212 protein-coding genes, 3 tRNA genes, 1 other RNA gene, 2 pseudogenes and 1 riboswitch (1 of these 219 cut by a window edge) are annotated in these 230,686 nt (G+C 28.9%); of the genes and pseudogenes, 93 read left to right on the top strand and 125 right to left on the bottom strand.

The features are described from left to right. From DYA59_RS01465 to DYA59_RS01425, 9 genes are all read right to left on the bottom strand, one after another. Positions 1–826 carry the 5' portion of a KpsF/GutQ family sugar-phosphate isomerase gene (locus tag DYA59_RS01465; RefSeq protein ID WP_115268672.1) on the bottom strand. The gene continues 143 nt to the left of window position 1, outside the view, so the window shows 826 of its 969 coding nt (coding positions 1–826); the start codon lies at positions 824–826; the stop codon falls past the left edge of the window. Positions 827–835: 9 nt separating this feature from the next. Further along, positions 836–1,672, bottom strand: coding sequence for a 3-deoxy-8-phosphooctulonate synthase (kdsA, locus tag DYA59_RS01460; RefSeq protein WP_115268670.1), 837 nt, complete (start codon positions 1,670–1,672; stop codon positions 836–838). 9 nt (positions 1,673–1,681) lie between these two features. Further along, on the bottom strand, positions 1,682–3,127 hold the full coding sequence (locus tag DYA59_RS01455; RefSeq protein WP_115268668.1) for a UDP-N-acetylmuramoyl-L-alanyl-D-glutamate--2,6-diaminopimelate ligase: 1,446 nt from the start codon (positions 3,125–3,127) through the stop codon (positions 1,682–1,684). 11 nt (positions 3,128–3,138) lie between these two features. Further along, entirely contained in the window at positions 3,139–3,489 is a 351-nt protein-coding gene (locus DYA59_RS01450; RefSeq protein ID WP_115268666.1) for a hypothetical protein, read from the bottom strand. 90 nt (positions 3,490–3,579) lie between these two features. After that, positions 3,580–4,254 carry a uracil-DNA glycosylase gene (locus DYA59_RS01445; protein WP_115268664.1) on the bottom strand — a complete coding sequence of 225 codons (675 nt, stop codon included), beginning with the start codon at positions 4,252–4,254 and terminating at the stop codon, positions 3,580–3,582. A gap of 20 nt (positions 4,255–4,274) precedes the next feature. Continuing rightward, positions 4,275–6,032, bottom strand: a complete 1,758-nt coding sequence (locus tag DYA59_RS01440) for a TIGR03960 family B12-binding radical SAM protein (protein ID WP_115268662.1) — start codon at positions 6,030–6,032, stop codon at positions 4,275–4,277. Between the two features lie 103 nt (positions 6,033–6,135). Next, on the bottom strand, positions 6,136–6,555 hold the full coding sequence (locus DYA59_RS01435; protein ID WP_115268660.1) for an HD domain-containing protein: 420 nt from the start codon (positions 6,553–6,555) through the stop codon (positions 6,136–6,138). Further along, positions 6,549–7,403 (bottom strand): KH domain-containing protein, encoded by an 855-nt coding sequence (locus DYA59_RS01430; protein ID WP_115268658.1) that lies wholly within the window; start codon positions 7,401–7,403, stop codon positions 6,549–6,551. Before DYA59_RS01430 ends, DYA59_RS01435 begins: the two co-directional genes overlap by 7 nt. Positions 7,404–7,509: 106 nt before the next feature. After that, a complete protein-coding gene (locus DYA59_RS01425; RefSeq protein ID WP_115268656.1) occupies positions 7,510–7,707 on the bottom strand; it encodes a hypothetical protein in 198 nt (65 codons plus the stop codon). A gap of 152 nt (positions 7,708–7,859) precedes the next feature. On the opposite strand from DYA59_RS01425, the gene DYA59_RS01420 reads away from it, so the two are divergent. Both DYA59_RS01420 and guaB read left to right on the top strand, forming a co-directional pair. After that, entirely contained in the window at positions 7,860–8,675 is an 816-nt protein-coding gene (locus tag DYA59_RS01420; RefSeq protein ID WP_115268654.1) for a mechanosensitive ion channel family protein, read from the top strand. Between the two features lie 159 nt (positions 8,676–8,834). Further along, positions 8,835–10,289, top strand: a complete 1,455-nt coding sequence (gene guaB / locus DYA59_RS01415) for an IMP dehydrogenase (protein WP_115268652.1) — start codon at positions 8,835–8,837, stop codon at positions 10,287–10,289. 151 nt (positions 10,290–10,440) lie between these two features. On the opposite strand, the gene DYA59_RS01410 is transcribed toward guaB, so the two are convergent. Next, a complete protein-coding gene (locus DYA59_RS01410) occupies positions 10,441–11,772 on the bottom strand; it encodes an MATE family efflux transporter (protein ID WP_115268650.1) in 1,332 nt (443 codons plus the stop codon). A 186-nt stretch (positions 11,773–11,958) separates the two neighbouring features. Between DYA59_RS01410 and DYA59_RS01405 the strand changes: the two genes are divergently transcribed. Genes DYA59_RS01405 through DYA59_RS01395 form a run of 3 tightly spaced genes read left to right on the top strand, consistent with a single transcriptional unit; the run spans position 11,959 to position 13,502 of the window. After that, complete coding sequence (locus DYA59_RS01405; protein WP_115268648.1) at positions 11,959–12,369, top strand: hypothetical protein; 411 nt, start codon at positions 11,959–11,961, stop codon at positions 12,367–12,369. Positions 12,370–12,384: 15 nt separating this feature from the next. Beyond that, the gene (locus DYA59_RS01400; RefSeq protein ID WP_115268646.1) at positions 12,385–12,912 is read left to right on the top strand and encodes a GNAT family N-acetyltransferase; all 528 of its coding nucleotides are present in this window, start codon (positions 12,385–12,387) and stop codon (positions 12,910–12,912) included. Continuing rightward, on the top strand, positions 12,912–13,502 hold the full coding sequence (locus DYA59_RS01395; RefSeq protein ID WP_115268644.1) for a DNA-3-methyladenine glycosylase: 591 nt from the start codon (positions 12,912–12,914) through the stop codon (positions 13,500–13,502). The genes DYA59_RS01400 and DYA59_RS01395 overlap by 1 nt, the downstream gene beginning before the upstream one ends. A gap of 91 nt (positions 13,503–13,593) precedes the next feature. Here the strand turns inward: DYA59_RS01395 and DYA59_RS01390 are convergent, their stop codons facing one another. Then, on the bottom strand, positions 13,594–14,715 hold the full coding sequence (locus DYA59_RS01390; protein ID WP_115268642.1) for an acyl-CoA dehydrogenase family protein: 1,122 nt from the start codon (positions 14,713–14,715) through the stop codon (positions 13,594–13,596). Between the two features lie 135 nt (positions 14,716–14,850). Here DYA59_RS01390 and DYA59_RS01385 point away from each other — a divergent pair, with 135 nt between their 5' ends. From DYA59_RS01385 to DYA59_RS01315, 15 genes are all read left to right on the top strand, one after another. Next, positions 14,851–15,741: a LysR family transcriptional regulator gene (locus DYA59_RS01385; RefSeq protein WP_115268640.1), complete on the top strand. Its 891-nt coding sequence runs from the start codon at positions 14,851–14,853 to the stop codon at positions 15,739–15,741. An 11-nt stretch (positions 15,742–15,752) separates the two neighbouring features. After that, a complete protein-coding gene (locus DYA59_RS01380) occupies positions 15,753–17,147 on the top strand; it encodes a potassium/proton antiporter (RefSeq protein WP_115268638.1) in 1,395 nt (464 codons plus the stop codon). Between the two features lie 129 nt (positions 17,148–17,276). After that, positions 17,277–18,521 (top strand): dicarboxylate/amino acid:cation symporter, encoded by a 1,245-nt coding sequence (locus DYA59_RS01375; RefSeq protein ID WP_115268636.1) that lies wholly within the window; start codon positions 17,277–17,279, stop codon positions 18,519–18,521. Positions 18,522–18,636: 115 nt separating this feature from the next. Then, positions 18,637–19,026 (top strand): MerR family transcriptional regulator, encoded by a 390-nt coding sequence (locus DYA59_RS01370; RefSeq protein ID WP_115268634.1) that lies wholly within the window; start codon positions 18,637–18,639, stop codon positions 19,024–19,026. Continuing rightward, positions 19,014–19,250, top strand: coding sequence for a hypothetical protein (locus DYA59_RS01365; RefSeq protein WP_115268632.1), 237 nt, complete (start codon positions 19,014–19,016; stop codon positions 19,248–19,250). The genes DYA59_RS01370 and DYA59_RS01365 overlap by 13 nt, the downstream gene beginning before the upstream one ends. Further along, entirely contained in the window at positions 19,238–20,101 is an 864-nt protein-coding gene (locus tag DYA59_RS01360; RefSeq protein WP_342767464.1) for a metallophosphoesterase, read from the top strand. Before DYA59_RS01365 ends, DYA59_RS01360 begins: the two co-directional genes overlap by 13 nt. Beyond that, a complete protein-coding gene (locus DYA59_RS01355; protein ID WP_115268628.1) occupies positions 20,098–20,640 on the top strand; it encodes a flavodoxin family protein in 543 nt (180 codons plus the stop codon). The genes DYA59_RS01360 and DYA59_RS01355 overlap by 4 nt, the downstream gene beginning before the upstream one ends. After that, positions 20,618–21,076 carry a cyclophilin-like fold protein gene (locus tag DYA59_RS01350; protein WP_115268626.1) on the top strand — a complete coding sequence of 153 codons (459 nt, stop codon included), beginning with the start codon at positions 20,618–20,620 and terminating at the stop codon, positions 21,074–21,076. Before DYA59_RS01355 ends, DYA59_RS01350 begins: the two co-directional genes overlap by 23 nt. A 137-nt stretch (positions 21,077–21,213) precedes the next feature. Further along, positions 21,214–21,690 carry a flavodoxin gene (locus DYA59_RS01345; RefSeq protein ID WP_115268624.1) on the top strand — a complete coding sequence of 159 codons (477 nt, stop codon included), beginning with the start codon at positions 21,214–21,216 and terminating at the stop codon, positions 21,688–21,690. Between the two features lies 1 nt (position 21,691). Next, entirely contained in the window at positions 21,692–22,036 is a 345-nt protein-coding gene (locus DYA59_RS01340) for a DUF2023 family protein (RefSeq protein WP_115268622.1), read from the top strand. Positions 22,037–22,192: 156 nt separating this feature from the next. After that, positions 22,193–22,687, top strand: a complete 495-nt coding sequence (locus DYA59_RS01335; protein WP_115268620.1) for an HMA2 domain-containing protein — start codon at positions 22,193–22,195, stop codon at positions 22,685–22,687. Beyond that, a complete protein-coding gene (locus DYA59_RS01330) occupies positions 22,684–23,070 on the top strand; it encodes an HMA2 domain-containing protein (RefSeq protein WP_147368817.1) in 387 nt (128 codons plus the stop codon). Before DYA59_RS01335 ends, DYA59_RS01330 begins: the two co-directional genes overlap by 4 nt. 1 nt (position 23,071) lies before the next feature. After that, positions 23,072–25,267 (top strand): heavy metal translocating P-type ATPase, encoded by a 2,196-nt coding sequence (locus DYA59_RS01325; RefSeq protein ID WP_115268615.1) that lies wholly within the window; start codon positions 23,072–23,074, stop codon positions 25,265–25,267. Positions 25,268–25,276: 9 nt separating this feature from the next. Beyond that, positions 25,277–26,032: a hypothetical protein gene (locus DYA59_RS01320; RefSeq protein ID WP_115268613.1), complete on the top strand. Its 756-nt coding sequence runs from the start codon at positions 25,277–25,279 to the stop codon at positions 26,030–26,032. Between the two features lie 14 nt (positions 26,033–26,046). Continuing rightward, positions 26,047–26,343: a hypothetical protein gene (locus DYA59_RS01315; protein WP_115268611.1), complete on the top strand. Its 297-nt coding sequence runs from the start codon at positions 26,047–26,049 to the stop codon at positions 26,341–26,343. 32 nt (positions 26,344–26,375) lie between these two features. On the opposite strand, the gene DYA59_RS01310 is transcribed toward DYA59_RS01315, so the two are convergent. Genes DYA59_RS01310 through trpS form a run of 4 tightly spaced genes read right to left on the bottom strand, consistent with a single transcriptional unit; the run spans position 26,376 to position 31,008 of the window. Next, positions 26,376–26,861 (bottom strand): dihydrofolate reductase, encoded by a 486-nt coding sequence (locus tag DYA59_RS01310; protein WP_115268609.1) that lies wholly within the window; start codon positions 26,859–26,861, stop codon positions 26,376–26,378. Then, on the bottom strand, positions 26,862–27,686 hold the full coding sequence (gene thyA, locus DYA59_RS01305; RefSeq protein ID WP_115268607.1) for a thymidylate synthase: 825 nt from the start codon (positions 27,684–27,686) through the stop codon (positions 26,862–26,864). It lies immediately after the preceding gene. 34 nt (positions 27,687–27,720) lie between these two features. After that, positions 27,721–29,973, bottom strand: a complete 2,253-nt coding sequence (locus tag DYA59_RS01300; protein ID WP_115268605.1) for an MGH1-like glycoside hydrolase domain-containing protein — start codon at positions 29,971–29,973, stop codon at positions 27,721–27,723. A gap of 45 nt (positions 29,974–30,018) precedes the next feature. Next, positions 30,019–31,008, bottom strand: coding sequence for a tryptophan--tRNA ligase (gene trpS, locus DYA59_RS01295; protein ID WP_115268603.1), 990 nt, complete (start codon positions 31,006–31,008; stop codon positions 30,019–30,021). A 181-nt stretch (positions 31,009–31,189) separates the two neighbouring features. Here trpS and DYA59_RS01290 point away from each other — a divergent pair, with 181 nt between their 5' ends. The 32 genes from DYA59_RS01290 (at position 31,190) to DYA59_RS01140 (ending at position 66,308) form a co-directional block, all read left to right on the top strand. Then, positions 31,190–32,137: an ROK family protein gene (locus DYA59_RS01290; RefSeq protein WP_115268601.1), complete on the top strand. Its 948-nt coding sequence runs from the start codon at positions 31,190–31,192 to the stop codon at positions 32,135–32,137. Positions 32,138–32,318: 181 nt separating this feature from the next. Continuing rightward, complete coding sequence (gene mglB / locus DYA59_RS01285; RefSeq protein ID WP_115268599.1) at positions 32,319–33,335, top strand: galactose/glucose ABC transporter substrate-binding protein MglB; 1,017 nt, start codon at positions 32,319–32,321, stop codon at positions 33,333–33,335. A gap of 77 nt (positions 33,336–33,412) precedes the next feature. After that, entirely contained in the window at positions 33,413–34,924 is a 1,512-nt protein-coding gene (gene mglA / locus DYA59_RS01280) for a galactose/methyl galactoside ABC transporter ATP-binding protein MglA (protein WP_115268597.1), read from the top strand. Positions 34,925–34,958: 34 nt separating this feature from the next. Next, a complete protein-coding gene (gene mglC / locus DYA59_RS01275; protein WP_115268595.1) occupies positions 34,959–35,978 on the top strand; it encodes a galactose/methyl galactoside ABC transporter permease MglC in 1,020 nt (339 codons plus the stop codon). A gap of 181 nt (positions 35,979–36,159) precedes the next feature. Then, positions 36,160–36,663, top strand: a complete 504-nt coding sequence (locus DYA59_RS01270; protein ID WP_115268594.1) for a helix-turn-helix domain-containing protein — start codon at positions 36,160–36,162, stop codon at positions 36,661–36,663. 11 nt (positions 36,664–36,674) lie between these two features. Next, complete coding sequence (locus DYA59_RS01265) at positions 36,675–37,481, top strand: ATP-binding protein (protein WP_115268592.1); 807 nt, start codon at positions 36,675–36,677, stop codon at positions 37,479–37,481. Between the two features lie 126 nt (positions 37,482–37,607). After that, entirely contained in the window at positions 37,608–37,910 is a 303-nt protein-coding gene (locus DYA59_RS01260; protein WP_115268590.1) for a hypothetical protein, read from the top strand. A gap of 17 nt (positions 37,911–37,927) precedes the next feature. After that, positions 37,928–38,122: a hypothetical protein gene (locus tag DYA59_RS01255; protein WP_115268588.1), complete on the top strand. Its 195-nt coding sequence runs from the start codon at positions 37,928–37,930 to the stop codon at positions 38,120–38,122. Between the two features lie 72 nt (positions 38,123–38,194). Beyond that, the gene (locus DYA59_RS01250; protein WP_245943700.1) at positions 38,195–38,506 is read left to right on the top strand and encodes a helix-turn-helix domain-containing protein; all 312 of its coding nucleotides are present in this window, start codon (positions 38,195–38,197) and stop codon (positions 38,504–38,506) included. A 286-nt stretch (positions 38,507–38,792) separates the two neighbouring features. Next, positions 38,793–39,899 (top strand): transposase, encoded by a 1,107-nt coding sequence (locus tag DYA59_RS01245; protein ID WP_115268586.1) that lies wholly within the window; start codon positions 38,793–38,795, stop codon positions 39,897–39,899. Continuing rightward, on the top strand, positions 39,889–40,878 hold the full coding sequence (locus DYA59_RS01240; RefSeq protein ID WP_115268584.1) for an acyltransferase family protein: 990 nt from the start codon (positions 39,889–39,891) through the stop codon (positions 40,876–40,878). Before DYA59_RS01245 ends, DYA59_RS01240 begins: the two co-directional genes overlap by 11 nt. Positions 40,879–41,055: 177 nt before the next feature. Beyond that, on the top strand, positions 41,056–42,384 hold the full coding sequence (locus DYA59_RS01235) for an exopolysaccharide biosynthesis polyprenyl glycosylphosphotransferase (protein WP_115268582.1): 1,329 nt from the start codon (positions 41,056–41,058) through the stop codon (positions 42,382–42,384). A gap of 2 nt (positions 42,385–42,386) precedes the next feature. Then, positions 42,387–43,475: a glycosyltransferase gene (locus tag DYA59_RS01230; protein ID WP_115268580.1), complete on the top strand. Its 1,089-nt coding sequence runs from the start codon at positions 42,387–42,389 to the stop codon at positions 43,473–43,475. 144 nt (positions 43,476–43,619) lie between these two features. Then, on the top strand, positions 43,620–44,780 hold the full coding sequence (locus DYA59_RS01225) for a glycosyltransferase (RefSeq protein WP_115268579.1): 1,161 nt from the start codon (positions 43,620–43,622) through the stop codon (positions 44,778–44,780). Then, positions 44,773–45,963 carry a hypothetical protein gene (locus DYA59_RS01220; RefSeq protein WP_115268578.1) on the top strand — a complete coding sequence of 397 codons (1,191 nt, stop codon included), beginning with the start codon at positions 44,773–44,775 and terminating at the stop codon, positions 45,961–45,963. Before DYA59_RS01225 ends, DYA59_RS01220 begins: the two co-directional genes overlap by 8 nt. Continuing rightward, positions 45,947–46,978, top strand: coding sequence for a GHMP family kinase ATP-binding protein (locus DYA59_RS01215; protein WP_115268577.1), 1,032 nt, complete (start codon positions 45,947–45,949; stop codon positions 46,976–46,978). The genes DYA59_RS01220 and DYA59_RS01215 overlap by 17 nt, the downstream gene beginning before the upstream one ends. Positions 46,979–46,986: 8 nt before the next feature. Further along, positions 46,987–47,637, top strand: a complete 651-nt coding sequence (locus DYA59_RS01210) for a D-sedoheptulose-7-phosphate isomerase (protein ID WP_115268575.1) — start codon at positions 46,987–46,989, stop codon at positions 47,635–47,637. Between the two features lie 4 nt (positions 47,638–47,641). Beyond that, positions 47,642–48,322 carry a nucleotidyltransferase family protein gene (locus tag DYA59_RS01205; protein WP_115268573.1) on the top strand — a complete coding sequence of 227 codons (681 nt, stop codon included), beginning with the start codon at positions 47,642–47,644 and terminating at the stop codon, positions 48,320–48,322. Then, positions 48,319–49,452, top strand: a complete 1,134-nt coding sequence (locus DYA59_RS01200; RefSeq protein WP_115268571.1) for a glycosyltransferase family 4 protein — start codon at positions 48,319–48,321, stop codon at positions 49,450–49,452. The genes DYA59_RS01205 and DYA59_RS01200 overlap by 4 nt, the downstream gene beginning before the upstream one ends. Before the next feature lie 2 nt (positions 49,453–49,454). Continuing rightward, entirely contained in the window at positions 49,455–50,381 is a 927-nt protein-coding gene (locus DYA59_RS01195) for a glycosyltransferase family 2 protein (protein ID WP_115268569.1), read from the top strand. A gap of 191 nt (positions 50,382–50,572) precedes the next feature. After that, positions 50,573–51,997, top strand: coding sequence for a dTDP-4-dehydrorhamnose reductase (gene rfbD / locus DYA59_RS01190; RefSeq protein WP_115268567.1), 1,425 nt, complete (start codon positions 50,573–50,575; stop codon positions 51,995–51,997). Beyond that, the gene (locus DYA59_RS01185) at positions 51,984–53,438 is read left to right on the top strand and encodes a flippase (RefSeq protein ID WP_115268565.1); all 1,455 of its coding nucleotides are present in this window, start codon (positions 51,984–51,986) and stop codon (positions 53,436–53,438) included. Before rfbD ends, DYA59_RS01185 begins: the two co-directional genes overlap by 14 nt. Positions 53,439–53,723: 285 nt before the next feature. Further along, positions 53,724–54,629: a hypothetical protein gene (locus tag DYA59_RS01180; RefSeq protein ID WP_115268563.1), complete on the top strand. Its 906-nt coding sequence runs from the start codon at positions 53,724–53,726 to the stop codon at positions 54,627–54,629. Between the two features lie 149 nt (positions 54,630–54,778). Continuing rightward, the gene (locus DYA59_RS01175) at positions 54,779–56,458 is read left to right on the top strand and encodes an AAA family ATPase (protein WP_115268561.1); all 1,680 of its coding nucleotides are present in this window, start codon (positions 54,779–54,781) and stop codon (positions 56,456–56,458) included. A gap of 80 nt (positions 56,459–56,538) precedes the next feature. Further along, complete coding sequence (locus DYA59_RS01170) at positions 56,539–58,221, top strand: AAA family ATPase (protein ID WP_115268559.1); 1,683 nt, start codon at positions 56,539–56,541, stop codon at positions 58,219–58,221. Positions 58,222–58,318: 97 nt separating this feature from the next. Next, the gene (locus DYA59_RS01165) at positions 58,319–60,121 is read left to right on the top strand and encodes a YgiQ family radical SAM protein (RefSeq protein WP_115268557.1); all 1,803 of its coding nucleotides are present in this window, start codon (positions 58,319–58,321) and stop codon (positions 60,119–60,121) included. Positions 60,122–60,124: 3 nt separating this feature from the next. Next, entirely contained in the window at positions 60,125–61,447 is a 1,323-nt protein-coding gene (gene der / locus DYA59_RS01160; RefSeq protein ID WP_115268555.1) for a ribosome biogenesis GTPase Der, read from the top strand. A 227-nt stretch (positions 61,448–61,674) separates the two neighbouring features. Beyond that, the gene (locus DYA59_RS01155; RefSeq protein WP_115268552.1) at positions 61,675–62,829 is read left to right on the top strand and encodes a dTDP-glucose 4,6-dehydratase; all 1,155 of its coding nucleotides are present in this window, start codon (positions 61,675–61,677) and stop codon (positions 62,827–62,829) included. A 160-nt stretch (positions 62,830–62,989) separates the two neighbouring features. Next, positions 62,990–64,327: an alanine/glycine:cation symporter family protein gene (locus tag DYA59_RS01150; RefSeq protein ID WP_115268550.1), complete on the top strand. Its 1,338-nt coding sequence runs from the start codon at positions 62,990–62,992 to the stop codon at positions 64,325–64,327. Positions 64,328–64,454: 127 nt separating this feature from the next. After that, positions 64,455–64,694: a hypothetical protein gene (locus DYA59_RS01145; protein WP_115268548.1), complete on the top strand. Its 240-nt coding sequence runs from the start codon at positions 64,455–64,457 to the stop codon at positions 64,692–64,694. Between the two features lie 15 nt (positions 64,695–64,709). Beyond that, positions 64,710–64,838: a hypothetical protein gene (locus DYA59_RS09575; RefSeq protein WP_281268930.1), complete on the top strand. Its 129-nt coding sequence runs from the start codon at positions 64,710–64,712 to the stop codon at positions 64,836–64,838. Positions 64,839–64,877: 39 nt separating this feature from the next. Further along, the gene (locus DYA59_RS01140) at positions 64,878–66,308 is read left to right on the top strand and encodes an amino acid permease (RefSeq protein WP_115268546.1); all 1,431 of its coding nucleotides are present in this window, start codon (positions 64,878–64,880) and stop codon (positions 66,306–66,308) included. A gap of 87 nt (positions 66,309–66,395) precedes the next feature. Here the strand turns inward: DYA59_RS01140 and DYA59_RS01135 are convergent, their stop codons facing one another. The 6 genes from DYA59_RS01135 to DYA59_RS01110 are packed head-to-tail and all read right to left on the bottom strand — an operon-like array spanning position 66,396 to position 73,305. Continuing rightward, the gene (locus tag DYA59_RS01135) at positions 66,396–67,049 is read right to left on the bottom strand and encodes an L-fuculose-phosphate aldolase (RefSeq protein ID WP_115268544.1); all 654 of its coding nucleotides are present in this window, start codon (positions 67,047–67,049) and stop codon (positions 66,396–66,398) included. Between the two features lie 36 nt (positions 67,050–67,085). Beyond that, positions 67,086–68,861 (bottom strand): L-fucose isomerase, encoded by a 1,776-nt coding sequence (locus tag DYA59_RS01130; RefSeq protein WP_115268542.1) that lies wholly within the window; start codon positions 68,859–68,861, stop codon positions 67,086–67,088. Between the two features lie 18 nt (positions 68,862–68,879). Continuing rightward, positions 68,880–70,277: a rhamnulokinase gene (locus tag DYA59_RS01125; RefSeq protein ID WP_115271422.1), complete on the bottom strand. Its 1,398-nt coding sequence runs from the start codon at positions 70,275–70,277 to the stop codon at positions 68,880–68,882. Between the two features lie 11 nt (positions 70,278–70,288). Further along, positions 70,289–71,437, bottom strand: a complete 1,149-nt coding sequence (gene fucO / locus DYA59_RS01120; RefSeq protein WP_115268540.1) for a lactaldehyde reductase — start codon at positions 71,435–71,437, stop codon at positions 70,289–70,291. Between the two features lie 49 nt (positions 71,438–71,486). Then, positions 71,487–72,839 carry an L-fucose:H+ symporter permease gene (gene fucP, locus DYA59_RS01115; protein WP_115268538.1) on the bottom strand — a complete coding sequence of 451 codons (1,353 nt, stop codon included), beginning with the start codon at positions 72,837–72,839 and terminating at the stop codon, positions 71,487–71,489. A 31-nt stretch (positions 72,840–72,870) separates the two neighbouring features. Then, entirely contained in the window at positions 72,871–73,305 is a 435-nt protein-coding gene (locus tag DYA59_RS01110) for an RbsD/FucU family protein (protein ID WP_115268536.1), read from the bottom strand. A 228-nt stretch (positions 73,306–73,533) separates the two neighbouring features. On the opposite strand from DYA59_RS01110, the gene DYA59_RS01105 reads away from it, so the two are divergent. Next, complete coding sequence (locus tag DYA59_RS01105; protein WP_115268534.1) at positions 73,534–74,397, top strand: AraC family transcriptional regulator; 864 nt, start codon at positions 73,534–73,536, stop codon at positions 74,395–74,397. 95 nt (positions 74,398–74,492) lie between these two features. Here the strand turns inward: DYA59_RS01105 and DYA59_RS01100 are convergent, their stop codons facing one another. After that, on the bottom strand, positions 74,493–75,032 hold the full coding sequence (locus tag DYA59_RS01100) for a helix-turn-helix domain-containing protein (protein WP_115268532.1): 540 nt from the start codon (positions 75,030–75,032) through the stop codon (positions 74,493–74,495). A 195-nt stretch (positions 75,033–75,227) separates the two neighbouring features. Here DYA59_RS01100 and speD point away from each other — a divergent pair, with 195 nt between their 5' ends. Together speD and speE are read left to right on the top strand one after the other, a co-directional pair. Beyond that, positions 75,228–75,659, top strand: coding sequence for an adenosylmethionine decarboxylase (speD, locus tag DYA59_RS01095; RefSeq protein ID WP_115268530.1), 432 nt, complete (start codon positions 75,228–75,230; stop codon positions 75,657–75,659). Continuing rightward, on the top strand, positions 75,653–76,504 hold the full coding sequence (speE, locus tag DYA59_RS01090) for a polyamine aminopropyltransferase (RefSeq protein WP_115268528.1): 852 nt from the start codon (positions 75,653–75,655) through the stop codon (positions 76,502–76,504). The genes speD and speE overlap by 7 nt, the downstream gene beginning before the upstream one ends. Before the next feature lie 100 nt (positions 76,505–76,604). Here the strand turns inward: speE and DYA59_RS01085 are convergent, their stop codons facing one another. Together DYA59_RS01085 and DYA59_RS01080 are read right to left on the bottom strand one after the other, a co-directional pair. Next, positions 76,605–77,327 carry a LytR/AlgR family response regulator transcription factor gene (locus tag DYA59_RS01085; protein ID WP_115268526.1) on the bottom strand — a complete coding sequence of 241 codons (723 nt, stop codon included), beginning with the start codon at positions 77,325–77,327 and terminating at the stop codon, positions 76,605–76,607. Continuing rightward, entirely contained in the window at positions 77,321–79,003 is a 1,683-nt protein-coding gene (locus DYA59_RS01080) for a LytS/YhcK type 5TM receptor domain-containing protein (protein WP_115268524.1), read from the bottom strand. Before DYA59_RS01080 ends, DYA59_RS01085 begins: the two co-directional genes overlap by 7 nt. A gap of 199 nt (positions 79,004–79,202) precedes the next feature. On the opposite strand from DYA59_RS01080, the gene DYA59_RS01075 reads away from it, so the two are divergent. The 3 genes from DYA59_RS01075 (at position 79,203) to DYA59_RS01065 (ending at position 83,146) form a co-directional block, all read left to right on the top strand. After that, positions 79,203–80,648 (top strand): carbon starvation CstA family protein, encoded by a 1,446-nt coding sequence (locus DYA59_RS01075; protein ID WP_115268522.1) that lies wholly within the window; start codon positions 79,203–79,205, stop codon positions 80,646–80,648. A 340-nt stretch (positions 80,649–80,988) separates the two neighbouring features. Then, the gene (locus DYA59_RS01070) at positions 80,989–82,155 is read left to right on the top strand and encodes an iron-containing alcohol dehydrogenase (RefSeq protein ID WP_115268520.1); all 1,167 of its coding nucleotides are present in this window, start codon (positions 80,989–80,991) and stop codon (positions 82,153–82,155) included. 295 nt (positions 82,156–82,450) lie between these two features. After that, the gene (locus DYA59_RS01065; protein WP_115268518.1) at positions 82,451–83,146 is read left to right on the top strand and encodes a YoaK family protein; all 696 of its coding nucleotides are present in this window, start codon (positions 82,451–82,453) and stop codon (positions 83,144–83,146) included. A gap of 74 nt (positions 83,147–83,220) precedes the next feature. On the opposite strand, the gene DYA59_RS01060 is transcribed toward DYA59_RS01065, so the two are convergent. The 4 genes from DYA59_RS01060 to DYA59_RS01045 all read right to left on the bottom strand — a co-directional run bounded on the left by DYA59_RS01060 (position 83,221) and on the right by DYA59_RS01045 (position 89,019). Then, positions 83,221–84,981, bottom strand: coding sequence for a hypothetical protein (locus tag DYA59_RS01060; RefSeq protein WP_115268516.1), 1,761 nt, complete (start codon positions 84,979–84,981; stop codon positions 83,221–83,223). A gap of 17 nt (positions 84,982–84,998) precedes the next feature. Further along, positions 84,999–87,740 carry a DEAD/DEAH box helicase gene (locus DYA59_RS01055; RefSeq protein ID WP_115268514.1) on the bottom strand — a complete coding sequence of 914 codons (2,742 nt, stop codon included), beginning with the start codon at positions 87,738–87,740 and terminating at the stop codon, positions 84,999–85,001. 76 nt (positions 87,741–87,816) lie between these two features. Further along, the gene (locus DYA59_RS01050) at positions 87,817–88,311 is read right to left on the bottom strand and encodes a GNAT family N-acetyltransferase (protein ID WP_115268512.1); all 495 of its coding nucleotides are present in this window, start codon (positions 88,309–88,311) and stop codon (positions 87,817–87,819) included. A gap of 12 nt (positions 88,312–88,323) precedes the next feature. Then, on the bottom strand, positions 88,324–89,019 hold the full coding sequence (locus DYA59_RS01045; RefSeq protein ID WP_115268510.1) for an MBL fold metallo-hydrolase: 696 nt from the start codon (positions 89,017–89,019) through the stop codon (positions 88,324–88,326). Positions 89,020–89,130: 111 nt separating this feature from the next. Here DYA59_RS01045 and DYA59_RS01040 point away from each other — a divergent pair, with 111 nt between their 5' ends. From DYA59_RS01040 to yqeC, 7 genes are all read left to right on the top strand, one after another. Continuing rightward, entirely contained in the window at positions 89,131–89,499 is a 369-nt protein-coding gene (locus DYA59_RS01040) for a VOC family protein (RefSeq protein WP_115268508.1), read from the top strand. Between the two features lie 175 nt (positions 89,500–89,674). Beyond that, complete coding sequence (gene glsA, locus DYA59_RS01035; protein ID WP_115268506.1) at positions 89,675–90,595, top strand: glutaminase A; 921 nt, start codon at positions 89,675–89,677, stop codon at positions 90,593–90,595. Positions 90,596–90,649: 54 nt separating this feature from the next. After that, on the top strand, positions 90,650–92,011 hold the full coding sequence (locus DYA59_RS01030; RefSeq protein WP_115268504.1) for an MATE family efflux transporter: 1,362 nt from the start codon (positions 90,650–90,652) through the stop codon (positions 92,009–92,011). A gap of 180 nt (positions 92,012–92,191) precedes the next feature. After that, a riboswitch (SAM riboswitch) is annotated at positions 92,192–92,278 on the top strand. A gap of 81 nt (positions 92,279–92,359) precedes the next feature. After that, entirely contained in the window at positions 92,360–93,370 is a 1,011-nt protein-coding gene (locus DYA59_RS01025; RefSeq protein WP_115271420.1) for a methionine ABC transporter ATP-binding protein, read from the top strand. Continuing rightward, positions 93,360–94,007, top strand: a complete 648-nt coding sequence (locus tag DYA59_RS01020) for a methionine ABC transporter permease (RefSeq protein ID WP_115268502.1) — start codon at positions 93,360–93,362, stop codon at positions 94,005–94,007. The genes DYA59_RS01025 and DYA59_RS01020 overlap by 11 nt, the downstream gene beginning before the upstream one ends. A gap of 29 nt (positions 94,008–94,036) precedes the next feature. Next, positions 94,037–94,819, top strand: a complete 783-nt coding sequence (locus DYA59_RS01015; protein WP_115268500.1) for a MetQ/NlpA family ABC transporter substrate-binding protein — start codon at positions 94,037–94,039, stop codon at positions 94,817–94,819. 136 nt (positions 94,820–94,955) lie between these two features. After that, on the top strand, positions 94,956–96,251 hold the full coding sequence (yqeC, locus tag DYA59_RS01010) for a selenium cofactor biosynthesis protein YqeC (protein ID WP_115268498.1): 1,296 nt from the start codon (positions 94,956–94,958) through the stop codon (positions 96,249–96,251). A 228-nt stretch (positions 96,252–96,479) separates the two neighbouring features. On the opposite strand, the gene rplT is transcribed toward yqeC, so the two are convergent. The 3 genes and pseudogenes from rplT to infC all read right to left on the bottom strand — a co-directional run bounded on the left by rplT (position 96,480) and on the right by infC (position 97,660). Beyond that, positions 96,480–96,830, bottom strand: a complete 351-nt coding sequence (gene rplT / locus DYA59_RS01005) for a 50S ribosomal protein L20 (RefSeq protein WP_115268496.1) — start codon at positions 96,828–96,830, stop codon at positions 96,480–96,482. Positions 96,831–96,880: 50 nt separating this feature from the next. Beyond that, positions 96,881–97,087, bottom strand: a complete 207-nt coding sequence (gene rpmI / locus DYA59_RS01000) for a 50S ribosomal protein L35 (RefSeq protein ID WP_115268495.1) — start codon at positions 97,085–97,087, stop codon at positions 96,881–96,883. 37 nt (positions 97,088–97,124) lie between these two features. Next, positions 97,125–97,660: pseudogene (gene infC, locus DYA59_RS00995) on the bottom strand (translation initiation factor IF-3). A 270-nt stretch (positions 97,661–97,930) separates the two neighbouring features. Between infC and brnQ the strand changes: the two are divergent. Then, entirely contained in the window at positions 97,931–99,220 is a 1,290-nt protein-coding gene (gene brnQ, locus DYA59_RS00990) for a branched-chain amino acid transport system II carrier protein (protein ID WP_115268491.1), read from the top strand. Positions 99,221–99,296: 76 nt separating this feature from the next. Here the strand turns inward: brnQ and rpsP are convergent, their stop codons facing one another. The 3 genes from rpsP to ylxM are packed head-to-tail and all read right to left on the bottom strand — an operon-like array spanning position 99,297 to position 101,290. Then, positions 99,297–99,560 carry a 30S ribosomal protein S16 gene (gene rpsP, locus DYA59_RS00985; protein ID WP_005883475.1) on the bottom strand — a complete coding sequence of 88 codons (264 nt, stop codon included), beginning with the start codon at positions 99,558–99,560 and terminating at the stop codon, positions 99,297–99,299. A gap of 57 nt (positions 99,561–99,617) precedes the next feature. Continuing rightward, complete coding sequence (gene ffh, locus DYA59_RS00980; RefSeq protein WP_115268489.1) at positions 99,618–100,967, bottom strand: signal recognition particle protein; 1,350 nt, start codon at positions 100,965–100,967, stop codon at positions 99,618–99,620. An 11-nt stretch (positions 100,968–100,978) separates the two neighbouring features. After that, positions 100,979–101,290, bottom strand: coding sequence for a YlxM family DNA-binding protein (gene ylxM, locus DYA59_RS00975; protein ID WP_172606926.1), 312 nt, complete (start codon positions 101,288–101,290; stop codon positions 100,979–100,981). Positions 101,291–101,491: 201 nt separating this feature from the next. On the opposite strand from ylxM, the gene DYA59_RS00970 reads away from it, so the two are divergent. Then, positions 101,492–102,055, top strand: a complete 564-nt coding sequence (locus DYA59_RS00970) for a 6-pyruvoyl trahydropterin synthase family protein (RefSeq protein WP_115268485.1) — start codon at positions 101,492–101,494, stop codon at positions 102,053–102,055. Between the two features lie 110 nt (positions 102,056–102,165). Here the strand turns inward: DYA59_RS00970 and DYA59_RS00965 are convergent, their stop codons facing one another. The 9 genes from DYA59_RS00965 to DYA59_RS00930 all read right to left on the bottom strand — a co-directional run bounded on the left by DYA59_RS00965 (position 102,166) and on the right by DYA59_RS00930 (position 113,649). After that, entirely contained in the window at positions 102,166–103,173 is a 1,008-nt protein-coding gene (locus DYA59_RS00965; protein WP_407918890.1) for an ATP-binding cassette domain-containing protein, read from the bottom strand. Next, the gene (locus tag DYA59_RS00960; RefSeq protein WP_115268483.1) at positions 103,163–103,882 is read right to left on the bottom strand and encodes a GTP-binding protein; all 720 of its coding nucleotides are present in this window, start codon (positions 103,880–103,882) and stop codon (positions 103,163–103,165) included. Before DYA59_RS00960 ends, DYA59_RS00965 begins: the two co-directional genes overlap by 11 nt. Before the next feature lies 1 nt (position 103,883). Continuing rightward, entirely contained in the window at positions 103,884–105,101 is a 1,218-nt protein-coding gene (locus tag DYA59_RS00955; protein ID WP_115268481.1) for an ABC transporter substrate-binding protein, read from the bottom strand. Positions 105,102–105,495: 394 nt separating this feature from the next. Continuing rightward, positions 105,496–108,159: a DEAD/DEAH box helicase family protein gene (locus tag DYA59_RS00950; RefSeq protein ID WP_115268479.1), complete on the bottom strand. Its 2,664-nt coding sequence runs from the start codon at positions 108,157–108,159 to the stop codon at positions 105,496–105,498. Further along, positions 108,160–110,289 carry a site-specific DNA-methyltransferase gene (locus DYA59_RS00945; RefSeq protein WP_172606925.1) on the bottom strand — a complete coding sequence of 710 codons (2,130 nt, stop codon included), beginning with the start codon at positions 110,287–110,289 and terminating at the stop codon, positions 108,160–108,162. Positions 110,290–110,353: 64 nt separating this feature from the next. Next, positions 110,354–110,974, bottom strand: coding sequence for an HNH endonuclease family protein (locus DYA59_RS00940; protein WP_115268475.1), 621 nt, complete (start codon positions 110,972–110,974; stop codon positions 110,354–110,356). 2 nt (positions 110,975–110,976) lie between these two features. Next, entirely contained in the window at positions 110,977–112,272 is a 1,296-nt protein-coding gene (locus DYA59_RS00935; protein ID WP_115268473.1) for an AAA family ATPase, read from the bottom strand. A 166-nt stretch (positions 112,273–112,438) separates the two neighbouring features. Further along, the gene (locus tag DYA59_RS09515; protein ID WP_245943698.1) at positions 112,439–112,687 is read right to left on the bottom strand and encodes a PD-(D/E)XK nuclease domain-containing protein; all 249 of its coding nucleotides are present in this window, start codon (positions 112,685–112,687) and stop codon (positions 112,439–112,441) included. Positions 112,688–112,722: 35 nt separating this feature from the next. Next, positions 112,723–113,649 (bottom strand): AAA family ATPase, encoded by a 927-nt coding sequence (locus DYA59_RS00930; RefSeq protein WP_245943697.1) that lies wholly within the window; start codon positions 113,647–113,649, stop codon positions 112,723–112,725. Positions 113,650–113,660: 11 nt separating this feature from the next. Between DYA59_RS00930 and DYA59_RS09630 the strand changes: the two are divergent. Further along, positions 113,661–113,843 (top strand): annotated as a pseudogene (locus DYA59_RS09630) (tyrosine-type recombinase/integrase); the annotation flags it as partial. 131 nt (positions 113,844–113,974) lie between these two features. After that, positions 113,975–115,309, top strand: a complete 1,335-nt coding sequence (locus DYA59_RS00920) for an ATP-binding protein (RefSeq protein WP_115268471.1) — start codon at positions 113,975–113,977, stop codon at positions 115,307–115,309. A gap of 300 nt (positions 115,310–115,609) precedes the next feature. Here DYA59_RS00920 and rpsI read toward each other — a convergent pair whose 3' ends face one another. From rpsI to DYA59_RS00890, 6 genes are all read right to left on the bottom strand, one after another. Next, positions 115,610–116,008 (bottom strand): 30S ribosomal protein S9, encoded by a 399-nt coding sequence (rpsI, locus tag DYA59_RS00915; protein WP_115271416.1) that lies wholly within the window; start codon positions 116,006–116,008, stop codon positions 115,610–115,612. A gap of 16 nt (positions 116,009–116,024) precedes the next feature. After that, complete coding sequence (rplM, locus tag DYA59_RS00910) at positions 116,025–116,459, bottom strand: 50S ribosomal protein L13 (protein WP_115268469.1); 435 nt, start codon at positions 116,457–116,459, stop codon at positions 116,025–116,027. A gap of 119 nt (positions 116,460–116,578) precedes the next feature. Next, entirely contained in the window at positions 116,579–117,316 is a 738-nt protein-coding gene (locus DYA59_RS00905) for a hypothetical protein (RefSeq protein ID WP_115268467.1), read from the bottom strand. 72 nt (positions 117,317–117,388) lie between these two features. Next, positions 117,389–119,116, bottom strand: a complete 1,728-nt coding sequence (locus DYA59_RS00900; protein WP_115268465.1) for a sensor histidine kinase — start codon at positions 119,114–119,116, stop codon at positions 117,389–117,391. Next, positions 119,065–119,751: a response regulator transcription factor gene (locus tag DYA59_RS00895; protein ID WP_115268463.1), complete on the bottom strand. Its 687-nt coding sequence runs from the start codon at positions 119,749–119,751 to the stop codon at positions 119,065–119,067. The genes DYA59_RS00900 and DYA59_RS00895 overlap by 52 nt, the downstream gene beginning before the upstream one ends. Positions 119,752–119,884: 133 nt before the next feature. Next, complete coding sequence (locus tag DYA59_RS00890; RefSeq protein ID WP_172606924.1) at positions 119,885–120,730, bottom strand: phosphate ABC transporter substrate-binding protein; 846 nt, start codon at positions 120,728–120,730, stop codon at positions 119,885–119,887. Positions 120,731–120,942: 212 nt separating this feature from the next. On the opposite strand from DYA59_RS00890, the gene pstC reads away from it, so the two are divergent. From pstC to DYA59_RS00860, 6 genes are all read left to right on the top strand, one after another. Continuing rightward, positions 120,943–121,815, top strand: a complete 873-nt coding sequence (gene pstC, locus DYA59_RS00885; RefSeq protein WP_115268461.1) for a phosphate ABC transporter permease subunit PstC — start codon at positions 120,943–120,945, stop codon at positions 121,813–121,815. A gap of 17 nt (positions 121,816–121,832) precedes the next feature. Further along, a complete protein-coding gene (pstA, locus tag DYA59_RS00880) occupies positions 121,833–122,681 on the top strand; it encodes a phosphate ABC transporter permease PstA (protein ID WP_115268459.1) in 849 nt (282 codons plus the stop codon). A 30-nt stretch (positions 122,682–122,711) separates the two neighbouring features. Next, the gene (gene pstB, locus DYA59_RS00875; protein ID WP_115268457.1) at positions 122,712–123,476 is read left to right on the top strand and encodes a phosphate ABC transporter ATP-binding protein PstB; all 765 of its coding nucleotides are present in this window, start codon (positions 122,712–122,714) and stop codon (positions 123,474–123,476) included. Between the two features lie 9 nt (positions 123,477–123,485). Continuing rightward, positions 123,486–124,172: a phosphate signaling complex PhoU family protein gene (locus DYA59_RS00870; RefSeq protein WP_115268455.1), complete on the top strand. Its 687-nt coding sequence runs from the start codon at positions 123,486–123,488 to the stop codon at positions 124,170–124,172. A gap of 259 nt (positions 124,173–124,431) precedes the next feature. Next, positions 124,432–125,604, top strand: coding sequence for a M20 family metallopeptidase (locus DYA59_RS00865; RefSeq protein WP_115268453.1), 1,173 nt, complete (start codon positions 124,432–124,434; stop codon positions 125,602–125,604). A gap of 30 nt (positions 125,605–125,634) precedes the next feature. Beyond that, on the top strand, positions 125,635–126,393 hold the full coding sequence (locus DYA59_RS00860) for a basic amino acid ABC transporter substrate-binding protein (RefSeq protein WP_115268450.1): 759 nt from the start codon (positions 125,635–125,637) through the stop codon (positions 126,391–126,393). Between the two features lie 103 nt (positions 126,394–126,496). Here DYA59_RS00860 and disA read toward each other — a convergent pair whose 3' ends face one another. The 36 genes from disA to smpB all read right to left on the bottom strand — a co-directional run bounded on the left by disA (position 126,497) and on the right by smpB (position 160,203). Further along, the gene (gene disA / locus DYA59_RS00855; protein WP_115268448.1) at positions 126,497–127,549 is read right to left on the bottom strand and encodes a DNA integrity scanning diadenylate cyclase DisA; all 1,053 of its coding nucleotides are present in this window, start codon (positions 127,547–127,549) and stop codon (positions 126,497–126,499) included. Continuing rightward, positions 127,542–128,927, bottom strand: a complete 1,386-nt coding sequence (gene radA, locus DYA59_RS00850; protein WP_115268446.1) for a DNA repair protein RadA — start codon at positions 128,925–128,927, stop codon at positions 127,542–127,544. The genes disA and radA overlap by 8 nt, the downstream gene beginning before the upstream one ends. An 8-nt stretch (positions 128,928–128,935) precedes the next feature. Continuing rightward, positions 128,936–129,430, bottom strand: a complete 495-nt coding sequence (gene coaD / locus DYA59_RS00845; protein ID WP_115268443.1) for a pantetheine-phosphate adenylyltransferase — start codon at positions 129,428–129,430, stop codon at positions 128,936–128,938. 11 nt (positions 129,431–129,441) lie between these two features. Further along, on the bottom strand, positions 129,442–130,908 hold the full coding sequence (locus DYA59_RS00840) for an Rne/Rng family ribonuclease (RefSeq protein ID WP_115268441.1): 1,467 nt from the start codon (positions 130,906–130,908) through the stop codon (positions 129,442–129,444). Continuing rightward, positions 130,880–131,932: an elongator complex protein 3 gene (locus tag DYA59_RS00835; protein ID WP_115268439.1), complete on the bottom strand. Its 1,053-nt coding sequence runs from the start codon at positions 131,930–131,932 to the stop codon at positions 130,880–130,882. The genes DYA59_RS00840 and DYA59_RS00835 overlap by 29 nt, the downstream gene beginning before the upstream one ends. Continuing rightward, positions 131,919–132,641, bottom strand: a complete 723-nt coding sequence (gene rnc / locus DYA59_RS00830) for a ribonuclease III (protein WP_115268437.1) — start codon at positions 132,639–132,641, stop codon at positions 131,919–131,921. The genes DYA59_RS00835 and rnc overlap by 14 nt, the downstream gene beginning before the upstream one ends. Positions 132,642–132,657: 16 nt before the next feature. After that, complete coding sequence (gene fabF, locus DYA59_RS00825; protein WP_115268435.1) at positions 132,658–133,896, bottom strand: beta-ketoacyl-ACP synthase II; 1,239 nt, start codon at positions 133,894–133,896, stop codon at positions 132,658–132,660. A 73-nt stretch (positions 133,897–133,969) separates the two neighbouring features. Continuing rightward, positions 133,970–134,191, bottom strand: a complete 222-nt coding sequence (gene acpP / locus DYA59_RS00820; RefSeq protein ID WP_115268433.1) for an acyl carrier protein — start codon at positions 134,189–134,191, stop codon at positions 133,970–133,972. A 60-nt stretch (positions 134,192–134,251) separates the two neighbouring features. Beyond that, a complete protein-coding gene (gene fabD / locus DYA59_RS00815; RefSeq protein WP_115268431.1) occupies positions 134,252–135,163 on the bottom strand; it encodes an ACP S-malonyltransferase in 912 nt (303 codons plus the stop codon). Between the two features lie 82 nt (positions 135,164–135,245). After that, positions 135,246–136,238 (bottom strand): beta-ketoacyl-ACP synthase III, encoded by a 993-nt coding sequence (locus DYA59_RS00810; protein WP_115268429.1) that lies wholly within the window; start codon positions 136,236–136,238, stop codon positions 135,246–135,248. A gap of 8 nt (positions 136,239–136,246) precedes the next feature. Then, on the bottom strand, positions 136,247–137,266 hold the full coding sequence (gene plsX, locus DYA59_RS00805) for a phosphate acyltransferase PlsX (RefSeq protein WP_115268427.1): 1,020 nt from the start codon (positions 137,264–137,266) through the stop codon (positions 136,247–136,249). Between the two features lie 133 nt (positions 137,267–137,399). Then, positions 137,400–137,582 (bottom strand): 50S ribosomal protein L32, encoded by a 183-nt coding sequence (gene rpmF, locus DYA59_RS00800; RefSeq protein ID WP_115268425.1) that lies wholly within the window; start codon positions 137,580–137,582, stop codon positions 137,400–137,402. A 36-nt stretch (positions 137,583–137,618) separates the two neighbouring features. Then, the gene (locus tag DYA59_RS00795; RefSeq protein ID WP_115268423.1) at positions 137,619–138,101 is read right to left on the bottom strand and encodes a YceD family protein; all 483 of its coding nucleotides are present in this window, start codon (positions 138,099–138,101) and stop codon (positions 137,619–137,621) included. 88 nt (positions 138,102–138,189) lie between these two features. Then, positions 138,190–139,287 carry a redox-regulated ATPase YchF gene (ychF, locus tag DYA59_RS00790; protein ID WP_115268421.1) on the bottom strand — a complete coding sequence of 366 codons (1,098 nt, stop codon included), beginning with the start codon at positions 139,285–139,287 and terminating at the stop codon, positions 138,190–138,192. An 88-nt stretch (positions 139,288–139,375) separates the two neighbouring features. Continuing rightward, positions 139,376–140,140, bottom strand: a complete 765-nt coding sequence (locus DYA59_RS00785; RefSeq protein WP_115268419.1) for an alpha/beta hydrolase — start codon at positions 140,138–140,140, stop codon at positions 139,376–139,378. Positions 140,141–140,149: 9 nt separating this feature from the next. Continuing rightward, a complete protein-coding gene (locus DYA59_RS00780; RefSeq protein WP_115268417.1) occupies positions 140,150–140,902 on the bottom strand; it encodes an esterase family protein in 753 nt (250 codons plus the stop codon). Positions 140,903–140,916: 14 nt separating this feature from the next. Further along, positions 140,917–142,107, bottom strand: coding sequence for an ATP-grasp domain-containing protein (locus DYA59_RS00775; RefSeq protein WP_115268415.1), 1,191 nt, complete (start codon positions 142,105–142,107; stop codon positions 140,917–140,919). A gap of 138 nt (positions 142,108–142,245) precedes the next feature. Next, a complete protein-coding gene (locus DYA59_RS00770; protein ID WP_115268413.1) occupies positions 142,246–142,647 on the bottom strand; it encodes a hypothetical protein in 402 nt (133 codons plus the stop codon). 12 nt (positions 142,648–142,659) lie between these two features. After that, positions 142,660–142,980 (bottom strand): hypothetical protein, encoded by a 321-nt coding sequence (locus DYA59_RS00765; protein ID WP_115268411.1) that lies wholly within the window; start codon positions 142,978–142,980, stop codon positions 142,660–142,662. Between the two features lies 1 nt (position 142,981). Next, the gene (locus tag DYA59_RS00760; protein WP_115268409.1) at positions 142,982–143,431 is read right to left on the bottom strand and encodes an RNA polymerase sigma factor; all 450 of its coding nucleotides are present in this window, start codon (positions 143,429–143,431) and stop codon (positions 142,982–142,984) included. An 80-nt stretch (positions 143,432–143,511) separates the two neighbouring features. Continuing rightward, on the bottom strand, positions 143,512–144,573 hold the full coding sequence (ispG, locus tag DYA59_RS00755; RefSeq protein ID WP_115268407.1) for a flavodoxin-dependent (E)-4-hydroxy-3-methylbut-2-enyl-diphosphate synthase: 1,062 nt from the start codon (positions 144,571–144,573) through the stop codon (positions 143,512–143,514). An 18-nt stretch (positions 144,574–144,591) separates the two neighbouring features. Further along, complete coding sequence (locus DYA59_RS00750) at positions 144,592–145,584, bottom strand: peptidoglycan DD-metalloendopeptidase family protein (RefSeq protein WP_115268405.1); 993 nt, start codon at positions 145,582–145,584, stop codon at positions 144,592–144,594. Next, positions 145,574–146,821 carry a transcription termination factor Rho gene (rho, locus tag DYA59_RS00745; RefSeq protein ID WP_115268403.1) on the bottom strand — a complete coding sequence of 416 codons (1,248 nt, stop codon included), beginning with the start codon at positions 146,819–146,821 and terminating at the stop codon, positions 145,574–145,576. The genes DYA59_RS00750 and rho overlap by 11 nt, the downstream gene beginning before the upstream one ends. Positions 146,822–146,844: 23 nt before the next feature. Then, complete coding sequence (miaB, locus tag DYA59_RS00740; protein ID WP_115268401.1) at positions 146,845–148,155, bottom strand: tRNA (N6-isopentenyl adenosine(37)-C2)-methylthiotransferase MiaB; 1,311 nt, start codon at positions 148,153–148,155, stop codon at positions 146,845–146,847. 217 nt (positions 148,156–148,372) lie between these two features. Beyond that, complete coding sequence (gene rnr, locus DYA59_RS00735; protein WP_115268399.1) at positions 148,373–150,505, bottom strand: ribonuclease R; 2,133 nt, start codon at positions 150,503–150,505, stop codon at positions 148,373–148,375. A 3-nt stretch (positions 150,506–150,508) separates the two neighbouring features. Then, on the bottom strand, positions 150,509–151,075 hold the full coding sequence (gene yqeK, locus DYA59_RS00730; protein WP_115268397.1) for a bis(5'-nucleosyl)-tetraphosphatase (symmetrical) YqeK: 567 nt from the start codon (positions 151,073–151,075) through the stop codon (positions 150,509–150,511). Between the two features lie 275 nt (positions 151,076–151,350). Continuing rightward, positions 151,351–151,893, bottom strand: coding sequence for a GerMN domain-containing protein (locus DYA59_RS00725; protein WP_115268395.1), 543 nt, complete (start codon positions 151,891–151,893; stop codon positions 151,351–151,353). Between the two features lie 12 nt (positions 151,894–151,905). Next, positions 151,906–152,913, bottom strand: a complete 1,008-nt coding sequence (locus tag DYA59_RS00720) for an N-acetylmuramoyl-L-alanine amidase family protein (RefSeq protein WP_115268393.1) — start codon at positions 152,911–152,913, stop codon at positions 151,906–151,908. A gap of 72 nt (positions 152,914–152,985) precedes the next feature. Next, complete coding sequence (yajC, locus tag DYA59_RS00715) at positions 152,986–153,258, bottom strand: preprotein translocase subunit YajC (protein WP_115271412.1); 273 nt, start codon at positions 153,256–153,258, stop codon at positions 152,986–152,988. A 66-nt stretch (positions 153,259–153,324) separates the two neighbouring features. After that, positions 153,325–154,506, bottom strand: a complete 1,182-nt coding sequence (gene dnaJ, locus DYA59_RS00710; protein WP_115268391.1) for a molecular chaperone DnaJ — start codon at positions 154,504–154,506, stop codon at positions 153,325–153,327. Positions 154,507–154,562: 56 nt separating this feature from the next. Beyond that, positions 154,563–155,435, bottom strand: a complete 873-nt coding sequence (locus tag DYA59_RS00705; RefSeq protein ID WP_115268389.1) for an aldose 1-epimerase family protein — start codon at positions 155,433–155,435, stop codon at positions 154,563–154,565. Between the two features lie 93 nt (positions 155,436–155,528). After that, on the bottom strand, positions 155,529–157,349 hold the full coding sequence (gene dnaK / locus DYA59_RS00700) for a molecular chaperone DnaK (protein ID WP_115268387.1): 1,821 nt from the start codon (positions 157,347–157,349) through the stop codon (positions 155,529–155,531). Between the two features lie 63 nt (positions 157,350–157,412). Next, the gene (grpE, locus tag DYA59_RS00695) at positions 157,413–158,009 is read right to left on the bottom strand and encodes a nucleotide exchange factor GrpE (protein ID WP_115268385.1); all 597 of its coding nucleotides are present in this window, start codon (positions 158,007–158,009) and stop codon (positions 157,413–157,415) included. Then, entirely contained in the window at positions 157,999–159,027 is a 1,029-nt protein-coding gene (gene hrcA / locus DYA59_RS00690) for a heat-inducible transcriptional repressor HrcA (RefSeq protein ID WP_115268383.1), read from the bottom strand. The genes grpE and hrcA overlap by 11 nt, the downstream gene beginning before the upstream one ends. A 340-nt stretch (positions 159,028–159,367) precedes the next feature. Next, positions 159,368–159,716: a transfer-messenger RNA gene (ssrA, locus tag DYA59_RS00685) on the bottom strand. A 46-nt stretch (positions 159,717–159,762) separates the two neighbouring features. After that, positions 159,763–160,203 carry an SsrA-binding protein SmpB gene (smpB, locus tag DYA59_RS00680; RefSeq protein ID WP_115268381.1) on the bottom strand — a complete coding sequence of 147 codons (441 nt, stop codon included), beginning with the start codon at positions 160,201–160,203 and terminating at the stop codon, positions 159,763–159,765. Between the two features lie 158 nt (positions 160,204–160,361). Between smpB and DYA59_RS00675 the strand changes: the two genes are divergently transcribed. The 16 genes from DYA59_RS00675 to DYA59_RS00600 all read left to right on the top strand — a co-directional run bounded on the left by DYA59_RS00675 (position 160,362) and on the right by DYA59_RS00600 (position 173,155). Then, positions 160,362–160,913 carry a hypothetical protein gene (locus tag DYA59_RS00675; protein ID WP_115268379.1) on the top strand — a complete coding sequence of 184 codons (552 nt, stop codon included), beginning with the start codon at positions 160,362–160,364 and terminating at the stop codon, positions 160,911–160,913. Positions 160,914–160,915: 2 nt separating this feature from the next. Beyond that, the gene (locus DYA59_RS00670) at positions 160,916–161,095 is read left to right on the top strand and encodes a hypothetical protein (RefSeq protein ID WP_115268377.1); all 180 of its coding nucleotides are present in this window, start codon (positions 160,916–160,918) and stop codon (positions 161,093–161,095) included. Beyond that, the gene (locus DYA59_RS00665; protein ID WP_172606974.1) at positions 161,095–162,360 is read left to right on the top strand and encodes an ATPase, T2SS/T4P/T4SS family; all 1,266 of its coding nucleotides are present in this window, start codon (positions 161,095–161,097) and stop codon (positions 162,358–162,360) included. The genes DYA59_RS00670 and DYA59_RS00665 overlap by 1 nt, the downstream gene beginning before the upstream one ends. Before the next feature lie 2 nt (positions 162,361–162,362). Beyond that, positions 162,363–163,529, top strand: coding sequence for a type II secretion system F family protein (locus tag DYA59_RS00660; protein ID WP_147280953.1), 1,167 nt, complete (start codon positions 162,363–162,365; stop codon positions 163,527–163,529). Positions 163,530–163,543: 14 nt separating this feature from the next. Beyond that, positions 163,544–164,041 (top strand): type II secretion system protein, encoded by a 498-nt coding sequence (locus tag DYA59_RS00655; protein ID WP_115268372.1) that lies wholly within the window; start codon positions 163,544–163,546, stop codon positions 164,039–164,041. Further along, positions 164,026–164,457: a prepilin peptidase gene (locus DYA59_RS00650; RefSeq protein ID WP_115268370.1), complete on the top strand. Its 432-nt coding sequence runs from the start codon at positions 164,026–164,028 to the stop codon at positions 164,455–164,457. Before DYA59_RS00655 ends, DYA59_RS00650 begins: the two co-directional genes overlap by 16 nt. Positions 164,458–164,459: 2 nt before the next feature. Next, positions 164,460–164,882 (top strand): hypothetical protein, encoded by a 423-nt coding sequence (locus tag DYA59_RS00645; RefSeq protein WP_115268368.1) that lies wholly within the window; start codon positions 164,460–164,462, stop codon positions 164,880–164,882. Positions 164,883–164,887: 5 nt separating this feature from the next. Then, on the top strand, positions 164,888–165,475 hold the full coding sequence (locus tag DYA59_RS00640; RefSeq protein WP_172606923.1) for a type II secretion system protein: 588 nt from the start codon (positions 164,888–164,890) through the stop codon (positions 165,473–165,475). Continuing rightward, complete coding sequence (locus tag DYA59_RS00635; RefSeq protein ID WP_115268364.1) at positions 165,456–166,052, top strand: hypothetical protein; 597 nt, start codon at positions 165,456–165,458, stop codon at positions 166,050–166,052. The genes DYA59_RS00640 and DYA59_RS00635 overlap by 20 nt, the downstream gene beginning before the upstream one ends. After that, the gene (locus DYA59_RS00630; protein ID WP_115268362.1) at positions 166,039–167,199 is read left to right on the top strand and encodes a hypothetical protein; all 1,161 of its coding nucleotides are present in this window, start codon (positions 166,039–166,041) and stop codon (positions 167,197–167,199) included. The genes DYA59_RS00635 and DYA59_RS00630 overlap by 14 nt, the downstream gene beginning before the upstream one ends. Beyond that, positions 167,177–167,962, top strand: a complete 786-nt coding sequence (locus tag DYA59_RS00625; RefSeq protein WP_115268360.1) for a hypothetical protein — start codon at positions 167,177–167,179, stop codon at positions 167,960–167,962. The genes DYA59_RS00630 and DYA59_RS00625 overlap by 23 nt, the downstream gene beginning before the upstream one ends. A 10-nt stretch (positions 167,963–167,972) precedes the next feature. Next, positions 167,973–169,640 (top strand): general secretion pathway protein GspD, encoded by a 1,668-nt coding sequence (locus tag DYA59_RS00620; protein ID WP_115268358.1) that lies wholly within the window; start codon positions 167,973–167,975, stop codon positions 169,638–169,640. Between the two features lie 15 nt (positions 169,641–169,655). Then, positions 169,656–170,654: a D-glycero-beta-D-manno-heptose-7-phosphate kinase gene (rfaE1, locus tag DYA59_RS00615; RefSeq protein WP_115268356.1), complete on the top strand. Its 999-nt coding sequence runs from the start codon at positions 169,656–169,658 to the stop codon at positions 170,652–170,654. Beyond that, a complete protein-coding gene (ispF, locus tag DYA59_RS00610; protein WP_115268354.1) occupies positions 170,647–171,123 on the top strand; it encodes a 2-C-methyl-D-erythritol 2,4-cyclodiphosphate synthase in 477 nt (158 codons plus the stop codon). Before rfaE1 ends, ispF begins: the two co-directional genes overlap by 8 nt. Before the next feature lie 83 nt (positions 171,124–171,206). Next, positions 171,207–171,629: a hypothetical protein gene (locus DYA59_RS00605; protein ID WP_115268353.1), complete on the top strand. Its 423-nt coding sequence runs from the start codon at positions 171,207–171,209 to the stop codon at positions 171,627–171,629. Positions 171,630–171,796: 167 nt separating this feature from the next. Next, entirely contained in the window at positions 171,797–173,155 is a 1,359-nt protein-coding gene (locus DYA59_RS00600) for a sodium/glutamate symporter (protein ID WP_115268351.1), read from the top strand. 101 nt (positions 173,156–173,256) lie between these two features. Here DYA59_RS00600 and DYA59_RS00595 read toward each other — a convergent pair whose 3' ends face one another. From DYA59_RS00595 to DYA59_RS00555, 9 genes are all read right to left on the bottom strand, one after another. Beyond that, positions 173,257–174,456 carry an argininosuccinate synthase gene (locus DYA59_RS00595; RefSeq protein ID WP_115268349.1) on the bottom strand — a complete coding sequence of 400 codons (1,200 nt, stop codon included), beginning with the start codon at positions 174,454–174,456 and terminating at the stop codon, positions 173,257–173,259. Positions 174,457–174,481: 25 nt separating this feature from the next. After that, positions 174,482–175,210, bottom strand: a complete 729-nt coding sequence (locus DYA59_RS00590; RefSeq protein WP_115268347.1) for a basic amino acid ABC transporter substrate-binding protein — start codon at positions 175,208–175,210, stop codon at positions 174,482–174,484. Between the two features lie 398 nt (positions 175,211–175,608). Beyond that, positions 175,609–176,241 (bottom strand): LysE family translocator, encoded by a 633-nt coding sequence (locus DYA59_RS00585; RefSeq protein ID WP_115268345.1) that lies wholly within the window; start codon positions 176,239–176,241, stop codon positions 175,609–175,611. A 111-nt stretch (positions 176,242–176,352) separates the two neighbouring features. After that, positions 176,353–176,429: transfer RNA gene (locus tag DYA59_RS00580), tRNA-Arg, on the bottom strand. A gap of 44 nt (positions 176,430–176,473) precedes the next feature. After that, positions 176,474–176,564: transfer RNA gene (locus DYA59_RS00575), tRNA-Ser, on the bottom strand. Positions 176,565–176,569: 5 nt separating this feature from the next. Then, positions 176,570–176,653, bottom strand: a tRNA-Ser gene (locus tag DYA59_RS00570). Between the two features lie 48 nt (positions 176,654–176,701). After that, positions 176,702–177,514, bottom strand: a complete 813-nt coding sequence (gene proC / locus DYA59_RS00565) for a pyrroline-5-carboxylate reductase (protein ID WP_115268343.1) — start codon at positions 177,512–177,514, stop codon at positions 176,702–176,704. 14 nt (positions 177,515–177,528) lie between these two features. Next, positions 177,529–178,380: a MurR/RpiR family transcriptional regulator gene (locus DYA59_RS00560; RefSeq protein ID WP_115268340.1), complete on the bottom strand. Its 852-nt coding sequence runs from the start codon at positions 178,378–178,380 to the stop codon at positions 177,529–177,531. 94 nt (positions 178,381–178,474) lie between these two features. Then, positions 178,475–178,702 (bottom strand): hypothetical protein, encoded by a 228-nt coding sequence (locus DYA59_RS00555; RefSeq protein ID WP_115268338.1) that lies wholly within the window; start codon positions 178,700–178,702, stop codon positions 178,475–178,477. A gap of 162 nt (positions 178,703–178,864) precedes the next feature. Here DYA59_RS00555 and DYA59_RS00550 point away from each other — a divergent pair, with 162 nt between their 5' ends. Then, the gene (locus tag DYA59_RS00550; RefSeq protein ID WP_115268336.1) at positions 178,865–179,554 is read left to right on the top strand and encodes a helix-turn-helix domain-containing protein; all 690 of its coding nucleotides are present in this window, start codon (positions 178,865–178,867) and stop codon (positions 179,552–179,554) included. A 120-nt stretch (positions 179,555–179,674) separates the two neighbouring features. Here the strand turns inward: DYA59_RS00550 and DYA59_RS00545 are convergent, their stop codons facing one another. From DYA59_RS00545 to DYA59_RS00450, 20 genes are all read right to left on the bottom strand, one after another. Then, positions 179,675–181,381, bottom strand: coding sequence for an ABC transporter ATP-binding protein (locus DYA59_RS00545; RefSeq protein WP_115271410.1), 1,707 nt, complete (start codon positions 181,379–181,381; stop codon positions 179,675–179,677). Positions 181,382–181,433: 52 nt separating this feature from the next. Further along, on the bottom strand, positions 181,434–182,330 hold the full coding sequence (era, locus tag DYA59_RS00540) for a GTPase Era (RefSeq protein WP_115268334.1): 897 nt from the start codon (positions 182,328–182,330) through the stop codon (positions 181,434–181,436). Continuing rightward, a complete protein-coding gene (locus DYA59_RS00535) occupies positions 182,331–183,122 on the bottom strand; it encodes a tyrosine-type recombinase/integrase (protein ID WP_115268332.1) in 792 nt (263 codons plus the stop codon). Position 183,123: 1 nt separating this feature from the next. After that, complete coding sequence (recN, locus tag DYA59_RS00530) at positions 183,124–184,791, bottom strand: DNA repair protein RecN (protein WP_115268330.1); 1,668 nt, start codon at positions 184,789–184,791, stop codon at positions 183,124–183,126. Next, positions 184,785–185,582 (bottom strand): NAD(+)/NADH kinase, encoded by a 798-nt coding sequence (locus DYA59_RS00525; RefSeq protein ID WP_115268328.1) that lies wholly within the window; start codon positions 185,580–185,582, stop codon positions 184,785–184,787. The genes recN and DYA59_RS00525 overlap by 7 nt, the downstream gene beginning before the upstream one ends. Before the next feature lie 17 nt (positions 185,583–185,599). Continuing rightward, positions 185,600–186,679 carry a murein hydrolase activator EnvC family protein gene (locus DYA59_RS00520; protein ID WP_115271408.1) on the bottom strand — a complete coding sequence of 360 codons (1,080 nt, stop codon included), beginning with the start codon at positions 186,677–186,679 and terminating at the stop codon, positions 185,600–185,602. 8 nt (positions 186,680–186,687) lie between these two features. Then, the gene (locus DYA59_RS00515; protein ID WP_115268326.1) at positions 186,688–187,548 is read right to left on the bottom strand and encodes a permease-like cell division protein FtsX; all 861 of its coding nucleotides are present in this window, start codon (positions 187,546–187,548) and stop codon (positions 186,688–186,690) included. Between the two features lie 82 nt (positions 187,549–187,630). Next, the gene (locus DYA59_RS00510; RefSeq protein ID WP_115268324.1) at positions 187,631–188,560 is read right to left on the bottom strand and encodes a transketolase family protein; all 930 of its coding nucleotides are present in this window, start codon (positions 188,558–188,560) and stop codon (positions 187,631–187,633) included. Beyond that, complete coding sequence (locus tag DYA59_RS00505; protein WP_115268322.1) at positions 188,560–189,381, bottom strand: transketolase; 822 nt, start codon at positions 189,379–189,381, stop codon at positions 188,560–188,562. The genes DYA59_RS00510 and DYA59_RS00505 overlap by 1 nt, the downstream gene beginning before the upstream one ends. Before the next feature lie 91 nt (positions 189,382–189,472). After that, positions 189,473–190,066, bottom strand: a complete 594-nt coding sequence (locus DYA59_RS00500) for a hypothetical protein (RefSeq protein ID WP_115268320.1) — start codon at positions 190,064–190,066, stop codon at positions 189,473–189,475. Positions 190,067–190,142: 76 nt separating this feature from the next. Continuing rightward, on the bottom strand, positions 190,143–191,327 hold the full coding sequence (tuf, locus tag DYA59_RS00495) for an elongation factor Tu (protein ID WP_115268318.1): 1,185 nt from the start codon (positions 191,325–191,327) through the stop codon (positions 190,143–190,145). Between the two features lie 98 nt (positions 191,328–191,425). Next, positions 191,426–193,507 carry an elongation factor G gene (gene fusA / locus DYA59_RS00490; protein WP_115268316.1) on the bottom strand — a complete coding sequence of 694 codons (2,082 nt, stop codon included), beginning with the start codon at positions 193,505–193,507 and terminating at the stop codon, positions 191,426–191,428. Positions 193,508–193,560: 53 nt separating this feature from the next. Beyond that, positions 193,561–194,031 (bottom strand): 30S ribosomal protein S7, encoded by a 471-nt coding sequence (gene rpsG / locus DYA59_RS00485; RefSeq protein WP_115268314.1) that lies wholly within the window; start codon positions 194,029–194,031, stop codon positions 193,561–193,563. Positions 194,032–194,055: 24 nt separating this feature from the next. Next, on the bottom strand, positions 194,056–194,424 hold the full coding sequence (gene rpsL / locus DYA59_RS00480; protein WP_115268312.1) for a 30S ribosomal protein S12: 369 nt from the start codon (positions 194,422–194,424) through the stop codon (positions 194,056–194,058). A 158-nt stretch (positions 194,425–194,582) separates the two neighbouring features. Continuing rightward, entirely contained in the window at positions 194,583–196,499 is a 1,917-nt protein-coding gene (locus tag DYA59_RS00475) for an ABC-F family ATP-binding cassette domain-containing protein (protein WP_115268310.1), read from the bottom strand. Between the two features lie 96 nt (positions 196,500–196,595). After that, positions 196,596–197,363, bottom strand: a complete 768-nt coding sequence (locus DYA59_RS00470; protein ID WP_115268308.1) for an exonuclease/endonuclease/phosphatase family protein — start codon at positions 197,361–197,363, stop codon at positions 196,596–196,598. A 111-nt stretch (positions 197,364–197,474) separates the two neighbouring features. Further along, complete coding sequence (locus DYA59_RS00465) at positions 197,475–200,525, bottom strand: efflux RND transporter permease subunit (protein WP_115268306.1); 3,051 nt, start codon at positions 200,523–200,525, stop codon at positions 197,475–197,477. Between the two features lie 9 nt (positions 200,526–200,534). Further along, positions 200,535–201,650: an efflux RND transporter periplasmic adaptor subunit gene (locus DYA59_RS00460; RefSeq protein WP_115268304.1), complete on the bottom strand. Its 1,116-nt coding sequence runs from the start codon at positions 201,648–201,650 to the stop codon at positions 200,535–200,537. 4 nt (positions 201,651–201,654) lie between these two features. Continuing rightward, entirely contained in the window at positions 201,655–203,049 is a 1,395-nt protein-coding gene (locus DYA59_RS00455) for a TolC family protein (RefSeq protein WP_115268302.1), read from the bottom strand. A gap of 35 nt (positions 203,050–203,084) precedes the next feature. Then, positions 203,085–203,702, bottom strand: coding sequence for a TetR/AcrR family transcriptional regulator (locus DYA59_RS00450; RefSeq protein ID WP_172606922.1), 618 nt, complete (start codon positions 203,700–203,702; stop codon positions 203,085–203,087). A gap of 98 nt (positions 203,703–203,800) precedes the next feature. On the opposite strand from DYA59_RS00450, the gene DYA59_RS00445 reads away from it, so the two are divergent. Continuing rightward, positions 203,801–206,095: a patatin-like phospholipase family protein gene (locus tag DYA59_RS00445; protein WP_115268298.1), complete on the top strand. Its 2,295-nt coding sequence runs from the start codon at positions 203,801–203,803 to the stop codon at positions 206,093–206,095. Positions 206,096–206,180: 85 nt separating this feature from the next. Here the strand turns inward: DYA59_RS00445 and DYA59_RS00440 are convergent, their stop codons facing one another. The 11 genes from DYA59_RS00440 to DYA59_RS00390 all read right to left on the bottom strand — a co-directional run. After that, positions 206,181–206,552, bottom strand: a complete 372-nt coding sequence (locus DYA59_RS00440) for a hypothetical protein (protein ID WP_115268296.1) — start codon at positions 206,550–206,552, stop codon at positions 206,181–206,183. A 125-nt stretch (positions 206,553–206,677) separates the two neighbouring features. Then, on the bottom strand, positions 206,678–214,534 hold the full coding sequence (locus tag DYA59_RS00435) for a hypothetical protein (RefSeq protein ID WP_115268294.1): 7,857 nt from the start codon (positions 214,532–214,534) through the stop codon (positions 206,678–206,680). Between the two features lie 146 nt (positions 214,535–214,680). After that, positions 214,681–223,242 carry a hypothetical protein gene (locus DYA59_RS00430; RefSeq protein WP_115268292.1) on the bottom strand — a complete coding sequence of 2,854 codons (8,562 nt, stop codon included), beginning with the start codon at positions 223,240–223,242 and terminating at the stop codon, positions 214,681–214,683. Between the two features lie 54 nt (positions 223,243–223,296). Next, positions 223,297–224,502: a hypothetical protein gene (locus DYA59_RS00425; RefSeq protein WP_115268290.1), complete on the bottom strand. Its 1,206-nt coding sequence runs from the start codon at positions 224,500–224,502 to the stop codon at positions 223,297–223,299. After that, positions 224,495–224,923: a hypothetical protein gene (locus DYA59_RS00420; protein WP_115268288.1), complete on the bottom strand. Its 429-nt coding sequence runs from the start codon at positions 224,921–224,923 to the stop codon at positions 224,495–224,497. Before DYA59_RS00420 ends, DYA59_RS00425 begins: the two co-directional genes overlap by 8 nt. Next, entirely contained in the window at positions 224,920–225,198 is a 279-nt protein-coding gene (locus DYA59_RS00415; RefSeq protein ID WP_115268287.1) for a LysM peptidoglycan-binding domain-containing protein, read from the bottom strand. The genes DYA59_RS00420 and DYA59_RS00415 overlap by 4 nt, the downstream gene beginning before the upstream one ends. 1 nt (position 225,199) lies before the next feature. Then, complete coding sequence (locus tag DYA59_RS00410) at positions 225,200–225,718, bottom strand: hypothetical protein (protein WP_115268284.1); 519 nt, start codon at positions 225,716–225,718, stop codon at positions 225,200–225,202. Positions 225,719–225,771: 53 nt separating this feature from the next. Next, positions 225,772–226,374 carry a hypothetical protein gene (locus DYA59_RS00405; RefSeq protein WP_115268282.1) on the bottom strand — a complete coding sequence of 201 codons (603 nt, stop codon included), beginning with the start codon at positions 226,372–226,374 and terminating at the stop codon, positions 225,772–225,774. Next, on the bottom strand, positions 226,374–229,094 hold the full coding sequence (locus DYA59_RS00400) for a hypothetical protein (protein WP_115268280.1): 2,721 nt from the start codon (positions 229,092–229,094) through the stop codon (positions 226,374–226,376). The genes DYA59_RS00405 and DYA59_RS00400 overlap by 1 nt, the downstream gene beginning before the upstream one ends. 151 nt (positions 229,095–229,245) lie before the next feature. Beyond that, complete coding sequence (locus DYA59_RS00395; protein ID WP_115268278.1) at positions 229,246–229,875, bottom strand: hypothetical protein; 630 nt, start codon at positions 229,873–229,875, stop codon at positions 229,246–229,248. Positions 229,876–229,937: 62 nt separating this feature from the next. Further along, positions 229,938–230,686, bottom strand: a 749-nt coding sequence (locus tag DYA59_RS00390) for a hypothetical protein (protein ID WP_218564209.1), incomplete at its 5' end; no start/stop codon positions are given.

Genomic DNA, 230,686 nt, shown 5'->3' with positions numbered 1-230,686 from the left:
TTCTTATAAAATTTCTTGTCATTATATCTTTAGCTTTAAAAGTAAAAAATTCTCCTTCTTTTGTTAAAGCCCTTCTAATATCTCCCTCTGTAATAATCCCTACCATTAGATCTCTATTCATAACACATACAGCACCAAGACTTTTATCTGTCATAGTAAGTATTACATTTTTTATTGGACTCTCTTTATCACAAATAGGTATTTCATCACCTTTTTTCATTATATCTCTTACTTTCATTAGAAGTCTTTTTCCTAGACTTCCACCCGGGTGATACAACGCAAAATTTTCTGCTCTAAAATCTCTTCTCTTTATAAGTATTGCTGCAAGAGCATCTCCCATAACTAAAGTAGCTGTTGCTGATGACATAGGAGCTAAATTAAGTGGACATCCTTCTCTACTTACTCCTATATTTAAAACATAGTCGGCTGCTTTTCCTAGTTTTGAATTTCTATTTCCTGTCATAGCTACAAGTTTGGCTCCTATCTTTTGAATAGATGGGAGAAGAGATACTATCTCATCACTATTTCCACTGTTAGATATAGCTAGTACCACATCATTTTGAGCTATCATTCCAAGATCTCCATGCAATCCTTCGGCAGAGTTCATAAATATAGCTGTTGTCCCTGTTGAGGCTAATGTTGCAGCAATCTTCTTACCAATAAGGCCAGATTTTCCTATACCTGTAACTACAACTTTTCCTTTCATTCCTAATATTAGTTCTACAACTTTTGTTATATCTCCATCTAAAGAGTTCTTTACTCTTCCTAATTCCTCTATCTCTGCTTCAAATACACTTCTTGCATAATCCACTTCATTAAATTCCATAACTATCCCCTATCTTTCTTTTACTAAATCATCTATTTTTATAGCTACTTTTAATATCTCCTCTAAATCATTTAAAAATAACATATTCGGTCCATCTGATTTAGCTTCATTTGGATTAGGATGTACCTCAGCAAATATAGCATCTACACCTATTGCAAGTCCTGCTCTCATAAGTGGGAATACATACTCTCTATCTCCAGATGTAGCTGTTCCTAGTCCTCCTGGCCTTTGTACAGCATGAGTCACATCAAATACTATTGGATATCCAAATTTTCTCATTTCCATAAAGCTTCTCATATCTACTACCATATTATTATATCCAAAAGTACTTCCTCTTTCACAAAGTAGTATATTTTGATTATTACTCTCTTCCATTTTAGTTACAACATTTTTCATATCCCAAGGAGCTAAAAATTGTCCTTTTTTAATATTTACTGGAAGCCCTGTTTCTGCTGCTGCTAAAAGTAAATCTGTCTGTCTACATAAAAAAGCTGGAATTTGTAAAATATCTACTACTTCTGCAGCTTTTTTACATTGCCAAGTTTCGTGTACATCAGTTATTACAGGTACATTATATTTTTCTTTAACTTTTTTTAAAATCTCCAATCCTTTTTCAAGCCCTGGTCCTCTAAAAGAGTGTATAGACGATCTGTTAGCCTTATCAAATGAAGCCTTAAAAATATATTGAATTCCAAGTCTATCACAGATATCTTTTATTTTTCCAGCTACCTCCATAACTAACTCTTCTGTTTCTATTACACAGGGCCCAGCTATTAAAGCAAATCTTTTATTTCCTCCAATTTCTACCTTATTTCCTACTTTTACAACTCTCACTTTATCTATCATTTTTCCCCCTTATCCTCTCATCTTTCTTTTGACTATCTCCCTTCTTGCTATCTCTCTATCATCAAAATGAATTTTTCTCCTTCCAAGTATCTGATAGGTTTCATGTCCTTTTCCAGCAATTAGAATTATGTCATTTTTCTTAGCTATCTTAATAGCTCTTACTATAGCATGCTCTCTATCCTCTTCTATAAGATAATTATCTCCATTCATTCCTCTTTTTACATCTTCAATTATAAGATGTGGATCTTCTGTTCTTGGATTATCAGATGTAAGTATTGCTATATCACTAAGTCTTTGAGCAATTTCCCCCATAATTGGTCTTTTAGTAGCATCTCTATCTCCACCACAACCAAATACAGTAATTACTCTAGCTTTTTTCAATTCATTTATACTTTTTAAAATATTCTCTAGAGCATCTCCAGTATGAGCATAATCTACTACAACAATATACTCCTGTCCACAGTTTACTAACTCAAATCTTCCTGGTGCCCCTTTTATATCTTTTAATCTTTCTAAAATTATATTTTTTTCTATCCCCAATTGAAGTGCTATTCCTATTACTCCTAAAACATTATACAAGTTGTATCTTCCTAATATAGCTAATTTCTCTTCAAACATCTCTCCCATAAGATTTAATCTTACAAGTTGGCCATCACTATGGAACTCTACTATCTCTCCTGTTAAATCTGCTGACTTAATTAAAGAATAAGAATATCCACCAAACTCTTTATAGAGCCTATCTCCATAGACATCATCTATATTGATAGAACTTTTTTGACTATCTTTTAACATTGTAAAAATTTTTCTTTTAGCTTGGAAATAATTATCCATATTCTCATGATAATCTAAGTGATCTAAAGTTAAATTAGTAAATGATGCAACATCAAATTCTAACATATCTACTCTTCCCAATGAAAGAGCATGAGAACTCACTTCCATAACTAAGTATTCCAATCCTTTTTCTACTGCTTTTTTACACATCTTTACTATATCTAAAGATTCCGGAGTAGTATTAGAAGCTTCTATTACTTCATCTCCTATTTTATATTCAACAGTTCCTATCCTAGCTACTTTTTCCTTCCCTAAAATAGATTCCAAAAGATAAGTAGAAGTAGTTTTTCCATTTGTTCCAGTAATACCTATTATCTTTAATTTTTTTTGAGGATAACTATAAAAATTAGAAGCTATCTTTCCTAAATTTTTTCTCAAGTCCTTAACTAAAATATATTCAACAGGAAATTCTAACTCTACTTTTTTTGATACTAATACTCCCTTAGCTCCATTTTCTATTGCTTGTTTAATATACTTATGCCCATCAGATATAGATCCTTCTAATGCTACAAATATATCTCCATCTTTTATTTTTCTTGAATCGTACTCCATTCCTTTAAATTCTATCTCAGTTTTTCCTTTTTGTAATATCTCATAATCTAGCCCAAGCAATAGTTCTTCCATTTTTCTCTCCTTTAATCTTCAATTTTCAATTGAATATTTTGTACCTTTTTTTTATACTCTTCCATTCCATCGTCTAAACTTTTTTGAAGATTATAATACTCACTATTTAATTTTTTTATTTCTTCCCAGTCTGGATTATCTTTTCTCATCTCATTTTGAGTTTCCAATCTTATCGTTATAAGTTTACTTTTTAACTCATTAAATCCTTCTAAAAATTCAGTTCTCATCTCCGTAACTTCCTCTTGCTGCTCAATAGTCAATGAGTCAATAAAAATAACCCCTTCATGTTTCAATAATTCTTCATCCCCAAAAATATTTAGTGTAGATATAAATATGAATATATACATATATAAATATCTCATCACTAACCTCCACTGTACTTTATTTTTACTACTCTTAATTATTATATTAAAACAGTGTGGCATATTTGTGTCCTATAGCTTTATCCTGTTTTATATATTTTCAATCTGCCAATTTATTTCATTTTCACCTATTTTTTTTAACAGTTCATTTATTTTTTTAAAATGACCACAACCAAAAAAACCTTTACTTGCTGAAAGTGGACTAGGATGTGGAGCTTCTAATATAAAATGTTGTCTTCCAGTTATATAATCTTTTTTCTTCCTAGCATTATTTCCCCATAACACAAAAATCACTGGTTCTATCCTATCATTTAAATGTTTTATAATATTATCGGTAAAAATTTCCCATCCAATTCCTGAATGAGAGTTAGCTTCTCCAGCTCTTACAGTGAGAGCAGTATTTAATAGAAGTACACCTTGCTTTGCCCACGGAACTAAATATCCATTATTTGGAATATATACTTCTAATTCATCCTTTAACTCTTTATACATATTAAGAAGTGAAGGAGGAGTTTTTATTCCAGGATTTACTGAAAATGCTAATCCATGAGCTTGACCAGGACCATGATAGGGGTCTTGTCCTAAAATTAATACTCTGGTATCTTTGTATGATGTAAATTTCAGAGCCGAAAATATATTTTCCATTTTAGGATAAATAACCTTTGTTCTATACTCATTTATCAAAAACTTCCTTAACTTTTGATAATACTCCTTAGCAAACTCTCCTTCTAATATCTCATCCCAATCATTTCCTAAGTTTACCATTTCCTTCTTCCCTCCAAAAATTATTCCGCTATCACCATACAATTTGGAAATCTTTTTCTTATGCCACAATTAGAACATCTAGTTCTACACTCTGGTGTAAGAGCAGCATTCCTAGCTTGTTCTAATTCTTTTTTTAAAAACTCTTTATCCACACTTATCTCTACTATATCCCAAGGTAACTTCTCATCTATATCTCTAGCTCTTAGGTACTCATCTTCTCCAAATTTTAAGTCATCTATAGCTTTTTTCCAAATATTAAAATTATCCTTATAGTCATCAAGTTTTGCTCCACTTTTCCAAGCTAGTTCTATAAGTTCTCCTGTTTTTTCATCTCCTCTTGAGAGAAAGCCTTCTAAATAAGACTTTTTCATATCATGGATTCTCAAACTACAACCTTTTTGTCCTTTAAAAAGCTCTCTTAAAAGTGTATGTTTTCTTTTCATCTCATCAAAATTCATCTGTTGTGCCCATTGAAAAGGTGTATGGGGTTTAGGTACAAAATTGGATACACTAACTGTTACATTAAGTCTTTTATTTATTGGTCTACATCTATCTACTACTTTCTTTGCTAAATCATATATCCCCTTCACATCTTCATCAGTCTCAAATGGAAGGCCTATCATAAAGTAAAATTTCAAACTTTCCCATCCATTTCTTACAGCAGCTTCAGCTGTTTCTAATACATCTTTTTCCTCTACCCCTTTATTGATAATATCTCTCATTCTTTGAGAGCCAGCTTCTGGTGCAAAAGTAAATCCAGTTCTTTTTCCTCCACTGATATCTTTAGCTACCTCAACAGAATGTGTATTCATTCTAAGTGATGGGAGTGAAACCCCCAAATTCCTATAATCATACTTACTTTTTACACCCTTAATGAGATCATCTATCCTTGTATAATCACTGCTACTTAAAGAAGATAATGATACCTCTGTATATCCTGTTTTTTTTATCATTCTCTCTATTAACTCCAAATTTTTTTCTAGGCTTCTCTCTCTAACCGGTCTATACACTATCCCTGCTTGACAAAATCTACATCCTCTTGAACAACCTCTTTGTATCTCTACAGTGGCTCTATCATGTACTATATTTATATATGGTACTATCTGATCCTCATAATATTCTGTATTATTTAAATCTGCAACTATTGCTCTTTTTATTCTTTTTTTCCCCTTATGAAGAACTGGAACATATACCCCATCTAAATGTTCTATAAGCTGTAACTTTTCCATTTTAGTTTTATCTTTATGAGCCACTAGGATTTTAGCAATCTCTACCATTACCTCTTCCCCATCACCTATAACTATAAAATCTAAAAATCTCTCCATAGGTACAGGATTCATCATACAAGTTCCACCAGCCATTATAAGCGGATCTCCTTCTTTTCTTTCCTCTCTTTTCACTGGTATCCCAGCTAAATCAAGAGCATTTAAAACATTTGGATAGCACATTTCATATGATAATGAAAAACCTACTACATCAAACTCCTTAAGAGGTGTCTTACTTTCTAATGAAAACATTGGTATATTGTTTTCTCTCATAAATCTTTCCATATCCTCCATTGGAGCAAATCCTCTCTCTAAAGAAAACCCTTCTACTCTATTCATAAGACTATACAATATTCTAATTCCAAGATTGGACATTCCTACTTCATATATATCTGGAAAAAATAAACACATTTTAGCTACTGAATTCTCCTTATGGATACTGTTGATCTCATTTCCTAAATACTGACCTGGTTTTTCAACTTTCAATAAATATTTATCTAAATTTACTCTCATTTTCTCCTCTTTCTCTAGAAACCCTTCTAACTTCTATATTTTAAACTTTTTAAGATTACTTAATATTCGCTTAGAATTTAAATTCTATTATCCTCAATATTTTTTATTTATCATCTAACTCTTGGAATCTTTGCATATAAATATCATCTATATAATGATGATGTAGCCTAGCTAATTCTGCCAATTCAAGATTTATCTCTTTTAATTTGTGATAAGAATCAATACTATGGTTATCTAAGCTTTTCTCTCCTATCCAAACTTTTTTTACTCTCCTATATAAAGAGGCGTGATATTTTCCACAATCATGAAGTAAAGCTAATTTTCTAAATATAGCTTCCTCTTTTAAAATACTATCTTCTATCACTAATTTGTATAGTCTATATGAATGTATTTTATCGTATTCACTCATCTGGTTAAAAATTTCAAATTCTTTATCTGAAAGCACTTCTTTTACCTCTATATCCCATTCTGTTCTATATTTTCCAAATAAAAAAGTGAGTCCTTGCTTTATTCTTTCTAACATATCTCTTTTACCACTATATCTCCATAAATTTTTTTAAGGGCTTTAATATTTTTTCCATTTTTTCCTATTAATTCTCCCTTTTTAGAATTTTTTATATAAAAAATATAAAGAGTTTTACCTAAATTCCTCTCTATCTTTTCTACCCCATCTATAACTATATCTTTTACTTCTTCAAGAATCATATCTTTTAACTCTTTGGTTAAAACTATCTTAGATAAAGTTAAATATCTCCCCTCAAGTGGCTCCTTCTTACCGATTAAAATATATCCCGACATGGTTCTTACTTGCTTTGGCATGAAAGAATTTCCTAAAAAATAAAGTTTATCTTTTCTATAACTTATCTCTACCTCTCTTATATGTTCTTTTAGCTCTAAACCCTTTTTATCTGTAAATTCACTCACGTCATATTTTCCAGATAATTCCATACAAAGCCTTTCAATCTCTTCTAAGCTATTTTTTATCCTTTTCCTAGGATATTCATATATATACTCTCTTTTAGATATTAACTCTGGAAACATTAAATTTGGGAATGTCTTTTTTATCATTGTTACTTTCAAACTATCATCTGATAAAGAGTTAAAACTTCTCTGTAAACCCTTCACATCTCCATCAAATTTACTACTCACATAGAGAATATTTTCAATAGCACTCACCTTTGCATCAGTTCTCCCACCTTGCTGTATTCCCTTTGCCCAAGTAAAATCTAACTTAGCCATTATCTCCTTAAATTTACCCTTAACAGTTTTTTTCCCACTCATTTCATCAAAAGAATGAAACTTTGTTCCATCATATTTTATATAGAACATATACCCCCATTTATTAATTTTCTCCATGCTTCTTATATTCATCTATTCTCCTAATTATAATACATTTTAGTTAATTTGTCATATTATACTATATTTTTCAATAAAAAAATAGTTAATAAATGGAGTTATAAAACTTTAAGCTAAATTTTTATTCTTTTTTTAAATAAAATTTATTCATAAATTCCATCTTTTCTCTTACAAATAATTTACCTGTAACCTCTCTAGAGATATAAACTACTACTATAAGCCCATCTCTTTCATTAGTACAATCAATAGCCTCTCTTATAACTTCATATTCTCTTCCATTTTTCTTATTAATCCAGATTGAGTTTTCCTTTATTTCCATAATTATTCTCCTTTTTAATTTCATTTGAATATAGTATATAACATTTTTATAAATATTTCTAAAAAATATTGATATATTAGATAAAAAACTGTATAATGTAAAAATGTTAATTTATTGCTATTGCAAGAAAAAATTTTAAAAGGAGATATAAAATGCACCCAATTGTAACAAATTTTTTACAAAAAGCTCTTGAGCTACTCCCAATGATTGTAACTAGAGGAATAATTGTTATTGTTCTATTCAGTTTTTGGCCAAAATTGACAGCCTTCATAATTAAAGGCTATAAGAAAGCTTTAAGAAAAAAGAGTGTTGATCCATTACTTGAAAGTTTTACAAGCTCAATGTTAAAAACTCTTTTATATGTAATTTTATTTTTCTTAATAGTAGGAATAGCAGGTGTTAAAGCTACATCTCTTGTAACTGTATTAGGTACGGCTGGATTAGCTGTAGGTTTAGCTTTACAGGGAAGTTTAGCAAACTTAGCTGGAGGTATGTTAATACTTTTTTTCAAACCTTTTACAAAAGATGAATATATAATAGCAAGTACTGGTGTTGAGGGGATAGTTAATAAAATACAAATTCTTTACACTATACTTACTACTCCGGATAATAAAGTTGTTATAGTACCTAATAGTCAGTTAGCTAATAATGCCATAACTAATGTTAGTAGAAATCCAGAAAGAAGATTAGATCTTGTATTTTCTGTATCATATGATACCCCTACTGAAAAAGTAAAAGAAATTTTAACAAAGATAGCTAACTCTCATCCAAATGTTTTAAAAGATAAACCTATCAATATTAGAATGAGCGTACAAAATGCTAGCTCTCTTGATTTTATATTTAGAGTATGGGTAAAAAAGGAAGACTATTGGGATTCTAAATTTGATTTTACAGAGATGGTAAAAGCTGAATTTGATGCTAATAATATAGAAATACCATATCAAAAAATTGATATTTATAAGAAATAAAAAAAAATTAAAAATTTCGTGTTTAATATCACATTATTTTATTGAAAAAACTCTATACAATTTCCAAAGTCTTATGCTATAATATCTGAAATCCAAACTATATTTTAATAACTAAGTTCGCAAATTAAGATTAATCTATATTTTTAAAAGGAGTTGCAAATGAATGGAAAAATAATTAAAGAAGCTATAACATTTGATGATGTCTTGCTAATACCAGCAAAATCAGAAGTGTTACCACATGAGGTAAGCTTAAAAACAAGACTTACAAAGGATATTACTCTTAATATTCCTATCCTCAGTGCTGCTATGGATACTGTTACGGAATCAGATTTAGCTATCGCTTTAGCTAGACAAGGTGGAATTGGATTTATTCATAAGAATATGAGTATTGAAGATCAAGCTGCTGAAGTTGATAGAGTTAAAAGAATAGAAAGTGGAATGATAAGAAATCCTGTTACGCTTAGTGCAAGTTGTACAGTTGGACAAGCTGAGGATTTAATGAAAAGGTATAAAATATCTGGCCTTCCTGTAGTTGAGGAGGATGGAAAACTTATAGGAATTGTTACAAATAGAGATATAAAATATCATAAAGATATGGCTCAACTTGTTGGTGAAATAATGACTAAAGATGAGCTCATTACAGCTCCAGTTGGAACAACTTTAGATGAAGCTAAAGAAATTCTTTTAGCTAATAGAATAGAAAAACTTCCTATTACTAATGAAAATGGATATTTAAAAGGTTTAATAACTATAAAAGATATAGATAATCTAGCTGAATATCCTAATGCTTGCAAAGATGCTCATGGGACTTTAAGAGTTGGAGCAGCTGTTGGAATTGGAGCTGATACTTTAGATAGAGTAGCAGCCCTTGTAAAAGCTGGTGTAGATATTATCACTGTTGATTCTGCGCATGGACACTCTATAGGAGTAATTAATAAAATAAAAGAGATTAGAGCAGCTTTTCCATCTTTAAATTTAATCGGAGGTAATATTGTCACTGCTGAGGCAGCACTAGATTTAATAGAAGCTGGTGTAGATGCTGTAAAAGTTGGTATAGGTCCTGGTTCAATTTGTACTACTAGAGTCGTTGCTGGAGTTGGAGTACCTCAGTTGACAGCTGTAAATGATGTTTTTCAAGTTTGTAAAGATAAAGGTATAGGAGTAATTGCTGACGGTGGAATCAAATTATCAGGAGATATAGTTAAAGCTTTAGCAGCAGGTGCTGATTGTGTGATGCTAGGAGGACTTTTAGCTGGGACTACAGAAGCTCCAGGTGAAGAGATTATACTTGAAGGAAAAAGATTTAAACTCTATGTTGGAATGGGATCAATAGCAGCAATGAAAAGAGGTTCTAAAGATAGATATTTCCAAAATGATGCTAAAAAATTAGTCCCTGAGGGAATAGAAGGTCGTATCTCTTATAAAGGAAATTTAAAAGATGTAGTTTTCCAACTATGTGGTGGAATCAGAGCAGGTATGGGATACTGTGGAACTCCTACAATAGAAGATCTTAAAAACAATGGAAGATTTATAAAAATAACTGGTGCTGGTTTAAAAGAGAGCCATCCTCATGATATAACTATCACTAAAGAAGCTCCTAACTATTCCAAGTAACAATTTGAGAACTATAAATATTTTTATAAAAAAGCTATTATAACATATTACACCCTTATCTCTAGAGTTCTGAGATTGAGGGTGTAATTTTTTTATAGCTAAATTAATAACTATTCTATATACTAAAATTATATAATTTAGAAAATTCTTTCTAAACAAAACTTTTAGTTTGCCATTTTTTATTTTTCCATCTTAAAAACATAGCTATTCCTCTAAACCATTCATCTGCAGCATTAGCTATCCAAATTCCAACAAGTCCCCATCCAAATTTCAATCCAAATATATATGAGAATGGAACTGCTACAATAAATATAAATACTATTCCCATAAACATAGGAAATTTTATATCTCCAGCAGCATGCAATGAGTTTATAATCACAATATTAAATACTCTTCCTACCTCTAACAGTATCATTAATGGAAAAACTTTTAAAGAAATATCTAAAATTTCAACATCTTTTGTAAAAATACTCATTATCTGACTTTTCATAATCCACACTAAAACTGTTACAAAAAACGCAAGTACTATTGAAAGCTTTAAACTTTTTAAACATTTTTCATAAGCTTCATCCATCTCTTTAGCTCCAACCAGTTGCCCTACTTGTATAGCTGTTCCATGACCTAGTGCTATTGAAAAAGTCATCACAAAGCTAGCTATTAACATTAAATATGTTCGTGAAGCTATCATAGTTGTTCCCATCGTATTTACCATGGCCATTATCATAAGCTGTCCCACATTCCAAGCTAAATTTTCACCAGCCGTTGGAATTCCAATGGATAATATATTTTTTATCACATGGAAAGGAAAAGGTTTTAAAAATTTTCTTCTGAACTTAAATCTACAATAGTGACTCATAACTAAAAATCCAACCACGCAACCTATTGCTCTTGAAACAACTGTAGATATCCCAACTCCTGTTGCTCCAAGTACTGGCATCCCAAACCATCCAAAAATAAACATTCCATTACCAAAAATATTTAAAAGATTTACGCCAATGTTCACAAAAAGCATTTGCTTTGGATTTCCATGACTTTTCATCACAGCTCCACAAGTAAGCGTTATAGCTTGAAATACACAAAGCCCTCCAACAAGCTTAAAATAACCTTTTCCTATATCTATAAGCTCTATTGGAAGTTTTATCTTCTCTAAAATAAATTCCCAAAATATAAAATAACTAGCACCCAATAAAAATCCAAGTATAAGATTTACTATTAAAGAAACTGTTATTACTTCCTGTACTTTTTTATTATTCTTCGCCCCTATAAATTGAGCACATAGAATACTAGTAGCTAGGTTTACAAATCCAAATATAACATTCTGAATATTTAATACCTGACTTATTCCCCCTACTGCCCCTACTGCCTTATCACTGTAGTGTCCTAACATAATAGTATCAATGTTCCCTACTATTGTTACGAGAAGCAACTCAAAAAATATAGGAATAGTTAAAGAAACTAAAGATTTTACTTTTATATTACCCATTTATCCTCCTCATATTAACATATCTCACATCCCTTTATTCTATAATTTTTTTCAAAAAAAATCTAGTAGATTTATATATTTATTTTAAATATTTCCAATATAAAAAAAGTATTGAAAATACATATTTTCTGACAAATATGATATAATACTAACATATATAATTTTAAAATATTAAAGGAGTTAAAAATGGAAGTAATAAGTAAGGATAAAGCTAAAGGAAAAGCTTTTTCTATAAATAAAAAAATAAAAAAGGCAAAGAGATTAAAAGAAGAGAAAAAATTTAGAAGACTTACTGAAAATAAAAGAAAAAATGCTGAAAATAGGAAAGAAAGAGCTATAGAGCGAGCTGAAGCTGAAAGAGCTTCAGAAGTTATACTAAAAGGATATTCTAAAGGAATGTTAATAATTTTAATAGAAGGAAAAGAAAAAAAAAGAGCTCCTCTATTTGATAGAAAAAAAATTACTAAGAAAAATATTAAAGATGAGATAGATAATTTTGAAATAAAACTCTACGGAAGTAACTGGAAAATATCTATATTAGAGGGATATGAAAATATCAAAGAACAATTAATTTGGGAAATTTCTGAATCATTATAATTTGAGGAGGATACTATGGAAAAACACCTTTTAAAAAATGGAAAAGAACTTACTATTAGATTAGTTAAAATTGAAGAAGTACAAGAATTTTTAAACTATATTAATCAATGTGGAAAAGAAACTGACTTTTTAGGTTTTGGAGAAGAAGGAATAGGATTGACTCTTGAAGATGAGGAGAAACAAATTAAAAATTCCACTGATAAAAACTTTATGCTAGTTGCTCTAGTTGATAATAAGATAGTAGGAAGTTGTAGTCTTAGAACTAATGAAAGTAGAATGAGATTAAAGCATATTGCTCTTTTGGGAATTACTATTTTAAAAGAATATTGGGGAATTGGAATAGGAAAAAATCTCTTAAATTCTGCTATTAAAAGAGGTAAAAAAACTGGTATAACACGTTTTGAATTAACAGTGAGAACAGATAATAAAAATGCTATAGCTCTATATAATAAACTAGGATTTGAAATAGAAGGTAGATTAAAAAATGCTATGTTTATTAAAGATAAATATTTTGATAATTATATAATGGGATTGGTAATATAATGAAATTAGAGAAAAATTTTTTCTTAGTTGATGGAATAACTCTGGCTAAAAATCTTCTAGGAAAAGTACTTGTTAGAAAAATAGATAATAAAATTTTAAAAGCTAGAATAGTAGAAACCGAAGCTTATATGGGGCCCTTAGATAAAGCAGCTCATTCTTATCAAAACCGTCGTACTAAAAGAACTGAGGCTATGTTTCTTGAAGGAGGACATATATATATCTATCTAATTTATGGGATGTATTACTGTTTTAATATCAGTGCTAATAAAAAAGATATTCCTGAAGCTGTTCTTATTAGGGCAGTTGAACCTCTAAAAAATATAGAGTATATGAAGCAATTAAGAAATATAAAAAAAGATAAAGATCTATCAAATGGTCCAGGAAAACTTGCAAAAGCATTGTCCATCGATAAAACTTTTAATACTCTCGATATAACTAAAAATAACTATATTTGGTTAGAAAATGATGACTATAGTATTAGTAGTATCACTCAAGCTAAAAGAATAGGTATAGATTATGCTGAGGAGTATAAAGATAAACTTTGGCGTTTTTATATTCCAGAAAGTAAATATGTTTCTGTAAAACTTTAGTCTATTAGATATCAAATAAAAAAAGAAGCCATTAGAACTTAAAAATTTACAATGACTTCTTTATTAAATTTTAATTTTATCTGCATATTTTTTATTTGATTCCCATATGAGAAGCAATAACTACTTTTTGAACTTCTGAAGTTCCTTCATAGATTTCAGTAACTTTGGCATCTCTCATCATTCTCTCTACTGGGAATCTTTTAGAATATCCATTTCCACCAAATAATTGAACTGCCTTAGTTGTAACTTCCATAGCTATTTCTGAAGCAAATAATTTTGCCATAGATGCCATATATCCGTAATCCTCTCCTAAATCTTTCATATTAGCAGCTCTATAAGTCATAAGTCTAGCAGCATCTATTTTTGTTTGTAAATCAGCTATTACAAATTGAGTATTTTGATGGTGTGATATAGGTTTACCAAGTTGTATTCTATTTTTTACATAATTTATTGCAGCATCTAAAGCTCCTTGTGCAAGTCCTACAGCTTGAGCTGCTACACCTATTCTTCCACCATTGAGTGTAGACATAGCTATTTTTAATCCCTCTCCTAAGCTTCCAAGTAAATTTTCTTCTGGAATAGCACAATTATCAAAGAAAAGTGCAGCCGTAGAAGAACCTCTTACTCCCATTTTATCTTCTGCTTCTCCAACAGAAAATCCCTTAGTTCCTTTTTCTATAATAAAAGCTGAAAGATCTCCTTTTTCTAAATCTGTTTTCGCAAATACAACAAAGATATCAGCTTCATGTGAATTAGTAATTAAAACTTTTTTTCCATTTAATATATATTTATCACCATCTTTTATTGCAGTCATTTTAGTTCCAGCTTCAGCTTCTGTCCAACCAAAAGCTCCTAACTTTTCCCCACTAGCTAGCTGAGTTAAATATTTATTTTTTTGCTCCTCATTACCATAAGTAGCTATTGGCCATGAACATAACGAAGTGTGTGCTGACATAATAACACCAGTAGAGGCACAAGCTTTTGATAACTCTTCAACAGCTGCTACATAAGTTAAGTTATCCATTTCAAGTCCACCATATTTTTTTTCAAAAGGTATTCCCATAATACCATTTTCTCCTAATAATTTAATAGTATTAACAGGGAATGATGCTTCTTTATCTATTTCAGCTGCAATAGGAGCAACCTCTTTTACACTTATCTCTCTCACTTTTGATAAAAATACTTCTTGTTCATTAGAAAATTTGAAATTCATAAAAGCCTCCTAAAAATATTTATTTTATTTCTTATTTATGTCTTGATTTTACCATAAAAAAATTATAAAATAAAATTATGTATTTTTATTAAAAGATAATAAAAAATTATAAATTTAAAAGAGAGGGGATATTAAATGTTAGATTTTAGAGTTGAAACATTTATAGAGTTATGTAGGACTAAAAATTATACAAAGACAGCTGAAAATTTACATATGACACAACCTGCAGTAAGTCAACATATAAAATATTTAGAAGAATTTTATGGATGTAAACTTTTTAATTACAATAAAAAAGTTTTATCTATAACAGAACAAGGAAAGGCACTGTATAACTATCTTTTAACAATGAGTTCAGATGCCAATAAGATTAAAGAGGAGATAAAAAACATAGATATGAGTAAAAAAAATCTATATTTTGGTGCTACCTTTACTATAGGAGAGTTTATTATCCCTAAAATTATCTCTGAGATTTCTACAAGATATCCTGAAATAAATATATCTTTTATTATAAGAGATACTAGTGAACTCTTAGAAGAATTGAAAAAAGGTAATATAGATTTTGCATTTATAGAAGGATTTTTTGAAAAAACTGAGTATGAAAATTATCTTTTTTCTAAAGAGCGATTTGTAGGAATATGTGCAGCAAATAATCCTATTGCTACTGAAATTACAAAATTTGATGATATCGTAAGAGAAAGAATTATTCTAAGAGAAAATGGATCTGGAACAAGAGATATATTTGAAAAAATATTATATGATAACAATTTATCATTAAATGATTTCGATAAGAAATATGAAATAGAAAATATAAATATAATAAAGGAGTTAGTAAAGGAAAATAAGGGGATATCCTTTATTTATGAAAGAGCAGTAGAAAAAGAAATTTTAATGAGAAAATTAGCAATTATTAATCTAGAGAATTTTTTTGAAGAAAGAGAGTTTAATTTTGTATTTTTAAAAAATAGTATCCATGAAGAAGAATATAAAAAGTGGTATAACTTCATGAAAGAGATCTATAAATTTTAAAAGGAGGAGAGATGGAATACAAAGTTTTGACAGCAGGGATTCTACTTTTTATCAGTTTGTTTTCAATTAGATTATCAAAAAAGGTACAAGTTCCATTGCTTATTATGTTCTTATTTATAGGAATACTAGCAGGTTCAGAGGGAATAGGTGGTATATATTTTGATGATGCAGAACTTACACAACAGATAGGAAATTTTGCATTACTATTTATTCTTTTTTCAAGTGCCTTAGAAACTAAGAAAAGTGATGCACTCTCATCCTTATACCCAAGTGGAATATTAGCAACACTAGGAGTATTTTTAACAACTCTTTTTGCAGCTTTTTTTGCTTTTATTCTTACAGATTTCACACCTAAAGAAGCTTTACTTTTTGGAGCAATAGTTTCATCAACAGATGCAGCTGCAGTTGTTTCTGTTTTAGGAGATTCAAATTTAAAGAAAAAAGTGAAAACAGTAATAGAAATAGAATCAGGAAGTAATGATCCTATGGCTTATGCTTTAATACTTTTTATAATCTCTATGTTTAAAACTGATGGTCCATCAATCTTAGGTGGAATTTTTTTTCTAATAAAGCAAATAGTTATAGGAGGAGCCTTAGGTGTAGTATTTGGAAAAATAACTCTACCTATTGGAAAGTTCTTGAAAATAGAAAGAGAAGAATTTTTAACAATACACCTAATAGCCTTTCTTTTTATATGTTTTTCTCTCACTTCAATATTAGGAGGAAATGGATTTTTAGCTATTTATCTTATGGGAATACTGATAGGGAACGAAAGATTTAGCTTTAAAATAAATAGTTTTAGGAATATGAGAGTACTATCTTGGCTCATGCAGATAATGATGTTCGTTTTATTAGGACTTCTAGTTTTTCCAAGTCAACTAGGTAAAGTTATGATAAGTGGAAGTATTTTGGCAATCTTAATTACTATAGTTTCAAGAACAGCAGTCGTATTTTTACTACTAGAAAAATTTAATTATAATTTAAAAGAAAAATTATTTATTTCATGGGCAGGATTAAAAGGAGCTGTCCCAATAATATTTTCAACGATGGCAATTACTGAGGGACTTAGAAAATCTCAATCGATGTTTAATATGGTATTTTATATAGTTGTATTTTCAGTTATTATTCAAGGAATGACTTTAAAACCTCTAGCTAAATTTTTTAATCTTTTTGAAAAAGAGAAGGATAATGGTCTTACTGAAATAAATTTAGAAGAACTAGAAGAACTATCCATTAAGAGATTATTTGTAGAAAAAGACTCTGAATATGTAAACAAAGCTATAAAAGAACTTACTTTACCTAAAAGTATGCATATTATCTCCATAAGAAGAGGAGATAAAGATATCATTCCTTCAGGAGATGTTGTATTAAAAGTAGGAGATAAGATTTTATTAAGTATTATCTAAACTTAAAGAAAATAATTTTTTAAATTTCTCAAAAAATATTTGATTTTTTCATCAAATATGATATAATTAATTTTGTAATATTTTTTTAAAATGATAAAAAAAAGAAAATAATTTTCAAGGGAGAGGACAATGAGTAAAAAATTAAGTTTAACTACAAAAATTTTTATAGCTTTAATATTAGGAGTAATTACAGGATTAGTTTTACATCCATTAAAAGATAATCCATTTGTAAGTAAATATTTACTTAATTTTGTTTTCAATCTTTTAGGTAATGGATTTGTAAGAGCTATAAGAATGGTAGTAGTACCTTTAGTTTTATGCTCTTTAGTCATAGGTGCAGCCGGTATAGAAGATGTTACTAAATTAGGAAGAATAGGAATAAAAACCTTAGTATTCTATCTTTCTACAACTGCTTTTGCTGTTATTTTAGCTTTAGTTGGAGGAAATATAATAAATCCTGGTAAAGGTGTTAGAATAGGTGATATTGCTGTATCTGAGGTAACTGTTTCTGAAACTAAGCCCTTTGTTGATATATTACTTGAGATGATCCCAATAAATCCTGCAGAAGCTATGGCAACTGGAAATATGTTACAAATTATAGTTTTTGCTATCCTTGTGGGAATTTCACTCTCTCTTTTAGGAGATAAAGCTAGTAACATAAAAAAAGTATTTGAAGAGGGAAATTCTTTAAGTTTAAAATTAGTAGAAATAATAATGATATTTGCACCATTTGGAGTTTATGGATTGATAGCTAAGACATTTACAACATTAGGATATGTAGCACTATTACCTCTATTTAAATATTTTATAGGTGTTGTAATAATACTATTTATTCATTGCTTAGTTACATATCAAGGAATTCTAGTATTATTTGGAAAATATAACCCTATAAAATTCTTTAAAAATTTTGCTCCTACTATGATGGTTGGTTTCTCTACTGCTTCAAGTAGTGCTTGTCTTCCATCATCTTTAAAATCAATGCAAGAGACATTTGGGGTATCAAAAGCAATTTCATCATTTACTATCCCATTAGGAAATACAATAAATATGGATGGTACAGCAGTAATGCAAGGAGTTGCAACAATATTTATAGCACAGATATATGGAGTAGATTTAACAATGGGAAATTATATTACAATAATACTTACAGCAACTTTAGCTTCAATAGGAACTGCAGGTGTTCCTGGAGTTGGAGTTATAATGCTAGGAATGGTATTAGTACAAGTAGGTCTTCCACTTGAAGGAATAGGACTAGTAATGGGAATAGATAGATTTGTTGATATGTTTAGAACAATGATAAATATCACTGGAGATGCAGTTTGTACTTTAGTCATTGCTAAAACAGAGGGAGAACAACTAAAAGAAGCTATATAAAATCTTTAAAGAAATGTTGGTAGAATATGCCAGCATTTTTTTTATAAAAAATACTTGACTTAGAGTATACTCTAAATGTTATTGTAGAAGAAAGAGAATAAAAGGAGAGGTTAATATGACAATAGCAGAAGTAAGTAAAAAGCTTGAGTTAAGTGCAGATACTTTAAGATATTATGAGAGAATAGGACTTATTCCACCAGTACCAAGAAATAAAAGTGGAATAAGAGATTATGATGAAAACTCTATTGGATGGATAAATTTTATAAAATGTATGAGGAAAGCTGGACTTCCAATAGAGGTTTTAATAGAATATGTAACTTTATATCAATTAGGAGATTCTACTAAAGAGTCAAGAAAAAATTTACTTATTGAGCAAAGAGAAGAGTTGGTAAGTAAAATAGAGGAGTTAAAAGAGACTTTAGAATATTTAAATAAAAAAATAGAGAGAGTTTATACAATAGATATAGAAAAAAGTATAAAGGAGGAAAAAGATTGTTTAGAATAATCCCTATTATATTATTAGGAATAATGACAATGTATTTTTATACAGTGTTATTGAGAATAAATAGTTGGGGAGAATTTAATTTTAGTAAATTAGTAGTAATTATAATTTTATTATTAATAATGATTCCAGGAATAAATATTTTTGGAATGTGGTTTTTAATACTACTTCATCTTTTTGAAATAGGAATAGTAATAGAAATTTTAAATTTAATATTAAAAAAATAGATTTAAAAGGTTGGAGTTTTCTCTATAATAGTTTTTCTTTACCAATTTTATTAACTTTCTTATTATTTTGTTATGGATATTATAATATCAATAATATAAAGAGAGTAGAGTATAATATATTTACAGAAAAAAATATTTCAGAAAAAGGATATAAAATAGGATTTATAAGTGATATACACTATGGGAACTCTTTAAATATGGAAAAATTAGAAAAAGTTGTAGAGAAATTAAATAAAGAAAATTTAGATTTTTTAATATTAGGTGGAGATATAGTAGATGAAGGAACTACTCTACAAGGAGTAAAAGAGGTATTTAAAATTTTAGGGAAGATAAAAAATAGATATGGACTGTATTTTATATATGGAAATCACGATATGTCTAGATATACTAAAAAACCTAATTATACTTTAAAGGAGTTAAAAGAAGCAATAGAAAAGGAAAATATTTATATATTAGAAGATAAAGGTATTGATATTAATAAAGATATTAATCTTGTAGGAAGAAAGGATAGAATATTTAAAAATAAAAAAGATAGTGAAGAGCTTATAAAAGAAGTGGATAAAAATAAATATATAATAGTAGCAAGTCATCAACCTACAGATTTAGAAAAAAATAGTAAATTAGGATATAATCTTCAAATATCTGGGCATACTCACAATGGACAGATTTTTCCTTTTAATCTATTAATAAAATTTTTTAATTTAGCAGAGTTAATTTATGGACAAAAGGAGTTTGAGAATTTTAATGTAATAGTAACATCTGGATTGAGTGGTTGGGGTTATCCTATTAGAACAGCAGGAAATTCAGAGTATGTTATTATAAATATTTTGAGAAAGGAAGGAGAAATATGAATAAAAAAGTTTTAGTAATATCAACTACTCTTAGAAAGAAAGGAAATTCGGATATTTTAGCTGACTATTTTTTAAAGGGAGCAGAGGAAAGCCAAAATATTGTGGAGAAAGTATCTTTAGTAAATAAAAAAATAGAATTTTGTAAAGGTTGTTTAAGTTGTCAAAATACAGGAAAATGTATAATAAAAGATGATGCTAATGAGATTATAGAAAAAATAAAAAATTCTGATGTAGTAGTTTTTTCCACTCCAATATATTTTTATGAGATGGCAGGACAGATGAAGACTCTATTAGATAGAACAAATCCTCTATTTCCAAGTGAATACCAATTTAAAGATATCTATCTTTTAGCAACTGCAGCAGATACAGATGAAAGAGCTATCGATAGAGCAATAATGGGATTGGAAGGTTGGATTGAATGTTTTGAAAATAGCAGATTAAAAGGAGTAGTAAGAGGTGTTGGAGCTGATGTAGTAGGCTCTATAAAGAGATATGAAGAAAAGTTAAGAGAGGCTTATGAACTTGGAAAAAATGTTTAGAAAAATTTATATAATTTTATTTTTAAGTTTTCATTTTATATGTAAAGCTGTTAATATAGAGGAAAGTAATATGAGAATTATAGAAGTTATTATAAAAAATGAACATTACAAAGTAGAGTTAGAAGATAATAAAAGTGCTGATATATTTTTAGAAAGATTACCTTTAAAAATTAAAGTAAAGGAATTAAATGGAAATGAAAAATATGGAATAATCTCTAAAAAAATTCCCAGTGATAGAAGTTATAGTGGAAATATAGAAGTTGGAGATTTAATGTTATATGGCGATGATTGTATAGTGCTATTTTATAAAAGTTTTTATACTTCATATAGTTATACAAAACTAGGAAGGATAGTTGAAAAAGATAGATTACAAAAAAATATTAGTGAAACTGACCATAATCTAGAAATAATTTTTACAAAATATATAAAAAATTAAAGATATTTTTCAAGAGATAAAAGAGAGTATAGTTTGGATTACTATACTTCTCTTTTTATTTTTTTTATAAATAATTTGACAAACAAAATAAAAGATAGTATAATTGTGTTAGATTAGAAGTTTAGAGGAGGTTAATTATGAAAACAGCAATTTTCTTTGGAAGTACAACAGGAACAACTGAGATGATAGCAGGAAAAGTAGGAGAGTTATTAGGAGCTGAGGTTTTACCAGCTACTGAAATAGATAAAGTAGAGGATTATGATTTTGCTATATTTGCTACTTCTACTTGGGGAATGGGTGACTTACAAGATGATTGGTATGATGCATTAGATAAATTAAAAACTAAAAACTTATCTGGGAAAAAAATAGCTCTTATTGGTGTAGGAGACCAAGCTGGATTTGGAGATACATTCGTAGATGCAATAGGTGCTATCTATGAAGAAATTAAAGATATGGGAATAACTTTAGTAGGAAAAACTTCAACTGATGGTTATTCTTTTAGTAGTTCAAGAGCAGTAGTAGATGATGAGTTTGTAGGACTAGTAATCGATGAAAACAACCAAAGTGAACTTACAGACGAAAGAATAAATGCTTGGGTAGAAATGGTAAAATAATATGAGTGAACAAAAGAGAAATGAACTTGGTGTATTTTTTCATATGATATATGAATTGAATAAAGGTCTTAGAAGTTTGGCTCTTTTAACTACTACTACTGAAAATTTTGAAATAATTAAAGAAAGATTAGATAAATCTAGTTATACATATATTTTAGAGTCTCTAAAATCTAATTATGTTAATATTTTCTTTGGTACATCTGAATGTATAGAAGTTTTAAAAAAATTCAAAAAAAGTTCACTTAGAGAATATTCGGCAGAAGAGGATTTTATACTAGGAGTATTACTAGGTTACAATATACAACAACAATGTAAAAGATACATAAGCAGAAAAAAAGTTAGTTAAATGTGAAAAGCAGTCCAATATAAGGTCTGCTTTTTATATTTCATATCCGATATAAAATATCAGAATTATCTTAAAACGTATTGAATTATTAAAAAAAAAAGTGTATACTATGACAATAAACTAAATAAGTATAAATTATAAATAAAAGGTGATCAAATGAACAAAAATATGCTCCCAGACTTTTATGGAATATTAGAAGTACAACATTATATAAAAGGTAGATTAAGATTAAAAGTTAACATCCTCATAGGTGATGAGGAAAAAGCAAAATCTTTAATTGAAAAATTTTCTACTTTTGATGGGATAGAGGATATGACTGTAAATACCTTAATAGGAAGTGTTCTTATAAAGTTTTCTGAAGAACTTATTGATCCTATAACACTTATGGGTGCTGTGCTCAATGTTCTAGGCTTAGAAGATGAGGTTTTTGAAAAGAAAAATGGAAAAATTTTCTCTTTTATGAATGAGATGCTTGAGAGTATAGATTTCATGATTTATAACAAAACAAAAGGCATATTAGATTTAAAGACTTCGATAGCTCTTTTATTTATAATATACGGAATAAGAAAAGTTAGACAAAATCCTATAATGCCAAATGGTGTCAATTTGTTATGGTGGGGATACAACATTATATCTAAAGGAGGAAAATAGTGAATAGTCTCTTAAAATCAGCTTTTTTATACTTTAATAAAATAAAGGTAATTCATAGTATTCCAGGGAGACTAAGATTACAATTTCCTGGATTAGATAAAGTTCCTGAAGATATGAAAAAATATGAACATTATACTACAAGTATAATCAAAATGGAAAAAGGAATAGAAGAGATCACCTATTCATATATTACAAGTAAAGTACTTGTAACATATAATCCACAACTTACAAACGAAAAAAAGATTCTAGATTGGTTAAATTTTGTATGGAAAAAAATAGTTGAAAATGAAGATGTTTACAATAAAATGTCAGTTGAGGAGATAGAGAAAAACTTAGATAAATTTTATGAAATTTTATGTAAAGAATTAAAGAAAGGAAAATAAGATGAATGGTAGAAGTGATGGGCATCTCTTATATTGTGAAGTAGTTCATAAGATAAGAGGTAGAATTCGTATAAAATCTAAGTCTTTAAAATATTTGGGAAGATTGAAAACTGAAATAGAAAATCAACTAGAACAGGTAAAATATATAAAAAGTGCTAAAATTAGTAGTATCACAGGAACAGTAGTTATTTATTTTGACGATATAAACGTCACTGATGATAACTTGATAGCCTTTATCCAAAACACTTTAAATGTTTATCTAGTGGAGATATACAAAAATGAAAAAATAGAAAGTAATAAAAATATAGTCATAGAAAGAAAGTTACAAGAGGAATCTCCTGAAGAAATTATAAAAAAAATGGCAGCTGCTGGTATACTTTTACTATATAACATATTTAAAAAAGCTCCTGTAGCTCCAGTTATAGGAATAAAAAGATTGCTTAATCCCAACACTTTAGTAGTACTTTCTCTTGCTGCTCCTGTTATATCAAATGGACTGGGATGTCTAGTTAAAAATAAAAGACCTAATGCTGATACATTAAGCTCTAGCGCCATAATAAGTAGTTTATTACTTGGTAAAGAAAAAACAGCTCTTACTATCATGATAATGGAAGAGTTTGCTGAACTTCTTACAGTATATACAATGAAAAAAACCAGAGGAGCTATAAAAGATATGCTAAGCGTTGGTGAAAACTATGTTTGGAAAGTGACAGATAATGGAAGTATCCAAAAGGTAGCAATCGAAGAAATCAATAAAGGAGACAAAATAGTTGTCCAAACCGGAGAAAAAATAAGTGTTGACGGTATAATAACCAAAGGAGAAGCTTATATTGACCAATCTTCTATAACAGGTGAATACATGCCTGTAACTAAAAAAGTCGGTGAAAATGTTTTCGCAGGAACAATTATAAAAAGTGGAAATATCACAATAGAAGCTGAAAAAGTTGGAGATGAGAGAACTGTTTCAAGAATTATAAAACTAGTAGAAGATGCTAATTTTAATAAAGCTCAAATTCAAAACTATGCTGATAATTTCTCAGCACAACTCATACCTCTAAACTTTTTACTAGCTGGTATAGTCTATGGGGCTACAAAAAATATTCAAAAAGCTATGAGTATGCTAGTTATAGATTACTCTTGTGGAATAAGATTATCAACAGCAGCAGCCTTTTCAGCAGCTATTAATACAGCAGCAAAAAATGGAATACTTATCAAGGGAAGTAACTATATAGAAGAGATATCTAAAGCAGATACAATTATCTTTGATAAAACTGGAACAATCACAGAGGGAAAACCTAGAGTTCAAACCATAAAACTACTTGATAAAAGCCTAAGTGAAAATATGATGCTCGCATACGCAGCTGCAGCAGAAGAAACCTCTACTCATCCCTTAGCAATAGCAATTTTAAATGAAGTAAAAGAAAGAGGTATAGAAATACCTAATCATACTGAAAATAAAATTGTTGTTGCAAGAGGTATTGAAACTGAAGTAGAAAATAGTATAATAAGAGTAGGAAATAAAAAGTTCATGGAAGAAAGCGGTATTACTACAGAAAACTCCCATGATGAAATGAAGTTTATCTTAGGTAGAGGAGAAATACTAATATATGTAGCTAAAAATGACAAGTTGATAGGACTTATTGGAGTTACAGATCCACCTAGAGAAAATATAAAAAGGACTATAAATAGATTAAGAGGACAGGGAATAGATGAAATAGTATTACTTACAGGTGATTTAGAACAACAAGCTCAAACTATAGCTTCTAGAATGTCAATAGATAGCTATGAATCAGAGCTACTTCCTGAAGATAAAGCAAGAAATATTTTAGCTTTACAGTCAAGAGGAAGCAATGTAGTTATGATAGGAGATGGAATAAATGATGCTCCTGCTCTATCATATGCAAATATAGGTGTAGCGCTAGGAAGCACAAGAACAGATGTAGCTATGGAAGCAGCTGATATAACTATTACAAAAGATGACCCTTTATTAGTTCCAGAAGTAATCGGCCTTTCTAAAAAAACTGTTAAGACAATAAAAGAAAATTTTGCTATGGCAATAGGTATTAACTCTTTTGCTCTAGTTTTAGGAGCTACTGGAATACTTCCTGCAATTTATAGTTCTATAATACATAATATGAGTACAATCTTAGTTGTAGGAAATTCTTTAAAACTTCTAAAATACAAATTAAAAAATTAAGGAGAAAAAATGAAAAAACTTAGTGTAATAATAATGCATAAGTTGCCAAATAGAGTGAGATTAAAACTATCTGAACCAATAAAATCTTTAGAGGCTTTTAAGGATAATGTTACTAAAGATAACGAAAGTATAGAATTAAAATATAGCCCTATAACTAAAAGTGTAGTAGCTACATTCAATCCTGAAAAAATAAATCTCCAAGAAGCTATCTATAAGATACTCACGGCTTTTTCTATTGAAAACGGAATGATGCCAGTTAAACTTTTAGATGGTATAGAACAAAAAGCGATAGAAAGTTTTGCTATCTATTCAGGAGCTTCTATATTGATGTCAGGATTAAATATGCTAATAAACAGAGAAGACACTCAACTACAAAATATGATGAATTGGTTTTCTATTTCTTTAACATCAACTGCCATATTAGAACACGCTTGTATAGAAACTAATAGAAAAGGCGTATTTGATTTAGAAATACTCCCTGCAGTATATCTTGTTAAATCATTTTTAGATACTCCAAAACTTTCATTAGTAGCTATGATTTGGCTTACTACATTTGGTAGACATATTATTTCTACTAATAATGATGCAAAAGAAGTGAAATTTTTTAGAATAAAAAACAAACAGGAAAATAAAGATTACTATATAGCAAATGTTTGTGAAGATAATAGCATAGATAACATTGGTGATTTAATCTATCATATCTTCTTCAGAAAAAATAAAAATATGTCTAAAAATACAGAAAAGTATATTACAATAAATAAATAATAGGAGGTATTACCATGTTCGGATTTGGATTTGGTGGAAATGGAAAAATAACAAAAGCCCATGTAGTAGGAGCTGCAGTAGGTATAGGAGTAACAGTAGCAGGATACTATCTATACAAAAAAAATAAAACTAAGGTTGATGCTTTTTTAAGAAATCAAGGTATCAATATAAAATCTTGTGACTCTGTTAATTATGAAGCTATGTCAGTAGAAGCTTTAACAGAAACAAAAGAGCACATTGAAGATATCCTAGCTGAAAGAGAATTAAATGGAGCTACTTGTGAAGCTTGTGAAGTAGCTGAAACAAAATAGTAATTTTGGTAAAAGAAAAAGATAGCATTTTGCTATCTTTTTTTCTTATAAGTATAAGCTATAAAATCTTGATACTCCTTAGTTTCAAAAACAGTATAGCCAAAATCTTCTACTTTAGGGAAATAGAGAGGATTACTTGGAATACTTACCTCTACATGAGGTTTTAATTTAGAAATATAAATATTATCTACTGGATATTTTTCAAGATAAGCTTTATATACAGTAGCTCCTCCACAGATAAAAATTTTTTTATCTGTATTTTTGTATTTATCTATAATTTCATCAAAATTATCTTTAGAAGAGATAACAATGACATCCCTGTTTTTTTTCATAAGCTCAATTGGAACATATTTAGCAGTATTTTTTCCAAAGATAACGACATTTCCAACAGTCTTTTCTTTATAATAGGCCAGTTCTTCTTTAGAGTGCCAAAGAAGTCCATTTCCTGTTGGTGTCTTATCTCCAATAAGATTGTTTTTAGCAACACAAACTATTATATTTACTTCAGGTCTTTTCATTTATATAGCCACCTCATAAGAAATTTTATCCCCATATCTATAGTTTTCTATGACTACATCATCAGGTTTAAAATCATATATAGAAGTAAAATTTTCTATTTTCAAAGTTGCTCCCTCAAACTCTTCTCTTTTAATTTGTTCTAAAAGTACTGGCATATGTCTATCATAGATATGTACATTATGAATATTCCATATGATATCTGCAGCTTCAAGACCACACTCCATAGCTACTAATTTGTGAAGTATAGAGTATTGAAAAACATTAGCTACAAGTCCTAGTGCAACATCACAGCTTCTTTGTCTAACTTCAAGATAAAGCTTATTTCCTATTACGCTCCACTGAGTGAGATGGACACATGGAGTAAGTGCCATTTTATGAAGTTCTTCAGGTACCCAAATTTCAGTCATTATTCTTCTACTGTTAGGATTTTTTTTGATTTCATTTATTATATAATCAAGTTGACTTTTATAACCAAAAGTTTTTTTAGCAATTTGATAGCCATAGGCCTTACCTATAGTTCCATCAGCCATTTTCCATTCATCCCAAAATTTACATTTTAATTTATTTAATTCATCTACATTATTAGATTGCATTATCCATATCCAATATAGCTCTCTAATAGGAGCTTTATTTGGAGCAAATCTTGTAGTAATAAGATGTGCTTCATCAGTTGAATTATCTAATCTAAACTGATATCCAATATAGCTTTTATAGTAGGCAGGAGTTCCATCGGCATATTTAGTTCTTACATTTCCCTCACTCCATACTCCATGTTTATCAATTGTTTCTACTATATCTCTGTATATTTTATCAATTTTTGCCATTACTACCTCCTTCTAATTTTATATTTAATCATAATTATTTATTAAAGAAAAACTCTTTATATAATAGGTAGTAGACAGAAGCAGACCAACTGAAGTTAGAGCAATGTAATCCTTCACCAGTTTCTGGATTATAGTTTTCTCTTATTACTCCATCTTCTAAAAGTCCTTCTGAATTTTCAAATAATTTAATAGTGAGATCTCGAGCTTCTTTTTTATAACCATAATTATTCAATCCAATTATTCCAAAATATGCTTGATCTAACCATACAGGACCTCTCCAATATTTAGTAGGATCATACTTAGGATTATCTTTAGCAGCTGTTGGAAATGGTAAATAAGTATTCATAACATTTTCATCTAAAATATTTTCTACTACTTTTTTTGCCTTTTCATCATCAGCAGCATTAGCCCATAAAGGAATATATCCTTCTGTTCCCTTTCCTCTATTTACAAGTAACTTAGTATTTCCAGCATGATCAAATTGTAGATCATAATAATATCCTGTAGCCTCATCATACATATTATCATTTATATAGTTTTTAACATAGACAGCTTTTTCAAAAAAATCTTTACTTTCTTGAGTATAACCTAAAGTATCAGCAATTTTTCCTAAATATACCTTTTCAGCATATAAAAAAGAGTTTAAATCAACAGATTCCTGATTAATAGAATATCCTACTAAATTTTCTTGAGCATCTCTATTTTCAAAAACCTTAACCCCAATATCATCCTCTCCATAACCTTCTACATCAAATCTAACTGCATTATCCATTCCACTCTCCCAAGCTGCAGCTAAAATAATCTCTTCTGGAGAGTTATTATATCTGTGAACCATTCCTCCATATTCAGCAATACCATTTTTATTATGATCTCTATTGGTATACCACCACTCATGATAAGCTTTTAATTTGGGATACATCTCTTTTAAAAATTCCTTGTCTCCTGTAGCCTCATATACTTTCCATACAGCCCAAGTAGCTAAAGCAGGTTTAGAATTTCTTTCATTCCAATTTCCACCATCTCCTCCTCTATCTTCATCAGTATTATAGAAGATAGCATCAATAATAGCTCCCTTATCTTGAGGTCTTATCTCATCATTTGCTTGAATTTGATAATCAAAAAGAGCTCTGATATTATTTTTAGCTAGTTCTCCATCAAAATTAGCAGTTGCAACAGCTTGTTTCCAAGAATCCCAAGCCCATAGCCCATTAAACCACTTATAACTTACAGATGGAGTAATTCCATCATGTTTTAAAGCACCAGCTGCACTTCTCCAGTTAGTTGTTAGAGTTTCTATTGATTTTACTGCTATTTTACTATATTTATCTTGAGGATTAGTAATAGATTTTCTTAAATAGTCACTCCATCTTTTTGTGTTTTCATCAAATACTTTTTGAGGATCAGCTAAGATTAGGTAAATTTTTGGTGCCTCATCATTAGCTTCTTTTTCTGTAAAAGTAAAAGTTTCTGTACTGTGATGAGTATAAGTATTTCCAGGAGTTATAAGAACATTAGTAAGTTTACTTGTATAACTATCTCCTGATATTTTTGTTTCGATCTCTGAGTCATGCGTAACTTTGAATTGAGCTTCATCACTTATCATATAATCCCATACAAGTCTTTTTTCTTTGAAATCTACTTTGATTCCTCTATTTGTAACAATTAGAGAATTGTCTAGAGCAGTTGATTCATATTTATTTTTCTCTTCATTCCAACTTTGAAACTCATTATATATTTTTCCAGACCAGATGAGATTAAGATTTAAATCTTTATCTGATCTATTTATAATCTCTGTTTTTATTAAACTCGTTCTATTACTAGCAAAGATAAGTTCTAATTTAAGGACAAAATCTTCAAGTGTATAAATTTGTTCTAACCTTCCAGGATAATAATTAAACTGAGCTTTTCCATCCTTTAAGTTATAAATTTTTCCTGAATTAGAATCCTCGATTGAGAGTTTGCTAAAGGAGTTAGAAAGATTAGCAGCATACTCTTCTGCTAAATAAAATGGGCCTGCAAATCCTCCATAGAGCTCAAAGTTTCCAATTTCAGGTTGATAATATCCATGCCAAGCTCCTAAATCTACAAAACTATTAATATAATTAGTTCCAGTTTTATCAGTTTCTTTTCTAGGCTCAAAATAAGTATATTCTCTAGGATCTCCGTGAATATTTAAAATATTGTTATATTTTTCTATAGCTGAAGAATTAACCTCAGACTTTGGTTCAATAGTTGAACAAGCTGAACATGCTCCTATAATACTCAATAAAGTTGCTATTTTTTTCATACATTACCACCTTTTATTATTTAAAATTTTACAATATTTTGGTTTTTAGTATTTATACATATTTCCTATGATACCAACAGCTTCTTTAGCTTTCATAATTTTTTCTTGAGCTATAGCTCTAGCTTTTTTTCCACCTTCAAATAATACTGTATGAATATAATCCATATCTTGAGCTAATTTTTCTCTTCTTTCTCTAGCCTCTCCAAAATATTCAAGCACTGCATCTAATAACTCTGCTTTAGCATGCCCATACCCATAATTTCCAGCTAAAAATTTTTCTTTCATCTCATTTTGTTTTTCAATAGAGGCGAATAAAGTATATAACTTAGCTATATTATTATTTGGATCTTTTGGCTCTTCAAGTGGAGTAGAATCAGTTACAATACTCATAATTTGTTTTTTCAATTCTTTTTTACTGGCAAACATATTAATAGTATTTCCATAAGACTTACTCATCTTTTGTCCATCTATTCCAGGAACTACAGCTGAATCATCTAAGATAAGAGGTTCTGGAAGTTTAAATAGCTCCACTCCATATTGTTGATTAAATTTCATAGCAATATCTCTAGTCATTTCTAGATGTTGTTTTTGATCTTTCCCTACAGGCACAACATCAGCATCATACATGAGTATATCAGCAGCCATAAGAACTGGATAAGTAAGTAATCCTGTGTTAGGAAAAATTCCTTTAGCTATTTTATCTTTATATGAATGTCCTCTTTCTAATAGACCAACCGGTGTTACATTAGATAATAGCCAAGAAAGTTCAACATGCTCTGGAACATCTGATTGTAAAAATATAGTTGATTTGTTAGGATCAAGTCCAAGTGCTAAATAGTCTAAAACTATATTGTATGTATTGTCCTTTAAAGATTTTGGATCAGTAAGTGATGTCAGAGAGTGATAGTCAGCTATAAAATAAAATCCATCATACTCTCCACTATTTTGGGCATCTATAAATTGTTTCATAGCTCCAAAATAGTTCCCAAGATGAAGTATTCCACTAGGTTGAATACCTGATAAACTTCTTTTCATTATGTCCCTCCTAAATAGTATTATAATTTCATAATATTATAACATAATACAAGTTTTCTTTCTATAGTTATCAGAATAGAAACTCTATTTCTTAAACTTTTTATAATAAAAGAAAAATAATGTGTAAAATAAAAAAACATATAGTATAATAAAATTATCAAAAATTATGGAGGTACTAAAAATGGATTATTATGTTGGAATTGATCTAGGTGGAACTAATACGAAAATTGGAATTTTAAATATCGATGGGGAGATTTTTAAAAGTACAGTAATAAAGACTCTTTCTTCAGAGGGGGCTCAAAAAACTTTAACTAGAATTTGGGAAGCTACTAAAGAGTTAGGCGAAGAATTAAAAATAGATATAAAAAAAATTAAGGGAATAGGAATAGGAATTCCTGGTCCTGTTATCAATCAGAGTGTTGTGGCTTTTTTTGCAAATTTTCCTTGGGGAGAAAATATAGATATAAAATCTATGATGGAAGAGATATCTGGAGTGGAAACTAAACTTGATAATGATGTCAATATTATAGCTCTTGGTGAAGCTAAATATGGAGCAGCTAGAGGAAGTAAAACAAGTGTAACTGTAGCATTAGGCACTGGTATAGGTGGAGGAATCTATGTGGATGGAAAACTTATATCTGGATTTATGGGTGCTGGTGGAGAGATTGGACATATGAAGCTAGTTATGGATGGTAAGCTTTGTGGTTGTGGACAAAAGGGATGTTTTGAGGCTTATGCTTCAGCTACAGGACTTATAAGAGAAGCCACTTCAAGATTAATTGTTAATAAACAAAATTTACTTTATACGATGATAGAAGGAAAGTTAGACACCCTAGAAGCAAAAGATATATTTGATGCAGCAAAAGAGGGAGATAAATTTTCTTTAGATTTAGTAGACTATGAAGCTGAATATTTAGCAATGGGAATAGGCAATATTCTAAATATAATCAATCCAGAAAAGATCGTTCTAGGTGGTGGAGTAGCAATGTCTGGAGAAATTCTCCTAAATCCTATGAAGGAAAAATTGAAAAAATATGCTCTTCCTGTTACACTTAAAAATATAGAAATTGTACAGGGAATACTAGGAAATGAAGCTGGAATAAAAGGAGCTGTAGCTCTCTTTAATTAATGCTTTGAAAACTTTTTTCACGCACTAAAAAAAGTTTTTGAATTTTTAAATTAGAGGCTTGACAAAAGCTGAATAAAAGATTATTATTGATTATAGAGAATTAAAAACGTTCTTTATATCTTGAAAGATAGATTAAAAGTTCATTAAACAAACAGTGCACACTGTAGGAGGGAATTAGAATATGAAGAAAACAGGAATAATCTTAGGAGCACTACTTTTAGCAGCAGGATTAACAGGATGTGGTGGGGAGAAAGACACAACAGCAAATGCACCAGAAAAATTAAGAATTGGTTTTACAGCTTACAAATATGACGATAATTTTATAGCTTTATATAGAAAAGTTGTATTAGGAGAAGCTGAAAAAGTACAAGATAAGGTTGAGTTAACAATGAATGACTCACAAAACAGCCAACAAACTCAAAATGACCAAATAGATGTTATGTTATCAAAAGGTGTAGATGCATTAGCAATTAATCTAGTTGACCCAGCAGCAGGACAAACTGTAATGGAAAAAATTAAAGCTGAAAATGTACCAGTTGTTTTCTACAACAAAAAACCAGCTAAATCTGTTATAGATGCATATGATAAAGCATATTATGTTGGAATTGACCCAAATGAACAAGGAATAGCTCAAGGTGAATTAATAGCTAAAGCTTGGATGAATAATCCACAATTAGACCTTAATGGAGATGGAGTTATCCAATATGTTATGATAAAAGGAGAGCCTGGACATCCAGATGCTGAAGCAAGAACTATTTATTCTATCAAAACTTTAAATGATATGGGAATCCAAACTGAAGAGTTACATCTAGATACTGCTATGTGGGATACTGCTATGGCAAAAGATAAAATGGACGCTTGGTTATCAGGACCTAATGGAGATAAAATTGAAGTTGTAATTTGTAACAATGATGGAATGGCTTTAGGAGCTATCGAATCATTAAAAGCAGCTGGAAAAATCTTACCTGTATATGGAGTAGACGCATTACCAGAAGCAATTGTTAAAATTGAAGCTGGAGAAATGGCAGGAACAGTTCTTAACGATGCTCAAGGACAAGGAAAAGGAACTTGGGATATGGTTGTAAACTTAGCTCAAGGTAAAGCAGCAACAGAAGGAACTACATATCAATTAGTAGAAAAAGAATTATTAATTCCAAGTATCGGAATAGATAAAGAAAATGCAGCACAATTCAAATAGGATTAATTAGTAAATCTAATGTTAACAAGGGGAATTGTATTACAATTTCCCCTTTTTTATAAAAGAAGGAGAACATTATGGAAAACACTAAATACTTATTAGAAATGAGCAACATAACAAAAGAGTTTCCCGGAGTTAAAGCACTAGATGGTGCTAATTTAAAAGTAAGACCTCACTCAGTTCATGCACTGATGGGTGAGAACGGGGCTGGAAAATCAACTTTAATGAAATGCTTATTTGGAATTTATGAAAAAGACTCAGGTAGTATTATGTTTGAAGGTAAAGAGATAAACTTTAAATCAGCTAAAGAAGCCTTAGATAATGGGGTTTCAATGGTACACCAAGAGTTGAACCAAGTTCTGCAAAGAAATATATTAGATAATATTTGGTTAGGAAGATACCCTAAAAAGGGGTTTTTTATAGATGAAAAGAAGATGTATGAAGATACTAAAAAAATCTTTGAAGATTTGGATATAAATATCGATCCTCGTTCTAAGATGGGAGATCTTGCAGTATCTGAAAGACAAATGGTAGAAATAGCAAAGGCTGTATCATACAACTCTAAAATAATAGTTATGGACGAACCTACATCTTCTCTTACTGAAAAAGAAGTTGAACACCTCTTTAAAATTATTAATAAATTAAGAGATAGAGGTTGTGGAATAGTATATATTTCACACAAGATGGAAGAGATAAAAGCTATATCAGATGATATTACAATAATGAGAGACGGAAAATGGATAGCAACAGAATCTGTAAAAGAGTTAACTACAGAAGAGATTATTAATATGATGGTAGGAAGAGATCTAACTAATCGTTTCCCACCAAAAGATAACGTTGTAAAAGAAGAAATTTTAAAAGTAGAGGGGTTAACAGCTCTTCATCAACCATCAATACAAGATATAACCTTTGATTTACATAAAGGTGAAATACTTGGAATTGCTGGACTAGTTGGTTCAAAAAGAACAGAGATCGTTGAAACAATTTTTGGAATGAGAGAAAAAGAAAAAGGGAAAATAATTATTAAAGGGAAAGAAGTAAAAAATCATAATCCAAACGAGGCAATTGCCAATGGATTTGCTCTTGTTACTGAAGAGCGTAGAGCTACAGGAATATATGGAATGTTAGATATAAATTTCAACTCTACTATTTCAAACTTAGATAGATATAAAGTTAAAAATCCACTTCTAGCATTATTAAATGACAAAGGAATGAAAGATGATACTCAATGGGTAATAGATAGTATGCATGTTAAGACACCTTCACAAAATACTTCAATAGGCTCTTTATCTGGAGGAAATCAACAAAAGGTTATTCTTGGAAGATGGCTTCTAACTGAACCAGATGTTTTAATGCTAGATGAACCTACAAGAGGTATAGATGTTTTAGCTAAATATGAAATTTATCAACTTATGATAGATCTTGCTAAAAAAGATAAGGCAATTATTATGATATCCTCTGAAATGCCAGAGTTATTAGGTGTTACTGATAGAATTTTAGTAATGAGTAACGGAAAAGTTGCAGGAATAGTTAAAACTTCTGAAACTACACAAGAGGAGATAATGACACTATCTGCAAAATATCTATAGAATTAAAATATAATGAGAGAAAGAGGAGAAAAAAATGAGTATACGTACAAAAGATGGAAATATTGATTACAAAAAACTTTTAATTCAAAGTGGACTATATTTAGTTTTATTAATAATGTTAATAGCTATAATTATTAAAGAGCCTTCATTCTTGAGTATAAGAAACTTCAAAAATATCTTAACACAATCATCAGTAAGACTTATTATAGCTTTAGGAGTTGCAGGACTTATTGTTACAACAGGTACTGACCTTTCAGTAGGTAGACAGGTTGGATTTTCTGCAGTTATCTCAGCTACACTTTTACAAGCAGCTACTACTGCTCATAAAGTTTATCCTGATATGAAAGACTTCCCACTTTTTGGAGCAATAGCTATTGTAATGTTAGTTGGTATGGTAATTGGAGGTCTAAATGGACTTGCAGTTGCAAAACTTAATCTACATCCCTTCATTGTTACTATGGGAAGTATGACTATAGTTTATGGTATTAACTCACTTTATTATGATTTTGCAGGTGGTTCTCCAATAGCTGGATTTGCTGAAAAGTACAGTTCTTTTGCTCAAGGATATATTGATATTGGTGGCTTTACTATATCTTATCTAATCTTTTATGCTCTAATAGCTACAATTATCATGTGGATATTATGGAATAAGACTAAATTTGGTAAAAATGTCTTTGCCGTTGGAGGAAATATTGAAGCCGCTAAGGTATCAGGAGTAAACGTTCATTGGACATTAGTAAAACTTTATGCACTATCTGGTATTTTCTATGCTTTTGGAGGATTTTTAGAGGCAGGACGTATCGGTTCAGCTACTAATAACTTAGGAAATATGTATGAGATGGACGCAATTGCAGCTTGTGTAATTGGAGGGGTTTCATTCTATGGAGGAGTTGGAAAAATCTCTGGAGTTGTAACAGGAGTTATCTTACTTACAGTTATCAACTATGGACTTACATATATTGGAGTAAATCCTTACTGGCAATATATAATCAAAGGACTTATTATAATAGTAGCAGTTGCATTTGACTCTATTAAATATGCTAAGAAAAAATAATAACCTATAAAAACATCTAAAAATGGGAGTGTTGTAAATTTATGACACTCCTATTTTTTATTTTTTGTAAAATTTAAACTTAGTAGAAGAAAGTAGTAGTAAGTTTTAGCTAGTGGAATAGTTTTAAAAAAAGTGATAGTGTATATATACAGTAATAAAAAATATTTAGGAGGTAAGAGTTATGGAAAAACCAAGCTATTATATTATACTACCAGCTGAGGTAAGATATGATAAAAGATTAAAGTTCTCGGAAAAAATTTTGTATGGGGAGATAGCAACTTTAATACATCATAAGGGATTTTGTTATGCTAGTAATTCATTTTTTGCAAGTCTATATGAAACACATGAAAATACGATCAGTCTTTGGATAGCTAGCCTTGTAAAATATGGATACTTAAAAACAAATTATAGAGTATATGAAAGCCAGGGAAAAAAGAGACAGGAAAGACGAATATACTTAACGGAAAAAGTGAGGGACACTCAGCAAAATCATTTAATCCCCCTCAACGTAAATTGTGAGAAGAATAATACAAGTAGATTATTACAAGATGATTATATATTACATACAAATTTATTAGAACAAGATAAAAGTGATAACTTAGATGAGATTTTAAAAAATAATTTAGATACACAAGAAGAGATCCCAGAATTATTTAATACAAAAGAGATCTTTGGGAAAAAATAGGAGGAAAGGATATGAAATGTAAATATTGTGGGAAAGAATATATAAAAAATGAGGCTAATGGGATAGAATATTTGCCAGAATTTATTAGAAAACATATAGAATATATACCAGATTGTAATTGTTTAGAGAAAATTAAAGAAAAGGAAAAACAAGAAGAGATAAGAAAACAGGAAACTGAATCTATAAAAAATAGAGTTAAAAAGTATAAAGATATCTCTGTAATAGATAAGAAATTCTTAAAAAGTAGTTTTGAAGTAGCAGATATGAGTCAAAGGCATATGCAAGCCTCTCTTCGTTATGCTAAACGCTTTATGGAAAAAGAGATGGATGTAGGGATACTTTTCTATGGTGATGTTGGAACTGGAAAAACATTTGCCACCGCTTGTATTGCTAACTATCTGATGAATAGAGGAAAGAATGTCCTCGTGATAAATCTTGGACTTTATTTATTAAAATTAACTAGAGAGTGGGGAGAAGCAGAAAATAAAATTCTAAATGTAGTTGAAAATTGTGACCTGCTTATTATAGATGACTTTGGTGTAGAAAAATCTATTGAGAGTAAGAGTAGAAGTTGGAGAGCAGAAAAGATATATAATCTCATTGACACAAGGTATAGATCTGAAAAACCTCTTATTATCTCTACTAATTTAGAATTTGATAAAGATGAAAATAGATGTGAGATAGCTAAAAAATTCTCAGTTGAAGGGAAAAGTAGAATAAGAGATAGAATAGTTGAGATGTGTTATCCATTAAAAGTGGAAGGAAAAAGTAGAAGAGAATTCAATCAAAGACGATTTTATGAGCTTTTAAAAGAATAAGAAAACTGTGTTGTAGTGAGTTGTAATGAGTTAGAGATACTAGTATTTGAAAATAAAAAATGATACTATATTTTCATAGAGGATCATGATTTTCTAAAAAAATAAAAAGTAAAGGGAGGAGTTTATATGTCAGCAGTAGTAATAACAGTTCAAAAGGAGATTGAAAGTTTAAAAAATTCTATTAAAAGGGAGAAGGCTGTGGAGTCAAATATCTTTGATATGACAGCAGTGATACAACATATAGCTGAATTAAAAGAGGCTTCAGAACCTATGGCAGAGGAGAGTCCTTATACATCATATGAAGAGTGGCAAGTAGCAGCAGAAAAAGAGCTTAGAGGATATCAAGCTTCACTAGCTACAATAGCTGAAAATAAGCATATACTAGTAGCATTAGAAACATATATTGCCGAACATCCTGAAGGAATTTAAGGTCATAGGGTGAGACAATGGGGAAAATATTAGAAGTAATAATAAAATTTATCAAATACTTTATCTGTAAGTGGTTTGTAACACCAGCAATAGAAAAGATAGTGATACTACTCCTAGAAGAGTTAGTTAAAAGAACTGATAGTAAATTAGATGATAAAATCTACCAATCAGTATTTGAAGGGATAGAAAAAAGAAAAAATGAGAGGGGGTAAGAAGAATAAAGGAGAAAATAATAAAAATTGAAGAAGAATTGATAAGATAAAATATTGAGGAGGATCAGGTTGATGGACTGTACAACTAAGTTTACAAAAAATGAAAAGAAGGTAGAAAAAATTAAGGCTGGAATGAATCATGAGGAATATATCCTCTATAAGTTATCTAAGCTTTCTAATGTGAATAAGGCATTAGCTAAGGATATGGTAAAAAGTTTGGGGGAGTGGACTAATCCAAAGGAGGCAGCTGAATATTTGACAAAGTATATATCTACAATTTATGACAAAATAAATTCAAAGGAGATTTTAGCAAGGAAATTAGGAAATAAATATGTGATTTATACAAAGAGTTTGGTACTGCTGTTAGAAGAAATTAACGATTAAAAAAGCTATTCAATTATATAATTGAATAGCTTGGGAAAAGGTAGTTTTGGTTTTGAGAGACTGACTACCTTTTTTTATTTTTTGGAAAAGTACGCCTTTTGATGAAAAAGCGTACTTTCTTTTACTCGTGAATAACCTATTTTACCCTTTTTTTAAGCATATGTCAAGGAGATTAAGTTTATTAATTAGAATTTTTTTTAAAAAAGTACTAATTTTAGAGTTATTTTTTGATGAAAAATACGCCTTTTCATCAAAAGAAGAACTCGAATGAGGAGGAATTTTAAAAGTGTCTAACTATATAGTCCAATTTCCTTTGAAAGTGGAAAAATATCAAGAGGATATCTTAGAGAAAAGATTTAGGATAGGCAGAGATATATATAATTCACTTTTAGGAAAAATGTTAAAAAAATATGGTGAGATGACAAAAAGAAAAGAGTACAGAGAACTACTACATGAAATAGCTAATAGCGAAGGAAAGAAAATTCTTTACAAGAAATTAGAAGAGATTAGGAAAGAAAATGGCTTTACTGAGTATTCTTTCCACAAAGAAGTAAAGAATATGCAGAAATTTTTTAAAAAGAATATAGATTCATTTACTGCTCAAAAGATAGCTTCACAAGTATGGAGAGCTTTTGAAAAAATGATGTATGGAAGTGGACAGAAGGTTCATTTTAAACAGGAAGATGATTTCAAATCCTTAGAGGGAAAATCTAATGGAACAGGGATTAGATATATAGATGGATATATAGATTGGAAAGGTCTTAAGTTAAAAGTTCTAATTGATGAGGAAAACTACTATGAAAAAGAAGCGCTTAAGAGTGAGATAGCTTATTGTCGTATTGTGAGAAAAAATATTCGAGGGAAACTCAAATACTATACACAGTTAGTTTTTAAAGGTATTCCACCTAGAGAGGTAGATAAGAAAACTGGAGAGTATAGAAATAGAGTTGGAAGTGGTGAGATTAGATTAAAGATAGGGAAAGAGTATCTCATCTATGAAAAAGATGGAAAAGTAAAAGAGGTTGAATTAGCAGATAAGATATATCTACTAGAGCTTAGAAGAAAAGAGCTAATAGAGAAAATAAATAGAAGAAAAAAAGAGGGATTATCAATACTCAGTGTAAGACATAGAAAGCTAGTAGAGGAATTAAAGGAGATATATAGGAAACAAAGTGATGTGAGAAAGTACCAACATGAGTGCTTAAGTAACGAGATATTAAAACTAGGGGATAAGGTAGAGATAGAGGAGTTAGAGAGTGTACAAGAAGAGATTTACTCTAAGGGTAAAGAAAAAAGAGTAAAGATAACTAGGAGTGGGAAAAGAGGAAATAGAGCTCCTAGAATGTTGGTTGAAATTTTAAATAGAAAGGTTGAATATAAGAATGGAAAATAAGAAAATAAGTTTTTTACAAATATTTGGAATAATATTGGTAGTATTAGGACATGCAGAAAATACTAATGGAATAGTATCTAATCTGCATAGATGGATTTACAGTTTTCATATGCCATTATTTATATTCATATCTGGATATTTATTAAAATTTACTACTGAGGGAAGAATAGGAGATATTCAATTAAATACTTTTGTAATAAAAAAGATTAAAAGATTGATAATTCCATATTTTTTAATATCATCTTTAGCATATGTACCTAAGTATCTTTTAGGTAAATTTGCTTTAAGACCACTAGAATTATCAATAAAAGATTATATTTTGAATATGTTATATCCATGGGATAATCCAATTATTTTCTTTTGGTTTCTACCTACTATATTTTTAATAATGTTACTCACAATCGTGTTATATAGAGTTTTAAAAAATAAAACAAAAATAATTTTATTATTATCACTAATAATTAATATAGTTTCAAGTAAATTTTTAGATATAAGATTTTTAAATATAAATGGAGTTTTAAATTATCTAATATTTTTTATATTAGGAGTTTACTATTTAGAAAACGAAAATAAATTTGATGAAATTTTAAAAAGAAATACTTTTGTGTTTATTATAACTTTTACAATTTTGATAATTAATGCTGTAATAATACTTCCAGTTATAAAAATATATAATATTTTTATAGCTGGAATAGGAATAATATTTTCATTGAGTTGTTCAAGAATATACTTAAATTCAGATTATAGTTTTTTAGAGCATTTAAAAGGGAAATCATTTTCAATATATTTATTTTCATGGTTTCCGCAAGTATTTGTAAGAATCTTAGGCTATCAGATTTTGAATTTATCAATGATTATAGTAATGCCAATATCATTAATAATGGGAATATACATTCCTGTTTTAATAAATCTATATATAAAAAATGTTATTCAAAAATATTCAAAAGTAAAGTTTTTGAAATATATTTTTGGACTTTAATTAAAATTAGGTTTTGACATGAACCTAACTAGTAATAGTGAAAACTTCAAATGAAAGAGATTGGGCTATCACTCTTTAGAGAGAGATAGAAAGTCTTGAGTAGTGAGGAGTAAGAAGTGTCAGTACTTTTCATTTGTTAAATAATATAAAAAATAAATTGGGAGTTGAAGAAATACTATGGTAAGGCATACAAGAAACATCAGAATGAGATTAATCTATTTTATTCTACTGTTTATAGTATACAGACAAAGTTTTGTAATTCAAAATTTAAGTCTTAATCTAGCAATGTATGGACTATTTAGCATACTATTTTTTTCATATTACTTAGCTAATACAATGAATTTTGACTCAAGATATCAGAGGGGAAATATTATTTACTCTATTATCTTGAATTTTTTTACGTTTATGATCTTTTTTCTTTTTTACAAAAGAGAAACACTTATCTTCACTTTTGCATTTTATACGATTATACAAACTACCTTGAATTATTTGCTATATAAGAAGGAAGAAAAGGAGAGTAGAGTCCTTATTCTAGATAATGAAAATAGTTATGTTGGAATAATTGAAGATAGTTTAGGATTAAGAGATAACAAATATATATGCTGTGGATATTTAGCTAATGACGTAGTAGATGGAAATAATTATCTTGGAAGATTTGAAGATATCAAAAAGATAGTTGAGGCAGATAAGATAGATACAATAATTTTTGTAAAAGATAAAACACTTAAGCTGTATTCAGATTTGATACTAGAGGTAAAGTTGCGCGGAGTGGAAGTTGTAGATTACTTAAGCTTTTTAGAAAGTATAGAGGGAAAAATAGATGTAGATAAGGTAGATAGCATGTGGGTACTTATGAGTAATGGCTTTGATACCTTAAATAATGATTTTGAGAAAAAACTTAAAAGATCATTTGATGTAGCGCTATCATTTATACTTTTTATCTGTTTTATCCCATTTATGTTAGTGACATATGTGATAGTGAAGCTTGATATAGGAGTTAAATATTTATTTACTAATCCAAAGAAAATATGGGAAAATCCAGCTTTTTTTAAACAAAAGAGAATAGGCTTTAGAGGAAAAGAATTCGAAATTATTAAGTTTAGAAGTATGAAAGTACATGATCCAGATAAGTATTCAAAGTATGCTTCTGAACATGACGATAGGATAACTAAGGTAGGACATTTTATTAGAAAAACAAGATTGGATGAACTACCCCAAGTAATAAATGTACTTAAGGGAGATATGTCCTTTGTTGGACCACGGCCAGAATGGAATGTACTAGGAAAAGAGTATGAAAAGAAGATAAGAAATTATCATTTAAGATATGCAGTACAACCAGGTATAACAGGATGGGCGCAGACAATGTTTACCTATGGAGCATCAGTAGATGATGCAAAGATAAAGTTAGAATATGATCTGTACTATGTAAAGAATAATGGCTTAGTATTAGATATGATTATACTATTTAAGACAAGTAAGATAGTACTATTTGGGAAGGGAATGTAGAAATGAAAAAAAAGATACTGTTCTATACTACTTTTTTGACTCAAGGTGGAGGAATAGAAGTAGTAACAGTAAGATATATGAAAAAATTTCTTAAAGAAGGATATGAAGTTGATTTATATGTTGATTACAATATGGGAGAAGAAAATATTCGAGAAAAAGAGATAGATAAAAAAATAAAAATAAAGTATTTAAAATCTGAAAAATTATCAAAATTGATATATAGATTAAGAACATTAGGTAAAGCTTATAAAATATATAATATTCCAATGTATTTGTTGATAGTTTTAAGTGACTATTTAGTATGGAAAAAAGAAATAAAAGTAGTAGAAAAAGCAAATTATGATATCACTATAACTTTTTTTCAGTATTTACCAAGTTATATAACAAAAATAAAAGGGCCAAAGCATCAAATTTATTTACATGGTTCTGTAACTAGATTTTTTGATGGAATAAGAAAATATTTTAAAAAGAGTTTTTTTAAAAAATTAGAAAAATTTGATGAAATATGCACAGTAAGTCAAGAGATGGGAAATGAACTAATTAAATTAGCACCATATTTAAAAGAAAAACAAAAGACTGTATATAATCCAATAGATGTTGATGAAATACAAAAAAAGGCTTTAGATGATAGCGAATTAACAGAAGAAGAAAGAGTATTAATTAAAAGTAAATATATTTGTAGCGTAGGAAGACTAGACGAAGTAGATAAAGATTTTACAACGCTAATAAAAGCTTTTGGAGAATTAAAAATTGAAGAAAAAATAAAAGAAAAATTAATAATAGTAGGAGATGGTCCAGATAGAAGAAAATTAGAAAAATTAGTGGAAGATCTAAAAATAAAAGATGTAATATTTTTAGGAAAAAAATTAAATCCATACATTTGGATGAAAAATTCAAAATTATTTGTTTTAAGCTCTAAATATGAAGGATTTGGATTAGTTTTATTAGAAGCTTTACTAGTAGGTACAAAAGTAATTTCAAGTAATTGCCCAGTAGGACCAAAAGAAATTTTAGCAAATGGAAAGTATGGAGAATTATTTGAAGTAGGAAATATAGAAGAATTAAAGTCTAAAATAAAATATTTGCAGTAATATAAAAAAGTAAAAAAGGTATATTATAAATATGAAAAAATTTAATATTAAAAAACAATAAAAAATTGGAAGCTACTTTCAAAAAAACTCAGTAAGTATTATTTAAAAATTAGATACAGTAAAAATTGTAGAAAGGAATTAAAAATGAAAAATATATTATATATAAGTTCTACTAATCCAGAATATTCAAATGGTGGTGCTATAGGTACAAAAAAAATAATAGGTATTTTAGAAGAGTTAGAGAGAAATGAAAAAATAAAATGGTATGGAATAATTAATAAAGAAATAAAAAATCAAAATAAGGGAAAATATTTATTAGAAATAGAGAGAAATAAGAAAAAAGCACTTTTATCTAGAATATTAGGATATTCAGAACAACTAGAATTAGCAAGTAAAAAAATATTAAAAGCAATTAAAGAAAAAAATATAAATATAGTAATTTTACAAAACTCAAGATTAGGAAGTATTTCTGAAAAAATTAAGAAAAATTTTCCAAAAATTAAAATAATTCAAAATTTTGATAACTTTGAATACGAATTTTCAACAATGTTTACTAAAAATATGAATAAAACAATTCAGGTTATAGAAAAGTATAATGTTAAAAAGTCTGAAAAAAAAGCTTTACAGAATATGGATTATGGGATCTTTTTAACTGAAAAAGATAAAAAAAGTGTAGAAGAATTTTATAAAATAAAATGCAAGAAATATAAAATAATCCCTATTATTTATAATAATATCTTTACAGAAGAAAAGTATATAAAGAAAAAGAAACAAGTTATATTTACTGGAAGCTTAGATATGGAAGCTAACATAGAAGCTGGATTATTTTTAGTTGAAAATTATAAAAAAATTTTAGAAAAAAAAAGGTTAAAGTTAGTTTTAGCTGGAAGAAATCCTAATAATAGATTGATTAAAAAAATAAAAGAATTAAAAATAGAAACTAAAATCGAATTGATAGCTAATCCAACAAAAGAAGAAATGGAAATACTTCTAAGAGAAAGTTTGATATATATATCTCCTGTATTTGAAGGAAGTGGAATGAAAACAAAAGTTATTGAAGCATTATTTTACGGATTACCAATTATAGCAAGTGAGCATTCTGTAATAGGATATAATAATTTAGAAAAAAAATATGTAAAAGTTTTTAAAAATAGAAATATAGAGGAACTTAATACATTCATTGAAGAATTATTAGAAGAAAAAAATGAAATAAATTTTGAAAAAAATATAAGAGAATATTTTAAAGAAAATTTTTCTACAAAAAAAGTTTTTAAGGAAATAGAGGAGATAATAGATAATGTATAATATCCTAGCTTATGTATATATTTTTTCTTTTATATTTCAAAATATTCAACTTTTAAGAGAATACGGAACTATAACTATGATAGGAGAATACTATCTATTACCTGTCAGTATAATAATATTATATTTTTCAAAAAAAATTAAAAAACATTATATAACTAACTCATATAGTAACTTTATTAAATATAGTTTTATTTTAAACTTATTAGTTAGTATATTAATAATTTTTACTGGTAGAATTTCAATATATGGAGAAAATTCTTTTATAAAAAGTTTTCATATTTTATTAGGAATTATATTTCAATATATTACTTTATTAGCAATGGTAAAAATATTTGAAAAAATAAGGCTAAAAAAACTTAAAAAAATTTTTGAAATAAACTATATAATAATATCTATAATTTTTTTAGTAGAAAAATATATTTTAAATAATGAAGGAAGAATAGTTTTAACTTTTGCTGAGCCTAGTGCTGCTGGATATTATGTTGTTATTTTAGGGATGTTAAATTTATATTTTACTCAAAAAAAAATACTAAAAGTTATTATAGTGGGGACAATGATTTATATGAATTTTTTTATATTATCAAAAGGATCAATTATATGTATATTATTATCAATTATACTTATAGGAACAAAAGAAAAGCAGCATAGATATAAAATAATAATTTTAGCTTTTTTGATAACAATAATAGGGTATGAAAGAGTATTATCACTTTTTCAAAATGATATAAAATATTTTACAAGTATAATAACTAGAAGTTGGTCAATAATCACTGCAGTTATATGTTTTATTCTTTTTCCGATTGGAAGTGGAGGGAGTTACTTAGTATTTTATTCTTTTATAGGTGAGAAAGTAAAAGAGATATTACAGATGAGATATTCTTTTTTTAATTTTACTGAAATAGAATTTATGCTAGATAGTGGGGTTGCATTATCCCCTAAATCTGGTTTTTTCTTTGGTGTTCTTATAGCTGGAATAGGATATTTAAAATTTTCATATAATAATTTCAAATATTTTTTCTTAAAATTAAAAAATGAAAGTATTTTATTAACTTTATTAATATTCTTTTTTACTTCAAATATATTTTATTCATCTGAATTTCAAGCACCTCATCAAATTTTAATATATAGTATTTTTACAAAAATAATTAATGAAAGAAGGAAGTTATATGATAATACGTTCTAAAGCCCCATTAAGACTAGGATTAGCTGGTGGTGGAACTGATGTTTCTCCATATTGTGATAATTATGGTGGAGTAGTTTTAAATGTAACAATAGATATGTATGCTTATTGTACTATTGAACCAATGAGTGATAATAAGATAGTTTTTATTTCAAGTGATAGGAATGAACAAGAGATATTAGAAAGTAAAAATAAATTAGAAATTAATAAAAAATTAACTTTACATAAGGGAGTATATAATAAAATAGTTGAAAAATATAATAATGGTAAACCACTTTCATTTAAGATGACTACATATTCTGATGCACCAGCAGGGTCAGGGTTAGGTTCATCTTCAACAATGGTTGTAGCAATTATAAAAGCTTTTATGGAATGGTTAAATTTACCATTAGGAGAATATGATATGGCTCATTTAGCTTATGAAATAGAAAGAGAAGACTTAAAATTAAGCGGTGGAAAGCAAGATCAGTTTTCTGCAACATTTGGTGGATTTAACTTAATGGAGTTTTTTTCAGAAAATAGAGTGATAGTAAATCCATTGAGAATAAAAAGATGGATAAAGAACGAGATAGAAAACTCCTTGATATTATATTATACTGGTACTTCTAGAGAATCAGCTAAGATAATTGATGAACAAATAGATAATGTAAAAAAGAAATTTGAAAAAAGCTTAGAAGGAATGCATGAATTAAAAAAATCAGCAATAGAGATGAAAAATGCTATTTTAACTGGAAGCTTTGAGGAATTAGCTAATTGTTTAAAAAATGGTTGGGAATCAAAAAAGAAAATGTCTAATTCAATATCTAATCCACTAATTGAAGAAAGATATAAATTTATTATAGAAAATGGTGGAAAAGCAGCTAAAGTTTCAGGAGCTGGAGGCGGAGGATTTATGATGATTCTTTGTGACCCTAAAGAAAGATATAATCTAGTAAAAAAATTACAAAAATTAGATGGAAAAGTAATGCTACCTCACTTTACAGATGAGGGGACACAAGCTTGGACTATTTATAAATAGGAGGAGTAATGAAAGAAACTACAGAAAAGATTATTGAAGAGTTGGGAAATAGATTTTCAAAATTAGTAAATAATATACCAGAAATAAAATTAACTATTGAAGCATTAAAAAAAATGTATTTTTCAAAGAATAAAGTATTGATTTGTGGAAATGGTGGAAGTGCAACTGATTCATTGCATATAGTTGGAGAATTAGGAAAAGGTTTTGTTCTTCAAAGAAATATTCAAAAAGATTCAGAAAATAAATTAAGAGAGTTTTTTCCTAAAGAAGCAGACTATTTTATAAATAATTTACAAGAAGGTGTATCAGCAATTTCATTAGTTAATGAAATTGCTTTAATGACAGCTTATGGAAATGATAAGAACTCAGAGTTAATATTTGCCCAACAAGTGTATGTTCAGGGGAAAGAAAATGATATTTTATTTGCAATAAGTACATCTGGGAATTCTAAAAATATTATTAATGCTATAAAAATAGCTAAGATAAAAGGAATAAAAGTAATTTCCTTGACTGGAAGAGATGGTGGAGAAATAAAAAAACTTTCAGATATAAATATTAATATTAATGAGAAAGAAACTTTTAAAATACAAGAGTATCACTTACCTATTTATCATAATATTTGTCTAGCATTGGAAAATGAACTTTTCGGAAAGGAATAATAACATGGAAGCAATTATATTAGCTGGAGGATTTGGAACAAGATTAAGTAAAGTAGTATCAAATGTCCCTAAACCTATGGCACCAATAAATGAAAGACCATTTTTAGAGTATTTATTAGATGATTTAGATAAAAAAGGAATTGATAGAGTTATATTAGCTGTTGGATATAAAAAAGAAATAATAAAAGAACACTTTCAAAAGAGATATAAAAATATAGAAATTATTTATTCAGAAGAAAATATTCCTTTGGGAACAGGTGGAGCTATAAAAAAAGCTTTAACTCTGTCTAAAACTGAAGATATTTTTATTGTAAATGGAGATACATTTTTTGATGTTGATTTAAAAGAAATGTATAAATTTTATAAAAAAAATAATTCAAATTTAACTTTAGCAATAAAAGAGATGGAAAAATTTGACAGATATGGTTCTTTGGTTTTAGAAGGAAATAAAATTGTAAAATTTGAAGAAAAGAAATATATTGAGAAAGGTTATATAAATGGAGGAGTATATTTATTAAATAGAAATATACTAGATATAAAAAAAGAAGATAGTTTTTCTTTTGAAAAAGATATTTTGGAAAATAAAGATTTAAAAGTAGAAAAATATGGATATAAATCAGAAGGATATTTTATAGATATTGGAATACCTGAAGATTATTATAAATTTATGGAGAAAATAATATGAAAATAATGTATTGTATTCCAGAATTTTATAATTCTGGTGGAATGGAAAGAGTATTAAGTAATAAAATTAATTGGTTTAAAAAAAATACAGAATACGAAATTATTATTATAACAACTGATCAAAAAGAAAATATTTCATTCTATCCATTAAAAAATAATTATACTTTGATTGATTTAAAAATTAATTATTCTAACGACAGAAAAAGATTTTTCCCTATAAGAATTCCAATTTTTTTAAAAAAAAGAAAGAAACACATTGAATTATTACAAAAAATAATAATAGAAAAGCAACCTGATATAATAGTTTCAATGATAGGGCCAGAACTATATTTTTTACCATATTTAAAACTGGGGAAGAGTAAAATTATAAGAGAACATCATTTTAATAAATATGCTAGTTTATTTGCAGAAGAAAGAAAAATTTATAAGTTAAAAAATTTATTTAAAATATATAAAGAAGAAAAAATAATAGAAAAATATGATAGGTTTATAGTTTTAACTGAAGAGGATAGAATACAATGGAAAAATTCTAAAGTTCAAGTCATAAATAATTCTCTATCTTTTTATCCTAAAATAACAAGTACATTGCAAAATAAAAAGGTAATTTCAGTAGGAAGATTAGTTTATCAAAAAGGATATGATTTATTAATAGAAATCTGGAAAAAAGTAGTAGAAAAATATTCTGATTGGATTTTAGATATTTATGGAGAAGGAGAATTAAGAAAAGAATTACAGGAAAAAATAAATAATTATAAATTAGAAAATAATATTTTTTTAAGAGGAAGAGAAAAAAATATTCAAGAAAAATATTTAGAATCATCGATATATATCATGAGCTCACGTTATGAAGGTTTTGGGATGGTATTAGTGGAGGCTCAAGCATGTGGATTACCAATAGTATCTTTTGACTGTCCATGTGGACCAAAAGATATAATAACCAATGAAGAAGATGGTTTTTTATGTGAATTTGGTGATATAGATGATATGGTTGATAAAATTATTTATTTAATTGAAAATGAAGAAAAAAGAAAAATATTTGGAAAGAAAGCTAGAGAAAATTCATTAAAATTTTCAGAGGAAAAAATTATGAAGCAGTGGAAAGAATTATTTGAAAATTTAGTTAAGGAGTAACTATGGATGTTTCAATTATAATTGTTAATTATAATACTTTGGACTTGACTAAAAATACTATTGAATCAGTTTTTGAAAAAACAAAAGGATTAAACTATGAAGTTATTTTAGTAGATAATGCTTCAACAGATGGTTCAATAGAATTTTTTGAAAATAGTTATAAGGATAAAGTTATTTTTATAAAAAATAATGAGAATTTAGGTTTTGGAAGGGCAAATAATAAAGGAATAGAAATAGCTAAAGGAAAGTATATATTTTTATTAAATTCAGATACGTTATTGAAAAATAATGCCATAAAAATATTATATGATTTTATGGAAAAAAATAATAATTGTGGAATATGTGGAGGAAATCTATATACTTTAAATAATGATCCTTTACATTCATTTTTTCCAGATTTACCATATGTAACAATAAAAACAGAAGCTATTGTATATTTGAATTTTATAGAAAAAATATGTAGAAAAATATTGAAAAGAAAAAGAGACTTTAATTATACAAATACTCCTAAAGTAGTTGGATGTATAACTGGTGCAGATATGATGTTAAGGAAATCTATATTGGATAAGGTTGGGATATTTGATGAGGATTTTTTCATGTATTCAGAAGAAATAGAGTTAACATATAGAGTTTATAGAAGTGGATATTTGAGTTATTCTGTTCCAGAAGCTAAGATAATTCATTTAGAAGGAAAATCTATAACTTTTAAGGAAAATAGATTTAGAATGGGATTAGAAAGTAAGTATAAATATTTTTATAAAACATCAAATTTAAAAATATGTAAGTATGCTTATTATATATCTCAATTAGGACATTTACTATCTCTAATTTTAAGAATAAATAAAGATTATTGGAAAATGTACAAAATAAATAAAGAGGAATATAAGAAGTTTTTAGAAAATTATAAAAATTTAAAAAAGAACTATTGATATTAAAAAATAAAATTTTATCAAAGAGCCAAAACAAACTCAAAGGAGACAATTGATATGGAACTAAAATGATACCTATCACCTTTTTATTTCAATATTAATGGATCATAAGAAAAATAATGTTTTAAATATTAAAGAAAAAGAATAATAACATATATAAAATTATTTTATAAATGAAATAGGTGGAGTAGATGAGTAAGTTTAAAAAAATAGAAACAGGAATAGAAGGATTATATATAATAGAATCTACTGTATTTGGAGATAATAGAGGTTTTTTCTTAGAGTCATATAGTAAAAAAGAATTTGAAGAGATAGAAATAACAGAAGAATTTGTACAAGATAATCATTCTAAATCTAGAAAAGGAGTATTGAGAGGATTACATTTTCAAACTAAACATTCTCAAGGAAAATTAGTAAGAGTAGTAAAAGGCTCAGTATATGATGTAGCAGTAGATATTAGAAAAAAAAGTAAAACATATGGTAAGTGGTATGGAGTAGAATTAAGCGCAGAAAATAAAAAGATGTTCTATATACCAGCTGGATTTGCTCATGGATTTTTAACTTTAGAAGATGATACAGAGTTTCAATATAAATGTACAGATATATATGCGCCACAATATGATAGTGGAATAATGTACAATGATAAAGATTTAAATATAGATTGGAAATTAAAAGAATATGGGATAACAGAGTTAATTTTATCAGAAAAAGATAAAAAACATCAAACCTTTAAAGAGTATACAGAAAATTATCAAGGAGATTATGTATTGCTTACTGGTGCTAATGGCCAATTAGGACAAGATTTTCAAAAGTTATTTGATAAATTAGGAGTTAGATATATAGCTACTGATTATCAAGATCTTGATATAACAGATAAAGAAAAAATAAAAATGTATATGAATAGTAATAATTTTACAGTAGTTATTAATTGCGCTGCATATAATGATGTAGATAAGGCAGAAGATGAAGTTGAAAAGTGTTATTCTTTAAATACTTATGCACCTAAAAATTTAGCAGAGATCTGTAAAGAAAAAGATATTATTTTTGTAACCTATTCGACAGATTTTGTATTTGATGGAGAAAAAGAGATACCATATGTAGAAGAAGATACTCCTAATCCTTTATCAATATATTCTAAATCTAAGTTAGAAGGCGAGAAATACTCTTTAAAATATGAGAAGGCTTTTTTAATTAGGACATCTTGGGTATTTGGAATGGGAAATAATAATTTTTGTAAACAAGTAATAAGTTGGTCAAAAGAAAAAGATATATTAAAGATAGTAGATGATCAAGTATCTAGCCCAACATATTCAAGGGATTTAGCAGAATTTTCTTGGGCTTTAATACAAACAGATAAGTATGGATTATATCATTTTTCAAATGCAGGAGAAACTTCTAAGTACGAACAAGCAGAATATATATTAAATAAGATAGGCTGGAGAGGAAAATTAGAAAGAGCAAAGACAAATGATTTTCCATTAAAGGCAAAAAGAGCTAAATATTCAAAATTAGATAGTAGTAAGATAGAGAGATTAGTAAATAAGAAGATACCTCATTGGAAAGAGGGGATTGATAGATTTTTAGAAGAGATGGGAATAATTGATGAAAATAAATAGTGTAAAGATAAACTTTCTATTAAATACAACTAGAATGTTATTAGGAATAGTATTTGTCTTATTAACAACACCTTATGTTACGAGAGTATTAGGAGTAGAAAATTTAGGAAAAGTAGATTATATTAATTCTGTAATTACTTATTTTCTTCTTTTTACAGCTTTAGGTATTCCTAATTATGGTCTTAGAGAGGTTGCTAGATGTAGAGAAGATAAAAGGAAACTATCAAAAATAGTCTTTGAGTTAGGAATAATATTATTTATAACAACAATTATTGGATATGTGGTTCTTTTAATATTTTTATATAATACCAGATTACTGGAATTAAAAAATTTAGTTTTGATTATGTCAATAAATTTGATATTTACTAATATAGGGTTTGAATGGTTTTATCAAGGAATTGAAAATCAAATATATATAACTATTAGATATATTATAGTTAGATTTATATGCTTAATTTTATTATTTTTTTTAGTAAAAAATTCAAATGATTATTTAAAGTATGGCTTTATAATAGTATTAATAAATAGTGGTTCAAATATTTTAAACTTTATAAATTTAAGAAAATATATAAGCTTCAAAGAAATAAAATATAAAGAATTAGAGATTCTAAAACATATAAAGCCAATATTAATCATTTTTTCAGCTAGTATCGCAACAAGTATTTATTTACAATTAGATATTGTAATGATAGGAAATATAGATAAGAGTTCAGTAGCTCTATATAATGTGCCTAATAAAATAATAAGGTTGATATTAACTATAGTAACTGCTTTAGGTGTTGTGATGTTACCGAGAGTATCAAACTCTTATCAAAAAAATGATATAGAAAATTATAAAAAATATTTAAACTATTCTTTAAATTATATTTTGATGCTTTCTTTACCAGCTTTAACTGGTATAGTATTACTTTCAAAAAATATAATTTTAATCATGGCAGGAGAAAAATTTTTATCTTCAATAAAAACAATGAATATTTTAGCAATAATAATATTTATAGTTGGAATAGCATATTTTTTAGGATACCAGTTATTATACCCAAGAGGATTAGAGAGATATTATACTTATTCTGTAGCTATAGCGGCAATAGTAAATTTTGTATTTAATTATATAATGATTCCTAAGTATCTTCAAAATGGTGCAGCAATAGGGACTGTTATAGCGGAAAGTATTGGTGTTATTATGATGCTATATTTTTCAAGAAGTATATTAAGAGAAATAAATTTTTTTTCTATAAAAAGGTTAAAATATTTCACAGCAGCTATAATGATGGGAATAGTAGTATATATGATAACACTTCAAAACTTTAATAATATTGTAACAATTATATATTCTATTATAGTAGGAATAATTGTATATTTTTTTACTTTATTTATAATGAAAGAAGAGTATACTCAAGAAGGAATAAAATTATTAAAGAAAAAATTTAAAAAAAGAAGTTAAAATAGAAGTATATTCTGTAGTAAATTCTGCTACTGAATATCATATGGATAGAATATTTTTAGAAAGTAACAAACACCAAAAAATAGATATTTTAGCATTATAAATTATAAATAGGGAGTAGAGATACACTGCTTCCTATTTTTTTATAAATACTATGATATAATATATGAAAGACAAAAGAAAAGGAGAGATATAGATATATTAGAATATTTTTAAAAAGATAAAATATTAAAACAATAAATATGATGAATGTACTATTAAAATAGCAGTAGAGAGGTAAATAATATGGAAAAACTAAAAACTTTAAAAGGTAGATTAAAAGAAAATTTAAAAAAAATTTGTAAAAACAAAGAAGATTTAAAAACATGGTTAGAAATATTACTATTATTAACTCCTATATTTGTGTTGATGCTTACAACATTTGAAAAATTAAATTTTACCAATTTTTATATGATTCCAAGTGAGTATAAGGAATTAGATATCTATAGAGTATTAAAAAAAATAGTTTTAGCTTTTATTATTTTAACTTTATATTATAACTGTTTTTTTCTAGAGATAACTACATCAATAAAGGATTTAAAAAATATTATTCTATTTTTAAAAAGAAAAAGTATAAAAAATAAAAATAGGAAGAAAATTATTAGAGGTATAAAAAGTTTTAGTTTATTTTTTTCTTTATTATATGTAGTATTAATAGGTGGATTATTAGGAATTTTTTATTATTTTATTCTAGCTGATAGTTTGACACACTTTTTTTCAGAAAAAATACAGGCCATAGCTTTAAAATTATCTAAAGAATTTTATGAAAAAACCTTTCATTTTTTTATAATACTTAATTCTGTATTATTTTTATTTTACAGATTTTCAACGAAATATTTGAAAAAATTTTTTAAATTGCTCATTGTAATATTAGGAGTAATTTTATTTATATATATATTTAAAGACATTTTTAATGAATCAGAATGGAAAAGAAGCTATGAATTATTAATTGATAATGAAAAAATTGAAGTAGTTTTATCTAAAAAAGATGGGAAATTGATTGTAGCAGATGGTGAAATTACAGAAAATAATGGATTAGAAACTTTAATAATAGATACAAAAAAATATAAAATAAAAAATTCTGATGGATTAACTTTAGAATATCGAAATTTTTCTAAAATTGAAATAAAAAGTAATAAAAATGATAAATGATACAATATTTAAAAATTTTTTAATTAATAAAAAAGAAAAAAGATAATTTAAACTACAAAAAAAGATTAGAGAGTTTAGGCTCTCTATTTTTTTTACTCATATTATGGTATAATATATGAGAAATAAAAAAAGAAAAGTGAGGTGTGGATATGTTAAAAGGATTACCAATAGGAGTAGAAGATTTTAAAAAAATAAGAGAAACAAACTGTTACTATATAGATAAAACCAAATTGATAGAAGATTTACTAATTGACAAGACAGAGGTAAAGCTCTTTTGTCGTCCAAGAAGATTTGGAAAGACCTTAAGTATGTCTACACTAAGATATTTCTTTGATATAAAAAATAAAGAAGAAAATAGAAAACTCTTTGATGGACTATATATATCTAACTCCCCTATGATGTCAGAACAGGGAAAATATCCAGTAATATTTATAACTATGAAGGGAATTATTGGAAGAAATTTAGAAGAGGTAATAAAAGATATAGAAGTAAAAATCTATGAACTATACAATAGATATTTTTTTATAGAAGAGAGATTAAATCCAAATGCTAGAGAGGTTTTTAATAGATTAGCAAGAAAAGAAGGAAGTATTGCTGAGATAAAAAGCTCTTTGAGATTTTTAACACAATTCTTATATGAGTACTATAACCAAAAAGTAGTTCTTTTAATAGATGAGTATGATTCTCCACTACTTAATGCAGTTGAAAAAGGTTACTATACAGAGATGAAAGATTTTTTGAGAGCTTTCTATGGTGATGCACTAAAAACTAATGAGTACTTACAGATGGGAGTACTAACTGGAATAATTAGAGTAACACAGGCAGGAATATTTTCAGACTTAAATAATATAGAGAACTACACAATATTAAAAAAATCCTACTCTCAATACTTTGGATTACTTGAAATGGAAGTAGAACAAGCGCTTAAATACTATGGAATAGAGTACAAACTAGATGAGGTAAGAGCTTGGTATGATGGATATAACTTTGCAGGAACAGAGGTATATAATCCACTAAGTATCTTAAAATATATCAAAGAAAAAGAACTAGAATCATACTGGATAAATACCTCTGGAAATGCGCTAATTATGGAGATAATAGCCAATAGTGATGATAGAGTAATCAAGGATTTAGAAAAACTCTTTGAAGAGAAAGAGTTAGAGACAGCAGTGGACTTAGAGCTAGATATGGGAAAAAGTTTGTTAGAGAGTGATATATGGAGCTTGATGCTCTCATCTGGATATCTGACAATAAAAGAGAAGATAGATAGAAAAAATTACATAATCAAAATACCTAATAAAGAGATAAGAACATTCTTTAAAGATGCTTTTATCAAGATGGTATTTAGAGGAACAAGATATGTAAATGATGTAAAAAGGGCACTACTAACTAAAGATTTAGAATCCTTTGAGATAGCTTTTCAAAATATGGTGCTAGAGAGCATAAGTTTTCATAATACTACTTTGAATATGAGAAAAGAGGAAGGTAAAGAAGTAGATGAGCTAGCCTACTCAGAGGTACCATACCATATGTTTATGTTGGGCTTTTTGACATCTATGCAGGATAAATTCTATGTAACTCCAGAACAAGAAAGTGGCTTAGGTAGAGCAGATATCTTACTAGAACCAAAGAATAAAAATGGAGTGGGATATATATTAGAGATAAAGGCAACTAGAAAAAATAGCAGAATAAGTAACTTGGCTAAGAGAGCGCACAAACAAATAGATAGTAAAATATATGAGACAGAGCTAAGAAAAAGAGGAGTAGTAGACATAGTAAAAATTGGAATAGCCTTTAGAGGAAAAGAGGTAGAGTTTCACTATGAATAGAGAGTTTAGGCTCTCTATTTTTTTTACTCATATTATGGTATAATATATGAGAAATAAAAAAAGAAAAGTGAGGTGTGGATATGTTAAAAGGATTACCAATAGGGGTAGAAGATTTTAAAAAAATAAGAGAAACAAACTGTTACTATATAGATAAAACCAAATTGATAGAAGATTTACTAATTGACAAGACAGAGGTAAAGCTCTTTTGTCGTCCAAGAAGATTTGGAAAGACCTTAAGTATGTCTACACTAAGATATTTCTTTGATATAAAAAATAAAGAAGAAAATAGAAAACTCTTTGATGGACTATATATATCCAACTCTCCTATGATGTCTGAGCAAGGAAAATACCCAGTTATATTTATCAGTATGAAAGGAATTACTTCTTCAAATTGGAGTGAGGCTATCAAAAATATTAGTGAAAAGATTTTTAAACTATATAATCAATTTGATGGAATAATTAATTCTAATTTTAATGAGGTGGAGAGTAAAAAGTTTCAAAGATTACTTAGTCAAGAAAGTGGACAAGCTGAAATGCAGACAGCACTATCTTTTTTGACATCGCTTTTGTATAAATATTATAATCGAAAGGTAATTCTTTTAATAGATGAATATGACTCTCCTATTCTTTCAGCTGTTGAAAAAAGTTACTATACAGAGATGAAAGATTTTTTGAGAGCTTTCTATGGTGATGCACTAAAAACTAATGAATACTTACAGATGGGAGTACTAACTGGAATAATTAGAGTAACACAGGCAGGAATATTTTCTGATTTAAATAATATAGAGAACTATACAATATTAAAAAAATCTTACTCTCAATACTTTGGACTATTAGAAGCTGAGGTAGAGGAAGCCTTAAGATACTATGGAATAGAGTACAAGTTAGATGAGGTAAGAGCTTGGTATGATGGGTATAACTTTGTAGGAACAGAAGTCTACAATCCATTGAGTATCTTAAAATATATCAAAGAAAAAGAACTAGAATCATACTGGATAAATACCTCTGGAAATGCGCTAATTATGGAGATAATAGCCAATAGTGATGATAGGGTAATCAAGGATTTAGAAAAACTCTTTGAAGAAAAAGAGTTAGAGACAACAGTGGACTTAGAACTAGATATGGGAAAAAGTCTGTTAGAGAGTGATATATGGAGCTTGATGCTCTCATCTGGATATCTGACAATAAAAGAGAAGATAGATAGAAAAAATTATATAATCAAAATTCCTAATAAAGAGATAAGAACATTCTTTAAAGATGCTTTTATCAAGATGGTATTTAGAGGAACAAGATATGTAAATGATGTAAAGAGGGCACTACTAACTAAAGATTTAGAATCCTTTGAGATAGCTTTTCAAAATATGGTGCTAGAGAGCATAAGTTTTCATAATACTACTTTGAATATGAGAAAAGAGGAAGGTAAAGAAGTAGATGAACTAGCTTATTCAGAGGTACCATACCAAATGTTTATGTTGGGCTTTTTGACATCTATGCAGGATAAATTCTATGTAACTCCAGAACAAGAAAGTGGCTTAGGTAGAGCAGATATCTTACTAGAGCCAAAGAATAAAAATGGAGTGGAATATATATTAGAGATAAAGGCAACTAGAAAAAATAGCAGAATAAGTAACTTGGCTAAGAGAGCTCATAAACAAATAGATAGTAAGATATATGAAACAGAGCTAAGAAAAAGAGGAGTAATAGACATAGTAAAAATTGGAATAGCCTTTAGAGGAAAAGAGGTAGAGTTTCATTACGAATAGAGAGTTTAGGCTCTCTATTTTTTTATAAAAAATAATTCGTAAAATTTTATAAAATATGATAAAATAAAGGGTAAATTATAAAAGGTTAGGTGATGTTATGTTTTTACCTACTACAATGGAAGAGGTAAAAAAATTAGGCTGGGGAGATCTAGATGTAATTTTAATATCAGGTGATACCTATATAGATAGTTCATATAATGGTAGTGCTATCATAGGAAAATGGCTACTAAAACATGGCTTTAAAGTAGGAATAATAGCTCAACCAGATATAAATAGTGATCTTGATATAAAAAGATTGGGAGTACCTAGACTTTACTGGGCAATATCTGGTGGCTGTGTAGACTCTATGGTAGCTAACTATACAGCTACAAAAAAGAAAAGAAAGCAAGATGATTTTACTCCAGGTGGAGAAAATATAAAAAGACCGGATAGAGCTGTAATAGCCTATACAAATTTGATAAAAAGATTTTTTAAAAACTATAATATACCAATAGTAATAAGTGGTATAGAATCAAGCCTTAGAAGAATCACCCACTATGACTATTGGAGTAACTCTCTTAGAAGACCTATAATTTTTGATGCTAAGGCGGATATTTTATCTTATGGTATGGGTGAGAAATCTATGTTAGCACTAGCTAGAGCCTTAAAAGGTGGAAGAGAATGGAGGAATATAAGAGGACTTTGTTATATTTCTAAAGATAAAAACGAAAGCTATCTAGAACTTCCTTCTTATGAAGAGTGTGTGGCTGATAAATTCAAATTTATAGATGCTTTTAATAATTTTTATATAAATTGTGATCCAATAACTGCTAAAGGCTTATATCAAAAATGTGGAGATAGATATCTGATACAAAATCCACCTAGTGAAAACTTTACCTCTGATGAGTTAGATGAGATATACTCTATGGATTTTGAAAGAGAAGTACACCCATATTATAAAAAAATGGGAAATGTAAGAGCACTTGATACAATTAAAAACTCTGTTACTACACATAGAGGCTGTTATGGAGAGTGCAACTTCTGTGCTATAGCTATCCATCAAGGTCGTACTGTAGTATCTAGAAGTGAGGATTCAATTGTAGAAGAAATAAAAGAGATAGCCTCTGCTCCTAAATTTAAAGGATATATATCGGATGTAGGTGGTCCCACTGCTAATATGTATCAAGTTGAATGTACAAAAAAATTAAAACTAGGAGCTTGTCCGGATAGAAGGTGTCTTTATCCTAAGAAATGTCCTGCGTTAAAAATAGATCATAGCAAACAAATAGATCTTTTAAAAAAATTAAAAAAAATAGATAAAATAAAAAAAATATTTATCGCATCCGGAATAAGATATGACATGATTCTAGACGATAGTAAATGTGGACAAATTTACCTTGAAGAATTAGTAAAAGATCATGTATCTGGGCAGATGAAAATAGCTCCTGAACATACAGAAGATAAGGTTTTATCTCTGATGGGAAAAGATGGGAAAGCCCCTCTTAAAGAGTTTAAAAATAGATTTTATAAGATAAATGAAAAATATGGATTAAAACAATTTTTAACTTATTACCTCATAGCTGCTCATCCAGGCTGCGATGAAAAAGATATGCTAGATTTGAAAAAATTTGCTTCTGCAGAGCTAAAAGTTAATCCAGAACAGGTACAAATATTTACACCAACACCTTCTACATATTCGACACTTATGTATTATACAGAGATAAATCCTTTTACTGGAAAAAAGATGTTTGTAGAAAAAGATAATGGAAGAAAGCAGAGACAAAAAGATATTGTTATACCACAAGAAAAAAATATAAAAGGTAAAAGTGGAAATAAAAATACAGGAAATGAAAAACAATCAAGTTTTAAACAAATAAAGAAAAAGTTTAATAATAATAGAGAAAAGAAGATAGGGAGGTAAAAAATGAAACCTATTGTTGCAATAGTTGGAAGACCAAATGTGGGTAAGTCAACCTTATTTAATAACCTAGTAGGAGATAGAGTGGCTATCGTTGATGATATGCCAGGAGTTACAAGAGATAGACTTTATAGAGAAACAGAATGGAATGGTACAGAGTTTGTGGTAGTGGATACTGGAGGGCTTGAACCGAGAAATAACGACTTTATGATGACAAAAATTAAACAACAAGCAGAAGTTGCTATGAATGAAGCTGATGTGATTTTATTTGTTGTTGATGGTAAGTGTGGAGTAAACCCATTAGATGAAGAAATAGCTTATATCTTAAGAAAGAAAAATAAACCAATCATTCTATGTGTAAATAAGATAGATAACTTCTTAGAGCAACAAGATGATGTATATGATTTCTGGGCATTAGGGTTTGAACATCTTATACCAATCTCTGGAGGACATAAGGTAAACCTTGGGGATATGTTGGATATGGTTACAGATATGATTAAAAAAATAGATATTCCTGAAGAGGAAGAAGATGTCTTAAAACTTGCTATTATAGGAAAACCTAATGCTGGAAAATCTTCTCTCGTAAATAGACTAGCTGGAGAAGAAAGAACTATAGTAAGTGACATAGCTGGAACTACTAGAGATGCTATTGATACTATCATTGAATTTGATGAAAAAAAATATATGATAATAGATACTGCTGGTATTAGAAGGAAATCCAAAATAGAGGAAAGCTTAGAATACTACTCTGTTCTTAGAGCTATCAAAACTATAAAAAGAGCAGATGTATGCTTACTTATGTTAGATGGAAAAGAGGGACTAAGTGAGCAAGATAAAAGAATAGCTGGAATAGCTGCTGAAGAGTTAAAACCTATAATTGTAGTAGTTAATAAATGGGATTTAGTAGATAAACAATCTAACACTATGGAGAAGATGAGAGAAAAACTTTATGCAGAGTTACCATTCCTATCTTATGCTCCAATAGAGTTTGTATCAGCTTTAACAGGACAAAGAACAACAAAACTTCTAGAAATAGCTGATCAAATATTTGAAGAATATAATAAAAGAATATCTACTGGTATTTTAAACACAGTACTTAAAGAAGCTATACTTATGAATAATCCACCTACAAGAAAAGGTAGAGTTGTAAAAATTAATTACGCTACACAAGTATCTGTTGCACCTCCAAGATTTGTTTTATTCTGTAATTATCCAGAGTTAGTTCATTTTTCATATGCTAGATATATTGAAAATAAATTTAGGGAAGCTTTTGGTTTTGATGGTTCTCCTATCCTAATTAGTTTCGAAAAGAAAACTGGAGAGAATTAGTACAAATTTATAATTAATCTGTAACAATTTTGTCATAATTCTATGATATTATTAAACCATAATAAATCTTTCCCCAAAATATTTTATATATTAGATAACAAACAACAAGAAACCATTGGTGCAAACCAGTGGTTTTTTGTTATATATCTATTATTCTATTTGTTTTTTTTTTAAGAAAATGTTAAAATATGAACGAAAGATAAAACTTAAAACTAAAGGAGAGGAATATGAAAACATACTTAGTCACAGGAGCAGCCGGATTTATAGGAGTAAACTTCGTAAAGTACATGCTTGAAAAATATGAAAATAACATACAAATAATAGTCTTAGATAAGCTTACTTATGCTGGAAATAAAGATAGTTTAAAAGATGAAATTGAGCATAATAAAATAGATTTTGTCAAAGGAGATATTGCTAACAAAGAACTAGTTGAAAATATCTTTGCAAGGTATGATATAGATTATGTAGTTAACTTTGCAGCTGAATCTCATGTAGATAGGAGTATTCTTGGTCCTAAAGTTTTTTTAGAAACAAATATATTAGGAACACAAAATTTATTAGAAGTAGCAAAAGACAACTGGACTATAGGAAGAGATGAAAATGGATATCCTATATATAAAGAAGGGAAAAAATATATCCAAATTTCAACTGATGAAGTTTATGGCTCTTTAAATAGAGATTATGTAGAAGCTAAAGCTCTACATCTTGATGAAAATGTAAAAAAAGTCGTTGAGGGAAGAGATAAACTAAAAACTTATGGAGATAAGTTCTTTACTGAAGAAACTCCTTTGGATCCAAGATCACCATATTCATCATCAAAGGCTTCAGGTGACATGATAGTAAGGGCCTATGCTGAGACATATAAACTACCTATCAATATTACAAGATGTTCAAACAATTATGGTCCGTACCAATTCCCAGAAAAATTGATTCCGTTAATTATAAAAAATATATTGGAAGGAAAAACTCTTCCAGTTTATGGAGATGGAAGTAATGTGAGAGATTGGCTATTTGTAAAAGATCACAATAAGGCTGTCGATATGGTAATAAATAATGGAAAATTAGGAGAAATTTACAATATTGGGGGATTTAACGAAGAAAAAAATATCAATATAGTAAAATTGACAATAGATACAATAGCTAAAATAATGACAGAAGAACCTGAATATAGAAAAATATTAAAAACAGGTATTGAAAATATCAATTACAATTTAATATCATATGTGCAAGACAGACTTGGACACGACGCAAGATATGCAATAGATCCAACAAAAATAGCAGTGGAGTTAGGTTGGTATCCAGAAACTCCATTTGATAAAGGAATAGAAAAAACAATTAGATGGTATTTAGATAACCAAGAATGGGTAGAAAATATAAAGTAAATACGAACAAAAAAAGAGATTCATCAAATGATGAATCTCTTTTAAATTAAATATTTTATCTACTTTATTACGAACAAAAAATAAAAAAAATTGATGGTATTATTTTTCGAAATCGAGTGATAAAATATATTTGAAAATAAAATAAAGGAGAAAAAGTTCAATGGATAGTATAAGAGAAATAATAAATTTTGTGAACAATCTACTATGGGGGAAAAATATCCTGGTAGTTATGTTAATAGGAACGGCTATATTTTTAAGTTTAAGAACTAATTTTATGCAATTTAGATTATTTGGTGATATAATTAAAATCCTAAATAAAGATGAAAAAAATAAAGAAGGAATAAGTTCATTAGAAGCTTTTTTCTTAGGTACAGCATGTAGAGTCGGAGCTGGAAATATAACTGGGGTAGTAGCAGCTATTTCAGTAGGAGGTCCTGGTTCTATATTTTGGATGTGGCTTGTGGCTCTTTTAGGAGCAGCTACTTCTTTTGTTGAATCTTGTCTAGCTGTCATGTATAGAGAAAGGATTACAAGAAAAGAATATAGAGGTGGAACACCATGGATAATAGAAAAAAGATTGAATAAAAGATGGCTTGGAATAATATATGCAATAGCTTCAATTATATGTTATATAGGAGTTATTCAAGTAATGTCTAACTCTATAACTGAATCTGTAAATAGTGCCTACGGTCTAAATATTAAACATATCGCAATTGGACTTACTATAATCGTAGGATTAATAATCTTCAGTAGAGGAAAAAAAGATAGTATAATAATAGCCTTAAATAAAATTGTACCTGTAATGGCTATACTTTATTTAATTGTTGTATTATTTGTTATTATAACTAATTTTACATCTATTCCTGGAATGTTAATAAAAATAATAGAACAAGCTTTTAGACCTAATGAAATGATAGGTGGTGGAGTAGGAATAGTTATAATGCAAGGAGTTAGAAGAGGCCTTTTTTCAAATGAAGCTGGAAGTGGAGATTCAAACTACGCAGCAGCTGTAGTTGATATAGATGAACCAGCTAAGCAAGGTATGGTACAAGCTCTTGGAGTATTTGTTGATACATTAATTGTATGTAGTGCAACAGCGTTCATAATCTTACTTGCTGATTCAGAAGTACTAGCTAATACAAGTGGAATGACTATGTTCCAAGAAGCTATCAAAAGTCACATAGGATGGATAGGAATTCCTTTCACCATAGTTGTACTATTTTTCTTTTCTCTTAGTACAATACTAGCTGTTACCTTCTACGGAAAAAATGCTATCAACTTTATAACAGAAGCTAAAGAATTAAAATATGTATATCATATAATAGTAGTGATAATGGTATTTATCGGTGGAATAGAACAAAATTTTTTCGTATGGTCACTAGCTGATTTTGGATTGGGAATAATGACAGTAATTAATATCATCTGCATTTTACCAATAGCTGGAGAAGCCATTGCTGAATTAAAAAAATATGAAAAATTATTAAAAAATGAAAAATAATACTTAATGAGCTGTTGCAATAATATTTTGCAACAGCTTTTTTATAAAGAAATAAATTTTTATTAAAGTTGACTATTTTAATAAAGAATAATATAATAGTAGTATACTAAAAAAAGGAAGTGATATAATGAATACATTAGATAAAAAAGAATTAGAAAATATATTACAAGAGATGAAAACAAATGGGAAATATGAAGAGTATCATGAGATGATTTTAGATGATTTTGAAGAACATCAAATAGTATATAAACTAGACCCAGATGAAATGATAGCTCTTGCTTACAAAAATAATACTATCCCTTTTAAGATGAAAGAATATTATGATTGGCATGAGATGAATCTTTTGATAGAAGAGGATTTGGATTAATTTCAAAGAGATATGATGAGATATATAGAAATAGTTAAAAAATCATTTAAAACATTTTATTCAATAAGAGCAGATGAAAGTGGAGGAGTAACTAAATTAAGATATACAAAAAATTATAAATTTTTTCTATTTTTTATGATATAATCTATGGTGTTTGTAATTTTAAAAAAAGGAGAAAGACTGATGGAAACAAAAAAACTTAATTGGCGTACCTTAGCAATGATGGGATTCACAGTTGTATGGGGATTTGGAAATGTTGTTAACAATTACGCTAACCAAGGACTTACAGTTGTAATTTCATGGTTATTAATTCTTACATTCTACTTTTTACCATATGCATTAATGGTAGGAGAGATGGGTTCTGTATTTGAAAATAAAGGTGGAGGAGTATCAAGTTGGATAGGTTCAACTTATGGTCCAATGATAGCTTATCTTGCTGGTTGGACATATTGGGTAGTACATATTCCTTATCTTGCCCAAAAACCTCAAGGAGCATTAGTTGCTCTTAGTTGGGTATTTTTCCAAAATGGAGATGTGATTAAAAGCTTTAATCCTTTAATTCTACAAAGCATTGTACTTGCTATTTTTCTATTTTTCTTATGGCTATCATCTAAAGGTATCAACTCACTAAAAAAAATAGGAGCTCTTGCAGGAACTTCAATGTTTTTTATGGGAATATTATATATTCTTTTGACAGTTGCAGCACCATCTATTGTTGGAGCTAACTCCGCTACTACTGACTGGAGTTTAAATACATTTTTACCTAAATTTGATTTTGCATATTTTACAACTCTTTCTATGCTTGTATTTGCTGTTGGCGGTTGTGAAAAGATATCTCCTTATGTTAAAGAAGTGGATAATCCTAATAAAAATTTCCCAAAAGGTATGATTATATTAGCTGCTTCAGTTGGAGTTTCTGCACTTTTAGGTTCACTTGCCATGGGTATAATGTTTAATAGTGGAAATATTCCTGCTGATTTAAAGATGAATGGACAATATTATGCTTTTAAGCTATTAGGAGAATATTATGGTTTAGGAAATACTTTAATGGTCTTGTATGCTATTGCTAATACATTAGGGCAAATTTCTGCTCTTATGTTTTCTATAGATGCTCCATTAAAGATGCTAATTGGAGAAGGAGATAGAAATTTTATCCCTCAATCTTTCACTAAAACTAATGAATATGGTGCACCAATTAATGGATATAAACTAACTGCTATACTAGTAGGTATATTAATTATCATTCCAGCTCTAGGAATTGGTGATATGAATAATCTTTACAACTGGCTTTTAGATCTCAACTCTATTGTCATGCCACTTAGATATTTGTGGGTATTTTTAGCTTATATCGGTCTTAGAGGTTTTATTAAAAATAAAGGACTTATGGAAAAAGCTACTTTTAAATTTATTGCCAGTGATAAAGCAGCTACTTTAGTTGGAATTTGGTGTTTCTTATTTACAGCTTTTGCTTGTTTGATGGGTATTTTTCCTAAAAATGTTGAAACACTTAGTTCAGAATGGATTTTCCAAATTAGTTTAAATATTTTAACACCCATAGTATTAATAGGACTTGGTTTTATTCTTCCAAGAATAGCAAAAAAACAAAATCTATAATAATAAAAAACTACTCAACAAGTTTTTCAACTCATTGAGTAGTTTTTATTTTAAGGAAGTGGTGCCTAATTTAAAAGTCAAGTACTTTTATGCTTTTTTAGTTCTTTGCCCGTAAGTCTTGAATTTTTCAGCCATTAAACTCATCTCTTCATCTGGTAATACTATAGGTTCTCCTATACTTTTTGCCATATAATAAATCTGAGAACAATATTCTATCTCTTCTATTATATTAAAAGCGTTTAATAAATCATTAGCTCCTGCTAATATTCCATGGTTAGCTAATATTACAGCTCTTCTATCTTTCATAGCTTTAGTTGCATTTACTGCTAACTCATGGCTTCCATAAGTTGCATATTCAGCACATCTTACATTTTTTCCAGCTACTGCTATCATATAATGAGTTGCTGGTAGTTCCCAACGTAAACAAGCTAGTACTGTTGCATAAGTTGTATGAGCATGAATTACAGCATCTAAATCTGTTCTTTCCTTATATTGTAATAGATGCATTTCCCATTCACTTGAAGGCAATCTATCTCCTTCTACTATATTTCCTTCTAAGTCCATTATTACTATATCTTCTGGTTGAATTTCAAAGAAATCTATTCCTGAAGGAGTTATAGCCATATAACCACTCTCTCTATCAAAAACACTTAGATTTCCTCCAGTTCCTTTTGTAAGATTTGAAGTAACCAATTTTTTTCCATATTCAACAATCTCTTTACGAGCTTTTTCCATCAACATAATTTTATCTCCTTAATTCTATTTTAATCTTATGTATTATTTAAATAATGGTCCATAGTTTTGACATGCTCTATAATCTTGTCCTTCTTTGTCCATTCCAAATGCATTCCAAGCTGCTGGTCTAAATATTTTTTCCTCTGGTACATTGTGAGCTGCTACTGGTATTCTTAAGATAGAAGCTAGAGTTATTAAATCAGCTCCTATATGTCCATGAACTATTGCTCCGTGATTAGCTCCCCAGTTATTCATTACATCATAAGCAGTTTTAAACATTCCTTTTTCTCCATTACAGATAGGTGCAAACCATGTACATGGCCAAGTATAGTCTGTTCTTTTCCATAATTTTTCAGTTACTTCTTGAGGTAATTTTATACTGTATCCCTCTGCTATTTGTAACATTGGTCCTAATCCTTTTACAAGATTTAATCTAATCATAGTCATTGGCATCTCTGCATCAGTTAAGAATCTTGAAGAGTATCCTCCACCTCTAAAATATCCTAAGTCTGCTGGATTCCATGTAGTTGCTTCTAAACAACTCTTTACATCTTTCTCAGTCATATCATAGAAAGGTTTTATACATCTATTTCCATTTTCATCTACTGCTTGAGCTGAATAATCTAACGCCGATGCTCCAGAGTTAATTAAATGTAAGAATCCATCTGCTTCTTTTGCTACTCCCTCTAACTCATATCCAGTAACACGTTTTACAGCATCTTTACTCCAATAAGTTCTAACATCTGAGAAAAGAGGTGCTTTATTAGTTAAAAGTTTTTCAAATAACATTCCTATTCCATTTAGCACGTCATTTTCAGTAGCTAATACCATAGGTTCACGAGTTCCATTCCAGTCAAAGCTAGAGTTTAATAATGCTTCAGCAAAATCTCCATTAGGGTAGAAGTCTGTCCATTGTCTTTGTCCTTGGAATCCTGCAGCTATTGCATTATGTCCAGATCTTTCCTCTTCACATCCTGCTGGTAAATTAGGATTTCCTTTCATCAAATCTTTAATTATTATCATCATCTTAACTACAAATTCCCATTGCTCATCTTTTATTTCACGAGGATTTTGCATTCCTTCTGGGTTCTTATCAAAACCTTCTTTACAATATTTCTTAGTCCATTCCATAGCTTTTTTGAACTCTTCTTTATCATAAATCTCTTCTGTCATTCTTCTGATAATCTCTACCTCATCAACTGATTCTACTCTCATTCCTAAATACTCTTCTATAAAGTTAGGATCAATTATAGAACCTGCTATTCCCATACAGATAGAACCTATTTGTAAATAACTTTTTCCTCTCATTTGTGCAGCAGCTAAAGCAGCTCTACCAAATCTTAAAAGTTTTTCTTCTACATCTTTAGGTATACTTGTATCATCAGCATCTTGTACTTCATGTCCATAGATTCCAAAAGCTGGTAATCCTTTTTGTGCATGTCCTGCTAATACTGCTGCAAGATATACAGCTCCTGGTCTCTCAGTACCATTGAATCCCCATACTCCTTTTATTGTCATCTTATCCATATCCATAGTTTCTGAACCATAGCACCAACATGGAGTTACTGTTAAAGTGATATCCACATTTTCTCTTCTAAATTTTTCTGCACAAGCTGCAGCTTCATTTACACGTCCTATTGTTGTATCAGCTATTACTACTTGAACTGGTGTTCCATCTGAATATCTTAAATTCTCTTCAAATAATTTTGCAGCAGCCTTTGCCATATTCATTGTTTGCTCTTCAAGAGACTCTCTAACTTTTATCTCTCCTCTTCTTCCATCTATTGTTGGTCTAATTCCTATTTTTGGATAATTCATATTTGTTCCCTCCTAATATTAATTTGCTTGATATTTATATACTTCTGATGATTTTTCTATAATATTAAACCCCTCTTTTAAAGATTTAATTTCATTCAAAGCAATTTTTTGTATTAATATATTTCCATAAGCAGTAGCTTCAAAAGGTCCAGCTACTATATCAAGTTTTGTAGCATCAGCTATCATTTGACAAAGAAGTTTTGACTTTGCTCCTCCACCTATAATATGTAAATTTCTAAAATTTTTATTCATTACCTTAGATATTTGCTCAATAGTTTTTTTATACTTTTCAACTAAACTTAAATATACTACTTTGAAGTAGTCAAAATCATTATCTAAAGGAGTTGGTATAAGCTTATCTATCTCCTCTATTACATTAAATTCATCTTGTTGAAAAACCTCATTTTCTACATCTACTATCTCTTTCACATTACAACTATTTACATAATTTGTAATCTCTTCAAAACTTATCTCTGTTCCTAATTTCTTTTCTAACTGTTCTTTTAATTTTTCAAGAATATATAATCCTGTAATATTTTTAAAGAACATATTTGAACAATTATAACCTGTTTCATTTGTTAGTGAATCTTTGAAAGCTTCTTCTGTTATAATTGGCTTTTCTGAAAGACAACCTATTAAAGACCAAGTTCCACAAGATAGGAATAGTGTCTCACTATCTGTATAGGCTTTTGTTAAAAGCACTGCACTAGCTGTATCATGAGAAGCTGTTGATATAACTGGTATATCAAATTTTCTAAGAGACTCTAATTTAGAATTTTTAGTACTTCCTACAACTTTACCAGGTTCTATGACCTCTGGAAAGATACTCTTATCTATTTCGTAATTTTCTAAGATATCATTACTATACTTTTTATTTTCTAGTTCAAAAAGTTGAGTTGTAGATGCTATTGTCATCTCTGCATAACTTTCTCCTGTTAAAAAATAATTTATTAAATCTGGCATCATTAATAGAGTTTTAATATCTTTATAGTTTCTATTCTCCTCTTTCAATGCTAGGATTTGAAAAAGAGTGTTGATAGACATTATTTGATTTCCAGTTTTCATAAATATATCTTTTAATGAAAAATTCTCTTGAGCTTTTTCAAACCCTACAATATTGTATCCATCTCTATATGATACAGGATTTTCTAATAACTCTCCATCTTTACCTAATATTCCGAAATCCACCCCCCAAGTATCTACTCCGATACTTGAAATGGAATCTCCATATTTTAATATTGTATTTTCTATATTTTTAATTATTTTATTCCAATCCCAACGGCTACGTCCATTTTCTTTTATTCTTTCATGTGAAAATCTTAACACTTCTTCTGTTTTTAATTTTCCATCTTCTACATATCCAAGAATTCCTCTTATAGAAGTAGCACCTAAATCAAATGCTAAAGAATATTTCATTTTTTCCTCCATTAAATTAGAGATTTATATAATTCTTTTATCTCCTCTACTGACGTATCTTTTGGATTTCCTCCTGTACATACATCATTAAATGCTGATATTGCTAAGAAATCTAAGTCTTTCTCTTTTACTATCTCTTTTAAGTTTTGAGGAATTCCTACATCTTGAGAAAGTTTTTTTACAGCTTCTACTGCTGCTTTTCTATATTCCTCTTGTGTCATAGTATCTACATTTTCTACTCCAAATGCTTTTGCTATATGTTTATATTTTTCTCCAGTATATTCAGCGTTATATTCCATAACAGTTGGTAAAATAATTGCATTAGCTACTCCATGTGGTGTATCATATAGAGCTCCTAATGGATGAGCCATAGAGTGTACTATTCCAAGTCCAACATTTGAAAATCCCATTCCAGCTATATATTGTGCTAAAGCCATTCCCTCTCTACCTTTATCCTCTCCATTAACTGCTCCTCTTAAACTTTGAGCAATTAGTTCAATAGCTTTTAAGTGGAACATATCTGTCATATCCCAAGCTGCTTTTGTAGTATATCCTTCTATTGCATGGGTTAAAGCATCCATTCCTGTTGCTGCTGTAAGTCCTTTTGGCATAGTTGCCATCATATCTGGATCAGATATAGCTATAATTGCCATGTCATTAGGGTCTACACATACAAATTTTCTTTCTTTTTCCACATCTGTTATTACATAGTTAATTGTTACTTCTGCTGCTGTTCCAGCTGTTGTAGCAACTGCTATTGTAGGAACAGTAGGATTTTTAGTAGGAGCACAACCTTCTAGACTTCTTACATCTGCAAACTCTGGATTATTAATTATTATTCCAATAGCTTTAGCTGTATCCATTGATGAACCTCCACCAACAGATATAATATAATCAGCTCCTGATTTTTTAAACTCCTCTACTCCTGTTTGTACATTTTCTATTGTAGGATTAGGTTTTATATTTGAATAAATTACATACTCAAGATTATTAGCATCTAATAAATCTGTAACTTTTTTTGTAACATTAAATTTCACTAAATCTGGATCACTACAAACAAAAGCTTTTTTAAATCCTCTTGCCTTTACCTCATCTGGTATAGCTTGTATAGCTCCCTTTCCATGATATGATACATTGTTTAAAATTATTCTATTTGGCATTTTCTTCACCTTTTCCTTAAAAATTCTTTTTATTATTTCTATATATCAATTATTTTGTTTTTTTACTATTGAATAATCCATAAAGGAATACAACTACAAAACAGATTAATGGAACATAATAACTTGTTCTTACTGCAGCTTCTACTCCTGAATACATAGGAGCTAGAAAAGCTAAACTTCCTGTATCAATAACTTTTCCCATATATGGAGTTATCAATGCTCCTCCTAAAATTGCCATAATTAATCCTGCAGCTCCTAATTTTACCTCTTCTCCTAAACCTCTTAATGCTATTCCATAAATTGTTGGGAACATTAATGACATACAACCTGAAATTATCATTAAGCAAACTATTGAACTTGATGCTGGTAAATAAATTGTTCCAAATGTTACTAAAATTCCTATAAAAGCTATTACAGTCATAAGTCTTGCTGGCATAAACTTTTTCATTAAATAAGTACATAACCAACGCATTACTATGAAAAGAACCATTGCATAAAGATATTTATTTACAGCAGTAGCTTCATCTAAATCAGTTAAAGTCATTACATACTTAGTCATCCAAGTCCATACAGCTATTTGCATTCCTACATAGAAAAATTGAGTTATTACTCCAAAGACATATCTTTTATTTTGTAATAAACTATTTAGAGAATGTCCAAAATTTAAATCTCCACCCTCATCTCTTTTAGATGATTTATTTCTTAAGAAAAATATCCAAATTACTAAAGCTATTGCTATAAGTCCTACATATGGAATGCATACCCATAAAAGTTCTGTTGATCTGATAGCATCTAACTGAGTTGGATCCATTGCTAATCTTTCTTCATAGTCAGCAGGGTTAAGATTTCCAAGTATCATAAATTTCGCCATGAATAATCCTGCTAAAGATCCTAATGGATTGAATGCTTGAGCATAGTTTATTCTTCTTATACTTGTTTCTTCATCTCCTAATGAGATAACAAATGGATTACAAGTTGTTTCTAATATTGAAAGTCCCCCAGCTAATATGAAGATTGAAACTAAGAAAATGTTATAATTTTGTAATATTGTAGCTGGAATATATCCCAATGCTCCTACTATATAAAAACCTAAACCTATCAAAACCCCATGTCTAAATGTATATTTTTTTATTATTATTGCTGCTGGTATAGCTAAAACTGCATAAGATCCATAAAAAGCAAACTGTACTAAAGATGAATCTACAGCTGACATCATAAATATTTTTCCAAAAGCAGGAACTAAATTATCAGTCATATTATTTAGTAAACCCCATAAAATAAAACATGAAACTAACATTACAAAAGTTACTCTATACTCTTTAGGAACTACCATCTTCTCTTCTTTTTTTATTTTCTCTATCTTTACTTGACCTTTTAAAATTCCTTCATTTTCAAATGCCATAATCTCCCTCCTAAACTCTACTCAAATTTACTTAAATTACCCCTTTTTGTAATAAAATATTTGCATAAAGTGCTTTCTCACTTGTTGCTATAATACAATAAGCTTTTTTTGCTTTTTCATAAAAATCAAATCTATCTATGTTTGTAAAACATTCTCTTCCTCTATTATCATACTTTTTTACTATTTTTTTATACTCGTCCCAAATAGGAGTTTCTACAACATCTCCTTTTACCTTCTCCATTAAAATAACTGGAAAATCAACATAAGTATCTAATGGATAAAGTTTTAAGATAGCTTCTAATATTTCCGATACATTATGTCCATCCATTCTAACTACCTTGCTATCTTTTCCTATGCTCTCTGCTGGAAAATTCCCATCAGCAATTACTAAATAATCACTATGTCCCATTTCTGCCAAAATTTTTAATAATTCAGGTGAAATGATTGTTGGAATATTCTTTAACATTCTTCGCCTCCTAAAAATAATATTTTCTTATTTTTTATTTTTGTCAAAATAGTACTAGAAAAGTATTTTATTAACTTTTTTCAATCATATATTTTCGAAAATATTTATTATATTTTTATTTTACACTTGATTTTTTTATTTTTCTTGTGATATATTAGTAATAAATGGTATTTTTTTCACTTTTTTGAACTGAAATCAAAACAACTTTTTTATTATTTAAGGAGAACTATGAAAAATCTAGAATTTAAAGAAAAAATTGTACACGGAACAAAATTTTTCCCTTTTGCTTACTACTATGTTACTCCTCTCCATCCACGCTATACCATGACTGTTCATTGGCATGAGGAATGTGAATTAATCAGGATAATAGAAGGAAGTTTCAATTTAAAAATTAATACCAAATCCTATCATCTTTCCAAAGGTAACGTTGCCTTTATAAATAGTGGCTTCATTCATTCTGGAGCTCCTAAAAACTGTATCTATGAATGTCTAGTCTTTGATATTTCATTTCTAAAACGAGAAAGAAGTTTTGCAAATAGCTTTTTAAACAGTCTAATCACCTTTCAAAAAGAGATTAAAATAATTTATACAAAAGAAAATGAAAATATTTTAAAAATATTTGATGAAATTTTTGATTTAATAAAAGAAAAGAAAAAAGGTTTTGAAATGAAAATTTTTGGATTATTTTATTATTTCTTAGGGATAATAGAAAAAGAAGATCTCTTTTCTAATAAGTTAAATATAAGTTTTAGCAATAAAAAAAAGTTAATTCATTTAAAAAAAGTTTTATCTATAATACAAAAAAAATATATGTATGATATATCTTTAGAGGATCTAGCTTCAAGTATTGAAATGAATACAAACTATTTCTGTAAATTTTTTAAAGAGTTAACTAAAAAAACACCTATGGAATATCTAAATTATTACCGAGTTGAGTGTGCTAAAGAAAAATTAAAAGAATCTAATCTCTCTATAACAGAAATAGCTTACGATTGTGGTTTTAATGATCTCAGTTATTTTACTAAGGTCTTTAAAAAATACAATAACGACCTTACTCCTAGAAAATTTTTAAAACTACATAAAGAAGCATAAATAAAAAAGGAGAGTCATATACTACACCCTCCATCTTAAATATCTAAGATTTTGAAAATAGTACATAACTCTCCTTTTCCTATTTAAATTATTAGTTAAAAAGATGGTGGAGTAGCTACCCATAAAATCTGGGCGACTCCTTTTCCTGAGTTAGAAAGATAATGATTTTTACCAGAGTTATAGTAAAAAGATTCACCTTTTTTAGCCTTAAATACATTATCGCCTAAATGAATATTTATCTCCCCTTCTAAAACATAACCAAATTCCTGTCCATCATGAGCTATCTCTTCTTTATACCTTCCACCCTCTTCTAAGGTCAAAAGAATTGGTTCCATTTGATTTTTCTGAGCATTAGGAATTATCCACTCAACTTTATATTTCATTTTAGAATCAATTACTTCAAAAGCATCATCTAAATTAAAAACAATTTTTTCATCTGTATCATCACTAAAAAAATCTTTAAGATTAGTTCCTAGTCCTTCTAATATATCTGCTAAATTAGCAATGGATGGTGAAGTTAAGCCTCTTTCAATCTGTGAAATAAATCCCTTTGAAAGTTCACAACGACTAGCTAATTCATCTTGAGTTAGATACTTTTCTTGCCTTAATCTTTTAATCTTTTTTCCTATATTCATAATTATTCTCCCTCTATCTTCACTGCTTATAGTATATTCTATTTAATATAAAAAATCAATTGACAAAATAATAAAAAAATTATATTATATCAATAGTTTAATATATTTAATTTCAAATATATTTTTTTATCAATAAGTTAAATATATTAATTTTAAAATTTAATTTATATTAATACTGGTATTTAGGAGGGAAAATTGAAACTAGAAACACTTGGAAGACATATTTTGATTGAATTTTACAACTGTGATGAGGAGATATTAAAAAACCCTGAAATAGTTGAAAAAAGAATGAATGAAGCAGCGAAAATAGCAAATGCGACTATTGTACAATCTGTATTTCATCACTTTAATCCATATGGAGTATCTGGAGCTGTAATCATTTCCGAATCTCACTTAGCAATACATACTTGGCCTGAGTATGGTTATGCTGCTGTTGACGTTTTTACCTGTGGAGATAAAATAAATCCTTGGACAGCATTCAAATTTTTAGAAGAAGTATTTTGTGCTAAAAGGAGTGAATCAATTGAAGTTCCAAGAGGAATGGTTGAAAAAATAAGAAATTTTTCTCCTAAAGATTTAGGAAAAATAACTTTTAAACCTGAAGTAATTGAGGGGGAAGCATGTTAGATTTATGGTATAGTGAAAAATGGTCTGAAGATACAAAATTTTCAATAAAAATTAAAGAACATCTATATTCTGAACAAACTCCTTTTCAAAAGATAGATTTTTTTATCTCTAATGAATATGGACGTTTTTTTACACTAGATGGCTTCATCATGATAACTGAAAAAGATGAGTTTTTTTATCATGAAATGATAACTCATGTTCCTATGTGTACAAATTTAAACATAAAAAAAGTCTTAGTCATAGGAGGAGGGGATGGGGGTACAGTTAGAGAATTAACTAGATATTCATCTATTGAAAAAATCGATATGGTTGAAATTGATGAAAGAGTAGTTAGATTATCTCAAAAGTATCTTCCATTTACAGCAGATAAATTAAGTGACAGTAGAGTAACCCTTATTTTTGATGATGGCTTAAAATTTGTAAAAAATTGTAAAAATGAAAAGTATGATCTAATAATTGTGGATTCAACTGACCCTATATCTGTTGGTGAAGGACTTTTTACTCAGAAATTTTATGAAGATTGCTATAGAATTTTAAAAACTGATGGAATCTTAGTGAATCAACATGAATCTCCTTATCATGAAAACTATGCGAAAGAGATGAAAAAAGCCCATGATAAAATAAAAGATATCTTTCCTATCTCAAAAGTTTATCAGTTCCATCAACCTACATATGCATCTGGACACTGGTTATTTGGATTTGCTTCTAAAAAATATGATCCTGTTATAGATTGTGATACTATTTCTTGGAACAAACTAGGAATAAAAACAAGATATTATAATACAGATATTCAAAAAGCTTGCTTTGCTCTTCCTAACTATGTAAAAAAAAGACTAGGATATTAAACTATGTACTTAATAATAAAAATAGGATTGTTACAATTATTGTATTTCTAACCTAAAATTTGTAACAGTCCTATATCATTTAACTATTTTTTATAAATTTTTACTTTATGTTCAACAATTCTTTAAACTCCTTCACATTATTTCTACTTACTGGAACTTTAAATTTTAAATCTTGAACTTTTAGAACAAATGTCCCATTAAACCAAGGCTCTATTTCTTTTATCTTATCTAAATTTACTATATAAGCTCTATGTGTTCTATAAAATTTATTTTCTGGAAGGATCTCTTCCCACTTAGAAATTTTAAATTTGGAAGTATATACTTCCTCTTTAGTGTACACTAAGCTCTCTTTTTCTGCCACTTCTATATAACATATTTCATCTAGTGAAAGCACTACCATTTTTTCATTTAAAAAAACTGTAACTTTATTTATCTTCTCTATTTCTTTTACAAAATTATTTTCTCTAACTGAAATCAAATTATCCAATACTTCTGAAATTCTTTTTTCAGAGTATGGTTTTAAAATATAATCAAAGGCCTTAATCTCAAAAGCTTCAGCTGCAAAATCCTTATACGCTGTAATAAAAACTATTTTTAACTCTGGATTTAACTTCATTAAGATTTTTCCTAGACTCATTCCATCTAATTCAGGCATATTTATATCTAAAAAAACTATATCTGTTTTAGCTTCTTGAAAATATTTTAAAGCATCTACAGGATTATCAAACTCTTTTTCGAGATTTAAACCCTTGTGTTTAGAGATAAAGTATTTTAACTCCTCTCTTGCAGGAAACTCATCTTCTACTATTATACAATTTAACATATTCCCTCCTTATTTATATAAAAAGAAACTTTAGTCCCCCTATCTAATCTCTCAATAGTCAAACCTCTCCCATAAAGTATCTTTAAACGATTATGTACATTTTTTAAACCAATATTTTTTTCTATTTTATTATCTATATTATCTATAATTGCCTGCTCTATACCTACTCCATCATCTTCTATACTAATAGTATAAATATCCTCTTTTTCAAAGGCAGAAATCCAAATATTCCCTCCCTCTCTCCTTTTTAATATTCCATGTTTTATACTATTTTCAACTAATGGCTGAATTATAAGACTTGGTAATTGTACATTCAAAAGTGCCTTTGGAATATTATATATCACATTTATTTTTTCTCCAAATCTTGCTTTTTCAATATTAATATAGGCTTCAACTTGATTTATTTCATCTTGTAAGGGAAGTAACTTTGAAAAATTTTCTAAATTATATCTTAAATAATTGGATAGGTTAATTATTATTTCTCGAGCTTTATTAGGCTCTATTCTCACAAAAGAAGAGATTGTATGCAATGCATTAAAAAGAAAATGTGGATTTATTTGAGCTTGTAAGATTTTTAATTCAGCTTCCTTTGCCATAGCTTTAAAATTCTCTATCCTACTTAGCTCTAATTGAGTAGATATAAGCATAGATAAACCTTCTGCTAAATATTGTTTTCTTTCAGCTATTATTTTAGAAGTATCAAAATAAAGTTTTAAAGTTCCAGATATTTTTTTCCCTTCTTGAAATAAAGGAAGAATAATACAAGATTTTATACTTCCTCCTATACATTGAAAGTCTGCCGCATCACTTTCTTCTTTTCCTAATATCAAAAATTCTCCTGTTTTAAGAACCTGTTTTGTAGCAGAACTTCTTATTTCAGTGTGATTTAATATGTAATCTCCAGATGCTAAATAACTCGCAATTATATTTTTATCATCAGTTATTATTACAATTTTAGCTTCTAAAGATTCAAGAATAATTTTACATACTTCATTTAATTTATCTCCTTTTCTGATATATGGAAGAGATTTGTTAGCTATTTCCAATGCGAGCTTAGCTTGCTTTCCTGCCATTATTTCTTTTTCAGAGATAATATCCTCAATTATAATTATCACTATAGAAACACCTAAAGCATTAGCTAAAATCATGGGAAGATATATATTTTTTACAATATCCGTAGCCATACTAAAATTATTAAAAAAATAACCTGTCACTAAAATCAAAATCATACTTAAATTTTCTATAAGAAATCCACTAATAAATCCGTATATATAACAATTTTTTTCATTGGTCCGTTTAAAAAATATAGATGTTATAAATCCTCCACTGATAGAAGAAATAGCACATGCTATAGTAGTTGGACTTTCTATATCTATGAAAAATCTATGTATTCCTGCTACAACCCCTGTTATAATTCCTACATGTGGTCCACCTATTATTCCAGATACAGCTACTCCTATGTTTCTAGTATTTACTATGGCTCCACGGTAATCTATTCCTGTATAAGTTCCTATTATTGAAAGAAACGAAAAAAATAAAGAAAGAAAGAAGATATCTTTTTTACTACGTTTTTTTTTAGTGAATATGTCTCTAGCACTTTCAAATTTTGTAAAGAAAAAAGCAAGAGCTATTATATAACCCAAATTATTCAAACTTCTAACGGTTAATTCAAACATAATATCCCTCCAATACAACTTTCTTTGTAATTATAACATAATTTTTTTTTTCTAAAAAGTAAAAAAGTAATTTAAGATCGTAAAACAACCTTTTAAGCTAAAAAAAATACTTTTTAGATTAAAAAGTAAAAAAAATCACAAATAATATAATATATATATTATTGAAGAGAAGTAAAAATATAAAAGAGGAGGAAGAATTATGCTAAGTTTTGTAGTATCAATAATTGTTTTAGTAGTTGGATATTTTATTTATGGTAAAATTGTTGAAGGAATATTTGGTCCCGATGAAAATTCTCTCACTCCAGCTAAAAGATTAGAGGATGGAGTAGACTATGTTGAAATGGATGAAAAGAAAACTTTCTTAATTCAATTTCTTAATATAGCTGGAACAGGACCTATATTTGGAGCAGTTGCTGGAGCAATGTGGGGACCTGCTGCATTTATATGGATAGTATTTGGTTGTATCTTTGCTGGTGCTGTTCATGATTATCTAATTGGAATGATGTCTTTGAGAAAAGATGGTGCTAGCGTAGCAGAATTAGTTGGAGAAAATCTAGGAGACAAAGCTAAACAGTTGATGAGAGTTTTTTCAGTAGTTTTATTAATTTTAGTAGGAGTTGTATTTGTAACAAGTCCAGCTGCTATTTTACATGATTTAGTTAAATCTGTTCCTACAATAGCTTTTGTAGGATTAATCATCATTTATTATTTAATAGCTACAGTACTTCCAATAGATAAAGTAATTGGTAAAATCTATCCTATATTTGGTATATGTTTACTTATAATGGCGGTTGGTATAGGAGTTGGTATCATAGTACAAGGATATCAAATCCCTGAAATTACCTTCCAAAATTATCATCCAAAAGGTGTTTCTATATTCCCATATCTATGTATCTCTATAGCCTGTGGTGCAATTAGTGGTTTCCATGCTACTCAATCTCCTATGATGGCAAGATGTCTTGGAAATGAAAAACAAGGTAGAAGAGTATTCTATGGTGCTATGATAGCAGAAGGAATAGTAGCTCTTATTTGGGCAGCTGCAGCTATGTCTTTCTTCGGTGGAACAGAAGGATTAGGAGAGGCTCTCGGACAAGGTGGAGCTGCGGTTGTTGTAAATAAAATTTCAAACAGTGTCTTAGGTAAAGTTGGAGGAGCCCTTGCTATACTAGGTGTAGTTGCTTGTCCTATAACTTCTGGAGATACAGCTTTTAGAAGTGCTAGACTTACTATAGCAGATGCTATTAATTATAAACAAGGACCTATTGTCAATAGATTTATTGTTGCTATCCCACTATTTGTAGTAGGAGTAGCTCTATGTTTTATAGATTTTAATATTCTATGGAGATATTTCAGTTGGTCTAACCAAACTTTAGCTACAATAGCTCTATGGGCTGCAGCTAAATATCTAATTAATCATGATAAAAATTACTATATAGCATTAATTCCATCAATATTTATGACAGTAGTTGTAACTTCATATATAATTATTGCACCTGAAGGTTTTGTGAGATTTTTCAAAGGTGTTCCTACAGATACAGTTGAATTAATTGGTACTGTAGTTGGAATTATTGTAGCACTAATCTGTACGATAGCTTTTATAAAAACATCAAAAAAGGGAGTTAAATATGCCCCTATGCACTCTTAATTAAAAAATTAATGAGAATTTTAAGAGTTGAGTAGCATTAAAAAATGCTTTACTCAACTCTCTTTTTTGTATAATATAGTCTCCAAACAATATCTATATCCTAAATTTATATTCACTTAGAAAAAAGTAGATTTATTCTATCTAACTCGGAATTTCTTTCTCTCTAAATGTTATAGATATTATCAATACTTTTTTATTCAAAACTATCACCTTTTTTTGAGCATAACACATTGAGTTCCACTTTAAATTAAAGATATTTCAATTTTTCTCTTGACTTAGAGTTAACTCCAAATACTATAATACAAATATAGAAAGAAAGCAAATAAATGGAGGTATTCAAATGAAATTTGACTTCAACTATTATAATCCAACTAAAATTTATTTTGGAAAAACAGCTCTTAACAATCTAAAAGAGGAATTAAAAAATTATGGTGAAAATATTCTTTTAGTATATGGAAAAAATTCAATTAAAAGAAGTGGTCTCTATGATAGAGTTATTGAAATTTTAAAAGAAACTAACAAAAAAGTTGTAGAATTAGCTGGAATAAAATCAAACCCTACTTATGATCAAATGATGGAAGGAGCAAGACTTGTCAAAGAAAATAATGTAGATTTAATTTTAGGAGTAGGTGGAGGATCTGTAATAGATTGTTCTAAAGGAATATCTGTATCAGCTTACTGTAATGGAGATCCTTGGCAAAAATACTGGGTAAATTTTGAAGAAGTTGATAACAAAATCATTCCAGTAGGAAGTATACTTACTATGGCTGGAACAGGATCTGAAATGAATGGTGGTTCTGTAATTACTCATGAAAAACAGATGTTAAAAAATGGAAGGGTTTTTTCTCCTGAGGTTTATCCTAAATTTTCTATTCTAAATCCAGAATATACTTACACTGTTCCTAAATATCAAATGATAAGTGGTATTTTTGATACTTTATCTCATCTGATGGAACAATACTTTTCAGGTAATGATAATAATACAACTGATTATATTATTGAAGGAGTTATGGAAGCTTTGATTGATAATGCAAGAGTAGCTATAAGAAACCCTGAGAATTATGAAGCTAGAAGTAATATTATGTGGTGTACAACTGTTGGATTAAATACAATTACAGGACTTTCAAAAACTCAAGATTGGGAAGTACATATGATAGAACATCAACTTGGAGCTTATACAGATTGTGCTCATGGAATTGGTCTTGCTATTATCTCTATTCCTTATTATAAATATATTTATAAACATGGATTAGATAAGTTTGTAAGATTTGCACAAAAAATCTGGAATGTAAATGGTGAAAATATGAGTAAGGAAGAGATTGCTCTTGCTGGAATCGAGAAACTTTCTGACTTTATAAAAGAACTTGGTATTCCTACAACATTAAGAGAAATTGGAACTACTGAAGATATGTTACCAAAAATCGCTAACTCTTGTGTGATTCTTGATAGTGGCTATAAAAAATTATCTCCTGAAGATATATTAAAAATTTTAAAATTAGCTTACTAAAGCAAAATGTGGTTATCAATTACTGTTGCTGCTTCATTGATTAATATGAGATTATTTGATTATACTCCAAAGAACTATTTATCTCAAGAAAAAAGCAAATAAACTAATATAGACAGGAAATAAGTTTATATTAAGATTATTTGCTTTTATTTTTATCAGAATGCTTTCTAAATTATACTAATTAAGTATTTTATTTATAGAATTTTTTTCTAATTTTATGATATAATAATACTAAGATTTTGAAAGATATACAATTTTAAAGTTATTTAAAAATTAAACAAGGAGTAATAAAATTATGAAGAATTTTAAAAATAAAGATAGGAGCCATGAATTAGAATGTGAAAAATTGTGGATATTTTTGACTCTGATGATGGTAAGTGGATTTTACGGAACTTTTACTTATACAACAAGAGGTGGAGTTTTTTCAAATGCTCAAACTGCAAACTTTCTTTTTTTAGCACTAAACTTAAGTTCTGGAAAAATTTTAGAGTCTCTTTACTATTTAATACCTATTTCAGCATATTTTCTAGGAGCAGTAATATCTGAAGCTATAAGTGGCCCTATAAAAAAATTAAATGATATTAGATGGGATACTATTCTAATTTTTATAGAGATAATAGTTGTATTATTTCTAGGATTGTTACCTGAAACTGCCCCTTATCAAATTTCACAGATCTTTATTAGTTTTATATGTTCAATGCAGTATAATACCTTTCAAAAAACAAGAAAAGTTCCAGTGGCAACAACTTTCTGTACAAATCATGTGAGACAAACTGGAACAAGTTTTGTAAATTTTATTAAATCTGGAGACAAGCAAGAAGCAAAAGATAAACTAAAAATACATCTTAAAATGATAGGGGCATTTATATTAGGTTGTTTCCTCGCAGCTATACTCTGTCGTATTTTTTTAGGTAAGGCTATTTTATTTACACTAATACCCCTACTTATAATGTTTGTCCGTTTATTAAGAGATGATATTTCTAGATATTAAAAATATTTAATTAATATAAAATGCACCTCTTATCCTTATTTGGGATTTTGGGTGCATTATATACTTTATACTATTTAAAAATTTACATAATAACCATGCTCTTTAAATAAATTAATTACTTCACTTACGTTTTCACTTTTTACTAAGAGATGAAAATCCTCCCCCTTCAAAACAAGTGGCCTAAATCTTTCATCCTTAGTAATAGTTTTTATAAGTTCCTTATCATTTTTTAATTTCAAAACTACAAATTGAGTCTCAGCCATTATTGCATTACTCTTCTCTAAAATATCATCAAAAAACTCTTTCCAAAGTTTATTAGGTTTTGAAGTTATTTTTGAATAAAATTCATCTATCCTTTGTTCAATCTCTTTTGAACTAGATATCCCTCTTAAGAAATTTTCCCTAGTAAATTTATATTTATTTGTAGCTATTCTTTGAGCTACTCTTTCTAAAAACATAATCTTAATTGGAGCATCTCCCATAATAGTTGCTATTAATCTATCTTCATCTAATATAACCTCTGCATCTTCTTTAGAGTTTTTAAAATCATACTCTTCTATTCTATCAAAACAATATCTTCCCAGCTCTGTAAATTTTATGTATTTAATTCCATCATATTTACTTAAATATCCATTTTTTAGATATAAGGAATTATTAATCGAAGGGTAATCATAGTAAATTTCAAATACCCCTAATACTCCTAAAATAAAAAGTACCGACTTTATAAAAGGTATTACAACATACATTTGGTATTTCTCATAGTTTAAAATCTTTGTTCTTTCATAGTTAGCCTCATTGATATAGATATAATCGTATGCATCTTTCACATCTATAATCTCAATAAACTCATCTCTATAAAGTATGGCCTTTATAATATTATCAATACTTACAACCTTATCATCTGGCATCTCATCTATCATTCTTTTAATAGTTGTAAATCCTCTTTTTATCTCTTCTTTAGATTTCCAAATATTTTTTACTCCCTTTAAATAATTTAAATATAAAGAAGTATAATGATAATTCTCTTCCTTTATGAGTTCCCCACTTATAAAATCTTTAACTATATTCTTTATATTTGAAACTTTAAAGTAGCTCTCATTGATATATTTTTCCTTCACTAAAAAAAAGAAAAGTGCTATTGTTTCTGTTTTTAAATAATCTAAATCTTTAGAGTCTTCATAGTATTCAGTTATATTACAATATTTTTTCATGTTGAGCTTAGATTCTTTTAATATCTTTGCACTACTTGAAAGTTTTACCCCACCTTGAGAATAAAACTCAAAATACATCTTAAAATTCTCTATAAACTCCCTTTCATTGTTATTAACTAAAGCTACTTTTACATTATTTTGAGCAACTATATTATATGATTCTGGTTTTTCCATAAATCGTCTTATTACCCTTACAATATCATAATCTAAGTATAAATACTCTCCTTTTTTGATATCCTTATCCACTTTGAAAAATAAAAATTCCTCTTTTAAATCTTTATTTATATCATAATTATTTTCTAATTTGAAAAACCTATCTTTATCTAATATAAAAAACTTTCCATTCCAAGCTATTTCTTCAAAAACTTCCCTTACATCTTTATCTAATTTTTCAAATATTGTACAAAATACCTCTTCTTTGGAATAAAATTGCTCTAATAAATCTAAGAAAGTTTGTTTATTAGTATTTTCGTTAATTAAAGAGATCTCAAAAAGCCCTAAATTACTCCCTATATATCCTTCAGCTATCCAATCTAGAAAGTATTTAGTATATAGCTTGAATAGTACCTCTTTTGAGTAAAAATCATTTACTGCCTCTCTAAATCTATCTTTACTTATCGCCATCTTTTCTCCCTAAATTTTTATTCTCCTAAAATAAATTCAATATCCTTTTCTGTAAGTGTCTTCAATGTTGTACTATCTTCAGATATCAAATTATCTAGGAGTTTTATCTTTGACTCCTGTAATTGGAGTATCTTTTCTTCAATTGTATCTTTTAGAATCAATTTATAAGAAAACACTGTTCTATCCTGTCCAAGTCTATAAGCTCTATCTACAGCCTGATTTTCAACTGTTTTATTCCACCATGGATCATATATGAATATAGTATCAGCAGCAGTAAGATTTAACCCTACTCCTCCGGTTTTTAATGTCATTACAAAAACTTTATATTTATTATCTTTTTGAAATTTGTTTACTAACAATTGTCTATCTTTTGTTGATCCACTCATAGATAAATACTTTATTCCATACTTTTCTAAATCTTCACAAATATTCTTTATAGAGCTTATATAGTTAGTAAACACGAGTACCTTATGTCCATTTTCAACAGCATCTAATATATTATTTATAAGAACCTCTCTCTTACTAGAAGTAACCCCTATACTTTTAACTTCTGGACAACTTGTAATCTGTCTTAATTCATTTAAAGCCTGAAGTATAAAAAATTGTGTTTTTCCAAATCCATTCTCTTTAATCTGAGAATGTACCATATTATAATAATAGTTTCTTCTCTCTTCATAAAGTTTCTTCTGCTCATGATTCATCTCTATATACATTGTTTTTTCTATTTTATCTGGTAAATCTTTTAAAACCTCTTTTTTTATTCTTCTTAAAATAAATGGATAAACTTTCTTCTTCAATTCATCTATAGCTTCCTGATCATTTTCCTTTTGAATAGGGATAGCATAATAATTATTAAACTCCTCCATAGTTCCAAACATAGATGGATTTAAAAATCTAAATAAGGAATATAATTCACTCAAATTATTTTCTATCGGTGTTCCACTCAAAGCTATTCTATGTTTTGCATTAAGTAGCATAATTGCTTTAGTGGTTTGCGCGTTTACATTTTTTATGTTTTGAGATTCATCTAATATCACAGCATCAAAAATATAATCTCTTATAATTTCAATATCATTTCTTATTGTTCCATAAGTTGTAAGTACCACACTATTCTTTTTAATAATATCTCTGTTTCTAAAATTTCCATAATAAATTCCAACTTTTAACCTAGGACTGAATCTTTTTATTTCACTTTCCCAATTATATATGAGAGATTTTGGCATAATTACTAAACTTTTTTTCCCTTTTTCTTCATGTAATCTTGTCAGTACTGAGATTGCTTGTAACGTTTTTCCAAGTCCCATATCATCAGCCAAACATCCTCCTAAATTATTATCCATCAAATAAGATAACCATTTATATCCATACTCTTGATACTCTCTTAATTGTGCTTTTATCTTTGGTAATTCAATTGGATAATCCTTTATATTGTTCATCCCTTTAAAAAAATCTCTAGTTTTATTCATCTCTTCTGAGAAAATTTTATCTTCTATTAACTCTTCTACAAGAGGTAAATCAAAAAATGAAAGTTTTACCTTTTTTTTATCACTATCTTTAAAAATTCTTTCAAGTTTTTCTATATATTTTTTATTAATTAAAGCACTTGTTCCATCACTCAACATTATATAAGAATCTTTTCTATAGGAAGATAATACATCTAGAATAGAAAATTTTTCCCCTTCGATCTCTAATTCTACCTCTCCTTCTAAGAAATCTATTGAGTGAGTAAATTTTCCTATAACTTTAGGTTTTACAGCTTTTATATTATATTTTCTCAATTTATCAGTTCCTACAACTTTATATTTTGAAGCTAATTGTAACAAATCTTGCATAATAAACTCTTTTGCAAGTTTTTCTTGCATAATAATAAAATTACTTTCATCTAAATAATAACTTGCTCTCACTTTTAAATTTTTCTGATTTTTTACTAGAAGTTTTATAATATCTTCTATCGCTTCAGAAATCTTACTGATATCTATCTTACAGATGGATATCTTTTTTTCCATATTATTCACTATAGCTACTTTATCAATTTCATGTTTATTCAAAAAATCATAATGCATTCCAGACACCATAAGTGTCACTTGAAGATACAAACTATTATCATGAGAGATTTTTTCTATAATTAATTGAGGATTAGGAGTATTCTTTTCTCCTTCTACAACCTTATAGTTTTTATATTCTATCTCAATATTCTTAAAGTACTTTATAGTAAGAGTTAAAAAATTTTCTAGTCCTGATTCATCTATTGTTCCAACTAGCTCCTTCAATGTATGAAAATCATTACTCTCCATATCTATTATATAAAAAATATCATCAGCTAAAATTAAATCTTCATTTATTATTACAAAATCATTTATAGCTCCATTGAGCAATAGTTCTGTTGTAAGAACGGTACTAGTATTTTCTTTCTCTTTAATTATCAAAGAGAGAGTATTATCTCTTTTTATCCATTTAAGTCTCTCCATTTTCTCATTTACAAATATTGGATTATCAATCAAATACTCTATTAAGTCTGGATGTTCACTTAAATAAGGCTCTTCATATTCATTTTCCCAGTCTATGAAGAAGCTATCCTCTTTTATTTCTTTTATATATGTCAAAATTGCAGCAGAAGTCTTATCTATACCCTCATCTATTTCAATATTCTCTAATATCTTTCCATTAGAATCAACTGGAGTAATATAGGCTCCTCTTTGGTCCATTTTTAACATAAAATATATCTTCTTTAATACATTAGCTCTCTTTTCTAAGTTCATAACTTTTTCTACCCTTACTATCCTTAATTTTTATTCAGAGTATATTATATCAAAAAATACGAATTTTATCAATATTTTATTTACTCTTTAACTCTAAATACATATCATTCCATTTAGCTCCACCGTGTGAAGAAACTGATACCCCTAGATGTTTAAAGCCAAACTTAGAATAATAATGTACTAGTTGATCTTTACAAGTTAATATCACTGCTTTTTTACTTCTTTTTTTACTCAAATTTATTAATTCGTCTAAAAGTTTTCCTGCTATACCCTGCTTTCTATATTCAGGTATTACATCTAATCCAAAAACTGTCTGATAATTTCCAGTAGGTTTATGTAGCTTTGTATTATGATATAACTCATCTGAAAGCTCTGGAACATGAATTGTACAACCATTTATAAAACCTATTACTCTCCCATCTTTTTCAGCTACTAAAAAATTTTCACTAAAGGCTTCAAATCTAGTTCTCAATGTCTCTCTGTCAGCTGCTTCTGCTACCGGAAAACACTCTAATTCTATATCAGCTATTCTATCTAAATCTTCTTTTTTAGCAAATCTTATCTTTAACATCTTTCTTTTTCCTTATATTTCAAATATTTTTTCACAATTTTTTTTAAATTTTATTACATTTATATCAACTCTTTTTTCCAAATTCTCAGCTATACTATAGTTATCCCACATATGCATTGGAATTATATTTTTCACTTCAATTCTTTTTATAAAATCCTCTATACCTAAAAAACTATTTTTTTCTAATCTTGGATCAACAGGATAAAATAAATAGTCAACTTTCTCTACATTTTCTACTATTTTTTCCATTTTTTTCATATAGAGATCTCTCATCTCTTTCTCCTCTTCCGGCGTATCATCTGACCAAGCCCACCAATTTAAATCTCCAGAATGAAAAAATATCTTTCCATCACATTTGACTAAATAAGATGTTCCTAAATCAGTTGAGCCAAAAACTTTTATCTCCGCTTCAGCTATACTTAAAATGTCTCCCTCTTTTACAAAATATTTTTTTATTTCAGCTTCAATATCATCACTTAAAATATAGTTTATGTTTGGATTTTTCTCTTTCCATTTTAAAATTTCTTTATTAAAATGATCTCCATGTCCATGAGATGAAAATACTATTACATGTTTATCACTGATTACAAAATTTTCTACTTTAAAATCTCCACTATTTCTCTTAGGTTCCATATAATAATCAAAGACCAATCTATAATTTTCTGTTTCTACTGCAAACCCACTATGATAAATATAAAAAATTTTCATTTTTACCTCCTAAATATTACTATTCCATATATTATAACCCCTAAGATTATTTTTGACAACTTTTATTCTTCTTTGTTATAATTTATTTATCAATATTTAAGGAGGATTAATATGTTTAAATTTAATCATTTTAATTTCAATGTATTAGATTTAGAAAATAGTTTAAAATTTTATAAAGAAGCTCTTGGATTGAAAGAAGTAAGAAGAAAAGAAGCTCAAGATGGTAGTTATAAGCTAGTTTATCTAGGGGATGGCGAAGGACATTTCTCCCTTGAACTCACTTGGCTCAGAGATAGAAAAGAAAAATATGATTTAGGTGACGAAGAATTCCATCTAGCTATCACCGCTGAAAACTATGAAGAAGCCTATAAAAAACATAAAGAAATGGGAATTATTATCTATGAAAATCCAGCTATGGGAATCTATTTCATAGGAGATCCAGATGGTTATTGGATAGAGATAGTGCCAGTTAGAAAATAATATTATAAAAAGAGGAGCCTATACAACTATAGACTCCTCTTTTTTTGGGGAAAGAATTTTATGAATTAATTACTACATCTTTTTGACGAAATTTTTTTGGAAAAAGTTTAAATTATTTTATTTTTTTGATATAATTATTTTGAATATTTAAAATATAATTATATGGAGTGTATAAATGAATTTAAATGAACTTTTAGATAAATTAGTTATAAAAAATAGACCTATTTGTGAGCTTGGACATCTTGCTAACTATATCCCAGAACTTGATAGGGCTCCTAAAGGTGCTCTTGGTATCTTTATAACAGATATAAATGGAAATAAATACTGTGCTGGAGATTGGAATAATAAATTTACTATTCAAAGTATATCTAAACTAATTACTCTTATGTTAGCTATACTAGATAATGGAGAAGATTATGTTTTTTCAAAAGTTGGAATGGAGCCAACTGGTGATCCATTTAATTCAATAGTTAAACTTGAAACTTCCAATGGAAAAAAACCTTACAATCCTATGATTAATGCTGGTGCTATTGCTGTTTCATCTATGATAAAAGGGAAGGATGCTAAAGAGAAATTTGACCGTCTTTTAGATTTTTTTAAATTAATCTCAGAAGATAATACATTGGATGTTGACTATAAAGTATATTGTAGCGAAAGTGAAACAGGTAATAGAAATAGATCAATGGGATATTTTTTAAAGAGTGAAGGTATTATAGATGGAAATGTAGAAGATGCTTTAACAGTATATTTTAAACAATGTTCTATTGAAGTAACAGCAGAAACACTTTCTAAAATAGCTGTATTTTTACTAAATAATGGTAGATTATCTACTGGTGAGGAAATTATTCCTACAAGAGTTGCCACTATTATAAAAACTCTTATGGTTACATGTGGGATGTATGATAATTCTGGTGAATTTGCTATAAGGGTTGGTATTCCATCTAAAAGTGGCGTAGGTGGTGGTATTTTATCTGTTGTTCCTGGTAAAATGGCAATTGGAGTTTATGCTCCATCTTTAGATGAAAAGGGAAATCCAATTGCTGGGGTAGCTCTTTTAGAAGATCTATCTAAAGAATTAAATCTCACTATTTTCTAAATTGTAATTTTATCTTATCTAAAAGAACTAATATTTTTAAAATGAGGTGGAAAAATGTTTAAAGCTATTGACCTAAAAAAGGATTCAATCACAAGGCTATTTTTTAATTTTTCAATACCTGCTGTTACTGGTATGATGGTTAATGCTCTCTATGCCATTGTAGATGGAATTTTTATTGGACAAGGGGTTGGTGCAGCTGGACTTGCTGCTGTAAATATAGCTTACCCTATTATTAACCTAGGAATTGCTATAAGTTTATTAATTGGAACTGGTGGAGCTACTTTGATGTCTCTACGTCCTAAAAATATAAAATTTAAAAATACCTGTTTCTCATATATAGTTACTTTGAATATTATTTTTTACATTCTCATTTTAGCCTTAGTTCTAATTAGTGGAGATAGATTGATATTTTTGTTAGGTTCTAGTGAACAGTTACTTTTACAAGTTAAAATATATCTCTATACTTGCATCATTGCTATGATATTTTTAATGCTATCTAATAGCTTAAATGCTGTAGTCAGAAATGATAAAGCTCCAGTATATGCTTTCATATCTATGCTTATTGGAGCTATCACTAATGTATTTTTAGATTGGTTATTTATTATAATATTTAAGTGGGGAGTCTTTGGAGGAGCTTTTGCTACAGCTATTGGACAATTATTTTCATTTTTATTTTTAGTAAAATACTTTTATAGAATAGATTGTAAATTAAAATATAAATTCCAAAAAATAAAGATGCCTTTTCTTAAAAATATTATCTCTATTGGTTTTCCATCATTTACAATAGAGTTTACAGCAGCACTTACAAATGCACTCTTCAATATCTCTTTTATGAGATTTTTAGGAGAAATAGGAGTATCAGCTTACTGTATTGTTGCATACATTTGTTATATATTTAGATGCTTATTTACTGGATTATCTCAAGGAATACAACCTATTATAAGCTATAACTATGGAATAAAAGAGTATGAGAGAGTTAAAAAAACATATAGATTAGGACATATAGTAACTTTCTTTATATCTTCATCTATACTCCTAACTATAATATTCTTTGGAAAATATTTAGTAAAATTATTTAATAATGATAAAGCTCTTGTAGATTTAGCAGCACATGGATTGATTTTATTTGCAAGTGCTATTATCTTTCAAGGAGCAAATTTTATTAATATATCATACTTACAATCTAAAGGGATGACAAAGTTATCAAATATAATTTCTTCATTGAGGAGCATTGTATTTTTTATAATTTCAATAATTATACTTCCATTATTCTTGAGAGAAACTGGTGTCTGGCTATCTCTTCCAGCTTCAGATTTTATGTGTTTTATTATTAGTATTATTATCCTTAGAAAAGAACTTCCCTTTTCATTTAAATTGCCTAAGAAAAAAGAGAAAAGAAAATTTATAAAATTATAAAATGAAAGTAAACTTATAGAAACTAAAAAATTGAAGAATATAAAATTTATTTACAAAAATATAAAGATTTTTTCTCGTTTCTATTCCTAAAAAATAAATTCCAATAAAAGATTTTTATATTTTCAAAAAAAGTATTGACATTTTTATAAAAAAATTATATCATAACTCTAACAAAGAAATTAACCATCAAGAGAAACCGAGGGACTGGCCCAAAGAAGTTTCAGCAACCTGCTTTAAAGTGTGGTGCTAATTCCAGAAAGATGGATAGAACTAAAAAGCTCTATTATATCTCTATTACTTGATGGTAATAGAGATTTTTTTACTAATAAATATCTACAGGAGGTAAGAATGATAGAGATACAAAACATAAATAAAATATATCCTAATGGCTATCATGCCGTTAAAAATGTATCTTTAGAAATAAAAACAGGGGATATTTTTGGAGTAATTGGACTTAGTGGTGCTGGAAAATCTTCTTTAATAAGACTCATAAACAGACTTGAAGAACCAACAGATGGAAAAATTATAATAGATGGTATTGATATTACAGCTCTTTCTAAAGCAGAGTTATTAGAAAGAAGAAAAAAAATAGGAATGATTTTCCAACATTTTAATCTACTTTCTTCAAGGACAGTAGGAGAAAATATAGCTTTTTCCCTAGAGATTGCTAATTGGAAAAAATCTGATATAGACAGGAGAGTTAAAGAACTTTTAAAGGTAGTTGAACTTTCTGATAAAGAAAATTACTATCCATCACAGTTATCTGGCGGACAAAAGCAAAGAGTAGCCATAGCTAGAGCATTAGCAAATAATCCAGATATACTACTATCTGACGAAGCTACTTCAGCCCTAGATCCTAAAACAACTAAATCAATACTGGAATTAATAAAAAATATAAAAAAACAATTTGGGCTTACAGTTGTGATGATAACTCATCAAATGGAAGTAATCAGAGATATTTGTAATCGAGTAGCTGTAATGTCTGATGGAAAAATTGTAGAATCTGGAAGTGTCCACCATATTTTCTCTAATCCACAAACTGAAGTTACAAAGGAACTAATTTCTTATCTTCCAGCTGACGAAAAGCAAGGAATAGAGATAATGAAAACAAAGGGTAAGTCAATAGTTAGACTCGATTTTTTAGGCACAATGGCTGAAGAACCTATAATTTCTCAAGCTGTGAGAACCTTCAATATAGATCTTAGTATAATTGGAGGATCTATTGATAATTTATCTACTATGAAGGTAGGACACCTATTTATAGAACTTTCTGGAAATATTGATCAGCAAAAAGAAGCTATATCTTGGTTTAAAAATGAAGCAGGAGTACTCACAGAGGTGATATACAATGGTATTTAGTATGATATGGACATCTACATTAGAAACATTATACATGGTTTTTTTCTCAACATTTTTTTCACTATTAATTGGATTTCCAATAGGAATACTTCTTACAATTACAAAAGAAGGAAATATTTTGGAAAAACCTAAACTCAACAAAGTACTAGATTTTGTAATCAATACCTTAAGATCATTCCCTTTTATTATACTTATGATACTTCTTTTTCCTCTTTCAAGAATAATAGTAGGAACAACAATAGGAAGTACTGCAGCAATAGTACCTCTTTCTATCTCAGCAGCTCCATTTGTAGCCAGAATGATAGAGGGTGCTTTAAACGAAGTAGATAAAGGTCTCATTGAAGCTAGTTCTAGTATGGGAGCAAATAACTGGACAATAATATTTAAAGTTATGATACCTGAAACTATGCCTCATATACTACATGGTATAACTGTTACTATAGTAAGTCTTATTGGATTTTCAGCTATGGCAGGAACAATTGGTGCTGGTGGATTAGGAGATCTAGCTATCAGATTTGGATATCAAAGATTTAAAACAGATATCATGATATACGCAGTAATAGTTATTATTATAGTAGTTCAAATCTTACAATCACTCGGAGATTATTTAGTTTACAGATCAAAAAAAAATAGATAAATAACATAAAACATAAGGGAGAGGATAATATGAAATTATCAGTTAAAACACTTTTATTAGCAGGACTTTTAACACTAGGTATTAATTCTGTAGCTGGAGAATTAAAAGTTGGAGCTACTCCTGTTCCACATGCTGAACTTTTAAATTTAATAAAAGATGATTTAAAAGCTCAAGGAGTAGATTTAAAAGTTATAGAGTTCACTGACTATGTGACTCCAAATCTTTCATTAGCTGATGGTGAAATAGATGCTAATTATTTTCAACACTATCCATACTTAGAAAAATTTGCAAACGAAAGAAATCTAAAACTTGTTTCAGCTGCAAAAATTCATGTAGAACCATTAGGAGTATTTTCTAAAAAATATACAAAGCTTGAAGATATACCAGCAAAAGCTACTGTTGCTATCCCTAACGATCCATCTAATGGTGGAAGAGCACTTATATTATTACATAATAAAGGACTTATCAAATTAGCTGATCCTAATAATCTATATGCAACAGAATTTGATATTGTTGAAAATCCTAAAAAATTAAAATTCAAACCTATTGAAGCTCCACAACTTCCTAGGGTTTTACCAGATGTAGCTGCTGCTGTAATCAATGGTAACTATGCTTTAGAAGCTGGATTTTCTCCGGTAAAAGATGCTTTAGTTCTAGAAGGGGAAGAATCTCCTTATGCTAATATTTTAGCTGTAAGAGAAGGAGATGAAAAAAAAGAAGATATAGTTAAACTTATTCAAGCTTTACAAAGTGAAAAAGTAAAACAATATATTCTATCTAATTATAATGGTGGAGTTGTCGCTACATTTTAATAAGTTTTAAATCAATTTATATTAATAAACTAGAAGAGAATTATTACAAATTTTATTGTAATATTCTCTTCTTTTTATTATTTATACTTGAATAAAATTCTCTTCTATCATAAAATATAAAAAAAGGAGGTGGATTATGTTAGTAAAAGTATTTGATATAAAAAAAGGAGATGTTATTACTATTACAGGTGCTGGTGGAAAAACCTCTCTTATGTTTTCTTTAGCTAGAGAACTCTCTGTTTCTGGAAAAGTATTAATAACTACAACTACTAAAATCTTTCTCCCAAAACCTGAAGAATTTGAAGTATTAATAACAGCTAATAACAAAATTAAAGGGCTTTCAAAAAATATCTTTGTCTATGGGGAAAAGCTAGAAAATAATAAGCTTTATTCTCCTTCATATGATAAGATTTACAATTTAAAAAAAGAATTTGACTATATATTAATAGAAGGTGATGGAGCTAAAGAGAAAAAAATAAAAGCTTGGAGTGATACAGAACCTTGTATTCCCCCTTTTTCAACAAAAACTATCGGAGTAATCAATTTAGATATCCTAAATTTAAAGTTAGAGAAAAATAATATTCATAGATTTGAAATTTTTAAAGAGAAATTTAGCCTCTATATAAATAAAATTGCAAACAAGTATTTCTTAAAAGATTATATTAAATTTGGTGATTTTTTTAAATGTTCTTCAAATACAAATAACTACTTATTTTTTAATGGAATAGATGGAGATAATTATCTTGAAAAATTTTCACAAACCTTAGAAATTTGTAATCAGCTAAAAAAAGAAAATTGTCCATACAATTTTATTCTAGGTTCACTTTATCATAACTATTTTTTTAAATACATTCCTACTGATGCAATAGTTATGGCTTCAGGATATTCAAAGAGAATGGGAAAAAATAAATTACAACTTCCTTATAGAGATACAAACCTACTTGGATATACCTTAGAAAAATTATCTTTTCTACCTTTTTATAACATATATGTATGTGGAAGAGAAAAATGGGTAAAAGATTTGACTAAAAATTTTGGATACAATTATCTTGAAAATAAAAGATCTCAATTTGGACAAAGTGAAAGTATAAAGCTTGGTATAAACAATTCATCAGGAGAAGGAATTGTTTTTTTTACTGCTGATCAACCTCTTTTGACAAAAAATACTCTTCTAAAAATTTATTTCAATTTTTTGAGATACAATTATATTACAATTCCAAGAGCCGAAGGTCAATCTTTTTCTCCAGTATTTTTTCCTAAAAATAAAAGAGAAGATTTGTTAAAACTAGAGGGAGATACTGGTGGTCGAGAAATTATAAAAAAAACAGCCCTTATCTCTTTTGTAGACTTCCAAGATAAAAAAGAGTTTCTAGATATTGATACTCCTGAAGAATACCAAAATATATTGTCGTATCAAATTGATAACAAATAAAATAAAAATAGCAGACTTTTGTCTGCTATTTTTACTAATCTATATTAAAATATCTTGGGGAAAGATTTATTACAAACTTATTATATCTTTCCTTTGTGACAACTTCGTTACATTTAAATATTTTTTTATTTTTTTTTAATTTTTTTTTTACATATATATGAATATCATAAAAAAACTTTGAAAGTTCTCTTTCCTTTCAAAGCCTTTTATTTTATAATATAATTTAAATTATAGAGCTGATTTTGCAGTTTCTACTAATTTTGTGAACTCTGCTGAATTGTTTAAAGCTATATCCGCTAAAACTTTTCTATCTAATACAATTCCAGCTTTCTTAAGACCATTCATTAAAGTTGAATATGTCAATCCATTTAATCTAGCAGCTGTATTTATTCTGATTATCCATAATTGTCTCATTCTTCTCTTAGTTACTTTTCTATCTCTTGTAGAATAAGCTGCTGCTTTCATTGTAGCTTGTTTAGCTTGTTTTATAACGTCTCCAGAAGCACCTCTAAATCCCTTAGCTGCTTTTAAAACTTTTTTATGCTTTCTTCTTCTAACTATACCAGTTTTAACTCTCATTACATTTCCTCCTAATTATTTATCGAAAATATGCTTTTATGCTAAATTAATTATCTTCCTGCTCCATATGGTAATAAAGCTTCCATGTGTCTTGTTAAAGTTTCAGTTACTACGAAATCTTTCTTTAGGTTATTTTTTCTTTTTCTATCTTTCTTAGTTAAAATATGACTTTTTCCTGAGTGTTTTACTACAAATTTACCTGTCCCTGTAACTTTTATTCTTTTTTTAGCTCCTTTATGAGTCTTCATTTTTGGCATAATAATGTCCTCCTCTCAAATATATAAATCTTTATTATTAATTTTTCTTTGGCGATAAGATTACATGTTTTTGCTTATCGTTGTATTTTTTATCTGCTTCAGCTATTTCAGCAAATTTATCAGCTATCTCATCCAATGTATCTACACCCAAAGTAGAATGCATTTTTTCTCTTCCAAATAGCACTAGTGTCACTTTAACTTTATTTTCTTTTTCTAAGAATTTTTTAATCTGAGACATCTTAGTTTCTAAGTCATGACTATCTATTCTAGCTGTTACTTTTATTTCTTTTACAATTGTTTGTTTTTGATTTTTCTTCGCTTCCTTTGCTTTTCTCATCTGTTCATATCTGTATTTCCCAAAATCCATTATTTTACATACAGGTGGTTTAGCAGTAGCTGCTATCTCAACTAGATCTAATCCTTCTTGTCTAGCTAATTCAAGTGCTGCATTAACACTCATCACTCCTAATTGTTCCCCAGAAGATGAGATTATTCTAAACTCTTTTCCTTTTATTTTTTCATTAATTCTAATTTTCTCAGTAATAATAAGCACCTCCATTCTAAATTATAAATAAAAACAGGACAAACTATGCCCTGTATCTCTAACTTTTATAATAAATAAACGTAACTATCATTAAAAAAAGCTTTTGACCTTGTGTAAGCTAATGCCCATAAGGTGAGAAACAGGTAGTTTCTTCTTTTAAATATCTATTTAACTATATCATTATAATAGATTGATTATAATTTGTCAAGATATTTTTTTATAAAGTCTTAATTTAATTTGACATTGATAAAATATTTTTATAAAATATACTAAAACTTGAATATTTAAGGAGGAAAATTATGTATAAGAAAAAAGATGTCATTGTCACAGGCTTTGCTCTTTTTGCAATGCTGTTTGGTGCCGGAAATTTAATTTTTCCACCTATGGTTGGATTTATAAATGGAGATGAATGGATCCCTGCTGCCATTGGTTTTATCCTAACAGGAGCTGGTTTTCCACTTTTAGCTATATTTACCTCTGCTTTTGCTGGAAAAGATTTAGATAGCTTTGCTAAAAGAGTATCTCCAAAATTTAGTAAATTTTTTAATATAGCTTTGATTCTTTCTATAGGTCCACTACTTGCTCTACCTAGAACTGGAGCTACTGCCTTTGAGATGATTTTTCCCAAAAATTCTACTAATTACAGTATTTATAATATTGTTTTCATAATTATTTTCTTTGGGATATCTCTACTTTTTTCACTTAAATCTAGTAAAGTAGTAGATAGAGTCGGTGCTATTTTGACACCTATTCTTTTAGTAGTTCTTGCTATTATAATTTTTAAGGGTGTATTTATTCCTCTAGGTAAGTCTATTCCACTTGAAAAAGAAATTACTCCATTCAAATATGGATTTTTAAATGGTTATCAAACAATGGACACTCTTGCCGCTATTGTTTTCTCAGATATAATTTTAAAATCTATCAGAAAAGATAGAGAACTATCTCCTAATCAAGAGGTTTCTTTCCTTATACAAGCTAGTTTCATAGCTATTGGTGGTCTTGCAATAGTTTATGGTGGTTTGGGATACATAGGAAGTACTGTAACTAATATTCTCCCTGCAGGAATTGGAAGTGTTGAACTTCTTACTTCTACAGCTAAATTACTCCTTGGAAATTTTGGAAAAATTATCTTAGGTATTTGTGTTACTGGTGCTTGTCTTACAACAGCAATTGGACTTACTGCGACTGTTGCCGATTATTTTAGTGATCTAACTAAAATATCATATGAAAAATTAGCTGTTATAACTACTATTATAAGTATAATTTTTGCTATGTTTGGGGTTGATATCATAATCAAATTAGCTGTGCCTGTTTTAGTATTCTTATATCCTATTGCAATTGCATTAATATTTTTAAATATCTTAAAAAATAAAATTACAAATGATAATATTTTCATTGGGACTGTCGTAGGAGCTGGAATTATAAGTGGTTATGAAGCATTACAAACTATAGGAATAAAACTTTCTTTCTTCACAAGTATTTATTCTTTACTTCCACTAGAATCTTTTGGACTTGCTTGGGTCTTACCAGCAATAATTGGAGGAGTTCTCTTTAAATTCATTCCAAAGAAGAATAGCAGTAACTATTAGATTAACTCCTACAAAATAGCAACTTAAGAAAAATAAAAAAGGGACTACTATGATGTCCCTTAATTTTTTTAATCAATTATCTTTTTTTAGCTTCTTCGAACTTTGCCCATACTCCAGCTTTAACTAAAATTGATTTTACAGTTCTAGTTGGTTGAGCTCCGTTTAATAAGAATTTTACTATTTCTTCCTCTTTTAATACTACTCTAGAGTCTTCTAATGGGAAGTAGTTTCCTAAATAAGCAACTGCTTTACCATCTCTTTTTGATAATGCTTCCATAGCTACAACTCTATAAGAAGGTCTTTTTTTGTCTCCTAATCTAGTTAATCTTAATTTTAACATAAATTTCACGTCTCCTTTTATTATTTATATTTTAATCTTTAAGTTATTTATTAATTTTTAGAATGGAAATTTTCCACCCTTTCCACCTTTAAATCCACCAAATGATGGTAATGAAGGCATTTTTCCACCGCTGAACATTTTCATCATAGCTTTCATTTGCTCAAATTGCTTTAAAAGTCTATTTACATCTGCTACTTCTGTTCCACTTCCTTTAGCAATTCTTTGCTTTCTACTAGCTTTTAATATTTCAGGTTTCTTTCTTTCCTCTTTAGTCATAGATTGAATTATCGCTTCTACCTTTTTCATCTCTTTTTCAGCAGGAGCTAAATCTCCAATCTGTCCCATACCTGGTATCATTTTTAAAATACTTCCTAATGAACCAAGCTTTTTAATATTTTGTAGTTGTTTTAAAAAATCATCTAAATCAAATTTCTGAGTTCTAATTTTTTCTTCTAATGACTTTGCATCTTCTTCATCTATTGCACTTTGTGCTTTTTCAACTAGTGATACAACATCTCCCATTCCTAATATTCTTGAAACAAGTCTTTCTGGATGGAAAAGCTCTATATCATCAATTTTCTCTCCAACTCCTACAAATTTTATAGGCTTTCCTACAACTGCTTTTATTGAAAGAGCAGCTCCTCCTCTAGTATCTCCATCTAATTTTGTAAGTACTACTCCATCTATATTCAATACATTATTAAATGACTCTGCTAAGTTTACAGCATCTTGTCCTATCATAGCATCTACTACTAATAGTATCTCTTGCGGTCTAGTTAATCTTTTTATCTCTTTTAACTCATCCATAAGCTTTTCATCTATATGAAGTCTTCCTGCTGTATCTATTATCATATAAGTAGAACCTAACTCTTTAGCTTTTGCAAGTCCTCTTTCACAAATTCCAATAACATCTTGATGATTTTCTTCTGAATAAACTTCTATTCCTATTTGTTCTCCTAAAACTTGTAATTGTTTGATAGCTGCTGGCCTATATACGTCAGCTCCTACCATCAGAACTTTTTCACCTTGCTTTTTTAAATAGTTACCTAATTTAGCGGCAAAAGTAGTTTTTCCTGCTCCTTGTAATCCTGCAAGCATAAGTACAGTAGGATTTCTTACTCCCTTAGTAAGTCTAGCATTAGTTCCACCTAAAAGTTCTACTAATTCATCATTTACTATTTTTATAAACTGTTGCCCTGGATTTATTCCTTTTAAAACATCAGTTCCAATAGCTTTTTCCTGAATTTTTGCAGTGAAATCCTTCACCACTTTATAGTTAACGTCAGCTTCTAGAAGAGACATCTTAACCTCTCTAAGAGCATCTTTTATATTACTTTCACTCAGTTTTCCATGTCCTCTAACTTTTTTAAATATCTCTTGAAACCTAGAGCCTAAATTATCTAACATATTCACCTCTGCTAAAATAGTTTTTCTATTATCTCATCTAGTCTTTCTTTCTTGAAATCTTCTTTCAAGCTTAAGAGTTCATTATATACTCTTTTTTCTCTTTCATGAAATCCTAGCTTCTCTTCATATTCTCTCAGTTGTTTTATTCCTCTTTTTATATTATCATATACTGCCTGTCTACTCACACCATTATTTTTAGCTATCTCCGAAAGAGATAAATCTTCTTCAAAGTGATTAATTAAATATTCTTTCTGCTTATCACTTAACAGATTTCTATAATAATCTAATAGGGTTGAAACTTCTAAAAACTCATCTAATTCCATTATATCACCAGCATATTATATAAGATTATACAAAAACTGTCAAGTGTTTTTTCTTTACAAATTTATATAATTATTGTTTTTATTATTAAATTGTAATTATTACAAATTTATAAAAATTTCATTGACTTATTTTTTTATTAATGCTATACTTATATCAAGAAGAACAAATGAGTTAAAATATTTTAAAAGGAGGATTAAACTATGAGAAGTATTACAAGTTTTGATTTACAATATGCACACAGATTTTATAAATTTAAAGGAGAGGCTCAATATTTACATGGACATACTGGAGTTCTTACTATAGAAGTAGAAGATTCTGTCAATGAAGGGGTAAACATGGTATTCCCTTGCAACGAGATCAAAAAAACAGCTTGGGAAGTTTTACAAAACTTTGATCATTCACTTATTTTAAGAGAAGATGATCCACTTTTACCAGCTATTTTAAAAGTTTATGAAGAAACTGGAATTAAAGATGGGGCTCCTCAAAATACTATGAAAGGACCTGCATTTAAAACTGAATTAGCTACAGCATATCCAGATGCTCGTCTAGTTGTTACTAAAGAAACATTAACAGTTGAAGGTATGATCAAAATAGTTTATGATTTATTAAAAGATAAATTAAATATTGCTAAAATTACTTTTACTAGTGGAGTTAATGCTGCTTCTGCGGAGTTTACAACTAAAAATAATATAGAGCGTTGTCCTCTTTGTGGAATTTCATTGGATGAACATGGAGCTTGTCCTAAATGTGGATATAAAAAATAAATAAAATAGGAGTGTTAAACCACTCCTATTTTATTTTAAAAATTTAATAGTTACTTTCTTAAAAAATCTACTATAGAATCTTTTTAAAATATATTATATTTATAAAAGTTTCACATGTCTAACTGTAGTTTTTCTCCATATCTAAGCTTATTTCTCATTCCTTGAATAATATTATCAAGTTTTGTTAAATCTTCTAATATTCCCCTCTCTTCTTCAGTAATATTCATAATTTTATAAATACCACCATTATTTATAACTATTCTCTTATCTCCCATAAGAGCAAGTAAAGGGTCATGTGTAGCCATTAAAACTATTTTTTCCTCTCCTACAAGTAAGTCTAAAGCTTTTTTTCTATCTATACCTGCATTTTCTATCTCATCTATAAGAACTATTGGAGAGGTACTTAATATTGCTGTATCTGCTATCATAAGTGCTCTTGATTGTCCACCACTTAAACTTGTAATTGGGGCATCTATTTTAAATTTCTCTCCAGCTAATTCATTAGCTTTTTCAAAAATTCTTTGAATTACTTCTTCTTCATTCTCAACCATTCTACTCTTAGCATGTAACTCTAAAAATTCATAAACAGTTAAGTCCATTACAAAGTTCATATTTTGTGAAAGTTGAGCTACCAATTTATTACTTGATGAAAATCTACTTTTCTTATCAAGAGGTTTCCCATTTACTAAAATAGTTCTTTTTGTTGGTGTATCTCCTTGAGCTCCCCACTCTATATCTGCTAATAATCTACTTTTTCCACTTCCAGTAGGACCCACTATTGAGATTATCTCCCCTTTATGAATAATAAATTCACCAAACTCCTCTTTCTCTCCAAATTTATTTATTCCAGCTAAAATTGTCATCTCCTCTATACTATTATCTTCTATCCCTAGTATCTCAATCATTTGATTAACAAATTCAACTAAATTTTCTATAAATTTCTCTTTATCTAATGATTTTTCTTCTAAAATAGTCTCATCATAACCATTTAAAATCTCTGCTATATTCAGCTCTAACTTTATATCTATCTGATTATCCTTTAAAAACTCCTCTACAAAAGGATATTTCTCTATAATTATTTTTAACTTATTCTCTAACAAAAATTTTCTACTTACCACAACTTCCTCCTTTACAAGAAGAGCTTAAATCTATCTTTCTAACATTTCCCATCTGATGTTCCTCTCCAATTCTAGTCTCCCCTAAACAATAAGAACATAGAGCTGATGGCATAGAAAATCTTAAACTTTTTCCCTTTAGACTTTCTAACTTCTCATCCTCATCATAAATAAGAGTTCCAAATTCATAAGCTCCCTGTCCATTAAGTCCATTTACGTGCATAATAGTAGCCTTAGGATTTACAGACATTACTCTTGATGAAAAAACCTCTCTCTCTGCCTGAGATACTATATCTCCCTTTGTTATTACTACTATATCTGCACTCTTTAACATTGGTCCTATTTTTTTAGGAGTATTCACACCACTTAGATTATCTATTACACATACAGCCTTTATATCCTTTATATATGGTGAACACCTATTACACAGCCCCGCACTCTCTGTAATAAGGACATCTAAACTTTCTTCTATCCCCCATTTTACAACTTCTTCAATATTGCTTACAAAGTAGTGATCTGGACATAGAGAACCTGATAAACCCTTTCTAACTGGAACTCCTATTTTTTCATACAATTTATCATCATCAGTATATAAGCAATCAAATTTCACTACTCCTACTTTAATCCCTCTTTGTTTAAAACTCTCTATTGTCTTTATTATCAAGGAAGTTTTTCCAGATGATGGTGGTCCTGATATTGTTACTAAATTCATCTTATTCCTCCTCACTTGCTTTAAAGAATATATCTTTTGTTTTCTCTAATATTTCGCCGATATTATTATTACGTATGTAATCCCAACCACACCACATAAATTTCTTTCCTTCTATTCTATTATCTACATTTGGATTTACAGTAGGAAATAGTCCTTGATGTGAAAATACTTTTCCTACCTCTTCTCCTGCTAAATAATCTACAAGTTTTTTTATTTTTTCTGCTTTATCCTTTTTAGTAAGCATAAATATTGGAGAAATTGCAGCCCCATCACTTGGCCATACTGGTACCATTGGTCCATCAGCTTTTATCATCTTTGTAAAGAAATATGGCATAATAGTAACTGTCGGAGTGTTAGATTTCATTTTATCCGACTTTACCATTTGAGATGGATGTAAATTTTCTAATAAAGCTCTTCCTAAATTTGCTACTCCCTCCTCTCCATAATTTTTATTTATATTTATTAAAATAGAATTGAATAAATCAAAATCTGATATTGGTAAACTTACAGATTTTCTAAACTCTGGTTTTAATAAATCTGCCCAAGATTTTGGTATCTCCCTATCTCCTAACATATTCTTATTTACTAAAAATACAGCTGGCACTACTCCTAACATAGAATAATCTCCATCTGGATCTTTTAAAGAAATTTCTTCATTTTGGAAATCTTTATTATATTTTTCTATACCTGTGATGTCTTTAAATATGTGTTCTTTTTTAAATTTTCCCATAAGTCTTTCTTCAAAAAATAGATCAAAACCTGCTGATATAAATATATCTGCTAACCTTTCAGGATGATTAGCTTTTATGACATCATCTTTTAGCCAATCAAGTCCAGCTGATGCAGCTTTTAATTCATATTTTACTTTTATATCTGGGTTTTCTTCTAAAAATTTTGTAAAACCTTCTAATAGTGGTATTCTTATTGGACAAGGTAAAAGTCCCATAACTGTTATTTCTTCATCTTTAACAATATTTTTTTTCATCGTAATATCTACACTGTCTCTACTTTGATTAATAAATTCATTTAGCATCTCTACAAAAGTTTCTACATTTATTTTTTTAGATACTAAAGCATTTTTTAAGCTCAACTTTCCTAACATACTTTTTATACTTTCATTATTCAAATTATTAAATCCTTTTGACTCTAAAAATTCTATACTTTCTGGATATTTTTCACATATCTCTAATAGTGTCATATTCTCATGTATATATCTCATAATCTCCTCCATTTAATCTTTTCTATTTTCGTAAACATTATATTATATACTACAAAAAAAATCAGTAACATATGTTACTGATTTCTTCAACTAACTCTTAAAATAATCCTTTTTTAAACTTTTTTAATCCCTCAAGCTCTTTTTCTATACTCTCTATTTTACTATCTATTAAAGAAATATATACTCATAAATATATTGAAAAGCTAGAAAAAATATAGAATCATGAAAATAATTTATAAAGAAAAAAGCCCCACAAACATTGAGTTTGTGAGGTATATAATTCCATACAATTATCTTTTTGAGAATTTGAAATCCTTGATTTTATTGGTATAAATATACCTTTTGTTACCTATGTGTTACCTACAAGGGTATTTTTAGATATTTTTAAATTTTCTTAAATTATGTTTTCAAAAGCTTCTTTAAACTCTTCATTCTTCTCTGTGTTATACAAAGGTAAGCCAACTATTCTATAAATATATTCTTCACTTTCTATAGTATAATTTTCAAATAAATTTTTATTTTCATAACGTTTTGTTATTTCTTTTAAAAAATTATTTTTCCATTCATCATTTTCTAATAAATGACTTCCCTTTGGTTCAATAAAAATTTGATAATACTTTTTATTACCCTTTTCTTTTAAAAATAGTAAAAAATCTGGTTGAAATCCTCTTCCTGTACTAAAATCATATATTTTATAAATCTCTTCATTTCTCAATAAATAAACTTCTTCATATTTTTCTTCTAATAAAAATAAATTTTCTTTCAAAAAATTTATACAAGATATTTCTTCACTTGTTCCTACAAAAGAGTTTAAAACATACCAAGGTCTATTTACTAACTCTGAATTTAAAGAAGCAGATTTATCTATATTTTCTTTTTTTATTATTTTTACTTTTTCTTTTCCAAATAATTCTTCAATAGAATATAATGGTTCAAATTCAGTTCCTCTTTCATCATAAAAATTAGTTTCTAAATCATAAAAAATTTTCTTCAGTCCCTTTTCTGTTATTTGCAAAAAATCTTCTCCACTAATACTTTCCAAAGAAACATTTTTTGAATTAATTGATATTTTAAATTCTCCTAAATATTCATCCTTTAAAAGCTCATCAACAGTTTTAATTCCTAATTTATTTTTTAAAATTTCAAATTTAAATATATTTTTATCTACACTTATACATCGATTTAAAGCTTTAAAAAATACATGTTTAGGTATATCTTTTATCTTGATTTCTAATTGATGAATGTCACTTTCTAACTCTAAATGTCTTTCATTATCAAAAATTTTATCTTCTTCTTTTAAACTATAGTTTAGTTTTATCTCAATTTTTGTACTTTTTAATTCTTCTAATGTCATCTTTCTAGTTATTTCATTTTTTACTTTTTTATTTCCCATTATTTTGAAATCAGTATAAAATCTAGTTTCTTTAAAGCTATTTTTCAAACCAAATTTTTTTTGTACTTTTTCACTATTTTCAGGTATATAACCATCTTTTTTTAGTTCATTTTTTAAATCTGTTATATATCTAGATTCTTCATCATAAGTATAATAAAATAATTCTTCTAACATTCTTAATTCATTTTCAATATCATTATCAAATTTTCTTTTATTTTTTTCTTTATCTAAGTATTCAAATGGGTAGTATCTTACTCCTCTTCCAATCAATTGCTTTTCTTCTACGGTTGTAGGACTAGATTTTCCTTTATTATTCCCTCCTGAGTTTTGAGTTTCTTTCATTCTTACAATTTCATAAAGATTTAGAACATCCCATCCTTCAGTTAATCTATCCACTGTAAAAATAACTCTTATGATATTATTTGGATCTTCTAGTGAATTTAATTTTATTTCAGTGGAAGAGTCTAAGTTTATTTTAGAATTTGTTACAATTATATTTTCTTCCTTAAAATTATTTTTTATATATTTTACAACTTCATCATAATTCCCATTTAATTTATTTAAGACTTTCTCTGTTATAGTGTATCCATTTTGATTAATTTCATTAATTCCAATTATTTTATTTTTTAATATCTCTAAAAATTTAAAATCATCATTTGTTATATTTTTTATAATTTCTAAGAAACTATTATAATCTGCTGTTGAATTTTCTATATTTTCACTTTTAATCAAAATTACAGGCTTAAAATTAGGAATATTATTTTTTAATGCAATGTCATGTCTATACCAATTTATTAAAAGCATATGAATTATTCTTTGTTTTTTATCAAAAGTTGAAGAAATTAAATTTATTTCTTTTGTATATCCCTCTTGAAGAAATCTTTTTAAATCAAACTTATATACAATTTTATCTGTATATTTTCTTACAACTTCTTCTTCTGTTGGTATTGTTGCAGTAAATTCTATTAATTTATTTTTATTGCCTCTTAAAGTTGCTCCTTCTTTTTCTAAAAGTTGTTCTCTAACCATATTTTCCCAACCAAAAGTCTCTACATCTTCTTCTTTAATTCCTTTTCCTTCAAGAGATTCAGGTTTAAATCTTAAATTTCCTTGTTTTGTATTACTATTCAAATGATGTGCTTCATCTGCTAAAATTATAATATCTTTATCAAGTAACTCTTCTAATGTTAATTGATTTTCTTTTTCTTGGTTTATATCTAAGTATAACTGTTGTAGTGTTGAAAATTTTATTTCAATAGTATTTTCATCAATATTTGAACTAAAATTATCAACTTCCTTTATCTTTACTTCTTTATTATCTATAATAATTTTATCCTTATATAAATATTTATTGGAATAACTTTGTAAAAAATTTAACTTTGTTTTTTCTATTATATTATTTTGATTTGTTATAAATAAAAAATTTTTATACCCTTTCATATAATAATATAAAATAAGTGATGCCATTACTAAAGTTTTTCCACTTCCAGTTGCCATATTAAACATTAAATGATTTTTAACTTCTTTACTTTCCAATAAAATAAGATTTTCTAGTGCCTCTTTTTGCCAAAAAAACAATTCATATTTTAAATTAGAAGTTATATAATCTGAAATTTTTATTGACACATATTTTTTAGCATTATTTAATTCTTCATAGAGATACATTTATTTTCCTCCATAAAATTGCTTTGTTAATTTTATATCACTATCTGATAACTTAAATTTATCATCTTCCATATCTTCATAATTAATGTACATACTATTTAAATCTAGCATTGATAAATACATTTTCTTTTTATCATCTAGTGAAAGATTTTTATATTCAGAAGTTATTATTAACTTTTTAAAATTTTTAATATTTAAATTATAATTTAAATAGTATTTATTGTACAATTCATCGAATAAATTTTCTAATTCTTCTGAAGTTTCACAATTTTTTATTTTTTCTTTGGCTTCTTCATTATATTTAGCAAACTCTAAATATAAAAATTCTCCTCCACCTTGCCAATTAATATTTTTAGAAATACCCCCTTGTTCTCCTTCAATTACATTTTTTAAACGTTGGACACTTAAAGATTCAATATAGTCCATTTGCTCTATTCCTATATATTGTCTTCCAAGTTTGTGAGCTACTGCACAAGTTGTTCCACTTCCTAAATGGAAATCTAAAATTATATCTTTTTTATTTGTGAACATTTCTATTATTCTTTTCATTAATTTTTCAGGCTTTTGTCCATTTGGTAAAGAAACACCTTTACCTCCTTCATTTTGTGTATTTTGAAAGTCTAAATCCCACCAAAAATCTCCTATTAATTGTGCTTGTACTAAATCACCATCAACTAAGTTATAAGTTTTCTCTAATTTATTAATACGTTGTCCATTTATTGCCATTTCAGTTTTTAAAGTTTTCTCATTATATTTCTCTACAATTTTATTAGGATTTAATATACTCAATTTTTTTAATTCTGGAGAAATAGAATTAACAAAACGAAAAATTTTATCTCTATTTTCAAAAACAAATTTATTAAAAAGTTCATTTTGGTTACTTTGTGGAGTTATTTTATCTTTTTCATCTATTATTTTATTAGCAAGCAATATATCTTTAAAAGATTCTATTCTATATTCTATTTTTCCTTTATTTTCATATTGAACTAAAAACTTATTATAATGTGTATCCCAATCATTTTTTTTAATATATTGTGGCTGTATATATATGTTATAATAATTTTTTGAATAAACAAGTAAATTATCTTTGTTTTTTAAAATTGTCTTTTCTTTATGAGAAGTTTTATTTCCTGAAATATTTGACGATTTTATAGAAATATCAGCTATAAAATTTTCTCTGTCGAATATTTCATCCATAAGAACTTTTAAATAATGAACTTCATTCTTATCAACTTGAATACATATAAATCCATCCTCTCTTAAAAGTTCTCTCGCTACCTCAAGTCTATTTTTCATAAAAGTTAACCAAGTCGAATGATTGAAGTTATCATTATATGCAAAACTATCATTCTTTGTATTATATGGTGGGTCAATATATATCAATTTTATTTTTCCATTAAATTCTTTTTTTAAACTATGAAGAGCCAACAGATTATTTCCTTTAATTATTAAATTTTCTTTAATTACTCCATTTTCATCTCTTCTTATATTTTCAATGATTTCTTCTCCAGTTTCTGAATATTTTTTCCAACCAGTAAAAGCTTTTCTTTCTAATAATCTATCTATCTCATCTTTTGCTAAAATTTCATTAAAAAATATTTCTTTTCTTTTAGTTTTGTATTCTTTAAATCCAGAAATAACATAATTTTCTTTTCCTCTAGCTGATACTTTTACCTTAGTTTCTTTTCCAACTAGCTCTACCTTATTTGCTTTTTCTTGGTCTTTAAATTCAGTTATTTCGTAGTTAAAATAACTATCTATTCCTTCATCTGTTGATTGTCCTCCTTCTAAAATACAATCTTTAAATGGAAAATTTAAAACTATATCTTGTGTATCTTGTAAAAAATACTTTCCATCACATAATCCTATTCTATTTTTTAATTTTGTCCAACCATTTTTAAAAGGTTTTTGTTGTTGAATAAAAAATTTAAACTCTTCTTGTTTAAAAATATTTATTCCATTTATTTCTAAAAAAAATTTATTTTTTATCTCCTCATTTTGATACAATAATTCTAATATTTTTGTATCATATTTTTCCAATAAATCAAAAAATTTAATCATATTAAATTCATCATTTTCAATTAATCTCTCATCTTGCTGTAATGTATCTTTTACAATTTTAGCTAGCAATTTTTTCAACTCCTTATTTTTAATTCTATATAGCATTTTAGCAAATAATTATATAAACTCAAATTTATCTTATTTTTTTCTGAAGATACCATAATAATATTCCAACATATGACTCTTTTATTTCTGCTTCTAAGTATCGTGTATATATTCTTCTTATTGTATCTTCTGTTAAATGAGTTTTGCTTTTACTAAGATTTCTTTTTAGTGAATTTAAAGCTTCTTTCCTAGCCTCTACTAATCCAAAAATATCATTAAGATTCAGTGTAGCATCAAAGTCTTTTTGGTAATCTGAATTACTTGATTTTATTTCTCCATTACTTGTATAACTAATAGTTAAAATATCACTATTTGCTTGAGGATTTATTTTTATTTCTCTATTACCTTTTCTTGTATCACAAGTCTGTCTTTCAAAAGATTCTTCCTCATTTCCTTTACAAACAGCAAGTAAATTCTTATATTCTAATTCATTCTCCTCATTTCTTGCAACATAATGCTCTATTTTTACTTTCGAAGAATCATCTCCCAATTTTCTCATACAATAAGCACAAATATATCCTTGTTCTTTTAATAAAGAAGTTCTCAATTTATCTTTTACTTCTTTAGATAAATTATCAAAGGAAGCATTTATAGTTCGTTTATATTCAACTAAAGATGAAGGAATACGATTTTTTCTAATTAGTATCATTGTTATATACCCATTTCTTCTAAATCTAGTGAAATTCTTGCATCTATGATATTAGTATCATTTTGTCCTAATACTTCTTCTAATTCCTCTAATAATTTTTTTGCTTCATCTATCTTACCTTCATCTAATAGATTATTAAATTTTTTCAATTTCTCCACTATCTCTTGAGGTCTAACTTCTGTTCTCATTATTTGATGAACTATACTTTCTATATCTCTTCCATAAGTTTTATCTGTTAATTTATATATTTCTAAGTTATTTAAAATCAAGATATTTTCATTGGAGATATTTGACAATACACTAGGAGAATGTGTTGTAAATATAAATTGTACCTTTGGAAATGTCTTAGTTAAAACTTTTATTATCTTGCTTTGCCAACTTGGGTGTAAATGCATATCTATTTCATCTATAAGAACTATTCCAGAAGTTTCTTGTAAAATGTTATCTAATAGTTGAGGATTTAATATAGCCATTCTATATGCTATATCAGCTATCATACTCATAGTACTTTTTATACCATCACTAAGTATTCTAAGTGGAAGGCTTTCTACTGTTCCATTTTTTCTTTTAATACTAACTTCTAGCTCTCCACTCTTAACCTTATAATTAAAATTAGCTTTCTCTATGCTCTCATCTATTATTTCATAAGTATTATTTAAAGCTTTTCTTACAACTTCAAGTTCTGGAATTTTTTCCCCTTCTTGTAATTCTAAATAGGTCATTTTCTCAAACCATCTTAACATCATTTTTTCATTAGAAGCAGAATCCAAGCAATCAATATAACCTTTTAAACGAGAAAAATTTTCTTGGCTCTTTTTACTATTTTTTTCTCTTTTTTGCATCCAAAGTCTACCAGTTCCATAATAAGCTATTAGTGGTAAAATCACCTCTTTATTTCCTGATTTTACTTTTTCCTGTATCTCTGTTGCATAAGCTATAATTTCCTTTGCTCCTATATTAGTAGTTCTTCCATTTTCTTTATTTAGACTTCTAGTCCATTCTATCTCATGATTACCTATCTTTCCAACAGCAAAAATCTTAACAGGAAATTGATGCTCTCTTTCTATTCTACTTCCTAGTTCATACATTTTATAGTGAGAATCACTTTTACTGATTCCATGTATTCCCATTCCATCAAAATTAGAAATATAACCACCTAAAGCTATGGAGATTGCATCTAAAATAGTAGTTTTACCTGCTCCATTTATTCCAATTAGAACTGTATAGTTATCTTTTAATTCTAACTCTATATTCTCATAACAACGAAAGTTTTGGATTTTAAGTTTCTCTATTTTCATGCTATATCCTCCATTTTTAGTCTATATTTCTTCCTTTGATTATATCATAGAACATAATAAAATTCTATATTATACCCTATTATACTAAAAAATAGTGAAAGATTTTACCCTCCACTATTTTAGTAACTCATTAACACTATATTATCAATGATAATAACTTCTCTTTTTAATAATAAGCTATAGCTTTTTTCCCATCAAAAACTAAACCAATTTTTACTATATCTTTTACTCCGTTTTTCTTTAATAGAGTTTCATATTTTTTATCTTCTATTTGATTAAAAGCTTTTTCTGCTTCTTTTTCTATATCATTAGTATTAGCTCTTTTTAGTTCTAAAATATATCCTGCCCAAGCTTTATTTCTTGGAGTGAATATTATATCAGCTCTACCATAACCACTCTCCATATTAGGATGCATTATATAGTAATCATCTAAAGCATATAAAAATCCCCCTAATTACTCTCTCTAAAAATAGCATCTACAAATAAACCTTTAAATAGTTTTTGTATTTCTTTATTAGGTATTCTTAAGGTAAACATTGTTTCACTAAGTTTTTCTTTAACCGTCAAATATCCAGAGAATAACATAATCTCCCAAATATTATTAGGAGAAAGGTTATCTCCCATTCTTATACTTTCATTGATATATACCATTATATCCTTACCATTTATCAAATCATTTAAGTTATCAAATACAGTTGAGTTTGAGGCTAATAACATATTTAATATTAAAGCATTTCCAGAAGTATTTACCCAATGAGATTTTAACTCCCTACTTTGTACATATTTTAAAATACTCCAAGGATTGTATATTTCATCTTTTCCAAAACTATAACCATCATACCACTCTTTTACTTCTGGCATCTCGTAACCTATATCATAATAATCTAACATAGCTTTCACTTCATTTTCTACTAATCCAAAACTATTGCTATACTCATTATTTAATATTGTGTAGTTTGTAAAGTTATTTAAGTCCAAAAATATTCCTGCTTGAGCTACTCTTATTATTCCTGTAAGAACTCCCATCTGTAAGTAATCATTAGTTTTAAGTACCTCTCCATAGAAAGCCTTTAAAAAATCTTTCATCTCTGTATAATAACCTTTTTCAGAAGCTGATATTATTGGAGAATCATACTCATCTATTAATACAATTACCTTTTGATTATAATATTTGTATAATAATAGTGTTAAGAATGATAATGCAGTTTTTAATTCTCCTTCATCACTTTCTTTATTGAGTAATCTTTTAAATATTTTACTTTCACTTTCTGATAAAATAGGAGTAATTATTTCCTCAAATTGATTATATATCTTAAATATTTTACCTTTGATTTCTATAATTATATCTTTCCATGTATTACCAGTTATTCCTTTCAAGCTAAGAAATATTCATTCCCATTATGGAGCAACTAAATATGAAACATAGACCTCACGATTGCCGTCATACCTTTGCTACTCTTCTCAGTAATGCTAATGCAAATGCTACAGCTATTAAGAAGATGATAGGACATGAAAGCTATGCTACTACTGAAAAAATCTATACTCATAAGGATATTGAAGAGTTAAGAAAAAAATGTAGAATTAATAAAATAATAAATTATGTGGAAATTTTCACAATATTCTTTAAAAAAATGTGTAATTTTCCACACTTTTCTATAAAATAATGTGATATAATATAAAAAAAGAAAGTTTGGAGGTAATAATGAAAAGATTTATATTAGATGATTTGATAAAATGGAAAGATTCTAAATATAGAAAACCTCTTATTTTAAAAGGGGTTAGACAAGTTGGAAAAACTTGGATTTTAAAAAAATTTGGAAAAGTATGTTATGAGAATGTCGCATACTTCAACTTTGATGAAAATATGGAATATCGTCAATTTTTTGAAACAACAAAGGATATAAACAGAATATTACAAAATCTAATATTAATAAGTAATCAAAAAATAGAACCACACAATACTTTGATAATATTTGATGAAGTACAAGATTGCCCAGAAGTTATTAACTCTTTGAAGTATTTTTATGAAAATGCTCCTGAGTATCACATAGCTTGTGCAGGTTCTCTTTTAGGAATAACATTAGCTAAGCCCTCATCTTTTCCAGTTGGTAAAGTTGACTTCTTAAATATTTATCCTATGACATTTAGTGAATTTTTAATAGCTAATGGAGACGAAAATTTAAAACTTTTTTTGGATAGTATAGAAGATATTGAAAAAATACCAGATGCTTTTTATAATCCTTTATATGAAAAATTAAAAATGTATTATATCACTGGTGGTATGCCAGAGCCTGTATATATGTGGACTAAAGAGAGAGATACAGAATTGATAGTAAAAAGTCTAAATAATATTATTGAAGCATACGAAAGAGATTTTGCTAAATACCCAAATGTTAAAGAATTTCCTAAAATTTCAATGATATGGAAATCCATTCCTTCTCAATTAAGTCGTGAGAATAAGAAATTTATTTATAAGGTTGTTAAAGAAGGAGCAAGGGCAAGAGAGTATGAAGATGCTTTACAATGGCTTGTAAATGCTAATTTAGTAACTAAAGTATTTAGAAGTTCTGCTCCTAGAATACCACTATCTGCCTATGATGATTTATCAGCTTTTAAAATATATTTAGTTGATGTTGGATTACTTAGTAGATTATCTTTTCTTTCCCCTTCAGCATTTGGAGAAGGAAATAGATTATTCACAGAGTTTAAAGGAGCTTTAACAGAAAATTATATCCTTCAAAGCTTAATCCCTCAATTTGAAGTTTCTCCTAGATATTGGTCTGATAATGTATATGAGGTAGATTTTATCATTCAAAATGAGAATGATGTTTTCCCTATTGAAGTTAAAGCTGAGAAAAATACTAAGAGTAGAAGTCTTTTTAAATTCAGAGAAAAGTATTCAGATGATATAAAATTAAGAGTAAGATTTTCTTTTGATAATTTAACTCTTGATGATGATTTACTAAATATACCTCTATTTATGGCAGATTATAGTAAAAAGCTTATTGATATAGCTTTGAAAAAATTAAATAAATAGTTCTACTGTGGAAATTTATATATCTATTTCTAGGTATATAGATTTCCATTTTTTATTGAGTTAAATAATATTTTTTAAAGAATTTTAAAACATATTTATTTCTAATTTATCAAAATTTTAAGATTCCTTAAAAATTCTTTACAAAGTACTATTTTTAGCTAGTTAAAGAAAAATAATTTTGTTACCTACTTGTTGGCTACTTGTTACCTACGAGTGCCATTTTTCTCATTTTTTTAAAATCTTAGATAAAGAAAAAAGCCCCACAAACATTGAGTTTGTGAGGTATATAATTCCATGCAATTATCTTTTTGAGAATTGAGGAGATCTTCTTGATTTTTTCTTTCCGTATTTCTTTCTTTCAACCATTCTTGAATCTCTAGTTAAGAATCCAGCTTCTCTTAAAGCTCCTTTTAAAGTCTCATCAGCTAATATTAAAGCTCTTGCTACTCCATGTCTTATAGCTCCAGCCTGTCCAGAGTTTCCTCCTCCAATTACGTTAACTTTAACTTGAAATTTATCTAAAGTTTCAGTTAAAGCTAAAGGTTGCTCAACTATTTTAGAAAGGATTTCTCTTCCTCCAAAATAATCAGCCATAGTTTTCCCATTTATTTCAATTCCTTTTCCTCCAGGAATTAGTCTTACTCTTGCTACAGAAGTTTTTCTTCTACCAGTTCCTCTATATTGAATCATTTCAGCCACTGTCATTTACCCCCTATTAAAATTCTACCTTTACTGGTTTTTGTGCAGTATGAGCATGCTCTGCTCCAACAAATACTCTTAATCTAGTTAATTGTTGTCTTCCTAATTTATTCTTTGGAAGCATTCTCTTAACAGCTAGCATTAATAGTTCCTCTGGCTTTTTTTCTAGAATTTCTCCTAATTTTCTTTCTCTTATTCCTCCTGGGAATCCTGAGTGATTATAATATTTTTTATCAGTTAATTTTTTACCAGTTACAACTAATTTTTCAATGTTAGTAACTACTACGAAGTCTCCTCCATCAACATGTGGAGTAAAAGTTAACTTCTCTTTACCCATTAATTTTTTAGCAACCTCAACTGCTAATCTTCCTAATATTTTTCCTTCAGCGTCATAGTGATGCCATTCTCTAACAACATCTTCTTTTCTTTGCATAAAAGTATACTTTTTCACTTTAAAATTTCCTCCTGAATTATGTTATATCTCTCTAATATAACGCAACGGTCCTTTGTGGGAAAGGTTTAATATACCTTACTATTATATTAGTTTTCCTCAATTATGTCAAGGATTTTTTATTGTTTTTCTTCAGTTTTTTCAACTGTTTTATTAACTTCTTCTTCTTTTTCAACTGTTTTATTAGCTTTTTCTTCCTTTTTCTCTGGAGCTTTTGGTAATGGATTTCCAAATAGCCACTCTATTTGTCTTCTAATTCCTGTTAGATCAAAAATTCTATCTCCTACTGTTAATCTATCATTGGCTGGAATAGCTATATGTCCCTCATCTATAGGTGCATTTTTATCCAAGTTTAGTTGAAGCTTTATAACTTCTTCACCAGCTTTAAATTCTGTTCTTACAGTTTTAATTACACCTTCAGTTTCTAATATCTTAGCTTTTTCTTCATCAGACATCCTTCTTTGTGGTGGATAATCAGCTATAAATAAGTCCTCTGTTGAGAGAAATTTAACCTTATCTTCAGCAACTTTTTCAAATATATCTATTGTATATTTTCCTCTTTCTCCAACTAGAAACTTCTCTAAATCTAAAATTTTCTTTCCCACTCCAAATGGATCTGGTAAAATTCCAAATTCTCCTTTAGTTATTAATGTATCATCTGGAGCATTAAGTCTTACCTCAAACATAGTAGGTCTTTGTAAATTTTCTACAGTTACTACTACTGAAAGATTTGCCATTGGAAATGGAAACATAGGTTGAATAAGATTATCAAATTCTCCAAATATATCTATAACTCCATTCACTTGTGGATTCATTTGTGCTTTATAAGCTGTTATTACATGTTTTACTTTTACCATTTTTTTACCCCTTTTCTCTGTACTTTATACACCATTAAATAATACCATATTTTTATAACTCTAGTCCATACTTTATTTTAAAATATAGAAAGAAAATCTTGTTCCTTTTTCTTCTTTAGAATCTATTATAAGTCCACCACCACATTTTTCAATAAGAGTCTTTACTATTGAAAGCCCTAACCCAGTTCCACCTAGATTACTTGTTCTAGCTTTATCTACTCTATAAAATCTCTCAAAAACTTTATCTTGTTCATAAATAGGTATTCCTATACCATTATCTATCACACTTATCTCATATCTATCTCCTTTTTCTAATACTTGAACCACTACTTTTGGATTAGAGTTCTTATTGTATATTACCCCATTTTCAATAAGATTTTTTAATATCATAACTATCTTCTCAAAATCTACTTTTAAGTAATCTCTTCCATCAGTCAATTGAAATAAAAACTCCACTTTAGCTCCTCTTTCATATATCTTTACTGAAAGAATATCCAAAAGTTCTTTTTTTAACTTCTCAACTCCAACTTGTGAAATATTAACTAAGTTTGAATTTTCTATCTTCGAAATATTCAAAAAATCTAATACTATATTTTCTAATTTTTCAACATTTGTCTTAATAGTATTTAAAAACTTCCTTCTCATTATCTCAGGAGCATCCTCCAAAGCTATTAAGTAGCCTTTTATATTAGTAAGTGGTGTTTTTAATTCATGGCTTACATTGTTTATAAATGTTTTCTGTACCTCTACTGCTTCTCTCGTACTCGTTATATCTTTAACCGTAATAATAAATCTATTGCTAAACTCCAAATATTTCATTGTAAATAGGAAATATTTTTTCAAACTCTGTATATAAATATCTTCTCTATACTCTTTCTTACTCAGCAATCCATTTTTTATTGGAATTATTAATTCTAAATACTTTATTGCTTCTAAATAACGCTCTTCATATGGATCTACTATATATTTTAATGAAGTATTTTTTATGATAAATCTACCTTCACTATCCAACAATCCTATAAACGAATCTGCAGAATGTAAAACTTCAGAAAGTATTCTTCTTTCTTTTTCTAATCTTGAAATATTTTTTAAATTTTTTCCCTGCCACTCTTTTAAAATATCCCAAAATTCAAAAAGCCAATACTCATCTTTAGAATAATTTATCTTTTCCATCTCTCCACTTTCAAGAAATTTTCTCATTCTTTTAATTTTAGTATAAAAATCTCTTTTTATATAATTTTTATAAAAAAAATGTATGACATAATTTAATATTAAGAAAAAAATGATCTGTATCAAAAGAAACTCTCTTATTTGCATGAGCTCTTTATTATATTCACTAGCTGTCCTCAGTATATATTCTTCCCCTTCACTATTTTTAATAGAAATAGCATAATATGCCATCACCGTCTCAAAAGTTTTACTATATCTAATTACAAAGCTCTCTTTTTCCTTTATCGCTTCTTGAATTTCTTGTCTTTGAAGGTGATTTTCCATCCTTTTTTCTTCTTCTTCTGTTTTCTTAGAATCAAATACCACTTTTCCAGTTAAATCTATCAATGTAAATCTCAAAGCATTATTTGAAAACAGCTCTTGATATTTAGTACGTGGATTACCTTCTGCTACTAACTTCACTAATATTGTATCTTCTTTTAAAATTTGCTTTGACCTTTCTTGATATAAATTTGAAAGTATTTGTGAATTTATACCTACAAATATTCCTTCTAATATTAATATCATTATCAATATCGCTATCTCTTTTCTTCTAATTTGTATCCCACTCCTTTTATTGTTTTTATACATTCACTTATTCCAGGAAGTTTGTCTCTTAGCTTAGATATATATACATCTGCTGTTCTATCTCCAGTATAGTAATTACTCTTCCAAATCTCATCTAGTATTTTTTCCCTTGTTATAACTAAATTTTTATTTAATACTAGTAAAAGTAATAAATCATACTCTTTTTTTGAAAACTCTATCTCCTTGTTTTTATAAAGAACCCTATGCTTATCATCTTCAATTACCAAATCTAAAAATTCATATTTTTTCTTAAACTCTTCCTCTCTTCTCTCCTCTTTTTTGGAAAATCTTTTAACTCTCAAAACTAACTCCCTTGGATCAAAAGGTTTTTTCATATAATCATCAGCACCTATTTCTAAACCTTCTAATACATCTTCTATTTCTGTTTTAGCAGTTAACATAATAATAGCTGGATTACCATACTCTGAAGATATTCCCTTTACTATTTTAGTAAAATTTTTTCCATCTAAATTAGGTAACATTAAATCTAATATTATTAAGTCATGTTGTTTTTCTTTCAAAAGTTTAAGACCCTCTAACCCATCATCTGCTTGATCCACTTCGTATCCTTCTTTGGAAAGAAAATATGTTATTAGTTCCTGTATCTCCTTGTCATCTTCAACTATTAATATTCTCATTTTGCCTCCGCTGATCTTATAATTTATACTTAAATTATAAAAGAGAGAACTCAAAAAGTAAAAGAAAATTTATAACTTTTAACTATTTTTTGAGTTCTCTCTAAATTATAGATATTATTTTATCTTTTATATTTTATTTTACAGGAACAAACCCTTCTTCTCTAATTAACTCTTGTCCTTTTGAAGAAAGTGCATAATCTACAAGTTTATTTATATCCTCTGAAGCAGCATTATCAACGTACCAGTATACTTCTCTCGCTATTGGATATTTTTTACTTGCCACATTTTCAACACTTGCCTCTACTCCATCTACTTTTATAGCTTCTACTGAGTCATCCATATATCCCATTCCAATATATCCAATTGCATATTTATTTGATTTAACTTCTTGTTTTATAGCTTCATTAGATGGCATATATAGAGTTTTAGGTCCATATTCTAAATCTTTTTTAGTATTATTTTCTCTTATTATATGTTCTTTAAAAAATTCATGAGTTCCTGATGATGAATCTCTTGATAGTACAACGATTGGAGCGTCATCTCCCCCTAATTCTTTCCAGTTAGTTATCTCTCCTCTAAATACTTTTCCTAAAGTTATATCATCAATATCTTTTATAGTATTTGCATGATTAGCTATTATTGTTATTCCATCAAAACCTAATACTACTTCTTTTACCTCTAATCCTTTTGCTTTAGCTTGTTCAAGTTCTTTAGCTTTTATATTTCTTGAAGCCATAGCTATATCTGTTGTTCCATTAATTAAAGATGAAATTCCTACTCCTGATCCTCCACCTGTTACTGCTATTCTTGCTTTTCTATTTTCTTTCATATAATTTTCTGCTATCGATTGAGATACATTTAATATAGTGTCTGATCCTTTAGCTTGAATAACTCTTGATCTAGCTTCTGCTACATCAGTATTTAAAATTATTCCCACTGCTACTAACATTCCTAATAAACCTTTTTTAAAAATACTCATTTTTATTCCCTCCAAATTAAATTTTTATCATTTCTTTACGTTTACGAGTAAAATATATTCTTTCCATGTTAAGACAATATTAAGACATTGTAAATTTCATGTAAAATTTTTTTTACACTATTTTAACATTGAATTAATATCTCTTTTACATTAATATTTTAATATTATTTTGTTATTAAATTAATGTAATTGAAATATTTTTGGAGGTTTTTATGCAATGTCTTAGAAAAATTAAAGATAATGGAATGAAGCATATTTTATTTGGAATAGGAATTTCAAATATAGTTATAATCTTTCTAATATTTTTATTTATAGTTGTAAATGGATTAAAATTTTTTGATTCATACTCTGTTTCTGATTTCTTTTTTGGGAAAAAATGGATTTCTCTTTCAGAGTTATATGGACTTTTGCCTCTTTTAGTCGGTTCATTTTGGGTAACAATAGTAGCTTTAGTTATTGCTGTCCCTGTTGGAATTTTAACAGCTATTTATATAGCTGAATATGCTACTCCTAAAGTAAGAACATTTTTAAAGATTATCATTGAAACAATGTCAGCTATACCATCAGTTGTTTTAGGAGTTATCGGGTTATATGTATTATCTGGTCCTATAAAAAATCTATTTAATCTTCCTAGTGGACTAACTGCTTTAACTGGTGGAATAATGCTTGCTTTTATGGCCCTTCCTACAATAGTAAGTATAGCAGATGACTCATTAGAAGCTCTTGATAAATCTTACAAAGAAGCTTCTCTTGCTCTTGGAGCTAATCAGATAGAAACTATTTTTAATGTTCTTCTTCCTGCTGCTTTTCCAGGAATATTTGCTGGTATTATGCTAGGATTTGGAAGAATAATTGGAGAAACACTTACTGTTCTCATGATAACTGGTAACTCTCCAATTTTAGCTACTACCCCACTTTCTGCAGTAAGAACTCTTACAGCTACAATAGCAGCTGAGATGGGAGAAGTAGTTCAAGGAAGTACTCACTACTATGCACTATTTACAATTGGAATTGTACTTTTCATAATAAGCTTTATAACTAACTGCATAGCTGATAAATTTATAAGAAAAGCAAGAGAGTTATAATTTTAGGAGGAAAAATAATGTTAATTATAAAAAAATCAAAAGCTAATTTTTTAGAAATATTGATAAAAATAATGACTTTAGTTGCTGTAGTTCCTGTATTTTTAATAATTGGTTATATAATATATACTGGTATTCCTGCAATATCTTGGGAATTTTTAAGTGAGATGCCTACTGACGGAATGAGAGCTGGAGGAATATTTCCAGCAATAGTTGGAACCCTTTGCTTAACACTTGGAACAATCATTGTAGCTGTTCCATTTGGTATTTTTACTGGTGTTTATTTAGTAGAATATGCTAAAGATAATTTTCTAACTAGAATCATTAATTTAACAATAATAAACCTTGCTGGTATTCCAAGTATAATTTATGGATTATTTGGTATGGCACTATTTGTTATTTTCTTAGGATTTGATGTTTCAATACTTTCTGGTTCATTAACTTTGGGAATAATGTGTTTACCAGTTATTATTACAGCTACTAGAGAATCTCTACTTGCAATACCTAATCATTTAAGAGAAGCTTCTCTTGCTCTTGGAGCTACAAAATGGGAAACAATAACTAAGGTAATCTTACCAGCAGCTATGCCAGGAATTTTAACTGGAGTTATTCTAAGTATATCTAGAGCAGCTGGAGAAACAGCTCCAATAATGTTTACAGCAGTTGCTTTCTATCTACCATTCTTACCAATTTCATATTGGGATCAAGTAATGGCATTACCATACCACCTATATGTTATATCTACACAAGTTCCTAATATGCCATCATCTTTTATCAATGGAACACTATTTATACTTGTAGTTATAACACTTAGCTTCAACTTATTTGGTGCTTTTATCAGACAAAAATTTAATTCAAAAAATAAATAATGATATAGATATAGATTTTTAGGAGGAAATATGAATTCTAATGATACAAGAATTTTAGTAAAAGATTTTAACTTTTATTATGGTGACTTTAAAGCATTAAAAGATATCAATATGGAAATCAAAAAAAATAAAGTTACTGCTCTAATTGGACCTTCTGGTTGTGGAAAATCTACATTCTTAAGATCAATAAATAGAATGAATGACTTAATTCCTAATATAAAATACGAAGGAAATATTATTTTTGATGGAAAAAATATCTTTGATAAAGAATACGATATTGTGGAACTTAGAAAAAAAATAGGAATGGTTTTCCAAAAACCAAATCCATTTCCTAAGAGCATCTATGAAAATCTTGTTTATGCCCCTAAGTTACATGGAGAAAAAGATAAAGATAAATTAGATGAGATTGTAGAAACTTCTTTAAAATCAGTTGCTCTTTGGGATGAAGTTAAAGATAAACTTTACAAATCCTCATTAGGACTTTCCGGAGGACAACAACAAAGATTATGTATAGCTAGAGCTATCTCTATAAGACCTGAAATATTACTAATGGACGAGCCTACATCAGCTCTTGACCCAATCTCTACATCAAAAATTGAAGAACTTATTAGGCAACTTGAAAAAGAATACAGTATCATAATTGTAACTCACAATATGCAACAAGCTTCTAGAATATCTGAATATACTGGTTTCTTCTATCAAGGAGTATTAGAAGAGTTTGATAAAACAGAACTGATATTTACAACCCCACATAAGAAAAAAACAGAAGACTATATAACAGGAAAATTTGGATAGGAGGATATTATGAAAAACTTAGATGAAAGTATTAAAGGATTAAGAGAACATTACTTGGAATTATTAAAAAGTCTGAATAGAGTTTTAGATATCAATATTGAGATGTTTGAAAAATCATCATTTGATAAAACTCTTTATGGTGAATGTCTAATACTTGAGGATACTATTAATAACTTTGAAGTAAAAATCAAGGAAGACTCTATCTTTACAATGGCAAGATTTCAACCTGCAGCTGGAAATTTAAGGCTACTTATTATGCTTATCAATAGTGCTAGGCTTATAGAGAGAATGGGAGATATTCTAAAAGCTAATTTAAAAATTATAAAAACTATTGAAAAGGATTCTCCTGAAATGAAAAAAGAATTAAAAAATATTATCTACCCAATAGCTATTAAAACAAAGAATATCTACGAAGGATATATTAATGCTTTTATAAAAAGTGATGAAAAAGCTCTTTTTTCACTTTTAACCATGGATGAAGAGATAGATACTTTAACTAAAGAAGATACTGAATGTATTATTGAACTTATGAAGAAAAAACCTGAAAATATTCAAAGTGGTGCTGACTTAATTTTACTCTGTAAAAAACTTGAAAGATTTGCTGATCATATTCTTCATCTAGTATTTGACCTGATTTATATTCTAAAAGGTGAAAATATGAGAAAAATAGAATTACTTGAAGAAAAAAAAATTTAAAAATAATTTGACATTTTTTCACAAATATGATATATATTTAAATAAAAATTTTTAAGAGGAGAAATAAAATGTTATCTAGTATCTTAAAGTTAAGGAAATTCAATGAATAATTATATATCTTATCTTTAAATATACCTACTTTTATTTACTCTATCTACTAAAATTTTTACTTAGTATATTTTAATATATTTTGGATTTTTAAGAGTCAATACATCTAGGTATGTATTGACTTTTTTATTTTTTAATACTAGGAGGAAAAATGGAAAATTTAAAAGATAAATTATCAATACTTTTTGATAAATATTTTGAAGATTTTAAAAAAGCTAATGAATATATATATAATAACCCTGAATTAGGACATCAAGAATTTAAAGCTTGTGAAGCTCTAACTAATCTATTAAAAAAACACAACTTTGAAACTAGTGATAACTATGTAGGAATACCTACTGCTTTTATTGGTAAATATAAATCTGGAAATGGTGGAGCTAAGGTAGCTATCCTTGCTGAATATGATGCTTTACCTGGTATTGGACATGGTTGTGGACATAATATATTTGGTGTTACAAGTGTAGCAGCTGGTATACTTTTAAAAGAGATTATGGGAGATGTTGTAGGAGAAGTATTAGTAATTGGAACTCCTGCAGAAGAAACTTGTGGAGCTAAAGTAGATATGGCTAAAGCTGGAATATTTAATGATATAGATATAGCTATGGCTGTACATCCTACTGGTGAAGCTCATACTAGAAGTGGAAAATCTCAAGCTATGGAAGCTATACAATTCACATTTAAAGGAAAAACAGCTCATGCTGCTGGTTCTCCACATGAGGGAATAAATGCTCTTGATGGAGTTCTTATGTTATTTAACTCTATCAATGCTTTAAGACAACAAACTTTAGAAACAGCTAGAATTCATGGAATTATAAGCAATGGTGGAAAGGCAGCTAATATTATTCCAGATTTAGCAGTTGCTAACTTTTATGTAAGAGCTCAAACACTTTCTTACCTTAAAGAATTAGTAGAAAGAGTAAAAAACTGTGCTAGAGGAGCTGCTCTTGCTACTGGAACTACTTTAGAAATGCAAAACTATGAAACAAGTTTTGCTAACCTTGTTACAAATAAGAAATTATCTGAAACTTATGAAAAAAATCTAATACTTCAAGGGGTTACAAAAATTGTTGATAAAGAGGGATTTGGTTCTACTGATATGGGAGATGTAAGTCATTGTTGTCCAACTATACATCCATCTTTCCCACTTACTACAAATCATTTAACTGGACACAGTATAGAATTTGCTTGTGCTACTATACAACCAGAAGCTTATAAAGGAATGAAAGAAGCTGCAATAGCAATGGCTCTTACAGCTATGGATATATTTACTAATCCTCAACTTTTACAAGAGATAAAAGAAGAATTCAAAAATAGTTCTAAATAAAAATTTATATAAAATATGGAGGAGTTTTTTATGAAAAAAGTTATTTTATTTTTAATGTTAATTTTATCTTCACTATCATTTGCAGCTAAAAAATTATATGTTGGAACTAATGCCGAATTTGCTCCTTATGAATATTTAGAAAATGGAAAAATGGTAGGATTTGATATCGAACTTATGGATGCTATTGGAGAAGAGTTAGGATATGAAATAGTTTGGAATAATATGTCTTTTGATGGACTACTTCCTGCTCTTCAAATGAAAAAAATTGATGCTGTCATAGCTGGAATGTCTCAAACACCTGAAAGACAAAAAGCTGTTACCTTCTCTATGCCTTATCTACTTTTCTCATCAGATGAGCACTATGTAATAGTTAATGAAGAGAGTAATTATGTGAAAAAAGAGGAATTAAATGGTAAAAAAATTGGAGTACAAATTGGAACTATGCAAGAGGAATTTGCTAAAGATTTAGGTGGATTACCTCAACTTTATAACTCTTGGACTGGTGCTCTAATGGACTTACAACAAAATAAAATTGATGCTGTAATCATTGCTGATGTAAGTGGAGAAGAGTATTTAAAAACTATGAAGGGAATTAAAAAAATTGATGTAGTGGAAGAAAACTTTCCAGGTGCATCTATCGCCCTAAGAAAAGGTGAAACAGAATTAGCAGAACAAATTAATCAAGCAATTTTAAAACTCGATTCAAATGGAGTATATATTGAAATATTAAAAAAATATTTCCCTGATAAAATTAATAAATATTATGAATATAAGTCAAAATCTAACTAGAATAACTCTTATTCAATAAATTAAATAAAATTATATCAATACAAATAGGACTGTTACAATTCAATATCTTGTAACAGTCCCTTTATTAAAAATTTTATTAATACTATGATTTTTCTAATTCAACAGTCAATTTCAATCTTTTCAGTCCACTTTTAAGCGCTTTTATCTTAATCTTACTAATCTTCATATCAGATAATTCCTCATCAGGAACGTCTTGAAGCTTAGATATACTATTGTATTTACTAATTAACTTTTCAATATCCTTCTTAGTTAATTTACTTATTCTTCCAAGTAATCTATAACCTTTTGGACTAACTTCATTATCTAAAAAACTATAGCTTTTACCATAACCAAGAGCATGTGAAAAATTCTCTACTTCAAGTAACTCTTCATCATCTAAATTTTTCATTTTATCTTTAACTTCTTTATATTCTATATTATCTTCCATATAGTCCCTTATTAAGTCATATTCATCTTCTTCTATATCTTGGTTCAAATCTTGAAATTGTAAATTTAATAATCTTCCTTCTATCCCTAATTCTACTACACAACTATTGACTTCATCTCCAATCCTTCTAAGCATTTCAAATCTTTGAAGTGCTGTAGCTACGTCATAAAGGGTAGCTGTATTATCTAACTCAAGAATCGTCAAATTAGCCAATGCTCTATCTAATACAGATTTATATCTCTCCATTGTCTTTATAGCTTGAGATGCTTCACTCTCTATTGAAGCTACATCTTTTAATCTATATCTTATCTCATCTTTATAAATAGTTATTACATTTCTTCTTTCTGATACAGCAATTACAAGTTTTCCGGTTTGTTGTCCTGTTCTTTGTGCTGTTCTATGTCTGGTTCCACTCTCAGTTGACTTATATTTTCTATCTGGTTGTAGATGGACATTAGCATACATTATTTTTTGACACTCTCCATCCAAAATAATAGCCCCATCCATTTTAGCTAACTCATATACTCTTTCCGGCGTAAAATCACAGTCTAAAAAGAATCCACCATCTGTTATTTTCTTTACATTTTCATCAAAACCTACTACTATCAAAGCTCCCAAGCCAGCCTCTAATATATTATTTAATCCTGCTCTTAAGGCTGTACCTGGAGTAACAAATGATAGCATCTCTTCTAACTTTTTACTATCCATCTTTATTCATCCTTTCTAGAAGTTCTTCTAAATTCTTTAAATATATTAACTTTAAATTATATTTATTCTTCTCTATCTCTTTCCTATTAGCTTCAGGAATGTATACTCCCTTAAAGCCAAGTTTTTCTAACTCCCTGAGCCTTTTATCCATAAAGAAAACTTTTCTTATCTCTCCTCTAAGTCCTAATTCTCCGATAGCAGCTATCTTTTGACTTATCTCTACACCCTTAGATATGGAAAGCATTGATATTAAAACAGCTAAATCAGCTGCTGGATCCTCTATATTTAATCCACCTGGAATATTAACAAATAGATCTTTCATAGAGAGATTTATATTCATTTTCTTTTCTGCAATAGCTGTAAGTATTTGTATCCTATTTCTATCAAATCCTTGTACAATTCTTTTCGGAATACCTATTGTTACCTCTGTAAGTAAAGTTTGTATCTCTAAAAGAAAAACCTTTGTTCCTTCTAGCACAGGAACAACCATACTTCCTATATTTTTTTCTTCCCTCTCACTTAAAAAATATTCTGAAGAATTTTTTATCTCCTTCATTCCATCTTCTTCCATGTTAAATACTGCTATTTCATTTGTTGATCCAAATCTATTTTTAGTGCTTCTCAAAATACGATAAAAAAGTCCCTCTTCTCCTTCAAAATTAAATACAGCATCCACCATGTGCTCTAATAGTTTAGGCCCGGCTACCTTACCATCCTTTGTAATATGTCCCACTATAAAAAATGATATTCCATATTTTTTAGCTAACTCTATAATTTTTAAGGTACATTCCCGTATCTGCGTAGGGGTTCCTGGAATAGAATCTATAACTGAATTATATAAAGTTTGTATCGAATCCACAATAACAACTTTAGGATTTTTAGAAATTAAGTACTCATATATTTTAGAAATATCCGTTTCTGACATTAAAAAAAGATTTTTATTTTTTATTTTTAATCTCTCTCCTCTATTTTTTATCTGAGCAGGAGATTCTTCTCCAGATATATAAATTACCTCTCCATATATAGTATATTCATTAGCCACTTGTAATAATAGAGTAGATTTACCTATCCCAGGATTTCCAGTTATTAAAACTACCTCTCCACATAGTAATCCTCCTCCTAAAACTCTATCAAACTCTCCAATTTTTGTCCTATACCTATTATTTTCTTCCATTATAACATCATCAAAAGAAAATACTTTTCCTGCAACTTCTTTCAAAGAATTTCCCAATGGTCCAATAGAAGCTCCAATTGAAGAAGTTAATTCCACTTCTTCTTCAAAACTTCCCCAACTACCACACTGTGGACACTTCCCTGTCCATTTAGTCGCCTTATATCCACACTCATTACATACATAAAAACTTTTAGTTTTCGCCATATATAACCCTATCCTTTTAAACTGTCTGCTTTCCTTTTTATGATATCTATAATTCTTTCATCAACAAATATATCTAATCTAGCTCCTACAGTCGCAGCTTCTCTTACTGAACTAGCGCTCAAATACATGTACTCTCTAGCAGCTGGTACAAATATTGTCTCAACTTCTCCATATGATAAATCATGATTTACAAAAGCATATCCCAACTCATATTCAAAATCTGATACAGCTCTTAAACCTCTTATAATTATTTCTGCTTTATTTTCTTTCATAAAATCTATTAAGAGTCCATCAAAATTTTTAACCTCAATTTTCTCTCCAAACTCCGCTACTAAAATCTCAATAAGTCTCTTTCTCTCTTCTAAAGAGAACCAACATTTTTTATTGACATTATTCATTACAGCTACTATAAGTTTATCTGTAATTTTCAAAGATTTTTTTATCACATCAAAATGTCCCTTTGTTATTGGATCAAAACTTCCAGCATATACACCTATTCTCATACTACTATCCTCTATTTCATTAAAATAATCTCGTAACTATAATCATTTTGAATATTTTCTTCCAACATAAGTTTTTTCTTTCTTTCTCTTATAAAACTTTCAACAAGATCAAAGTATAATTCCTTAAAAGCTATTTTCAATTTTTTTGATAGAATTAATTTTATAATTGTAATATCTTCATCTTTTGTACACTCTTTTATCTCTGATATCATCTCGTGTATTATAGTATCCCTAGATTTTATCCTTCCTGTTCCTTCACAAATAGGACACTTCTCCTGAAAATAACTATACAAAGGTCTTCCACTTCTTTTTCTAGTCATCTCTATCAATCCTAAATCTGTAAAATGTACTATATTATTTTTTATTCTATCCTTTGATAAATTCTTTTCTAAAGTTTCCAATACTTTATTTTTATCTTCTTCTGATCTCATATCTATAAAATCTATTATTATAATTCCCCCTAAATTTCTAAGTCTAAGTTGCCTTGGTATTTCCATAGCAGCTTCTAAATTTGTATTTAAAACTGTTTGCTCTAAATTATAGCTTCCAGTATTTTTTCCTGTATTGACATCTATACTTATCAAAGCTTCCGTTTTTTGTATAACTAGATAACCTCCACACTCTAACCTAACCTCTTCTTCTAGAGCGTTTCCTATTTCTCTTTCAATATTATATTTTTCAAAAATACTCCCTTCATCCTTATTAAAAAGCTTTATCTTTGTCTTCAAAGTCTTTTCACTAAAGGCATTCATATAGTCTATAACTTCCCAGTATACCTCTTCACTATCTACAATAAGTTCATCTATATCGTTCGAAAATATATCTCTTAGTATCGTTGTCAGTATTCCATTATCTTTATATAATACTTCCCCTATCTTTGCTGCACTTGTCTTTTTTTCTATATCTTCCCATTTTTTTACCAAATACTCTATCTCTTTTTCAAAATGAAACGGCTCCTTCCCTTGAGCAGCTGTTCTTATAATAACCCCCATATTTTCAGGCTTTAAATCTTTCACTATTTCTTCTAGTCTTTCTCTTTCTTCCTCTTCTTTTATTTTTTTTGAAATAGCTATATGATTATTATTAGGCATAAGTACTAAATATTTTCCTGGAATTGTGTAGTGAGTAGTCACTCTTGCACCTTTTGTCCCACGTGGTTCATTTAAAATTTGAACTACTACCTCATCTCCTACAGTTAAAATATCTTCTATAGGTCTATCACTATTACAAATTCCATCTAAATATTTCTCTTCAAATTCTCTTAAATCATTAACATATAAAAATGCATTTTTATCTAAGCCTATATTTACAAAAGCTGATTCCATTCCAGGAAGTACATTTGCCACTTTTCCCTTATAAATATTCGAATTTATCCTTCTTTCTTCTTCTCTTTCTATAAGAATTTCAACCACTTTCCCATTCTCAATAATAGCGGCTCTTGACTGAAGCTCATCTATGTTGATTACTATTTGATTCATTTGTTAGTTCTCCCCTCAATACATCTAACCTAGAATATTTCCTTCCATTTATAATTACATCATTTCTATCTATTGAATTATCTATGTCTATATGGAAATATTTTTTTAATCTTATTCTATTTACTTTTTTTATTCCCAGCAATTTCGAAATACTTTTTTCATTAGCAAATATATCTAACTTTTTTTCATTTTCTAATATTTTTCTAAAAAAATCATAATATATTTCTGTTTCAACAACCTCTCTAAAGGCTGGATGAAAAGGACCGGCTATAACTACTCCATTTTCTCTTAAATCTTCACTAGGTTGTAATCCTACTCTTATTATATTTATTCCTTCACTTTCTAATAAAGAATAAATTTTTCTTGTACGTTCTACTGCTTCATCTAAAGTTAAAGCATGATATTCTCCTGTAAAAAACATCTGAGCCATCTTAGTATTTTTTATTACTAACGTGGGATATATTCTTGCCATCTCTGGTTTCATATCAAGAATTTTAACAGCTGTTAGATAATCAGATTCAAATGTGGACTTAGGTAAACCTATCATTAATTGTATCCCTAAATCAATCTCATATTTCTTTATAATTTTACAAGCTTCTTCTACTATTTCAACAGGATAAAACCTCTCTGTTGCTAATAAAACCTTTTTATCTAATGACTGAACTCCAAGTTCAATAGCAGTTACTCCATACTTTTTTAGTTGTGCTACTATTTCATCATTAATATAATCTGGTCTAGTAGATAGCCTGATTCCATTAATATCCCCTTTTTTAATATATTCATATACAGTTTTTAAATACTCTTCTTGTAACTTCATAGAAATTCCTGTAAAAGTTCCACCAAAAAAAGCCACTTCTTTTTTGGAATTCTTTGGAAGAGTTTCTAAGTACATCTCTATTGTATTTTTTAAATCTTCTATTGTAACATCTGTCTCTCTCCCATTTATTTTTTTCTGATTACAAAAAACACATGAGTTAGGACAACCAAAATGACTTATAAATATTGGAATATTATAATGTTTCATGAATTTTTACTCCCAATTTTTTACATAATGCTTTTGCCGCTGCCTGTTCGGCAGTCTTTTTATTTTTCCCAGTCCCTATATCTGACTGTTCTTCATCTATACCATTATTTATTTTTGCTTCTATCTCAAACATTTTTTGATGATCTGGACCTATCTCTTTTACAACTACATATTCTGGAATAACTCTATAAATTTTCTGACTATATTCTTGAAGAATTGTTTTAAAATCTAAAATTTCCTCATTACTATCAACTGTATCTATCAAATTTTTTATATGTGTTAATACGAATTCCTTAGCAGTTTCAAAATTTGAATCCATATATATAGCTCCTAAGATAGCCTCAAAAGCATCTCCTAGTATAGAACTTCTTTCTCTTCCACCAGTTAGTTCTTCTCCTCTACTAAGCAAAAGATACTTCCCTACTTGTAATTTTTTAGAAATTCCAGCTAAAACTGGTTCACTCACTACCATCGATTTGACTTTTGCTAGATCTCCTTCTGTTGAGTTAGCATAACTTCTGTATAAATATTCAGTAACAACAAGATCTAGAACTGCATCTCCTAGCAGTTCTAGTCTTTCATTACTTATTTTTTTATATCTTCTATGCTCATTTCCAAACGAACGATGAATAAGTGAATTTTTTAGAAGTTCTTTATTTTTGAAAGAATAACCAAGATTTTTTTCAAAATCTAAATAATTTTTCTTCATTTTTCCTCCTAAAAACTTATTTATATTTTCTCATAGCTATTACAGCATTATGCCCTCCAAAACCTAATGAACTTGACATAGCTACATCTATCTCTTTCTCTACTGCTACATTTGGCACATAATTTAAGTCACAGTCTTCATCTGGATTATCATAATTTATTGTAGGTGGAACTACTCCTTCAAATATAGCTTTAGCTATAATAACGGCTTCTATTCCTCCAGCTGCACCTAATCCATGACCTGTTGCCCCTTTTGTTGATGAAACCATTAAATTCTTAGCATGATCTCCAAATACAGCTTTTATTGCTGCTGTTTCATTTTTATCATTTGCAGGGGTAGATGTTCCGTGTGCATTTATATACGTTACTTCCTCTAAATTTATATTTCCCTCTTTAAGAGCCATTTTAAATGATCTTGCAGCTCCTTCCCCACCATCTACTGGAGCTGTAATATGGTAAGCATCACAAGTTTCTCCATATCCTACCACCTCAGCATAAATTTTTGCTCCTCTTGCCTTTGCATATTCAAGTTCTTCAAGAATTAATATTCCCGCTCCTTCTCCCATTACGAATCCATCTCTATCAGCACTAAAAGGTCTTGAAGCTTTTTCTGGCTCATCATTTCTTGTAGACAAAGCTTTCATATTAGCAAATCCATTCATAGCAAATGGAGTAATAGCTGCTTCAGTTCCTCCAGTTATCATAACTTTTGCTCTTCCATTTTTTATTATTTCAAAAGCATCTCCTACTGAATGTGTTCCTGATGCACAAGCTGTAACTATCGATTTATTAGGTCCTTTTGCCCCAAAATATATTCCTATATTTCCAGAAGCCATATTAGCTATCATAGCTGGAATAGTAAATGGAGATATTCTTTTTACTCCCTTTTCTAACATTGCTTGATGTTGAGCTTCAAATATCTCAATTCCACCTATACCAGAAGAAACTATTACTCCTACATCTTCAGCATTATTTTCATCAATTACTAATTTAGAATCCTCCAATGCCATCTTTGTAGCTGCAATAGCAAACTGAGTGTTTCTAGCTAATTTTTTTACCTCTTTTTTCTCAATTCCAAATTCAATAGGATCAAAATCTTTTACCTCGGCTGCTATTTGTACAGACATATCAGTAGCATCATAAGATTCTATTTTCCCTACTCCTGTTTCCCCAGCTATAATTCTTTTCCAACTCTTTTCAATACCCGTTCCTAATGCAGTTATAAGTCCTATTCCTGTAACTACTACTCTATTCACAATACCACCTCAATTTTTTTATAGATATAAGTATATATAAGCAACGGGGTACTTTCATACCCCGTTTTTTTTATTATTTAGATTCGATATAATCAATAACGTCTTGAACTGTTTTAATTTTTTCAGCATCTGTATCAGGAATTTCTACATCAAACTCCTCTTCAAAAGCCATTATTAATTCAACTGTATCTAGTGAGTCTGCTCCTAAATCCTCTACAAAATTTGCCTCAGGTACTACTTGCTCAGGATCTACTCCTAATTGCTCAACTACTATTTCTCTTACTTTATCTAACATTTTTTCTTCCTCCTTAATTTTTTCTTTATATTTAAAAAACGTTATATATAATAGATTTTACTATATATTTAACAAATCTTCAAGTTTTTCTATATTTTTTACTTCAATTTCTTTATCAATTTTTTTTATAAGTCCAGCTAATACCTTTCCAGGGCCTATTTCGTAAATAGTTGTTACTCCCTCAGATTTCAATTTTTTTATAGTATCTACCCATTTTACTGGTCCAAAACTCTGTCTATATATTTCATTTTTTATAGCTTCTATTGATGTCAAAATTTCAGCTGTTGTATTTGCTACTAACTTTATATCAGTCATATTAAATTCATATTTTTCAGCCTCATCTTTTAATTTCTCTCCAGCTTCTTTCATAAGTGATGAATGAAATGGTCCTGATACAGCTAATGGCATAGCTCTTTTCGCACCAGCTTCTTTTAAAGCCTCACAAGCTTTTGCTATAGCTTCCTTTTCTCCAGCTATTACAGTTTGCTTAGGTTCATTAAAATTTACAGCTTCTACTACTCCTTCTACACCTTTTAAGACTTCAACTATTTTATCAGAATCTAATCCAATTATAGCAGCCATTCCTCCATTTATTTTCTGAGCTACCTCACTCATAAATTTACCTCTAGCTGAAGTAAGTTTCACCGTATCTTCTATTGATAAATAGCCAGCTGCTCCAAAAGCAGCATACTCTCCAACTGAATGTCCTGCCACATAATCAGCTTTTATTCCCTTGGCCTCTAATAGTTTTTTTAAAATTAAGCTCATAGATACTATTGCTGGCTGCGTATTCTTAGTCTCTTTTAATATTTCTTCCGGTCCTTCAAACATAACTGTTTTCAAATCAAAATCTAATTTTGAAAATAAGTTATCAAATTCCTGTTTAGCTATTTCATTATTCTCATATAGTTCTTTTCCCATTCCAACATATTGGGTCCCTTGTCCCGGAAAAACAAAAGCTATTTTCGACATACTTCCCTCCTTAAATAAAACACCTGTCTTTTAATATATCATAGCATTTTAAATATGTCAATATTTATTGGCATAACTATATTTAGTATGCCCATTTCATAATTATAGAACCATAAGTAAGTCCGGCTCCAAATCCTGTAAGAGCTATCATATCTCCTTTTTTTATCATTCCTTTTTCCAACGCTTCTCCTAATGCTAATCCTACAGAAGCAGACGATGTATTCCCAAATCTTTGTAAATTCATATAAAATTTATCAATAGGCAAATTCAATCTTTTTGCTGCTGATTCTATTATTCTCACATTTGCTTGATGCGGGAATACCATAAATAAATCTTCAGCTTTTATTTCAGCTTTTTCTAATGCTTGACTTGTTGCATTAGGTAAAGCATGTACTGCAAATTTAAATACCTCTTGCCCTTTCATTTTTAAAAAGTTCTCCCTATTTGCTATTGTTTCCATGGTATTTGGTTTCTTTGTTCCACCAGCTGGAGTTCTTAAAACTTCTTCATCTTCTCCTTCAGCTCCTAGATATGAAGATAAAATTCCGTACCCATCCTCTACTTCTCCCACTACCGCTGCAGCTGCCCCATCACCAAATAATATACAAGTGTTTCTATCTTGCATATCTATTATTCTTGAAAGAGTTTCGGCACCTATAACTAGAATGTTTTTATACACTCCTCCTTTTATCATCCCTGTTGCTACAGTAAGTCCATATATAAAACTACTACAAGCAGCATTCAAATCACAGGCTGGTATACTCTTCAAATTCAATTTCTTTTGAACTAAACAAGCTGTAGCCTGAACAAGATAATCTGGACTACATGTAGCTACTAATATCATGTCTATGTCCTCTTTTACTATTCCTGAAGCTTCTATTGCTTTTCTAGCTGCTTCTACACATAAATCTGAAGTAGCCTGATCTGGAGCAGCAAATCTTCTTTCTTCAATTCCTGTTCTTGTTCTTATCCACTCATCACTTGTATCTATTATTTTTTCAAAATCAAAGTTAGTCATTTTTTTCTCTGGTACATAATACCCTAATCCTTTTATACCTACACTTTTAAACTTCATTTTTCCTCCTAATCTAGGTTTTTTTCGTCACTATCTCCCATATCTATAGCATTTTTTAACTCTTCTACAAAATTCATTTCTGCAAACTTATTTGCTACTTTAATAGCATTTTTTATACCATTTGAATCTGAGTTTCCATGCGCCTTGATAGAAAGACCATTCAGCCCTAAAAACATAGCTCCTCCATATTCAGAAGAATCAACTTTTTTCCCTAAACGCTTTATAGCAGGTTTCACCAATAGCGCTCCCAATTTATAGATAAAAGATTTATTTATTTCCTCTTTTAAAGATGAAACTATAACCTTTGCAACTCCTTCAGCTGTTTTTAATACCATATTTCCAGTAAAACCATCAGTAACTACAACATCTATCTTTCCATTCATTACTTCTGTTCCTTCTACATTTCCAACAAAATTTATCCCTTTATTTGCTTTTAAGAGATTATATGCTTCTCTTGTAATTTCATTTCCCTTTCCTTCTTCTGTCCCTATATTAAGTAATCCTACAGCTGGATTTTTCATTCCTAATAGTATTTCTAAATATTTTGATCCCATAATAGCATATTGATTTAAAAACTCTGGTTTACAATCTGCTGTTGCTCCAACATCTAATATCAACATTTTATCTTTTTTATTAGGAAACATTGTTGCAATAGCTGGTCTAAGTACTCCCTTTATTCTTTTTAATTTAAGTTGGCTTGCTGTTATTAAAGCACCAGTATTTCCAGCTGATACAGAGGCATCTACAACTCCATCCTTTACTAATTCCAAAGTTCTATTCATAGAAGAGTCTTTTTTAGCTTTTACAGCTGTTACAGGTTCATCTGTCATCTCTATAACTTCTCTTGCATCTACTATCTCAATTCTTGAAGAATCGTATTTATATCTTTTTAATTCTTCCTCTATACTCTCTTTTTTTCCAACAAATACAAGATGTAAAGTTTCTATTTCTTCTAGAGCTTTCATAGCTCCTTTTATAGTTTCAAAAGGTGCCTTATCCCCACCCATAGCATCCAAGGCTACTTTCATTACAATCCTCCTATAAAAAATTATCTCTCTTTATTATACATCATATTTATAAAATTTAAAAATATTTTCTATGATTTGTAATAAAAAAAGACAAGAGCTTATCTTGTCCTTTTCTATCTAACTAAACATCTAATTACTCAGCTTGTCCTACTAGAACTTGTTTTCCATTGTAATCTCCACATGAAAGACATACTCTATGAGGTCTTCTTGGAGCTCCACATTTCTCACAAATTGTTAATCCAGTTCCAGTTAAAGCATGATGAGATCTTCTCATATTTTTCTTAGCTTTAGATGTTTTCTTCTTAGGTACTGCCATCTTAAGTTACCCTCCTACTTACATTCTTATTTAAAATTAATTTTTTATCTGTAATAATTGTTGCCAACGTGGATCTATTCCATTATCACTGTGTTTTTTTATCTCTGAACTATCTTCACAATCAGGTTCACACTGTGGATACGGTGGCATATCTAATATTATATACTCTCTCACTAAGTTTGCTAAATCTATAATTCCATTCTCAACCGGATCATAGATTTCATTTTTATCAATTACACACTCAGTATTCAAGCTCTTTAGATACTGAGTATATTGAATTTCGTCCAAAAAAGTTCCTGTAAAGTCATTTTCTAATCCTAACTCCAACTCCTTCAAACATCTAACACATTGCATTCTTAATCTCACAGAGTAATGCCCATTTATTTCAATCTTTCCATTGTTATTTACAGCTGTTCCAATAACATGTACTTTTCCTAGAAGTTCAACATCATCCATATTATTAATATAAAAATCAAACTTCATAACTTGGTTTTGAAAATTTTTAATCTCTAATTTCAAAACAATTTCCTCCAATCGTACACCTAGATATTTTACTAACTTTTTTAGATATTGTCAAGTAATTTTTCTTAACAAAGTATTTTTTATTCTACACATTAAATAAAAATTCCATTAAATCTCCATCTTGTACTATATACTCTTTTCCTTCTAGCCTAAGAACACCAGCTTCTTGTGCTCCCTTCCATCCAGAATACTTTATAAAGTCATCAAAAGATACCACTTTTGCTCTAATAAATCCTTTTTCAAAATCTGTATGTATCTCTCCTGCTGCTTTTGGTGCTGTATCTCCTATTTTTATTGTCCAAGCCCTTACCTCTTTTACTCCAGCAGTAAAATATGTTTGAAGTCCTAATAACTTGTATCCAGCCCTAATAAGTCTATTAAGCCCAGCTTCTTCCACTCCTAAAGCTTCTAAATACTCTTTTTTACTCTCTTCATCATCCATCTCTTGTAATTCTGCTTCAACCTTAGCAGATACTATTACAACTTCTGACCCTAATTTTTTTGCATACTCTCTAACTTTTTCTACATGTTCATTTCCTGTTGCTAAATCATCTTCAGCTACATTAGCTGCAAATATCATAGGTTTTAAAGTTAGTAATTGATATGTTCTAACTAACTCTAACTCTTCATCATTCATTGATAATGTTTTTAAAAGTTGAAAGCTTTCTAAGTGAAGCTTACACTTTTCTAAAACTGGCATAAGAGCCATCGACTCTTTATTTTTATTCATAGCTAATTTTTTATGTTTCTCTATAGCTTTATCTACAGTTTCCATATCAGCAAAAATTAACTCTGTATTAATTACCTCTATATCCCTTATAGGGTCTACCGAACCACTTACATGGATTACATTATCATCTTCAAAACATCTTACAACTTGGCAAATAGCTGCCGTTGTTCTAATATTTGACAAAAATTTATTTCCAAGTCCCTCTCCTTTTGCTGCTCCCTTTACAAGTCCAGCTATATCCACAAACTCCACTGTTGCTTGAACTACTCTTTGTGGATTGATTATCTTTGATAATTCATCTAATCTTGAGTCTGGTACAGTTACCATTCCTACATTTGGTTCTATTGTACAAAATGGATAGTTCGCTGCTTCTGCTGCCCCAGCTTTTGTTATAGCATTAAAAAGTGTAGATTTCCCTACATTTGGAAGTCCTACTATTCCTATTCCAATCATTAAAAAACTCCTCCTAAAACTTTTTATTACTCTAAATTTTATCACAAATTAGAAACTTTGTAAATCTTTTATTAATATTGTATCATCCTTATCTCTCTCTATATAATCCCATTTCAGAAAGCCAAACCAATGTTTCTTTTGCCCAAGATTCCTCATTATGATCTCCCTCTACCATCATATGAGGATATACAGTAACTCCCTTTTGTGAAAAAATTCTGGTTACTATCATATTTTTTTCTGTTCCAACTGCTAGTTGTTTTTTAGTGTGAAACTCATATCTTCCCCAGCTAATATAAGCTTTTGTCTTTTTATAAATTTTAAATTTAGAAATATCATCTACTAATTTTTTAAAAATATGCTCATAAAAAGGAGATACACATATTCCCATTGAAAATATATCCGACCTAGCTGCAAGACCATATACTGACATTAAACCTCCCATTGAACTTCCACCTATTGCTGTATACTCTCTCTCAGGTTTAGTTGGAAATTTTTCATCTATATATGGTTTTAAAGTTTCACATATCCACTCTGTAGTAGTTTTACCTAGTCCTGTAACCTTTCCAAAAAATTTGTCTTTAAAAGAGTATGGAGAAAATTCACAAAGTCTCATATTTCCTTCATGATTACACTCTAATCCTACCACTATAATTCTTTGATTATGAGTATCAAGAGCATCCTTTATTCCCCATGATTTCCCATATGTAGCATCTGAATCACAAAATAGATTGTGTCCATCAAACATATATATAACTGGAAATCTTTCATCTGGTTGTATATCATCTGGAAGGTATATATGTAATGTTCTATGTAATTTAAAAGGTTCAATATATATATTTTCTTTTAGTATCATATTTAACTCCTATATAACATATTGTAAAAAATAAGGGAATTGTACTTTCCACCAAGGCCAGTCATGATCTACATCATAACCCCAGAAATCTATCCAAACAGGAACTTGTAATCTATCAAATTCCTTTTTTAAATCTCCAGTATCTTTTATACACTCCTCTTCCCATCTACCTAGACCACAGCATAAGATAATATCTGAATTTCTATATTTTCCTAAAAACTCATGATTCCAAGACATATTTCTCATATAATCATTTGGAGAGTTTTCATAAATCATTCCATTGTTGTAATTTGGGAAGAAATAACCTGCATGATATAATCCACTTAAAGCTATTACTCCATCAAAAATATCTGGGCAACGTAAGAAAAAGTTCAAAGCATGGTAAGCTCCCATACTACAACCTGTTGTCATAAATTTACAGTTGTAATCTCCTGTTCTATCTCCATATATCTGCTTAAATTTAGGTATAGCTTCATCTACTATATATTTAAACCATCTATTATGTTGCTCTATTCTAGCCTCATAATTCTCTCCAAGTCTAGACCAAGATTCTCCATCTATACTATCTACACAAAATAACATAATCTTTCCTTGATTTATATAGTCAGCAGCTGCATCTACCATTCCAAAATTATAGAAATCATAGAATCTTCCATCTTGAGCTGGAAAAACAACAATTGGTCTTCCACTATGTCCATATACTAAAAATTCCATCTCTCTTCCTAAATTATGGCTGTACTGTTTATAATGATTTACATGCATAAAACTCCCCCTAGTTACATCTTTTTTAAGTAAAAATCAATAAATTCCATAGCTTGCTCTTGCTCTGGAAATCTAGCTGTTAACATATCATTTCCCATAGCTCCAGATAAAACTTCAGGCATTCTCTCTTTCATTACAATATTATATTTATATCTATTTAATACTGTATCTATGCTATGAACATATCTATATCCATCTCTTCTTGCTGCATAAACACAACAATATGGTCTAGAATCTTTATTATAGAATCCTTTATTATAAGTTATCATATTTGCCCAAACTTGATATACATCTATATCATTTGCAAAGTTCATCATATCTGGTGTATATCCTCCAGGTGGACGCATATTTACTTCTAATCCTATAATATCCCCTTTATTTCCTAATCCAGGTTTATCTTCTAATAATCTAAAAAATTCACAATGGAAAAATCTACTATTAGTATCAAAAGTTTGTACTACTCTTCTTCCTGCTTCTTTTAAATCCTCTGGAATCTCTCTAAAAGAATAATACATAACATCCATTCCATTATTTACTATCTCCATTATTGGTACTGGATATGCATGAGCTGTCTCAAAAATAATCTCCCTATTTCTACCAGCTATTCCATCATAAGAAAGAAGCTCTCCATTGATAAATTCCTCCATGATATACTCCTCTTCTCCTAGATTATCATAGAAAAATTTCATCTCTCCTTCATCTCTTAATTTATAAGTAGCTGCTGCTCCAACTCCATTATTAGGTTTTACTACAACTGGAAATCCTACCATATCAGTAAATTTTTTTCCCTCTTCAAAAGTTGAAACCATATGATACCTAGCTGTTTTCACTCCAGCTTTTTCATAAAACTCTTTCATTTTACTTTTATATTTTATTCCAGCTATCTTATCATTTTTTAAACCAGATGTAATATTAAAATCTGTACGAAGTTGTGCATCTCTTAATAACCAGTACTCATTATTTGATTCTAACCAATCAATTTTTCCATACTTAAAAGCAAAATAAGCACAAGCTCTGTACACTTCATCATAGTTTTCTAAAGAAGATACTTTGTAATACTCATTTAATGATTCTTTTAACTCATCACTTAAAAAGTCATAATCAGCATCTCCTATTCCTAGAGTGTTAACTCCATTATTTTTTAATCCTCTACAAAAATTCCAATAACTTTTTGGAAAATTTGGTGAAATAAAAATAAAATTCATAAAATCCCTCCCTTAATACTCTGATTTTTTATCTATTAAAGCTTAATATATCATACTTTTTTTATAAAGTAAAGTATCTAATAAAAAACTGCACCCTCTATCCTTTTAAGATTTTAGGTACAGTTATAAAATTCTACTTTACTTTGGGGTATTCAATCTTCTTACTGCAATATCTCTAGCTTTAAGATACTGTTCTTGAGTAATATATTTTTGCATCTCTATTTGACTTCTTATCCTATCTTTCAAAATAGCTGCTTCTATATCTCCTATTTTGTCAAAAAGTGCATCTATCTTTTCAAGATTTGTTTCTGCCCCTTCTAACACATATTTATTGACCTCTAGTTCTAACTGCTTTTTCTCTAATATCAACATTTTATAATTTATGCTAACTTTATCGACCATTACCTTAGCTTTTTCCACATTTTCTGGTGTAACTCCAACCTTTAAAAAATCTTCATCAGAAACTATTCCTAATCCTTCAGATGCAAACATTGTTAGTGAACTTAATAAACTTATAAAAAAATAGATAATTTTTTTCATTGATATCCTCCACTATATCTGAGTATCTAAGCCAAATAAATCATCAGCATCTATTTCTATTTTTTTATCATCAAAAAAATTTGAACTAAAGAAATGTTCCATTGATAAGTCATTTTTTTTGTCATTTACTTTGACTGTATTTGTATTTAATGCATAGTCTAAAGTCGATTCTATTGGAGTTTCTTTAAAAGATGTTTGATAAGTAGAACTTGCAATCATCCCTAGAAAAAATAATGACAAAGAAAATATAGATTTCCTTTTGTTCCTTCTTTTCTCTTGTTCAAATAACTCTTTATATATATTAGCCTTTACTCTATCTTTTGGTGATGTCATTTTAATTTCCTCCCATATCCTTGATTGCCTTATAATATATAGATTTTATTGTAGAAATATTTATTCCTTTCATTTCAGCTATTTCCTTTAATTTATATCCATATATATCCTTTAAAATTACAATTTCTCTTTCTTTTAGTGAGATCAATTTTAACCTCTCCTCTAAAAAAATAGGGGTATCAATATTAGTGTTATCTTCTAACATAAGTATCTCTTCATTAATATCTAACTCTATCTTTCTTTTTCTAAAAAAATCATAAATTTTATTTATAGCAATCTTGTATATCCAAGTATATATATTACTCTCTGAACGAAAACTCTTCAAATTCCTATAAACACTCATAAAAACTTCCTGAGATATGTCTTCAGCATCTTCAGGATTTTTTACTACCCCTAAAACTTTGTAATATATCCTATCAAAATACTCCTCGAAAATCTCATCAAAGTCCATCAATTTTTATCCCTCACATTTTCTAATTTAGACGTCACTCCACTAAAAAAAGTTTAAAATTTCTTATTAGAGGCCTATCTCTACTTCCCATTATTTCTAAATACTTCATCTTCTTCTATCAATTTTTTCAACTCAACTAATATTTCAGATTCAGTTACCTTCTTAACTACCTGTCCTTTTTTAAACAGAACTCCAACTCCTTTTCCCCCAGCTACACCATAGTCAGCCTCTTTAGCCTCTCCAGGTCCATTTACTACACAACCCATTACTGCTATTTTTATCTTTCTATCTTCAGTTTCAAACTCTTTTTCAACTTTTTTTGCAAGTCCTATCAAATCTATTTCTGTCCTTCCACAAGTAGGGCAAGATATTATCTCCACTCCAGTCTCCATATGTCCTAAAACTTTTAATATCTCCTTAGCAACTTTTATCTCCTCTACTGGATCTTCTGTGAGAGATACTCTAATAGTATCTCCTATCCCATCTACTAATAATGATCCTATTCCAATTGCGGACTTCACTGTTCCTTGAAAAGCAGTTCCTGCCTCTGTAACTCCAAGGTGCAATGGATAATCAATGAGCTCACTTATTTTTCTATAAGCTTCTACCATCATCTTAACATTACTTGCTTTTAACGATACCACTATATCATTAAATCCATTTTTTTCTAATAAATTTATATGATACATAGCACTCTCTACCATTCCATCAGCAGTCGGTCTTCCATATTTTTCAAGTATATGTTTTTCAATAGAACCAGAGTTTACTCCTATTCTTATAGGTATATTTCTTTCTTTCGCCTTTTCCACTACAATTTTAACATTCTCATCAGAACCTATATTTCCAGGATTAATTCTAAGTTTATCTATTCCATTCTCCATTGCTAAAAGAGCTAATTTATAATCAAAATGAATATCAGCACACAACGGAACATTTACTCTTTTTTTTATTTTTTCGATAGCCTTAGCCGCCCCTTCATTATTTATTGTCATTCTTACCATTTGACAACCAACAGCTTCTAACTTTTTTATTTGACTCACTGTTGCTTCTATATCACTTGTTATAGTATTAGTCATAGATTGTATAACTATTGGATTCCCTCCTCCAATTAAAAGGTTTCCTATCTTTACTACTCTACTCATAACTTCCTCTCTCTACCTTTATTTTGGCATATATCTCATCGGATTTAAAGTCTTTCCATTCTTTCTAAGTTCAAAATGTAAATGTGGCCCTGTTACTCTTCCACTTTGTCCAGTTTTTCCAATTAATTCACCTGTTTTTACATATTGACCTTTTCTCACTCCAATTTTATCAAGATGAGCATATCTAGTTTCATATCCACCACTATGTTGAATAATTATTATTTTCCCATAGCCATTCATGCTCCCAGCAAAAGTAACCTTTCCCTCTTTCGAAGCATATAGCGGTATAAAACGTGCTCTTAAATCAGCACCTGCATGAAAAATATATCTTTTTAAAACTGGATGAAATCTGTTTCCATATGGACTAGTTATCCCAGTATATTTTATCGGCATAATAAATCCAAGATTGCTTCTATTATCAATATTTGGACTTCTACTTCCTAGATATTTAGTAACATTAGGATTTTTTATATATAATACATCTCCCAATTGAACCATATTAGAATCTAGTTTATTTATTTTTTTGATTTCTTCTACATCGACTTTAAATAATTCAGCTATTTTACTTAAAGAATCTCCTTTAGAAACCTTATAAAAAATTCCATTTCCTGTAAGAACAGTAATCTCTTGTCCAACTCTTAAATTACTAGCTGAAACACCTGGATTATTAGCCATAAGAACACTAAGCCCCATATTATAAGCTTCAGCTATTTCTGATAAAGTATCTCCCTTTTGAACTATATAAGTTTTCTTTTCAGGTATATCATTCTCATCTATTTTAGGTAACTCTTGAACACCTCCACCCTCTTCTCCAATTAAAGAATATTCTCTAGAAAAGGTATAAAAGTTATCTTTTTGTACCTCCCAACCTCCATTTTCAGCTGCTCCCTCTTCATAATAGTCAGTAAATTGTTTCAAATCTACTACCTCAGCTTTAAAAGGAGTTCCTACCAATATCCCGATGTAAAAAGTTATAATTAATACTACTAATAAGCTTATTTTACCTTTCATCTTTTACCCCTTTTTCAAACTGTTCTAACATGCTTTTATTACTTTGAGTACTCTTCAATGTATCTACCAATCTCTTTAAACTTTCAGCTTTATCAAATTTTGTAAGATGTCTTCTTATCTTCCAAATTGATTCTAACTCCTTTTTAGAAATTAATAATTCCTCTTTTCTCGTTCCAGATCGTTGAATATCTATTGCTGGAAATAATCTCAATTCTGCTAAGTTTCTATCTAAATGTATATCACAATTACCTGTTGACTTAAATTCTTCATAAATTATGTCATCCATCTTACTTCCAGTATCGACTAAGACTGTAGCAATTATTGTCAAACTTCCTCCACCTCTAATATTTCTTGCTGTTCCAAAAAAATTTTTAGGATAATAAAGAGCTGTTGGATCTATTCCTCCAGATATTAATTTTCCACTAGAAGGCATCACAATATTGTAAGCTCTTGCTAATCTAGTCAATGAGTCCATTAGTATTACTACATTTTCACCATTTTCTACTTTTCTTTTAGCTCTTTCAAGTATACTTTCTGTCACTTTTATATGATTTTTAGGATCTTCATCAAAAGTTGAAGCAAATACTTGGGCTCCTATTACAGTCTCTTTTATATCTGTAACTTCTTCTGGTCTTTCATCTATTAATAGTATCCATACCTCGGCATCCCTATTATTTTTCATAATCGAGTTTGCAATATTACTTATTAACATAGTTTTTCCAGCTTTTGGTGGAGCAATTATAAGTGCTCTTTGCCCTCTTCCTATCGGAGCTATCAAATCTATAATTCTTCCTGAAATATTTTTTTCATCAGTTTCTAATATAAATTTCTCTGTAGGATATGCTGGTATAAGTTCTTCAAAAGGCACTCTTGATTCAGCTGCTTCTAAAGTTCCATCATTTATTAACAAAACTTTTTTCAGTGCATAATTTTTTTCATCTCCTGAAGGTTCTCTTACCTCTCCTACAACTTTATCTTCAGTTCTTAACTTGAACCTTCTTACTTGAGAAGCTGAAACATATATATCTTTTTCCACACTGGTTTCTCGTAAAAAGCCATAACCATCTGGGAGAACCTCTAAAGTTCCCCAAGCTATATCCGTATTTTCTTTACTGCTAATATCCTCTTCTATGAGCTCCTTTACTTCATTTTTTTTTGCTCCAACCTTCAGTGTCAACCCTAGTTGTTTCGCTATCTCTAAAAGTTCCTTTAAAAGAAACTTATCCAATCTGTCCATACCCACCTCGATATTAACTCTTTCTATTCTACAACTTCTCCATACAATGTCCAAGTTTTACAATCATTTACTTTCACATTCACAAATGTTCCTTCTAATGATTTATCACCTTTAAACAGAACCACTTTATTAGTAGAAGTTCTTCCACTTAGTACTTCTTTATTTTTTTTACTTTCTCCTTCTACTAATACTCTAAATGTCTTACCTACATATGTCTTACTCTCTTCCAATGAACAAATAGTCTGCACATCTATTAATCTTTGAAGTCTATCTTTTTTAACTGCTTCATCTATTTGAGCTTCCATAGTAGCTGCCCTTGTTCCTCTTCTAATAGAATACATAAACATAAAACTATTTTCAAATTGAATTTGTCTTACTACATCCAATGTATCTTGAAAATCCTCTTCAGTTTCTCCAGGAAAACCAACTATAATGTCAGCTGTAAGAGCTACCCCTGGTATTCTTTCTTTTATTTTATTTGCCAAAGCTATATACTGCTCTTTAGTATAACCTCTATTCATAGCCTTGAGTATTTTAGAAGATCCAGATTGTAATGGAAGATGTAACGATCTTGCTATCTTCTCATTTTTAGCAATTACATCTATTACTTCATCAGTAAAATCTCTAGGGTGCGGTGACACAAATCTCACTATAAAATCACCTTCTACCTTACAAATTTCATCTAGTAACTTTGCAAAGTTATCTCCATTTTTAAATTCTTTTCCATACGAATTTACATTTTGGCCAAGTAATATTATCTCTTTATAACCTTTTGTAACATATTGTCTTACATCATACAAGATCTCCGACATAGGAACAGATCTCTCTCTTCCTCTTACATATGGTACTATACAAAAAGTACAAAAATTATTACATCCATAACTTATAGAAATTGAAGCTGTTTTTTTAGAATCAAAGTCAGCATCTAATCTAGGTGGTAATTCATCTTCATAATCGGTAAAAACAAGATGCTTATCTACACCATGCTCTATATCGTCAACAGCTTGTGGTATTCTCCCAATATTTTGATTTCCCATAACTATATCTATTTGAGGGAATTTTTTTATAAGCTCTGCCCCTTGCTCTTGAGCAAAACAACCAGTCACACCTATTATCATTCCCTTATTTTCTTTTATATGTTTTAATTCTCCTAATTTACCATATATTTGAGTTGCTGCTCCTTCTCTTACTGTACAAGTATTTAAAAATGTAATATCAGATTCCTCTATATTATCAGTAATTTCATATCCCATATTTTGGAACATTTTTTTTATCTTAGCACTTTCATTTGTATTCATTTGACAACCATAAGTTATGATTGAAGCTTTTTTCACTATTTTTCCTCCCAATTAATGATACTTTTATTCTTTTATTTTTAAACTAAATAACTTATCTTACAATTTTATCAGTTTTTTATATATTTTTCAAATAAAAAATAGTTTTATAATTAAATAAAGAGATTGCTGTAATATCTTAAACTACATCAATCCCTATTATTTTCCTCATAGTTATCATTCTTTATCAAGTAATTTTTTCACTACTATCTTTATACTATTTCAGAATTAATCCCTCGTCCATTACAAAATTAGGTGTAACTTCAATTTCTAACTCTGATAAGCTAGCTCTTACTAAAGTTACTTTATATCTATCACCTATACTATAAAATTTGCCAGTATCAGTATCTCTCATTACATAATCTTTCTCATCAAATTCATAGTAATGTTTAGCAGAAACTACATCCCAGAAACACTCTACATGATCCTCTGTTTCAAAGAATACTCTCTTATTACTAAATCCAACAATTGTAGCATCATACTCTTCCCCAATTCTATCCATCATATATTCCACAAGTTTAATTTTTACGCTTTCATCTTCTACTTTCATAGCTGCTCTCTCTGTTTTAGAAATATGAGCACAAGTCACTGGTAACTCCTCCATGTTTTTTATAATAGTTTTCTTATTTGGATAACCATGAAGTACAGAGTTTAAAATTCTATGAACAGTTAAATCTGCATATCTTCTAATTGGAGAAGTAAAATGAGTATAGTATCCTGAAGCAAGTCCAAAGTGTCCATAATTTTCTACTGTATACTTAGCTTGTTTCAATGCCATCAGTATCATCTTATGAACTAATAGGTTTATTCCTCTCTCTTTAGAATCTTCTATTATTTTTTGAAACTGCTTAGGGTGTATCTCCTCTAAAGAGTGTATTTTATATTTAAACTTAGCCAGAGTTTCATTTAAATTTTTTATTCTCTCTATATCTGGTTTTTCATGAGTTCTATATACAGAAGGTATCTCTAGCCAAAAAAGTTTTTCTGCCACTGTTTCATTGGCAGCTATCATAAAATCTTCTATTATTCTTTCAGATTCCCCTCTATCTCTACTTTTAATATATTCAACTTTTCCCTTCTCATCTAACACAAGTTTTATCTCTGGAATATCAAAATCTATACTCCCCCTTTTATATTTTACCTCTCTAATTATTTTAGAAAGTTCTAACATATCCATTACCATATCTTTTATTGGAGCATAAGTTTTTAAAGTTTCCTCATCCCCAGCTATCATCTTATTAACATTATTATATGTCATTCTATATGCTGTTTTTATAACTGATTTATATGTATCAGAGTCTATAACTTTTCCTTTTTTATCTATTTCCATCTCACAAGTAAAAGTGAGTTTATCTTCATTAGGATTTAAAGAACAGATACCATTAGATATTTCCTTTGGAAACATTGGCAACACTCTATCTACTAAATATACAGAGTTTCCTCTCTTATATGCCTCTCTATCTAGTGCTGAACCTTCAGGAATATAGTAAGATACATCAGCTATACTTACAATCAGTTTATAGTTTCCATTTTTTAATTTTTCTACATAGACAGCGTCATCTAAATCCTTAGCATCATCACCATCTATTGTTATAATAGGTAAGTGTCTTAAATCCTTTCTTCCCTCTAACTCTTTTTTCCCTATCTCCATAGGTATTCTTCTAGCCTCTGCCATTGCTTCAGCTGGAAAAATTTCTGACATTCCCTCTCGAATAATCAGTGCCTCTATCATATTTTTGGTATCATATGGATTTCCAAGTATCTCTACAATTTCTCCCTCTGGTTTTCTTTCATTATCTCCCCAGAAAGTTATTCTTACCACTACCAGCTGATTATTTTCAGCGTTTTTCATTCTTATAGATGGAATATAGATATCTCTACCAAAAGAGTGAGTAGGAGTTACAAAACCAAAGTTCTTATTTTTTTGGAATATTCCTATAACTATATCCTTATCTCTACTGATTACTCTTACTACTTCTCCCTCTTTTTTTCTATCTCCTTTCATTCCTGCTGTAAGTCTTACAAAAACTGTATCTCCATCAAGCGCTCCATTAAATCCACTCTTAGGGATAAATATTCCCTCATCTTCAGTATCTACAAAGGCAAATCTATCCTTTATTATGCTGAATACTCCTTTAATATATCCTTGTGTTTCTGGAAGATTATACTTTCCTCTATTATTTTTGATAAGCTCACCATCACTTACCCATTTCTCTATTATCTCTCTATTCTCCTTTTTAAATTTTGGAGACCATCCTAACATCTTAGTTATCTCATCAAGTTTTAATCCTTTTCCCTTTGTATTTTTAAATATATCTTTTAATTTTTCTAACTCTTTTTCTATTTTCATATTCTACCTCCTAAAATTTTTTAACCATTCCCCCATCTCTAAAGTATTTTTATGTATTTTTCCACCAATACTTTCTAAATATTCTATTTTCTTATCTATCTCATAAATGATTCCATCATCTAAATTTCTATCAACTATCTCTCTTATTTTATGCACATTTGGATAAACTCTATTTTTTTCAATTGCATCAGCTATATATATTATTCTCCCCAGCTTAGATAATCCTTTTTTACCTATTGTATGGTATTTTATGGCTTCTAAAATCTCTTCATCTTCTATTTTTAACTCTTCTTTTACTATTATATAACCTACAAATCCATGTAATATCTCAGTTATCTTTATATCCTCTTCAGTTAATTCATTTGAAAAATATTTTCTACATACCTCTTCTAGTTTTCCAACTTCTACACTTTTAGCTATGTCATGTAAAATTGCTGCTATTCTAGCTTTTTCTTCATCCACATCATATTTTTTAGCTAACTCCACAGCTTTTTCTTCTACTCCTAAAGTATGTACATATCTTTTCTCAGTCACTTTATTTTTAACTATTTCTCTTAAATTTTCCAACATCTCTCCTCCTTAAAAGCTCTCTCTTTTATTTTAATTATACCATATTTATTTAGAAAGAAAGTAAATCTTATGTTAAATTTATAGTTACCCATTAAAAATGCAACATTTTATTAAAATAACAGAGATTGAGAAAAATAAATAGAGCAAGTCAGCGAAGGAGGACACTAAAAAACACAACTGTTTGAACAAAGTGAGTTTTGTGTTCTTAGTGCTCCAAGCCATACTTGCTCTTTATTCTTTGAACGAAAGTTATTCTTAATCACTAGACCAATTTATTAAATATTTGTATTTCTAGTATATATTTTTGAAAAACTTCCTGTTTCTTCTTTTCCATCTATTAGAAACTTAACTCTTCTAATTCCATCAACTTCTGTAATACTATTTACTATAGAGTATATAGATAAAAGATTTATTCTATTTTCTGGTTTTAATTCTAAAATATTAGCATCTATATCAATATATATCATATCACCTATTATAAAAATATTTCCTATCTCTATTTGAGAATTCTTTAATACTTTAACATTCCAAAGATTTTCTAAACTCTTTTCAGTAATCTTTCTAACTTTATCCTTAGTTCTACTATATAAAGGAATATCTTCTTCTCTTGAAATTAAACTTTTTCTATCTTCTCCCAAAAAATAAAATTTTATTTTTTCTGTTCGTCCTTCATCTTCTATTACATTCTCTTTTTTTTCCAATTGAATTATATTTATTTTTTCAGAAGACTTCTTTAGCTGAAAATATCCCACAGCACTTATTATAGCAATCCCCCAAATTATACCAACTAAAAATAATAATTTTCTATTCAATACCACACCTCGCTCCTATTAATAGAAATTTTCTCTTATCATCTTAGCTATTTCCTGAGCCATTTTCTTTTGATTTGTTGTATTTATTAATTTATTTAAATCTCCTTTATTATTAATAAATCCCAACTCAATTAATACTCCAGGTCCATTAAATCCCCTAAGTACAGCGAAATTAGCTCCGTGTATTCCTCTATCTTTGATTCCTATTACTCTAGCTAACGCAGCCGAAGTTTTTCTAGCGAATCCTATTGATATCTCTTGATTTTTTTTATAAGCTAATTCTCCCATTATCTGAACTATATTGTTAGTTTTCTCTCCATACTTATCTCCAACACTATTTTCAAAAGCTGCTATTCTTTCAGCATAAGGAGATGACTTTTTTGAAAAATAAAATACTTCTGTCCCAGAAAGAGTATTTTTTAAAGCTGAATTTGCATGTATACTAACAAACATATCTGCTTTAGCTCTATTTGCTATTCTTGGCCTCTCTCCCAAGGTTACAAAAATATCTTTATCCCTTGTCATGACCACATTAAAATCCTTCTTTAACTCATCTCTTAGATATTTAGCCACAGCAAGAGCAATATTTTTTTCATAATATTTTTTGAATCCAATTGCCCCTGGATCTTTTCCTCCATGACCAGCATCAATAGCTATTGTATATTGTTTTTTCCCACTTTTATCATTAAAAGTAAATACAAAATCATTTCCTTTAAAAGCTGTAGAATAAGAAATATTCTTATTCAATTTTATGAAAAAACCAACTGCATTCCCATAATTAACTACTGAAAAATCTTCAATATATTTTGAAGTATAATTTTTATCATTTATCTTGGTAGATAGCTTACTTCCTGGAAATTCTATAAATATGAGTCTGTTATATGAATCATAGCTTATTTGGTAGGCTGATTTAGCATTTCCTGTAAATACAAAAGATAAGTTACTTCCTTTTTCATTTACTGAACTAATTGTTCCAGCAAAACAAAAACTCCCTATAATTAGAAATAATATTAATATTTTTTTCATTTGCCACTCCATTTATTTAAGAAAAAAGAGGTCAGGAAACTTTTCCTTAACCCCCTCCTAAAATTTCTTTTCTTATTGTAATACAGTTGATATAGCAGATTTTCTAAAAGTAATTTTTACTCCCTTATCTACTCTTAATTCAACATAATCTCCTAATACTGCTACTACTGTTCCTTTTATTCCACCAACAGTTATAACTTCAGAACCCTCTTTTATAGAATCTAACATCTCTTGTTGTTTCTTTTGCTTTTTTTTGTTTGGTAATATTAATAGGAAATAAAATACTGCTATCCATATAGCAAAAGTAATTATCATTCCACCATATTTACCTAATAATTGCTCCATCATTCATCCCCCTCTAGTTATGTTTTCTTCTTTTCTAGTATATCATAAAAGAACTTTTTTTTCAAACTATTTAAAAAATGATTTCACTTTATCCAACCAAGTTTTATGCTTTTTATAATTTTTTTCTTTTAAACTATCTTCAAAAGCTTTTAGTAACTCTTGCTGTTTTTCATTTAAATCTATTGGAGTTTCTACTACTACTTTTACAATTTCGTCTCCTGTCATAGAACCTCTTAAAGCAGGCAAGCCCTCTCCTCTCATTCTAAAACTCTTTCCTGTTTGAGTTCCAGCAGGAATCTTTATAGTTTTCTTACCTTTTAATGTTGGTACTTCAACTTCTCCACCTAAAGCTGCTGTTGTAAATTTGATAGGAATTTCACATAAAATATCCATTTCATCCCTTTCAAATATCGAATGTTCTTTCACTTTTATTATCACATATAAATCACCATTTGGTCCCCCAGATTCACTAGCCTCTCCCATTCCATCTAGTCTTAATTTTTGTCCTGTTTCTACACCTGCTGGAATTTTTACTTTTTTCTCTACAGTTTCTTTAGCTATTCCTGTTCCTCCACAAGACTTACACTTTTTCTCAGGGACTTTTCCTTTTCCATGACACTCATCACATTCCATTTGACTTACCATATTTCCTAGTATAGTCCTTTGAGTTACTTCTATATAGCCCCTACCATTACATTTCGGACAAGTTTTCATTGAGCTTCCAGATTCTGCTCCAGTTCCATCACAGCTCTTACATTTTCCATTTCTTTTATATTTTAAAGTTTTTTCTACTCCAGTTGCTACTTCTTCAAGCGTTAACTCAACCTGATATCTTAAATCTCTTCCAGGCTCTACATAACTTCTTCTTGAAGAACCTCCGAATCCGCCTCCGAATCCACCAAATCCAGAACCTCCTCCACCGAAGAATGAACTAAATATATCTTCAAAGCCTCCAGCTCCTCCACCAAAGCCTCCGAATCCGCCTCCGAATCCACCAGTTCCTTGTTCAAAGGCTGCATGTCCAAATTGGTCATACTGAGCTCTCTTTTGTGCATCTGATAAGATTTGATAAGCTTCATTTACCTCTTTAAATTTTTCTTCAGCTTCTTTTTTTTCTTTATCACTTGCATTACTAAATTTATCAGGGTGGTATTTCATGGCTGCTTTTCTATATGCTTTTTTTATCTCATCTTCTGAAGCTCCTTTAGATATTCCTAGAACTTCATAGTAATCTCTTTTTTCTGCCATTTAATATTCTCTCCTTCTCTAAAATATTCCCATTTATTATATCATAAATTTTAAAATTAAAGAATTTCTATTTCTATTTTTCTTACAAATTTTTCTTTTGTTTCAAGAGTTTCTATTCCTACTTTTTCTTCAATATTTCCATTACAATTATCAAAATCAGATATTCCACACCAAGGTTCTAAACATATATATTCTGCTCCAACTATATTCCAAAAAGCTATATATCTAAATCCTTCATAAGTAAAACTAATGTTATATTTGTTTTTATCATTTTTTAAATTAACTTTATAAGAATTTGGATTTTCTATTATTATAGCATCATTTTTAAATTTATCTTTTGCTAGTACAAGTTTCTTTCCATCAAAAACTTTCTCTACTTTTTTAGAATCTATCAAAACTCCATTTAAAACTCTTGTATCCCCAGTTTCTTCTTTTTCAAATTCTATATAATAGTCTGAATAATCTATTTTTTCATCTATAGGTATAGCAAATGCTGGATGAGCTCCTAAAGAAAAATACATTCTTTTATCTCCTAAATTTTCAACTTTATATTCCATTCTTAATTTTTTCCCATCTAAAATATATTTTAAATAAAGTTTAAAATTAAAAGGATAAATTTTTAATGTTTCCTCATTGCTTCCAAATAAAAACTCAACACTTTTATCATCTTGGTAATTTATTTCAAAGTTATAATCCCTAGCAAAACCATGTCTTGTTGTTATTTGATAGCTCTTTCCCTTATATAAATATTGATTATCTTTCAAACTTCCTATAAAGGGAAATAATATAGGAGAGCATTTAGCCCAGAATTTTGGATTTTTTTGCCACATATACTCTCTTCCATCTACTAAGTCCTTAAGACCTATCAATTCTGCACCAAAACTTTCTAATCTAACCTCTAAGAATTTATTACTTATTTTTAATTCCATATTTTCTCTCCTAACTTATGAAAATTTAAGATAAGGGAAGAGGGGTATAACCCCATCTCCCCTTCTACTTTCACTAGAATCTTTTCTATATTATTAGTCTACTACTTCAGCTTCAGCTACATCATCATCAGCTTTTTTATTCTCTTGAGGTCCAGCCTGTTGTCCAGCTTGTGCTTTAGCTTGAGCTTCTTTATAAATCTCTTCAGCAAATTTATGAGCTACTTGAGATAAGTTTTCCATAGCTTTATCTATAGCTTCTTTATCTTCTCCATCTTTTACTTTCTTAAGTTCTTCAATAGCTGCTTCAATATCCTTTTTCTCTTGTTCAGAAGCTTTATCTCCATACTCTTTTAATGATTTTTCAGTAGAAGATATTAACATATCAGCTTTATTTCTAGTTTCAACTAATTCTTTAAATTTTCTATCTTCAGCTTCATTAGCTTCAGCCTCTTTAGTCATTCTGTCTATATCCTCTTTAGATAGGTTAGTTGATCCAGAAATAGTTACTGTATTTTGCTTTCCAGTTCCTAAATCTTTTGCTGATACATGTACAATCCCATTAGCATCTATATCAAATGTTACTTCTATTTGAGGTACACCTCTAGGAGCTGCTGGAATTCCTTCTAAATTAAACTCTCCTAACTTATGATTGTCAGCAGCCTTAGCTCTTTCTCCTTGTAATACATTAATTGTTACAGCTGGTTGATTATCTACTGCTGTAGAATAAACTTGTGATTTTTTAACTGGGATAGTTGTATTTTTCTCTATCATCTTAGTAAATACTCCTCCAAGAGTCTCAATTCCTAATGATAATGGAGTTACATCTAGTAATAGTACATCTTTAACATCCCCCATTAATACTCCACCTTGGATAGCTGCCCCTGCTGCAACCACTTCATCTGGGTTAATTCCTTTATTTGGTTTTTTTCCGAAGAATGATTCTACCCACTCTTGAACAGCTGGTATTCTTGTAGAACCTCCTACTAATAATACCTCATCAATTTCAGATGGATTTAATTTAGCATCTGATAAAGCTGTTTTTGTAGGTCCTTGAGTTGCTTCTACTAGGTGTCTAGTTAAGTCATTGAATTTAGCTCTTGTTAATTTCATCTCTAAGTGTTTAGGTCCTGTTGCATCCATAGTGATGAATGGTAAAGAGATTGAAGTTTCCATCATTGATGATAACTCTTTTTTAGCTTTTTCTGCCGCATCCTTTAATCTTTGGTAAGCCATTTTATCATTTGCTAAATCTATTCCTGTTTCTTTCTTGAACTCAGAAGTTAACCAGTTGATGATTTCAGCATCAAAATCGTCTCCTCCTAAATGGTTGTTTCCTGCAGTTGCTATAACTTCAATTACTCCATCAGCTATTTCAAGTACAGATACGTCAAAAGTTCCTCCTCCTAAGTCAAATACTAAAACTTTCTCCTCTTTTTTCTTTTCTAGCCCATAAGCTAATGCCGCAGCAGTTGGTTCATTGATAATTCTTTTTACATCTAATCCAGCTATTGTTCCAGCATCTTTAGTAGCTTGTCTTTGCGAATCTGTAAAATAAGCTGGTACAGTAATTACTGCCTCTTTAATCTCTTCTCCTAAATAAGCTTCAGCATCTTTTTTTAATTTTTTAAGTGTCATAGCAGAAATTTCTTGTGGAGTATATTTTTTCCCAAATATTTCCACTTTATAATCAGAACCCATGTGAGTTTTAATTGAACTTACAGTTGATGTAGGATTTGTAATAGCTTGTCTTTTTGCTATCTCTCCTACTATAATTTCTCCATTTTCCTTTACATTTACAACTGATGGTGTAGTTCTTGCTCCTTCAGAGTTAGGAATAACTGTTACATTTCCTCCTTCCATTATTGCTACACATGAATTTGTTGTCCCTAAGTCAATACCAATTATTTTACTCATTTTAAAACCTCCTAAAATATTCTTCCATATTATATTAAAAATTTATTTACTATAAGTTATTATTTAGCCTTTTTTACATACTTTAACCATTGCTGGCCTGATTACTTTTCCTTTCATTGTGTATCCTTTTTGTAACTCTAATATAATTTGATCATCTTCAAACTCTGGATTATCTTCTACCATCACAGCATGATGGAATACAGGATCATATTTTCCTTCAGTCTTTATAGCTTCTACTCCTTCAGATTCCATAATACCTTTCAATTGTCCTAATATCATGTCCATCCCTTTTACTAACCCATCAAAATCCTTTGATTCACTCGAAGCAACTATAGCTCTCTCTAAGTTGTCTAATCCATCTAATAATTTAGTTACTATCTTCTCTGAAGCAAACTTTCTAAGTTCCTCCATTTCTTTTTCTTTTCTTTTTGTAAAATTCTGAAATTCAGCTTGTTTTCTTAGATACGATTGTTTCCAATCCTCTACTTCTACCTGTAATTTTCCTATTTCCTCATCTTTTTGTACTAATAAATCTTCTTGCTTTAGTTCCTCTGTATTTTCTCCTTCGTCTTTACAAGAACACTCACATTCTGGACTACATCCACATTCTTTTTTTTCATCTTCTTTTTTTCCAAACATCTCTTTTATCTTATCCTTCATCAATTTCTTCCTTTCTCTCAATTTGATTTTGATTTATTATCTTATTAACCTCTTGAGTTACATACTTTATAAGTCCCATTGTTTTAGAATAAGCCATTCTCTTAGGCCCTATTACTCCAATTACACCTTGAGCTTCTCCTACATTATAAGTAGAATATACAAAACTATAATCTTCTAAGCCTTTTATTCCTAGCTCATCCCCAAATACTACCTCTACTCTTCCATTTGTAGTATTTTTAGTATTTATTATATGTTCAAATATTCCTCTAACATCTTTTCTATGATGAAATAATTCTAACACCTCAGAAACTTCATTTACATGTTTATCTCTGAATATGCTTGGAACATTATTTATGAAAAGTTTTCCATCATCTTCATAATGCTCAGCTGCTCTAGGAACAATTTTTCTCTCTCCAATTATATAACCTTCTATCTCTCCTTGAGTTAATTCTTCTAGCTTTAATTTTTCATTTATACTTTCAGTTAAAGTTACTAACTCATCTTTAGTTATAGGAGATTTAAGCATAATTTTTTTAGTTTTTACACTCCTATTTTCTAAAACTATAATAGCTATAATCATGTAATCATCAATATGTACCAGTTCAACTTTTTTAACTTTTTCAATCATAACCGCTGGTTCCATAGCTATTCCAGCATAAGTAGTTAACTTTGAAAGAAGTGATGAAGTTTGTTGTAACAACATATCCAATTCATTTACACGATTTTCATAAACTAACTCAATATTTTCTTTCTCCTGCTTTGTAAGTTTCTCTACTTTTAAAAGCTCTTCTAAATAGTATTTATAGCCCTTGTCAGTAGGAATCCTTCCAGAAGATGTATGTGTCTTTGCTATAAATCCCATGTCTTCCAAATCTGCCATTACATTTCTAATGGTTGCTGAAGAAAGATCAATTCCATATTTTTTTACCAATGTCCTAGAACCAATAGTATCTCCAAAATTCAGATAATAATTTACTATAGCATTTAATACTAACTTTTCTCTATCTGTTATAGACATTTTTATCACCTTTTTTGTTAGCACTCACTTATTAAGAGTGCTAATTCTTATAATGTAACTATATAATATTTTTATTATTTTGTCAATACTTTTTTAATAATATTCTACAATTTTTTCATTTTTATAATGTATAAATATACTGAATTAAAAACTTTTTTAATATTTCTATAATCATTATAAAAGCCTGAAATTTCAAAAATTCCAGGCTTTTATAATGATTGAATTTAATTTAAATAAATAAAAAATCATCCTTAAATATTCAATTTTATATTTTTGTCAGTATACTTATTCACAAAATTTTTTATATATAATTCTTTCTACATATAAGTATGTCTAAGGTTGGTGGAGATGACGGGAATCGAACCCGTGTCCGAAATTACCAGCGCCATAAACCTCTACAAGCTTAGTCTGTTATTAAATTTCGCTACAGTCACTCCCACAGACAGGGCTGACTGAAACTATCCTCTCATATGTCCCTTTAAGCTTAGAGAAATCACTAAAGGTAATCTGTATATTAGTAACACCTATATTAAACTCTCCTACAGAAAAGAAAGTTTGAAGGTGAGCTGACTATTAAGCAGCTAAAGCGTAATTTCTGTTTCCATCTAAACGATGTGTTAACCTCTCACAGCGGTCAACCTGGCCTGCTATCTATAACCTCATAACCCCGTCGAAACCTTTGCATCCCCATTATTCAATTCTACACATTAGTATATCATATTTTAAAAAAAAATTCTATCTGATTTTTATCATTCTCTGTATATCCCTTTGTGTATCTCTTTTAGCTATACTTTCTCTTTTATCATAGTTTTTCTTTCCTCTAGCTAAAGCAATAGAAACTTTAATATATCCCTTTGAAAGATGGATATCTAATGGAACTATTGTATATCCTTTTTGAGTAACTTTATCATGCAATTTTCTAATTTCTTTTTTGTGAAGCAAAAGCTTTCTTACTCTCCTTTCTTCAGGATTATAAACACTCCCAAAACTCCATGGGACAATGGACATCCCCATAATAAAAATTTCTCCACTTATTATTCTGACAAAAGCTTCTTTTATACTTATTTTTCCAGCCTTAGCTGATTTTACCTCACTTCCAACTAGCTCTATTCCAGCCTCATACTTATCTTCAATAAAGTAATCAAAATAGGCTTTTTTATTTCCTGCTAAAACCATAACTTCCTCCATTTTTAATACTTTTCACCATATTATACCTTGTTTTTCATTTTTTTTCTATTATTTTCCTAATCCGTAACAAATAAATTGTTAAAACTCTCTCAATAACTCTTGATTATTGAAAAAAATATGGTATACTCTTAGCAAGATAAAAATTGATGAAAAACAGAAAAGGGTTTTATTTTATAGATACGCTATTTCAAATAAGTCTTGTTCTTTTATTATTAAGTTTTGGTCTAATATATTTTAGAAAACTTATAGAAAGAGAGGAGTTGATAAAAGCTAAAACAGAAATCTATGAAGTTTTCACTACTTATGCTATTAAAGCTTTTAACAGTAGAACAAGCTATGATATTGAACTAGATTACCTTAAAAAAAAGATTACTATATCTAAGATGAGTGTTATAGATAAAGAAGTCATTCATCTTCCTAGAAAATTAAAATACATTAGTATCTTTGAAAAGCAAACACAAGTAAAGTTCAAATCTAAGATTACTTCAAATGGAAATATCACTCCATCTTTTAGTATTTATATCTTTGGTTATGATAATATTGCAAAATATCGAATTTCATTTTACGGTTTTGATTTGATAAAATATATGCAAATCAATGTGTATAAAAATATTGATGATAAAACAGCTAAATATGATAATATTTTACTTTTTCATAATAAATGGACTACTGCAAATCCAAAGTGGAAGGAGGAATAAATATGAAGTTTATACTATTTTTTCTTCTTTACTTCATTCCAAATTTTATTTTTTCAAAATCCCTAGATCAAGAAATAGTTAAAGTTACTATTTTTATAAAGGGAAATAATTATACTAGCTATGTCATACTATCTAACAAAGAAAATCCAAATACTTTTTTTATTGTAGGTGAAAAATTATGATAAAAAATAGCTCAGAAAAAATTAAAGATATCTTCAAAGAGATGAGCTCCCATAGTAAAAAATCAAAATTTTCTACTGAACTTAGTATAGATTCTTCACTAGAATCTAATAATCCCATTGTTGTAAAAGGATTAAGTGCTATTATTCTCTCTGGAGTAGAGAAAAAAGCTAGTGATATTCATATAGAGCCCTTAAAAGATAGAACTAGAATTCGATATAGAATAGATGGGATTCTTCATGAAGAAATGAATATTGACTCTTCTCTTCATTCTTCTTTAATTTCTAGATTAAAAATTATTTCTAAACTTGATATTACGGAAAGAAAACTTCCTCAAGATGGAAAATTTAGAATGGAGATAGATGAAAAAAATATAGATTTTAGAGTCTCTACTGTTCCACTTATAACCGGTGAAAAAGCTGTTATTAGAATTTTAGATAGAGAAAATTATAGTTTCGAATTGGAAAACCTAGGTCTTAATCTAGAAAATTTCAATAAAATATCTAATCTCATTAATAAAAAAAATGGAATAATTTTAGCTTGTGGACCTACTGGCTCCGGTAAAAGTAGTTTTATATATTCCATATTAAAAAAATTAAATAATGGACAAGTTAATATTTCTACTGTTGAAGATCCAGTTGAATATGAAATAGAGGGAATTAATCAGGTCCAATACAACCAAGAAATTGGTAGAGATTTTTCTACTGTCTTAAAAGCTTATCTTCGACAAGATCCCGATATATTAATGATAGGTGAAATAAGGGATTATGAAACAGCTGAAATAGCAGTCAAAGCTGCTCTCACAGGACATCTAGTTCTATCTACACTACATACTTATGATTCTATAAGTGGAATATTTAGGCTACTCAATATCGGAGTTGAAAAATATATGGTTTCTACTTCAATCATTGGAATAGTAGCTCAGCGTTTAGTTAGAAGATTATGTCCACATTGCCTTACTATCGATCAAGACTTCTTAGCAAAACTTTCGCTTTTAAAAGTTGATTTAAATGCATTCAAAGATAAAGTTTTCTATATAGCTAATGGCTGTGAAAAATGTAAGTATACTGGTTATCAAGGACGAATTGCTATCTTTGAATTGCTCTTATTTGACAATGAGATAAGAAATCTTTTAGAAAAAAATATCTCTTTACAAGATCTACAAAATTTAACTAAAAGAAAAGGAGTCAAAACTTTGATTGAAGACGGGATAGAAAAAGCACTAAACAAAATAACTTCTTTAGATGAGATTATAAGGCAGTGTTAATTATGAAATTTTACTCCTTTAAAGTTTATGATAGCCAAAGAAAAAAACTCTCTTATTTAATTGGATTTGACTCATCAAAAGATTTTCATAATTATCTTAAAAAAAATAAATTAATTCTCATATCTTATAAAATAATTACACCAAAATACAAGATTTTGCAAAGTGATATTCTAAATTTTACAAAAAATTTTAAAACTTTGTTAGAAAGTGGACTAACTATCTCAACAGTTTTAGATATTTTAAGCTCTCAAGAAAAAAATAATATATTTTCTAGTATCATAAATGATATTAAAAATAAAATTTTAAATGGAAAAAATATTTATCTCGCTTTTTTAGAATATAGGGATGTCTTTGGGGATACCTATCTCAATCTTTTATTAGTCGGAGAAGAATCTGGTCAACTTTTAAAAAATCTAGATAAGATATGTGAAAATATAATTTTAAAAGAAAAAATTAAACGAGATATCAAAGAAGCAATGCTCTACCCTAGTATTGTTTTTGTATTTGCCATACTTCTATTATTTTTTATGCTTATCTTTGTTTTTCCTAGCTTTATCTCGTTATTCAAAAATACAAATACAAAATTACCTTTACTTACTGAATTTATAATTTTTCTCAGTGAAAATATCCTCTACATTTTACTTATTATATTTTTTCTTATAACTGGAATTATTTTATTTTTTAAAAAAATTTCATTAGAAAAATCTCAAAATTTGAAATTGAAATTCCCACTCTATGGAAAAATTATAAAAAAAAGTTTACTTATTAATCTTACACAAAATTTTTCTATAATGAGTGAAGTTGGAATTAATATTATTGATATCTTAGAAAGTTTAAAAAAAGCTACACCCTATATTTTTTTACAATATGAATTACAAGAAATTCAATCCAAAATTAAAGTTGGGAATTCTATTGAAGAGGCATTTTCTTTAAGTTCTTTACTCAATAGTAATCAGTTAGATATTATTTCTGTAGGAGAAAAAACTGGAAAGCTAAGTGATGCTTTTGCTTCCATATCTTTTATTGAGCAAAAAGAGTTAGAAGCCTATCTCTTCAAACTTACAACATTTTTACAACCTATCTTACTTCTAACTTTAGGAATTATTATAGGAATAATAATTTTAGCTATTTATTTACCTATATTTAATATTTCAGAAATCATAATATAAGGGGGAATTTTTTTATGAAAAACAAAGGTTTCAGTTTAATTGAAGTCACTGTTGCTATTGCACTTATTGGAATTATGGCAAGTATAGGTGTTCCAAAACTGCGTAAACAGATAGCTATTGGAAGAGATACAAAAGCCATAGCCATCCTAGGCACTTTACGGACAGCTAGCGAGCTCTATTTTATAGAAACTGGAGAGTCTCCAGCTAATGTTACTGGCACTCCCGAAGAAGGATCTACAACTATAGAAGCTCTAAAAAAACTTGAACCATATCTTGATGAAAAAACTTTTAAAGAGATAGAAGATGGAAACCTAGAAATAGGAGGAAGTAGAACTACAAATCCTGATAATTCTCAAGTTGAAGAAACTATAAACTACGGCGGAACTATTGGACTCACATTTAAAAACCCAAATATAACAGATTCTAGTGGAAGTGATGGAATATACATTTGGTTTCAACCAGCTGAAAATAAAGAGTATGATACAAAAGGAAATAAATGGACAGAATACTAATTTTTATTATACTTTTTTTTATTATATTTATAGATATTAAAAAACTCTATATCCCAAATTTTTTAAATTTTTCTTTACTTATAGTAGGAATATTTTTAAAAAAATTTGATTACGAAATTATAGAAAATAGTATTATAGGTATGGGTTTATATACACTTCCATTACTATTACTTTATGGATACCTTTCTGACATTTTAAACAAAGAGATTTTTGGTTTTGGTGATATAAAGCTTTTGTTATCTCTAGGATATATCCTAGGTTATACTAACTTTTTCGACCTTTATCTTTACTACCTCATCTCTTTTACCACAGCTTCATTTGTTGGAATAATATTTTTTATTAGTAAAAGAAAAAAAAGAGAAATTCCTTTTTCTCCATTTTTAATTCTTGCTTTCCTTTTTATTTGGTTGAGGTAATTATGAAAAATAAAGGTCTAAGTTTTATTGAAATAGTTATATCTATTGCACTTTTTTTTATAAGTATTTTTCCATTGATAAAATACATTCACTTTTCATTCTCTAGCAATAGGAGATACATTTCTTTAGAAAAAAGTTTTTATAATTTTAAAGCTATTGAAAAGCAACTACTAGTCCAAGAGTTTGAACTTTTAGAAAATTCAATTGGAAAGAAAGAATATAATTTTGAAACTTTTGGAAAAGATAATATTACCAAAAATTTCTTTCTTCCCTATCAGCTAGATAAGGAGTCAAAATTAGAATTAGAGATCTCAAAAGTTTACTATCATGATGAAATTGAAAAATATGAGTATTTAAAAATAAACTTTATGTATATTAATAATAATAAAAGTTTTAAAAGCGAGAATTTAGTTAATAAATGGTGATTTTTATGAAAAAAAATCGTGGATTTTCACTTTTAGAAGTAATCTTTACTTTAGGTCTTCTAAGTATATTTTCTGCATTAATTTTTCCACTTTTAAAAATCTCTAACGATCTAAGTACTTCTCTCATGAATCAAAGTCTTTTTGAAAAAGATACGGTAAAACTCTTATCACTTATAGAAAAAAGTATTGATAATAGCCAAATAGCGCCAATAAACTACATTGGTAAGGAATATCTAGAAAATGCTGCTATAGTGTTAAATTATAATAAAGAAATTCAACTTGGATTAACTGAAGATTTTTTCAAGAAAAAAACAAATAGGGGAAATACACTTTTTTTAGAATTACCAACAAGTGATGGAAAAAATATTTTTTATTTTTTTGTCATATTTAGATTCTATCTTGGAAAATTACAAGTTATTGAGTGTAAAAATTACAATAATATTGTTTATGTTGAAAATAGTAACTCTATTGCTGACAATATTCATGGTTATTTTGAAAAAACTACTACTGGCATTATTATCAATATAGAAATTTTGAATAATGATCTATCAAAAGTTAGGAGTTTAAAAGGATATGAAAACTTCAAAAAATAAAGCTTTTATACTGCTTAGTACACTCTTACTTACTATTTTTTTATCTTGGAATTTTTTGATTGGCTACAAGATTATTTTTAGAAAAGGAGAAAGATTGTCTTCTCACTTTTCTACTATACAAATAGACTCTGAACTTCACAATTTGAGGATACTTATCTACGATGAATTACATAAAATAGATCAAATTCTTTCTTCTGGAAGTTACGAAAATGCAGCTGAGTATATAGGTATTGATGAGAAATATACAAGAATTTGGTTTGGAAATAACGATAATAACTACAGTAAAAATAGATATTTTCTTTACAGGCTAAGATTTAATGGAAAAATTTGTTATAAATTCAGTGATAGCGGTAAGGTAAACTTTAAAGAAATTATTCTAATTAATCTTTATTCTAATCCATATACAATTAATACAGTTACTATAGAGATGAAAAAAACTCTCTCTAATCCTGAAGATAATACTCTTATTTCCTTCTTAGCTAAAATAGATTTACTTTATGAAAAAGGAAATAAAAACCCTCTTAATCCTAATTTAGAAACTTTAAAGGAGTTCGTGGTTAACATTGAAAATAATTGATAAATTTCTAACAAAAAAGAAAATTAATTTTTTTACTTTAGATGAGATTGAAAATTATCAGGAAGGAATTCTTATACTAGATAGTAATTTTTTCCATATCATTCCTATGATCTTTTCTAAAGATATAGATAAAAGAGAAAGAGAATTTGAAATAATAGAAAAACTTGAAAATATCTTTGAAGATTATGATGAACTCTACTATTTAGAAAAAGAGTTAAGCTTAAAAATAGAAAATAATTTAGAAAAGATACTTTTTATTACAATAGAGAAGGATAAAATTTATACTCTTCTAGATAATTTAAAAGAAAAAAATATAACTCTTTTAGGAATATATCCACTCTTTTTATTAGAGCTTTTTAATAAAAACAATATAGAAAAAACATATGTAGAAATAGAAGATGAAAAATATAGACTCTATTACTTTTTAGAAAATAAATTGGTCAATTTTCAAGAAAGTGAATTTGAAAAGGATGAACTATTGTCTTTTCCTAAGTATCTAGAAGAAAATCTCAAAGGTGAAAGCTTTGTTTATGAAGCTCAAAAAGAAATAATTAAATACTTTCCAAATTTAAAAGTCAAAGATTGGAGAGAATATCCACTAACTTTAAAAACTGATTTTAATTTTATTCCTAACGAATATATCTTAGAAGAAAATTATAAAAAAAATTTAAAAATTTCTACTTTCATTATCTCACTTATTATAATTATATCTTCAATTTTATTTTTCACACTATATTTTCTAAGACAAACAATTGACAACAAAATTTATACTTATCAAGAAAATTTTTCTTCAATCCACGAAAAAAATCTAAAAATTAGAGATGAAATATTAAAATTAGAAGAAGAGATCAGAAATATCAAAAAAAATAGTAAAGTAAAATATTTTAATCAAATAAAACTTCATAAAATTCTGACTTCTATATCTCAAAATGAAAATTTAGAACTTACTAATTTTGAATACGGCGATGGTATTATTAATCTTCAAGGTATTTCTAACTCTGAAGATGCAATTTATAAATTTCAAAACAGTATTCTCCAAAATAAACTTTTTAAAAAATTTAATCATGACTATATTAAACTCAAAAATGATAGTTATGAGTTTAATATAGATATAGAGGTGACAAATGATATCCTTGAAGAATTTTAATTATCATGAATATAAAGCTCAGATTCTTTTGTTTATTTCTATCTTTATTGCTGGTTTTATTATGTATAGCTTAATATTTTTACCTTTTAAAGATTATAAAGGAAAAGTAGAAGCTTTAAAATCTCTTCAAATTAAAATTAAAAAAGAGCAAAAAACAAAACAAGCTAGTACCCAAAGATACAATAAATTATTAGAAAATCTTGAACAGCTAAAGATTTCTCAAAATAATATTGAAAAGATTGAAAAAAATAAAAGTTTTAAAAATATAAGTAGCCTTGAGAAATTTATAAGCGAAAAAGCTAACTCTCATCATTTAATTATTAACACTATTGGTAGGGTTGAAAAGGTAAATAACAGCAATAAAATTTACATACCTTATATAATAGAAGGTGAAGATAAAGATATCTTATCATTTCTTGAAGAACTAGAAAAAAACAAGAAAAAAATTTCTTTTAGTGATAGTATTACAAAAATATCCTTTACTCCTAGAGGAAAAATTATTACAAAAATATCTTCTAATGTACTTAATACAATAGAACAAGAAATTAATCAAGACTCACTTATAACAATTTCAAAACTAAGCAATAAAAAAATATCTAATATTAAATATTTAAGCTTTAATAAAAAAAACTATATAATACTAAATTATAAAGATGGTAGTAAAAATATTTTTTATGAGGGTGAGGAAGTTATACTCAATAATTTAAGATATAAGATTATTCTTAAAAACAACTCCCCTTTTTTACAACTACTTGAAAATTAGGGGAGATTTTATGAGAAAAAAAAATCTTATACTTTTAATAATTTTTTTTATTTGTTATAATAGTTATGGACAATTTGATCATACAAAACTTAAAAATCACATCACTTATGAATTAAATTTACAAAATATGACTTTAGGAGAAACTCTTAATATTATCAGTCAAGAAAGTAAAGTAGCTATAATCCCAAGTGATGAGATAAAAGATATTATTTTAAACACCTATTTTCCTGCTGATATCTCATTAGAAGATATACTCAATACATTTATTCAACTCTATAATCTTAAACTTTCTAAAAGTGGTCAAATCTTTATTTTAAGTAAAAGAGGAGAAAATAATAATTTTATCTTCTCTGGTCGTGTGGAATCTGAAGAATCAAAAAAAGGACTTGAAAGAGTGAAAATAACTCTAATAAATAGCTTTTCTCAGCCTGTATTCTCAACTTATGATGGTTACTTTTTACTAAATGATATAGATCCAGCTGTATATATTGTAAAATTTGAAAAAGAAGGCTATTTTCCTATTATTGATCTAATAGATTTAACAGAAATGAATAAATCTATAAATATCACTATGAAAAGGGAAAATAAGTTCTTTAATAGAGAAGAAAAATCTTCATTAAAAAAAGATAATACTTCTTATCAAAATATGGTCAATGGTAAAAAAATTCTAACTGAAACAATACATATTTACAATAATAACTGTGAAGATATAAAGAAGCTTCTTTTAGAAACTTTCGGAAGTTTATTAAAAATCTCATCTCTTCCTAAGAAAAATATTCTTCTACTTTCTGGAGAAGAGGAAATCATAAAAAGTTCTAAAGCTCTTATTGCAGATTTAGATAGTGATATGAAACAGATTAGAATAGATGCACAAATTCTCGATGTTACTAATAATCTTTTTGAAAATTTAGGATTTAATTGGATATATAATAATAATGAAAATCTCAAAGGAAATGAAGATTGGAATTTTTCTTTATTAGGTAGTAGTTCTGTCACTGGACTTGGAAATGCTTACTCTTCAGCTATCTCTATCTCAAAACAGTTTAATGCTGGAAGTGATATACTTAATCTTGGAATTAATCTCTTAGAAAGCACTCAAGACCTAGTAGTAAGTTCTAGACCATCTATTTTGGTGTTAGATGGGGAAGAAGGAAGTTTTAAAGTTGCTGAAGAGGTCATTGTTGGGGAACAAAAGGAGGAAGATGAAGATAACAATAGAGTCATCACTACTCCTATATTTAGGGAAGCTGGTGTTATTTTGAAGGTAACACCTACTATTAGAAAAGATGGCTGGGTAATCCTAAAAGTATTAATAGAAATTAGTAATTTTAAATTAAAAATTAATAAAGATGAGGCAGAAGATAGTGGGACATATAACTCTGAAGGTGGATCTAAAATAGGTAGAAGTATAGAAACTACCATTAAAATAAGAGATGGAGAAACCATATTTATAGGAGGATTAAAAAAAGCTACAGTTCATAATCTCAACAGCCAAATTCCATTTTTCGGTACACTTCCTATGATTGATATTTTTTTCAAAAATCAAAATATAAGTCATGAAATAAGTGATATCTATATAAAAATGAAAGTAAATATTGTTAACAATGAAACTGATTCCTTCGAACGAGATGAAATTCATCAAAGAGCAAAGGATATAATAAATAGAAAAATTTATTAAGAAAAGAGGAGCGTTATGAAAAACAGATTAGATTTACAAAAAATATTAGATAGTTTTAAAAATATAAAGATAGGAGTTGTTGGAGACCTTATGTTAGATGATTATATAATAGGTGTAGTTGACAGAATTTCACCAGAAGCTCCAGTACCTGTCGTTAATGTCAAAGAAGAAAGATTTGTCTTAGGTGGAGCAGCCAATGTTGTAAATAATTTATCAGTGCTTGAGGCTCAAACCATATGTTTTGGTGTCATTGGTACAGATACAAATGGAGATAGATTACTCAAAACTTTTGATGAAAAAGGAATAGATAGTTCAGGTATTATTAGAACAAAGGAGATTCCTACTATTGTTAAGAGAAGAATATTAGCTGGAAATCAACAACTTTTAAGAATTGATTGGGAAAAAGCAGAAACTATTTCAAAAGAACTAGAAGAGCTTTTATTAGAAAATTTTAAATCTAAAATTGACTCACTCGATGCTGTTATCCTATCTGATTATGACAAAGGGGTCCTCACTCCAAAAGTTGCTAAAGAGATTGTCAAAATTTGTAAAGCTAAAAATAAGATAGTTACTGTTGATCCTAAACCTAAAAATGCTATGAATTACATTGGTGCTACATCTATGACACCTAATAGAAAGGAAGCTATGGAATGCTTAGGTAAAAATAATGTTACTGATTTTGAAGCTCTTGGAAAAGAATTAAAAGAAAAATTACAACTTGATAATCTCTTACTTACTAGAAGTGAAGAAGGAATGAGCCTATTTTTAAACGAAATTATAAATATCCCTACTTTCGCTAAAGAAGTCTATGATGTCACTGGAGCTGGTGATACTGTTATATCTGTTTTTACTCTAGCTAGTGCTGCTGGTGTAGATTGGCATGAGGCAGCTAAAATAGCTAATACTGCTGCTGGTATTGTAGTTGGTAAGATGGGGACATCAACTGTTACAAAAGATGAGATTTTAGAATTTTATAACCAAATTTATGAAAGATGGGAGTGCAATAATGTTTAGAATTGGTAATGGATATGATGTTCATAAACTTGTAGAAGGAAGAAAACTAATCTTGGGTGGTATTGAAATTCCTCATATTAAAGGAGTTCTTGGACATTCTGATGGGGATGTATTAATTCACGCTATTATGGATGCTATGCTTGGAGCCTTAGCTCTAGGAGATATCGGACAACATTTTCCAGATACTGATATTCAATATAAAGATATCGATAGTACAATTTTATTAGCTAAAGTTAATGAACTTATAACTAAAAAGAAATATAAAATTGTCAATATTGATTCTGTAATAGTTTTACAGAAACCAAAAATAAAACCATATATTGAAGAAATGAGAAAAAAAATAGCTCAAATACTAGAAATAAACATAGAGCAAATCAGTATAAAAGCTACTACTGAAGAAAAATTAGGTTTCACTGGTGATGAAACTGGAGTAAAATCATATTGTGTTATTTTATTAGAAAAAATATAATTTTAGTCTGACATATTGAGGTCATAAACAAAAGTTATACTTAATCCATAAAGGAAATTAAAAAATTTTTGGAGGTATAACTTATGAAAAAAATTATTTTAACTGTAGGAGTTGCAACACTATTAATTGGAAGTACTGTATTTGCTAGAGGTATGGGAAATATGGGTAGAGGAACTGGAGCTTGTTACCAAAATTATTCGGTTGCTTATGGAAGAAATTATAACAATTCAAACACTCACTACGCTTATGGAAGAAATTTCAATAATCCAAATACTAATTGTGGTTATGGAAGAAATTTTAATAGAAATGGTCTTCCTTTAGATAAGAAATTAGAAGAAAATAGAATTTTTATAGCAGAAAGAAAGATAGAAATCAGAAAAGAATTATTAAAAGATACTCCAGATTGGAATAGAGTAGAAAAACTAAATCAAGAAATTGTTATGAAAAGAACTGAAAATCAAAAATATAATATGGAAAATAGAAACTATAACTGTAGATTTCTTTAAAAATTGACTAGTATACTTCTATAATAAAAGTTCTGAGGCTGTTGCAATGTAATTATTCCCTTTTAAATGAGGAGTAATATACAATTAAAAATTTTGCAGTAGCCTTTTTTTATTTACCTTTATGAATTTTAATGATATAATTACTTATTAATTTTTAGGAGGTATTCATGCAACAATTTTTTTACATTCTTTGTTATCTCAGTTTTCTTTTAATTTTAGGAGTAATTATAAAATCCAAATTTAAAATTTTTCAAGAATTATTTATTCCAGCTTCAATCATAGGTGGTGGAATTGGTTTAATAATTGGACCTGAGATTTTAGGAAAACTCAGTTCATTTTCTATTCCTATTACTTGGAATAAAGATATCTCATTACTTCCTAGTATACTCATAGTTCCTATAATAGCTAGTATTCCACTAGGAATGAATTTCAACATAAAAAATAGTAAGGGAGAGGCTAAAGATATTATAAATACTAGCTTTATTCTATTTATTGTAACTTTTTTACAATTAGCTATAGGCTATTTTGTAAATTTTATCTATACATATATACTAGGCAAGCCTCTTTATCCTACTTTTGGAGCTGAGCTTAATACTGGATTTGCTGGTGGACATGGAACAGCTGGAATGATAGGTAAAACTTTACAAGAGATGAATATAGATTATTGGCAAATATCACAAGGTATAGCTACTACTACTGCCACTTTTGGTCTTATAGGTGGAATTTTAATCGGTGTCTATCTTATCAATAGAGCCTGTCGAAATGGAGAGACATCTCTTTTAAAAAATCCAAGTCATATACCACAAGAACTAAAACAAGGTTATTATAAGGATATAACTAAACAAAACTCAATAGGACGAGAGACCATGCTATCATCATCAATAGATACTTTAGCTCTTCATGTTGCCATTATTTTTTCTGTGTGTGGAGTCTCATATCTTTTTTTAGATTTTATCAGAAAGTATAAGATTCCTATCCTTTCATCTGTCTCAGTTTGGGCACTTGCTATGATACTTATGATAAGTGTATGGCAAATTATAAAGAAACTAGATTTGGAGTGGTGTATTGATGTAAAAATTAAAAGTAAAATTTCTGCACTTCTTACAGAGTTTGCAATAGTAAGTGCTGTGGCATCTCTACCACTTAGGGCTGTTTTTACATATTTTTTACCAATCACAATAATGCTTATTCTAGGCTTTATTGGTACTTGGTACTGTATAAAATACTATTGTTACAAATACTTTAGAAATAATTATGCCTTTGAAAGAGCAATATCAATAACTGGAACTAGTTTTGGAGTGTTTCTCACTGGAATATTACTTTTAAAAATATGTGACTCTGAGTTTTCCTCTCCTGTCCTTGGGGATTACTCACTAGGTTTTTCAATTACCGCTCTAATTGGACCTTTAATGATAGTTTCAGCTATCATTTTGAGTGCTAATTATGGTGTTATCACACCACTTTTGCTAAATATAGTTCTCATTTTAATATTTTCATTTATTCTTCAAAAAATAAATAAAAATTAAAATAAAGAATTGCCCTGTACACTCAAACCTTTAATTGTGTACCAGGCAATTCTTTCTCTATGTTAGTCTATATTTGAATGGAAAATTATACCCTAAGTTACCTATTTTCTTAATAAACTTTCTATTTTAATAGGTAATCCAAATAAATTAATAAAACCTTCTGCATCTTGTTGATTATATACTGTATCTTCATCAAATGTTGAAAAATCTTCTGAATACAAAGAATATGGTGATTCCATTCCATTTAAAAGTATATTTCCCTTATATAATTTTAAATTTACAATACCTGTTATATACTCCTGAGTTTCATCTACAAAAGCTGAAAGAGACTTTCTATATTTTGTAAACCACTGTCCATTGTATATTAATTTAGCCATATCATGTGAAAGTTTTATCTTTGCTTGAAGGGTATCTCTATCTAAACAAAGTCTTTCTAACTCTTCATGTGCAAAATATAATATTGTCCCTCCAGGAGTCTCATACACACCTCTTGATTTCATTCCAACAAGACGATTCTCAACTAAATCTATCACTCCTATTCCATGCTTAGCTCCTATTTCATTTAATTTATTAATAAGAGCAACTCCGTCTAACTTCTCTCCATTTAATTTGATTGGTACTCCCTTCTCAAACTCAATAGATACATATTCAGCTATATCACTCGATTTTTCTAAAGGTAAAACCCATTGTAATACATCCTCATATTTAGGAGTATTAGCTGGAGATTCTAATTCTTGTCCTTCATGACTAATATGGAAAAGATTTTCATCTCTACTATATGTAACTCCCTCTTTAAAAGGTAAATCTATATTATGAGATTTCAAATATTCAATCTCCTGTTTACGAGATTTTATACTCCAAATTCGCCAAGGTGCTATCATTTTCATATTTGGTGCTAAGGCTTTAACCCCTAATTCAAATCTAACCTGATCATTTCCTTTACCTGTTGCCCCATGTGCTATATAACTAGCTCCCTCTTTTATAGCTATTTCTACAAGAGCCTTCGCTATGACTGGTCTTGCTATTGATGTTCCTAATAAATATTCATTTTCATATTTAGCTCCTGATTTTAACATTGGAAAAATAAAATCATTTACTAATTCAGCTTTTTTATCTACCACATAGAATTTAGAAGCTCCAATAGCCAAAGCTCTTTTCTCTACCTCTACAAAATCATCTTTTTGACCTACATCCACTGATACAGCTATAACCTCTATATTATTATAATTTTCTTTCAACCAAGGTACAATTACTGAAGTATCAAGTCCACCTGAATAAGCCAACACTACCTTTTCTTTCATTAAAATTCCTCTCCTCTATCCTAAATTATTTATCAGAAAAATATTTTTTAATCAACTTATCATAAGTTCCATTTGCTTTCAATTCAACTAATGCTTTATCTATATCTTCTACAAGAGCCTCATCAGTTTTTCTTACCGCTATTGCGTACTCTTCTTTAGCAACATCTGTATTTATTAATTCTAATTCTGGATTTTGTTTAGCATAGTTTTTAGCTGGTTCTGAATCTAAAACAACAACTTCTACCTTTTGAGCTTTAAGTGCCATTATTGCCTCTGATGTTCCATTATATCTATGAACTTTCACCCCTTCTATCTCACTTACAGCTATATCTCCAGTATATCCTAAAACAACTCCTACATGATGTCCTTTTAACTCATCGAATGATTTCACAACTGGATTTTCTTTATTTATCAACATCATCTGATTTGACTCATAGTAAGTTTGTGAAAAATTTACAAATTTCTTTCTCTCTTCAGTAGCAGTCATTCCAGCAATAATTACATCTATTTTTTTAGTTTGAAGAGCTGGTAATAATCCATCAAAAGCTATGTTCTTCCATATGATCTCTTTCCCAGTAATTTTTGCTATTTCCTCCATTAAATCAACATCAAAACCTACAATCTCTCCATTTTGTAAATACTCAAATGGTTCAAATTCAGCATTAGTTCCAACATAAAGTTTCTCTGCTCCAAAACTAAGTCCAGATATAACAAACATAAACATAAAAACAACTTTTAAAAATACTTTTTTCATAAAATTTCCTCCTAAAATGTTTTAAATTATTTATATAACTAAAAAACAGATCGACATCTTTTGAATGTCAATCTGTTAATAACAAAATATACCATAGTTTTTACACTTAATCCGAAACATATTTAGAAATCAAGTGTACAATCTTAATTTTTAAAAATTTTAAGAAATACTATACACCTAATCACTAAAAAATATTCTCTTCAGAAGAATCAGTAAAAATATTAACAGACTCATTACAAAAGAAATTATATATAGTTGTATTATATTTCCTGTTCCTTAGTAATGTTATCATTAACATTTTTCTCTTCCTCCTCTTCATTGATTTGAAATAATCTTATCATAATCCCATTTAATTGTCAACAATTTTTTACTTTATTTTTTGAAAGTTCTTCTAATCATTAATTTATCTTAGCTCTTAATAAATTTACTCCTAAAACAATAAATATAGTTCCTGAGATTTTATTAATTATCTTTCCAAAATTTTTATTCTTTTTTAAAAATATTGCTATGAACGAAGCAAATATTGAAAGTGATACACACCAAGTACCTGATATTACAAAAGAGGTCAATCCTAAAAGTGCAAATGGAAGGGCTCCATAACTATTTGCAACATCTACAAATTGTGGTAAAAAAGCTAAAAAAAATAACGCTACCTTAGGATTCAAAATATTTGTTACCATTCCTTGAATAAAAGATTTTTTTAAATCTTCTTTTAGCTGCCCTTTTTCTTCAAGTAAAAGATTATCTTTAGATTTAATACTTTTTATTCCCATATATACTAAATAGATAGCTCCTAATAGCTTTACTACATTGAATAATGTTATTGAATTTTTTAAAACTAAAGATAGACCAAATGCAGCTAAAAAAGTGTGTATAAGTATTCCAGAACATATTCCTAAAGCTGAATAGATTCCAGATTTTCTACTATTTGCTATTGCTTGTCCCAAAATAAACATTGTATCACTTCCTGGTATCAATGCTAATATTACACTAGAAGTAATATACATCTCATAATTAACTATTCCAAACATTTTTTCTCCTTTACGATTTTTTAAGAGTATATTTATTTTTATATTATTTTTTTAATACTATTAATATTCGAATAAAAAAAGAGAGCACATACTCTCTAAATATTATTTGAGTGGCGCGCCCGAGAGGAATCGAACCCCTAACCTTCTGATCCGTAGTCAGACGCTCTATCCAATTGAGCTACGAACGCAGTTTTATAAAAAAAAGGTAGTCCTACTACCCGTTTCATTCAAATGGCGGTGAAGGAGAGATTTGAACTCTCGGTACCGTTTATAGGTACTCTCCCTTAGCAGGGGAGTGCATTAGGCCACTCTGCCACTTCACCTTTTATGGCGGAAGATCAGAGATTCGAACTCTGAAGCCTTGCGGCGCCGGTTTTCAAGACCGGTTCCTTACCAATTAGGATAACCTTCCAAGCACATAAGATAATATCACATAATTTTAATTTTGTCAATTTATTTTTTAGTTACTATTACTATCTTTGCTCATTTCTTTAGACTTTTTTATCGTCTTTGTTACAGCTCTAATAACTGCTCCTCTAAAACCAGCTTCCTCTAAATATCTAACTCCTACTATTGTAGTCCCACCTGGAGAGCATACACTATCCTTCAACTCTCCTGGATGTTTTCCACTTTCTAAAAATAACTTTCCACATCCTATTAGAGTCTGTCCTACTAACTTATAAGCATCACTTCTTGGTAATCCTTCATACACAGCCGCATCTGCTAAAGCCTCTATAAACATGAACATAAAAGCTGGAGAAGATCCAGAAGCTCCTATAACAGCATCAAATAACTCCTCTTTTGTCTCAATAGCTACCCCAATTTTTTCAAAAAGTTCTTTAAAAAACTCCTTTTCATTATTTTCTACATTTTCATTAAAAGCATAAGCTATACACCCTTCTTGTACCATCAATGGTAAATTTGGCATAGTTCTTACTATTTTACTATTTCTGTTATCTATTGCATCTAAAACACTTTCCAATGTTATTCCAGGAGCCATAGTAACTATTATTTTACTACTATTGACACTATCTTTTATCTTATTGATCACATCAAAATAGACATTTGGTTTTACTGCTAAAAATATTATATCACATTCCTCTACAATGGTAACTTCTTTTTCATACCAATTAATATTATATTTTTGAGCTATCTCTTCCCCTTTTAACTTATCACATACATATAAATCCCCTAACTCTACCAATTCAGAATTTATAATGCCTTTTAAAAAGGCCTCTCCCATATTCCCACAACCTATAAAACCTATTTTCATTTTTTCCTCCAATATTATTTATCTATATATATATTAAATCTATCTGTAATCTCTTTTAATTTATCTAATTTCTTTACTGTATTTTCCTTATCTTCTATTCCTAATTTAACTAATAAAGCGTTAATTATAACAGTTCCAGGAACAAAAGTATAAGCTCTTTCACCATTTTTTGTCGTCAAAACTAAATCAGAAATATTACCTAGTGTAGAATCTTTTTTATCAGTTATTGTTATTACTTTATTCCCATGCTCTTTAAAAAACTCTGTAACTTGATAGGTAAAGTTTGTGTATGGATAGAATGATATAGTGAGTAGTAAATCATCTTGTTGAGTATAGAGTAACTTATCAGTAAAATCTGATGCTCCAGAAATCATTAACTCTACTCCTTCTCTAAATTCTTTTAACATAAAATAAAGATAGTAAGCTAAGGCATATGAACCTCTTGCCCCTAATACATAAAGCTTTCTACTTTTTTTTATCCACTCTACAGCTTTATCTAAACTTTTTTCAATTTCAAAAGTATCCATTTCTTGAAGTAATTCAATATTAGTATCTATCATATCCTTCAATACAGAACTACTATCTTCATTTTCGGTAATACTACTCTTTAAACCTTTCATATATGAAGTCTGTTGTTCGACCTCTTTTTGGAATATTTTCTGAAAATCTGGATAACCCTTAAACCCTAAATTTTTTGAAAATCTTGTTATCGTAGCTGGACTAGTTTGAGTTTCTTTAGCTAATTCATTGATTGAAATAAATGATATTATACTTTGATTATATTTTATATATTCAGCTATTTTTTTGAAACTTTTACTAAAAGAACTATAGTTTTCATCCAAATATCCCAATACTTTCTTTTTCATAATCTACCTCTCTTTGCTGACTTATCATTGTTTCTATAATATTTATTATATTCTATTCCAATAATAAATGCAAAATAATTTTTATTTAAGAGGCTTATATTGCTATCTTATTTTCATTAGATACTTCATTACTTAAATTATTATTAAAAATACTCTCTAAATATCTGAAAGTTTTATCTAAATTATTTGTTTTTATACTTACATCATTTCCAGAATATGAGAATTTTATATCGAATACTCTATTTCTACCAGTTACTTCACATATTAATTTTACATCTTTAAAAGATGTTTCCCATTTTTTATTTCTTATTAAAATTTTCATATATTCCTCCACTTTTTATATCTAAAAATAGATATCTATATTTATAAATATATATTATAACTATTTTTGTAATTTGTCAAGCTCCTTTATTTTTAAGTTTTCATTGATATTTCTAAAAAAATATATTATAATTATCTATATATAGAAAATTAGGAGGTAAAAATGGATTTTAAAACTTATTTGAGAGTTAAAAGAGAAGCTCTTGGAATTAGCCAAAATAAATTTGCAAAATTATCTGGAATTACTCAGTCATATTATAATAGTATCGAAAGAGGCGAGGTGAAAAACCCTCCTAGTGAAGAAGTATTAGATAAATTTACTAAAATTTTATTACTTACACCTCCAGAGAGTGAGAAGCTAAAATATCTGGCTGCCATAGAAAGAACACCAGCGATAATTTTAAATGAAATTAAAAGATTAGCTGATGAAAAAGAACTATCTAAAAGAAAAGTTATCAAAGATATTTCTAATAATAATATACTTATCCCTCTATTTTCTAGGATAAGTGCTGGTATTGGTACCATTACAGATGAAGAACCTATAGATTATATCTCTCTGCCAGGAATAAGAAATGCTGATAGTGTATTTGCTGTGAATGTAAAAGGAGATTCCATGGAGCCTACTATTAAAAATCAATCTATCATACTTTGTAGACAAGAAGACGAACTTAGAGATGGAGAAGTTGGAGCTTTTTTTCTTAATGGCGAATCTTTTGTTAAAAGGATAAAAGTTACAAAAAATTTCTTTGCCCTTTTGAGTGATAATCCCAATTATCAACCTATATATGTCTATCCTGAAGATGAGTTTAAGATCATTGGAAAAGTTTTAAAAGTAATTAATGATGTCAAATAATCTTTTATGATCTCTTTAGAAGTTAAATTTATCTAAGATAAAGAGCAAGTTAATCAGTACACTAAAATTTTAAAAACTAAATTTTTATTTTAGTGTTTATCTTTCTAACTTGCTCTTTTTCTACAATTGGTTCATGCTATGTAGTTTATAATAAAATCCTTTATTTTCTATAAGTTCTTGGTGAGTTCCTCGCTCTTCTATTCCATTATCAGTAAGAACTATTATCTCATCAGCTGATTGAATGGTTGATAATCTATGAGCAACAACTATTGTAGTTCTACCCTTACATAAATCTTCTAAAGATTTTTGAATAAGTCTTTCAGTTATATTATCTAATGCAGAAGTAGCCTCATCTAAAATTAATATTGGAGGATTCTTTAAGAATATTCTAGCAATTGCAATCCTTTGCTTTTGTCCTCCAGAAAGTTTTGTTCCTCTCTCTCCAACATTAGTGTCATATCCATCTGGCATCTGCATAATCAAATCATGGATATTTGCTTTTTTAGCTGCCTCTATTACCTCTTCATCCGTAGCATTAGTTTTTCCTATTAAGATATTCTCTTTAATAGTTCCTGTAAATAAAAATACATCTTGTTGAACTATTCCTATATTTTTTCTTAAAGACTCAACCTTTAAGTCATATATACTTTTACCATCTATTTTAATATCTCCACTATCAACAGTATAAAATCTTGGAATAAGATTACATAGAGTAGTTTTTCCTCCCCCGGATGGTCCTACTAATGCCAACATTTTTCCTTTTTCAATATTTAAGTTTATTCCTTCTAAAATTTTTTTATTTTCATAACTAAAACTTACATTTTCAAATCTAATCTCACCCTCTACACGTCCTACCTCTTTGGCATTTTCTCTATCCTTTTCTCTATCTACCTCAATAAGTTCTATAAATCTTTTAAATCCACTCATACCATTTTGGTATTGTTCTACAAAGGCAATTAATCTTTTTATAGGTTGAGTAAATATCTTAATATATAACAAATAAGCTAGAAAATCACCAATATTTATCTTTCCATAATATGTAAAGATTGCTCCAACTATAAGTACTGAATAATCTAACATATCAGTGAAAAATCCTACTCCTGCTGTATATTCTGCCATAACTTTATAAGAATATGATTTAGCTGTAACAAATTGTTGGTTTCCTTCTTCAAATCTCTCCTTTTCATCTTCATCTATAACAAAAGCTTTAGATACTCTTATTCCAGAGATACTATTTTGTAGTCTAGCATTTATATCACCAGTTTTTTCTCTAGTTTTTACAAATGAAGCCAAAAGTTTCTTCCTTTTATACATACTATACAAAATTATTATTGGTAATATACAAAAGACAATTATTGTAAGTACTACATTTATTCTTAATAAAACTACAAATGAACCTACTATCATAAAAAAAGATATAAATATATCTTCTGGACCATGATGAGCAAGTTCTGAGATATCTTGTAAATCATTTATAATTCTTGACATTATGCTTCCTGTTTGATTATTATCAAAATATTTTACAGGCAATTTTTGTAAATGTTCATATACATCTCTTCTCATATCAGCTTGCATACCTACACCGACTAAATGTCCCCAATATTGCATCCAATAAGCACACAACATTTTAATTAAATAAATAGTAATAAGTACAACTGCAAAAACTATTAAAAATCTAAATTCCCTATTAGGTATAACTTTATTTACAATATTTCTTGTGATCATAGGATATACTAAATCACACAGAGCTGATATAGTTGCTACCAATAGATCCATAAAAAATAGTTTTTTATATGGTTTATAGTATGTTATGAATTTCCTTAACATACCTTTTTCAATTTTTACATCACTCACTTTTTCTTACCTCTCCTATTTTTCTTTAGTTTTTCTCTTCCACATATCCCATCTCTTTTAAGAATGGTTTTTTCTTTCTCCAATCATCTTTTACCTTTACCCAAAGAGTTAGAAAAATAGGCTCTCCTATTAATTCCTCTATCTCATGCCTAGCCTCTTCTCCTATCTGTTTAAGTAATCTTCCACCTTTTCCTATTATGATACCTTTTTGAGAATCTCTTTCCACATAGATATTTATATCAAACTTATCCTTTCCCTTTTCTCTTTTTTCCACATTAAGTATCTCAATGGCTACAGAATGTGGAATCTCATCTCTAGTTTTAAGTAATATTTTTTCTCTTACTATCTCAGTTATAATCTTATATACAGAAATATCTGTATACATATCATCAGGATAATATTTTATTCCTTCTTCTAAAAATGGCTCAATTTCCTCTAATAACTTAGGAAGCCCAATAGCATATTGTCCAGATATTTCAACTATTCCATCAAAACTTCCGAGTTTCTCCTCTATCTCTTTCCTTTTAACTCTAAGTTGTTCCTCATTTAATTTGTCTATCTTGTTTATTACAAGTATTCTTGGAGTTCTTCTCGCCTCCTTTACCTTCTCCATCACAAACTGATCCCCAGTACTTATTTCCTGAGAGCCATCTAATATGAATAATATTATATCAACATCTTTTAGAACTCTTATAGCAGAGTTAGTCATATACTCTCCTAGTAGATGCTTTGCCTTATGTATTCCAGGTGTATCAATAAAAATATATTGGTTATCATTGAAATTTAAAATTCCCTTTATATTATCTCTAGTTGTTCCTGCTTTATCCGAAACTATTGCAACCTTCTCCGATACCAATTTATTTATAAGTGTGGATTTTCCTACATTTGGTCTTCCTACTACTGCTATAAATCCAGCTTTCATCTAATCATCTCCTATCCCTATTTTCATGTATTGCTCTCTTATTTTATCTAGAAATGAGATTCCTTGCTCATCACGAGTTTTCTCTTCAGCTATAATCTTTTTGATCATACTTGGAGAAATCTCTCTAGTGAGTTCAGCTCTCTTCCCATAATTCATAAATCTTACACGAAAACCTTCTCTAGTCAACTCCTGAAAAATTTTATTTCTGTTTATATACATTTTTGGCAGTAATTCTTCAGAAAAATGTCTAAGTTCTTTTGATAGTTCCTCACTTATTTTCTGATTTAAAATTTTTGTAGCAGAATGAATGCTTACTATCTCATAATTATATCTTTTAAGATTATCTTTTTCCAGGCTTAAAATATCTCCTATTTTAAATCCAGTCTCATATAATAATTTTATAACTATAGAATCTCTTTTTTCTTCATAACTATCTTGACATACATCTAGTATTCTTTTTAATTCCCAACCTTCTAATACCGCTGTAACTTTTTTTACTCTATTAGGTAACTCTATATTTTTTACTGGATTTTCATCTATTATCTTAGACTTTAAAAGATATTTATAGAAACTTTTTATAGAGCTTAGCTTTCTGTATATAGACATATCACTATATTTTTTTTTAAGTTCTTCTATATAATTAACTATATCTTGATTCTCTACATCTATTAGCTCTTTCCCTACAATAAAACCATCAAAGTCTTCTATATCCTTTCTATACAGCTCTAAAGTAGAAGAATTTATTCTCCCATTCTCCTTAGAATTTTTTAAAAACTCATTTATAAAATCCATACTATCTACTCTCTTTCAACAGTTCTTCAGCATGTTTTAATACAGCCTCGCTAATATTTTCTCCAGCTAACATCCTAGCTATTTCCTTTACTCGTCCTCTTTTATCTAACTTAGTAACAGTTGTAACTGTCTTTTTATCTATTGTATGTTTTTTGATATAGAACTGTTGATGAGCCTTAGCTGCAATAGCTGGCGAATGAGTTATAGATACCACTTGAGCATGCTCTCCTATCTCACGAAGTTTATCGGCTATTTTTCTAACTGTTTCTCCGCCTACACCTGTATCTATCTCGTCAAAAATTAATATAGGCACATTATCTACTCGAGAAAATATAACCTTAAGAGCTAACATTATTCTACTTACCTCTCCACCAGAAGCAATTTTCCACAGTGGTTTCATATCCTGTCCAACATTTGTAGATATTAATATTTCTACAACATCAGATCCATTTACTCCCATAACTTTACTATCATCTACCATAACATGAATTTGAGCATCTCCCATTTTTAAAAATTTTAATTCATCTTTTAAATTTCTTTCTATCTGTATAGCCTTTTCTTTTCTAAGTCTTCTAAGTTGATGAGCATTTTTCCAATACTCTTCCTCTATCTCCACTCTCTCCTTTTGAAGTTTTTGCACCTCAAAACTATCCTCCTCTAAAAGATTTATCTTATGTGCTATACTCTCCTTAAACTCTAATATCTCCTCTATTGTAGCCCCATATTTTAACTTCATTTTATTGATTATATCTAATCTTTCTACTACCTCTTGTAATCGTCTATCATCTATATCAATATCCTCATTAAGAGTGTCCATTATATCTATACAATCTTCTAATTCATAATAAACTTTTTCAAGTTTCTCTAAAAGTTCATTAAATTCTTCTCCATATTTACAAAGATTTTCTATATTTTTTCTGGAATTATAGATAAAGTGAAGAGCATTTAGCTCACCATCTCGTAAATAAAGAGATGAATTTTCTAATTTTTCTTTAATCTTCCCTGCATTAAAAAGCTTCCTATATTCATCTTCTAGAAAAGTATCCTCATTTTTTTTAGGATTTATTTTCTCTATCTCAGCTAACTGAAACTCATAGAACTCTTTTTTCTCTATAGCTTCTCTCCTATTTTTTTCTATATTTTCTATCTTATTATCTATCTCTTTAAATCTATTATAAAGTCTACTACTATTTTTTAAAAGTTCCTTTCCCTCTTCTTCTAAAAATTTATCCAAAAGCTTTATATGATTACTCTTATTAAGTAACATTTGATGAGAATGCTGACCTACTATATCTACAAGAGTCCCCATTATCTCTTTTAAAGTAGCAAGAGAGACTCTTATACCATTTACAAAAACCTTTCCTCTTCCATTTATATCTAGTGTTCTTCTAACAATTACCTCATTATCTTCTGCATCTATCTCAAACTTATGCAACAATTCTTCCCTTTGTTCATCATTTATTTCAAATACACCTTGAGCAGAAAGATTTTTTTCTCCTGTTCTTATCATATCGATAGTTGCTTTCTCTCCTATAAGGAGATTTATTCCACTCAGTATTATAGATTTTCCCGCCCCAGTCTCTCCAGTCAAAACTATAAACCCATCTTCAAATTCCAAATCAAGTTCATCTATTATAGCTAGATTTTCTATTTTAAGCTCTCTTAACATAGATTATCTCCCCATTTCAATTTTTCTCTAAGTACACTGTAATAATTTCTACTTTTTGGTATTACAAGTTTCAAAGTAAATTTAGAATACTCTATTCCTATATTTTCAGCACTTGTAATTCTCTTATTCGTCTGTCCATCTATAATCACTTGCCCTAATCTTTTTTCATCTTCTATTCGCATCTCAATTCTTTCATCACCACCTATCACTATAGGACGAGTACTAAGATTATGTGGAGCAATAGGAGTTATAACAGTTGCTCTCATATCTGATTTTAAAATTGGACCACCAGCTGACATAGAGTAAGCTGTTGATCCAGTAGGAGTAGCTACTATCACTCCATCTCCCTTATAAGTACACATATATTCTCCATTTGTTTTTAAGTTTACTCTCAAAAGTTTAGATGTAATACCAGCTTTAGAGAGTACTACTTCATTTAGTGCATAATATATCTGTCCCTCTATTTCAACCTCTAATATATGTCGTTTTTCATATTTAAATTTTCCATTTAAAAAATTCTCATATTCCTCTATCATATTCTCTTTTTTTATCTCTGTTACAAATCCTAGACTTCCTGCATTAATAGCAATTACATAAAGATTTCTCTTAAATATAAAACTTCTAAATGAACGCAATAAAGTCCCATCTCCACCTATTACTACTCCAAAATCTGCCTTACTTACTCTATCCACTATCTCTATTTTCCTAGTTTTAAAATACTCTATACTTTTTTTATATAACTCTTGAGCTAATGGCCTATCTTGATTATATATTATAAAAACTTTTTTCATCTCTCCTCCACTCCAAGTCACTTAAACATCGGGACAGGATCAATAGGCTTAAGATTAAATCTCAATTCATAATAAAGGTTTGGTTTTCCTTCTACTGATAATCCTAAAATTCCAATTTCTGCTCCCTGTTGTATCTGTTGATTAAGTTTTACTTTAGTAGCTATCAAGTTTCCATATACTCCTATCATATTATATCCATAGTCTATCATTACTACTTTTCCTAGTCCTTGAAATACATCAGCATATATTACTTTTCCTTTAGCAGAGGATTTTATTTTAGCTCCCATTCTTGCTTGTATCTCTATACCATTACTTGTAACTTCTTGTTGTTTTTTCTGATTAAATCTTACGACTATATTTCCATCTACAGGTTTTATTACTTTTCCCAATTTTGAATATGCTTGAGATTGATTTACTATTTTTTTATCTGTCTGAGTTCTAGAAACTATTATCTCTTTTATTTTCTTTTCTATTCTCTCTTTTTCTTTTTGAAGTGCACTTATACTTCTAACATGTCCACTTTTTTCTCTATTTAATTGAGCTATCAATCTACTTTGTTGAGCCTTTTTATTATCCATATTTTTTATATTCTGTGCTAACTTATTTCTAAGATCAGAAAGTTTTTTCTTTTCACTTTCTATGTTAGCCTTTACCTTCTGTATATCATTCTCTACATTTTTTATATACTCCATCTTTTGAAGATCTCCATACAAAAGATTTTTAAAATTTTTCCTTAAAATAGCATCTCTAATTATTTTATCTTCTCTTTCTTTTGAATATCTATTCCATGCTATTATCTTAGCTTTAAATTCTAACTTTTTCCTCTCCATCTCTTTAGAAGTAATACTTAAATTCTGACTTCCATAATCAATATTTTTAGTTACCGTCTTTATATCATTTAATATTTTTTCTCTCTCTTTAGCTATCTCTAAAATATCTCTTTCCGTTTCTAAAATCTGTTTTTCTATCTTCTGAGTTTGAGCATCTATATTTTTTATCCTAGAGTTTTTAGCGGCTATCTGCTTTTCTATATTTTTTATTTTCTGCTCCATATCAGTCACGCTATCCGCTATACTAAGAGTGGTCAACATCATCATTAAAATTATTACTTTCCATCTTCTACCCACTTGAACACCCCTATCTTTATAGGTTTTAACCAGATTAAAAAATTTATTATAAATATTATCCCAAGTTGTATAAATATTATCTCTTTTAAACTGAGCAGTAAATACCCATTACTTACCAAAAGTAAATGGTTCCTAAAATATATATATATATTAAAAAATATTAAAGTTCCTATGATCGACGCTGATGTAAATGGCAATAAATTAACACTTTTAGCTCTAGCTTTATTTACTTCATCATCCTTTATTACACCAACATTGTTAATATAATCAATTGAAATTGCACTATAAAATATATAATAAATAAGTGCTAAAACTGGGAGTATACACACCAAAAGAAGACTTAATGAAAGTATTTTATAAAATTTAAGCTGTCTCTCTTTATAATTAATATATTCTCCATCTACAAATACCTCTTTAATATTTTCATTATTTTCTAATTTAACTTGTATCCCCTCTATATTTATTGGCTTATCAAAAAATACTACTAAACTATCTGATAAAGGATTTTCTGCTTTTGGGATAGCTACATCTAATTGATATTGTAACTTTTGAAAAGCCTCCTCTTTAGATATATACCTTACCTGCTTTACCCCTTCTAATTTTAATATTTCTATCTCTAGTTTTTCCTTTTCTTCATCTGTTACGTTCTTATGAAAATCAGCAGTAAAAAAATATTCAGATTCTACCTTATTTTTTATAGAATCCACATTTATAAAAAAAGCTAGGAAAAAATTTAAAATGATAAAGGATAGAACTGTGAGTACAAATGTGCTCTTTTTTATCTGTATCTTAGTTTTTATAGTATTTTTTTCTTGTTTCATCAAATTAAAATTCTTCATATTCACCTCATCATCAAAAATTTTCTCTTAATAAAAGATGAGGACTGACCTAAAGGAGTTTTAGTGCCAGCCCTCCTAAAAATTACATATTTTCCTTAACCATGGCTACTAATTTAGCCGCTGTTAATTCATATTTTTCTAAAAGCTCATTAGCTTTTCCACTTTGTCCAAATTTATCATATATTCCTAATTTCTTAACTTTAGTAGGGTATACTTCTGATAAAAACTCAGACACTGCTGATCCTAATCCACCTATTACAGAGTGCTCCTCAGCTGTAATTATAAACTTAGTTTCCTTAGCTGCCCTTAAAATAGTCTCTCCATCTAATGGTTTTATTGTTCCTACATTTATTACCCTTACTGAAATTCCCTCTTGTGCTAATATATCTGCTGCTTTTAGAGCTTCTGCTGTCATAAGTCCTGTAGCTGCTATTGTAACATCATTTCCTTCTCTTACTGTGTTAGCTATTCCTATTTGAAAATCATATGTAGCTTCATCAAATATTGTTTCTACATCTAATCTTCCCATTCTAATATATACTGGTCCATTATATTCAGCTGCTGCAAATACCATTTTCTTTGTTTCTACTGCATCTGCTGGAGATAATACTACCATTCCTGGTATAGCTCTCATAAGTGCTATATCCTCTACTGATTGGTGAGAACCTCCATCTTCTCCTACTGATATTCCTGCATGAGTTGGAGCTATTTTTACATTTAATTTTGGATATGCAACTGTATTTCTTATTTGCTCAAATCCTCTTCCTGCTGCAAACATTGCAAAAGTAGAAGCAAATGCTATTTTCCCACAAGTAGCCAATCCTGCTGCTGTTCCTATTAAGTCAGCTTCTGCTATTCCCACATTGAAATGTCTTTCAGGAAATTTCTCTTGAAACAAGTTTGTCTTTGTTGATTTTGTAAGGTCAGCATCTAATACTACCACATCTTTATTCATTTGTCCTAATTCTACTAATGCTTCTCCATAAGCTTGTCTTGTAGATTTCTTACTCATTAATTACACCCTCCTAATTCTGCTAATGCTTTTTCAGTCTCCTCTTTTGTTGGAGCTACTCCGTGGAAACCACAAACATTCTCCATAAATGATACTCCCTTACCTTTTATAGTTTTAGCAATTACAATAGTTGGTTTTCCTTTTACTGTTTTAGCTTCATCTAAAGCATTTAATATTTCTTCAAAATTATGTCCATCTATCTTAATTACATTCCATCCAAATGCTTTCCATTTAGCATCTACAGGTTCTACACCCATAACTTTATCAACATTTCCATCTATTTGAAGATTATTAAAATCTAGAAAAGCACATACGTTATCAAGCTTATAATGAGCCGCAGTCATAGCAGCTTCCCAAATTTGTCCCTCTTGTAATTCACCATCCCCCAAGATGATATATGTTCTATATGAAAGTCCAGAAATTTTAGCATTCAAAGCCATTCCATTAGCAACAGATAATCCTTGTCCCAATGACCCAGTAGAAATTTCAATCCCTGGAACCTTTTTCATATCTGGATGTCCTTGAAAAATAGACCCATACTGTCTAAGTGTTAATAAACTCTCCTTATTAAAATAACCTCTTTCAGCTAAAGTTGCATATAAAGCAGGTGCTGCATGTCCTTTAGAAAGAATAAATCTGTCTCTGTTTTCCATTTTTGGGTTAGCTGGATCTATGTTCATTTCAGCAAAATACAAAGCTGTCAATATATCTGTTGCTGATAGTGATCCTCCTGGGTGTCCTGATTTAGCTTCACAAATCATTTTTACAATAGATTTTCTTATGTTTGTTGCTTTTACTTCTAGGTTTTTAATATCTCTCATCTGTTTACTTTTTCTCCTTTCAAAATATTTATACTCTTTTTAAATTATATTATTTTACCTCTAATATTGTCAAGAAAAGCTATGATTTTACTCAAAAAAACATAGATATTTTGCTAGTAATATAAAAAACTCCATCTCTAAATATATAAAACAATTCTTTATATTTTATACAGCCAATCATTAACCCCAAAATTATAAAAGAAAACAGTGGCCTAAATAATTTTTTCTCTTTTCTAGTATCTTTTAATATGCTAATTATTCCCAATATCCCCAAATAATAAAATTCCATCAATTTTTCGGTATAAGATATAGCTACCAAAATACTAGTTATAATTGAAAAAAGAAGTATCATCTTACTTATTTTAAGATTACAACTTATTTTTAAGATAGGTATTTTTATAAGAGCTCCCCCACCCCAAGCTTTAGGATATATATCATAAATAAAATGAAGAGCTAGAGCAAGTGAAAATCCTATTAAAAAATATCTAAAATTGTTACTTCCATCTTGTTCATATACTTTTATGAAAATCAACAGAATAAGAGGACTATGAGTTACTATACTCCTATGTTTCAATCTCATTTTAAAATCCCAATCAGGAAATTTTATTCCTAAAAAAAAAGCTGCAAATGAGATAAAAATACAAATTAATGGTACTTCATCTACAAATTCTATCAAAAACTCCATATCCTCTCCTTGAAAAAAGGAGAGCAGGTATCTGCTCTCCTTCAAAATACCCTATTCAGGTAATTTATTTAATCAATTACTTAAGGATTTCAGCAACTACTCCTGAAGCTACTGTTCTTCCTCCCTCTCTGATGGCAAATCTCAATCCTGTTTCCATTGCAATTGGGTGGATTAATTCTACTGTCATCTCTATGTTGTCTCCTGGCATTACCATCTCTACTCCTGCTGGTAACGCTATCGCTCCTGTTATATCTGTTGTTCTAAAATAAAATTGTGGTCTGTATCCTGAGAAGAATGGTGTATGTCTTCCTCCCTCTTCTTTTGTTAATACATATACCTCTGATCTAAAGTTTGTATGAGGTGTTATTGATCCTGGTTTTGCCAATACTTGTCCTCTTTCTACTTCCTCTTTCTTTGTTCCTCTTAATAGCGCCCCTATGTTATCTCCTGCTTGACCTTGATCTAGTAGTTTTCTAAACATCTCTACTCCTGTTACTGTAGTCTTAGCTGTGTCTTTGATTCCTACTATCTCTACTTCTTCTCCTACTTTGATTATTCCTCTTTCTACTCTTCCTGTTACTACTGTTCCTCTTCCTGTTATTGTAAATACGTCTTCGATTGGCATTAAGAATGGTTGATCTACTGCTCTTTCTGGAGTTGGAATGTACTCATCTACTGCATTCATTAATTCGATGATTTTATCAACCCATTGTTGCTCTCCATTTAATGCTCCTAATGATGATCCAGCTACTACTGGTACGTCATCTCCTGGGAATCCATATTCATTTAATAACTCTCTTACTTCCATTTCTACTAACTCTAATAACTCAGCGTCGTCTACCATATCAGCTTTATTTAAATATACTACGATATATGGTACTCCAACTTGTCTTGATAGTAGGATGTGCTCTCTTGTTTGAGGCATTGGTCCATCTGCTGCAGAAACTACTAGGATTGCTCCGTCCATTTGAGCTGCTCCTGTTATCATATTTTTTACATAGTCCGCGTGTCCTGGACAGTCAACGTGCGCATAGTGTCTTTTTTCTGTTTCGTACTCGATGTGAGCTGTGTTGATTGTGATTCCTCTTTCTTTTTCTTCTGGAGCTGCGTCGATATTATCGAAGTCAACTCTTTGAGCTAGTCCTAAGTCTGATAATACTTTAGATATAGCTGCTGTTGTTGTTGTTTTTCCGTGGTCAACGTGTCCGATTGTTCCAATGTTAACGTGCGGTTTGCTTCTTTCGAATTTTTCTTTAGCCATTTAAATTCTCCTCCTAAGGTTTTTTAAATTTATTATTAGTTGTGGTTGGTGCTAGGCACCAACCTTATTTATTTTTATTTTATAATCAACAAAGATTATTATTTTCCTCTTTGCTCTTGAATAGCTTTTTGGATTGAAGCTGGTACTTGAGTGTACTCAGAGAATTCCATTGAATAGTTAGCTCTTCCTTGAGATTTAGATCTTAAATCAGTTGCATATCCAAACATTTCTGATAAAGGTACTTTAGCAGTTATAATCTTAGCACCATTTCTATCAATCATTCCACCGATCATTCCTCTTCTAGAGTTCAAATCTCCAATGATATCTCCCATGTACTCTTCTGGAGTAGTTACTTCTACTTTGAATACTGGTTCAAGAATAATTGGATTAGATTTTGCAGCAGCTTGTTTTATAGCCATTGATCCTGCAACTTTGAAGGCCATCTCTGATGAGTCAACCTCATGGTATGATCCATCATATAGAGTTACTTTTACATCAACCATAGGGTATCCTGCAACAACTCCACTTTCAAGAGCTTCTCTACATCCTTTTTCAACTGCAGGAATATACTCTCTAGGGATAACTCCTCCAGTAATTTTGTTAACAAATTCGAAGTCTTTACCAGGATTTGGTTCAAGGATAATCTTAACATGTCCGTATTGTCCTCTTCCTCCTGATTGTTTAGCATATTTAACTTCTTGGTCAGTTGTTCCAAGTATTGTTTCTCTGTAAGCAACTTGTGGTTTACCTACTGTAGATTCAACTTTAAATTCTCTTTTCATTCTATCTACGATAATTTCAAGATGAAGTTCTCCCATTCCTGAAATAATAGTTTGTCCAGTTTCTTCATCAGTCTTAACTTTGAATGTAGGGTCTTCCTCAGCAAGTTTTGATAAAGCAATTCCCATTTTTTCTTGGTCTGCTTTTGTTTTTGGCTCAACAGCAACAGAGATAACTGGATCTGGGAACTCCATTTTCTCAAGAACGATTGGTGCATCTTCAGCACATAGAGTATCTCCAGTAGTAGTTTCTTTTAATCCCACTGCTGCAGCTATATCTCCACAGTAAACTGCATCAATTTCTTCTCTTTTGTTAGCATGCATTTGAAGAATTCTTCCCATTCTCTCTTTTTTACCTTTTGTAGAGTTTAGAACATATGATCCCTTCTCTACTATTCCTGCATACACTCTAAAGAATGTTAACTTTCCAACAAATGGGTCAGTCATAACTTTGAATGCTAAAGCTGCAAATGGAGCCTCATCAGACATCTCTCTGTCTATTTCAACAGAAGGATCTTTCATATCAGTTCCTTTAACCATCGCAACATCTGTTGGAGCTGGCATGTAATCAACAATAGCATCTAGCAATGCTTGAACTCCTTTGTTTTTGAACGCAGTCCCACAAGTTACTGGAACAATTACGTTATCTATTGTAGCTACTCTTAAAGCAGTTTTTATTTCCTCTTCAGAAATATCTTCTCCACCAAAGAACTTTTCCATTAACTCATCGCTAGTTTCAACAATTGATTCTAACATATGCTGTCTTAATTCTTCAGCTTGCTCTTTTAATTCTGCTCTGATTTCTCTTATTTCGAAGTTTTGTCCATTATCAGAATCGATCGGCCATACTACCTCTTTCATTTTTATTAAGTCAACTACTCCTTCGAAGTTATCCTCTGCTCCGATCGGTAATTGAATAGGTACAGGATTTGCTCCTAATTTTTCTTTAATATCATTTACACACATATTAAAGTCAGCACCAATTCTATCCATTTTGTTAAAAAATGCGATTCTTGGTACTTTATATTTATCTGCTTGTCTCCATACAGTTTCTGATTGAGGTTGTACTCCATCAACTGCCGAGAATACAGCAACAGCACCATCTAGAACTCTTAGAGATCTTTCAACCTCTACTGTAAAGTCCACGTGTCCTGGTGTGTCTATTATATTTATTCTATGACCTCTCCAGAAACAAGTTGTTGCAGCTGAAGTAATTGTGATTCCTCTTTCTTGCTCTTGCTCCATCCAGTCCATCGTAGCGGCTCCTTCGTGAACCTCTCCAATTTTATGCTCTACTCCTGTATAGAATAGGATTCTTTCAGTAGTAGTAGTTTTTCCAGCATCAATATGAGCCATGATTCCAACGTTTCTAGTCATATCTAACGAAACTTTCCTAGCCATTAAAATTCCCTCCTCGATTTCTTTAAAACGAATTATTTGTCTATACAGAATAATTAGATTTTGTAGTGTGCGAAAGCTCTGTTAGCCTCTGCCATTTTATATGTATCTTCTTTTTTCTTAATAGTAGCTCCCTCGTTGTTAGATGCTGCGATTAACTCTGCTGCTAACTTCTCGATCATACCATACTCTTTTCTTTGTCTTGTATAAATAGTTAACCATCTGATAGCTAATGTTTGTTGTCTATCTGCTTTAACTTCTACTGGTACTTGATAAGTAGCTCCTCCGATTCTTCTTGATCTAACTTCGATTTGTGGTTTGATATTTTCTAAAGCTTGTTTAAATACATCGTACCCCTCTTGACCAGTTTTCTCTTTTATTAAATCCATAGCTGAATAGAATATTCCCTCCGCTATTGCTTTTTTACCATCTAACATGATTGAGTTGATAACTTTAGTTACCACCTTATCAGAATATCTAGAATCAGGTAGTACATCTCTTTTTACTGCCGCTCTTCTTCTTGACATTTTTAACTGTTCACCTCCCTATAATTACGCTTTTTTAGCTCCATACTTAGATCTTGATTGTTTTCTCTTAGCAACTCCAGCTGTATCTAAAGCTCCTCTTATAACTTTATATCTAACCCCTGGTAAGTCTTTTGTTCTTCCTCCTCTTACAAGTACGATTGAGTGCTCTTGTAAGTTGTGTCCTTCTCCAGGAATATAACAAGTAACTTCGATTCCATTAGTTAATCTTACTCTGGCAACCTTTCTTAAAGCTGAGTTAGGTTTCTTAGGTGTAGTAGTATAAACTCTTACACATACTCCTCTTCTTTGTGGGTTTCCTTGTAATGCTGGTGATTTTTTCTTTTCTGATAGAGTATCTCTACCATTTTTTACTAATTGACTTAAAGTAGGCATTTTACCCTCCTTCCTATTTTTTTACTTATTTAAATTATTAACATAACTTAGATATTATAATGGTTTATTATCAAAAAGTCAATAAAAATATAACTATATTTTATAAATCCTTCTTATTATATCATAAAATTTGAAAAATAAAAAGATTTTTTATACTTTTAAAAATTCTTTGTTAAATCTTTTAATTCTTCTTCTAAACTCTCCCACTCTTCCATCACTGTCATTATCTCCATATCAAAATCTTCTAGTTCCTTTTGAATAGTAAGAAGTTTATCTAAGTCATTTACTCTTCCTGCCTCATTATACTCTTCCTCTTTTAGAGCTTTCTTCTCTTCCAGCTTAGCAAGAGTCTCTTCAGCTTTTACTATTTTTTTCTCAAGAGATGAGATTCTATTTTTATTTTTCTTTTGCTCCTCATAGCTAAGTACAGCCTTATCCTTGCTCTCATCTTTCGCCTTTATATTATCTCTCTGTTGTAAGTAACTATTATAATCTCCTTTGAACATAACAGCTCCATCTTTTTTTATCTCATAGATACTATTTACAACACAGTCTAAGAAATTTCTATCGTGGGATACAACTAAGATAGTTCCTGTATAATCCTCAAGTGCCTCCTCTAATATCTCTCTAGAATAGATATCTAAATGATTAGTTGGCTCGTCTAGTATTAAAAAATTCGGCTTTTCTAGCATAAGTTTCATAAAAGCAACTCTAGCCTTCTCTCCTCCACTTAAACTTTTTATCTCTTTATATACATCATCTTCACTAAATAAAAATCCACCACAGATATTTCTTGCTTGCTCCTCACTCAGTGTGAAGTTATACATAAGTTCCTCTATGATAGTTCTATTCAGATTTAATCCTTGATGGTTTTGGTCATAGTAACCTATCTTTACTCTATCTCCTATTTTAAACTCTCCACTAGAAGCAGTTTCTAGTGAGTTTACTATCTTTAATAGTGTAGATTTTCCTACTCCATTCTTTCCTATTATTCCTATTCTATCCCCTCTATAAACATCTAAGTTTATATTTGAAAATATTTTTTGCCCATCAAAAGATTTAGATAAATCCTTTATTCTCAATACTAAATCTACACTTGTCAAATCAGTTTCAAATTTTAACTTCATATTTTTCCTACTGATTACAGGATTTTCCATCTTCTCCATTCTATTCAAAATCTTTTCTCTTCCTCTAGCCTGTTTAGATTTTACTCCTGCCTTATATCTTCTGATGAACTCTTCCATCTTTCTTATCTTATCTTGCTCTTTATCAAAAGCTTTTACAGCTCCTGTAATATAGGCTTCTTTTTGAATAGTATAGTCTGTATAATTTCCATTGTAAGTTTTAAGAGTTTTTCCTTCCATCTCAAAAATTCTATTTACCACATTATCTAAGAAATATACGTCATGGGAAATTACCATTACAGCTTTTTTATAGTCCTTTAGCATCTTTTCAAGCCACTCTATTGCATTCAAATCCAAGTGGTTAGTTGGCTCGTCTAGTATTAAAAGCTCTGGCTCTTCAAGTAGGATTTTTCCTAGAGCTACCCTTGACATCTGTCCTCCAGATAAGTCTCCAACCTTATTATTCCATAGGCTCTCTGCTAAACTAAGTCCGTTTAAAATCTGTTTAACCTTATACTCAACAGCATATCCCTCATTTTGCTCATATCTAGCTGTAATCTTTCCTAGCTCTTCCATAGTCTTGTCAAAGTCATCTAAATTTTCAGCTAAGATTATATTTAGCTCCTGTATTCTATGGTAGTCCTGTCTAAGATTATCAAATACAGTCATTAGCTCTTCAAATACGGTATTTTCTTTATTTAAATTTGGATTTTGAGAAAGGTATCCTATTTTTAATCCACCTTTTTTAGCAATAGTTCCTCTCTGATTTGTAGCTGGATCTACCTCATCATACTCCAGTCCTAAAAGTATCTTTATTAGAGTAGATTTCCCTGCTCCATTTATTCCTATTATTCCTATCTTATCCTTTTCATCTACTGAGAAACTTACATTTTTAAATAGTGTTTCTCCTGAAAAACCCATATATAAATCATTTACTTGTAAAAGTGCCATTTTTTATTTTCCTTTCCTAGAGTTCTTATCATTCTTTAGCATTATAACATATATCTCCATCTTTGTAAAAAAAAGGATTAGGATTTAAAACCCTAATCACTCTTCCATTTCTAATCCTATATTTTTTGAAATAGCATCTCCATTTTGTCCATTAAATATCATTCTTAATTTTTTTACTTTTTTAGAGTTATTTTTAAAGATATAGCTATTCTTTACTTTAACCTCTTCCAATTTTTCAGAAAGTTCTACTGCATCATTCCAACCTGAAGCTTTTATTCTTTCATATCCCTCAATTTTTCCATCAAACTCTCCTAAAAGATAAATATCTTCATCTATAAAAACCAACTCTTTATTTAACTTTAATATCTGTTTTTCAAATTTTTCCTCTTCATCATCTATACTACCAGTTTGTATTGAAAAAAACCATCTATCTTCCCCTTCTATCTCCACCTTTATTCCTATAGCTTTTTTCACCTTATAGTTTGTATAACTCTTACTAGAAGTTAGGTAAAATTCTTTTATCTCTTTAGGTATATGTTTCGATATTATTCCTATACCAATTTCATATTTACCTTCTCCTAATTTTATAGGTGTCCAAGTCCAATAATAATTTTTTCCTCTTAACTGTAAAATTCCAACAACTCTCAATAAATAGTTATCATTCTTTATTGCTATATGCTCATTGCTAGGAATATAATTTTCTAACTCATCAAAGTTAACATAATCGCTATTTATAGTTTGATTAGCTTCTTGAATAGCAACTATATCATAGTCATTTTTACTTAGCCACTCAGTAAAATATATCAATTTTTTTTCATATTCTTTCTCTTTAATGCTATTTGCACTAAAAGTTAATAATTTCATTTGCCCTCACTCTTTTTTTAAATATTATAACTAATTATAGTCTATAATATATCTTTTTTCAATGCAATGATTAAGAAACTTTAAATTCTTCTTTTACTTTAAAAAAAAAGTTTATAATTGATGTATCTTATTAACAGTAGCATAAATTACTGGAAAAATAAATAACGTAAGCATAGTTGAAGCAAATAATCCAAAAATTATAGTAGCTGCCATATCTCCATATAACGGATCCCATAGTAGTGGTATCATTCCAAATATTGTAGTAAGAGCTGCTAATCCTACTGATCTTATTCTACTTACAGCAGAATCTACTAAAGCTATAAATCTATCTTTCTTAAGTACATCTATCTCATAGTTAATCTCATCCATCATAACAATTACATTTTTTATCATCATTCCTGTAAGAGATAAGACTCCTATTATTGACATAAATCCAAAGCTTTTTCCTGTGATAGCAAGTCCTGGTGCTATTCCTATCATAGCTAATGGTAAAGTTATCGCTATAAGTATAGGAGTCTTTATATTAGCAAAAAGTAAAACACAAATTATAAGCATAAGTATTGCTGGTACTGGTGTAGCCATAGCTATTGCTATATTATTTTTTTCCTGCTCATAAGCCTCTCCTAACCATTTCATACTATATCCTTTTGGTAACTCCATCTTTTCTATCCTATCCTTAAACTCTTTTCTTACATCTTCAGCTGCCACTCCCACTGGTACATCACACTGAACAGTTATAGTTCTCACTCTATCTCTTCTCCATACCTGTCCCTCTTCAAATACAAATTTTCCTCCATTAGTTACAGAAGATAGTGGTTGTGCCTCCAAACTCAATCCCCAAATTGGAGTTTGCTCTATATTAGTTAATTGGTTTTTCTCCTCATTTCCCTTCTCTTTTAATAAAACAGTAACCTGTTTATCATCTTGTTTTATCTTACCAATTGGCATTCCCTCTCCACTTCTCATAAGTCCTGTTCCCAAATCTACTGGAGAGATATTAGCTCTTCTTCCCTTTGATTGAGAATAGTCTGCTTCCCAAGAAAGTAACTTATTTCTCCAGTTATTTTTTACATTTAAAGCTCTTGGAGATGTTTTCATTATATCCATAGCCTCTTGAGCCAAATCTCTAAGTACTTGTGGGTCTGGTCCTGAAAAAGCTACCTCTATTGGATACTGTGCTGGTACTCCATTAGGATATTTTTTTACACTTACAGTTACTCCAGCTATATTTTCATTGGCAAAGTCTACTGCCTTTGCTCCCACTCTCTCTACATCTTTTACTTTTTTTACATTTAATATAAGCTGAGCAAAAGATGGGTTAGGCATCTCTGGAATAGTAGCTGTGTAATATCTCGATGGAGAAGCCCCTATGGTAGTAGTTATATTTACCACTCCCTCATCTTGTAAAAGATAATCTTTTAACTTTTTACTAGCTTCCTCTATTATCTCTGTCTTACTTCCCTCTGGTGCCCACATATTAATAGTAAATCCCTTTTTATCTGAGTCAGGGAAAAAGGTTTTAGGTATAGCTAAAAATAGCAAACAACTTCCTAAAAAAGCTCCTATCAATATAGTAAGTACAATCTTTCTTCTATTTAAAAGAGCAATTAAAAATTTCTTAGCTTTCTCATAAAATTTTTTCTCTCTTTCACTTTCCTCAGGAACCTTTCCACCTTCAAGATAGAGTTTACAATATACTGGTGTCTGAGTAAGACATAGCACCCAGCTAAGTAGAAGAGATATTCCTATTACCCAAAAAGATGAGCTCACATATTCCCCTACATATGTAGGCATAATTGCCCCTGGTAAAAATGCTATAGCTGCTATTAAAGTAGCTCCCAATAGTGGAATAGCTGGCTTATACGTAGATTCTTTCAGTGCTTCATCCATTGCCATTCCCTTACTTCTTCTTACAAGGACACCATCTACTATAACTATGGAGTTATCTACTAACATTCCCATAGCTATTATAAATGAACCTAAGGATACCCTTTGCATATCTATCTTCATTCCATACATAAAGATAAGTGTTCCTAGAATTGAAAGAACAAGTCCACTTCCTATTATAAGTCCACTTCTCATACCCATAGTGAAAAGTAGTACTCCTACTACTGTAATTACTGATAGTATTAAATTGATTACAAAATTATCTATTGCAGAAGTTACTAAATCTGGTTGATAATATACCTTCTCTATATTTATCCCCACTGGAAGTTTTTCCTTTATCTCTTCTATTTTTCTATCTATCTTCTTTCCAGTTTTTACAACATTTGTTCCTTTCTCTGGAGATAGAGATATACCCATAGCCATCTTATTGTTGAAATACATTTTTTGAGTAATTGGTTCTACATATCCTTCCTCTAATGTGGCTATATCCTTCAATCTAATTATTTGATTACTTCCATCTGGAAATTTTTTAGAGAATACTATTAAATCTCCTAACTCATCTAAATTTTTTATATCATTATTAAATCTTATAGGAACTCTTAGATTTCCATAGTCTACTACCCCTCCTCCTGAAATTAGATTTTCACTAAGTAAAGTAGTAGCTATAAGTTTTGTATTAAGCCCCATAGAGTTAATCTTTTCTCTATCTATTATTACATTAATGGCATCACTTGTCTTTCCAAAAATAGCTACTTGAGTAATTCCTGATATAGAGTTTAACTCCTTTGTAATATATTCAGTATATTTTTGTAGCTCTGAATGTGTATACCCATCGCTAGTTACAGCTAGAAACATACCATATACAGAACCATAGTCATCTAAAACAATAGATGGTAGTGTCCCCAATGGAAGAGACAACTTAGCATCATTTACTTTTTTTCTTAAATTATCCCAATACTGTTCTATTTCATCAGCAGGAATACCCTCATCTAATTTTATCTTTACTTCTGAATACCCAGGTTTAGATACTGATTGAATATAATCTATGTTAGGTAACTTATTCACTGCCTCCTCTATCTTATCTGTTACCTGTAACTCCACTGTATGTGCATCAGCTTCTGGATAAAGAGTTATTACCAAAGCTTCCTTTATTTTAAATTCTGGGTCTTCTAGTTTTCCAAGTTTGTTGTAGGAAAATATTCCTCCTATTATCAAGAGAAAAACTAAAAATCTTACAACTACTGTATTTTTTATCGAGTAATCTATAAATTTCATATTCTCCTCCTATAATATTTTTCCAACATTTGTCTCAGTAAATGGTTGTAACTCCTTTACTTTCTGCTCCTCACTTAACTCGTGTACCCCTCTAGTTACAACCTTCTCTCCTACTTCTACTCCTGATATGATTATCTTACCATTATCATATGGAGCTACCATCTCTACCTCTTTACTTACAACTTTTCCATCTGAGTATACCCAAACTCTACTCTTTCCATCTCTCTCAAAGATTGCCTCTACTGGAATAGTTACCTCATCTCTTCCCTGAGTATCGCTCTCTAATTTTACCATTCCCATTGTATCTACTAAAACGTCATTACTATTTCCTATAAAGTTAAAAGTTACAGGGTAAGTCATCTTTCCTATACTCATTACTTTTCCTACCTCTGCTACTTGTAATTTGTAATGCTTATTATCAATAATAAACTCTCCTACTCCACTTTCTATTCCCTTTATATCTCTTTCAGATACATTTATTCTCACTTGCTTACTACTTTCAGAAGATATTGCTACAACAGGTATTCCAGCCCCTACAACACTTCCCTCTCCCATTATTTTTTTACTTATATATCCATCATAAGGAGCTTTCAACTCTGTATCTTTCAATTGGTTTTTGCAATTTTCTACTCCTTGTAAAGCTTCTTGATATTGAGATAACATAGCTAACTCTCCAGCACTTGCAGATTTTACTCCAGCTAATGCCTCATCATAACTTTTCTTAGGAATAGCCTTCTCTTTGTAAAGAGTTTCCACTCTTTGATATTGCTTTCTAGCATTTTCAGCTACAGCCTTAGCTGATTCATAAGCATTTTTGGCTACCTTACTCTTATTTTCAAAAGCTTTCAGCTGAACTTCATAATCTCTTTTATCCATTCTAGCTATCACATCACCTTTTTTTACAAAACTTCCAATCTCTACTTCCATTTTTTCAATAGCCCCTGCCACTCTAAATGACAGTAATGTTTCATTTTCTGAAATTACAATAGCTGGATATTCTAAATACAACTTTTGTGGAAGAGATGACACTACCTCTGTCTGTACAGGTCTAATTATCTCTTTTCCCTCTTTTTCACATCCTAATAGTGCAACTCCTAATATAAATATCATAATTTTTAATTTCATAACCCTAATTTCCTCCTCTAAATGGTGCCTTACCCATAGCTATACTAAGTGCTCCTAAAGCCATCTCATATTGATACTGTACCTTCTCTTTTAGACTGAGAGCTTCATTATACTCAGCCAATGCCTTGTAATACTCCTCGTCTCCTATCATCTCTACTCTTCTCTCCACTTTTCTCTGATTTAGCTTACCTATCTCTGCTTCATAGTTTAATTTTGCCATCCTCCATAGTTCTTGAGTAGTTTTTACATTTTCATAAGCTTTTGTTACCTCTAATACAGTAGTCATAAACTGCTTTTCTAAAGTAAGCTCTCCAATCTTTTCTCTTCTTACAGCTTTTTTATACTCATTGACATTTTTAAATCCATTGAATACACTTATCACTCCACTTACATTTCCAAAAAGAAAATCAGGATCAGCTAAAGTCTGGTTACTATTATTTATATATCCTCCACCTAAAACTATCTTAGGTAAAAAATTAGTTATAGCAATTTTCTTTAAATCCTCATTTATCTCTTTTCCCTTTTCTGTTATCTGTAAAATCTCATTTCCATTGAGAGCATTATATATACAATCTTCCAAAGTAGGTAGTTCCACCTCTACACTCTCAATACTCTCCAACTTTATATCCTCTTGTAAGTTTAGATTAAGAGTTCTTTTTAAATTCATCTTTGCTATTTTTAAATCTCTCCCATTTTTATTTAGGGCTATCTTTTGACTCTCTACTAGAGCTTGTACTTTTTGTAATTCCCACTCTAATACCCCCTCTACCTTTAAAGAAGTTTCTACCTTCTTCTCTAGTTCCTGTGAAGATTTCAAATTATTTATAAGGGTATCTTTTTCAGATTCTAAAGCCAGTATGTAGAAATACTCACTCATCACTTGAAGTTGTAGCATCTTATTAGCAAAACTCTCAGCTAATTTACTGATATCCTCTCCCTTTTGTCTAGCACTATATAAGTACCAAGTAGATGGAACAAATATAGGTATCTGTGCAGCTACACCTGTAGTATAAAAGCTCTCATCTATAAGTTTAGTTTCAAAAGATGATGGTAATGGTAATTGTATTGGCCCAAATGATACTGAAGGTAATCCCATCTCTAAGTTAATATTATCATCTAACCTTGTATAACTTCCTCCTAAGGTTATAGATGGTAAAAAGTTTCCAAAAGCTATCTTTTTATCCAATGTAGCTATCTCTCTTTCTAGCTCCTTTATCCTCAAATCTAAATTTCTCTCTCTTGCTATTTCAAGAGTCTCCTCTAAAGATAAAGTATTTCCATATTTTTCCAAATATTCTCTCTCCTCTTGTACTGTTACAAATTTTTCCTCTTTTATTTGGGTATTACTGCACCCGATTATAAGCAAAGAAAGAAAAATTATCAAACTTTTTAGTTTCATAGATACTCTCCTTATTATAGACTTAATAGTCTATTTTATCTTTCTAAAATTCCATACAATATAATATCAATCCATTTTTCTGCCATCTTCTCATACTCTATTGACAAATTTTCTATTTCATTTGATTCTTCAGCTCTTTTATGAAACTCTTTATGCAATAAATTCTGAACTACATCTAGTAAGAAGATTATCTCCTCTTGTTTTAATTCATGCCTTACTTTTATCCTTCTCAAAATTTTTAATGAAAATTCATAATTTAATTCATCCAAACTTTTACTTATCTCTTTTATCTCATTTTTTAAATGTTCTGGAGCTTTAAATAAAGTATTAAAAAATATTTTCTGTAGGATAGGATTATCATTAAAAAAATGGTATCTAACTTCAAAGAAATTTTTTATCTCATCTTTCCAATCTCCCTCATTACTCAATCTAGCTCTATAGTAATCAAGCATCACCTCATAACAATATCTCACACACAATAAATAGAGCTCATCCTTATCTTTAAAATGGTGATACATTACTCCTTTAGATATATTGCCTTCTGTACATATTCTATTAATCGAAGATTTCTCATAACTGTAATTTGCAAACTCAGTTAGAGCCACTTGAAGAATCTTGAAACGAGCTACTAAACTTTTGTTTTTTTGTATCATCATCTCCTCCTTTAAAAATAGACTTACTAGTTTAATTTATTTATGATATAATATTAACATATTTATAGAATTTTATCTAGTATATTTTAGGAGGAACTATGATTTATAAAATATTGCTCTTCATATTTTTATCTTTTTCCCTTTTCTCTCAAGAATATAAAAGTAAAGAAGAAAGGATTAAAACTATAGATAAAGAAATTACAGCACTCATGGAAAAAACTAGGAGTTTAGAAAATTTAAAAGAAAAAATTGAAAAAAGTAATTCTGAAGGACTTATTGATGGAGATTTTAAAAACTCTCGTCCTAAAATAGCTCTTGTATTGAGTGGTGGCGGGGCAAAAGGAGCTGCTCATATTGGGGTATTAAAGACTTTAGAAAAATACCAGATTCCTATAGATTTTATAGTTGGAACAAGTGCTGGGAGTATCATAGGAGCAATGTATTCAGTAGGATATTCTCCAGAAGAAATAGAAAAACTTATACTAGAAATGAATTTTCTTTCGCTTATGAACAATAATAAAGATAGAGCACTTAGAACTATAGAAGATAAATTTGCAAGCGAAAAATATCCATTTAAAGTCAATATTGACAAAAATATGAATTTATCTCTACCTATGGGATTTTTAAATGGTGAATATATCTATTTACAATTAAAAGATATTTTTAATAGAGCTGAAGGCATAGAAAACTTTGATGCTTTTCCAATTCCTTTTAGAGCTATAACTACTAATTTAAATAGTGGAAAAGAAACAGTAATAAAAAGTGGAGATTTAGCCCTTGCCACTTTTAAAAGTATGGCTATTCCAAGTTTTTTAGAACCTGTCCAAGATGGAAAAGATTTTTTTGTAGATGGTGGAGTCACTAATAACATTCCTGTAGATACTGCTATCATTATGGGAGCAGACATAGTTATAGCTGTAGATATTGGCGCTAATCCTTCTGAGATAGTTGATAACTCTAATGTAGTGAGTGTATTAGATAAAATCGCTACATATAACGGAAATAAAAATATCAATTTTCAAAAACAACTAGCTGATATTCTAATTGTTCCTGATGTAAAAGATCACAATACTATAGACTTTTCTAATCTTGATTCTTTAGTAAATGAAGGAATAGAGGCTACTTTAAAATTTGATTATCTACTTAAAAATTTAAGTTTTTCTAAAGCTTTTACCGAACAAAAAAACAAAACCTTACCAGATAAAAATTTTAAGATTTCTAATATTCAATTAATCGGTAATTCTATTCTCACTGAAAAAAAAGTAAGAGATTTAGCTCCAAAAACCTCTAAAAATGTATACAGCAAAAAAGATTTAGAACTATGGAGTAAAAAAATATATGCCATACCATACATTGAAAAAGTATACTATAAGATAAATAATGAAGAAATAACATTTACTGTAAAAGAAAAAGATAATATCAATATAGGTGCATCTTTAAACTACATATCCGACTATGGAGCATCCATGAAAATAGCCACTACTGTCCCTAATTTTGGAGCTTGGACACAAAACTATACTCTTACAGCTGAATTATCAAAATATCCTAAAATAAATCTTGGTAACTTATCTTTCTATGAAATTGGTAATTTTAAAATTCTTGGTTCAGTTGACTTAGGATACAAAAATTTCCCATATTTTCTATTTAGAGATGGTGATAAAGTATCAACATATAAAGGAGAAATAGTTACCACAGAATTATCTTTAGGAACTACATTCTCTAATAGTGTAGTATCAGGAATAAAGTTAGGGTATGAATACCACCAAACAGACTACTATGAAGGAGAAAAAATATATAAAGATTTTAATGGAACTAAGCAATTTGTTTATCTAAAACCTTTTATCTATTTTGATACTTTAGATAATAAAGCCTTTCCATCTAGTGGTACATCCTTGCTATTACTCTCTTTTATTGGAGAAGAGATTAAAGAAAGAAATGAATATAATGGATTTTCTGGTATAGCTTCACTAAATTTTCCTCTTAATAATAAATTATCTATTTCTTTAGGCGGAAGTCTAGGAAAAATAATTGGAAATAAACTAGAAAATAATAAATTATTTAGATTAGGAGGAAGTAAAAGTTCTGAAATAAGCTATGCTTTTACAGGTCTTCCTATCATGGGAAGGTATGCTGATGAATTCTATATAGGAGAGTTTGGCTTTAAATACAATCTTTCTGATACCCTATATCTATTAGCTAGATATAACATACTGACATATTCTAGCCCTAAACTCTCTTTCCAGAAAAATTCAAAACTCTGGAAAGATAAATATCAAGGATATGGTGCAGGTATAGGATGGGATACTTTCTTGGGTCCTATGGCATTTATGGCAACCAATAATATTGATACCTCTTCTCCAATATTTGAATTATATCTTGGACATATTTTTTAATAATAAATATTATAAAAGGGAATTGTCCAATAAACCTGGACAATTCCCTTTATACCTATTCTATGTTATTTATCTAGAAGTTAAACTAGTATAGCCCATTATGTAACATCATATCTCTTCCTATCTCTTTTTCTAATATCAATGTTATTTCCACTGGATCGTTTGTATTTAACATCCCTCTTACTTCATCTGCTATCTGCTTTGCTATTCTATCATATGATGGTTTATCAAATTTTCCCCATCCTCCATCTCCTGAGAATGACTCTATTTCCATATTGACATATGCACGTCCATTAAATACACCTATATCTATTCCATCTATTGCTAATGAATTATTTTTATTATCTGTTAAAACTGCATATTTTAACTCTAATCTATCTTCTACATAATCATATTGTCCTCCTGCAACTGCCATTAGTGATGTTACTAAAAATAATCCCATTAATATTTTTTTCATATATATTACCTCCATACTTTATTCTTTATGATATGATTTTAACACCTTTTTATTAAAAAAAGATTAAAATATAAAAATATTTTTTAATAGATGTTAGAACCCTAAAATTAGAGTTCTAACACTCATTATGGTTGCTTATCTTGAATAGTTACTATTACTTCTATTTCACCCTCATACTTACCTGTATTTGGTCTACCACTTAAATCTGCTGTTGATTGTAAATAGAACTTTCCATTAGAACGTGTTTGTACTTGTGTATTTACTAAAGGTACTTCATTTTGATCTCCTGTTTGACCATTTGTATTTTTCATAGGTTGAACCTTATCTCTATCTACTGAAAACTCTACTTTCTTTCCTGCTATCATAGCCGGATCATTACATTTTACATAAAATATTCCACCCTGTGTTACGTATGGATAATTTGAGTTATATACCATATCTCCAAAGTTTAATACTCCATCTCCATCTATTTCAAATATTGAGTCTCTTATTGTTAAATCAAAAGTTGATAACTCTATATCACCTTGAGAATCATTACCAGGATTTTTATAATAAAACTTTATAGTGTACACCTTATCTTCTGAAGGATTAAAATCTTTTCCCTTTTTCAAAGTTAATCCTCCATTATCTCCAATACCAAAAGTAATATTATCTATAGTAACCTCTTTTGCATTAGATAAATTTGTATCTTTGCATGAAACAGTTATTTTATTAGCTATTACTTGATTTTCTCCTACTATTTCTGTCAATCCATTTCCATTAGGCAAAGCCTGAATTGCTCCAGTACTAGTTTTTACATTTTTCATAGCCAAAGTCCTATTATCAGTACCATTTCCAATTACACTAGTTTCTTGATTGTTCAGAGTAGTAGGAAACTTATAAGTTATATCTGTATCAGTACTTATAAACGTTACCTCTCCGCTACCTTTACTTACACCATCTCCAACAATTTCTTCCTTGATATTTCCTTTATAAATTTTCATTTCTCCATCTTCCTCAAATAATAACGAAAATTTATTTTCTTTTGAAATAGAATCTTCACTATTTCCTTTTGAGATAGTTACTATATTATTTAAGTTATTCATTAAGCCAGATATTGGAACAGCAGCTTCTCCACGCCATTCAGTATTATTTATATGGTAAAGTCTATAACTTTCCGTATCACTTGAATTTTCTCTATGTATTCTTCCTTCTACACCTATAGCATCACGAACTTCACCATTAGTAGGTAAATTATCAAGACTTTGAGTGCTATATTTAAATAGTTTACTATAATCTTGAGCATTTCCAGGATACTGATACAAATCATCACTTGCCCTTCCATCTCTAAATAGCCAGTTATAATGTACATTTTCAGCAAACCTCTTATCTATAGTTACAGTAGGAATAGTACTTGATTCTATTATAGGATTTAAAATCATCAAATCAAATGTTCCTAGGTGAATTTCTCTACCTGTTATTAATACATCTGGACTATAATAATAATCCAGTTTAATTAGTGTATTTGGAATATTTCCCTCTTCAATCTTTGTTATCAACAGATTTCCTAAAGTATCTATCCCTATTTTTACTTTTCCTTCTCCTAGTGTTAGTGCTTCTGTTTCTAATTTTTCTTTCATAGTCCCTTTTATAGTAGCTGTAGTTCCACCATTTACTGAAACCTTTAAAATATTTGCTATTTTTTTATTACTATCAAACATACTTGTAGGATCTATATTTTTTGTCCCACTAGAAACAAATAGATTTAATAATGAGTTTTGATCTCTTCCATTAGTTATTTTTGGTGTTGAAGAAATATTTCCACTGCCTCCTTTTGTGAAAGAGTATGGAGTTCCTATCTCAGCAGAAACTAAATTTATACTTCCACTACCCTTATATACGGTTTCTTCTTTTGTTACCCCATCTAGTATAATTTTTTCAGCTCCATCTCTATCTCTATATTTTTCTTGAATATTTCCTTTATAAGCTACCTCAATTTCACTTCCTTCTTTTGTTCCTGTAACAAAAAACTCATTTCTTCCATCATGTTTTCCCGTAGAAGAATTATCTTTATCTGTTACATCCCATTTTGAAACTACAAGTTTAGAATTTTGTCCAGTTTGTATAAATTTACTAACTAGTATATAGTCACTATTTACTGTTTCTCTTTCAGGAAAAGCTCCTTCATTTTTAGTTTGAACTCTAGCATATATTCCTGAATCATAAGATATTCCCATATCATTTATTCTTTCTACTAATTTTATTTTATCATTCCCATTATATTGCAATGCACTTTCTCCATTACTCCAATTTCCAACTTGAATAAATTCTTTATAATTTCCTATACTCCCGCTATCCAAATTCATTACTTCTCCATCTAATCTTATCCATGAATGACTATCTGGTAACTGAATAATTCTATTATCTATTTTAACATTGAGAGTACCTAAATCAACTTCTATTAAATCACTACTAATATCTAAATTAAATACTCCTAGTCTTACATCTTTATATTTGTATTCAATAACTATTTTATTATTACCAGTATAATTAAACTCACGAGCTAATTTAATTAGTTTGATTTTATTATCAGGAGTTAATCCTATTTTTAAATCTTCATCTATTTTATGAATTTCACCACCAATAACAGCTGAGTCATTTTCTTTTGTACTTATTTCCCTTCCATTTACAGTTACAACTACATTATCTGCTATACTAATACTTTTCTTGCCAGTAACTACACCATTTGTATTAGGAAATTCACCTGTAATAGTCATAGATAGCCCACCATTTGAAGTAGATGTTCCACTGCCAGTACTCATATCTGTTGGAGCTGAGAATAAATATTTTGTACCTTTTATTCCATTACTAATATCCAATACCCCACTTCCTGAATATCCATCCTCTGGTACAGTATCGTCATAGTCAACTATAACATCAATATGATATCTACTTCCACTACTGTCTATAAATGTAGAAACAAAAGTCTCATCTTTAGACGGAGAAACCATAATATTATCTAAAGTTCCATACTGATTTAAGGCTAAATCAGGCTTAAATGCAATATCATTATAAGAACTTTGATTTTCAAATACAATATAATCACTAGAAGAAGTTCCGTCTACTCTATCTGCTACTGAATCTATAGTCGCTGTTGTCATATCAGTAACTTTATTATCTAGATATAAGAGTCCACTATAGTCTTTCTTTGAAGTACTAGCCCAAGGTCCAAACATTCCATTAGGAGTTAACCAAGTTATATTTTCACTTACAATAGAACTAATCTGTTTTAGTCTTGGGTCTACAGTAAATATTATATCTCCACTATCCACTGGCTTTTTCTCTTCTATAGTTAAAGTAAACTCTCCCAACTTAATTGTATTGGCGCTATTTCCTGTAAATTCTATATTAGTACTATTTGGATCTACAGTATAGAAATACTCTATTTTTACATTAGTAGCTGTTATATTTTCGGCAATTTTAGTTAAAATAAACCCTCCTAAGAATTCATTATTATCTGTAGTGTTTATAGCAACTTTTAAACCATTATCCTCAATTTCCATAGTAGAATTAGGTGAAACTATTGGAGTGCTACTATCAAATGTAACTCTTATTTTATTAGCAACATTTTTATTAGTTGTACCATCTATAACTCCTTTTGTATTTATTGGATTGCTAGCCTCGGTAATTATTACATTAGGATCAGAAGATTCAATATCTCTATCTGTAACACTTGTTTTAAATTTATATTCTGTCCCTTGTATCATATTAAATATATCCAATGTTCCACTACCACTTTTTGACTCTTCTCCAACTATTACTTCTTCTATATTTCCTTTATAAATTTTTTCAGTACCCCCATCACTAAATACTAAAGAAAATTTATTATATAAACTTTTATCATCACTAGTATTTCCTTTTGAAGCTGTTACCAAATTATCTATACTACTCATATTTCCTTGTTTAGGAACAGCCCCTTCTCCTTGCCAAGTTGTAGAAGTTAATAAATGATAATAATCATAATGAGTCCCTGTATGATGTAAAGTTCTTTCTGGCATCTCTAAATTTGTTACAATTGTTCCTGCTGCAGTTTGTAAATTCCCATCATATTTAAAGAAATCAGAAAAATAATCTTTTTTAGTTACTGATTGCCCATCAACAGTTGCAGCTACTGTACCATCTTTAAATAACCAGTTATATGTTACTATTGATGCAAATCTTCTGTCTATATCAATAGTCATCTTATTACTATCATAATCACCAACTATATAATTTTCTAATGTTAAATCAAAAGTCCCTAAATGAATATTCTGATTATCTTGAGCTGAATTCTTGATATTGTAATAATCAATAGTTAAAGTTTTAGATCCTATATTTACATCCTTCTCTTTAGTTACTACTAACTCTCCGTTTGGATTAATTCCTATTTTAACTCCTAAATCAGTTAATGATTGAGATAATTCATTTCCTACTGATCCATCTACAGTTGCTAATGTAGTTAGTCCCTCTTTTATTATCATTCTATTAGCAATACTATTATTGTCATTAGTAGTTAAAACTCCAGTAGCATCTAATGATTTTCCACTAGTTATTTTTAAAGTTGTATTTCTATTATTATAACCTGAGCTAGAGACAGTTATATTTCCAGTAGTTCCAGCTGTAAATGTATATGCTTGTCCAAGCACAGCTCTAGCTAAATTTAAAATTCCCTCTCCTTTATATGCTGTATTTTCAGCTAATTTCCCAGCCATATTACTAATACCATTTGGATTATCTTGAGTAATATATTTTTCTACTATATTTCCAACAAATCTAATTCCATTATCAGCTACAACTTTAAATTTGTTATTTCCATTATGAGCTCCATTAGAAAAATCCCATTTCGAAATAAATAGTTTACTATTTACTCCAGTTTCTTTAAACTGTCCAAATGTTATTTCATTAGTATCTTGACTATAAGGAATAGCTGCTTCATTATTTCCATTGATATATTTATAATTAACATTATCTAATCCAATTGGACCACTTAAAGTTGGTGAGTCATTTATTGACTCTACATTAGTTATATCTAAATTATCATATTGTGATAAATTATTTGCGTTAGAAAACTCTTCTATATCTCCTATAAATTCTGGATAATTTCCTATAGATTTAATTTCAGTTAATTTAGATAATCTCTTGTCACTTAATCTTATCCAAGAATAATTTCCATCAACTTGAGTTATTCTAGCATCTAATTTAACACTAGCCTCTCCTAAATCTTTTTCTACAACTTCATTCTCTACAGTAAGAGTATATTCTCCTAATTTCATTTCAACTTTTTGATTATCACCTGTTGTTATAGTATGATAGTATTCTATTTTTAGGCTATAATCAAAATTGACATCCTTTAATTTAGTTAACTTTATCATTTTTTTAGTTTGAAGATTTTCTGGTTTGATGAGTCTTATTTTTAAATTACTACCAATAATATATCCATCATCATTATCAATATTAATAAAATTAGATGCTCCACTATCTCCATTAGTTACACTTATTTTATATTTTGTAACTATTTGCTTATCAGTCTGTCCTATAACCGCTCCTTTAAAATTAGGTAAAAAACCTATGTGACTATTTAATTTTAACTCTTTAGTATTTTCTGGTTCTATGCTTGGATTTAATAAAGTATACTCTATTCCTTTCGTTTTTTCTGTTAAAACAATTACTCCATTTCCTGTAAATCCCTTATCCAAACTATAATATTGACGATCATAATCACTTTGTGCAGGTGATACATGAGTCAATGTTATTTTGGAAGCAAATCTTTTTTTATCTTGAGTATTGCTTACTGAAACTCCATTATATACAATATTGTATTCTGTTGAAATTTTAGGAGAAATCATAAGATTATTTTTGGTTGCTAACTCAGTAAATGTTATCCCTGTTTTAAATACTATATCTAATCTATCAGCACCATCTACATTAAATCTATTATAATTATTACTTACATCAGTATCTTTTCCTTTATCATTTACACTTACTATATCTTCAATACGATAAGCATTATCAGCATATTTAGTACTTATATTTATAATACTTTGATCTTCATCTCCAATTTGCTCCCACTTTCCAAATCCACCATTTAAGCCTATCCAGCTGTAATTCCCTGCTTGTTCATTTTTAATTGTTTCTTTTATCCTTTCATCTATTTGTACTTCAATATTAACTTTATTTTCACTAGGGACTTTCCTTTCAAATTTTAATGTATATCTGACTTTTCTTAATTCTGTTACATACCCTTCTCTCTTTATTCCTTGGATTAAATAAAATACAAATTCAGGATTCCCATTTGTAGGATTAGTTATCCCAGAATCATCTTCTACTTTATAATGAACTTTGGCATATTCTCCTTTATTCTGAGATACTGCTATCTTAAGTGTTTGATTTATACCACCTTGATTATAACTTCTTGTATAAAAATTATTATACTCTATTTTTCCATTTACTATAGAAGAAGTAGAAATTTTAATTTTTTCTTTTGTACCACTATCAATTTGTAAAAATAAACCTAAGTCCGAATTAAAATCACTTTTCATAAAACTCACATTATTGTTATCATCATTAATAACTATTTCTTGCCATCCACCTTTATATGGATTAAGATTTTCATTAATTACTTTTTTTACATTACTTTCATTTATCACTAAATTAAGTCCATCAATTCCATTATTTTGATCATCTTTTGCTTCATCACCTACAGCTACTCTTGGAAATACACTCCAAGTTTTTGAATCTGTGTTAGTAGTATAGGTTATTTTTATAGGTTGATTTGTTTTATATACACCTATATGAGAAAGAGAAGAACTTTTTTTTACTAATTCTAATCCAAGAGCATTTACATCTCCATTCTCTAAATAATCTGCTCCATTTGCAGTTGAAGTATGTTCATAGAATTCTACCTTTCTAAATCCATTTACTCCTATTCCACTTGTATTTCTTACTTCATACAATGCACCTGAACTTCCACTATAAAATGGTTGATATCTTGTCTCTGGTCCTAATCTTAACTGAAGATAAGTTTCTCCTTTGCTTCCTAGTACGTTATTTTTTATCAATGGATAGTACCATGTTTTATCAGAATTTAATTTTAACCTAACTGTAGCTCCAAAAATTTCTTCACTGCTACTCGCAAACTTTGATTCTCTTTGAATAAAATCATCATCTAATCTAAAAGCAGAAATATTATTGCCATTAAATTCTATTTTATCTAAATTTTTAATTACTCCATTTGAATAAACCACTCCTTTATTACCAAACCATATATTCCCAGAAATTCCGATTTTAAAAACATTTCTTCTAAAAAAATAATCTCCATCAGCTGGAAGATTAATATTTCCTTTTGCTGATCTCTGATTAAGCATAACTACTTTATATCTATCTATAACTTCGCCATTCTCTTCTACATTAACATATATATCTTCATTTCTATTTACATCTAAAACTTCTACATCTATACCACTCTCATTTTCAACAGCTATATGATTCTTCACACCTTTACTTTGAGTTTCTATCTCTTTAGTGTCTGAATTATTCATCATAGCCTTTACTTGTTCTAATGTTAAATTATTCATCTCTTCTTGTGTAGGCATTTTCTTAGTAGTATTAGTTACCATTCTAGCCATTCTTGGATTTACTCTACTTTTTGACTCTATTACTAATTTTTTTCCCTCTTTAGGTTTAGCTATTCTATCTAAAGTATTTTCATTTATTCCTTTAATAGGTAATTTAACCTTTAAAGTATCTCCTATCAGTTCTCCTTCTATTACCTTTTCATTTTTCTTTGTTACACTCAAAGACATAGTCGCATGATCTCTTACTTTCATGCTCTCTACTGTTGTTACTTCTCTTTCTGGATTATCTTTTATTATTTCATTGGGAGCTTTTTTCTCTTCATTAGCAAATAATACTACTCCTAATATCATAATTAGCAACATTAGAAGTTTTTTTATTTTACTTCCCATAATCTTTCCCTCCCATTCATCAAAATATTTTTGCCTCATCTTTTCAATTACTTTCTACAAAACTTCCCTATATACACACCACAAATTGTCAATATTGGGGTTAGTACTTAAAATAAGTTCTAACCCCTTCTATAAATAGAAATTGATTATGGGCTTGTTATAGTTACTGTTACCTCTATTTCTCCCTCATACTTACCTGTATTCGGCTTTTTACTTAAATCTGCTGTTGATTGTAAATAGAACTTTCCATTAGAACGTGTCTGTACTTGTGTATTTACTAAAGGTACTTCATTTTGATCTCCTGTTTGACCATTTGTATTTTTCATAGATTGAACTTTATCTTTTTCTACTGAAAACTCTACTTTCTTTCCTTCTATCATAGCCGGATCATTACATTTTACATAGAATATTCCACCCTGTGTTACATATGGATAATTTGAGTTATATACCATATCTCCAAAATTTAATACTCCATCTCCATCTATTTCAAATATTGAGTCTCTTATTGTTAAATCAAAAGTTGATAACTCTATATCACCTTGAGAATCATTACCAGGATTTTTATAATAGAACTTTATAGTATACACCTTATCTTCTGAAGGATTAAAATCTTTTCCCTTTTTCAAAGTTAATCCTCCATTATCTCCAATACCAAAAGTAATATTATCTATAGTAACCTCTTTTGCATTAGATGAATTTGTATCTTTGCATGAAACAGTTATTTTATTAGCTATTACTTGATTTTCTCCTACTATTTCTGTCAATCCATTTCCATTAGGCAAAGCCTGAATTGCTCCAGTACTAGTTTTTACATTTTTCATAGCCAAAGTCCTATTATCAGTACCATTTCCAATTACATTAGTCTCTTGATTGTTAAGAGTAGTAGGAAACTCATAAGTTATATCTGTATCAGTACTTATAAACGTTACCTCTCCGCTACCGTTACTTACACCATCTCCAGTAATATTTTCTTTAATATTTCCTTTATAAATTTTCATTTCTCCATCTTCCTCAAATAATAACGAAAATTTATTTTCTTTTGAAATAGAATCTTCACTATTTCCTTTTGAGATAGTTACTATATTATTTAAGTTATTCATTGATCCTACTATTGGAACAGCAGCTTCTCCATGCCATTCAGCATCATTTATATGGTAAAGTCTATAACTATCCGTATCACTTGAATTTTCTCTATGTATTCTTCCTTCCATACCTATAGCATCACAAATTTCAGCATTAGTAGGTAAATTATTAAGATTTTGAGTGCTATATTTAAATAGTTTACTATAATCTTGAGCATTTTCAGGATACTGATACAAATCATCACTTGCTCTTCCATTTCTAAATAACCAATTATAATGTTCATTCTCAGCAAATCTCTTATCTATAATTACAGTAGGAGTAGTACTCGACTCTATTATAGGATTCATTAGTGTTAATTTAAAACTTCCAAGATGAATATCATTTTTGGCATTAGTATTTATTTTATTTACATAATAGTAATCTATTACTAATACTTTTGAGGATATATTTCCATCTTGAGTCTTAGTTACTGTCAATTGTCCAGAACCATCAATACCTATTTTAACCTTTGCACTTTCTATTGTTAATTCTTCACTAGTTAACTCATTTCCAAGTGTTCCATCTATTGTAGTTAAGACACTATCTCCATCTTTTATCACCATTCTATTAGCTATACTATTATTATCATTACTAGCTAAAACTCCAGTAGCATCTAAAGATTTTCCTTCATTTATCTTTAATACAACATTACTTCCTCCATTTCCATTTACAGTTCCGTTTTGTCCAACAGCAAAAGAATATTTTCTTTCTAATTCCGCCTCTATCAAATTTAAACTTCCACTACCTTTAAAAATAGTATCATCTTTACTAATAACTCCATCTATTTCATCCCTAGTCTGATTTAAATATTTCTCTTTTATATTTCCTTTAAAAGCTACTACTTGATTTCCATTTCTTGCTGATATCAAAAATTCATTATTTTTATTATGTTTTGAACTTCTAACATCCCATTTAGAAATCACTAATTTACTTGTAGCATCTACTTTTAAAAAAGATTCCAAATCTATACCAGTTGGAATTCCTGCTTCATTCTCCCCTTTAATTGTTGTATATCTTACATTATTAAATGTATAAAAACCTTCTACAAAGTTAGATGAGCCCTCCTTTAATCCATTAATTTCTAATACTTTTTCTAAATTGAAATTATTATACATTGAATTATCTTCAGCGTTACTAAATGTTGAAGGAGCTTCTATAAAATCTCTATAATTTCCTATCCCATTTTGAGCTTCCATTCTAAACATATCTCCATTTTTTAAATTTATCCAGGAATAGTTATCATCTACTTGAGATATTCTTGCATCTAATTTAACTGTAGCTGTTCCTAAATCTTTTTCCGTCCTAGTATTACTAATATTAAGAGTAAATTCTCCTAATTTTATTCCGCTTGAATGATAATATTCTATTAGTACTGTTACTAGAGTATCATATGTATTATCATTTTTCTTTGTAATTATGATATTTTTTGTATTTTCTTGACTTAGTTTTATTTTAAAGTCAGTATAGTCATATCCATCTCCGGTAAATTCTACCTTATTAGCAGTACCATTATTTATTTTAACTGTATAGTAACTCACTATATTTTGATTTGTATAACCTGAAACTATTCCAGTAAATGTTGGTAGCCAGCCATCAATTGATTCCATATTTATTTCATTATCAGTTGCATTACTTTCAACTAAAGTATAAGAAGTATTTAAGTCCTTTCCTGATAAATCTACACTTCCACTTCCAATATACCCATTATCTGCTGTAAATTTATCTGGTTTCTCACTAGGTGAGTTTTTTACTTCTAAGCTATGAAAAAATGAATTATTTGAATTATCAGAAGCTTTAAATTCAATATATATATCCCCATCAATATCATTAATTTTTCTAGCCAAACTTTTCCCTGTTGCCAATTCGCTTGTATCTATTATATTATCATCAGTTTTAGACTTTAAAATAGCTACTTTAGGAATAGAATTTTTTCCATATTTTTTATAAACAACACTATTTGAGTTTCCCTCATCAAGTGGGTCATAGTTTACTGATCCTTTCATAACCTTTGATATTTCATGAATTGTTTTTGAAGGTGTTAAACTGCCTTGCTTTGTTTCTATTAATCCTAGATATTTATTTTCAGTTAACGTTAATAAATCTCTACCCCCATAACTTCCTAAAGTTAACCACTCTTCATCAGTTATTTTTCCTAATCTTGGATCTATAGTTGTTTTTAAAGTTCCTAGAGGTATTACTGGATTTGCATTAGCTATATTTAAAGTAAACATTCCTAAAGTAACTGCTTTATCACTTACATTATCCCCTTCTCCAGGATCATAATAATATGTTATAATAGCTTGAGTTACATCAGAACCTCCATTTCTAGTTAAAGTAAGTCCTCCAGTTTTAGTATCTATTCCTATCGACAAATTATGTTCAGTTACTTCTAATGCATTAGTTTGTGTAGTTGTAGTTCTTATTTGCCTAGTGTTACCAGTTATAATAAACTCTACTTTCAATTTATTAGCTATATTTTTATTATTTCCAAATACATCTAAAGAATTTACTGGATCACCTGAAACCTGAGTTATATTTATTCCATTATTCCCACTAACTATCCCTTGTGACTCAGTCGTTTCAAAGATATATTTTTTACCAATTTCGCTTGTTTCTAAATCTATATTTCCACTTCCAGAATAATCTTTCTTACCTATATATGTTTCTTTAACTATTCCACTATATAAAGTATCACTAGAACTTGTACTAGTTTCCAATATGAAGTTATTACTTATTTCCTGATTTGATGTATTCTTTGTAACAATGGAAATATCTCTCTTAGATACAAAAATTAAACTTTCAGTATCAACATCATAATCTCCTAATGTCACTGTCTTATCATCTGTGCTATAAGGTAAGGCAATTATATTATTTCCTTCTGCCATATACTTGTAGCTAGCTTCCATCCCTACCGCATTTTTTAAATTTTCTTCACCATTAATTGCTTTCACTGAAACTACCTTATTAACATCTAAATTAGCATCTATATTATCAGTTGCACTTACTAACTCTGAATAATTTCCATATATTCCAGAATTATCACGGAGAATTCCATTTGCTCCTACCCATTCAGCATTTGGAATTTGTGCTAATCTTTTGTCTATTTTAACCTCTATCTCCCCCATAGAAATTGCCTTATTATTTATAAGATTTAAATTAAATTCCCCTAATTTAATTACAGCTCTATTACTAGTTTTATCAACTGTTAACTCATTACTATTTGGATGAGTAGTATAAAAATACTCTATTTTTACTGTATCTGTAGGTATTTCATCAGCTATTTTAGTTAGTATGAGCCCACCTATATCAGTTCCGTTAGTATTAATGGCAACTTTTAAACCTTTATTTTCTATCTCCATACTAGAATTAGCTGAAATACTTGAAGTATTATCATCAAATGTCACTTTTATTTTATTGGCAACATTTTTTGTAGTTTTTCCAGTTACAATACCTTTTGTATTTACCGTACCACTTGCTTCCTTAATCAAAACTTTAGAATCATTTGATGAGACTATTTCTCCATTTTCAACCTCTGTTTTAAATTTATACTCTATATTTTTTTTCATTTTAGAAACATCTAGTATTCCACTGCCACTTCTTAATTCTCCACCTAATATACTCTCTACAATCTTTCCTTTATAAATTTTTTCAATACCACTATCATCAAATACTAATGAAAATTTGTTATCTAATTTTGGATTATTACCGTTAAATTTTGAAACAATTAAATTCTCATTTAATCTTGAAATATCTATATTTACAGGAATAGCTGATTCATTTTCCCAAATATCAGTACCTGTAAGAAATACATCATAATTATTTTCACTTCTAAATGAATCAGGTCTTTCTTCTACACTTAATCCAAACTCTATATTTCCATTTAAAGAAGCTGTATTTAATTCTCCTTTAAATTCAAAGAAATCCAAAAATTTATCACCTGTAGTATCAGTTATTGTACTTGATTTAGTTCCATTTTTAAGTAACCAGTTATATGTGTCAATTTTAGTAAATCTTTTATCTATCTCAATACTTACACTATTACTATAGTCACCAATTATATAATTTTCTAATGTCAAAGTAAATGTACCCAAATTGATACTGACATTGTTGATATCATAGTAATAATTGATAGTCAGTACTTTAGTAGCTATATTTATATCTTCTACTTTTGCTACTATTAATTGACCACTTTGAGTAATTCCTATTTTAACTCCATATTCACTTAATGCTACTTCTAATTTATCTCCAGCTGTTCCTGTTATAGTCCCTAATAAATTATCCCCTTCTTTTATTTCCATTCTATTTGCTATACTTTGATCATTATTAGTGCTTAATACTCCAGTGGCATCCAATGATTTTCCAGAAGTTATATTCAAAATTACATTTCTATCTTTTTTTCCTGAAGTAGGAACAGTTACACTTGTATTTCTTCCTGCCTCAAATATATACTCATAGTCTATTTCAGCTCTAGCTAAATTCAATTTACCTGCCCCTGTATACCCAGTTTTGACCACTTGATCGCTTTTACTCATAATGAAATCTACATTATAAATCTTATCATTCTGATCTCTTATTTTTGTTCTATATGTTTCTGGATTCAATATTGAAATCAAGGTATCTCTTGTATTTCCACTATAATAATTTAAATTCTCTGGATTCCTTTTTAAAATTATTTCAGGTTCTTCATCTTGATTCTCTCCAAAACCAATATAAAGCTGATTTATTCCATTAGTAATTTCTTTCTTATTCTGTATAGAATCAATATAAACATCTCTAGCTGTTGCTGCGTCATTTAAATAATTTGTTGTAACTTCAATTAACTCTGAAAAATTTTTATTATGATTATTAAAATCCTTACTTCCTAAAGTCTTAGCTCCTGTTATATAATTTCCAATACTCGAAGAAATTTGCTCTAACCTTGGATCTATTTTGAAAGTAATGTCTCCTCCATCGACTTCATCACTTTTTATTTTTAGAGTAAATGTTCCTAAAATTATATCTCCATATTTATACTTTAGTATAATATTATCTGTAGTATCATTAGAAGTATAGTCAAAATTTGAAGTTAATTTGATTATTTTTATTTTTCCTTCTTTTGTTATTCCAACCTTTAGATGCCCATCTACAGTATATATTTTATCTCCTATAGTTTGATTATCAGTCTCTACTTTAATTCCACTAGTTGTACTCCCTCTTACACTAACTTCTACATTGTCTGCTATGTTAACTCCTGTTTTTCCTGTTACAACTCCTTTTATATTTGGAAAGGCCCCAGAAATAGTCATTATCATACCAGATGTTGTAGTACTATTTCCATTTGTTGGAGGCTCAAATATATATGGAACATTTTTTTCCGCTTTTGATATATTAACCAGTCCTGAACCTGAGTATCCAGTCTTATCTATTCCAGAGACATAGTTCACGTTAACATTTAAACTATATCTTTCTCCACTTTCTCCATTTAGTCTAACTTTATAACTCTGAGATCCACTAGAAGAGACAAGCAAATCATTATTTCCTCCACCATACCATCCTATTTGTGTCCCAGATTTTTTCAATCCTATTTCTTTAATGGAGTTGGATCCAAAAAAATTATAATTAGAAAGTCCTCCACTAATTAGATTCTTTCCTTCTATAGATTCTATTCCAATAACTTGCTTTCCTTCAAATCCACTTTTAATACTATTTGTCAGTTTAAGCATATTTGTGTAACTTTTATTTCCTGTAAGGTTCTCATCTACAACTTGTGCTCCGGTTCCTATAAATTTATTATTTCCCAAAATTTGTTGCAATCTTGGATCTAACTCCATACTAATATTTCCAGCTTCCTGAAGATTCTGTATTCTAGGAAAATTAACTGTATACTCAACTTTCCTATATTCTCGTAATGCTTGATTATCCTTTCTTCCCTGAACAATATAAAATTTAACTTGAGGAGTTTCTGCTGTATTATCTGGATTTTGTAAAGTAATAGGTAAAATCTCAACTTGAGCATAACTACCTTTTTGCTGTGAAACCCTTATTTTAAAAGTCTGAACCTTATTCCCTTGATTATATGTTATAGTATGTACATTACTATCTTTTCCAGCTGAGTATCTCGCTATTTGTCTATTTACCTCTCCATTAATAAATAACCCTATATTATTAAAAGATGAAGTGTTATCATTGGATTTCATAAAACTTAAATTAGTATTCCCTGCGTTTAATTGCATCCAATTCCCTGTATCAATTTTATTCAAAGTAGTTTGAGATTTTTTTATTTTATCATTTGGTATTTTAACAGCAAATGTATCTCCTGATTGATCTCCCATATCCATATATATATAATGTGCTTTTATTGTAGAACTTTGCTGGTCTTTAGCACTAATAGTCGTAGTTATAAAGCCCTCTGTTATATATCTTCCTGGCTGATTTATAGTTGATTTTAACGGAATATCCAATTCAAACCCAATTCCAGTAGCGGTAGCATTTGCTAGATAAGAAGTAGAAACATTATTTGTTGTATTTTTCTCTAAAAAATCAATATATCTAAATGCATTTACGGCTCCTTCTTTCGGATTACTTTTCCACCTACCTTCAAACAATTTCCCATTTCCATTATATTCACTATAATATAGCCCTTTAGTAGGCTCTGTTATAAAATAATCATACACTTCTCCTTTACTTCCTTTAACACTACTAGTAAATAAAGGTGCAAAACCATCACCTAATGTGCTTTTTAAACGAATTGATGTCCCCATCACGGCATTTGTAAAATTGAAACCAATACTATAATCTATAAAATCATCATCAAGTATAAATCCAGATAGCTGATTTTTAAATTCCACAGTATCTAAGTTATTTATATTTGCTCCAAATGTTCTATTTTTATCTCCCAACCAAACTTTATTTCCACCAATTTGTATAATTCTACTATTTAGATAAGTATATTCTATTGGTGAACTTGGAAGTGTAAATGCTCTTGCTGTAGAATTCCTAGGTAATATCATCACTCTATACCTATCTATAACTTCGTCATTCTCTTCTACATTAACATATATATCTTCATTTCTATTCACATCTAAAACTTCTACATCTATACCACTCTCATTTTCAACAGCTATATGATTCTTTACGCTTTTACTTTGAGCTTCTATCTCTTTAGTGTCTGAATTATTCATCATAGCCTTTACTTGTTCTAATGTTAAGTTGTTCATCTCTTCTTGTGTAGGCATTTTTTTAGTAGTATTAGTTACCATTCTAGCCATTCTTGGATTTACTCTACTTTTTGACTCTATTACTAATTTTTTTCCCTCTTTAGTTTTAACCATTCTATCTAAAGTATTTTCATTTATTCCTTTAATAGGTAATTTAATCTTTAAAGTATCTCCTATCAGTTCTCCTTCTATTACCTTTTCATTTTTCTTTGTTACACTCAAAGACATAGTAGCATGTTCTCTTACTTTCATACTCTCTACTGTCGTTACTTCTCTTTCTGGATTATCTTTTACTATTTCATTAGGAGCTTTTTTCTCTTCACTAGCAAATAATACTACTCCTAATACCATAATTAATAATATTAAAAGTTTTTTTATTCTACTTCCCATAATCTTCCCTCCTACTCAATAACATATTTTTGCTCTATTTTATAATTTCATCTTTTATTTTAACCCACTCTCTAGTAAATAAAATTTTTGTCTATCTTTATCTTTTACTATTACTACTTCATTATTATAATAAAGTAAATTATTCTTTTTAATTTTTGTTATTACTTTTCCATTTTTATTAATTAATATATATTTATCTTCTACTAATCCCATATAATATTCTTCATTTATTTCTATAAAGTTTTCATATTCCTCTTCAGTTATTTTTTTATCATTTACTATTAAAGCAAACATCCCTATATTATCTGTTCCTACTATAAAAGAATTTTTTCCCAATTTATTTATATAATCATATTCATATCGAATATTTTCTTGATTGTATTTATCTATAATCCCATATTTTTCATCTTTTCCCACTATAACATATCTATCATAATTAGGTGCTACTTCATCATATGGTTCTTTTGAGTATTTCCCGTTTTTTAAATCAAATAATCCAAAGCCTTGTTCTAAATCATAGATAACTACATCACTTGTTGTAGGATAAAATCTTGTTATTTTTAATTCTTCATCATTATAATAATATTTTCCATCTCTCTTCACTAATATGTTATCTTGTGAAAAATATATCTCTTCATTTATCTCTGGTATAGATCTCTTTTTCTTTATGTCATACATTCCAAATAGCTCATTTTTTTGAGTTATGGCTATATTATCTCTAAAAAATAAAAGCTTTTTTCCATTTAACTCTTTAATTTCATTAATATCCTTAGTTAAATATTTATTCTCATTATTTTCAGTAACTACTATTAAGTCTCCAGCACTCATACTATATATACTGTCATATGGTCCTTTCATATCATAACTTTCTATATCTATAATATATGAGTTATTATCCCTTATTCCTTTTATATATTTATTATTTATTTTTTCTAAATCTGTATAGTTAAAGACCAACACAGTTTTTAATTCTTCATCTACTGCACCTTTTTTTCTATCTTTTTCAACTATATAATACTCTTTATCTTTCATTTTAAATTTAGACAACACTTTAAAATTTAGAACTTTTTTGTCTTTTCCATTATTTACATAACTTTTATCTTCTAATGTATATATAAGTTTTTCTTGATTCTCATCTAAATCTAAAAAACTTATTTTCTTTATATCCTCTTCTGGTATATTTAACTCATCTTTATTTTGAAAATAACACCCTGCTAAAAATGCTATTCCTAAAACTACGCCTATTATCTTCTTACTCATAATTAACTTTCCCCTTTAATCTTAATTTCACCATTGTCATTATTCTAGCTTTCTTTTTTCTTTCCTCTTTATCTTGTTTTATAACTGGAAGTGCTACCTCTTTTATTACAAGATTTGCTTGATATTCTCCTTCTGGTGTACCTTCAGGTGCTTTTACAAAAATTTTTATTACATCCTCTTCCAAAGCTTCAAGCAATATGCTTTTAGGGTATACCTCTACCCATTCAGCCATAGATCTCTTTCCTTCTACTTTTTCTACATAAACTCTATACTTTCTTTCCTTTGTAGTTCTATTATAGAGTACAAACTGCTGTGCTGCTCCATTAGTTATATCTTTTTCAAATTTTAATGGATATAAATTTATGTAAGCATAACTAAGAGTATTTAGAAAAAAAATCATCAGTAACAATAGCTTTTTCATGTATTTTCCACCTCATCTACTTGAAGTACTTCTCCTATTCTTAATATTCCTTCTATATCTCTATTATTTCTTCTTGCTAACTCTTTCACAGTCATTCTAAATCTCTTAGCTATACCTTCTAAAGTATCTCCTTTTTTTACAATATAGAACCTTATCTTTGGCTTTAACGTTATTATCAGCTGTTTTTCATCATTTTTACTCAGAGTAGGAATAAGTAGCTTATTATTACTGAAAGAGGATAGTGATAATATCAAAAATAAAATAACTTTTATCATCTTATTCCCCTCCTTCTACAGGCAATGGTGTAGGTTTATCTTCTTGATCTGGAAAAGCTGGTAATGTAACAGGTCTATCAGGCACTGGATTTAATGGTTTTCCATATTGTTCTATAAGTACAGGAGTATATCCTAAATATTCTCCTTCAACTCTTGCCCCATCTAAGTCTGTCTTATTTAACTCCCTTCTTCTAATAAAGGCATAAAAATTTACTATTCTTTTCTCTCTATCTATTACAAACTCTTCATCAGCTTTAGCCATTTTGTATTTTTCTACCTTTAACCACCTCTTCTGATTTGTCATTAATCCTTGTTCTGGAAATCTTATCTTTATCTTTTTCCCTAAATCCTCTTCTATAGCTGTAGAGTACACCTCTATTGCCCCTTGACCAACTACCACTTCTCCGTAAGCTTTGGTATTTATATTTTTAAATCTTATTGGTTCATGTATTTTCACCTTTATCTCGGCAAGTATAGATACATTTAAACATATCATCATCATAAAAATTAGCTTTTTCATAAAAATACCTCCTATTCGCGCGAAAAGGAAGGAGAACCTCCCCTTCCTAATAATTAGCCACCTATCTCTACAGTTATATAGATATCTTTTTTATGCGTCCCTTCTTTAGTTATATTCTCTCCATATATCCTTACAAAGTTATCTTTAGATACCTTTTCATTTATATACTTTGGAGAAAATATATACGTATCTGGTGTCCCATCTGCATCTATATCTATTATATTTTCACTGTATCTTATAGAATAATAATTCTCTTTTTCTGGCTTCCTGTTCAGTTCTATCTCAAAAGGCACATCTACTATCTGATCACCAATTACTGTTGTTTCTATATCTATATCTGTAATTACTTCAAGAGGTACAAATATATTGACTTTAGATTCCAACATAACGGTATATGTTTTTTCTAGTATTCTTACCTGTCCTAATTCATCCACATCTCTCCCTGTAGTTGGCACCATTGGACCTGCTGGTATTTCAGGAATTTCTCCCTCTGGAAAAATAAAATCAGGTGGGAAGGGATTATACCCTCCTTCATCTATGATAGGGTTCTTATTTATTATACCACTATCAGTATTACTATTATCTGAAGTTATATCTGTCCCTAATGCCAAGAGGGCACTTAAAAGAAATATACCTACTGATATTATCTTTCTCATTATCTTCTACCCCCTTCTACATGTGCTATCTTATCTTCTTCTATTTTAGCTAACTTTTGCTTATCTAACATCTCTATCTCTTCATCTGTTACATTGAATTGAATATCAAAATCAAATCCATTTTCCTCATCATAATTTAGTTTTATTCTTTCATTTAAATTTAAAATCTTATAGTTATCTCCTATATAGTATACCTTAATCAAATACTCTTCTGGGAAAAGTCCACTTATATCAAAATATCCTGTATTATCTGGAGATGCAAGATCTATCTCTTTTCCTTCCTTATCAAGTATTTGAACTATAATATTACTATAGAACTCATCCTTTTCACTCTCTTTTATACCAAGTGTTTCATCTAAACTTACATATCCACTCAAGTTCATCATTGGCTTAACTGGAATAAGGACATCTACATCGGAACTAAAATTACTTTGAATTTTTATTATATTATTCCCCATTGTGTAGGAAGGTTTTTTAATTGTAGGCTGTAATTCATACATTATTCCATTTGATAAATTATATAAATTAGCCTCTCCATTTTCATCTGTAACTACTTTATGAGCTCCTAAACTTACCTCTACTCCTCCTACTCTTATTTCTCCCTTATCATACATATTATTATTATTTTGGTCCACAAATGTAATTATCTTAGCTCTAGATACATCCATATTATCTACTTCAAGTCTTGGATTTTTTAAATCTATTATTCTATCTATTCCAACCCTTACAGTATTATTACCATGCTCATCCCCATCTACATCAAATGTAAACCATGAATCTAGTGTCATACTGAATTTGAGTCCAAATGTTTCTTTATCTATATTTGAGTATCTCGCCTCAGCTGTTATATCTAAAAATCCCCCAAGATTATTATTATATATCTCTAATGCCACTTCATAATCTTTCCCATTATTTGTCCAGGTATTTTCAAGTCTTGTAGTAAATCTCTTGAATCCTGAATAATATGCATTAAAGCTATACTCATTATTTTTACTATCTTCTAAATCAAAATCAGCTGATGTACCAAATAGGACTCCACCTATTGTTTTATCATAACTTACTCCCAAAGATGAACTTTTCTCCATAGGTTTAGCTTCTAAAGTTAACCAATCTGGCCTAAAAGTCGTATCTCCATAACTATAATCTATCCTTAAAGAATTAGTTATATCATATGAAATTTCAAAATTATTTTCTTTTTTTTCATCATAATACTCCGCATACATTGTTTGTTGAAACTTTGTTCTTAACCTATTTTTTGTAACTTCAACTAAATATCCATACTGATTTCTATCTCTTAAATCTTTCATAGTTTGATCTAAATATGAAGTTAATGTTCTCTCTCCATTGATTTGTAATGTATATGAATAACCATTTATCGTATCTCCATATGTTAATTCTGTTTCTACTACATCAGCATAGTGTTTCTCTCTTATTTGATTAGGGACAATCTCTTTTTTAAAGCCAGCGCCAAAAGTAAATTTATCACTAACTCCATAATAGAAGTTTGCACTACGGTTATATCCACCTTCACTAGCACTTTCATTTACACTAATGTCGTACTCTATCTCTCCACGTTGCTGTCTATTGTAGTCTTCTGATGTTCTAATATCCTTTAATAATATCTTTCCATCAGGATAGTAGATTTTTAATTGATAATCCCTATTACTTCTAATCATATTATTAGAAAAGATTACCTCTCCATTTTCCTCATCTTGAATGGCTATTGGAGTTCCCATATATAGAAGTTCTGCTCTACTTCCTATTGGTACTCTTTCTCTTATTATTATCAAATCCCCAAAATTATAGTAACTCTTTTCTTTGTAGAAGTGGAAGCCCCATTCTCCATCACTATCAAAACTACTCTTACTTATCTCTAAAGTATGATTCTTCCAAATATCGTTATAATCTAAACGAAAATTATTAAATTTCTTATCTTTCATGTCATAATTGAATTGAAATCCACCATAGAGTAATCCACCTTGATAACTCAAGCTTCCATCCCACTCTGATTTATAGCTTTTATCTTCTTCTGTTCTTGTCCAAGAATTTCCCGCTTCTACTCTTAAATATCCCAGATTAAACATCTCTCTTTTTCCACTGTATATAATCTCATTTTTTACATCTTTATTATTTAACTTAGCTAAAGATATATCTAATAATTTTTCTATAGCAACTGGAGGAGTAAAACTAAGCTCCATACTTATTTCTAACTTACTATCATCTACAGATAAGTATGCTAAAAATAGTTCTTCAAATATTTTAGACTCTATATATACTTTACTATCTTTAATAACATATCTAGGATAATCTACATCAGAGAAAAGTTCTTTCCCATCTCTAGACACCGTCCCATTTTTTAATCTAATCTCTTCTAACATTTCTCCTAAATATATTATTACCTCTTTTTCACTAGGATAATAATTCGTAAATTTAATCGCTTCAAAAAAGTCTTGCATACTGTAATAACTTCTATTATTTACAACTATAACATCAAAAGTATTGCTTATTCTTTTATTTCCCATTTTAAGGGAGTAAACATTATCAGATACAATATTTCCTTGTGTAATTTCAGCTTTTAATATTTCATACTCTTCACTTGTTATAGCCTTTACTCTTTTTAACTCATCCAATTCCTCTAGTGTATACTCATTTCCTAGAAGGGTTTGGTTGTATAAAGCTATAAAGAGAAGTATAAGTAGAGCTTTCATCTTTTTTGTCATCTCAATTCCCCTCCCTACTTTTAATATCTATATAAATAAAATAATTAAGTTAATTATTTTACTTCTATACATATTAAATATATGTATGTTAAATAGTTTAAAGTAAGAAGAGCTCTTACTTTAAACTATTTAATAAAAATTTTATAAATTTCTAAGATCCTTTTGTATAGCTAAAGTCTGTTACTGCCACAGTTACCATTGCTGACTTATCATTAAAGGATCCTGATTCTTTTGCCACTACACTAGCATTAACTGTTCCTGTATAAGTCATATCATTTGTTTGTACACCACTTAAAGTATAACTTAAAGTTCCTATTTCTTTACCAGTTATTTCTCCACTACTTCCAGGAGTTCCTGCTGTAACAGTATCATATAATGCAATTCCTCTTATTATACTATCATCATCTAATACACTTCCATTAACCATTGCTAAACTTACATCTATTTCTGCATTTCCAAAAGCAACTTTTTTATCATTAGCCCAAATTTCAGCAGTAAATTTCCCTTCTAATGTTTGAGGTTGTTCCGCATTTTTAACAATACTCGAAAAATCAAAGCTCAAAGTTTCTCCATCTGCACCAGCATTGACAGTAGGAGTCACAACTAAAACAGCTTTGTTTGTCGTATCAATAACTGTTCCTCTTGATGCCAATCTTAAATTTGCGGTAGCACTTCCTTGAGAAATATTTCCTCCTGTATTACCACTAAACTCAGCTGATACAGCTCCAAACGCCGTCGCTCCAACTATTAATAAAGCTCCCATAAACAATAATTTTTTCATAATAAATACCTCCTTTATCCTCTGACATTTTAATATCTAATTCAATATATAATAAAGAGTACCTACTCTCTTATTACCTGCTTTATAGTTTCATATGTTTCATCATAAAACTCTATATATTTTATTTGATCTCCACTAGTGAAATTAGCTACTACAATTTCCAAATCTCGACTTGAATTAGCATCTATTCCTCCTAATCCTTCAGATACTAGTGTTGATCTATTTCTATTATAAAAGTTTATCCCTAGTTCTGTTGCCCCATGTGATTTATTAGTCAATCTTCCCTTAAACACCAAATCTCCATCCTTATTTTTCTCAAATCTCACATTGGTAAGTTCCAAAGCTTTTGAATAATCTATCACTCCACCATATCCCTTCATAGTCACACTAGGTGCTAGACTCAGGGCTGAAGAACCAGATATAGTACCATCCTCTCCCTTCATAAGTGTTGGTATAACTATTTGCTGGAAATGTAGTATGAACGGATACTCTTTTGCTTCCAGCTTCATTCCTCCAACTCCAAATACTTTTAATACCTGAGTAGATTTTGGTTCTATCGTAAGAATTTTTGGTGTCACCTTCAAGCATCCCGTGACATCTACGTCACCACTTGGAAGTACTGACACTTTATATCTCGATTTCTTAGTCCCATCATTATGGACTATGAACTCCTTATATCCATTCTCAAGGCTTTTATCAAAGGTTATTCCCTCTAGCTTAAATCCAAAAGCACTCAGTGATACTAACACAAAAAGTAATAATTTCCCTAGTAATTTCATCTCCTCATCCCCTTTTTGCCATCTAAAAGCCA

The sequence above is a fragment of the Fusobacterium necrogenes genome (genome assembly GCF_900450765.1).
Lineage (GTDB): Bacteria > Fusobacteriota > Fusobacteriia > Fusobacteriales > Fusobacteriaceae > Fusobacterium_A > Fusobacterium_A necrogenes.
The sequence above is the reverse complement of the archived record's forward strand: the minus strand, read 5'-3'. Positions and strand labels throughout refer to the sequence as shown.

Bases quoted from the DNA above. Each gene is read 5' to 3' on its own strand.
- ylxM (WP_172606926.1), bottom strand. From the start codon at position 101,290: ATGGAATTAGATGAGTTTTTAGAAGTTTCAACCCTATTAGATTATTAT.
- DYA59_RS01230 (WP_115268580.1), top strand. From the start codon at position 42,387: ATGAAAAAAAAGATACTGTTCTATACTACTTTTTTGACTCAAGGTGGA.
- DYA59_RS01390 (WP_115268642.1), bottom strand. From the start codon at position 14,715: ATGAATTTCAAATTTTCTAATGAACAAGAAGTATTTTTATCAAAAGTG.
- brnQ (WP_115268491.1), top strand. From the start codon at position 97,931: ATGTATAAGAAAAAAGATGTCATTGTCACAGGCTTTGCTCTTTTTGCA.
- DYA59_RS00655 (WP_115268372.1), top strand. From the start codon at position 163,544: ATGAAAAACAAAGGTTTCAGTTTAATTGAAGTCACTGTTGCTATTGCA.
- DYA59_RS01260 (WP_115268590.1), top strand. From the start codon at position 37,608: ATGTCAGCAGTAGTAATAACAGTTCAAAAGGAGATTGAAAGTTTAAAA.
- DYA59_RS00425 (WP_115268290.1), bottom strand. From the start codon at position 224,502: ATGAGTAAGAAGATAATAGGCGTAGTTTTAGGAATAGCATTTTTAGCA.
- dnaJ (WP_115268391.1), bottom strand. From the start codon at position 154,506: ATGGCAGAAAAAAGAGATTACTATGAAGTTCTAGGAATATCTAAAGGA.
- DYA59_RS01065 (WP_115268518.1), top strand. From the start codon at position 82,451: ATGAAGAATTTTAAAAATAAAGATAGGAGCCATGAATTAGAATGTGAA.
- rfaE1 (WP_115268356.1), top strand. From the start codon at position 169,656: ATGAAAAACAGATTAGATTTACAAAAAATATTAGATAGTTTTAAAAAT.
- DYA59_RS00720 (WP_115268393.1), bottom strand. From the start codon at position 152,913: ATGAAAAAAATATTAATATTATTTCTAATTATAGGGAGTTTTTGTTTT.
- ychF (WP_115268421.1), bottom strand. From the start codon at position 139,287: ATGATTGGAATAGGAATAGTAGGACTTCCAAATGTAGGGAAATCTACA.
- pstA (WP_115268459.1), top strand. From the start codon at position 121,833: ATGTTAATTATAAAAAAATCAAAAGCTAATTTTTTAGAAATATTGATA.
- DYA59_RS00550 (WP_115268336.1), top strand. From the start codon at position 178,865: ATGGATTTTAAAACTTATTTGAGAGTTAAAAGAGAAGCTCTTGGAATT.
- DYA59_RS01395 (WP_115268644.1), top strand. From the start codon at position 12,912: ATGAAATTAGAGAAAAATTTTTTCTTAGTTGATGGAATAACTCTGGCT.
- DYA59_RS01405 (WP_115268648.1), top strand. From the start codon at position 11,959: ATGGAAGTAATAAGTAAGGATAAAGCTAAAGGAAAAGCTTTTTCTATA.
- DYA59_RS01215 (WP_115268577.1), top strand. From the start codon at position 45,947: ATGATAATACGTTCTAAAGCCCCATTAAGACTAGGATTAGCTGGTGGT.
- DYA59_RS00510 (WP_115268324.1), bottom strand. From the start codon at position 188,560: ATGAGTAAGAAATCTACAAGACAAGCTTATGGAGAAGCATTAGTAGAA.
- DYA59_RS00455 (WP_115268302.1), bottom strand. From the start codon at position 203,049: ATGAAACTAAAAAGTTTGATAATTTTTCTTTCTTTGCTTATAATCGGG.
- DYA59_RS00960 (WP_115268483.1), bottom strand. From the start codon at position 103,882: ATGAATTTAGTAACAATATCAGGACCACCATCATCTGGAAAAACTTCC.
- DYA59_RS01195 (WP_115268569.1), top strand. From the start codon at position 49,455: ATGGATGTTTCAATTATAATTGTTAATTATAATACTTTGGACTTGACT.
- coaD (WP_115268443.1), bottom strand. From the start codon at position 129,430: ATGAGAATAGGTGTATATGCTGGAAGTTTTGATCCAATAACAAAGGGA.
- DYA59_RS01350 (WP_115268626.1), top strand. From the start codon at position 20,618: ATGAACTTGGAAAAAATGTTTAGAAAAATTTATATAATTTTATTTTTA.
- acpP (WP_115268433.1), bottom strand. From the start codon at position 134,191: ATGTTAGATAAAGTAAGAGAAATAGTAGTTGAGCAATTAGGAGTAGAT.
- guaB (WP_115268652.1), top strand. From the start codon at position 8,835: ATGAATGGAAAAATAATTAAAGAAGCTATAACATTTGATGATGTCTTG.
- DYA59_RS00940 (WP_115268475.1), bottom strand. From the start codon at position 110,974: ATGATACTAATTAGAAAAAATCGTATTCCTTCATCTTTAGTTGAATAT.
- ispG (WP_115268407.1), bottom strand. From the start codon at position 144,573: ATGAGTAGAGTAGTAAAGATAGGAAACCTTTTAATTGGAGGAGGGAAT.
- DYA59_RS01030 (WP_115268504.1), top strand. From the start codon at position 90,650: ATGTTTAAAGCTATTGACCTAAAAAAGGATTCAATCACAAGGCTATTT.
- DYA59_RS00600 (WP_115268351.1), top strand. From the start codon at position 171,797: ATGCAACAATTTTTTTACATTCTTTGTTATCTCAGTTTTCTTTTAATT.
- DYA59_RS01320 (WP_115268613.1), top strand. From the start codon at position 25,277: ATGAAAAAACTTAGTGTAATAATAATGCATAAGTTGCCAAATAGAGTG.
- fusA (WP_115268316.1), bottom strand. From the start codon at position 193,507: ATGGCTAGGAAAGTTTCGTTAGATATGACTAGAAACGTTGGAATCATG.
- DYA59_RS00605 (WP_115268353.1), top strand. From the start codon at position 171,207: ATGAAAAAAATTATTTTAACTGTAGGAGTTGCAACACTATTAATTGGA.
- DYA59_RS01425 (WP_115268656.1), bottom strand. From the start codon at position 7,707: ATGGAAATAAAGGAAAACTCAATCTGGATTAATAAGAAAAATGGAAGA.
- DYA59_RS01165 (WP_115268557.1), top strand. From the start codon at position 58,319: ATGTTTTTACCTACTACAATGGAAGAGGTAAAAAAATTAGGCTGGGGA.
- DYA59_RS00900 (WP_115268465.1), bottom strand. From the start codon at position 119,116: ATGTATAAAAACAATAAAAGGAGTGGGATACAAATTAGAAGAAAAGAG.
- DYA59_RS01085 (WP_115268526.1), bottom strand. From the start codon at position 77,327: ATGTTAAATTGTATAATAGTAGAAGATGAGTTTCCTGCAAGAGAGGAG.
- DYA59_RS01205 (WP_115268573.1), top strand. From the start codon at position 47,642: ATGGAAGCAATTATATTAGCTGGAGGATTTGGAACAAGATTAAGTAAA.
- DYA59_RS00765 (WP_115268411.1), bottom strand. From the start codon at position 142,980: ATGACATCACCAAAAGATAGAGTAAAGGCTAATATATATAAAGAGTTA.
- DYA59_RS01210 (WP_115268575.1), top strand. From the start codon at position 46,987: ATGAAAGAAACTACAGAAAAGATTATTGAAGAGTTGGGAAATAGATTT.
- DYA59_RS00460 (WP_115268304.1), bottom strand. From the start codon at position 201,650: ATGAAATTAAAAATTATGATATTTATATTAGGAGTTGCACTATTAGGA.
- DYA59_RS01040 (WP_115268508.1), top strand. From the start codon at position 89,131: ATGTTTAAATTTAATCATTTTAATTTCAATGTATTAGATTTAGAAAAT.
- DYA59_RS01255 (WP_115268588.1), top strand. From the start codon at position 37,928: ATGGGGAAAATATTAGAAGTAATAATAAAATTTATCAAATACTTTATC.
- DYA59_RS01375 (WP_115268636.1), top strand. From the start codon at position 17,277: ATGAGTAAAAAATTAAGTTTAACTACAAAAATTTTTATAGCTTTAATA.
- DYA59_RS01410 (WP_115268650.1), bottom strand. From the start codon at position 11,772: ATGGGTAATATAAAAGTAAAATCTTTAGTTTCTTTAACTATTCCTATA.
- DYA59_RS00505 (WP_115268322.1), bottom strand. From the start codon at position 189,381: ATGAGAGATATTAAAAACCTAGAAGTAAAAGCAACAAACATAAGAAAA.
- DYA59_RS01080 (WP_115268524.1), bottom strand. From the start codon at position 79,003: ATGTTTGAATTAACCGTTAGAAGTTTGAATAATTTGGGTTATATAATA.
- DYA59_RS00635 (WP_115268364.1), top strand. From the start codon at position 165,456: ATGAAAACTTCAAAAAATAAAGCTTTTATACTGCTTAGTACACTCTTA.
- thyA (WP_115268607.1), bottom strand. From the start codon at position 27,686: ATGGCAAAAATTGATAAAATATACAGAGATATAGTAGAAACAATTGAT.
- speE (WP_115268528.1), top strand. From the start codon at position 75,653: ATGTTAGATTTATGGTATAGTGAAAAATGGTCTGAAGATACAAAATTT.
- DYA59_RS00810 (WP_115268429.1), bottom strand. From the start codon at position 136,238: ATGAAGTTTAAAAGTGTAGGTATAAAAGGATTAGGGTATTATGTACCA.
- DYA59_RS01440 (WP_115268662.1), bottom strand. From the start codon at position 6,032: ATGAGAGTAAATTTAGATAAATATTTATTGAAAGTTGAAAAACCAGGT.
- rho (WP_115268403.1), bottom strand. From the start codon at position 146,821: ATGGACAGATTGGATAAGTTTCTTTTAAAGGAACTTTTAGAGATAGCG.
- DYA59_RS01270 (WP_115268594.1), top strand. From the start codon at position 36,160: ATGGAAAAACCAAGCTATTATATTATACTACCAGCTGAGGTAAGATAT.
- DYA59_RS01070 (WP_115268520.1), top strand. From the start codon at position 80,989: ATGAAATTTGACTTCAACTATTATAATCCAACTAAAATTTATTTTGGA.
- DYA59_RS00560 (WP_115268340.1), bottom strand. From the start codon at position 178,380: ATGAAAAAGAAAGTATTGGGATATTTGGATGAAAACTATAGTTCTTTT.
- DYA59_RS00865 (WP_115268453.1), top strand. From the start codon at position 124,432: ATGGAAAATTTAAAAGATAAATTATCAATACTTTTTGATAAATATTTT.
- DYA59_RS00890 (WP_172606924.1), bottom strand. From the start codon at position 120,730: ATGAGTATTTTTAAAAAAGGTTTATTAGGAATGTTAGTAGCAGTGGGA.
- mglB (WP_115268599.1), top strand. From the start codon at position 32,319: ATGAAGAAAACAGGAATAATCTTAGGAGCACTACTTTTAGCAGCAGGA.
- yqeC (WP_115268498.1), top strand. From the start codon at position 94,956: ATGTTAGTAAAAGTATTTGATATAAAAAAAGGAGATGTTATTACTATT.
- DYA59_RS01050 (WP_115268512.1), bottom strand. From the start codon at position 88,311: ATGTTAAAGATAAGATTTGCTAAAAAAGAAGATTTAGATAGAATAGCT.
- DYA59_RS00470 (WP_115268308.1), bottom strand. From the start codon at position 197,363: ATGAAATTATTAACTTTTAGTGCAAATAGCATTAAAGAGAAAGAATAT.
- DYA59_RS00420 (WP_115268288.1), bottom strand. From the start codon at position 224,923: ATGAAAAAGCTATTGTTACTGATGATTTTTTTTCTAAATACTCTTAGT.
- DYA59_RS00410 (WP_115268284.1), bottom strand. From the start codon at position 225,718: ATGAAAAAGCTAATTTTTATGATGATGATATGTTTAAATGTATCTATA.
- DYA59_RS01025 (WP_115271420.1), top strand. From the start codon at position 92,360: ATGATAGAGATACAAAACATAAATAAAATATATCCTAATGGCTATCAT.
- DYA59_RS01235 (WP_115268582.1), top strand. From the start codon at position 41,056: ATGGTAAGGCATACAAGAAACATCAGAATGAGATTAATCTATTTTATT.
- DYA59_RS01020 (WP_115268502.1), top strand. From the start codon at position 93,360: ATGGTATTTAGTATGATATGGACATCTACATTAGAAACATTATACATG.
- DYA59_RS01310 (WP_115268609.1), bottom strand. From the start codon at position 26,861: ATGAAAAGACCTGAAGTAAATATAATAGTTTGTGTTGCTAAAAACAAT.
- DYA59_RS00840 (WP_115268441.1), bottom strand. From the start codon at position 130,908: ATGAATCAAATAGTAATCAACATAGATGAGCTTCAGTCAAGAGCCGCT.
- DYA59_RS00450 (WP_172606922.1), bottom strand. From the start codon at position 203,702: ATGATACAAAAAAACAAAAGTTTAGTAGCTCGTTTCAAGATTCTTCAA.
- DYA59_RS00440 (WP_115268296.1), bottom strand. From the start codon at position 206,552: ATGAAAAAAATATTAATGGGATTATTTTTAGTAACATCACTAATGGCA.
- DYA59_RS00650 (WP_115268370.1), top strand. From the start codon at position 164,026: ATGGACAGAATACTAATTTTTATTATACTTTTTTTTATTATATTTATA.
- DYA59_RS00520 (WP_115271408.1), bottom strand. From the start codon at position 186,679: ATGATGATGTTGACCACTCTTAGTATAGCGGATAGCGTGACTGATATG.
- DYA59_RS01145 (WP_115268548.1), top strand. From the start codon at position 64,455: ATGAATACATTAGATAAAAAAGAATTAGAAAATATATTACAAGAGATG.
- DYA59_RS01075 (WP_115268522.1), top strand. From the start codon at position 79,203: ATGCTAAGTTTTGTAGTATCAATAATTGTTTTAGTAGTTGGATATTTT.
- ispF (WP_115268354.1), top strand. From the start codon at position 170,647: ATGTTTAGAATTGGTAATGGATATGATGTTCATAAACTTGTAGAAGGA.
- glsA (WP_115268506.1), top strand. From the start codon at position 89,675: ATGAATTTAAATGAACTTTTAGATAAATTAGTTATAAAAAATAGACCT.
- DYA59_RS01430 (WP_115268658.1), bottom strand. From the start codon at position 7,403: ATGAATATAAGAAGCATGGAGAAAATTAATAAATGGGGGTATATGTTC.
- DYA59_RS01015 (WP_115268500.1), top strand. From the start codon at position 94,037: ATGAAATTATCAGTTAAAACACTTTTATTAGCAGGACTTTTAACACTA.
- DYA59_RS00445 (WP_115268298.1), top strand. From the start codon at position 203,801: ATGATTTATAAAATATTGCTCTTCATATTTTTATCTTTTTCCCTTTTC.
- hrcA (WP_115268383.1), bottom strand. From the start codon at position 159,027: ATGTCTATAACAGATAGAGAAAAGTTAGTATTAAATGCTATAGTAAAT.
- DYA59_RS01045 (WP_115268510.1), bottom strand. From the start codon at position 89,019: ATGAAAATTTTTTATATTTATCATAGTGGGTTTGCAGTAGAAACAGAA.
- smpB (WP_115268381.1), bottom strand. From the start codon at position 160,203: ATGGTTTTAGCAGGAAATAAAAAAGCCTATTTTGATTACTTTATTGAA.
- ffh (WP_115268489.1), bottom strand. From the start codon at position 100,967: ATGTTAGATAATTTAGGCTCTAGGTTTCAAGAGATATTTAAAAAAGTT.
- DYA59_RS00415 (WP_115268287.1), bottom strand. From the start codon at position 225,198: ATGATAAAAGTTATTTTATTTTTGATATTATCACTATCCTCTTTCAGT.
- DYA59_RS00585 (WP_115268345.1), bottom strand. From the start codon at position 176,241: ATGTTTGGAATAGTTAATTATGAGATGTATATTACTTCTAGTGTAATA.
- DYA59_RS00920 (WP_115268471.1), top strand. From the start codon at position 113,975: ATGAAAAGATTTATATTAGATGATTTGATAAAATGGAAAGATTCTAAA.
- mglA (WP_115268597.1), top strand. From the start codon at position 33,413: ATGGAAAACACTAAATACTTATTAGAAATGAGCAACATAACAAAAGAG.
- DYA59_RS00525 (WP_115268328.1), bottom strand. From the start codon at position 185,582: ATGAAAAAAGTTTTTATAATATATAATCAAGATAGGCCATTAGCTCAA.
- dnaK (WP_115268387.1), bottom strand. From the start codon at position 157,349: ATGAGTAAAATAATTGGTATTGACTTAGGGACAACAAATTCATGTGTA.
- fucP (WP_115268538.1), bottom strand. From the start codon at position 72,839: ATGGCATTTGAAAATGAAGGAATTTTAAAAGGTCAAGTAAAGATAGAG.
- DYA59_RS01150 (WP_115268550.1), top strand. From the start codon at position 62,990: ATGGATAGTATAAGAGAAATAATAAATTTTGTGAACAATCTACTATGG.
- DYA59_RS01100 (WP_115268532.1), bottom strand. From the start codon at position 75,032: ATGAATATAGGAAAAAAGATTAAAAGATTAAGGCAAGAAAAGTATCTA.
- DYA59_RS01450 (WP_115268666.1), bottom strand. From the start codon at position 3,489: ATGAGATATTTATATATGTATATATTCATATTTATATCTACACTAAAT.
- radA (WP_115268446.1), bottom strand. From the start codon at position 128,927: ATGGCGAAAACTAAAAGTTTTTATGTATGTAATGAGTGTGGATATAAG.
- DYA59_RS01125 (WP_115271422.1), bottom strand. From the start codon at position 70,277: ATGAAATATTCTTTAGCATTTGATTTAGGTGCTACTTCTATAAGAGGA.
- DYA59_RS00935 (WP_115268473.1), bottom strand. From the start codon at position 112,272: ATGAAAATAGAGAAACTTAAAATCCAAAACTTTCGTTGTTATGAGAAT.
- DYA59_RS00555 (WP_115268338.1), bottom strand. From the start codon at position 178,702: ATGAAAATTTTAATAAGAAATAAAAAATGGGAAACATCTTTTAAAGAT.
- DYA59_RS00465 (WP_115268306.1), bottom strand. From the start codon at position 200,525: ATGAAATTTATAGATTACTCGATAAAAAATACAGTAGTTGTAAGATTT.
- DYA59_RS00435 (WP_115268294.1), bottom strand. From the start codon at position 214,534: ATGGGAAGTAAAATAAAAAAACTTCTAATGTTGCTAATTATGATATTA.
- DYA59_RS01380 (WP_115268638.1), top strand. From the start codon at position 15,753: ATGGAATACAAAGTTTTGACAGCAGGGATTCTACTTTTTATCAGTTTG.
- DYA59_RS00950 (WP_115268479.1), bottom strand. From the start codon at position 108,159: ATGTATCTCTATGAAGAATTAAATAATGCTAAAAAATATGTGTCAATA.
- DYA59_RS00775 (WP_115268415.1), bottom strand. From the start codon at position 142,107: ATGAATTTTATTTTTATTTCACCAAATTTTCCAAAAAGTTATTGGAAT.
- DYA59_RS01345 (WP_115268624.1), top strand. From the start codon at position 21,214: ATGAAAACAGCAATTTTCTTTGGAAGTACAACAGGAACAACTGAGATG.
- DYA59_RS00705 (WP_115268389.1), bottom strand. From the start codon at position 155,435: ATGGAATTAAAAATAAGTAATAAATTCTTAGAGGTTAGATTAGAAAGT.
- fucO (WP_115268540.1), bottom strand. From the start codon at position 71,437: ATGCCAAATAGAATAATTTTAAACAATGTATCATATCATGGAAAGGGA.
- DYA59_RS00760 (WP_115268409.1), bottom strand. From the start codon at position 143,431: ATGGACTTTGATGAGATTTTCGAGGAGTATTTTGATAGGATATATTAC.
- kdsA (WP_115268670.1), bottom strand. From the start codon at position 1,672: ATGATAGATAAAGTGAGAGTTGTAAAAGTAGGAAATAAGGTAGAAATT.
- yqeK (WP_115268397.1), bottom strand. From the start codon at position 151,075: ATGTTGGAAAATTTAAGAGAAATAGTTAAAAATAAAGTGACTGAGAAA.
- trpS (WP_115268603.1), bottom strand. From the start codon at position 31,008: ATGAAAAGAAGTTTATCAGGTATTCAACCTAGTGGAATACTTCATCTT.
- DYA59_RS01300 (WP_115268605.1), bottom strand. From the start codon at position 29,973: ATGAAAAAAATAGCAACTTTATTGAGTATTATAGGAGCATGTTCAGCT.
- DYA59_RS01250 (WP_245943700.1), top strand. From the start codon at position 38,195: ATGGACTGTACAACTAAGTTTACAAAAAATGAAAAGAAGGTAGAAAAA.
- der (WP_115268555.1), top strand. From the start codon at position 60,125: ATGAAACCTATTGTTGCAATAGTTGGAAGACCAAATGTGGGTAAGTCA.
- DYA59_RS01170 (WP_115268559.1), top strand. From the start codon at position 56,539: ATGTTAAAAGGATTACCAATAGGGGTAGAAGATTTTAAAAAAATAAGA.
- DYA59_RS00750 (WP_115268405.1), bottom strand. From the start codon at position 145,584: ATGAAAGGTAAAATAAGCTTATTAGTAGTATTAATTATAACTTTTTAC.
- DYA59_RS00675 (WP_115268379.1), top strand. From the start codon at position 160,362: ATGAAAAACAGAAAAGGGTTTTATTTTATAGATACGCTATTTCAAATA.
- DYA59_RS00590 (WP_115268347.1), bottom strand. From the start codon at position 175,210: ATGAAAAAAGTATTTTTAAAAGTTGTTTTTATGTTTATGTTTGTTATA.
- DYA59_RS01435 (WP_115268660.1), bottom strand. From the start codon at position 6,555: ATGTTAGAAAGAATAAAGCAAGGACTCACTTTTTTATTTGGAAAATAT.
- DYA59_RS01105 (WP_115268534.1), top strand. From the start codon at position 73,534: ATGAAAAATCTAGAATTTAAAGAAAAAATTGTACACGGAACAAAATTT.
- pstC (WP_115268461.1), top strand. From the start codon at position 120,943: ATGCAATGTCTTAGAAAAATTAAAGATAATGGAATGAAGCATATTTTA.
- DYA59_RS01455 (WP_115268668.1), bottom strand. From the start codon at position 3,127: ATGGAAGAACTATTGCTTGGGCTAGATTATGAGATATTACAAAAAGGA.
- rnc (WP_115268437.1), bottom strand. From the start codon at position 132,641: ATGAAGAAAAATTATTTAGATTTTGAAAAAAATCTTGGTTATTCTTTC.
- DYA59_RS00835 (WP_115268439.1), bottom strand. From the start codon at position 131,932: ATGAAACATTATAATATTCCAATATTTATAAGTCATTTTGGTTGTCCT.
- rfbD (WP_115268567.1), top strand. From the start codon at position 50,573: ATGAGTAAGTTTAAAAAAATAGAAACAGGAATAGAAGGATTATATATA.
- DYA59_RS00860 (WP_115268450.1), top strand. From the start codon at position 125,635: ATGAAAAAAGTTATTTTATTTTTAATGTTAATTTTATCTTCACTATCA.
- DYA59_RS01355 (WP_115268628.1), top strand. From the start codon at position 20,098: ATGAATAAAAAAGTTTTAGTAATATCAACTACTCTTAGAAAGAAAGGA.
- DYA59_RS00500 (WP_115268320.1), bottom strand. From the start codon at position 190,066: ATGGAGTTTTTGATAGAATTTGTAGATGAAGTACCATTAATTTGTATT.
- DYA59_RS00645 (WP_115268368.1), top strand. From the start codon at position 164,460: ATGAAAAATAAAGGTCTAAGTTTTATTGAAATAGTTATATCTATTGCA.
- DYA59_RS01130 (WP_115268542.1), bottom strand. From the start codon at position 68,861: ATGAATTATCCAAAAATAGGAATTAGACCAACAATAGATGGAAGAAGA.
- DYA59_RS00405 (WP_115268282.1), bottom strand. From the start codon at position 226,374: ATGAGAAAGATAATATCAGTAGGTATATTTCTTTTAAGTGCCCTCTTG.
- DYA59_RS01135 (WP_115268544.1), bottom strand. From the start codon at position 67,049: ATGTTGATGGAAAAAGCTCGTAAAGAGATTGTTGAATATGGAAAAAAA.
- DYA59_RS01335 (WP_115268620.1), top strand. From the start codon at position 22,193: ATGAACAAAAATATGCTCCCAGACTTTTATGGAATATTAGAAGTACAA.
- DYA59_RS01325 (WP_115268615.1), top strand. From the start codon at position 23,072: ATGAATGGTAGAAGTGATGGGCATCTCTTATATTGTGAAGTAGTTCAT.
- DYA59_RS01220 (WP_115268578.1), top strand. From the start codon at position 44,773: ATGTATAATATCCTAGCTTATGTATATATTTTTTCTTTTATATTTCAA.
- DYA59_RS09515 (WP_245943698.1), bottom strand. From the start codon at position 112,687: ATGCATCCTAATATGGAGAGTGGTTATGGTAGAGCTGATATAATATTC.
- DYA59_RS01185 (WP_115268565.1), top strand. From the start codon at position 51,984: ATGAAAATAAATAGTGTAAAGATAAACTTTCTATTAAATACAACTAGA.
- DYA59_RS00545 (WP_115271410.1), bottom strand. From the start codon at position 181,381: ATGTTAAGGAAATTCATAACATACTATAAACCATATAAAAAACTATTT.
- DYA59_RS00785 (WP_115268419.1), bottom strand. From the start codon at position 140,140: ATGATACTAAAAGAAAATATATATATTGAACCTTTTAAATTACATAGA.
- fabD (WP_115268431.1), bottom strand. From the start codon at position 135,163: ATGTCGAAAATAGCTTTTGTTTTTCCGGGACAAGGGACCCAATATGTT.
- DYA59_RS00870 (WP_115268455.1), top strand. From the start codon at position 123,486: ATGAAAAACTTAGATGAAAGTATTAAAGGATTAAGAGAACATTACTTG.
- DYA59_RS01265 (WP_115268592.1), top strand. From the start codon at position 36,675: ATGAAATGTAAATATTGTGGGAAAGAATATATAAAAAATGAGGCTAAT.
- rpsP (WP_005883475.1), bottom strand. From the start codon at position 99,560: ATGTTAAAATTAAGATTAACTAGATTAGGAGACAAAAAAAGACCTTCT.
- DYA59_RS01175 (WP_115268561.1), top strand. From the start codon at position 54,779: ATGTTAAAAGGATTACCAATAGGAGTAGAAGATTTTAAAAAAATAAGA.
- DYA59_RS00780 (WP_115268417.1), bottom strand. From the start codon at position 140,902: ATGCATGTAAATCATTATAAACAGTACAGCCATAATTTAGGAAGAGAG.
- DYA59_RS01180 (WP_115268563.1), top strand. From the start codon at position 53,724: ATGGAAAAACTAAAAACTTTAAAAGGTAGATTAAAAGAAAATTTAAAA.
- grpE (WP_115268385.1), bottom strand. From the start codon at position 158,009: ATGAAGGATAAGATAAAAGAGATGTTTGGAAAAAAAGAAGATGAAAAA.
- DYA59_RS00395 (WP_115268278.1), bottom strand. From the start codon at position 229,875: ATGAAAAAATTATTGTTTATGGGAGCTTTATTAATAGTTGGAGCGACG.
- DYA59_RS01155 (WP_115268552.1), top strand. From the start codon at position 61,675: ATGAAAACATACTTAGTCACAGGAGCAGCCGGATTTATAGGAGTAAAC.
- DYA59_RS01445 (WP_115268664.1), bottom strand. From the start codon at position 4,254: ATGGTAAACTTAGGAAATGATTGGGATGAGATATTAGAAGGAGAGTTT.
- rpmF (WP_115268425.1), bottom strand. From the start codon at position 137,582: ATGGCAGTACCTAAGAAGAAAACATCTAAAGCTAAGAAAAATATGAGA.
- DYA59_RS00400 (WP_115268280.1), bottom strand. From the start codon at position 229,094: ATGACAAAAAAGATGAAAGCTCTACTTATACTTCTCTTTATAGCTTTA.
- DYA59_RS00905 (WP_115268467.1), bottom strand. From the start codon at position 117,316: ATGGTAAAAGTAAAACATGTAATAACAGCTTATAAAGCACAAATGAAT.
- DYA59_RS01340 (WP_115268622.1), top strand. From the start codon at position 21,692: ATGAGTGAACAAAAGAGAAATGAACTTGGTGTATTTTTTCATATGATA.
- DYA59_RS00970 (WP_115268485.1), top strand. From the start codon at position 101,492: ATGAGAAGTATTACAAGTTTTGATTTACAATATGCACACAGATTTTAT.
- tuf (WP_115268318.1), bottom strand. From the start codon at position 191,327: ATGGCTAAAGAAAAATTCGAAAGAAGCAAACCGCACGTTAACATTGGA.
- pstB (WP_115268457.1), top strand. From the start codon at position 122,712: ATGAATTCTAATGATACAAGAATTTTAGTAAAAGATTTTAACTTTTAT.
- DYA59_RS01140 (WP_115268546.1), top strand. From the start codon at position 64,878: ATGGAAACAAAAAAACTTAATTGGCGTACCTTAGCAATGATGGGATTC.
- yajC (WP_115271412.1), bottom strand. From the start codon at position 153,258: ATGGAGCAATTATTAGGTAAATATGGTGGAATGATAATTACTTTTGCT.
- plsX (WP_115268427.1), bottom strand. From the start codon at position 137,266: ATGAAAGTAGCCTTGGATGCTATGGGTGGGGATAAGGCACCTTTTGAA.
- proC (WP_115268343.1), bottom strand. From the start codon at position 177,514: ATGAAAATAGGTTTTATAGGTTGTGGGAATATGGGAGAGGCCTTTTTA.
- mglC (WP_115268595.1), top strand. From the start codon at position 34,959: ATGAGTATACGTACAAAAGATGGAAATATTGATTACAAAAAACTTTTA.
- DYA59_RS00640 (WP_172606923.1), top strand. From the start codon at position 164,888: ATGAAAAAAAATCGTGGATTTTCACTTTTAGAAGTAATCTTTACTTTA.
- DYA59_RS01315 (WP_115268611.1), top strand. From the start codon at position 26,047: ATGTTCGGATTTGGATTTGGTGGAAATGGAAAAATAACAAAAGCCCAT.
- DYA59_RS01200 (WP_115268571.1), top strand. From the start codon at position 48,319: ATGAAAATAATGTATTGTATTCCAGAATTTTATAATTCTGGTGGAATG.
- disA (WP_115268448.1), bottom strand. From the start codon at position 127,549: ATGGATAGTAAAAAGTTAGAAGAGATGCTATCATTTGTTACTCCAGGT.
- DYA59_RS01420 (WP_115268654.1), top strand. From the start codon at position 7,860: ATGCACCCAATTGTAACAAATTTTTTACAAAAAGCTCTTGAGCTACTC.
- DYA59_RS00620 (WP_115268358.1), top strand. From the start codon at position 167,973: ATGAGAAAAAAAAATCTTATACTTTTAATAATTTTTTTTATTTGTTAT.
- DYA59_RS00670 (WP_115268377.1), top strand. From the start codon at position 160,916: ATGAAGTTTATACTATTTTTTCTTCTTTACTTCATTCCAAATTTTATT.
- DYA59_RS00430 (WP_115268292.1), bottom strand. From the start codon at position 223,242: ATGGGAAGTAGAATAAAAAAACTTTTAATATTATTAATTATGGTATTA.
- era (WP_115268334.1), bottom strand. From the start codon at position 182,330: ATGAAAGCTGGATTTATAGCAGTAGTAGGAAGACCAAATGTAGGAAAA.
- DYA59_RS00625 (WP_115268360.1), top strand. From the start codon at position 167,177: ATGATATCCTTGAAGAATTTTAATTATCATGAATATAAAGCTCAGATT.
- DYA59_RS01370 (WP_115268634.1), top strand. From the start codon at position 18,637: ATGACAATAGCAGAAGTAAGTAAAAAGCTTGAGTTAAGTGCAGATACT.
- rpsG (WP_115268314.1), bottom strand. From the start codon at position 194,031: ATGTCAAGAAGAAGAGCGGCAGTAAAAAGAGATGTACTACCTGATTCT.
- DYA59_RS00515 (WP_115268326.1), bottom strand. From the start codon at position 187,548: ATGAAGAATTTTAATTTGATGAAACAAGAAAAAAATACTATAAAAACT.
- DYA59_RS00660 (WP_147280953.1), top strand. From the start codon at position 162,363: ATGAAATTTTACTCCTTTAAAGTTTATGATAGCCAAAGAAAAAAACTC.
- DYA59_RS00770 (WP_115268413.1), bottom strand. From the start codon at position 142,647: ATGAAAAAAATTATCTATTTTTTTATAAGTTTATTAAGTTCACTAACA.
- DYA59_RS01225 (WP_115268579.1), top strand. From the start codon at position 43,620: ATGAAAAATATATTATATATAAGTTCTACTAATCCAGAATATTCAAAT.
- rpmI (WP_115268495.1), bottom strand. From the start codon at position 97,087: ATGCCAAAAATGAAGACTCATAAAGGAGCTAAAAAAAGAATAAAAGTT.
- DYA59_RS00955 (WP_115268481.1), bottom strand. From the start codon at position 105,101: ATGAGATATATACATGAGAATATGACACTATTAGAGATATGTGAAAAA.
- DYA59_RS00595 (WP_115268349.1), bottom strand. From the start codon at position 174,456: ATGAAAGAAAAGGTAGTGTTGGCTTATTCAGGTGGACTTGATACTTCA.
- DYA59_RS01385 (WP_115268640.1), top strand. From the start codon at position 14,851: ATGTTAGATTTTAGAGTTGAAACATTTATAGAGTTATGTAGGACTAAA.
- DYA59_RS00535 (WP_115268332.1), bottom strand. From the start codon at position 183,122: ATGGATTTTATAAATGAGTTTTTAAAAAATTCTAAGGAGAATGGGAGA.
- DYA59_RS01055 (WP_115268514.1), bottom strand. From the start codon at position 87,740: ATGAACTTAGAAAAGAGAGCTAATGTATTAAAGAAGATATATTTTATG.
- DYA59_RS01240 (WP_115268584.1), top strand. From the start codon at position 39,889: ATGGAAAATAAGAAAATAAGTTTTTTACAAATATTTGGAATAATATTG.
- DYA59_RS00895 (WP_115268463.1), bottom strand. From the start codon at position 119,751: ATGAGAATATTAATAGTTGAAGATGACAAGGAGATACAGGAACTAATA.
- DYA59_RS09575 (WP_281268930.1), top strand. From the start codon at position 64,710: ATGAGATATATAGAAATAGTTAAAAAATCATTTAAAACATTTTATTCA.
- DYA59_RS01110 (WP_115268536.1), bottom strand. From the start codon at position 73,305: ATGTTAAAGAATATTCCAACAATCATTTCACCTGAATTATTAAAAATT.
- rplT (WP_115268496.1), bottom strand. From the start codon at position 96,830: ATGAGAGTTAAAACTGGTATAGTTAGAAGAAGAAAGCATAAAAAAGTT.
- rnr (WP_115268399.1), bottom strand. From the start codon at position 150,505: ATGAAAATAGAAAAAGAGTTAGAAAAATTAAAAGATATATTTAAAAAT.
- DYA59_RS01290 (WP_115268601.1), top strand. From the start codon at position 31,190: ATGGATTATTATGTTGGAATTGATCTAGGTGGAACTAATACGAAAATT.
- DYA59_RS00475 (WP_115268310.1), bottom strand. From the start codon at position 196,499: ATGGCACTTTTACAAGTAAATGATTTATATATGGGTTTTTCAGGAGAA.
- DYA59_RS01060 (WP_115268516.1), bottom strand. From the start codon at position 84,981: ATGGCGATAAGTAAAGATAGATTTAGAGAGGCAGTAAATGATTTTTAC.
- DYA59_RS01400 (WP_115268646.1), top strand. From the start codon at position 12,385: ATGGAAAAACACCTTTTAAAAAATGGAAAAGAACTTACTATTAGATTA.
- recN (WP_115268330.1), bottom strand. From the start codon at position 184,791: ATGTTAAGAGAGCTTAAAATAGAAAATCTAGCTATAATAGATGAACTT.
- rpsL (WP_115268312.1), bottom strand. From the start codon at position 194,424: ATGCCTACTTTAAGTCAATTAGTAAAAAATGGTAGAGATACTCTATCA.